The 219,065-nt window shown below is 69.0% G+C and carries 220 protein-coding genes, 2 tRNA genes and 5 pseudogenes (2 of these 227 running past the window's edge); 124 read left to right on the forward strand and 103 right to left on the reverse strand.

Going from position 1 to position 219,065, the window contains the following annotated elements; translation table 11 throughout:
• The 5 genes from ASV56_RS07365 to ASV56_RS23490 form a co-directional block, all read left to right on the forward strand.
• Window positions 1-996, forward strand: partial view of a cobyrinate a,c-diamide synthase gene (locus ASV56_RS07365; RefSeq protein WP_062561403.1) — the 3' portion only. Its footprint begins 294 nt before the window's first position; only the last 996 of its 1,290 coding nucleotides appear in the window; its start codon lies beyond the left edge, outside the window; the stop codon is at window positions 994-996.
• Entirely contained in the window at window positions 993-1,745 is a 753-nt protein-coding gene (gene cobF, locus ASV56_RS07370; RefSeq protein WP_062561404.1) for a precorrin-6A synthase (deacetylating), read from the forward strand. The genes ASV56_RS07365 and cobF overlap by 4 nt, the downstream gene beginning before the upstream one ends.
• Window positions 1,746-2,094: 349 nt before the next feature.
• A complete protein-coding gene (locus ASV56_RS07375; protein WP_062561405.1) occupies window positions 2,095-2,550 on the forward strand; it encodes a c-type cytochrome in 456 nt (151 codons plus the stop codon).
• Window positions 2,550-3,137, forward strand: a complete 588-nt coding sequence (locus tag ASV56_RS07380) for a cytochrome b/b6 domain-containing protein (RefSeq protein ID WP_062561406.1) — start codon at window positions 2,550-2,552, stop codon at window positions 3,135-3,137. The genes ASV56_RS07375 and ASV56_RS07380 overlap by 1 nt, the downstream gene beginning before the upstream one ends.
• A gap of 63 nt (window positions 3,138-3,200) precedes the next feature.
• Window positions 3,201-3,350: a hypothetical protein gene (locus ASV56_RS23490; RefSeq protein ID WP_156429097.1), complete on the forward strand. Its 150-nt coding sequence runs from the start codon at window positions 3,201-3,203 to the stop codon at window positions 3,348-3,350.
• Window positions 3,351-3,374: 24 nt separating this feature from the next.
• Here ASV56_RS23490 and parC read toward each other — a convergent pair whose 3' ends face one another.
• Window positions 3,375-5,603: a DNA topoisomerase IV subunit A gene (parC, locus tag ASV56_RS07385; protein WP_156429098.1), complete on the reverse strand. Its 2,229-nt coding sequence runs from the start codon at window positions 5,601-5,603 to the stop codon at window positions 3,375-3,377.
• A 101-nt stretch (window positions 5,604-5,704) separates the two neighbouring features.
• On the opposite strand from parC, the gene ASV56_RS07390 reads away from it, so the two are divergent.
• The 6 genes from ASV56_RS07390 (at window position 5,705) to ASV56_RS07415 (ending at window position 10,212) form a co-directional block, all read left to right on the forward strand.
• Entirely contained in the window at window positions 5,705-6,520 is an 816-nt protein-coding gene (locus ASV56_RS07390) for an SDR family NAD(P)-dependent oxidoreductase (RefSeq protein WP_062562268.1), read from the forward strand.
• A 25-nt stretch (window positions 6,521-6,545) separates the two neighbouring features.
• Window positions 6,546-6,746: a twin transmembrane helix small protein gene (locus ASV56_RS07395; protein ID WP_062561408.1), complete on the forward strand. Its 201-nt coding sequence runs from the start codon at window positions 6,546-6,548 to the stop codon at window positions 6,744-6,746.
• 13 nt (window positions 6,747-6,759) lie between these two features.
• Entirely contained in the window at window positions 6,760-7,332 is a 573-nt protein-coding gene (locus ASV56_RS07400; RefSeq protein WP_062561409.1) for a cob(I)yrinic acid a,c-diamide adenosyltransferase, read from the forward strand.
• Window positions 7,333-7,452: 120 nt separating this feature from the next.
• On the forward strand, window positions 7,453-8,211 hold the full coding sequence (locus ASV56_RS07405; RefSeq protein ID WP_062561410.1) for an electron transfer flavoprotein subunit beta/FixA family protein: 759 nt from the start codon (window positions 7,453-7,455) through the stop codon (window positions 8,209-8,211).
• Window positions 8,211-9,137 (forward strand): electron transfer flavoprotein subunit alpha/FixB family protein, encoded by a 927-nt coding sequence (locus ASV56_RS07410; RefSeq protein ID WP_062561411.1) that lies wholly within the window; start codon window positions 8,211-8,213, stop codon window positions 9,135-9,137. The genes ASV56_RS07405 and ASV56_RS07410 overlap by 1 nt, the downstream gene beginning before the upstream one ends.
• 199 nt (window positions 9,138-9,336) lie before the next feature.
• The gene (locus ASV56_RS07415) at window positions 9,337-10,212 is read left to right on the forward strand and encodes a 3-hydroxybutyryl-CoA dehydrogenase (protein WP_062561412.1); all 876 of its coding nucleotides are present in this window, start codon (window positions 9,337-9,339) and stop codon (window positions 10,210-10,212) included.
• Window positions 10,213-10,294: 82 nt separating this feature from the next.
• Here ASV56_RS07415 and plsY read toward each other — a convergent pair whose 3' ends face one another.
• The 3 genes from plsY to ASV56_RS07430 are packed head-to-tail and all read right to left on the reverse strand — an operon-like array spanning window position 10,295 to window position 13,103.
• Window positions 10,295-10,879, reverse strand: a complete 585-nt coding sequence (gene plsY, locus ASV56_RS07420) for a glycerol-3-phosphate 1-O-acyltransferase PlsY (protein ID WP_062561413.1) — start codon at window positions 10,877-10,879, stop codon at window positions 10,295-10,297.
• Entirely contained in the window at window positions 10,876-12,147 is a 1,272-nt protein-coding gene (pyrC, locus tag ASV56_RS07425) for a dihydroorotase (protein ID WP_062561414.1), read from the reverse strand. The genes plsY and pyrC overlap by 4 nt, the downstream gene beginning before the upstream one ends.
• Entirely contained in the window at window positions 12,144-13,103 is a 960-nt protein-coding gene (locus ASV56_RS07430) for an aspartate carbamoyltransferase catalytic subunit (RefSeq protein WP_062561415.1), read from the reverse strand. Before ASV56_RS07430 ends, pyrC begins: the two co-directional genes overlap by 4 nt.
• Before the next feature lie 102 nt (window positions 13,104-13,205).
• Here ASV56_RS07430 and cobA point away from each other — a divergent pair, with 102 nt between their 5' ends.
• The 5 genes from cobA to ASV56_RS07455 all read left to right on the forward strand — a co-directional run bounded on the left by cobA (window position 13,206) and on the right by ASV56_RS07455 (window position 16,540).
• On the forward strand, window positions 13,206-13,937 hold the full coding sequence (cobA, locus tag ASV56_RS07435) for a uroporphyrinogen-III C-methyltransferase (RefSeq protein WP_062561416.1): 732 nt from the start codon (window positions 13,206-13,208) through the stop codon (window positions 13,935-13,937).
• An 85-nt stretch (window positions 13,938-14,022) separates the two neighbouring features.
• Entirely contained in the window at window positions 14,023-14,526 is a 504-nt protein-coding gene (locus tag ASV56_RS07440; protein ID WP_062561417.1) for a DUF2478 domain-containing protein, read from the forward strand.
• Entirely contained in the window at window positions 14,523-14,762 is a 240-nt protein-coding gene (locus ASV56_RS07445) for a sulfurtransferase TusA family protein (RefSeq protein WP_062561418.1), read from the forward strand. The genes ASV56_RS07440 and ASV56_RS07445 overlap by 4 nt, the downstream gene beginning before the upstream one ends.
• Window positions 14,755-15,678: an AEC family transporter gene (locus ASV56_RS07450; RefSeq protein WP_062561419.1), complete on the forward strand. Its 924-nt coding sequence runs from the start codon at window positions 14,755-14,757 to the stop codon at window positions 15,676-15,678. Before ASV56_RS07445 ends, ASV56_RS07450 begins: the two co-directional genes overlap by 8 nt.
• A 64-nt stretch (window positions 15,679-15,742) precedes the next feature.
• Window positions 15,743-16,540, forward strand: a complete 798-nt coding sequence (locus tag ASV56_RS07455) for a crotonase/enoyl-CoA hydratase family protein (RefSeq protein WP_062561420.1) — start codon at window positions 15,743-15,745, stop codon at window positions 16,538-16,540.
• Here ASV56_RS07455 and ASV56_RS07460 read toward each other — a convergent pair.
• Window positions 16,537-16,869, reverse strand: coding sequence for a DUF2794 domain-containing protein (locus tag ASV56_RS07460; RefSeq protein ID WP_062561421.1), 333 nt, complete (start codon window positions 16,867-16,869; stop codon window positions 16,537-16,539). The two genes, ASV56_RS07455 and ASV56_RS07460, sit on opposite strands and share 4 nt — an antisense overlap.
• Window positions 16,870-16,957: 88 nt before the next feature.
• Window positions 16,958-17,530 carry a cytochrome b gene (locus tag ASV56_RS07465; RefSeq protein WP_062561422.1) on the reverse strand — a complete coding sequence of 191 codons (573 nt, stop codon included), beginning with the start codon at window positions 17,528-17,530 and terminating at the stop codon, window positions 16,958-16,960.
• 153 nt (window positions 17,531-17,683) lie between these two features.
• Between ASV56_RS07465 and ASV56_RS07470 the strand changes: the two genes are divergently transcribed.
• Window positions 17,684-21,544, forward strand: coding sequence for a non-ribosomal peptide synthetase (locus tag ASV56_RS07470; protein WP_062561423.1), 3,861 nt, complete (start codon window positions 17,684-17,686; stop codon window positions 21,542-21,544).
• Here ASV56_RS07470 and ASV56_RS07475 read toward each other — a convergent pair.
• Complete coding sequence (locus tag ASV56_RS07475) at window positions 21,519-21,785, reverse strand: hypothetical protein (RefSeq protein ID WP_062561424.1); 267 nt, start codon at window positions 21,783-21,785, stop codon at window positions 21,519-21,521. The genes ASV56_RS07470 and ASV56_RS07475 overlap by 26 nt on opposite strands.
• 54 nt (window positions 21,786-21,839) lie before the next feature.
• Window positions 21,840-22,673, reverse strand: coding sequence for an alpha/beta hydrolase (locus ASV56_RS07480; protein ID WP_062561425.1), 834 nt, complete (start codon window positions 22,671-22,673; stop codon window positions 21,840-21,842).
• Between the two features lie 141 nt (window positions 22,674-22,814).
• Here ASV56_RS07480 and ASV56_RS07485 point away from each other — a divergent pair, with 141 nt between their 5' ends.
• From ASV56_RS07485 to ASV56_RS07500, 4 genes are read left to right on the forward strand one after another with little or no spacing between them, the layout of a single operon-like run.
• Window positions 22,815-24,221 (forward strand): Vgb family protein, encoded by a 1,407-nt coding sequence (locus ASV56_RS07485; protein ID WP_062561426.1) that lies wholly within the window; start codon window positions 22,815-22,817, stop codon window positions 24,219-24,221.
• 57 nt (window positions 24,222-24,278) lie between these two features.
• Window positions 24,279-25,373, forward strand: coding sequence for an ABC transporter substrate-binding protein (locus tag ASV56_RS07490; RefSeq protein WP_062561427.1), 1,095 nt, complete (start codon window positions 24,279-24,281; stop codon window positions 25,371-25,373).
• A complete protein-coding gene (locus ASV56_RS07495) occupies window positions 25,370-26,404 on the forward strand; it encodes a FecCD family ABC transporter permease (protein WP_062561428.1) in 1,035 nt (344 codons plus the stop codon). Before ASV56_RS07490 ends, ASV56_RS07495 begins: the two co-directional genes overlap by 4 nt.
• Window positions 26,404-27,180, forward strand: a complete 777-nt coding sequence (locus ASV56_RS07500) for an ABC transporter ATP-binding protein (protein WP_062561429.1) — start codon at window positions 26,404-26,406, stop codon at window positions 27,178-27,180. The genes ASV56_RS07495 and ASV56_RS07500 overlap by 1 nt, the downstream gene beginning before the upstream one ends.
• On the opposite strand, the gene ASV56_RS07505 is transcribed toward ASV56_RS07500, so the two are convergent.
• The 7 genes from ASV56_RS07505 to ASV56_RS07535 form a co-directional block, all read right to left on the reverse strand.
• Window positions 27,177-28,604 (reverse strand): inorganic phosphate transporter, encoded by a 1,428-nt coding sequence (locus tag ASV56_RS07505; RefSeq protein ID WP_062561430.1) that lies wholly within the window; start codon window positions 28,602-28,604, stop codon window positions 27,177-27,179. The genes ASV56_RS07500 and ASV56_RS07505 overlap by 4 nt on opposite strands.
• 8 nt (window positions 28,605-28,612) lie before the next feature.
• Window positions 28,613-29,071: an NUDIX hydrolase gene (locus tag ASV56_RS07510; RefSeq protein WP_062561431.1), complete on the reverse strand. Its 459-nt coding sequence runs from the start codon at window positions 29,069-29,071 to the stop codon at window positions 28,613-28,615.
• Window positions 29,068-29,499 carry an alternative ribosome rescue aminoacyl-tRNA hydrolase ArfB gene (arfB, locus tag ASV56_RS07515; RefSeq protein WP_062561432.1) on the reverse strand — a complete coding sequence of 144 codons (432 nt, stop codon included), beginning with the start codon at window positions 29,497-29,499 and terminating at the stop codon, window positions 29,068-29,070. The genes ASV56_RS07510 and arfB overlap by 4 nt, the downstream gene beginning before the upstream one ends.
• A 66-nt stretch (window positions 29,500-29,565) precedes the next feature.
• Window positions 29,566-31,617, reverse strand: a complete 2,052-nt coding sequence (gene pbpC, locus ASV56_RS07520) for a penicillin-binding protein 1C (RefSeq protein ID WP_082724812.1) — start codon at window positions 31,615-31,617, stop codon at window positions 29,566-29,568.
• Window positions 31,618-31,785: 168 nt separating this feature from the next.
• Complete coding sequence (locus tag ASV56_RS07525) at window positions 31,786-32,940, reverse strand: YcjF family protein (protein ID WP_437435912.1); 1,155 nt, start codon at window positions 32,938-32,940, stop codon at window positions 31,786-31,788.
• A 6-nt stretch (window positions 32,941-32,946) separates the two neighbouring features.
• Entirely contained in the window at window positions 32,947-34,314 is a 1,368-nt protein-coding gene (locus ASV56_RS07530; protein ID WP_062561433.1) for a YcjX family GTP-binding protein, read from the reverse strand.
• 58 nt (window positions 34,315-34,372) lie between these two features.
• Window positions 34,373-35,797, reverse strand: a complete 1,425-nt coding sequence (locus tag ASV56_RS07535; RefSeq protein ID WP_062561434.1) for a calcium-binding protein — start codon at window positions 35,795-35,797, stop codon at window positions 34,373-34,375.
• A gap of 107 nt (window positions 35,798-35,904) precedes the next feature.
• On the opposite strand from ASV56_RS07535, the gene hrpB reads away from it, so the two are divergent.
• Window positions 35,905-38,322, forward strand: a complete 2,418-nt coding sequence (gene hrpB / locus ASV56_RS07540; RefSeq protein ID WP_062561435.1) for an ATP-dependent helicase HrpB — start codon at window positions 35,905-35,907, stop codon at window positions 38,320-38,322.
• A gap of 41 nt (window positions 38,323-38,363) precedes the next feature.
• On the opposite strand, the gene ASV56_RS07545 is transcribed toward hrpB, so the two are convergent.
• From ASV56_RS07545 to ASV56_RS07570, 6 genes are all read right to left on the reverse strand, one after another.
• Window positions 38,364-38,912 (reverse strand): HdeD family acid-resistance protein, encoded by a 549-nt coding sequence (locus tag ASV56_RS07545; RefSeq protein WP_062561436.1) that lies wholly within the window; start codon window positions 38,910-38,912, stop codon window positions 38,364-38,366.
• A 149-nt stretch (window positions 38,913-39,061) separates the two neighbouring features.
• The gene (fmt, locus tag ASV56_RS07550; protein WP_062561437.1) at window positions 39,062-39,955 is read right to left on the reverse strand and encodes a methionyl-tRNA formyltransferase; all 894 of its coding nucleotides are present in this window, start codon (window positions 39,953-39,955) and stop codon (window positions 39,062-39,064) included.
• Between the two features lie 26 nt (window positions 39,956-39,981).
• Window positions 39,982-40,857, reverse strand: coding sequence for a dienelactone hydrolase family protein (locus ASV56_RS07555; RefSeq protein ID WP_062561438.1), 876 nt, complete (start codon window positions 40,855-40,857; stop codon window positions 39,982-39,984).
• Entirely contained in the window at window positions 40,842-42,470 is a 1,629-nt protein-coding gene (locus tag ASV56_RS07560; protein WP_253879908.1) for an alpha/beta hydrolase, read from the reverse strand. Before ASV56_RS07560 ends, ASV56_RS07555 begins: the two co-directional genes overlap by 16 nt.
• Before the next feature lie 239 nt (window positions 42,471-42,709).
• A complete protein-coding gene (locus ASV56_RS07565; protein ID WP_062561440.1) occupies window positions 42,710-43,498 on the reverse strand; it encodes a metallophosphoesterase family protein in 789 nt (262 codons plus the stop codon).
• The gene (locus tag ASV56_RS07570) at window positions 43,495-44,469 is read right to left on the reverse strand and encodes a diacylglycerol/lipid kinase family protein (RefSeq protein WP_062561441.1); all 975 of its coding nucleotides are present in this window, start codon (window positions 44,467-44,469) and stop codon (window positions 43,495-43,497) included. Before ASV56_RS07570 ends, ASV56_RS07565 begins: the two co-directional genes overlap by 4 nt.
• 331 nt (window positions 44,470-44,800) lie before the next feature.
• Here ASV56_RS07570 and ASV56_RS07575 point away from each other — a divergent pair, with 331 nt between their 5' ends.
• The 3 genes from ASV56_RS07575 to ASV56_RS07585 are packed head-to-tail and all read left to right on the forward strand — an operon-like array spanning window position 44,801 to window position 47,416.
• A complete protein-coding gene (locus tag ASV56_RS07575) occupies window positions 44,801-46,006 on the forward strand; it encodes an isochorismate synthase (protein ID WP_062561442.1) in 1,206 nt (401 codons plus the stop codon).
• The gene (locus tag ASV56_RS07580; protein ID WP_062561443.1) at window positions 46,006-46,644 is read left to right on the forward strand and encodes an isochorismatase family protein; all 639 of its coding nucleotides are present in this window, start codon (window positions 46,006-46,008) and stop codon (window positions 46,642-46,644) included. The genes ASV56_RS07575 and ASV56_RS07580 overlap by 1 nt, the downstream gene beginning before the upstream one ends.
• A 1-nt stretch (window position 46,645) precedes the next feature.
• Entirely contained in the window at window positions 46,646-47,416 is a 771-nt protein-coding gene (locus tag ASV56_RS07585) for an SDR family oxidoreductase (protein ID WP_062561444.1), read from the forward strand.
• Here the strand turns inward: ASV56_RS07585 and ASV56_RS07590 are convergent.
• Window positions 47,413-47,649, reverse strand: a complete 237-nt coding sequence (locus ASV56_RS07590) for a phosphopantetheine-binding protein (RefSeq protein WP_062561445.1) — start codon at window positions 47,647-47,649, stop codon at window positions 47,413-47,415. The two genes, ASV56_RS07585 and ASV56_RS07590, sit on opposite strands and share 4 nt — an antisense overlap.
• 10 nt (window positions 47,650-47,659) lie before the next feature.
• Complete coding sequence (locus ASV56_RS07595) at window positions 47,660-49,285, reverse strand: (2,3-dihydroxybenzoyl)adenylate synthase (RefSeq protein ID WP_062561446.1); 1,626 nt, start codon at window positions 49,283-49,285, stop codon at window positions 47,660-47,662.
• Window positions 49,286-49,477: 192 nt separating this feature from the next.
• Here ASV56_RS07595 and ASV56_RS07600 point away from each other — a divergent pair, with 192 nt between their 5' ends.
• Window positions 49,478-50,839, forward strand: a complete 1,362-nt coding sequence (locus ASV56_RS07600; RefSeq protein WP_062561447.1) for a condensation domain-containing protein — start codon at window positions 49,478-49,480, stop codon at window positions 50,837-50,839.
• Here the strand turns inward: ASV56_RS07600 and ASV56_RS07605 are convergent.
• Together ASV56_RS07605 and ASV56_RS07610 are read right to left on the reverse strand one after the other, a co-directional pair.
• Window positions 50,827-51,264, reverse strand: a complete 438-nt coding sequence (locus ASV56_RS07605; protein ID WP_062561448.1) for a hypothetical protein — start codon at window positions 51,262-51,264, stop codon at window positions 50,827-50,829. The two genes, ASV56_RS07600 and ASV56_RS07605, sit on opposite strands and share 13 nt — an antisense overlap.
• Window positions 51,257-51,877: a DUF5671 domain-containing protein gene (locus ASV56_RS07610; protein WP_062561449.1), complete on the reverse strand. Its 621-nt coding sequence runs from the start codon at window positions 51,875-51,877 to the stop codon at window positions 51,257-51,259. Before ASV56_RS07610 ends, ASV56_RS07605 begins: the two co-directional genes overlap by 8 nt.
• 198 nt (window positions 51,878-52,075) lie before the next feature.
• On the opposite strand from ASV56_RS07610, the gene ASV56_RS07615 reads away from it, so the two are divergent.
• The 10 genes from ASV56_RS07615 to ASV56_RS07655 all read left to right on the forward strand — a co-directional run bounded on the left by ASV56_RS07615 (window position 52,076) and on the right by ASV56_RS07655 (window position 59,571).
• Window positions 52,076-52,150, forward strand: a tRNA-Gly gene (locus ASV56_RS07615).
• A gap of 215 nt (window positions 52,151-52,365) precedes the next feature.
• The gene (locus ASV56_RS07620) at window positions 52,366-53,640 is read left to right on the forward strand and encodes a class I SAM-dependent methyltransferase (protein WP_062561450.1); all 1,275 of its coding nucleotides are present in this window, start codon (window positions 52,366-52,368) and stop codon (window positions 53,638-53,640) included.
• 56 nt (window positions 53,641-53,696) lie between these two features.
• Entirely contained in the window at window positions 53,697-55,097 is a 1,401-nt protein-coding gene (gene gndA, locus ASV56_RS07625) for an NADP-dependent phosphogluconate dehydrogenase (protein ID WP_062561451.1), read from the forward strand.
• Between the two features lie 299 nt (window positions 55,098-55,396).
• Complete coding sequence (locus ASV56_RS07630; RefSeq protein WP_062561452.1) at window positions 55,397-56,329, forward strand: helix-turn-helix domain-containing protein; 933 nt, start codon at window positions 55,397-55,399, stop codon at window positions 56,327-56,329.
• Window positions 56,330-56,689: 360 nt separating this feature from the next.
• Window positions 56,690-56,854, forward strand: a complete 165-nt coding sequence (locus ASV56_RS23495) for a hypothetical protein (RefSeq protein WP_156429100.1) — start codon at window positions 56,690-56,692, stop codon at window positions 56,852-56,854.
• Window positions 56,847-57,272 carry a hypothetical protein gene (locus ASV56_RS07635; protein ID WP_062561453.1) on the forward strand — a complete coding sequence of 142 codons (426 nt, stop codon included), beginning with the start codon at window positions 56,847-56,849 and terminating at the stop codon, window positions 57,270-57,272. Before ASV56_RS23495 ends, ASV56_RS07635 begins: the two co-directional genes overlap by 8 nt.
• Before the next feature lie 233 nt (window positions 57,273-57,505).
• Window positions 57,506-58,468: a hypothetical protein gene (locus ASV56_RS07640; protein WP_062561454.1), complete on the forward strand. Its 963-nt coding sequence runs from the start codon at window positions 57,506-57,508 to the stop codon at window positions 58,466-58,468.
• The gene (locus ASV56_RS07645; RefSeq protein WP_062561455.1) at window positions 58,468-58,698 is read left to right on the forward strand and encodes a hypothetical protein; all 231 of its coding nucleotides are present in this window, start codon (window positions 58,468-58,470) and stop codon (window positions 58,696-58,698) included. Before ASV56_RS07640 ends, ASV56_RS07645 begins: the two co-directional genes overlap by 1 nt.
• Before the next feature lie 64 nt (window positions 58,699-58,762).
• Window positions 58,763-58,975, forward strand: a complete 213-nt coding sequence (locus tag ASV56_RS07650; protein ID WP_156429101.1) for a hypothetical protein — start codon at window positions 58,763-58,765, stop codon at window positions 58,973-58,975.
• Complete coding sequence (locus ASV56_RS07655) at window positions 58,972-59,571, forward strand: hypothetical protein (protein WP_062561457.1); 600 nt, start codon at window positions 58,972-58,974, stop codon at window positions 59,569-59,571. Before ASV56_RS07650 ends, ASV56_RS07655 begins: the two co-directional genes overlap by 4 nt.
• A gap of 537 nt (window positions 59,572-60,108) precedes the next feature.
• Here the strand turns inward: ASV56_RS07655 and ASV56_RS07660 are convergent.
• The 3 genes from ASV56_RS07660 to ASV56_RS22635 form a co-directional block, all read right to left on the reverse strand.
• On the reverse strand, window positions 60,109-60,330 hold the full coding sequence (locus ASV56_RS07660; RefSeq protein ID WP_062561458.1) for a BrnA antitoxin family protein: 222 nt from the start codon (window positions 60,328-60,330) through the stop codon (window positions 60,109-60,111).
• Window positions 60,314-60,586 carry a BrnT family toxin gene (locus ASV56_RS07665; RefSeq protein WP_062561459.1) on the reverse strand — a complete coding sequence of 91 codons (273 nt, stop codon included), beginning with the start codon at window positions 60,584-60,586 and terminating at the stop codon, window positions 60,314-60,316. The genes ASV56_RS07660 and ASV56_RS07665 overlap by 17 nt, the downstream gene beginning before the upstream one ends.
• A gap of 115 nt (window positions 60,587-60,701) precedes the next feature.
• Window positions 60,702-61,049 carry an Arc family DNA-binding protein gene (locus ASV56_RS22635; RefSeq protein WP_082724750.1) on the reverse strand — a complete coding sequence of 116 codons (348 nt, stop codon included), beginning with the start codon at window positions 61,047-61,049 and terminating at the stop codon, window positions 60,702-60,704.
• Between the two features lie 181 nt (window positions 61,050-61,230).
• Between ASV56_RS22635 and ASV56_RS22640 the strand changes: the two are divergent.
• From ASV56_RS22640 to ASV56_RS07715, 10 genes and pseudogenes are all read left to right on the forward strand, one after another.
• A pseudogene (locus tag ASV56_RS22640) lies at window positions 61,231-61,991 on the forward strand (IS5 family transposase).
• Window positions 61,992-61,998: 7 nt separating this feature from the next.
• Window positions 61,999-62,178, forward strand: a complete 180-nt coding sequence (locus tag ASV56_RS23500) for a toxin-antitoxin system HicB family antitoxin (protein ID WP_156429102.1) — start codon at window positions 61,999-62,001, stop codon at window positions 62,176-62,178.
• Entirely contained in the window at window positions 62,156-62,473 is a 318-nt protein-coding gene (locus tag ASV56_RS07680) for a hypothetical protein (RefSeq protein WP_156429103.1), read from the forward strand. The genes ASV56_RS23500 and ASV56_RS07680 overlap by 23 nt, the downstream gene beginning before the upstream one ends.
• Window positions 62,470-62,820 carry a hypothetical protein gene (locus tag ASV56_RS07685; protein ID WP_062561461.1) on the forward strand — a complete coding sequence of 117 codons (351 nt, stop codon included), beginning with the start codon at window positions 62,470-62,472 and terminating at the stop codon, window positions 62,818-62,820. The genes ASV56_RS07680 and ASV56_RS07685 overlap by 4 nt, the downstream gene beginning before the upstream one ends.
• Complete coding sequence (locus ASV56_RS24125; RefSeq protein WP_062561462.1) at window positions 62,817-63,251, forward strand: helix-turn-helix transcriptional regulator; 435 nt, start codon at window positions 62,817-62,819, stop codon at window positions 63,249-63,251. Before ASV56_RS07685 ends, ASV56_RS24125 begins: the two co-directional genes overlap by 4 nt.
• On the forward strand, window positions 63,248-63,466 hold the full coding sequence (locus ASV56_RS07695) for a hypothetical protein (RefSeq protein ID WP_062561463.1): 219 nt from the start codon (window positions 63,248-63,250) through the stop codon (window positions 63,464-63,466). The genes ASV56_RS24125 and ASV56_RS07695 overlap by 4 nt, the downstream gene beginning before the upstream one ends.
• Entirely contained in the window at window positions 63,463-63,684 is a 222-nt protein-coding gene (locus ASV56_RS07700; protein ID WP_062561464.1) for a hypothetical protein, read from the forward strand. The genes ASV56_RS07695 and ASV56_RS07700 overlap by 4 nt, the downstream gene beginning before the upstream one ends.
• A 2-nt stretch (window positions 63,685-63,686) precedes the next feature.
• A complete protein-coding gene (locus ASV56_RS07705) occupies window positions 63,687-63,890 on the forward strand; it encodes a hypothetical protein (protein WP_062561465.1) in 204 nt (67 codons plus the stop codon).
• Window positions 63,887-64,906 (forward strand): tyrosine-type recombinase/integrase, encoded by a 1,020-nt coding sequence (locus tag ASV56_RS07710; RefSeq protein WP_062561466.1) that lies wholly within the window; start codon window positions 63,887-63,889, stop codon window positions 64,904-64,906. Before ASV56_RS07705 ends, ASV56_RS07710 begins: the two co-directional genes overlap by 4 nt.
• A gap of 96 nt (window positions 64,907-65,002) precedes the next feature.
• Window positions 65,003-65,076: transfer RNA gene (locus tag ASV56_RS07715), tRNA-Cys, on the forward strand.
• Between the two features lie 261 nt (window positions 65,077-65,337).
• Here the strand turns inward: ASV56_RS07715 and ASV56_RS07720 are convergent.
• Window positions 65,338-67,278, reverse strand: coding sequence for a CRISPR-associated endonuclease Cas3'' (locus ASV56_RS07720; RefSeq protein ID WP_082724751.1), 1,941 nt, complete (start codon window positions 67,276-67,278; stop codon window positions 65,338-65,340).
• A gap of 401 nt (window positions 67,279-67,679) precedes the next feature.
• Between ASV56_RS07720 and ASV56_RS24380 the strand changes: the two genes are divergently transcribed.
• Window positions 67,680-67,946, forward strand: a complete 267-nt coding sequence (locus ASV56_RS24380) for a hypothetical protein (RefSeq protein WP_253879912.1) — start codon at window positions 67,680-67,682, stop codon at window positions 67,944-67,946.
• On the opposite strand, the gene ASV56_RS24385 is transcribed toward ASV56_RS24380, so the two are convergent.
• The 3 genes from ASV56_RS24385 to ASV56_RS07730 all read right to left on the reverse strand — a co-directional run bounded on the left by ASV56_RS24385 (window position 67,905) and on the right by ASV56_RS07730 (window position 70,363).
• The gene (locus tag ASV56_RS24385; RefSeq protein ID WP_253879914.1) at window positions 67,905-68,120 is read right to left on the reverse strand and encodes a hypothetical protein; all 216 of its coding nucleotides are present in this window, start codon (window positions 68,118-68,120) and stop codon (window positions 67,905-67,907) included. The two genes, ASV56_RS24380 and ASV56_RS24385, sit on opposite strands and share 42 nt — an antisense overlap.
• Entirely contained in the window at window positions 68,113-68,448 is a 336-nt protein-coding gene (locus tag ASV56_RS24390) for a hypothetical protein (RefSeq protein ID WP_253879873.1), read from the reverse strand. Before ASV56_RS24390 ends, ASV56_RS24385 begins: the two co-directional genes overlap by 8 nt.
• 649 nt (window positions 68,449-69,097) lie before the next feature.
• Window positions 69,098-70,363, reverse strand: a complete 1,266-nt coding sequence (locus tag ASV56_RS07730; protein WP_062561468.1) for a S8 family serine peptidase — start codon at window positions 70,361-70,363, stop codon at window positions 69,098-69,100.
• A gap of 96 nt (window positions 70,364-70,459) precedes the next feature.
• On the opposite strand from ASV56_RS07730, the gene ASV56_RS07735 reads away from it, so the two are divergent.
• The 5 genes from ASV56_RS07735 (at window position 70,460) to ASV56_RS07755 (ending at window position 75,542) form a co-directional block, all read left to right on the forward strand.
• Window positions 70,460-70,951 (forward strand): RNA polymerase sigma factor, encoded by a 492-nt coding sequence (locus ASV56_RS07735; RefSeq protein ID WP_062561469.1) that lies wholly within the window; start codon window positions 70,460-70,462, stop codon window positions 70,949-70,951.
• Between the two features lie 41 nt (window positions 70,952-70,992).
• The gene (locus ASV56_RS23510; protein ID WP_062561470.1) at window positions 70,993-71,748 is read left to right on the forward strand and encodes an anti-sigma factor family protein; all 756 of its coding nucleotides are present in this window, start codon (window positions 70,993-70,995) and stop codon (window positions 71,746-71,748) included.
• 48 nt (window positions 71,749-71,796) lie between these two features.
• On the forward strand, window positions 71,797-73,458 hold the full coding sequence (locus tag ASV56_RS07745; protein ID WP_062561471.1) for an SLC13 family permease: 1,662 nt from the start codon (window positions 71,797-71,799) through the stop codon (window positions 73,456-73,458).
• A gap of 81 nt (window positions 73,459-73,539) precedes the next feature.
• Window positions 73,540-74,709: a glycerate kinase family protein gene (locus tag ASV56_RS07750; RefSeq protein WP_062561472.1), complete on the forward strand. Its 1,170-nt coding sequence runs from the start codon at window positions 73,540-73,542 to the stop codon at window positions 74,707-74,709.
• A 95-nt stretch (window positions 74,710-74,804) separates the two neighbouring features.
• Window positions 74,805-75,542, forward strand: coding sequence for a calcium-binding protein (locus ASV56_RS07755; RefSeq protein ID WP_062561473.1), 738 nt, complete (start codon window positions 74,805-74,807; stop codon window positions 75,540-75,542).
• A 1,093-nt stretch (window positions 75,543-76,635) separates the two neighbouring features.
• Here the strand turns inward: ASV56_RS07755 and ASV56_RS07760 are convergent.
• Complete coding sequence (locus ASV56_RS07760; RefSeq protein WP_062561474.1) at window positions 76,636-77,364, reverse strand: alpha/beta hydrolase family protein; 729 nt, start codon at window positions 77,362-77,364, stop codon at window positions 76,636-76,638.
• Window positions 77,345-78,472, reverse strand: coding sequence for a DUF3182 family protein (locus ASV56_RS07765; protein WP_062561475.1), 1,128 nt, complete (start codon window positions 78,470-78,472; stop codon window positions 77,345-77,347). The genes ASV56_RS07760 and ASV56_RS07765 overlap by 20 nt, the downstream gene beginning before the upstream one ends.
• Before the next feature lie 356 nt (window positions 78,473-78,828).
• Between ASV56_RS07765 and ASV56_RS07770 the strand changes: the two genes are divergently transcribed.
• Window positions 78,829-79,665, forward strand: a complete 837-nt coding sequence (locus ASV56_RS07770; protein ID WP_062561476.1) for a TIGR02587 family membrane protein — start codon at window positions 78,829-78,831, stop codon at window positions 79,663-79,665.
• 12 nt (window positions 79,666-79,677) lie between these two features.
• Window positions 79,678-80,064, forward strand: coding sequence for a hypothetical protein (locus ASV56_RS07775; protein ID WP_062561477.1), 387 nt, complete (start codon window positions 79,678-79,680; stop codon window positions 80,062-80,064).
• Window positions 80,065-80,972: 908 nt separating this feature from the next.
• Here ASV56_RS07775 and ASV56_RS07780 read toward each other — a convergent pair.
• A complete protein-coding gene (locus ASV56_RS07780; RefSeq protein ID WP_062560594.1) occupies window positions 80,973-82,004 on the reverse strand; it encodes an IS110 family RNA-guided transposase in 1,032 nt (343 codons plus the stop codon).
• Window positions 82,005-82,297: 293 nt separating this feature from the next.
• Between ASV56_RS07780 and ASV56_RS22665 the strand changes: the two genes are divergently transcribed.
• Together ASV56_RS22665 and ASV56_RS07785 are read left to right on the forward strand one after the other, a co-directional pair.
• Complete coding sequence (locus ASV56_RS22665) at window positions 82,298-82,438, forward strand: transposase (RefSeq protein WP_253879992.1); 141 nt, start codon at window positions 82,298-82,300, stop codon at window positions 82,436-82,438.
• Between the two features lie 57 nt (window positions 82,439-82,495).
• Window positions 82,496-83,449 (forward strand): annotated as a pseudogene (locus tag ASV56_RS07785) (IS481 family transposase); the annotation flags it as partial.
• A 20-nt stretch (window positions 83,450-83,469) separates the two neighbouring features.
• On the opposite strand, the gene ASV56_RS22670 reads toward ASV56_RS07785, so the two are convergent.
• The 3 genes and pseudogenes from ASV56_RS22670 to ASV56_RS24130 all read right to left on the reverse strand — a co-directional run.
• On the reverse strand, window positions 83,470-83,967 hold the full coding sequence (locus ASV56_RS22670) for an SDR family NAD(P)-dependent oxidoreductase (protein ID WP_082724757.1): 498 nt from the start codon (window positions 83,965-83,967) through the stop codon (window positions 83,470-83,472).
• A 22-nt stretch (window positions 83,968-83,989) separates the two neighbouring features.
• A pseudogene (locus ASV56_RS07790) lies at window positions 83,990-84,713 on the reverse strand (ABC transporter ATP-binding protein); the annotation flags it as partial.
• A pseudogene (locus ASV56_RS24130) lies at window positions 84,708-85,057 on the reverse strand (ABC transporter permease subunit); the annotation flags it as partial. The pseudogenes ASV56_RS24130 and ASV56_RS07790, both read right to left, overlap by 6 nt.
• 229 nt (window positions 85,058-85,286) lie before the next feature.
• Here ASV56_RS24130 and ASV56_RS07800 point away from each other — a divergent pair.
• Window positions 85,287-85,685 carry an energy transducer TonB gene (locus ASV56_RS07800; protein WP_062561478.1) on the forward strand — a complete coding sequence of 133 codons (399 nt, stop codon included), beginning with the start codon at window positions 85,287-85,289 and terminating at the stop codon, window positions 85,683-85,685.
• 90 nt (window positions 85,686-85,775) lie between these two features.
• On the opposite strand, the gene ASV56_RS07805 is transcribed toward ASV56_RS07800, so the two are convergent.
• Both ASV56_RS07805 and ASV56_RS07810 read right to left on the reverse strand, forming a co-directional pair.
• On the reverse strand, window positions 85,776-86,168 hold the full coding sequence (locus ASV56_RS07805) for a GFA family protein (RefSeq protein ID WP_062561479.1): 393 nt from the start codon (window positions 86,166-86,168) through the stop codon (window positions 85,776-85,778).
• 220 nt (window positions 86,169-86,388) lie between these two features.
• Window positions 86,389-87,003, reverse strand: coding sequence for a divisome-associated lipoprotein DalA (locus tag ASV56_RS07810; protein ID WP_082724758.1), 615 nt, complete (start codon window positions 87,001-87,003; stop codon window positions 86,389-86,391).
• Between the two features lie 192 nt (window positions 87,004-87,195).
• Here ASV56_RS07810 and ASV56_RS07815 point away from each other — a divergent pair, with 192 nt between their 5' ends.
• On the forward strand, window positions 87,196-87,852 hold the full coding sequence (locus tag ASV56_RS07815) for a L,D-transpeptidase (protein WP_017999224.1): 657 nt from the start codon (window positions 87,196-87,198) through the stop codon (window positions 87,850-87,852).
• 154 nt (window positions 87,853-88,006) lie between these two features.
• Here the strand turns inward: ASV56_RS07815 and hemH are convergent, their stop codons facing one another.
• Window positions 88,007-89,038, reverse strand: coding sequence for a ferrochelatase (hemH, locus tag ASV56_RS07820; protein ID WP_062561481.1), 1,032 nt, complete (start codon window positions 89,036-89,038; stop codon window positions 88,007-88,009).
• On the reverse strand, window positions 89,035-89,874 hold the full coding sequence (locus tag ASV56_RS07825; RefSeq protein ID WP_062561482.1) for a methyltransferase domain-containing protein: 840 nt from the start codon (window positions 89,872-89,874) through the stop codon (window positions 89,035-89,037). The genes hemH and ASV56_RS07825 overlap by 4 nt, the downstream gene beginning before the upstream one ends.
• 31 nt (window positions 89,875-89,905) lie before the next feature.
• Here ASV56_RS07825 and ASV56_RS07830 point away from each other — a divergent pair, with 31 nt between their 5' ends.
• The 4 genes from ASV56_RS07830 to ASV56_RS07845 are packed head-to-tail and all read left to right on the forward strand — an operon-like array spanning window position 89,906 to window position 92,307.
• Window positions 89,906-90,643, forward strand: a complete 738-nt coding sequence (locus tag ASV56_RS07830; protein WP_082724759.1) for a double zinc ribbon domain-containing protein — start codon at window positions 89,906-89,908, stop codon at window positions 90,641-90,643.
• 34 nt (window positions 90,644-90,677) lie between these two features.
• Window positions 90,678-90,935 (forward strand): glutaredoxin 3, encoded by a 258-nt coding sequence (gene grxC, locus ASV56_RS07835; RefSeq protein ID WP_062562271.1) that lies wholly within the window; start codon window positions 90,678-90,680, stop codon window positions 90,933-90,935.
• The gene (locus ASV56_RS07840; RefSeq protein ID WP_253879916.1) at window positions 90,932-91,813 is read left to right on the forward strand and encodes a carbon-nitrogen hydrolase family protein; all 882 of its coding nucleotides are present in this window, start codon (window positions 90,932-90,934) and stop codon (window positions 91,811-91,813) included. The genes grxC and ASV56_RS07840 overlap by 4 nt, the downstream gene beginning before the upstream one ends.
• Complete coding sequence (locus ASV56_RS07845) at window positions 91,810-92,307, forward strand: MarR family winged helix-turn-helix transcriptional regulator (RefSeq protein ID WP_062561484.1); 498 nt, start codon at window positions 91,810-91,812, stop codon at window positions 92,305-92,307. The genes ASV56_RS07840 and ASV56_RS07845 overlap by 4 nt, the downstream gene beginning before the upstream one ends.
• 46 nt (window positions 92,308-92,353) lie before the next feature.
• Here the strand turns inward: ASV56_RS07845 and ubiG are convergent, their stop codons facing one another.
• The gene (gene ubiG / locus ASV56_RS07850) at window positions 92,354-93,106 is read right to left on the reverse strand and encodes a bifunctional 2-polyprenyl-6-hydroxyphenol methylase/3-demethylubiquinol 3-O-methyltransferase UbiG (protein ID WP_062561485.1); all 753 of its coding nucleotides are present in this window, start codon (window positions 93,104-93,106) and stop codon (window positions 92,354-92,356) included.
• A 51-nt stretch (window positions 93,107-93,157) separates the two neighbouring features.
• Between ubiG and pip the strand changes: the two genes are divergently transcribed.
• The 6 genes from pip (at window position 93,158) to infB (ending at window position 100,241) form a co-directional block, all read left to right on the forward strand.
• Window positions 93,158-94,153 (forward strand): prolyl aminopeptidase, encoded by a 996-nt coding sequence (gene pip / locus ASV56_RS07855; protein ID WP_062561486.1) that lies wholly within the window; start codon window positions 93,158-93,160, stop codon window positions 94,151-94,153.
• Entirely contained in the window at window positions 94,125-94,619 is a 495-nt protein-coding gene (tspO, locus tag ASV56_RS07860; protein ID WP_253879918.1) for a tryptophan-rich sensory protein TspO, read from the forward strand. The genes pip and tspO overlap by 29 nt, the downstream gene beginning before the upstream one ends.
• Before the next feature lie 143 nt (window positions 94,620-94,762).
• On the forward strand, window positions 94,763-95,371 hold the full coding sequence (rimP, locus tag ASV56_RS07865; RefSeq protein WP_062561487.1) for a ribosome maturation factor RimP: 609 nt from the start codon (window positions 94,763-94,765) through the stop codon (window positions 95,369-95,371).
• 3 nt (window positions 95,372-95,374) lie between these two features.
• The gene (nusA, locus tag ASV56_RS07870; RefSeq protein ID WP_062561488.1) at window positions 95,375-97,051 is read left to right on the forward strand and encodes a transcription termination factor NusA; all 1,677 of its coding nucleotides are present in this window, start codon (window positions 95,375-95,377) and stop codon (window positions 97,049-97,051) included.
• Between the two features lie 15 nt (window positions 97,052-97,066).
• Entirely contained in the window at window positions 97,067-97,687 is a 621-nt protein-coding gene (locus tag ASV56_RS07875; RefSeq protein WP_017999212.1) for an RNA-binding protein, read from the forward strand.
• 7 nt (window positions 97,688-97,694) lie between these two features.
• On the forward strand, window positions 97,695-100,241 hold the full coding sequence (infB, locus tag ASV56_RS07880; RefSeq protein WP_062561489.1) for a translation initiation factor IF-2: 2,547 nt from the start codon (window positions 97,695-97,697) through the stop codon (window positions 100,239-100,241).
• A 131-nt stretch (window positions 100,242-100,372) separates the two neighbouring features.
• Here the strand turns inward: infB and ASV56_RS24790 are convergent, their stop codons facing one another.
• The 4 genes from ASV56_RS24790 to ASV56_RS07895 all read right to left on the reverse strand — a co-directional run bounded on the left by ASV56_RS24790 (window position 100,373) and on the right by ASV56_RS07895 (window position 103,275).
• The gene (locus tag ASV56_RS24790; RefSeq protein WP_017999210.1) at window positions 100,373-100,504 is read right to left on the reverse strand and encodes a hypothetical protein; all 132 of its coding nucleotides are present in this window, start codon (window positions 100,502-100,504) and stop codon (window positions 100,373-100,375) included.
• A 123-nt stretch (window positions 100,505-100,627) separates the two neighbouring features.
• The gene (gene mutT / locus ASV56_RS07885) at window positions 100,628-101,026 is read right to left on the reverse strand and encodes an 8-oxo-dGTP diphosphatase MutT (protein ID WP_062561490.1); all 399 of its coding nucleotides are present in this window, start codon (window positions 101,024-101,026) and stop codon (window positions 100,628-100,630) included.
• A complete protein-coding gene (argJ, locus tag ASV56_RS07890) occupies window positions 101,023-102,432 on the reverse strand; it encodes a bifunctional glutamate N-acetyltransferase/amino-acid acetyltransferase ArgJ (RefSeq protein ID WP_156429105.1) in 1,410 nt (469 codons plus the stop codon). Before argJ ends, mutT begins: the two co-directional genes overlap by 4 nt.
• Before the next feature lie 3 nt (window positions 102,433-102,435).
• A complete protein-coding gene (locus ASV56_RS07895; RefSeq protein WP_062561491.1) occupies window positions 102,436-103,275 on the reverse strand; it encodes a peptidylprolyl isomerase in 840 nt (279 codons plus the stop codon).
• 207 nt (window positions 103,276-103,482) lie between these two features.
• Here ASV56_RS07895 and secA point away from each other — a divergent pair, with 207 nt between their 5' ends.
• On the forward strand, window positions 103,483-106,188 hold the full coding sequence (secA, locus tag ASV56_RS07900; RefSeq protein ID WP_062561492.1) for a preprotein translocase subunit SecA: 2,706 nt from the start codon (window positions 103,483-103,485) through the stop codon (window positions 106,186-106,188).
• A 146-nt stretch (window positions 106,189-106,334) separates the two neighbouring features.
• Here the strand turns inward: secA and ASV56_RS07905 are convergent, their stop codons facing one another.
• Both ASV56_RS07905 and ASV56_RS07910 read right to left on the reverse strand, forming a co-directional pair.
• Complete coding sequence (locus ASV56_RS07905) at window positions 106,335-107,051, reverse strand: response regulator (protein WP_062561493.1); 717 nt, start codon at window positions 107,049-107,051, stop codon at window positions 106,335-106,337.
• Window positions 107,048-107,566, reverse strand: a complete 519-nt coding sequence (locus ASV56_RS07910; protein ID WP_062562275.1) for a MarR family winged helix-turn-helix transcriptional regulator — start codon at window positions 107,564-107,566, stop codon at window positions 107,048-107,050. Before ASV56_RS07910 ends, ASV56_RS07905 begins: the two co-directional genes overlap by 4 nt.
• A gap of 151 nt (window positions 107,567-107,717) precedes the next feature.
• Between ASV56_RS07910 and ASV56_RS07915 the strand changes: the two genes are divergently transcribed.
• A complete protein-coding gene (locus ASV56_RS07915; RefSeq protein ID WP_062561494.1) occupies window positions 107,718-108,587 on the forward strand; it encodes a branched-chain amino acid aminotransferase in 870 nt (289 codons plus the stop codon).
• Between the two features lie 88 nt (window positions 108,588-108,675).
• On the opposite strand, the gene ASV56_RS07920 is transcribed toward ASV56_RS07915, so the two are convergent.
• The 8 genes from ASV56_RS07920 to ASV56_RS07955 form a co-directional block, all read right to left on the reverse strand.
• A complete protein-coding gene (locus tag ASV56_RS07920) occupies window positions 108,676-108,867 on the reverse strand; it encodes a hypothetical protein (RefSeq protein WP_062561495.1) in 192 nt (63 codons plus the stop codon).
• A 62-nt stretch (window positions 108,868-108,929) separates the two neighbouring features.
• Window positions 108,930-109,394: a PTS sugar transporter subunit IIA gene (locus ASV56_RS07925; RefSeq protein ID WP_017999201.1), complete on the reverse strand. Its 465-nt coding sequence runs from the start codon at window positions 109,392-109,394 to the stop codon at window positions 108,930-108,932.
• A 79-nt stretch (window positions 109,395-109,473) separates the two neighbouring features.
• Complete coding sequence (gene hpf / locus ASV56_RS07930) at window positions 109,474-110,049, reverse strand: ribosome hibernation-promoting factor, HPF/YfiA family (protein WP_062561496.1); 576 nt, start codon at window positions 110,047-110,049, stop codon at window positions 109,474-109,476.
• Between the two features lie 158 nt (window positions 110,050-110,207).
• Window positions 110,208-110,945: an LPS export ABC transporter ATP-binding protein gene (gene lptB, locus ASV56_RS07935; protein WP_062561497.1), complete on the reverse strand. Its 738-nt coding sequence runs from the start codon at window positions 110,943-110,945 to the stop codon at window positions 110,208-110,210.
• Window positions 110,942-111,445, reverse strand: coding sequence for a lipopolysaccharide transport periplasmic protein LptA (gene lptA / locus ASV56_RS07940; protein ID WP_062561498.1), 504 nt, complete (start codon window positions 111,443-111,445; stop codon window positions 110,942-110,944). Before lptA ends, lptB begins: the two co-directional genes overlap by 4 nt.
• Window positions 111,446-111,501: 56 nt before the next feature.
• Entirely contained in the window at window positions 111,502-112,077 is a 576-nt protein-coding gene (locus ASV56_RS07945; protein WP_062561499.1) for a hypothetical protein, read from the reverse strand.
• 3 nt (window positions 112,078-112,080) lie between these two features.
• On the reverse strand, window positions 112,081-113,028 hold the full coding sequence (locus ASV56_RS07950; protein WP_062562276.1) for a KpsF/GutQ family sugar-phosphate isomerase: 948 nt from the start codon (window positions 113,026-113,028) through the stop codon (window positions 112,081-112,083).
• A gap of 10 nt (window positions 113,029-113,038) precedes the next feature.
• A complete protein-coding gene (locus ASV56_RS07955; RefSeq protein ID WP_062561500.1) occupies window positions 113,039-113,653 on the reverse strand; it encodes a ribonuclease D in 615 nt (204 codons plus the stop codon).
• Between the two features lie 222 nt (window positions 113,654-113,875).
• On the opposite strand from ASV56_RS07955, the gene ASV56_RS07960 reads away from it, so the two are divergent.
• The 3 genes from ASV56_RS07960 to ASV56_RS07970 all read left to right on the forward strand — a co-directional run bounded on the left by ASV56_RS07960 (window position 113,876) and on the right by ASV56_RS07970 (window position 118,021).
• Window positions 113,876-115,888: a TonB-dependent receptor domain-containing protein gene (locus ASV56_RS07960; RefSeq protein ID WP_062561501.1), complete on the forward strand. Its 2,013-nt coding sequence runs from the start codon at window positions 113,876-113,878 to the stop codon at window positions 115,886-115,888.
• A 138-nt stretch (window positions 115,889-116,026) separates the two neighbouring features.
• Entirely contained in the window at window positions 116,027-116,284 is a 258-nt protein-coding gene (locus ASV56_RS07965) for a helix-turn-helix domain-containing protein (protein ID WP_062561502.1), read from the forward strand.
• A 66-nt stretch (window positions 116,285-116,350) separates the two neighbouring features.
• Window positions 116,351-118,021 carry a SulP family inorganic anion transporter gene (locus ASV56_RS07970; RefSeq protein WP_062561503.1) on the forward strand — a complete coding sequence of 557 codons (1,671 nt, stop codon included), beginning with the start codon at window positions 116,351-116,353 and terminating at the stop codon, window positions 118,019-118,021.
• Between the two features lie 95 nt (window positions 118,022-118,116).
• Here the strand turns inward: ASV56_RS07970 and purU are convergent, their stop codons facing one another.
• From purU to ASV56_RS07995, 5 genes are all read right to left on the reverse strand, one after another.
• Window positions 118,117-119,001, reverse strand: a complete 885-nt coding sequence (purU, locus tag ASV56_RS07975; RefSeq protein WP_018001668.1) for a formyltetrahydrofolate deformylase — start codon at window positions 118,999-119,001, stop codon at window positions 118,117-118,119.
• Window positions 119,002-119,128: 127 nt separating this feature from the next.
• Window positions 119,129-120,013 carry a bifunctional methylenetetrahydrofolate dehydrogenase/methenyltetrahydrofolate cyclohydrolase FolD gene (gene folD, locus ASV56_RS07980; protein ID WP_062561504.1) on the reverse strand — a complete coding sequence of 295 codons (885 nt, stop codon included), beginning with the start codon at window positions 120,011-120,013 and terminating at the stop codon, window positions 119,129-119,131.
• A gap of 219 nt (window positions 120,014-120,232) precedes the next feature.
• A complete protein-coding gene (locus ASV56_RS07985; RefSeq protein WP_062561505.1) occupies window positions 120,233-123,013 on the reverse strand; it encodes a patatin-like protein in 2,781 nt (926 codons plus the stop codon).
• A gap of 106 nt (window positions 123,014-123,119) precedes the next feature.
• Entirely contained in the window at window positions 123,120-124,838 is a 1,719-nt protein-coding gene (locus ASV56_RS07990; RefSeq protein WP_062561506.1) for a M14 family metallopeptidase, read from the reverse strand.
• The gene (locus tag ASV56_RS07995) at window positions 124,838-125,971 is read right to left on the reverse strand and encodes an iron-containing alcohol dehydrogenase (protein ID WP_062562277.1); all 1,134 of its coding nucleotides are present in this window, start codon (window positions 125,969-125,971) and stop codon (window positions 124,838-124,840) included. The genes ASV56_RS07990 and ASV56_RS07995 overlap by 1 nt, the downstream gene beginning before the upstream one ends.
• A gap of 193 nt (window positions 125,972-126,164) precedes the next feature.
• Between ASV56_RS07995 and ASV56_RS08000 the strand changes: the two genes are divergently transcribed.
• Complete coding sequence (locus tag ASV56_RS08000; RefSeq protein WP_062562278.1) at window positions 126,165-126,932, forward strand: DeoR/GlpR family DNA-binding transcription regulator; 768 nt, start codon at window positions 126,165-126,167, stop codon at window positions 126,930-126,932.
• A 6-nt stretch (window positions 126,933-126,938) separates the two neighbouring features.
• On the opposite strand, the gene kynU is transcribed toward ASV56_RS08000, so the two are convergent.
• A complete protein-coding gene (gene kynU, locus ASV56_RS08005; protein WP_062561507.1) occupies window positions 126,939-128,183 on the reverse strand; it encodes a kynureninase in 1,245 nt (414 codons plus the stop codon).
• A 24-nt stretch (window positions 128,184-128,207) separates the two neighbouring features.
• Window positions 128,208-128,858 (reverse strand): carbonic anhydrase, encoded by a 651-nt coding sequence (locus ASV56_RS08010; protein WP_062561508.1) that lies wholly within the window; start codon window positions 128,856-128,858, stop codon window positions 128,208-128,210.
• A gap of 143 nt (window positions 128,859-129,001) precedes the next feature.
• Here ASV56_RS08010 and ASV56_RS08015 point away from each other — a divergent pair, with 143 nt between their 5' ends.
• The 5 genes from ASV56_RS08015 to ASV56_RS08035 all read left to right on the forward strand — a co-directional run bounded on the left by ASV56_RS08015 (window position 129,002) and on the right by ASV56_RS08035 (window position 134,042).
• The gene (locus ASV56_RS08015) at window positions 129,002-129,379 is read left to right on the forward strand and encodes a hypothetical protein (RefSeq protein ID WP_062561509.1); all 378 of its coding nucleotides are present in this window, start codon (window positions 129,002-129,004) and stop codon (window positions 129,377-129,379) included.
• A 63-nt stretch (window positions 129,380-129,442) separates the two neighbouring features.
• Window positions 129,443-130,837 (forward strand): leucyl aminopeptidase family protein, encoded by a 1,395-nt coding sequence (locus tag ASV56_RS08020; RefSeq protein WP_062561510.1) that lies wholly within the window; start codon window positions 129,443-129,445, stop codon window positions 130,835-130,837.
• Window positions 130,834-131,685: a C40 family peptidase gene (locus ASV56_RS08025; RefSeq protein WP_082724760.1), complete on the forward strand. Its 852-nt coding sequence runs from the start codon at window positions 130,834-130,836 to the stop codon at window positions 131,683-131,685. Before ASV56_RS08020 ends, ASV56_RS08025 begins: the two co-directional genes overlap by 4 nt.
• Window positions 131,686-131,705: 20 nt before the next feature.
• Window positions 131,706-132,761: a saccharopine dehydrogenase gene (locus ASV56_RS08030; protein WP_062561511.1), complete on the forward strand. Its 1,056-nt coding sequence runs from the start codon at window positions 131,706-131,708 to the stop codon at window positions 132,759-132,761.
• 78 nt (window positions 132,762-132,839) lie between these two features.
• The gene (locus tag ASV56_RS08035; protein WP_062561512.1) at window positions 132,840-134,042 is read left to right on the forward strand and encodes a PQQ-dependent sugar dehydrogenase; all 1,203 of its coding nucleotides are present in this window, start codon (window positions 132,840-132,842) and stop codon (window positions 134,040-134,042) included.
• A gap of 5 nt (window positions 134,043-134,047) precedes the next feature.
• Here the strand turns inward: ASV56_RS08035 and ASV56_RS08040 are convergent, their stop codons facing one another.
• The 10 genes from ASV56_RS08040 to ASV56_RS08085 all read right to left on the reverse strand — a co-directional run bounded on the left by ASV56_RS08040 (window position 134,048) and on the right by ASV56_RS08085 (window position 145,672).
• Window positions 134,048-134,419 carry a DUF3775 domain-containing protein gene (locus tag ASV56_RS08040; RefSeq protein ID WP_062561513.1) on the reverse strand — a complete coding sequence of 124 codons (372 nt, stop codon included), beginning with the start codon at window positions 134,417-134,419 and terminating at the stop codon, window positions 134,048-134,050.
• Between the two features lie 44 nt (window positions 134,420-134,463).
• The gene (locus ASV56_RS08045) at window positions 134,464-135,111 is read right to left on the reverse strand and encodes a sulfotransferase family 2 domain-containing protein (protein ID WP_062561514.1); all 648 of its coding nucleotides are present in this window, start codon (window positions 135,109-135,111) and stop codon (window positions 134,464-134,466) included.
• Window positions 135,108-136,892: a DNA mismatch repair endonuclease MutL gene (gene mutL, locus ASV56_RS08050; protein WP_437435913.1), complete on the reverse strand. Its 1,785-nt coding sequence runs from the start codon at window positions 136,890-136,892 to the stop codon at window positions 135,108-135,110. Before mutL ends, ASV56_RS08045 begins: the two co-directional genes overlap by 4 nt.
• A gap of 117 nt (window positions 136,893-137,009) precedes the next feature.
• The gene (locus ASV56_RS08055) at window positions 137,010-138,323 is read right to left on the reverse strand and encodes a M16 family metallopeptidase (RefSeq protein WP_062561516.1); all 1,314 of its coding nucleotides are present in this window, start codon (window positions 138,321-138,323) and stop codon (window positions 137,010-137,012) included.
• Window positions 138,320-139,711 (reverse strand): M16 family metallopeptidase, encoded by a 1,392-nt coding sequence (locus ASV56_RS08060; protein ID WP_062561517.1) that lies wholly within the window; start codon window positions 139,709-139,711, stop codon window positions 138,320-138,322. The genes ASV56_RS08055 and ASV56_RS08060 overlap by 4 nt, the downstream gene beginning before the upstream one ends.
• 86 nt (window positions 139,712-139,797) lie before the next feature.
• Entirely contained in the window at window positions 139,798-140,370 is a 573-nt protein-coding gene (locus ASV56_RS08065; protein ID WP_082724761.1) for a DUF3035 domain-containing protein, read from the reverse strand.
• Between the two features lie 32 nt (window positions 140,371-140,402).
• Window positions 140,403-141,053, reverse strand: coding sequence for a signal peptidase II (gene lspA / locus ASV56_RS08070; RefSeq protein WP_062562280.1), 651 nt, complete (start codon window positions 141,051-141,053; stop codon window positions 140,403-140,405).
• Window positions 141,054-141,091: 38 nt separating this feature from the next.
• Window positions 141,092-142,681, reverse strand: coding sequence for a bifunctional phosphoribosylaminoimidazolecarboxamide formyltransferase/IMP cyclohydrolase (gene purH, locus ASV56_RS08075; RefSeq protein ID WP_062561519.1), 1,590 nt, complete (start codon window positions 142,679-142,681; stop codon window positions 141,092-141,094).
• A gap of 39 nt (window positions 142,682-142,720) precedes the next feature.
• Window positions 142,721-144,370 carry a heparinase II/III family protein gene (locus ASV56_RS08080; protein WP_062561520.1) on the reverse strand — a complete coding sequence of 550 codons (1,650 nt, stop codon included), beginning with the start codon at window positions 144,368-144,370 and terminating at the stop codon, window positions 142,721-142,723.
• Window positions 144,371-144,409: 39 nt separating this feature from the next.
• Window positions 144,410-145,672, reverse strand: a complete 1,263-nt coding sequence (locus ASV56_RS08085) for an RsmB/NOP family class I SAM-dependent RNA methyltransferase (RefSeq protein WP_062561521.1) — start codon at window positions 145,670-145,672, stop codon at window positions 144,410-144,412.
• Between the two features lie 54 nt (window positions 145,673-145,726).
• Between ASV56_RS08085 and ASV56_RS08090 the strand changes: the two genes are divergently transcribed.
• From ASV56_RS08090 to ASV56_RS08115, 6 genes are all read left to right on the forward strand, one after another.
• Window positions 145,727-145,900, forward strand: a complete 174-nt coding sequence (locus ASV56_RS08090; protein WP_062561522.1) for a DUF1674 domain-containing protein — start codon at window positions 145,727-145,729, stop codon at window positions 145,898-145,900.
• Window positions 145,901-146,060: 160 nt separating this feature from the next.
• Entirely contained in the window at window positions 146,061-147,215 is a 1,155-nt protein-coding gene (locus tag ASV56_RS08095; protein ID WP_062561523.1) for an efflux RND transporter periplasmic adaptor subunit, read from the forward strand.
• Window positions 147,215-150,313: an efflux RND transporter permease subunit gene (locus ASV56_RS08100; RefSeq protein WP_062561524.1), complete on the forward strand. Its 3,099-nt coding sequence runs from the start codon at window positions 147,215-147,217 to the stop codon at window positions 150,311-150,313. The genes ASV56_RS08095 and ASV56_RS08100 overlap by 1 nt, the downstream gene beginning before the upstream one ends.
• Window positions 150,310-151,353, forward strand: coding sequence for a selenide, water dikinase SelD (gene selD / locus ASV56_RS08105; protein ID WP_062561525.1), 1,044 nt, complete (start codon window positions 150,310-150,312; stop codon window positions 151,351-151,353). Before ASV56_RS08100 ends, selD begins: the two co-directional genes overlap by 4 nt.
• A gap of 93 nt (window positions 151,354-151,446) precedes the next feature.
• Window positions 151,447-151,857, forward strand: coding sequence for a hypothetical protein (locus ASV56_RS08110; protein ID WP_253879920.1), 411 nt, complete (start codon window positions 151,447-151,449; stop codon window positions 151,855-151,857).
• Window positions 151,858-151,919: 62 nt separating this feature from the next.
• Entirely contained in the window at window positions 151,920-152,336 is a 417-nt protein-coding gene (locus ASV56_RS08115; protein WP_062561526.1) for a PaaI family thioesterase, read from the forward strand.
• Here ASV56_RS08115 and ASV56_RS08120 read toward each other — a convergent pair.
• Complete coding sequence (locus ASV56_RS08120; protein ID WP_062561527.1) at window positions 152,333-153,028, reverse strand: fumarylacetoacetate hydrolase family protein; 696 nt, start codon at window positions 153,026-153,028, stop codon at window positions 152,333-152,335. The genes ASV56_RS08115 and ASV56_RS08120 overlap by 4 nt on opposite strands.
• A 113-nt stretch (window positions 153,029-153,141) precedes the next feature.
• Between ASV56_RS08120 and ASV56_RS08125 the strand changes: the two genes are divergently transcribed.
• Genes ASV56_RS08125 through ASV56_RS08135 form a run of 3 tightly spaced genes read left to right on the forward strand, consistent with a single transcriptional unit; the run spans window position 153,142 to window position 156,143 of the window.
• Window positions 153,142-153,795: a protein-L-isoaspartate O-methyltransferase family protein gene (locus ASV56_RS08125; RefSeq protein ID WP_062561528.1), complete on the forward strand. Its 654-nt coding sequence runs from the start codon at window positions 153,142-153,144 to the stop codon at window positions 153,793-153,795.
• Window positions 153,796-153,818: 23 nt separating this feature from the next.
• Window positions 153,819-155,222 (forward strand): TolC family outer membrane protein, encoded by a 1,404-nt coding sequence (locus ASV56_RS08130; protein WP_062561529.1) that lies wholly within the window; start codon window positions 153,819-153,821, stop codon window positions 155,220-155,222.
• Window positions 155,223-155,249: 27 nt separating this feature from the next.
• Window positions 155,250-156,143, forward strand: a complete 894-nt coding sequence (locus ASV56_RS08135) for a hypothetical protein (RefSeq protein ID WP_062561530.1) — start codon at window positions 155,250-155,252, stop codon at window positions 156,141-156,143.
• Between the two features lie 264 nt (window positions 156,144-156,407).
• Here the strand turns inward: ASV56_RS08135 and ASV56_RS08140 are convergent, their stop codons facing one another.
• Genes ASV56_RS08140 through surE form a run of 3 tightly spaced genes read right to left on the reverse strand, consistent with a single transcriptional unit; the run spans window position 156,408 to window position 159,032 of the window.
• On the reverse strand, window positions 156,408-157,550 hold the full coding sequence (locus ASV56_RS08140; RefSeq protein WP_082724762.1) for a LysM peptidoglycan-binding domain-containing protein: 1,143 nt from the start codon (window positions 157,548-157,550) through the stop codon (window positions 156,408-156,410).
• A gap of 31 nt (window positions 157,551-157,581) precedes the next feature.
• Complete coding sequence (locus ASV56_RS08145; protein ID WP_062561531.1) at window positions 157,582-158,232, reverse strand: protein-L-isoaspartate(D-aspartate) O-methyltransferase; 651 nt, start codon at window positions 158,230-158,232, stop codon at window positions 157,582-157,584.
• Between the two features lie 8 nt (window positions 158,233-158,240).
• The gene (gene surE, locus ASV56_RS08150; protein ID WP_062561532.1) at window positions 158,241-159,032 is read right to left on the reverse strand and encodes a 5'/3'-nucleotidase SurE; all 792 of its coding nucleotides are present in this window, start codon (window positions 159,030-159,032) and stop codon (window positions 158,241-158,243) included.
• Window positions 159,033-159,220: 188 nt separating this feature from the next.
• On the opposite strand from surE, the gene ASV56_RS08155 reads away from it, so the two are divergent.
• Window positions 159,221-160,144, forward strand: coding sequence for a sulfite exporter TauE/SafE family protein (locus ASV56_RS08155; protein WP_062561533.1), 924 nt, complete (start codon window positions 159,221-159,223; stop codon window positions 160,142-160,144).
• Window positions 160,141-160,938 carry a TIGR02186 family protein gene (locus tag ASV56_RS08160; protein ID WP_062561534.1) on the forward strand — a complete coding sequence of 266 codons (798 nt, stop codon included), beginning with the start codon at window positions 160,141-160,143 and terminating at the stop codon, window positions 160,936-160,938. The genes ASV56_RS08155 and ASV56_RS08160 overlap by 4 nt, the downstream gene beginning before the upstream one ends.
• Here the strand turns inward: ASV56_RS08160 and ASV56_RS08165 are convergent.
• From ASV56_RS08165 to ASV56_RS08185, 5 genes are all read right to left on the reverse strand, one after another.
• Entirely contained in the window at window positions 160,935-162,077 is a 1,143-nt protein-coding gene (locus ASV56_RS08165) for a GNAT family N-acetyltransferase (protein ID WP_062562283.1), read from the reverse strand. The two genes, ASV56_RS08160 and ASV56_RS08165, sit on opposite strands and share 4 nt — an antisense overlap.
• Window positions 162,078-162,141: 64 nt before the next feature.
• Window positions 162,142-162,903, reverse strand: a complete 762-nt coding sequence (locus ASV56_RS08170; RefSeq protein WP_062561535.1) for a glycerophosphodiester phosphodiesterase family protein — start codon at window positions 162,901-162,903, stop codon at window positions 162,142-162,144.
• Window positions 162,900-163,340: a RidA family protein gene (locus ASV56_RS08175; protein WP_062561536.1), complete on the reverse strand. Its 441-nt coding sequence runs from the start codon at window positions 163,338-163,340 to the stop codon at window positions 162,900-162,902. The genes ASV56_RS08170 and ASV56_RS08175 overlap by 4 nt, the downstream gene beginning before the upstream one ends.
• A 9-nt stretch (window positions 163,341-163,349) precedes the next feature.
• Complete coding sequence (locus tag ASV56_RS08180; protein WP_062561537.1) at window positions 163,350-163,814, reverse strand: YbjN domain-containing protein; 465 nt, start codon at window positions 163,812-163,814, stop codon at window positions 163,350-163,352.
• A 42-nt stretch (window positions 163,815-163,856) separates the two neighbouring features.
• The gene (locus ASV56_RS08185) at window positions 163,857-167,285 is read right to left on the reverse strand and encodes a chromosome segregation SMC family protein (protein ID WP_062561538.1); all 3,429 of its coding nucleotides are present in this window, start codon (window positions 167,283-167,285) and stop codon (window positions 163,857-163,859) included.
• 150 nt (window positions 167,286-167,435) lie between these two features.
• Here ASV56_RS08185 and ASV56_RS08190 point away from each other — a divergent pair, with 150 nt between their 5' ends.
• Window positions 167,436-167,789, forward strand: a complete 354-nt coding sequence (locus tag ASV56_RS08190) for a CidA/LrgA family protein (protein ID WP_062561539.1) — start codon at window positions 167,436-167,438, stop codon at window positions 167,787-167,789.
• On the forward strand, window positions 167,786-168,502 hold the full coding sequence (locus ASV56_RS08195) for an LrgB family protein (RefSeq protein ID WP_017999148.1): 717 nt from the start codon (window positions 167,786-167,788) through the stop codon (window positions 168,500-168,502). The genes ASV56_RS08190 and ASV56_RS08195 overlap by 4 nt, the downstream gene beginning before the upstream one ends.
• A gap of 48 nt (window positions 168,503-168,550) precedes the next feature.
• Here the strand turns inward: ASV56_RS08195 and ASV56_RS08200 are convergent, their stop codons facing one another.
• Window positions 168,551-168,871: a DUF6280 family protein gene (locus ASV56_RS08200; protein WP_020951971.1), complete on the reverse strand. Its 321-nt coding sequence runs from the start codon at window positions 168,869-168,871 to the stop codon at window positions 168,551-168,553.
• A 349-nt stretch (window positions 168,872-169,220) separates the two neighbouring features.
• Between ASV56_RS08200 and efp the strand changes: the two genes are divergently transcribed.
• From efp to ASV56_RS08250, 10 genes are all read left to right on the forward strand, one after another.
• Entirely contained in the window at window positions 169,221-169,784 is a 564-nt protein-coding gene (gene efp, locus ASV56_RS08205) for an elongation factor P (protein ID WP_062561540.1), read from the forward strand.
• A gap of 93 nt (window positions 169,785-169,877) precedes the next feature.
• Complete coding sequence (locus ASV56_RS08210) at window positions 169,878-170,183, forward strand: GNAT family N-acetyltransferase (protein ID WP_062561541.1); 306 nt, start codon at window positions 169,878-169,880, stop codon at window positions 170,181-170,183.
• A gap of 264 nt (window positions 170,184-170,447) precedes the next feature.
• Window positions 170,448-171,512: a multiple monosaccharide ABC transporter substrate-binding protein gene (gene chvE / locus ASV56_RS08215; protein ID WP_062561542.1), complete on the forward strand. Its 1,065-nt coding sequence runs from the start codon at window positions 170,448-170,450 to the stop codon at window positions 171,510-171,512.
• A 58-nt stretch (window positions 171,513-171,570) separates the two neighbouring features.
• Entirely contained in the window at window positions 171,571-173,145 is a 1,575-nt protein-coding gene (gene mmsA / locus ASV56_RS08220) for a multiple monosaccharide ABC transporter ATP-binding protein (RefSeq protein ID WP_062561543.1), read from the forward strand.
• Window positions 173,138-174,322 (forward strand): multiple monosaccharide ABC transporter permease, encoded by a 1,185-nt coding sequence (mmsB, locus tag ASV56_RS08225; protein WP_062561544.1) that lies wholly within the window; start codon window positions 173,138-173,140, stop codon window positions 174,320-174,322. Before mmsA ends, mmsB begins: the two co-directional genes overlap by 8 nt.
• Window positions 174,319-175,221: a 2-dehydro-3-deoxygalactonokinase gene (locus ASV56_RS08230; RefSeq protein ID WP_062561545.1), complete on the forward strand. Its 903-nt coding sequence runs from the start codon at window positions 174,319-174,321 to the stop codon at window positions 175,219-175,221. Before mmsB ends, ASV56_RS08230 begins: the two co-directional genes overlap by 4 nt.
• The gene (locus tag ASV56_RS08235) at window positions 175,218-175,820 is read left to right on the forward strand and encodes a 2-dehydro-3-deoxy-6-phosphogalactonate aldolase (protein ID WP_062561546.1); all 603 of its coding nucleotides are present in this window, start codon (window positions 175,218-175,220) and stop codon (window positions 175,818-175,820) included. Before ASV56_RS08230 ends, ASV56_RS08235 begins: the two co-directional genes overlap by 4 nt.
• Window positions 175,817-176,662, forward strand: a complete 846-nt coding sequence (locus ASV56_RS08240) for an SMP-30/gluconolactonase/LRE family protein (protein ID WP_062561547.1) — start codon at window positions 175,817-175,819, stop codon at window positions 176,660-176,662. The genes ASV56_RS08235 and ASV56_RS08240 overlap by 4 nt, the downstream gene beginning before the upstream one ends.
• Complete coding sequence (locus tag ASV56_RS08245; RefSeq protein ID WP_062561548.1) at window positions 176,662-177,678, forward strand: aldose epimerase family protein; 1,017 nt, start codon at window positions 176,662-176,664, stop codon at window positions 177,676-177,678. Before ASV56_RS08240 ends, ASV56_RS08245 begins: the two co-directional genes overlap by 1 nt.
• A gap of 32 nt (window positions 177,679-177,710) precedes the next feature.
• Window positions 177,711-178,424 (forward strand): GntR family transcriptional regulator, encoded by a 714-nt coding sequence (locus tag ASV56_RS08250; RefSeq protein ID WP_062561549.1) that lies wholly within the window; start codon window positions 177,711-177,713, stop codon window positions 178,422-178,424.
• A gap of 56 nt (window positions 178,425-178,480) precedes the next feature.
• Here the strand turns inward: ASV56_RS08250 and ASV56_RS08255 are convergent, their stop codons facing one another.
• Together ASV56_RS08255 and ASV56_RS08260 are read right to left on the reverse strand one after the other, a co-directional pair.
• Window positions 178,481-179,218: an SDR family oxidoreductase gene (locus ASV56_RS08255; RefSeq protein WP_062561550.1), complete on the reverse strand. Its 738-nt coding sequence runs from the start codon at window positions 179,216-179,218 to the stop codon at window positions 178,481-178,483.
• A 57-nt stretch (window positions 179,219-179,275) separates the two neighbouring features.
• Window positions 179,276-180,718, reverse strand: coding sequence for an aldehyde dehydrogenase family protein (locus ASV56_RS08260; protein ID WP_216635386.1), 1,443 nt, complete (start codon window positions 180,716-180,718; stop codon window positions 179,276-179,278).
• A 170-nt stretch (window positions 180,719-180,888) separates the two neighbouring features.
• Between ASV56_RS08260 and ASV56_RS08265 the strand changes: the two genes are divergently transcribed.
• The 3 genes from ASV56_RS08265 (at window position 180,889) to ASV56_RS08275 (ending at window position 183,706) form a co-directional block, all read left to right on the forward strand.
• Window positions 180,889-181,545 (forward strand): peroxiredoxin, encoded by a 657-nt coding sequence (locus ASV56_RS08265; protein WP_062561552.1) that lies wholly within the window; start codon window positions 180,889-180,891, stop codon window positions 181,543-181,545.
• Window positions 181,546-181,707: 162 nt separating this feature from the next.
• The gene (locus ASV56_RS08270; protein ID WP_062561553.1) at window positions 181,708-182,619 is read left to right on the forward strand and encodes a glycosyltransferase family 8 protein; all 912 of its coding nucleotides are present in this window, start codon (window positions 181,708-181,710) and stop codon (window positions 182,617-182,619) included.
• A 55-nt stretch (window positions 182,620-182,674) separates the two neighbouring features.
• Window positions 182,675-183,706: a polysaccharide pyruvyl transferase family protein gene (locus ASV56_RS08275; RefSeq protein WP_062561554.1), complete on the forward strand. Its 1,032-nt coding sequence runs from the start codon at window positions 182,675-182,677 to the stop codon at window positions 183,704-183,706.
• An 87-nt stretch (window positions 183,707-183,793) separates the two neighbouring features.
• Here the strand turns inward: ASV56_RS08275 and pnp are convergent, their stop codons facing one another.
• The 6 genes from pnp to ASV56_RS08305 form a co-directional block, all read right to left on the reverse strand.
• On the reverse strand, window positions 183,794-185,944 hold the full coding sequence (pnp, locus tag ASV56_RS08280) for a polyribonucleotide nucleotidyltransferase (protein WP_062561555.1): 2,151 nt from the start codon (window positions 185,942-185,944) through the stop codon (window positions 183,794-183,796).
• 244 nt (window positions 185,945-186,188) lie between these two features.
• Window positions 186,189-186,866 carry a hypothetical protein gene (locus tag ASV56_RS08285; RefSeq protein WP_062561556.1) on the reverse strand — a complete coding sequence of 226 codons (678 nt, stop codon included), beginning with the start codon at window positions 186,864-186,866 and terminating at the stop codon, window positions 186,189-186,191.
• A gap of 197 nt (window positions 186,867-187,063) precedes the next feature.
• A complete protein-coding gene (gene rpsO, locus ASV56_RS08290) occupies window positions 187,064-187,333 on the reverse strand; it encodes a 30S ribosomal protein S15 (RefSeq protein WP_017999129.1) in 270 nt (89 codons plus the stop codon).
• A gap of 151 nt (window positions 187,334-187,484) precedes the next feature.
• A complete protein-coding gene (locus ASV56_RS08295; protein ID WP_062561557.1) occupies window positions 187,485-188,372 on the reverse strand; it encodes a calcium-binding protein in 888 nt (295 codons plus the stop codon).
• 426 nt (window positions 188,373-188,798) lie between these two features.
• Entirely contained in the window at window positions 188,799-189,452 is a 654-nt protein-coding gene (locus tag ASV56_RS08300) for a YggS family pyridoxal phosphate-dependent enzyme (protein ID WP_062561558.1), read from the reverse strand.
• Between the two features lie 69 nt (window positions 189,453-189,521).
• Window positions 189,522-190,505 carry a porin gene (locus tag ASV56_RS08305; RefSeq protein ID WP_062561559.1) on the reverse strand — a complete coding sequence of 328 codons (984 nt, stop codon included), beginning with the start codon at window positions 190,503-190,505 and terminating at the stop codon, window positions 189,522-189,524.
• Window positions 190,506-190,839: 334 nt separating this feature from the next.
• Here ASV56_RS08305 and ASV56_RS08310 point away from each other — a divergent pair, with 334 nt between their 5' ends.
• The 5 genes from ASV56_RS08310 to ASV56_RS08330 all read left to right on the forward strand — a co-directional run bounded on the left by ASV56_RS08310 (window position 190,840) and on the right by ASV56_RS08330 (window position 196,642).
• Window positions 190,840-191,334 (forward strand): DUF3576 domain-containing protein, encoded by a 495-nt coding sequence (locus ASV56_RS08310; RefSeq protein WP_062561560.1) that lies wholly within the window; start codon window positions 190,840-190,842, stop codon window positions 191,332-191,334.
• 66 nt (window positions 191,335-191,400) lie between these two features.
• Entirely contained in the window at window positions 191,401-193,935 is a 2,535-nt protein-coding gene (gene leuS / locus ASV56_RS08315) for a leucine--tRNA ligase (RefSeq protein WP_062561561.1), read from the forward strand.
• Window positions 193,936-193,942: 7 nt separating this feature from the next.
• Window positions 193,943-194,407, forward strand: a complete 465-nt coding sequence (lptE, locus tag ASV56_RS08320) for an LPS assembly lipoprotein LptE (protein WP_253879923.1) — start codon at window positions 193,943-193,945, stop codon at window positions 194,405-194,407.
• A 10-nt stretch (window positions 194,408-194,417) separates the two neighbouring features.
• The gene (gene holA / locus ASV56_RS08325; protein ID WP_062561563.1) at window positions 194,418-195,446 is read left to right on the forward strand and encodes a DNA polymerase III subunit delta; all 1,029 of its coding nucleotides are present in this window, start codon (window positions 194,418-194,420) and stop codon (window positions 195,444-195,446) included.
• Window positions 195,446-196,642 carry a BaiN/RdsA family NAD(P)/FAD-dependent oxidoreductase gene (locus ASV56_RS08330; protein ID WP_062562284.1) on the forward strand — a complete coding sequence of 399 codons (1,197 nt, stop codon included), beginning with the start codon at window positions 195,446-195,448 and terminating at the stop codon, window positions 196,640-196,642. Before holA ends, ASV56_RS08330 begins: the two co-directional genes overlap by 1 nt.
• Here ASV56_RS08330 and ASV56_RS08335 read toward each other — a convergent pair.
• Window positions 196,618-197,205, reverse strand: a complete 588-nt coding sequence (locus ASV56_RS08335; protein WP_062562285.1) for a glutathione S-transferase family protein — start codon at window positions 197,203-197,205, stop codon at window positions 196,618-196,620. The two genes, ASV56_RS08330 and ASV56_RS08335, sit on opposite strands and share 25 nt — an antisense overlap.
• Window positions 197,206-197,340: 135 nt before the next feature.
• On the opposite strand from ASV56_RS08335, the gene ASV56_RS08340 reads away from it, so the two are divergent.
• The 7 genes from ASV56_RS08340 (at window position 197,341) to ASV56_RS08370 (ending at window position 205,225) form a co-directional block, all read left to right on the forward strand.
• Window positions 197,341-198,597, forward strand: a complete 1,257-nt coding sequence (locus ASV56_RS08340; protein WP_062561564.1) for an MFS transporter — start codon at window positions 197,341-197,343, stop codon at window positions 198,595-198,597.
• Between the two features lie 80 nt (window positions 198,598-198,677).
• Window positions 198,678-199,484: a 5'-nucleotidase, lipoprotein e(P4) family gene (locus tag ASV56_RS08345; protein WP_253879925.1), complete on the forward strand. Its 807-nt coding sequence runs from the start codon at window positions 198,678-198,680 to the stop codon at window positions 199,482-199,484.
• Window positions 199,485-199,541: 57 nt separating this feature from the next.
• Window positions 199,542-200,735, forward strand: coding sequence for an MFS transporter (locus ASV56_RS08350; RefSeq protein WP_062561565.1), 1,194 nt, complete (start codon window positions 199,542-199,544; stop codon window positions 200,733-200,735).
• Entirely contained in the window at window positions 200,728-201,759 is a 1,032-nt protein-coding gene (locus ASV56_RS08355) for a glycosyltransferase family 4 protein (protein WP_062561566.1), read from the forward strand. The genes ASV56_RS08350 and ASV56_RS08355 overlap by 8 nt, the downstream gene beginning before the upstream one ends.
• Window positions 201,756-202,370, forward strand: a complete 615-nt coding sequence (locus ASV56_RS08360; protein ID WP_062561567.1) for a glycosyltransferase family 29 protein — start codon at window positions 201,756-201,758, stop codon at window positions 202,368-202,370. Before ASV56_RS08355 ends, ASV56_RS08360 begins: the two co-directional genes overlap by 4 nt.
• A 100-nt stretch (window positions 202,371-202,470) precedes the next feature.
• Window positions 202,471-203,493, forward strand: coding sequence for an aspartate-semialdehyde dehydrogenase (locus ASV56_RS08365; protein WP_062561568.1), 1,023 nt, complete (start codon window positions 202,471-202,473; stop codon window positions 203,491-203,493).
• A gap of 88 nt (window positions 203,494-203,581) precedes the next feature.
• Window positions 203,582-205,225: a DUF4139 domain-containing protein gene (locus tag ASV56_RS08370; protein WP_062561569.1), complete on the forward strand. Its 1,644-nt coding sequence runs from the start codon at window positions 203,582-203,584 to the stop codon at window positions 205,223-205,225.
• Between the two features lie 725 nt (window positions 205,226-205,950).
• Here the strand turns inward: ASV56_RS08370 and ASV56_RS08375 are convergent.
• From ASV56_RS08375 to ASV56_RS08385, 3 genes are all read right to left on the reverse strand, one after another.
• On the reverse strand, window positions 205,951-206,634 hold the full coding sequence (locus tag ASV56_RS08375) for a 5'-methylthioadenosine/S-adenosylhomocysteine nucleosidase (protein WP_062561570.1): 684 nt from the start codon (window positions 206,632-206,634) through the stop codon (window positions 205,951-205,953).
• A 61-nt stretch (window positions 206,635-206,695) separates the two neighbouring features.
• Window positions 206,696-208,282, reverse strand: a complete 1,587-nt coding sequence (locus tag ASV56_RS08380; RefSeq protein WP_062561571.1) for a PAS-domain containing protein — start codon at window positions 208,280-208,282, stop codon at window positions 206,696-206,698.
• Window positions 208,283-208,356: 74 nt separating this feature from the next.
• Complete coding sequence (locus ASV56_RS08385; protein WP_172823739.1) at window positions 208,357-209,694, reverse strand: ActS/PrrB/RegB family redox-sensitive histidine kinase; 1,338 nt, start codon at window positions 209,692-209,694, stop codon at window positions 208,357-208,359.
• A gap of 145 nt (window positions 209,695-209,839) precedes the next feature.
• Between ASV56_RS08385 and ASV56_RS08390 the strand changes: the two genes are divergently transcribed.
• Together ASV56_RS08390 and ASV56_RS08395 are read left to right on the forward strand one after the other, a co-directional pair.
• Entirely contained in the window at window positions 209,840-210,388 is a 549-nt protein-coding gene (locus ASV56_RS08390; RefSeq protein ID WP_062561572.1) for an ActR/PrrA/RegA family redox response regulator transcription factor, read from the forward strand.
• A 77-nt stretch (window positions 210,389-210,465) separates the two neighbouring features.
• Window positions 210,466-210,774, forward strand: coding sequence for an H-NS histone family protein (locus tag ASV56_RS08395; protein WP_062561573.1), 309 nt, complete (start codon window positions 210,466-210,468; stop codon window positions 210,772-210,774).
• A gap of 32 nt (window positions 210,775-210,806) precedes the next feature.
• Here ASV56_RS08395 and ASV56_RS08400 read toward each other — a convergent pair whose 3' ends face one another.
• From ASV56_RS08400 to ASV56_RS08410, 3 genes are all read right to left on the reverse strand, one after another.
• The gene (locus ASV56_RS08400) at window positions 210,807-211,418 is read right to left on the reverse strand and encodes an HD domain-containing protein (protein WP_062561574.1); all 612 of its coding nucleotides are present in this window, start codon (window positions 211,416-211,418) and stop codon (window positions 210,807-210,809) included.
• An 81-nt stretch (window positions 211,419-211,499) separates the two neighbouring features.
• Complete coding sequence (secB, locus tag ASV56_RS08405; protein WP_062561575.1) at window positions 211,500-212,021, reverse strand: protein-export chaperone SecB; 522 nt, start codon at window positions 212,019-212,021, stop codon at window positions 211,500-211,502.
• Window positions 212,022-212,070: 49 nt separating this feature from the next.
• Entirely contained in the window at window positions 212,071-212,631 is a 561-nt protein-coding gene (locus ASV56_RS08410) for an FxsA family protein (protein WP_062561576.1), read from the reverse strand.
• Between the two features lie 110 nt (window positions 212,632-212,741).
• Between ASV56_RS08410 and ASV56_RS08415 the strand changes: the two genes are divergently transcribed.
• Window positions 212,742-213,398 carry a Tim44/TimA family putative adaptor protein gene (locus ASV56_RS08415; RefSeq protein ID WP_062561577.1) on the forward strand — a complete coding sequence of 219 codons (657 nt, stop codon included), beginning with the start codon at window positions 212,742-212,744 and terminating at the stop codon, window positions 213,396-213,398.
• 3 nt (window positions 213,399-213,401) lie between these two features.
• Window positions 213,402-214,004 (forward strand): Smr/MutS family protein, encoded by a 603-nt coding sequence (locus ASV56_RS08420; RefSeq protein WP_062561578.1) that lies wholly within the window; start codon window positions 213,402-213,404, stop codon window positions 214,002-214,004.
• Here the strand turns inward: ASV56_RS08420 and ASV56_RS08425 are convergent.
• Window positions 214,001-215,074, reverse strand: coding sequence for an alpha/beta hydrolase (locus ASV56_RS08425; protein ID WP_062561579.1), 1,074 nt, complete (start codon window positions 215,072-215,074; stop codon window positions 214,001-214,003). The two genes, ASV56_RS08420 and ASV56_RS08425, sit on opposite strands and share 4 nt — an antisense overlap.
• Before the next feature lie 56 nt (window positions 215,075-215,130).
• Complete coding sequence (locus tag ASV56_RS22675; protein ID WP_082724765.1) at window positions 215,131-215,307, reverse strand: PLDc N-terminal domain-containing protein; 177 nt, start codon at window positions 215,305-215,307, stop codon at window positions 215,131-215,133.
• 115 nt (window positions 215,308-215,422) lie between these two features.
• Here ASV56_RS22675 and ASV56_RS08430 point away from each other — a divergent pair.
• A pseudogene (locus ASV56_RS08430) lies at window positions 215,423-216,299 on the forward strand (IS481 family transposase).
• Here the strand turns inward: ASV56_RS08430 and hslU are convergent.
• A complete protein-coding gene (hslU, locus tag ASV56_RS08435) occupies window positions 216,296-217,603 on the reverse strand; it encodes an ATP-dependent protease ATPase subunit HslU (protein ID WP_062561580.1) in 1,308 nt (435 codons plus the stop codon). The pseudogene ASV56_RS08430 and the gene hslU sit on opposite strands and share 4 nt — an antisense overlap.
• 129 nt (window positions 217,604-217,732) lie before the next feature.
• Between hslU and ASV56_RS08440 the strand changes: the two genes are divergently transcribed.
• A complete protein-coding gene (locus tag ASV56_RS08440; RefSeq protein WP_062561581.1) occupies window positions 217,733-218,344 on the forward strand; it encodes a WYL domain-containing protein in 612 nt (203 codons plus the stop codon).
• 66 nt (window positions 218,345-218,410) lie between these two features.
• Here ASV56_RS08440 and hslV read toward each other — a convergent pair whose 3' ends face one another.
• On the reverse strand, window positions 218,411-218,965 hold the full coding sequence (hslV, locus tag ASV56_RS08445) for an ATP-dependent protease subunit HslV (protein WP_062561582.1): 555 nt from the start codon (window positions 218,963-218,965) through the stop codon (window positions 218,411-218,413).
• Between the two features lie 84 nt (window positions 218,966-219,049).
• On the opposite strand from hslV, the gene ASV56_RS08450 reads away from it, so the two are divergent.
• Window positions 219,050-219,065, forward strand: partial view of a hypothetical protein gene (locus ASV56_RS08450; RefSeq protein ID WP_062561583.1) — the 5' portion only. The gene runs 887 nt beyond the window's last position; only the first 16 of its 903 coding nucleotides appear in the window; the start codon lies at window positions 219,050-219,052; its stop codon lies beyond the right edge, outside the window.

The raw sequence follows: 219,065 nt of genomic DNA on the forward strand, positions 1-219,065 counted from the left end.
GGCTGCGGCAATGGCGCCAGCGCCGACGTGGCCGCGCTGACCGGCTGGCCGGTGCTTCTGGTGATCGATGCCAAGGGCCAGGCGCAATCCGCCGCCGCCGTGGCGCTGGGGTTTCGCGAGATGCGGCCCGACGTGGCGCTGGCCGGGGTGGTGCTGAACCGCACAGCCTCGCCCCGGCACGAGGCGCTGATGCGGCTCGCCTTCGACCGGCTCGCGATCCCGGTGCTGGGCGTGCTGCCGCGCGAGGCTGGGATCGAGCTGCCCGAGCGCCACTTGGGCCTGGTGCAGGCGCGCGAACATGCGGCGCTGGACGCGCTGCTGGCCCAGGCGGGCGCGGCCGCCGCCCGGCACCTGGACCTGGACGCGATCATCGCGGCGGCGCGGGGCGGCCTTGCGCCCGAGCCGTTCCGCCCGCTGCCGCCGCCGGCCGAGCGTATCGCGCTGGCGCAGGACGATGCGTTTTCCTTTGTCTATCCGCATCTGGTCGCCGGCTGGCGCGCGGCCGGGGCGGTGATCCTGCCCTTCTCGCCCCTGGCCGATCAGGCGCCCGACGACAGCGCCGGGGCCTGCTGGCTGCCCGGCGGTTATCCCGAGCTGCACGCCGGCCGGCTGGCCTCGGCCGCGCGCTTCCGCGCCGGGCTGCGGCGCTTCGCCGAGACCCGGCCGGTGCATGGCGAATGCGGCGGCTATATGGCGATGGGCGCCGGGCTGGTCGATGCGCAGGGCACGCGGCACCAGATGGCCGGGCTCTTGGGGCTGGAGACCAGCTACGCGCAGCGCCGCATGCACCTGGGCTATCGCCGGGCCATGCCGATGGGCGGGCTCTACCCGCAGCCGCTGGCGGGGCACGAGTTCCACTATGCCACCATCCTGGCCCAGCCCGACGCGCCCTTGGCCCGCGTCACCGACGCCAATGGCGATGCGGTGCCCGAGACCGGATCGCAGCGCGGCCATGCCTCGGGCAGCTTCTTCCACCTGATCGGAGAGGCGCCATGATCGCGCTGACGCTGATCGGCATCGGCACCGGCAGCCCCGGCCACCTGACCCGCGACGGCATCGCGGCCATGGCGGCGGCCGACCTGATCCTGATCCCCTCGAAGGGCGAGGACAAGGCCGACCTGGCCCAGCTGCGCCACGCGCTGGTCCGGCGCGTTCTGGCCAGCCCGCCGCCCATGGCGCTGTTCGACATGCCTGCCCGCGACGCGCAGGACGGCTATCGCCAGGGCGTCGAGGTCTGGCACGACGCCATCGCCGAGCAGTGGGAAAAGGTCATCCGCAGCCATGGCGCCATCCGCCCGGCGCTGCTGGTCTGGGGCGATCCGTCGCTTTACGACAGCACGCTGCGCATTGCCTCGCGCGTGGCGCGGCGCCTGCCGCTGACCCTGCGCGTCATCCCCGGCATCACCGCGATCCAAGCGCTTTGCGCAGCGCATGCCATCCCGCTGAACGCGGTCGCCGAGCCGGTCACCATCACCACCGGCCGGCAGATCCGCGACCACGGCTGGCCCCCCGGCACCGATCACGCCGTGGTCATGCTGGACGGGGATTGCGCGTTCCAGAGCCTCGACCCCGAGGGGGTGGAGATCTGGTGGGGCGCCTTCCTGGGCATGCCCGAGGAGCTGCTGATCGCCGGCCCCCTGGCCGAGGCCGGCCCGCGCATCCTGGCCGCCCGCGCCAGGGCCCGCGCCGTGCATGGCTGGATCATGGACATCTATCTGCTGCAACGCCGCCGCCCGGCTGGATGAAAAGCCGCCGCCCATGTCCGCGTGGAGGGAGGAGACGCGGGCATGAACGGCGGTCTGCCATGAAGACCCCGTGCGGCCCGGGGTAGACGAGGGATGCGGCCCCGTCCCCTTCAGGTTGCGCCGCAATGCAGCATCAGGCAAGCAAAACCGTCCGCACATCCGGCTGCCGCGCGCCGCTGCCCGGATTTTGCGCAAAACCCGGCGCCCACGGCCCAAAAAGCCGGAGGAAGGGCGCGGCTCTTCACGGAATCGGCATTGCAGCCGCGTTGGCAGAACCGGCCGGTTGTGCGACGCTTGCCCCACGCGCGCCTTTGAAAATGCAGCCGAAAGCCACATGAGAGGAATTGATATGCGCCTGATCCTCGCCGCCGCGCTGGCCACGATGCCGCTGGCCGCCATCGCCCAGGACGACGACCCGATCCACCAGGCCATCGAGGCCCGCCACGGCTTCTATCAGATGCTGGCGATCAACATGGGCATGCTCGCCGGCATGGCCAAGGGCGACGTTGCCTATGACGAGGCCGCGGCCAGCCGCGCCGCCGCCAATATCGAGGCGCTGACCCATTACGACCTGCCCAGCCTGTTCATCGAGGGCAGCGCCCATGGCCAGGCCGAGGACAGCGCCGCCAAGCCCGACATCTGGAACAACCTGGACGAGTTCCGCGCCAAGTTCGCCGGGCTGCAAGAGGCCGCGACCGGCGCCTCGGAGGCGGTGAAGGGCGGCGCGGCCAATGTCGGGCCGGTGGTGCAGAAGCTGGGCGGCGCCTGCAAGGCCTGCCACGACAATTTCCGCGAAAAGAGCTGATGCCGGGGCCGGTGCGAGAGGTCCGGCTGTGGGACCCGCTGTTGCGCGGGTTCCACTGGCTCTTGGCGTTTTTCGTCACCGCCGGCTGGTGCCTCGGCCAGTTCGGCCCCGCCAAGATGACGCTGCATTTCTGGTGCGGCTATGTCGTGGCGGGGCTTTTGCTGTTCCGGCTGCTCTGGGGCTTTGTCGGCCCGGCGCCGGCGCGGTTCTCGCATTTCATCCGCGGACCTGGCGCCATCGCCGGCTATATGCGCGGCATGTTCCTGCGCGAGCCCAGCCACTGGCCCGGCCACAACCCGCTGGGCGCGCTGTCGGTGATCGCCATGCTGGCGGTGCTGGCGGCGCAGGTCAGCAGCGGCCTGATCTCGGACCCCGACGACTATATCAACGTCGGGCCGCTGGCCTCCTCTGTCAGCAGCGCCACGCGCGCCAAGGCGGTGGGCTGGCACGGGCTGGGCGCCAACCTGATCCTGCTGCTGGTGGTGCTGCATATCGGGGTGATCCTGTTCTATCGCTTCTGGAAGCGCGAGGATCTGGTCCGGCCGATGCTGACCGGGGTGAAGCAGGTGCGCGACCGCGAATCGTGATTTGTTCGAATCGCCCCTGCGTGTCAGCCTGATGCCGTGCAAGCGAGAAAAGGAGAGTGCGAGATGATCCGCAAGACCGCCGCCGTTGCCTTGGTGCTGGTGGTGACGGCGCTGCCGGCCCTGGCCGATTGCCCGGGCCACAAGGTGAAACAGGACCAGTCGGCCCAGACCCAGACCGAAAGGCCTGTGCTGCCGCAGACCACCAACAGCTAGGCGGGGAATTTCCCCCGCCTTGGCTCAGTTGAACTTGTTGTCGCGCGGGAAGCCGCGCGGCGCCATGTAGCCGGTGCCCGCCCGCTTGCCCAGCCATTCGGTCAGGTCGGGCTCGGTCCTCGTGCGGCCGCCGCTTTCCTGCCAGCGCAGCCCTTCGGCCAGGGTGATGCAGATCGCATCCGACAGGCCGCCGTCCTTGTATTTCTGCAAGCGCACACCCTTGCCGCGGCCCATCTCGGGCAGCTCGTCCAAGGGGAAGACCAGCAGCTTGCGGTTGTCGCCCACCACCGCGAGATGGTCGCCGGTCACGGGGCGGCACAGCGCGGCATCGCCATTCAGCACCTGCTTGCCGGCGCGGGTCTGCGCCAGAATGTCGGCCGCCGGCACGATGAAGCCGTCCCCGGCCTTCGAGGCGACCAGCCAGCGCCCCTCGCGCCAGGGGAACATGGCGATCACGCCGGCGTCGTTCGGCAGGTCGATCATCAGCCGCAGGGGCTCGCCCATGCCGCGGCCGCCGGGCAGGTTGTTGGCCGGCAGGGTATAGAAGCGGCCGTTGGCGCCGAAGACCATCAGCTTGTCGGTGGTCTCGGCATGGAAGGCCATGAAGGGGCCGTCGCCGTCCTTGAACTTGACCTCGGCATCCAGCGGCTGGTGGCCCTTCATGGCGCGGATCCAGCCCATCTTGGACAGGATCACCGTGACCGGCTCGCGCTCGATCATCGAATCCATGTCGATCTCGGCCACCTCGCCGGCCTCGCCGATCTCTGTGCGGCGCTGGCCACCGGGGGCGGACTTGCCGAATTTCGTCCGCGTCTCGCGCAATTCGCCGGCGATGCGGCCCCATTGCGCCGATTCGTCGGCGAGCATCGCCATCAGCTCGGCCCGCTCGGCGGTCAGGGTCTCGTGCTCGGTGCGCAGCTCCATTTCCTCGAGCCGGCGCAAGGCGCGCAGGCGCATGTTCAGGATCGCCTCGACCTGCACCTCGGACAGCCGGAACTCGGCCATCATCACCGCCTTGGGCTCGTCTTCGTGGCGGATGATCTCGATCACCCGGTCGAGGTTCAGGAAGGCGATCATGTAGCCCTCCAGCACCTCCAGCCGCGCCGCGATCTTGTCCAGCCGGTGGTTCGAGCGGCGCAAGAGCACCTCGCGCCGATGGTCGAGGAAGGCGCGCAGCACCTCTTTCAGCGAGCAGACCTTGGGCACGCGGCCGTCGATCAGCACGTTCATGTTCAGGCCGAAGCGCACTTCCAGGTCGCTGACCCGGAACAGCGCCGCCATCAGCTGCTCGGGGTCCACGGCGCGGGTGCGCGGCTCCAGCACGATGCGGATGTCCTCGGCCGATTCGTCGCGGACATCGGCCAGGATCGGCACCTTCTTCAGCTGGATCACCTCGGCCAGCCGCTCGATCAGCTTGGATTTCTGCACCTGATAGGGGATCTCGGTCACGACCACCTGCCAGTTGCCGCGGCCCAGGTCCTCGACCGACCAGCGCGCGCGCAGGCGCAGGCTGCCGCGGCCGGTGCGGTAGGCCTCGGCGATCACCTCGCGCGATTCGACCAGCACGCCGCCGGTCGGGAAATCCGGGCCGGGAATGATGGAAACCAGCGTCTCGTCGCGGGCATCCGGCGCCTTGATCAGATGCAGGCAGGCGTCGATGACCTCGTGCAGGTTATGCGGCGGCACGTTGGTCGCCATGCCGACGGCGATGCCCGAGGCGCCGTTGCAGAGCAGGTTCGGAAAGGCCGCGGGCAGCACGATGGGCTCTTCCAGCGTGCCGTCGTAATTCGGGCGGAAATCGACCGCATTCTCGGCCAAGCCCTCCATCAGCGCCTCGGCGGCGGCGGTCAGACGGGCCTCGGTATAGCGGCTGGCGGCAGGGTTGTCGCCGTCGATATTGCCGAAATTGCCCTGCCCGTCCACCAGCGGATAGCGCATGGCGAAGGGCTGGGCGAGGCGCGCCATGGCGTCATAGATCGCCGCGTCGCCGTGGGGGTGATAGTTGCCCATCACGTCGCCGCTGATCTTGGCCGACTTGCGGAACGCGCCGCTGGGCGACAGCCGCAGCTCGCGCATGGCGAACAGGATGCGGCGATGCACCGGCTTCAGCCCGTCGCGGGCATCGGGCAGCGCCCGGTTCATGATCGTCGACAGCGCATAGGTCAGGTAGCGCTCGCCGATGGCGCGCGACAGCGGCTCGGAGCTGGTCTGATCGGGCTGAACCGGATCGGAGGTGTTCGGATCGTCTGACATGGCCGACAAATAGGCCCGCCGCCGGCGCCGGTCCAGCCGGAAATGCGCGGCTTGCGCGAAGCCCCGCCATGCCCCAGAACAGCCGCAAAACCGGAGGCGCGATGAAGACCGTCCTGATCACCGGCTGCTCCTCGGGCATCGGCCTCGACGCGGCGCATCACCTGCGCGACCGCGGCTGGCGGGTGATCCCGACCTGCCGCCGCGAGACGGATCTGGAGGCCCGCCGTGCCGAGGGCTTCCAGCCCCTGCACCTGGAACTGGCCGATGAGGACAGCGTGGCCCGCTGCGCCGAGGCGGCAGCGGCGCAGGGCGTGACGGCGCTGGTCAACAATGCCGCCTTCGCCATTCCCGGCGCCGCCGAGGACCTGCCGCGCGGCGCCCTGCGCGCGATCTTCGAGGCGAATCTGTTCGGCACCCACGACCTGACCACGCGGCTGATCCCGCATTTCCGCACGCAGGGCGGGCGGGTGGTGAATATCTCCTCCGTGCTGGGGCTGGTCGGCATCCCCTGGCGCGGCGCCTATGTGGCGACGAAATTCGCGCTGGAAGGGCTGACCGACGTGCTGCGCGTCGAGATGGCCGACACGCCGGTCAAAGTCGTGCTGATCGAGCCCGGCCCCATCGGCACGAAGATCCGCCTGAACTCGATCCCGCATTTCGAGCGGTGGATCGACTGGCGCGCCAGCCCGCGCCGCGCCCAGTACGAAGCCAGCCTGCTGAAACGGCTCTATGAACCGGCGGCAAAGAAGGATCGCTTCGAGCTGCCGCCCCGCGCCGTCAGCGAAAGGATTGCGCTGGCGCTGGAATCGGCGAACCCGCGCCCGCGCTATTACGTCACCACGCCCACGCATGTCTCGGGCATCGGCCGGCGGCTGCTTTCGACGCGCGCACTGGACTGGTTCGCGCGGCGCAGCTAGTGTCACCGCCGAAAAGGGGCCCGCGATGCGAAACGATCCGCTGTTCTACCTGCTGGTGATCTGCTGCCTCGCGGTGGTGGTGATCCTCGCCACCGGCATCGGCGGCTTCGCCAAGGGCGGCGAGTTCAACCGCAAGCACGGCAACCGCATGATGCGCTGGCGCATCATCGCCCAGGCCGTCGCCATCGCGGTCTTCCTGCTGTACCTCTGGGCCCGCAGCAAGTGATGGGGAGCAAGTGATGGTCGTCCTGAACAAGATCTATACCCGCACCGGCGACAAGGGCGAGACCGCGCTCTCGAACGGCGAGCGCGTGCCCAAGGATTCGCTGCGGGTCGAGGCCTACGGCACCGTGGACGAGCTGAACGCCACGCTGGGCCTGGCGCGGCTGCACGCGACGGGCGCGCTGGCCGAACGCATCGCGGTGATCCAGAACGACCTGTTCGACCTTGGCGCCGACCTGTCGCGCCCGCGCATGGAAGAGGACGCCGAGGCGCCCTATCCCGTGCTGCGCATCATCGACGCCCAGGTCACGCGGCTGGAAGCGGAAATCGACGCGATGAACGCCGATCTGTCGCCGCTGCGCAGCTTCATCCTGCCCGGCGGCAGCGCGCTTTCGGCGCATCTGCACCTGTCGCGCACCGTGGCGCGCCGTGCGGAACGCGCCGCCGTGACGCTTTCGGCCGCCGAGGGCGCCAATCCGGCCGCCGTGAAATATCTCAATCGCCTGTCGGACTGGCTGTTCGTGGCGGGGCGCGTCGCCAATGAAAACGGCGCGCAGGATATCCTGTGGGTTCCAGGAGCCAGCCGTTAGCGGCAACGTCGGGGAATGAAAATGTAACGACACGTCCTGGTCGTTTTTCCCCTGTCAATGCTGTTCTCGGCCCGCTAACAAAACCCCCGAACAGGTGACGCAACCAAGGGGAAGAGGCTGATGAAGGTTCTCGTGCCAGTGAAGCGCGTGATCGACTACAACGTGAAAGCCCGAGTGAAGGCTGACGGCACGGGTGTCGATCTTGCGAATGTGAAGATGTCGATGAACCCGTTCGACGAGATCGCGGTCGAGGAGGCGATCCGGCTGAAGGAGAAGGGCCAGGCCGAGGAGGTCATCGCCGTTTCCATCGGCGTCAAGCAGGCCCAGGAGACGCTGCGCACCGCGCTGGCCATGGGCGCCGACCGGGCGATCCTGGTCGTCGCCGCCGATGACGTGCAGACCGACATCGAGCCCTTGGCGGTGGCGAAGATCCTCGCCGCCGTGGCCAAGGCCGAGGGCACCGAGCTCATCATCGCCGGCAAGCAGGCCATCGACAACGACATGAACGCCACCGGCCAGATGCTGGCGGCGATCCTGGGCTGGGGCCAGGCGGCCTTTGCCTCGAAGCTGGAACTCGACGGCGGCAAGGCCAAGGTCACGCGCGAGGTCGACGGCGGGCTGCAGACCATCGAGGTCGCGCTGCCGGCGGTGGTCACCGCCGACCTGCGGCTGAACGAGCCGCGCTATGCCTCGCTGCCGAACATCATGAAGGCGAAGAAGAAACCGCTCGATGAAAAGACCCCGGGCGATTACGGCGTCGACGTCGCGCCGCGGCTGGAAGTCGTCTCGGTGCGCGAGCCCGAGGGCCGCAAGGCCGGCATCCGGGTCGGCTCGGTCGACGAGCTGGTGTCGAAACTGAAAGAAGCGGGGGTGATCTGATGGCCGTTCTTCTGTTGGGTGAAGTCACCGATGGCGCGCTGAACCGCGACGCGACCGCGAAAGCTGTTAATGCCGTCAAGGGTTTGGGCGACGTGACGGTGCTGGTGGCGGGCGCGCAGGCGCAAGCCGCCGCGGCCGAGGCCGCGACGATCGCCGGCATCTCGAAGGTGCTGGTGGCGGAGAATGCGCTCTACGGCCACCGCCTGGCCGAGCCGACCGCGGCGCTGATCGTGGGCCTCGCCGGCGACTACAGCCACATCGCCGCGCCGGCGACGACCGATGCCAAGAACATCCTGCCCCGCGTCGCGGCGCTCTTGGACGTGATGGTGCTGTCGGATGTCTCGGCGGTGATCGACGCCGACACCTTCGAGCGCCCGATCTATGCCGGCAACGCCATCCAGGTGGTGCGCTCGAAGGACGCGAAAAAGGTCTTCACCCTGCGCACGGCCAGCTTCGACGCGGCCGGCGACGGCGGTTCGGCCGCGGTCTCCGACGCGGCGCCGGCGGCCGATCCCGGGCTGTCGAGCTGGATCTCGGACGAGGTGGCGCAATCGGACCGCCCCGAGCTGACCTCGGCCAGGCGCGTGGTCTCGGGCGGGCGCGGCGTCGGCTCGAAGGAAAGCTTCGCGGTGATCGAGGCGCTGGCCGACAAGCTCGGCGCCGCGGTGGGTGCCTCGCGCGCGGCGGTGGACTCGGGCTATGCGCCGAACGACTGGCAGGTCGGGCAGACCGGCAAGGTGGTAGCGCCGGAACTTTACGTCGCGGTCGGCATCTCGGGCGCGATCCAGCACCTGGCCGGGATGAAGGATTCGAAGGTGATCGTGGCGATCAACAAGGACGAGGAGGCGCCGATCTTCCAGATCGCCGACTACGGCCTGGTCGGAGACCTGTTCACAACCGTCCCGGAACTCACAGGGAAGCTCTGAACGCTTCACCGTTTCGACAAATACTCCGGGGGGAGCGCCTTGCGCGTCCCATCGAGGGACGCACAAGGCGCGGGGGGCAGAGCCCCCCAACCGCCCTGGAAAAGACGCAAACCGCCCGGGCCCCGGCCCGGGCGGTTTTCCATTGAACAGCCCTGACCTTCTGCCTATCGTCCCGGCTGACCGACGAAAGGGGCAGTTCATGGCGATTCAATCGGTGGGCATAATCGGCGCCGGACAGATGGGCAATGGCATCGCGCATGTCTTCGCCTTGGCCGGATATGACGTGCTGATGACCGACATCTCGCGCGAGGCGCTGGACAAGGCCGTGGCGCTGATCGACCACAACCTCGAGCGCCAGGTCAGCCGCGGCAAGATCTCGGCCGAGGACAAGGCCGCCGCCATGAAGCGCATCGCGACCACCATGACCCTGACCGACGTCGGCCAGACCGACCTGGTGATCGAGGCCGCGACCGAGCGCGAGACCGTCAAGCAGGCGATCTTCGAGGACCTGCTGCCGCATCTGAAGCCGAACACCATCCTGACCTCGAACACCTCCTCGATCTCGATCACCCGGCTGGCCAGCCGCACCGACCGACCGGAACGCTTCATGGGCTTCCATTTCATGAATCCGGTCCCGGTCATGCAGCTGGTCGAGCTGATCCGCGGCATCGCCACCGACGAGGCCACCTACAAGACCTTGGTCGAGGTGGTGGAAAAGATCGGCAAGACCTCGGCCAGCGCCGAGGATTTCCCGGCCTTCATCGTCAACCGCATCCTGATGCCGATGATCAACGAGGCGGTCTATACGCTTTACGAGGGCGTCGGCTCGGTCAAATCCATCGACCAGTCGATGAAGCTGGGCGCGAACCACCCGATGGGCCCGCTGGAACTGGCGGATTTCATCGGCCTCGATACCTGCCTGGCGATCATGAACGTGCTGCACGAGGGGCTGGCGGATACCAAGTATCGTCCCTGCCCCCTGCTGGTGAAATATGTCGAGGCCGGCTGGCTGGGCCGCAAGACCGGGCGCGGCTTCTACGACTATTCGGGCGAAGAGCCGGTTCCGACGCGGTAGGGGGGCTCTGCCCCCACGCCTCGGTCGCCCCTCGATGGGGCGTCCGAGGCGTTCCCCCGGGATATTTGCGCAAGAAAGAAGATCAGGCCTTCTTGCCGATCCTGGGCTCGGTGCCGGCGAGGATGCGGCGGATATTGGCGTGGTGGCGGACCAGGATCAGCACCGCCATGAAACCGGTGACCGCCGCCATGCGCGGCCCGTCCAGCCACCAGGCCAGCGCCGGTGTCAGCACCGCTGCGACCAGCGCCGAGAGCGACGAGATGCGCGACACCGCCGCCGTAAGCAGCCAGATCACGCAGGCCGCCAACCCCAGCCGCCAGTCGAGCGCCAGGATCGTGCCAAGGAAGGTGGCGACGCCCTTGCCGCCCCGGAACCCCAGCCAGACCGGGAACAGGTGACCCAGGAAGGCCGCCGCGCCCGCGACCAGCGCCGCATCCGGCCCGGCGAGCCAGCGCGCCAGCAGCACGGCGATGGCGCCCTTGCCGCTATCCAGAAGCAGCGTCGCCAGCGCCGCCGGCTTGTTGCCGGTGCGCAGCACGTTCGTCGCGCCGATATTGCCCGAGCCGATCCGGCGCAGGTCGCCCAGGCCCAACGCCCGGGTGATGACGATGCCGAAAGGGATCGACCCCAGCAGATAGCCGACGACGGCCCAGAGGATCAGGCTCATGCCGCGCCTCCGAACACCCGCCGGCCGCCGACCCAAGTGCCCAGCACCCGACCCTGCATCCGCGCGCCGTCGAAGGGGGTGTTCTTCGACTTCGACAAGAGCGTGAAGCGGTCCAGCACGAAGGGCGCCTCGGGGTCGAACAGCACCAGGTCGGCCGGCGCACCCGGCGCCAGCCGGCCGGCATCGAGGCCGAGCCGCCGCGCCGGGTTCAGCGCCATGGCCCGCCACAGCTGCGGCAGGCTCAGCCCGCCGGCGTGGTAGAGCCGCATCGCCGCCGGCAGTAGCGTCTGCAGCCCGACCGCGCCGGGTGCGGCCTCGGCAAAGGGCAGGCGCTTGCTTTCCTCGTCCTGCGGGGTGTGGAAGCTCGCGATGACGTCGATCAGCCCCTCGGCCACCGCCTCGACCATGGCCATGCGGTCGTCCTCGGACCGCAACGGTGGGGTGAAGCGGAAGAAGGTGCGATAGCCGCCGACGTCGTATTCGTTCAGCGTCAGGTGGTGGATCGAGGTGCCGGCACTGACGTCCAGCCCCGCCTCGCGCGCACGCCGCAACGCCGGCAGGCTGGCCGCGACGGTGATCTGGTCGGCGTGATAGCGCGCGCCCGTCATCGCGACCAGCGACAGGTCGCGGTCGAGCCCCATCACCTCGGCCATGGCCGAGACCGCCGGCAGTCCGTAGAGCGAGGCGAACTTTCCGGAGGTCGCCGCCGCGCCCTTCGACAGGCCCGGCTCCTGCGGATGGCCGACGATCAGCGCGCCAAGGCCGCGGGCATAGGTCATGCAGCGCGACATCAGCCTTGTATCGGCCACGACCCGCACGCCATCGGTAAAGGCCACGGCGCCGGCGTCCTGCAGGAAGCCCATCTCGACCATCTCGCGGCCCTGGCGGCCCTTGGTCAGGGCGGCCATGTGGCGGATGTTGACCGGCGCGTCGGCGGCGCGGCGGGTGGCGAATTCCAGCGATTCCGGCGCATCGACCGGCGGCAGCGTATCCGGCCGGGCGATGACCGTGGTCACGCCGCCGGCCGCCGCCGCCAGGCCCGCCGAGCGGAAGCTTTCCTTGTGCCGCTCGCCCGGTTCGCCGATCTTCACGCCCCAGTCGACCAGCCCCGGCGCCAGGTGCCTGCCGCCGCAATCGACCAGCTCGGCGCCGGCGGGCGCCTCGGCCCCCACCGCCTCGATGCGCCCGTCGCGCAGGGTCAAGGTGGCCTCCTCGACGGCCAGCGCCTCGGGGTCGACCAGGCGGGCGTTCTGGAAATGCAGGATCATGCCATCATCTCCGAGGCCTTGGCGCCGCGCTCGGCGCGCAGGTTCCGCGCCAGCAGGTCCATCGCGGCCATGCGCACGGCGACGCCCATCTCGACCTGGTCCTGGATCACGGAACGGTTGATGTCGTCTGCGATGGTGCCGTCGATCTCGACGCCGCGGTTCATCGGGCCCGGATGCATGACGATGGCATCGGGTGCGGCCAGCGCCAGCTTCTCGGCATCCAGCCCCCAGCGGTGGTAATATTCCCGCTCGGACGGGATGAAGCCGCCGTCCATGCGTTCCTTCTGCAAGCGCAGCATCATCACCACATCGGCGCCCTTCAGCCCCTCGCGCATGTCCTCATAGACCTCGCAGCCCCAATCCGCCGCGCCCGAGGGCATCAGCGTCGCCGGCCCGACCAGCCGCAGCCGGTTCTCCATCTTGCCGAGCAGGAACAGGTTCGAGCGCGCGACCCGGCTATGCGCGATGTCGCCGCAGATCGCCACGGTCAGCCGGTGCAGCCGGCCCTTGGCGCGGCGGATGGTCAGCCCGTCCAGCAGCGCCTGGGTCGGATGCTCGTGCCGCCCGTCGCCCGCATTGATGACGGCGCAATTCACCTTCTGCGCCAGCAGATCGACCGCGCCCGAATCCGGGTGGCGCACCACCAGCAGGTCCGGGTGCATGGCGTTCAGCGTCAGGGCGGTGTCGATCAGCGTCTCGCCCTTTTTCACCGAGGAATTCTGCATCGCCATGTTCATCACGTCGGCGCCCAGCCGCTTGCCGGCCAGTTCGAAGCTCGACTGCGTGCGGGTCGAGTTCTCGAAGAACATGTTGATCTGGGTCATGCCTTCCAGCGCGTCGGAATGCTTCACCGTGCGGCGGTTCAGCGCGACGTAATTCTCGGCCAGGTCGAGCAGCGTGGTGATTTCGGCCGGGGCGAGAGGCTCGATCCCCAGAAGATGGCGGGCGCGGAACATGGCATGGATCCCCCGGATGCGGTCGCGCCCTCTATGGCAAATGCGCGGTCACCCGGCAAGCAGCCCCTTGCCAATACGCGGATTTTGCCGCATCGCGGAGCCATGAACAGCCAGGGCCACGTCAGCTTCGTATCCTCAGGACCGGGAGACCCCGAGCTTCTGACCCTGCGCGCCATCCGCCTGCTGCAAGCCTGCGACGTGGTGCTGTACGACGACCTCGCCTCGGGGCCGGTGCTGGACCAGGCCGGGCCTCAGGCCGAACGCATCGCGGTCGGCAAGCGCGCCGGGCGTCCCTCGGCCAAGCAGGAAAGCGTGAACGCGCTGCTCGTGGAACATGCCCGCGCCGGCAAGCATGTCGTGCGGCTGAAATCCGGCGATTCCGGCCTCTTCGGCCGGCTCGAGGAAGAGCTGACCGCGCTGCGCGCCGCCGGCATCCCGCATGAGATCGTGCCGGGCGTGCCCTCGGCCATGGCCGCCGCCGCCGTCGCCGGCCTGCCGCTGACCCGGCGCCTGACCGCGCGGCGGCTGCAATTCGTCACCGGCGCCGACGTGACCGGCGGGCTGCCGGCGGACCAGAACTGGGCGGCGCTCGCCGACGACCGCGCCACTACGGTCGTGTTCATGGGCCAGCGCACCTTCCCGCAGATGGCCGAAAGCCTGATCGCGAACGGCCTGCCGCCCGAGACCCCGGCGCTGCTGGCCGAGGCCGTCGGCCACCCGCACCAGCGCCTGGTCCGCAGCACCGTCGCCGAACTGGCCCGGCTGCTTGCCGCCGAGGGGCCCAGCCCGCATCCGGCGCTGATCCTCTATGGGCCGCTGGCCGAAAGCCCCTGACCGGCTTTCTCTGTTTTCCAAATACCCATGTTGCGCCGGCCGCCGCCGGGACTATTCTGGCCGCCTGAACCGTCACGGAGGCATCATGCTGGGCTTCGTCACCATCGCCGAGGGCGCCGGCGCCGCCGACCGCCTGCTGGCCGCCACCGCCGAGACCCTGCAGGCGCGCGGCTTGCGGCTGGCCGGCGCCGTCCAGCACAATATCGAACGCGCCGACCGCGACTGCGACATGCAGCTGCGCATCCTCGGCACCGATGCGGTGATCGGCATCACCCAGGACCTCGGCACCTGCTCGGAAGGCTGCCGGCTGGACGGCGGCGCGCTGGCCCAGGCCGTGGCCTTGGCCGAATCGGTGCTGGCGCGGGGCGCCGACCTGGTCATCGTCAACAAGTTCGGCAAGCAGGAATGCTTCGGCAACGGCTTCCGCGCCTTCATCGCCGAGGCGCTGGCCCAGGGCATCCCGGTGCTGCTGTCGGTCGCGCCCGAGCAGCTTGCGGGCTTTCACGACTTCGCCGGCGAACTGGCCGAGCCCGTCGCCCCCGAGGCGGCGATGCGCTGGTGCGAGACCCGCACCCGGGCGGCAGCGTGAGCGAACGGATCGACGCGCGCGGCCTTCTGTGCCCGCTGCCGGTGCTGCGGCTCAGGAAGCGCCTGCTGGCCCTGCCGCCGGGCGCGCGGGTCACGCTCCTGGCGACCGACCGCGCCGCGCTGATCGACGTGCCGCATTTCTGCGCCCAATCCGGCCACCTCCTGCTGGAAACCGTCGAGACCGCGCCGGGCCAGACCGAATATACCGTGGAACGCGGCCCGCACGGCGATGCTTGAGATCTTTCTCAAGACCCTGCCGTTCTTCCTGCTGATCGGCACCGGCTGGGCGGCCGGGCGCAGCGGCGTCTTCCCGGCCGAGGCGACCGCCTGGCTGACCAAATTCGTCTTCTACTTCGCGCTGTCGGCCATGCTGTTCCGCTTTGCCGCGACGCTGGACGTGGCCAGCCTCTTTGACCCGCGCTTTGTCGCGGCCTATCTGGCCGGCTCGCTCGCGGTCTGGCTGATCGGCTTCGCCGTCGCCCGCGCCAGGGGCGAAACCCTCGCCGCCAGCGCCATGGAGGCGCATACGGCGATGACCGGCAACACCGGCTTCCTGGGTGTGCCCATGCTGGTGGTCCTGCTGGGCGAGCGCGCGGTCGGGCCGGTGCTGATGGTGCTGACCATCGACATGGTGGTGTTCTCGACACTGATCACGCTGATCGTCACCGCGGCGCGGCAGGGCCGGATCGGGCTTGGCACGGTCATGCCGCTGGCGCGCGGCATCATCGCCAATCCGATGATCGTCTCGATGCTGGCGGGGCTGGCCTGGGCCGGGGCGCATCTGCCGATGCCGCGCCCGGCAGAGGAATTCCTGGCGCTGCTCGGCGCCGCCGCCACGCCCGGCGCGCTTTTCGCCATCGGCGCCAGCCTGGCCGGGCGCGGCGCGGAACGGCCGGGGCCGGCGATCTGGCTCAGCTTTGCGAAACTGGTGCTGCATCCCTTGGCGGTGGGCGCGGCGGCGCTGCTGGTCTTTCACGTCGAGCCCTTCGCCGCCGGCGTCATGATCGCGGCGGCCAGCCTGCCGGTCGCGGGCAATATCTATATCCTGGCGCAATATTTCGGCGTGGCGGTGCAGCGCGTCTCGACCGCGATCCTGATCTCGACCGCCGCCGCCATCGTCACCCTGCCGCTGGTGATCCTGCTGGTCCACTAGGCCCTCGACCGCGAGGAAATGAACGGATATTCAATTCCTGCGAGACATCCAAGGGGACCCCGCCATGCCGGATATTTCCGAACTGCACCTTCAGAACCTACTCTTCGACATGGACGAGGACGGCGTCGCCACCGTGACGCTGAACCGCGCCGCCAAGCGCAATGCGCTGGACGCCCGGACCATCGAGGAGCTGGTGGCGCTGTTTTCCGCCTTGCCCGCCGCGGGGGCCCGCGCCGTGGTGCTGCGCGCCGAGGGCCCGCATTTCTGCGCCGGGCTGGACCTGGTCGAGCATGGCCGCGCCGAACGCAGCCCGGCCGAGTTCATGCGCCTCTGCCTGCGCTGGCACGAGGCCTTCAACAAGATCGAATACGGCGGCATCCCGGTCGTGGCCGCGCTGAAGGGCGCGGTGGTCGGCGGCGGGCTGGAACTGGCCTCCTCGGTGCATATCCGCGTCATGGACGAGACCACCTATTTCGGCCTGCCCGAGGGCCAGCGCGGGCTTTTCACCGGCGGCGGCGCCACCATCCGCGTGCCGCGCCTGATCGGCCAGGCGCGCATGATCGACATGATGCTGACCGGCCGGCTGTATGCCGGGGACGAGGCGGTCGCGGTCGGCCTGGCGCAATACCGCGTCCAGGACAGCGAGGCCAAGGCGCTGGAGATCGCCCGCCGCGCCGCGCAGAACACGCCGCTGTCGAATTTCGCCATCTGCTCGGGGATATCCCACATGCAGAACATGTCCGGGCTGGACGCGGCCTATGCCGAGGCGACGCTGGCGGGCATCGTCAACACCCAGGACGCGGCCAAGGGGCGGCTGGACAGTTTCGCGCAGGGCACAGCGGTCAAGATCCGGCCGGATTAATCGACCGGGCGGATCAGCTTCTTTTCCAGCACCCGCAGCACCACGGGCAGGTCGTGGCCGCGCTTCAGGATGCGGCCGTCCATGCCGATCACCGCATATTGCCCCTGCGCCGCCCGCAGCCGGGGCCGCTTTTCGATGCGATACAGCGGATGTTCGGCGGCACGGCGAAAGACCGAGAAGACCGCGGCCTCGCGCAGGAAGGACATGGCATAGTCGCGCCATTCCCCCGCCGCCACCATGCGGCCGTAAAGCGACAGGATCACGCCCAGCTCGGCCCGGTCGAAGGCCACCCGATCCTGATCCGCGTTGAAGCCGAAGGGCATGTTCATGTCGCAATGGTGACACCCCGCCTGCGCGCAGGCAATGAAAAAGGGCGGCTGCGCGCCGCCCCGGCCGGAATGCCCGCGATCTGTGCCCTTAAAGACCCGCCCGCCGGCGCCCCGCCATGCGGGCCAGCGTGCCGTCGCGCCACATGCCCTCGTGCAGCCCGACCATGACGACATGGCCGGCAATCAGCGCCAGAAGCAGCCAGCCCAACTCGCCATGCAGCGCCTCGCCGGCGCGGACCATCCAGCCGATCTCGGGCAGCTGCGGGGCAAAGACCTGGAAGCCGAAGGGCGCGAAGCCCCGCTCGGAGCCATAGGCGCGCAGCAAGGCCGCGACCGGCACGATCGCCATCACCGCGTAAAGCAGCAGGTGGCCGAAGCGCGCCGCCAGCCCCAGGGCGCCCGCGCCATGGTCGGGCCGGTGGCCGCGGTTGGCAAAGGCCCAGGCGAGCCGCAGCGCGATCAACAGGAACAGCACCGTGCCGACCTTCTGATGCGAGCCGACGAAGACCGCCGCGACCGGGTGCCGGCCCAGCGCCAGTTTCAGCCCCATGCCGACGAACTGCCAGGCCAGCAGCGCCGCGATGCTCCAGTGCAGCAACCGCGTCACCTTGCCATAGACCCGGTCGGTATCGCGCAGCGGCAGGTTGGGGATGGAGGTCATGCTGGCTCCTGGCGGGCAAAGTTGACTAATTTCCTTAGCGACATTATGGGCCTATCCCCGAGCGGGCAAGTCCTGCAAACCCTCGCGCGGGGTAACATGGTCGTCAGGACCGTGGATCGCCGTTTCCCGTGCCCCAGCCAAGGCAGGACCGCCATGAACGCAGCACAGCGCGACGACCCCAGCAGGACGGGCTGGCCGCTGACCGAGCCGCAGCAGGGCCTGTGGTATGTCCGGGCGCTGGACCCGGCAAACCCGATCCTGAACACCGGGCAATATCTGGAACTGACCGGACCGCTGGACCGCGACGCGCTGGCCCAGGCGGTGACGCGCACCATCGCCGAAAGCCCGGCGCTGAGCCTGCGCTTTCGCGACGGCGCCGAGGGGCCGCGCCAATGCGTCGGCCTGCCGCCGATCCTGGGCTTTGCCGACCTGACCGCCCAGCCCGCGGCCGAGGCGCAGGCCATGGCGCAGATGCTGGCCGACAGCCGGCGCGCCCTCGACCTGGCGCAGGAGCCCGCCGCCGCCTTCACCCTGATCGCGCTGGGGTCCGATCGGCATTTCCTCTACGAGCGCATCCATCACCTGGCCATCGACGGCTATGGCATGGTGCTGGTCACCAACCGCATCGCCGCGCATTACGCCGCCCTGCTGGGCCGGGCGCCCGAGCCCGAGCCCTTCGGCCCGCTGGCGCTGGCGCTGGAGGAGGATGCGGCCTGGCGCGCCTCGCCCCGGCGCGCGGCCGACCGCGACTGGTGGCACGCGCAGCTGGCCGACCTGCCCGAGGTCACCGGCCCCGCCCCCGGCCGTGCCGTCAGCGGCCCCGAGTTCCTGCGCGATTCCCGGCAGGTGCCGGCGGCGCTGCTGGACCGGCTGGCCGGGCATGCCGCGCAGCACCGGCTGGGCTGGCCCGACGTGCTGAACGCGCTTTGCGGCGCCTATCTGGCGCGCTGGACCGGCGGCGAGGCGGTGATCGGCCTGCCCTTCATGGCCCGGATGGGCCGCAAGATCGCCCAGGTGCCCTGCATGGCGATGAACGTGCTGCCGCATCGGCTGCGGCTGGACGAGGACGCGCCGCTGCCCGAATGGCTGGCGGCGCAGTCGAAGGCCATGGCGCAGGGCCGCCGCCACGGGCTTTACCGCAGCGAACTCTTGCGCCGCGAACTGGGCCTGGTCGGCGGCACCCGCCGGCTTTATGGCCCGATCGTGAATGTGCAACCCTTTGACCGCGCGCCGGAATTCCCGGGCCTGGACTGCCGGCTGCATATCCTGGGCGCGGGCGCCGTCGATGACCTGACGCTGACCTTCCGCGGCGATCCGGCCTCGGGGATGATATTCGAGGTCGACGCCAACCCGGCGCTTTACGCATCGGACGAGGTGCGCGGCCATGGCGACCGGCTGCTGGCCTTCATCGCCGCCGCGCTCGAGGCCCGGACGCTGGCCGAGGTGCCGACCGCCAGCCCTGCGGAGATCGCGCTTTTCGCCGCCCGCTCTGACGCGACCCGCCACCCGCTGCCCGACACCACGCTGACCGCGCTGATCGAGGCGCAGATGGCCGCCACGCCCCAAGCGCCCGCGCTGAGCTTCGGCACCGAGACACTGAGCTTTGCCGCGTTGGACCGCCGCAGCGCCGCGCTGGCCGGGGCATTGGCGGCCCGCGGCGCCGGGCGCGACCGCATCGTCGCCGTGGCGCTGGAGCGTTCGCTGGAGCTGCCGCTGGCGCTGCTCGCCACGCTGCGCGCCGGGGCGGCCTATCTGCCGCTCGACCCCGAGCATCCGCCCGACCGCATCGCCCGCATCCTGGCGCTGGCGCAGCCGGTCGCGGTCCTGACCACGCCGGATCTGGCGCCTCTGTTCCCGCCCGGCACGCCGTTGATTTTCCCGGAAGATTGGCCCGCCGAGGGACAGGTCGCCGCCGATCCGCGCCCCGGCGATCTGGCCTATGTGATCTTCACCTCGGGCTCGACCGGCGAGCCCAAGGGCGTCGCCGTCGAGCATCGCGCCATCGTCAATCGCCTGATGTGGATGCAGGCGCATTACGGCATCGCCACCGACGACCGCATCCTGCAAAAGACCCCCGCGACCTTCGACGTCTCGGTCTGGGAGTTCTTCCTGCCGATGATCGCCGGGGCCGAGCTGGTCATGGCCCCGCCCGGCGCGCATCGCGACCCGGCAGCCATCGCCAGGGCGATCCGCGACCGCGGCATCACCACCTGCCATTTCGTGCCCTCGATGCTGTCGGCCTTCCTGGCCTCGCCCGCCTCGCAGGGGCTGGCGATGCGGCGCATCTTCTGCTCGGGCGAGGAACTGACGGCGGACCAGCGCGACCGCTTCCATGCCCGCATGACGGCGGAACTGCACAACCTCTACGGCCCGACCGAGGCGGCGGTCGATGTCAGCTATTGGCCCGCCGCGCCCGAGGACCGCTCGAACCCGATCCCGATCGGCTTTCCGGTCTGGAACACCGCGCTGGCGGTGCTGGACGACCGCATGCGCCCGGTGCCGCCGGGGCTGGCTGGCAACCTGTATCTGGGCGGCGTGCAGCTGGCGCGCGGCTATCTGGGCCGGCCCGACCTGACGGCGGAACGCTTCATCGACAGCCCGCTGGGCCGGCTCTACGCCACCGGCGACCTGGCGCGACTGCGGCCGGACGGGGCGGTGACCTACCTCGGTCGCTCGGACCACCAGGTCAAGATCCGCGGCCTGCGCATCGAACTGGGCGAGATCGAGGCCGCGATCATGGCATCCGGCCTGGCGCGCGAGGCGGTGGTGATGGCGCGCGAGGATCACGCCGGCGAAAAGCGCCTGGTCGCCTATCTGGTGCCGGGCCCCGACTACCGCCCCGGCCTCTTGGCCGAGCGGCTGGCGGGATCGCTGCCCGGCTATATGGTGCCCTCGGCCGAGGTGGCGCTGGCGGCGCTGCCGGTCACCGCGAACGGCAAGCTGGACCGCAAGGCGCTGCCGGCACCGGAGTTCTCTGCCGCCGGCCGCGCTGCCGCCGGCCCGACCGAAGAGCTGCTGGCCGGGCTGTTCCAGCAGATCCTGCACCTGGACGCCCCCGCCCCGGCCGAGGCGGATTTCTTTGCGCTCGGCGGCGATTCGCTGTCCGCCGTGCGGCTGGCGCAGGCGCTGGAGCAGGCGACCGGCCGCGACCCCGGCCTGGGCACGATCTTTGAAAACCCGATCCTGGCCGCGCTGGCCGCCGCGCTGGAGGCGCAGGGGCCGCGCGACGACGGGCTGGGCCCGGTGATCCTGCTGGCCGAGGGCGCAGCCGAGGCCGCGCCGCTGTTCCTGATCCACCCGGCCGGCGGGCTGGCCTGGGGCTATCGCACACTGGCGCGGCTGATCGCGCCGGCGCGGCGGGTTTATGGGTTGCAGCATCCGGGGTTGGACCCGGCCGCGCCGATGCCGGACAGCCTGTCGGCGCTGGCGCAGGATTATGCCCGGCGCGTCGCCGAGCTGGTGCCGCAGGGGCCGGTGCACCTGGCCGGCTGGTCGGTCGGCGGCATCCTGGCGCAGGACATCGCGGTGATCCTGGCCGGCATGGGCCGCGAGGCGGGGCTGGTCGCCATGCTGGACAGCTATCCCGCCGACGCCTGGCGCAACGAGCCCGAGCCCGATCCGGTCGCCGCCCTGCGCGCGCTTCTGGCCATCGCCGGCTACGACCCCGAGGGCCACCCGGAACTCGACAGCCGCGACAAGGTCGTGGCCTTCCTGCGCCGGGGCGACAGCGCGCTGGGGGCCTTGCCGCAACAGGTGCTGGACGGCGTGGTGCGCACCGTCACCGCCACCAACCGGCTGATCCGGGCGCATCATCACCGCCGCCTTGCCGGCACGGTGACGCATTTCCGCGCCGCGCTGGACCACAAGGACCGCAACCTGCACCCCGAGATGTGGGCACCTCATGCCGGCGCGGTCGAGGTGATCGACCTGCCCTTCCTGCATGCCGGGATGACCTCGGCCGAAGCCTCGGCCCTGATCGCGCCGGAACTCAACCGCCGGATGACGCAGGGCTAGACGTCGGACCCGGCACCGCGCCGGTTCCGCCGGAAAGACCAGGGAAGGCCAGCGCGAACACGCCGCTGGCCAGCCCGCCGATCAACCAGGCGATCCCCAGCAGCAATGCGTTCGCATCCGATTGCAGTTCGGCAATGCCGCGCGAGTAATAATAGCCCGGCAGCCCTTCCTGGATCTGGACCAGGCCAAGGCAGCACAGGACCACCCCCAGCAGGACCAGCGCAAATCTGACGATCGCCATTCCGAATCTCCTTACTTTCTGCCGCCAGATGAGCGCGAAAGCCTGAAGATCCAGTTAAGCCGCGGCGGCGAAGGGCAGCGCCAGCGGGAAAGACCCGGCAAGGGTCTGGATATGGATATGCTCGCGCAGCACATGCACCTGGGCGTCATGGCCGGGATGGGCGCGCAGGTCGGCGATGAATTGCATGGTCGCGGGCGCCGGGCCGTCCGGTGGCGGGCCGTCGCTGCCCGAGCGCTTCTCGCGGTCGCCCAGCGCCACCAGCAGCGGCAGCGTGGCGGGCGCCGCGGCCTGCGCGACGCGGCGGATCAGCCCCTCGTCCCACCAGATCGAGGGGCTGATCGCCGCATAGCGCGCAAACCCCTCCGGGCGCGCCAGCAGCGCGTAAAGCGTGAAGAGCCCGCCGAAACTGTGGCCCCAAAGCGTGCGGCGGGCCGGATCGACCGGCAAGCCGGCCTCGGCCGCGGCGCGCAGGGGGCCGGTCAGGCGGTCGTGGAAGATCGCGGCGCCGCCGGCCGTGCGGCCCTGATGCACAGGATCGGGACGCAGCCCGTCGCCCGGCCCGTCCGGCGCGGTGAAATCCAGCGTGCGCAGCTCGCGTGCGAACTGGCGGTCGATGTCATAGCCGACGCCGACCAGCACCAGGCCGGGCGCCAGCGCCAGATGCTCGGGCGTCAGGAAGTCGAAGGCGGCGTTGCCGTCCAGCATGTAGAGCACCGGCCAGCCCCCGGCCGGCGCCGGCGCCTTGGGCACGGCCAGGAACAGCCGGTGCCCCGGACCCACGTCGACGACCCGCTGCGACAGGTCATGCGTCGGCGCCCCGGTCTGGAAGATCTGCAAGCCCGCCTGCCCCTGCGCGTGCCCCGGTCCAACCTTGCCGAATTGCGACATTTCGCGACATCCTTTTCTGCCCGCATCCCCTTTGCCCCGGTGCGTCTTAGTTGACAAGGACTGTCGGAAATATAGGTTGCCCGGCGAATGAAGCCAGCCCAAGCGGTCAGCGATCCCCGTCCGTCCTTGCAGGAGTTTCCCATGACCACCCCATCCCGCCCCTCGATCCGCGCGCTGCTGGGCGCCTCGGCGCTGACCCTGTCGCTGCTGGCCGGCCCGGCCCTGGCCGAGACCATCTTCACCAAGCCGCTGGTGAGTTTCGCCGGCGATGTCGGCGTCGGCGGCGTCGAGCGCGCCCCGGTCGTCAAGGGCGGCAAGGCGGTGATCGAGGGCGAAGACCTGATCCCCGGCCAGACCGTCACCCTGCTGCGCGGCGCCAAGCCCCTGAACGCCGAGCCGATCAGCATCGGCCAGGACGGCAAGTTCAGCTTCCCGCTGGACATCGACGCCGAGGCCGAGACCGGCTTGCAGCCCATCGTCGTCGTGACCGAGAACCCGGCTTCGGCCGAGGTGGTCGAGCTGAAGATCTCGCCCGAGGTGCCGGTCGGCGGCGCCGAGAAATACACCATCGCCAGCGAGCCGGTGGTGCGCGGCCTCTACCAGGTGCGGCTGAACGGCGCGGGCGACGCGGTCTTCGTGACCAGCGCGGTCGGCCGGCCCCCGGTCAAGGAATCGAAGCTGGTCAAGATCGACCCCGAGACGCTGAAGATCCTGGCCGAGATCACCCCCGGCGCCGCCCCCGCGCGCCCGGACGGCAGCGACGGCGGGCTGTTCGCCGTCTATGGCGTGGACGTGGACGATGCCAACGGCAATGTCTGGGTGACCAACACCCGCCAGGACACCGTCGCGGTCTACAAGCAGTCCGACCTGTCGCTGGTCAAGCAGTTCGAGCCGGGCGCCGTGCCGCATGCCCGCGACGTGGTGGTCGATGAGGCCAACGGCCGCGCCTATGTCGCCGCGACCGGCGCGCCCGAAATCAAGGTCTTCGACATCAAGACGCTGGAGCCGCTGGAGCCGATCGTCATCAAGTCGGGCGTGCGGGGCGAGGAATTCTCGACCATGGCGCTGGACATCGACGAGACCGGCGGCAAGCTGGTCACCGTCAGCATCGCCACGCCCGAGGCCGCGCTGGTCGACCTGAAGTCGGGCGAGGTCAAGGTCATCCCGCTGCCGGGCGTCAAGGCCGCCTCGGGCGTGGCCTATGACCCGCAGGACGGGCTGATCTTCGTCGCCTCGCAGGCGACCGACAACCTGTTGATCGTCAAGGCGGAAACCGGCGAGGTGCTGCATGATGTCGCCGTGGGCGCCGGGCCGCTGAACGTCGCCTTCGAGCCCAAGGGCCGGTTGGCCTATGTCGCGAACCGCGGCGCCGGCACGATCACCGTGGTCAACCCGCAAGGCGAGATCGTGGCGAACCTCGATGCCGGCAGCATGCCGAACCAGCTGCGCGCCGACCAGAACGGCAATGTCTGGGCGGTGAACAAGTCCAAGGGCGAAGGCGACGAGGCCGGCGACCGCATCTGGCGCATCGCCCCGGTTGCCGAGTAAAAGGGCCCGGACCGCGGGGCGCGACGGCGCGCCCCGCCTCTCCTGAGGACCGACGCCATGACCCTGACCCGCGCCCTGCTGGCCGCCCTTGCCCTGATCTCCTCGCTGGCCGCGGCCCGCGCGGATGTGACGGCGACCGACATCCTGGGGCGCGAGGTCACCCTGCCCAAACCGGCCGAGCATGTCGTCTTGGCCGAGGCGCGGCATCTGGCGGTTCTGGGGCTGATCCATGACGATCCGGTGGCGCTGGTTTCGGGCTGGCGGCTGGCGCGGGCGCTGGACGAACCGACGCTGGCGGCCTATCGCGCGAAATTCCCAAACCTCGACCAGATCAAGCCGGTCGGCGCCGGCGCGCGCGGCCTGTCGGCCGAGGCGATCATTGCGCTGCATCCCGACCTGGTGGTGTTGACGCTGGTCGACCAGAACGACCCGGCGACCGACCTGGCCCGCCAGCAGATCGAGGCCGCGGGCATCCCGGTCGCCTATGTCGATTTCTTCTCGCATCCGCAGGAGAACTCGATGCCCAGCCTGCGCATCCTGGGCAAGCTGACCGGCGCCGAGGAGCGCGCCGAGGAATTCGCCGAATTCTACGAAACCCGGCTGGACCGCATCCGTGACCGCCTGCCGCCGCAGGTGCCGCGTCCGCGCGTGTTCTTCCACGTCCATGCCGCGCCGACCGGCTGCTGCGCCACCGTGGGCACCGGGGTGTTCCACGATTTCATCACCACGGCGGGCGGCGCGAACATCGGCAACGAGACCGTGAAGACCGTGCAGGGCAATGTCAGCCTGGAAGCGCTGATCGCCGCCGACCCGGACGTCTATGTCGCGACCGGCGGCACGCATATGGCGGCGCGGGGCGGGCTGGTGCTGGGCTCGGGCGTCGATGCCGAGACGGCGCAGGCCAGTTTCGACGCGCTGGTCTCGGCGCCCGGCTTCTCGGCGCTGCGGGCGGTGCAGGACGGCCGCGCGGCCGGCGTCTGGCATATGTTCAACGATTCGCCGGTGCATATCGCGCTGATCGAATACCTGGCCAAGACCTTCCACCCCGACCTGTTCCAGGACGTGGACCCGAATGCCACCCTGGCCGAGATCAACGCCCGCTTCTCGCCCGTGACCGTGCCGGGCACCTGGTGGGTGACCAAGGCGCAATGACCACGGACACGCTGGAACGCTATCACCGGCAGGGCCGGCGCCACGCGGTGCTGGTCGGCGTGCTGGCCGTCGCGGCGCTGGCCGCGTTGCTGCTGGATCTCGTGACCGGCCCGGCCGGCCTGCCGCTGTCCGATACGCTGCGGGCCCTGACCGGCGGCGAGGTCGCGCGCGGCACCGAGGTCATCGTCTGGGCCGTGCGCCTGCCCGTGGCCTGCATGGCGCTGCTGGTCGGCGCGGCGCTGGCGCTGGCCGGGGCCGAGATGCAGACCGTGCTGGAAAACCCGCTGGCCGAGCCCTTTACCCTGGGCGTCTCGGCCTCGGCCGCGCTGGGCGCCGCCGTCGCCATCGTCCTGGGCCTGACCATCCCCGGCCTGCCGCCGGTCTGGAGCGTCTCGGGCAATGCCTTCCTGTTCGCGTTGGGCGCCCTGGCGCTGCTGCAACTCCTGGGCCGCATCCGGGGCGGCGGGCCCGAGGTGCTGATCCTTTTCGGCGTGGCGCTGAACTTCACCGCCGCCGCGCTGCTGTCGCTGGTGCAGTTCATGGCCTCGGCCGATGCCCTGCAACAGCTGGTGTTTTGGACCATGGGCAGCCTCGCCTCGGCGCAATGGCCGGGCGTCGCGATGCTGGTCGTGGTGCTGGTCGCGGCGGTGCCGTTTTCCTTTCGCGCCGCCTGGCGGCTGACCGCGCTGCGGCTGGGCGAGGACCAGGCGCGCAGCTTCGGCGTCGATGTGACCGGGCTGCGGCGCTGGACGCTGTTCCGTGTCAGCCTGCTGTCGGCCGCCGCCGTGTCCATGGTTGGGGTGATCGGCTTCGTCGGCCTGGCCGGTCCGCATATCGCGCGAATGCTGGTGGGCGAGAACCACCGCGTCTTCCTGCCCGCCAGCCTCTTGACCGGGGCGCTGGTCATGTCGCTGGCCTCGACGCTGTCGAAGACGCTGGTGCCCGGCGTGCTGCTGCCGGTCGGGCTGGTCACCTCGCTGATCGGCCTGCCGATCTTCTTCGCGCTGATCCTGCGCGGGCGGAGGCGCTGATGCAGGGCTTGCTGGCGCAGGGCATTTCGGTCCGCTTCGGCGCGCGTCCCGTGCTTCAGGGGCTGGACCTGCCGCTGCTGCGCCCGGGCGAGGTCACGGTGCTGGCCGGCCCCAATGCCGCAGGCAAGTCGACCCTGCTGCGCGCCATCGCGCAATTGCAGCCGCATGGCGGCCGGGTGGTGCTGGACGGGCAAGACCTGGCGCATATGCCGGCCCGGGATCGCTCGCGGCTGGTCGGCTTCATGCCGCAGACCCTGCCCGGCGCCTCGTCGCTGGTGGCGCTGGAAAGCGTGATCGCGGCGCTGCGGGCCGGGGCGACCATCGGCGCCCGCCAGGCCGACCACGCCGCCTTGGCGGTGATGGAGACGTTGGGCATCGCCGCCCTGGCGCTGGAGCCGCTGTCGGCGCTGTCGGGCGGGCAGCGCCAGATGGTCAGCCTGGCCCAGGCCATCGTCCGCGACCCGCGCCTGCTGCTGCTGGATGAGCCGACCTCGGCGCTGGACCTGGCGCGTCAGGTGCGGCTCCTGTCGGAACTGCGCCGGCTGGCGGGCGAGGGGCGGATCGTTGTCGCGGTGCTGCACGACCTGGCGCTGGCGGCGCAATGGGCCGACCGGATCGTGCTCTTGCACGACGGCCATACCCATGCCGAGGGCCGGCCCGAAGACGTGCTGACCCCGGCCCTGCTGGCGCAGGTCTATGGCGTCGAGGCCCGGGTCGAACGCTGCTCGCGCGGGCGGATCATGGTGCTGATCGACGGCGAGCACGCCCCGGGTTAGAGCAGCCGCCCGATCCAGACCAGCGCCGCCGCCAGCGCCGCCGCCGCCGGCACGGTGATCAGCCAGGCCCCCAGGATCATCCGCATGTAGGAGCGCCGCACCAGGTGGCGCCGCCTTCGTTCTTCGTCCGGCAGCGCGGGCCGGGCGGCGGCCAGCCGGCGGTCGCGCCATTCGCGATAAAAGCCGATGCCGAAGACGCCGCCCACGGCGATATGCGTGGTCGAGACCGGCAGCCCCGCCGCCGAAAACCCCAGCACCGTGGCCGAGGTGGCGAGCGAGATGCACAGCGCCCGCGCCGCGCTCAGCCTCGTGATCTTGCTGCCGACCATATGCACCAGCCGGCGCCCGAACAGCAGCACCCCCAGCGCGATGCCCATGCCGCCCAAGAGCAGCACCAGCCGGCCCTGCGGCAGCAGCGCGGTCCGGGTCGGCAGGCTGTCGAGGATGATGCCCAGCGGCGCCGCGACGTTCGAGGTGTCGTTCGAGCCATGCGCGAATCCCATGACCATCGCCGCCGTGACCAGCGGCACGCCCAGCAGCTTCTTCAGCGCCAACTGGTCGCCGCGATTGGCCGCGATCTCGCGCTGCAGGCGCAGCCGGGCATAGGCCCAGCCGGCAGCACCGGCGCCAAGGCCCAGCGCCAGGATGGCGACCAGCGGCAGCCCGTGCCAGGCCACCCCCGCCATCGAGCCCAGCAGCGCCGTGGTCAGCGCCACCATGACCGGCAGCCAGACCCGGCCGGCGGCGACCCGGTCCGCGCGGTCGATGACGCGGTTGCGCAGCGCCGCCAGGAACAGCGCCGCCAGCGCGCCCGAGATCAGCGGCGAAACCACCCAGCCGATGGCGATCATGCCAAGCTCGGGCCAGTTCACCGCGCCGGGGCCGAAGCTGGCGAGCCCGGCGCCGGCGATGGCGCCGACGACCGAATGGGTGGTGCTGACCGGCGCGTCGAGCCAGGTCGCCAGCGTGATCCAGCCCCCCGCCGCCAAGAGCGCGGTCAGCATCATGCGCGCCGTCGCCTCGCCCTGGCCCAGCGCGTCGCCGACCAGCCCCTCGGTCAGGGTCTGGGTGACCGAGCCGCCGGCAATCACCGCGCCCAGCACCTCCATCACCGCGACCAGCACCAGGCCGGTGCCCATGCCGATCGCCCCCGCGCCCACGGCGGGGCTGAGCGAGTTCGACACGTCGTTGGCGCCGATCGACAGCGCCAGCCAGGCCGCGACCGCCATGGCGGCGGCGACGATGCCCAGCGCCGGCTGGCCGGCAAAGATCGCCGTCGCGGCATAGGCGGCCGCGGCCATGAAGATCAGCGCCAGCCCCAGGCGAAACACCGGGCGGCCGGATTGCAGCATCGCCCGCTCGCTATGGGTGACGCGGCGCAAGTCCTTGTCCAGCGTCCGATATTCCCGGGTATAGCGCGCCATGCCCCGCGTCACGATCCGGCGGCGGCGGGCAGCGCCCGCAAGATCTGCTGCAGCCCCGGCTCGGCCACCATCCGCGCCGCCTCGGCGGGCGGGAACCAGCGTCGATCGCGCTGCTCGGCCTCGGGATAGTCCTCGGCCAGGCTCTCGACATACAGCGGAAATACCCGCACCTCGACCGGGATGGCGAAGCCGCGCTCCTGGTCCTTGTCATAGCGATAGCGGCCGATCTCGCCGGGCCCGGCGCGGCCGCGCACGCCGGCCTCCTCCCAGGCCTCCTGCATGGCGGCGCCGGCCAGGCTGCGGCCGGGCATGGGCCAGCCCTTGGGCACGATCCAGCGCCCGGTGCCGCGGCTGGTCACCAGCAGCACCTGGCCGGTCGCCTCGTCCAGGCACAGCGCGGCGACCTGCATCTCGGGCGGGCGGCGGCCCAGCAGGCGGGCCAGCCTGTCGCGGAACTCGACGATCATTCGCCGCCCTCCGCGTCGCGGATGCGGGTGCGGCCGGCCTTGACCTCGCCGCGCTGGGTCTTGGCGGCCAGGCGGCGGCGCTGGCTGCCCAGCGTCGGGCGCGTGGGGATGCGCTTGCGCGGCGCGACCAGGGCCTGGCGGATCAGCTCGGCCAGCCGCTCGCGCGCCAGCTCGCGGTTGCGGGCCTGGCTGCGGGTCTCTTCGGCGCGGATCAGCACGGCGCCGTCCAGCGTCCAGCGCCGGCCCGCCAGCCGCTTCAGCCGCGCCTTGACCGGTGCGGCCAGATGCGGCGAGCGCTCGGCCTCGAAGCGCAGCTCGACCGCGGTCTCGACCTTGTTCACGTTCTGCCCGCCCGGTCCCTGAGACCGGGTGAATTGCTCGGACAGCTCCCATTCCTGGATCGTGATCTGGTCGTTGATATGCAGCATGGTCGGAATATGTCGCAAAATCCGGTTAAGAAAAGGTCAAGCGAATCACGAAACGCGCAAATCGCGTCAGTGCAACCGTATTGTCGCAGTCGCCGAGGCGCCATCGGCATCGACCACCGTCAGGCGGGCAAAGCCGGGACCGGGATCGGGCAGCTCGGCCCAGGGCTGCGGCCGGGCGATGGCGGCGGGCGCGCCATTCAGCAGAAAGGTCCAGGGCGCGCGCCCGCCCCGCGCCTTGGCGGTCAGCGGCCCGCGCCGTTCCAGCTCGGCCCCGTCCGGCGGATAGGTCAGGCGCAGCGCATCGGGACCGGCCGGACGGGCGGCGGCGGCGCTGGCCTCGCCCGGGGCGGCAAAGCGGCGCAGGGGCAGCGGCAGCGCGCTGTTCGGCAGCGTCAGCGCTTGCGGCGGCGGCGGCGGCAGCGCGACCGAGGGCAGCGCGTCGAACAGGTCGAACAGCACCGGCGCCGCCAGGTCGCCGCCAAAGCCGCCCGGGACCGGCGTGCCATCCGGCCGGCCCAGCCAGACCGCGCCGACATGCGCCCCGTCAAAGCCCACCGCCAGCGCGTCGCGAAACCCGTAGGAGGTGCCGGTCTTATAGGCCAGCACCCGCTGCCGCACCCCATGCGGCGCCGGGCTTGAGGCCAGGACATGGCCGACCTGCCAGGCCGCGACCGGGCCGAACATCGGCGCCTGCCCGGCCGCCGCGCCGCCGGGCAGCGCCGACAGCGTGATGCCGCGCCCGCCCCGCGCCAGCGCGGCATAGCCCTGCGCCAGCCCCTCCAGCGTCACCCCGGCCCCGCCCAGCACCACGGCCAGGCCCGGCGCATCGCCCGCCAGCCGCAGCTCGACCCCGCCGCGCCGCAGGGCCTGGGCGATGCGGTTCGGTCCGACCGCATCGGCCAGCTTCACCACCGGGATGTTCAAGGACCAGATCAGCGCGTTCTTCAGGCTGACCGTGCCGCGGAAATGCTTGTCGAAATTCTGCGGCTGCCAGCGGCCGAAGGCGGTCGGGCGGTCCTCGATCAGCGTCTCGGGATGCGCCAGCCCGTCGTCGAAGGCGAGGCCATAGACAAAGGGCTTCAGCGTCGAGCCCGGGCTGCGCCAGGCCCGCGTCATGTCCACGAAACCGGCCGAGGCGCCGTCGGTCCAGTCCGCCGCCCCGACCTCGGCCAGGATCTCGCCCGTCCGGTGATCGGCCAGCACCACGGCCGCCGACAGCCGCCGCCCGGCGCCGCGCACGGCGCGCGAGGCCAGCTCCTCGGCCCGGCGTTGCAGGCGCGGGTCGATGGTGGTCTCGATCCGGCTGGCGCCGGGATGCTCGCGCATGAGCCGCGCTGCCAGCAGCGGCGCCAAGGCCGGAAAGGCACGGCGCGCGCGCGGCACCGGCTCGGCCATCGCCGCCCGGGCATCGGCGGCCGAGATCAGCCCGGCCGCCGCCGCCCGCGCCAGCACCCGGTCCCGCGCCGCCTTGGCGACCAGCGGAAAGCGGTCGGGCCGCCGCGCCTCGGGCGATTGCGGCAGGGCGACCAGCAGCGCCGCCTGCGCCGGGCTCAGCCGGCGCGGCTCCTTGCCGAACCATTGCAGGCTGGCAGCGCGAATGCCCTCGACATTGGCGCCATAGGGGGCGAGGCGCAGATACAGTTCCAGAATCTCGCGCTTGCCCAGATGCCGCTCCAGCGCCAGCGCCAGCCGCAACTGCCGCAGCTTGCCGGCCCATTGCCCGGTCGGCCCGGATTCGATCAGCCGCGCCACCTGCATGGTCAGGGTCGAGCCGCCCGAAACCACCCGCCCATGCCGCAGCGCCTGCCCCGCGGCACGCAGCATCGCCAAGGCGTCGACACCGTCATGGCGCTGGAAGCGCCGATCCTCCCACAGCAGCAGCAGGTCCAGGAACAACGGATCGACCGGCCCGGCGTCCAGCCGCCAGCGCCCGTCGGCCACCTGGAACGGCCGCAGCAAGCTGCCGTCCCGCGCCACCACCTCGACGCCGACCGCCACCTCGAGCCGCGGCAGCACGGTCGCATCGACCCAGGCGTCCAGCCGGTCGCGCAGCCCGGCGCCCAGCCCCAGCAGCAGCACGAGAGACATCAGAAGCAGGGCAAGGCGGCGCGATCTCATGATCGAACCATACGCCAGTGCCACGGCGCGGGAAACGGCCGCTTCTTTGCTCTGAAAATACCCAAACGGCGGCGCAGATGCGCGCGGCCGGATGGGTATTTGGGGAGCAAAGAAGACGGCAGGCCCTGCGCGTTTCACCGTTTCCCAAATACTCCAGCAACGGGGCGCCTAGCGCGGCTCGTCCTCGCCGAACAGCCCCTTCAGCCCGCGCGCGATCAGGTTGCCGACCTTGGGGCGTGGCTGGTGGATGAAGGGCAAGGGCCGGCAGACCTCCATCGCGGCAATGCCGACGCGGGCGGTCAGCGCCCCGTTCACCACGCCCTCGCCGAAGCGTTTCGAGACCTTGGCCAGCAGGCCGCCGCCGGCGACGGTATGGATCAGGTCGTCCCCGGCCGCGACGGCGCCGGTCGCGACCAGATGCGTCATCACCGTGCGCGCCAGCCGCCAGCCGCCGACGGCACCGGCGCGGCCGCCATAGATCTCGGCCATGCGCCGGATCATGCGCAGGTTCGCCGCCAGCGCGGCGAAGACATCGGCCAGCGCCAGCGGGATCAGCGCGGTGGCGGCGGCCACGGTGCGGGCGGCGGCCTCGATCTCGCGCCGGGCCTGCTGGTCCAGCGGGGCCAGCAGCTCGCCCTCGGCCAGGGCGATCAGCGTCTCGGGGTCATAGGCTTCGGATTTGCGCTCCTTGAGCCGGGTCAGGCCCCATTCCAGCTCGGGCCGGGCGCGATAGAGGCTCTCCATCCGCCCCACCACCTGCTGCGCCGCCGCCAGATCGCCCGAGGCCAGCGCCGCACCGGCGGCGCGGTTGATGCCGTCGATGGCGCCGAAGCGCGCCCAGGCCCGGTATTCGCGGAACGCCATGGCCAGCGCCGCCAGGCAGAACAGCACCATCAGCCCGATGCCGATCCAGCCGAGCAGCGGATAGGCGTTCAGCAGGTCGGTCAGATAGCGCAGCGCCGCCACCGACAACAGGAAGGTAAAGAGCGCCACCCCGGTATTCAGGAAGAACCGCGTCAGCCGCGACGGGCCGGCGCCGACCAGCCGCGCCACCATCTGCATGGTGCGGGGCTGCGGCAGCGGCGCGAGCGGACCGTCCTCGATTGCCGGGGCATCGGCGGGCGAGGGCGCCGCGCCCTCGCGCGTCTCGCTGCGCGGCGCACGCCGGTCGCGGCGGTCGCCCGAAGGCGGCAGCGGCGGCGTCTCGGGCATGACCTGGGCCATGGCCTCGGGCTCGGAGGGCGCGGCATCGGGGGCGGTCTCCATCTCGATCAGGACCGGCCCGCGCCGTTTCGCGAGGTCTTTCGGGGGTTCAGCCATCATGCCTCCTCAGATCCGGTCGCCGATCAGGAATTCCGCCGCCCGGTCCAGCCGGATATGCGGCGGCCCGTCGCCCGGGCGCAGCGTGGCCGGCGCCGGGGCGAAGTCCATGATCGCATAATCACCGTCCAGCCAGCGCGCAGCACCTTGGCTTGCCGGCACCAGCAGTTCGGCCGGGTTCGACGGCAGCTCGCCCGGATAGAAGGCCGCCTGCCGCCCGTCCATCAGCGTCCCGCGCACGGCGGGCAATTCCTCGCCGTCCTGGCGGATCATCTCCTCGGTGGTGCAGCGCAGCGAGGCGATGGACATGGCCTCGGTCCGCGCGCCCGAAAAATCGGCGCGGTCGCGCGCCTCGCGCAACATGGCGGCGGTGATCGCGGTCAGGCGCGGGTGCTGGATGTGATGCAGATGGTCGGCCTTGGTCGCGGCGAACAGGATGCGCTCGACCCGCCTTGTGCCCAGAAGCTGCGCCAGCCAGCCGGCGCGGCCGGGGCGGAAGGCGGTCAGGATGTCGGCCATGGCGCGGCGCATGTCCTCGACCGCCTGCGGCCCGGCATGGATGGCGCCCAGCACGTCCATCAGCACCACCTGCCGGTCGATGCGGGCGAAATGCTCGCGGAAGAACGGCCGCACCACCCGCGCCTTGTAGGCGCCGAAGCGGCGGGCGAATTCGCGGCCCAGGGCCGTGTCGCGCATCTGCTGCGGCAGCGGCGTGAAGGTCAGCGCCGGCGAGCCCTCCAGCTCTCCGGGCATCAGGAAGCGGCCGGGGGTGCAGTCCGACCAGCCGGCCTCGCGCGCCCGGTGCAGGTGGCTGGTATAGGCGGCGGCCAGCGCCTGCGCGGCGCCTTCCTCGAAACGCGCGGGATCGGTCGAGGCCAGCGCGGCCAGGAACTCCAGCGCGCCGGGGCGGCCCTTCATGCGGTCCAGAACCTCCTGCGACCAGGTGTCGAAGTCGCGCTCCATCAGCCGCAGGTCCAAGAGCCACTCGCCCGGATAGTCGACGATGTCGAGATGCAGCACCTGCGCGCCGCGCCAGCCGGCGATCAGGCCGCGCGGCTGCACCCGCAGCGACAGGCGCAGCTGGCTGACGTGGCGCGTGCCCTCGGGCCAATGCGGGTCGGGGCCGGTCATGGCGGCCAGATGGCGTTCGTAGTCGAAGCGCGGCACGGTGTCGTCGGGCTGCGGCTGCAGCCACGCCGCCTTCAGCGAGCCGTCCGCCGCCGCGCGCAGCGCCGGCATCCGGCCCCGGTCCAGCAGGTTCGCCACCAGCGAGGTGATGAACACGGTCTTGCCGGCGCGCGACAACCCCGTCACGCCCAGCCGGATCACCGGGTCGGAAATCCCCAGGCCCTGCATCAGATCGTCGGCAATTCCCATCCGGTCCCCCGCCTGTCGCCCGGCCAAGATATGCAGCCGGGCGGCGGATGTGTAGGGCTCAGGTATAGAGCGTCAGGTAGTTGTTGATCACCACGTCTAGCGAGTCGCGGTCCACCTCGTTGCCGTCGAGGTCGGTGAAGATGGTGTCATCGTCCAGCACCTCGCCGTCGCCCTCGCGGTATTCGCCCTCATGGATGCTGCCGTCGGACCATTCCTCGCGCCAGCGGTCGGTCTGGAAGCCGATGTTCAGGCCGGTGGCGTTCTCGATGCGCATGATCTCGGCATCGCCCAGGCGGATGACGGTGTCGCCGTCTTCCTCGATGACCGAGACATTGCCAAAGGGATCGGCCTCGGTGCCGGCCTCGGCGGGCGGGATGTTGACGCGCAGCCGGTCCTCGGCGGGGTCGAAATCGGTGACGGTCGCAGCGTCGCGGCTGTCCACGTAACCGTCGATGATGTCGGCGCCAGAGCCGCCGGTGATGGTGTCACCGCGGTCATAGCCGATCACGTCATCGCCGTCGCCGCCATCCAGGCTGTCGCTGGACGCACCGACGCGAAAGCGATAGCCATCCTGCGCCGTCATGGCATGGTTGCCCCAGGCATCGTTGCCGATGATGGTGTCATTGCCCGCGCCGCCGATCAGCGTGACCGAGCTGTCGTCGTGATAGTCATTCGTCAGCGTGTCATCGCCACCACCGCCATCGGCGCGCGAGCCCTCGCGGGCCACGAACTCCTCGTCCGAGGCATTGCCGGTGAAATCGGCACCGTCATGCAGGCGGAAGCGCAGCCCGTCCGCACCCTCGCCGCGCCCGGTCACCACATCGCCCCGGCCCAGCACGATCTCGCTGTCGGTCAGGCCGGCGACGTGAATGGTATCCGCCCCCTCGCCGCCGTTGATGACCATGTTCTCGCCCGAGACGCTGATGAGGTCGTCACCGGCATCGCCCAGCACCAGCGCGCCGCTGCCCGAAAGGATGATCTCGTCATTGCCCGCGCCGCCCCGGCCCAGCAAGGCGTAATCGCTGCGGCCATCGCGCAGGTCGCCCGGCTCGCTGTGCAGTTCCAGACGGTCGTCGCCGGCATCGCCGTCGGCATGGATGCCGCGCCCCGAGCCGATGATCGTATCCGCGCCATCGCCGCCGCGCGCCATGACGACGCCGGGCGGCACGCGGCCGGGCGCATCGGGATCCCAATCCCGCCAGGCGTTCCAATGGCCATCGTCGGTCGTCAGGTTGGTCGAGTCGTGATAATAGCCGGGATTGTCAGGCGAGCCGACCGTGATCCGGTCGTCGCCGTCACGCCCCATCACCCGGCCGCGAAAGCCCTCGGGCGCGGTCAGCGTGTCGTCGCCGGCGGTGCCGCCGGTCTGCGGCTCGGGTTCCGGTTCGGGCTCGTCCCGGTTGTCATCGTCATCATCCTGGAAAAGCTGACCAAAGGCCGCAGCCCCCAGCGGCACCAGCAGCAGCAGCAACCATTCGTTCATCGCAATCCCCTTCCGCTCAATGCGATCACGCAATCGCGAGATCCCGGCCGCTGTCAATGGGCTCGCGCTGGCCTTCCCCCGCCGTGGCGCTTTTGCCATAAGGCGCCATGCAACTGCCCATCGACGCCGTTCTGCCCGACCTCATCGCCGCGCTGTCGGCGCATGGCCGGGCCGTGCTGATGGCGCCCCCGGGCGCCGGCAAGACCACGCGCGTGCCGCTGGCGCTGCTGCCGGTCACCGCGGGCCGCATCCTGATGCTGGAACCGCGCCGACTGGCCGCCCGTGCCGCCGCCGCCCGCATGGCCGAGACGCTGGCCGAGCCCCTGGGCCAAAGCGTCGGCTATCGCATCCGCGGCGAATCCGTGCCGGGCAGCCGCATCGAGGTGGTGACCGAGGGCATCCTGACCCGGATGCTGCAATCCGACCCCGCGCTCGACGGCATCGGCTGCCTCATCTTCGACGAATTCCACGAGCGCAGCCTGAACGCCGACCTCGGCCTGGCGCTGGCATGGGAAGCGCGGGCGGCGCTGCGCCCGGACCTGATGCTGCTGGTCATGTCGGCGACGCTCGACGCCGAGCCGGTGGCGGCGCTGCTGGACGGCGCGCCGGTGATCCGCTCGGAGGGCCGCGCCTTTCCGGTCGAGACGCGCTGGCTGGACCGCCCCCTGCCCGCCGACGCGCGGCTGGTCCCCGAGGCCGCGCGACTGATCGCCGAGGCCGAGGCGGCGACGCGGGCCTTGGGCGGCACCGTCCTGGCCTTCCTGCCCGGCGAGGGCGAGATCCGCCGCACCATGGCCGCGCTGGACCTGCCGGCCGAGGTGGTGGCGCTTTACGGCGCCATGGAGTTCAAGGCCCAGCAGGCGGTGCTGCGCCCGGCGACGGGGCGGCGGGTGGTGCTGGCGACCTCGATTGCCGAGACCTCGCTGACCATTCCCGACGTCAAGGTGGTGGTCGATGCCGGCCGGGCGCGGCGGGCGCGCTTCGACCCCGGCTCGGGCATGTCGCGGCTGGTCACGGAGCGGGTCAGCCGGGCCGAGGCCGAGCAGCGCCGCGGCCGCGCCGGCCGGGTCGCGCCGGGGATCTGCTACCGCATGTGGGCGCGGGCCGAGGAAGGGGCGCTGCCCGCCTTCGCCCCGCCCGAGATCGCGGTGGCCGACCTGTCGGGGCTGGCGCTGGAGCTGGCGATCTGGGGATCGGACGGCGCCGACCTCGCCTTCCTGACCCCGCCGCCCGAGGCCGCGCTGGCCGAGGCCCGCGCCCTGCTGCGCGACCTTGGCGCGCTGGATTGGGGCGGGCGGATCACCGATCACGGCCGCCGGCTGGCCGCGCTGCCGCTGCATCCGCGGCTGGCGCATATGCTGGCCGTGGCCGGACGCAAGGCCGCCGACTTGGCGGCGCTGCTGGCCGACCGCGATCCGCTGAGCGGGGCTCCGGCCGATCTCGCGCCCCGGCTGGCGGCGCTACGCGACCTGCGCGCCTATCGCGACCGCCATCCCTGGCCGGTGAACGACGCTGCCTTGCACCGCATCCGCGACGAGGCAAAGCGCCTGCGCCGCATGGCCGGAAACGGGGCAGGCGACAGCGCCGACCTGTCGCCCGGCGCCATGGCGGCCTTGGCCTATCCCGACCGCATCGGCCAGCGGCGCCGGGACGACCAGCCGCGCTATGTGCTGTCGGGCGGCAAGGGCGCCGTGCTGCCCGAGGGCGACGCCATGGCCGCGCACCGCTTCATCGTCGCGACCGACCTCGACGGCGACACGCGCGAGGCCCGCATCCGCCTGGCCCTGCCGATCCATGAATCCGAGATCCGCGCGCTTTACGCGGGCCGCATCGAGACCGTCGAGGCGGTGGAATGGTCGCGCCGCGACAGCCGCGTGATCGCGCGCCGCCAGGAACGCCTGGGCGCACTGGTGCTGTCGGACCGGGCGCTGGATGCCCCCGATCCGCAGGCGCTCGCGCGCGCGGCTTTCGAGGGGCTGCGCCAGCACGGCCTGACCTGGACGCCCGGCGCCGCGCGGCTGCGGGCGCGGATCGCGCTGGTGCCGGACCTGGGGCCGGTCGATGACGCGAGCCTGCTGTCGGATCCCGACTGGCTGCTGCCCTGGCTGACCAAGGCGCGGACGCTTTCCGACCTGCGCGGGCTCGACCTGACCGAGGCGCTGAAATCCCGCATCGGCTGGGACGGCCAGCAGGCGCTGGACCGGGCGGCGCCCGCGCATTTCACCACGCCGCTGGGCCGCAAGGTCCCCATCGACTACGACCACGAGACGCCCTCGATCGAGCTGAAGCTGCAAGAGCTGTTCGGCGTCTCGCGCCATCCTACGGTCGGCGGGCGGGCGCTGCGCATTGCGATGCTGTCGCCGGGCGGCAAGCCCATCGCGGTGACGACCGACCTGCCGGGCTTCTGGGCCGGCGGCTATGGCGATGTCAGGAAGGACATGCGCGGCCGCTATCCGCGCCACCCTTGGCCCGAAAACCCGCTGGAGGCCGACCCGACCCTGCGGGCCAAGCCGCGCGGGACCTGACCCTCTTCACCATTTCCCAAATACTCCGGCGGCCGTGCGGTCTAGGCCGTCTTCAGCCGCTTCAGCCGGAAGGCCAGCACGATCAGCACGACGCCGATCAGCACCGCCAGGGTCCCGATCATCCAGGCAAGGCCCAGCAGCCCCGCCGCCGGCAGCAGCACCAGCAGGATGCCCCAAAGCGCCAGCAACAACCCGCTGAGGCCCAAGGCCCATTCGCCCTCGATCTCGCGCCGCAGGCGGATGGCCGCGATGATGCGGAAGATGCCCGCGACGATGGCCCAGGCCGCCATCCACAGCACGAAGACCACGGCCGTCGCCGCCGGCCAGAACAGCGCCATCAGGCCGATCAGCACCGACAGCAGCCCGTCGAGCGCCCAAGCCCACCACTGCTCGTCCTGACCCTTGCGGCGAAAGCCGGTGACGATGGCCAGGATGCCGTCGAAGACCGCATAGACCCCGAAGGTGATCAGCAGCACGAACAGCGTCAGCCCCGGCATGGCCAGCGCGATCAGGCCAAAGACCACGGCGGCGATGCCGCGCAACAGCAGCACCCACCAGTTCTCGGACATGATGCGAACAAGATTATCCATGAATTCACTCCTTGGGCGGAAACGGATTTCATCGCTGGAGCGGCACCCGGCCGCGGTGTCTTGCCACGGCCGGATGCTACCACGGGATGAGCGGATCCGGCTGTCGCAGCGGCCGGATCCGGCACTTTCGTGGCGAAAAGGCAACAGGTTCAGTTCAGTAGCGGCGGCAGGGTTAGCCCGCGCAGCACCTCGGCGGCGGGCATTGGCCGCTTGCCCTCGCGCTGCGCTTCCAGCACCTCGATGGCGCCCGTGCCGCAGGCCACGGTAAAGCCCGACAGCACCGTCCCCGCCGCGCCCGAGCCCGCGGCCAGGCGGGAACGCAGGAGCTTCACCCGCTCCTCCCCGACCAGGCACCAGGCACCGGGAAAGGGCGAAAGCGCGCGGATCTGCCGGTCCACGACCTCGGCCGGCCGGGTCCAGTCGATGCGGGCCTCGGCCTTGTCGATCTTCTGGGCATAGGTCACGCCCTCGGCCGGTTGCGGCACGGCGGGCAGCGGCAGGCGGTCCAGGGTCGCGGCGATCAGCTCGGCCCCCATCCCGGCCAGGCGGTCGTGCAGGTCGGCGGTGGTGTCCTGCGCGCCGATGGCGGTGCGCGCCTCGGCCAGCACCGGGCCGGTGTCGAGCCCGGCCTGCATCTGCATGATGGCGACGCCGGTTTCCGCGTCGCCGGCCATGATGGCGCGATGGATCGGCGCCGCGCCCCGCCAGCGCGGCAGCAGCGAGGCGTGGATGTTCAGGCAACCCAGCCGCGGCGCGTCCAGAACCGCCTGCGGCAGGATCAGCCCATAGGCCACCACCAACGCGACATCGGCGCCAAGAGCCGCGAAATCAGCGCGGTCGGCCGGGTCGCGCAGGGTTTCGGGGGTGCGGACCGTCAGCCCCAGCGCCTCGGCCGCGCGCTGCACGGGCGAGGGGCGGGGCTTCTGCCCGCGTCCCGCCGCGCGGGGCGGCTGGGAATAGACCGCGACGACCTGATGCCGCGCGGCGACGGCCCGCAGCGCCGGGACCGAGAAATCGGGTGTGCCCATGAAGATGACGCGCATTGCTGCCCTCCGTTCCTGCCTGGCCGTCATAGCCCCTCGGCGGCCAGGGCAAAACCCCGGACGAAGGCCAGCACGCGCGCCCGGGCCCAGGCGGTGGCTTCGGGGTTGAAGGCCAGGGGCGATAGGCGCGAGCGCTCGCTCTGGTCGAAGCCGTGGTCGGCCTCAGGGTCGATGCGCAGGGTCAGGTCGGTGCCGCGCGCCAGTTGGTCGGCCGCCGTGGCGCGGCAGGCGGCGGGGTCGGTGATGGAATCCCGCCCGGCCAGCAGCATCAGCACCCGGACCTGCGCGGGCCAGGGCCCGTCCGCCGTGCTGACGAGGCCGCAATAGGGATAAAGCAGCACCGCCGGGCCCAGCTGCGCCGCCAGGCTGGCGGGCGGCGCCGGCCAGTCGGTCAGGCCGGGCGGCGGCACGGGCGCGGAAAGCGCATGCAAAAGCTCCATCGCCGTCCAGCCGCCATGCGAGGCGCCCAGCACCGCCACCTGCGTGGCGTCGATGCCCGGCATGTCGCGCAGCGCGGCCAGCGCCACGGCCAGGTCTCCGGCCCGTTCGGACCCGGGCAGCACCTGCGCCGCGCAGACCGCGCGCCAGGCCTGGGCCTTGTCCAGCCCGCGCGGCGCGTGGCTGTCGAGGATCAGCGCCGCCCGGCCCATGGCGGTGAACTGCCGCGCCCAATAATCCATGTTGTCGCGCACCCCGTCGCAGCCCGAGAGCAGCACCACGACCGGATGCGGGCCGGGCGTGTCGGGCCGCAGCAGCCGCCAATGCGGCGCGAGCCGCGCCAGCCGCGCCGCCGGCGTGTCGGGAGCGGGCTGCCAGCCGGCATAGTTGCGCGCCGTGTTCAGCCCCAGCCCTGCCAGCACCAGCCCCAGCAGCGCCGCGAGCAGGATCAGCGGTTTTCGCATCCGGTCAGCCCGTTCACGCCGCAGATCGCCTTCAGCCGCACGGTATCCGCCGCCGTCCAGTCCTCAGGCGCGGTGACCGAGACCCAGCCGTCGATATAGTCGTGCGCGTGGTAGATATGGCCGAAGCCCGGCGGGGCCGAGGTCGCGACCAGCATGTCCGCCGCCAGCTGGAACTGCGTGACGATGGGCGTGAAGCGCAACAGCGGCGAGACATCGGGCGCCGGCGGCTCGCGCATCCATATCGGCGCGCGCCAGACCGAGGTCGCGTCGTAGAAGACGATGGGATCGCTGCCATATTGCAGGAACAGGATGCGCAGCCGCCCCCAGGGCTTGCCCGAGCGGTCGGGGGGCGCGAACTGGCTGGCATAGCGGATGACCTCGCCCTGGTCGATCTGCGGCAGCACGAAGGGGCTTTGCGCCTGCCGCGCCGCATTGGCCTGGCGCCACAGCGTCGAGGGAAAGGGCGGCCCGACCCAGAAGGCGCCCGAGACCGGCTCGTTCATCATCTGGAACGGGTTGAAGGCATGCATGGACGACCAGGCCCCGAGCGAGATGCCGTGCAGGTAGAGCCGGGGCCGCCGCTCGGCCGGCAGGCCGCGCCAGTGGTCATAGACCAGCCGCATCAGCGCCTCGGTCTGGGCCAGGCCGGCGTCGGTTTCGAAGATCAGCGCCAGCGGGCTTTGCAGATAGGAATACTGGACCGCGACCGTCGCCACGTCGCCGCCCTGCATGTATTCCAGCGCGTCATAGCTGGCTGGGTCCATCCAGCCGGTGCCGGTCGGGCTGGCCAGCACCAGCACCTTGCGGTCGAAGGCGCCGACCCGCAGCATCTCATCGAGCGCGGTCCTGGCGCGGGTCTCGGGGTTCTTGTCCTGGGCAAGGCCCACATAGATGCGCAGCGGCTCGCGCGCCGGCCGGCCGGTGAAGCGGGCGATGGCGGCGGCATCGGGGCCGCCCAGCACGAAGTCGCGCCCCGGCTTGCCCATCAGGTCCCACGCGATCCCGGACGCGGCCGAGCCCGCCTGCCAGTCCTGCGCCGGCGGCGCGACCGAGACGTCGGTCAGGTGCTGGGCCGCGACATAGGAGCTGTCGGCGATGCGCATGGCCCAGTTCACCACGCCGTCGCGGGTGAGGGTGACGGTGATCAGCGCCGCCAGCAGCAGCCCCAGCACATTGGCGCTGCGCACCGGGATATAGCGCGCCAGCCGCAGCCGCAGCAGGTCGAACAGCGCCTGCACCGCCTTGCCGATCAGGAACAGCAGCAGAAAGACCGCCAGCGCCGTCGCCAGCATCTTGGTGGTGTTCGAGACCTCCAGCGCGGGCATGCCCATGCGGGCGCGGATGCTGTTCTGCCAGTCGCCGGCCATGAAGACGCAAGCCCCCAGCAGCGCCAGCACCGGCACCGCCAGAAGCGCATGGCCGATGCGCGCCGCCCGGCCGCGCAGGACCGGGATTTCCAACGTGCGCCAGATCGCCAGCAGGAATTGCATCATCGCATAGCCCGCCGCCATCGAGGCTCCGGCCAGCAGCCCCTGCACCAGCCAGTCGCGCGGGATCAGCGAAGGGGTCAGCGAGGCCGCGACGAGCAGCAGGCCGGCAAGCAGCGGAAGCATGGAAAACATCTGCGGCCTGCCGCCTCCTCCGGTCGTGCTGTCGTGCGCCCTCGCGGGGCGACGGTTCGGTCGGGATGTTATGGGCGGCGCCGGGGAAAGGGAAGCGTCGGGCGCCGTGCTTCGTCTCGCGCCGGCCGGGTGGTGGCGCGGGAGGCGCGGGGGCTCTGCCCCCACGCCTGGTCGGCCCCTCGATGGGGCCGGCCAGGCGTTCCCCCGGGATATTTTCCACAAAAGAGAAATCAGGCCGGGCGCCAGAGCCCGCCGCGCCGGGTGAAGCGGATTTGTTCGGGCCGGCGGAAGCCCTGTTCGTCCATCGGCGCGACATGGCGTTCGACCAGCAGGTCGGGGCCGTCGAAATCCAGCGTGGCGAATTCATTCTGCCGGTCGTCCGGCCGGGCGCAGAGCGCGGTTCCGGCCTGCAGCTGCAGGACCGGCCGGCCGGCTTCGGCCTGGAAGGCGCCGATGGACCACAGATGCAGGTGGCCGGTCAGGACCAGGGCCACGCCATGATCCTCGAACCGGGCCAGCGCCTCGGGCGCGCCCTTCATCAACGCCTTGTCGATCTCGGGGCGTTGCTGCATCGGGTGGTGCAGCGCGGCGATGTTGACGCAATCGGGATCGACGCCCTTCAGCACCCGGCCGACCTGTTCGGGCGTGATCACGCCGCGCTGCCAGGCCATGGGATCGACGCTGTTCACGCCCTGCACCCGCACCGCGCCGACATGGCCCACCGGTTCCAGATTGCGGGCGATGGCGCGATGCCAGCGGCTGTAGGGCCGGATCATCCGGTCGGCGAGCTTGTAGAGCGGGATGTCGTGATTGCCCGGCACCGCGATCAGCGGCGCCTCGATCCGGCGCAGGAAGCCGGCCGCCTGGGCGAATTGCGCCGAGCGGCCGCGGTGGGTCAGATCGCCCGTCACCACCACCAGGTCGGCGCGGGCGGCATTGACCCGGTCCAGCAGCGGCTCGACCAGGCCCTCGCGTTCATAGCCGAAATGCAGGTCCGAGAGATGCAGGATCCGCGTCATGCCGCGTCACGACCGCCGCTTTCGGCCGGCACCAGCAGCTTCAGCGCGCCCTTGCGCACGCGGATCTGGAAGGGCGAATCCATCCAGGTCTTTTCGCCGTCATGGGCGACGTATTCATGGGCGGGCTCGGTTTCCAGCCGGATCTCCTCGGCGCAGACCAGGTTGAAGTCCTGATAGCGCGCGCTCTTGCCCATGGCCAGCCGCATGGCCGAGCGCACCAGCGGCCCCGGCCGCCGCGCCCGCGCCACCAAGAGCGCCAGCTGCCCCTTGCGCACGCAATCCGCGCCTTCCAGTCCGAAGCTGTCCAGCTGATAGGCGCTTTTCGCCACGAAGGCGAGCGCGGTGGTGAAGCGGCGTTCCTCGCCATGGCTGCGCACCACCAGCCTGAGCGGGTGGCGCAGGTTCCACAGCGCCACCGCCGCCGACCAATAGGCGGCGACGCGCGAGCGGCCCCAGCGCTTGTAGATGCTTTCGCGGCGGCGCAGGATCTCGGGATAGGCGCCGAAGCTGACGTTGTTGAGAAAGATCATCCCGTTCATCTCGCCCACGTCGACGCGGCGCAGGGCCGGGGCGTCGAAGATCTTCAGCGCCGCCTCGACCGTCTCGCCCGAGCCGATGTCGCGGGCGAAATAGTTGAAGGTGCCGCCGGGGATCACCGCCATGGCGGTCTCGGTTCCGGCAACGGCGCTGGCGACCGCCGCCTGGGTGCCATCGCCGCCGGCCGCGACGATCAGGTCAAAGCCGCGCCGGACGGCGTCGCGCGCCATGTCGGGCAGCGCCGTGCCCTCGTCGGTGCCGTGAATCTCGAGCTCGGCGACGCGGCCCTGCAGCACCTCGCGCAGGGTTTCGGCGATGTCGGCGCCCTGCTTGCGCCCCGATCCCCGGTTGGCGATCACGCAGACCCGCGCCCGCCCCAGGTCGAAGCCGCCCGCTTCCGCCTCATCCGCCGCGCCGTCGCCCTGTGTCGTCATGCCCTGTCCCCTGGCCCTGATTACGCCTTGCAACACGCGGCGGCGTCTCCGGGTTCCGGCCGCCGCCCTGCGGGATTCCGCCGCGGCGGGAAAATCCTGATCTTTTTACTTGCCTTTTGTCGGCCGCTTTGACAGGTTGCGCGCGGGAAGCCCAAGGGTGGGGCCATATGCCTTGCCCTCTCCCCGCGGGTTGCGGGGTCGCCACCCGATGCCGCCGCAACCTGATCCAATGCGAGAAACTCCGCCCCGTCCTTTTCCCCGCCACGCCCGGCCCGCGCAAGTCGGAAAAGGGATTGATCGGGGAGGAAAATCCTTTGAAACGAGATGCATCATGAATGTCCGCCTGTCCGAGGCGCCCAAGACATCGGCGTCGCCTGTGCCTGATCCAGTTCTTTTCGGTTTTCACGGCCCTTCGGGTCATGTCCTGGCGCGCGGCCCGGCCCGGCGGCTTGCCCCCGGCAATGCCGCGACGCTGGGCGCGCGGGTCGCGGCGGCGCTGGATAAGGCCGGCGCCGACGACCTGATCGGCGGCGCCCTGCCCTTCGACCGCCAGGCCGAGGACTGCCTGTGGCACTGCCGCCGCGCGCCGGCGCCGCAGCCCAGCGGCGTGGCGCCGCAGGGGCTGCCGCTGGCCGGCTGGCGCCTGGCGGCCGAGCCCGCCGCCACCGACTATGCCCGCGCCGTCGCCCGCGCACTGGCGATCATGTATGAGGAATCCGGCCGGGCGAACGCGCTGGAGAAGATCGTGCTGGCCCGCACCCTGCTGGTCGAGGCCGCGGCCCCGATCCCGGTCGAGGCGCTGATGTCGCGCCTGCAGGCCGACCGCACCGTCACCGCCTTTCGCGTCGCCCTGCCCGCGGGGCTCGCGCATCCACTGGGCCGGATGCTGTGCGGCGCGACGCCAGAGCTGCTGGTCGAAAAGACCGGCCGTCTGGTCAGCTCGCATCCGCTGGCGGGCTCGGCCCGGCGGCTGGCCGATCCGGTCGCCGACCGCGCGGGCGCCGAGGCGCTGGCCGGCTCGGCCAAGGACCACCGCGAGCATGCGCTGGTGGTCGAGGCCATCCTCGACACGCTCTCGCCCTGGTGCCGCGAGCTGAGCTGCCCCGAGGGCACGCGCGTCACCTCGACCCGCAGCATGTGGCACCTGGGCACCCGCATCGAGGGCCGGCTGCGCGACGAGGACACGCCCTCGGTCGTGCTGGCCTCGGCGCTGCATCCGACGCCCGCCGTCTGCGGCGTGCCGACGCCGCGCGCCGCCGGGCTGATCCGCGAGCTTGAACCCGTCGCCCGGGACTTCTATGCCGGCGCCGTCGGCTGGTGCGACGGCAAGGGCGATGGCGCCTGGTATGTCGCCATCCGATGCGCCGAGATCAGCGGCCGGCAAGCGCGGCTTTACGCGGGCGCGGGGATCGTCCCCGGCTCGGACCCGATGGCCGAGGCTGCCGAGACCGGCGCGAAATTCGGTGCCTTCCTGGCCGCGCTGGGCCTGCCGGCCGATGCCGGGCTGGAGGGCCTGCGCAAGGACGGAGAAGACTGATGGCCCTGCCCGGCATCGCCCCCTATGACCCGCCGACCCAAGGCGAGCTGCCACAGCCGCGCGGCCCCTGGCAGCCGCGCCGCGACCGGCTGGCGCTGCTGGTCCATGACATGCAGCGCTATTTCTGCCGCCCCTATCCCCAAGGTGCGCCGCTGGCGCCGGTGGTCGGCAATATCGCCCGGCTGATCGGTGCGGCGCGGGCGGCGGGCGTGCCGGTGTTCTATACCGCGCAGAAGGGCGACCAGTTCCGTCCCGACCGCGGCTTGCAGGCCGATCTGTGGGGGCCGGGGATGAGCGCCATCCCCGAGCATGAGGAGATCCTGCCCGAGCTCGCGCCCGCCGCCGGCGATTTCGTGCTGCACAAGCACCGCTACAGCGCCTTTCAGCGCTCCAACCTGGAGCATCTGATGCGCGCGCGCGGCCGCGACCAGCTGATGATCTGTGGCATCTATGCCCATATCGGCTGCCTCGCCACCGCCGCCGAGGCGTTCCAGCGCGAGATCGAGGCCTTTGCCGTCGCCGACGCCCAGGCCGATTTCTCGCGCGAGAAGCATGACCTGGCGATGGGCTGGATTGCGGCGACCTGCGGCGTGGCTCTGACCACGGATCGCGCCTTGGCCGCGCTGGTGGGGGAATGACATGCAGCTGACCGGATTTCAGGGCAAGACCGCCATCGTGACCGGCGCCGCCGGCGGCATCGGCCGCGCCGTGGTCGCGGCGCTGGTCGAGGCCGGCGCCCAGGTCACCGCCACCGACACCATGGCCGCGCTGGAGGCTACGCCGGTGCCGGACGCGACGAACCGCGTGCTGGACGTGCGCGATGGCCCGGCGGCCGAGGCGCTGGTGGCCGAGGTCGAGGCTCGGGACGGCCCGCTGGCACTGGGCGTCCATGCGGCGGGCGTGCTGGCCATCGCGCCGCTGCTGGATCTGCCGGCGGCGGAATGGGACCGGGTGATCGGCGTCAATGCCACCGGCAGCTTCAACGTGACCCGCGCCTTTGGCCGGGCCATGGCGCGGCAGGGCCGGGGCGCCATCGTCGCGGTCAGCTCGAACGCGGCGGGGATTCCGCGCGCCAACATGGGCGCCTATGCGGCGTCCAAGGCGGCGGCGACCATGCTGATCCGCTGCCTGGGGCTGGAACTGGCCGGCCAGGGCGTGCGCTGCAATATCGTCGCGCCGGGCTCGACCCTGACGCCGATGCAGACCGGCATGTGGACCGAGGACGGCGGCGCGGGCGAGCGCGCGGTGATCGAGGGCAGCCTGGAGGCCTATCGCACCGGCATTCCGCTGAAGAAACTGGCGACGCCCGAGGATATCGCCGGCGCGGTGATGTATCTGCTGTCGGAGCAGGCCGGCCATGTCACCATGGCCGACCTTTACGTCGATGGCGGCGCAACGCTGCGGGCCTAAAGCCTAGCCGCGATCAGCGCCCACCAATTCTGCAGCGTCGGCTCGCGGGCCAGCTCCTCGAAGCTGGCCTCGACGCCGATCTGCTTCAATTCGCTGGAAAAGGTCATCACCGCGATGGAATCGAGCCCATAGAGGACCAGGTTCTCGGCGGGCTCGATCTCGCAATCGTCCTCGATCATCGCGGCGACGCGGGCGGCCAGCCATTCCGGGCTGAGTTGGGTCTTGTCGAGCATGTCGGTCCTTTCAGGCGGTGACGGCTGCGGCGGCGAGGCTGTCGCGCAACCGGCGCTTGTCGATCTTGCCCACCGCCGTCAGCGGCAGTTCGGGCAGTTGGCGGAAACGGTCGGGCAGCTTGTATTCCGCGATGCCCAGATCCAGCAGATGCCGGCGCAGCGCCGGCGGCGACAGTTTCGCGGCGCCGTCGCGCAAGACCAGGAAAGCGCAGCTTTTCTCGCCCAGATGGCTGTCTTCGACCCCGACCAGCGCGGCATGGGTGATGTCGGGATGGCGCAGAAGCAGGTTCTCGATTTCCTCGGCGGCGATCTTTTCGCCGCCCCGGTTGATCTGGTCCTTGATCCGGCCGACCACGCGCAGGTTGCCGCCCTGGCGCACCACCACGTCGCCCGAGTGATAGAAGCCTTCGGCATCGAAGGCCTTCGCATTGTGCTCCGGGCTGCGGTAATAGCCGCGGAAGGTATAGGGGCCGCGGGTGGCCAGCGCGCCGGGGGTGCCGTCCGGCACCGGGTTGCCGTCCTCGTCCAGGATACGCAGCTCGTCGTCGGGGCTGATCGGGCGGCCCTGGGTGGTGAAGATCACCTCGGCCGGGTCGGTCAGGCGGGTATAGTTCACCAGCCCCTCGGCCATGCCGAAGACCTGCTGCAAGCGGCAGCCCAGCCGCTCGGGCACCTGCCGGGCGGTCGCCTCGGCGAAGCTGGCGCCGCCGACCAGCATCAGGTCCAGGCTGTCCAGCATGGCGCGGCGCGCGGGGTCTTCCTCGACCGCGCGCAGCCACAGAGCGACGGCGGGCGGCACCAGCGCCGCCATGGTCACGCGCTGATCCGCGATCAGCTGGAAACAGGCCAGCGGCTCGGGCGAGGGCGCCATGACCACGGTGCCGCCGGCATGGAACACGCCCAGCGTGCCCGGCGAGCTCATGGTGAAGTTATGCGCCGCCGGCAATGCGCACAGGAAGCGCGTGGCGGCGGTGACGCCGCTGATCTCGACGCTGGCGCGGATGCTGTAGTCATAGTCGTTATGGGTGCGCGGGATCAGCTTCGGCGTGCCGGTCGAGCCGCCGGACAGCTGGAAGAAGGCGACCTGATCGGCCGGCGTCGGGCCGGCCCCGGGCGGCAGCGCGCCCGGCCGCGCCAGGCGCTGCGCCAGGCTCAGCGCCGGCGCATCCTCATCCAGCAGCAGCACATGCTGCGCGCCGCCGGCCCGCAGCTCGTCGACGAAGGCGTCGTCGCGGAACAGCTCGTGCCGGCGCGAGGCGATCACCACGCGCGGCGCGATCTGCTGCGCATAGGCGGCCAGCTCCAGCCGGCGGTGGCTGAAGAGCGCGTTCACCGGCACCACGCCGATACGCAGCAGCGCAAAGAACACGACATAGAATTCGGCCACGTTCGGCAGCTGCACCAGCGCAGTATCGCCATGCCCCAGCCCCTGTCCGGCCAGATGCGCCGCCAGGTTGCGCGACATGCGGTCCAGGTCGGCATAGCTGAAGCGGCGCGCGCCGCAGACCAGCGCCTCGGCCTCGGGCGCCGCGGCCATCTGCGCATCCAGGATATGGGTCAGCGGCTGGTCGATCCAGTAGCCGGCCTGACGATAGCGCTCTGCGAGCTCTGGCGGCCAGGGACTGAATTCGATCATCTGTGACATCCTGCGATTCGAGACGGCAATATCCCGCGCAGGCGACGCCATGGCACCTTGCGCGGATCTGAATAGTTGAGTATTTTTATTCCGCTTTCTCTCTTGAAGCAAGCCAGCCGCGTGCCCTGAGCATTCACAGCCAGCCCTCTCTCGTTCGGAAAGACTGCCACCTGGCCTAAGCACAGGATTTTCATGACGAATCACGATGCGCAAGGGCTGTGGATGCCCCTGACCCTGGCACAGCTGGATTTCTGGGAAGAGTTCCGCTTTCACCCCGGAGAATCGGTTTCCACCGTCGCCCATGCTCTTGAATTGCGCGGCGTGACCGACATGGCGGCGCTGACCCGCGCCATCGAGGCCACCATCGCCGAGACCGACATCATGGCGCTGCGCTTCGCGCTGGACCCGGACGGCCAGCCGGTGCAGCGGGTCGAGCCCGGCCGGCAGCCGGTGCTGCGCCAGATCGACCTGTCGGGCGACCCCGACGGCCGGGCCCGGGCCTTCGCGATGATGCAGGCCGATGTCGATGCCCCCCTGGACCTGCTGTCGCAGCCGCTTTCGGCGCAATGGCTGGTGCGGCTGGCCGAGGGGCATTGCCTCTGGTTCAACCGCGGCCATCACATCGCGCTGGACGGCTATGCCATGGGCCTGATCGAGCAGCGTTGCGCCCGGCTTTACGGCGCCGCGGTCGAGGGCAGCGAGCCCGGCCCCGGCCTGCGCCCGCTGGCCGCCTATCTGGCGGAAGAGACCGACTATCGCGCCAGCGCCCGCCATGCCGCCGACGGCCGGCACTGGGCCGAGGTGCTGTCGGCCGAGCCGCGCGCGCCGGTGCTGGGCAAGGGCTGCGAGAACTATGCCCAGGCGGCACTGGAGGCGGCGCATGACCTGGCGGCCCTGCGCCCGGCGCTGATGCGGCAGGCGCAGGCGGCGGGCATGGGCTGGCCCGATCTCCTGACCGTGCTCTGCGCGATCTGGGCGGCCCTGAATCTGCGCGACGGCTCGGCCGCGCGGCACGAAAGCGGCGGGCAGATCGCCATGCCGGTCTGGCTGCCTTACATGAGCCGGATGGGCAGCGTCGCGGTCTCGGTCCCGGCGCTGGTGGTGAACATCCTGCCCTTGGACGTGGCGCTGTCGCCCTCGGAGCCGCTGGGCGAGGCGCTGGCGCGGCTGGGCGCACGGCTGCGCAAGCTGCGCCGGCACGGTCGCTATCGCATCGAGCAGATCGCCGCCGACCAGGGCATCGCGCCGCGCAGCCGCTTCTTCTTTTCGCCCCTGATCAACGTGCTGCCCTTTGACGAGGCGCGCTTTGCCGGCTGCACGGCCGAGCGGCACGTGCTGTCGAACGGCCCCGGCGACGGCTTCAATATCACCATCCGCGGCGATGGCGAGGCGCAGGGGCTGGAACTGCTGATCGAGGCCGATCCCGCCCTGACCGGCGCCGAAGATTTCGCCCGTCTGGCAGCCGGCCTGCCGCGCTTCCTGGCCGAGGCGCTGGCACCCGAGCGCCTGTCACAGCCGCTCTCGTCCCTGCCGGGACAGGCTCAGGGCCGATAGAGGATGCCCGCATCGCCGCCCGGCGTCGCGGCCGGGCCGGGCACATAGTCGCGGCTGACGCAGCCGGCGTCGTCGCGGTCGCGCAGGTCGGGCGGCCGGTTCTCGGGCAGTTCGAAATCGGCGCAAAGCCGATAGCGGCGCGGGCCGATCACCTCGTAGCGATAGGGCTTGCCGGTAAAGCGATCGTTGAGCTGGACCTGCCAGTTGCAATCGGGCGTGCTCTCCAGCCGGTCGGGCAGGCGCCGGCCGCCCGCTTCGGCCAGGCAGCGCACCAGCACGGCAAGGCGCGACAGGTCGCTTTCGCGGCTCTGGTCGCGGCGCTCTTGCCGGGCCTGGCCGGGGCCGCCGGTCAGAGCCAGCCCGGCGCCGATGGCCAGCGCGGCCAGCACGGCGATCAGGATGGCGGGCCAGCCCCGGCTAGTCATTCAGCTCGTCCCGGTAATAGGCAAAGACCAGCGCCGCCACGCCCGCGACCAGCACCGCCTTGGCGGCGAAGCGCGCCGTCAGCTCGCCGTTCAGGAAGGCATAGACGGCATAGATCCCGTCGCCCAGGAACACCAGCGAGGCGACCAGCAGCGTCATCGAGGCGAACCACTTGCGCACCAGCGACCGCCGTCGCCCGGCGTCGCCCATGCTCATCCGCGCCACCTTGCGGTTCAGAAACAGGAACAGCGGCGCGAATCCGATCAGCGAGGCGATGGACCAGCGCGCCGAACTGCTGCCGCCATAGGTCCAGCCCTCGGTCGGGTCGGCGATCAGCCGGTCGATCAGCCCCATGCCCAGGTCGCAGACATGCCAGGCCACCATGCCGAGCGACAGGAACAACAGCCCATAGAGCAGCGCCTCCTGCGCCGAGGCATAGGGGCGCGGGCGCGGCACCGGCGGCAGGCCGGGCGACACTTCCCAGCCGTGCAGCGCCTCGGCGATCTCGGGCGCCGACCAGCCGGCATGGGTCAGCGCCTGCGCGATCTGCGCGGGCTCTCCGCCCTGGGCCAGGGCCTCGCGCACGAATTCGGAAAGCTGGTCGGAGGGTTTCATCGGTCTTCCTTCGCGGGGCGCGCCGGCCTGCCCCTGGCCTTGGGAAGCATCGCCAGGACGCCGCCCGGGTCAAGCCCGCATGGCGCCATGGCGGCGGCGCGAATTTTTCGAAATCTCGCGATTTTCCCCCTTGCACCCCCCGGCGCGCTTCCGTAAATGACGCCTCACCGAAGGCGACGCGCCATCGGGATACGGAGTGCGGGCGTAGCTCAGGGGTAGAGCATAACCTTGCCAAGGTTAGGGTCGTGAGTTCGAATCTCATCGCCCGCTCCAGAATTCTTCCTTCGGGAACAGCGAAAAGCGGCCTTCGGGCCGCTTTCGGCTTTTCGGCATCCGGTGATGGCTGGCCTCTGGCCTTCCGGGGCGAATCGGCGCTAGTATGGCAGGGTTGTTGCCCCGTCTGTCACATCCCGGGACATCCGTCAGGAACCAGCTGCCGCGCAACCATACCGGAACCGATTCGCGGTCAGCCCTAGCGTGAGGTGCTCATGCCGGCTCTGGAATCACTCATCGAAAGCAAACTGCAAGGCCTGGAGGGCGTGCTGGCGCTGCGCCTGCCCTCGGGGCAAAGGCTGGGCCCGGCCGAGGCGCCGGTCACGCTGGCCTTCCGCCAGATCTCGGCGCTGCGCCACCTGGCGGCAGGCCAGCTCGGCCGGCTGGGCGACGACATCGTGCGCGGCCGCGTCGCCGTCGAGGGCAGCCTGCGCGACCTGATGCGGGTGGTCGCGGCCCTGGTGCCGGCCGGCGGCGAGGCCTTGGCGCCGGGGTTGTGGCAAAGGCTGCGCTATCGCGGCGAATCGCTCTTGCGCCACAGTCGCGCCCGCGACGCCGAACAGATCCGGGCGCATTACGATGTCTCGAATGATTTCTATGCGCTCTGGCTGGACCCGCTGCGGGTCTATTCCTGCGCCTATTTCGCCACGCCGGGGATGGACCTGGCGGCGGCGCAGGTCGCGAAGCTGGACCTGATCTGCCGCAAGCTGGACCTGCGCCCGGGCGAGCGTTTCCTGGACATCGGCGCCGGCTGGGGCGGGCTGATGCTGCATGCCGCGCGGCATTACGGCGTCGACGCCACCGGCATCACCCTGTCGCAGAACCAGCACGCCCACGTGACGCGCCTGATCGCCGAAGAAGGCCTGTCGGACCGCGTCCGCATCGAGATCCGCGATTACCGCGACCTGCACCCTGAACGGCCCTTCGACAAGCTGGCCTCGGTCGGGATGTTCGAGCATGTCGGCCGCGCCAATATGGCGACCTATTGCGACACGCTCTATCGGCTGGTCCGGCCCGGCGGGCTGGTGCTGAACCACGGCATCACCGCCTCGGGGCTGGACGATGCCACGGTCGGCGGCGGCCTGGGCGATTTCATCGAGGAGCACATCTTTCCCGGCGGCGAGCTGATCCACGTCAGCCAGGCGTTGCGCACCCTGTCGCAGGCCGGGCTGGAGATGGTCGATACCGAGAACCTGCGCCCGCATTACGCCCGCACGCTCTGGGCCTGGTCGGACGCGCTGGAATCGCGGCTGCCGCAGGCCGAGGCCGTGCTGGCCCGCGCCATGCCGCCCGCCCGCGCCGCCGAGGTACTGCGCGCCTATCGGCTGTATCTGGCCGGCTGCGCGCTGGCCTTCGAGCGTGCCTGGGTGGCGCTGCACCAGATCCTGCTGATCCGCCCCGACCCCGACCAGTCGAGCGCCGACATGCCCGGCGCGCATTCCGCCTATCCCTTCCGCCGCGACCACATCTATCGCGCGGCGGAATTGTAGCCGCCGGCTGTTAACGGTAACGTCCACCGGAAACGCTGGAACGGAAAGGACGGGTCATGACGCAGGCAAGCATCGGGTTGATCGGGCTGGGCACGATGGGGGCGGCGCTGGCGCTGAACATCGCCGAGAAGGGCTTTCCCATCGCGGTCTGGAACCGCACCCCCACGGTGACCCGGCGCTTTCACGCCGAGGCCGGCGCGCTGGCCGGCCGCATCATCCCGACCGAAAGCCTGGCCGAGCTGGTCGCGGCGATCCAGCCGCCCCGCGCCATCATCCTGATGGTGCCGGCCGGCCCGGCGGTGGATGACCAGATCGCCGCGCTGGCGCCGCTGCTCGGCCCCGAGGATCTGGTGATCGACGCCGGCAACGCCAATTTCCACGACACCGACCGCCGCGCGAGCGCCGGCCTGCCGATGCGCTTCCTGGGCATGGGCGTCTCGGGCGGCGAAGAGGGCGCGCGCCACGGCCCCGCCATCATGGGCGGTGGCGACCGCGCCGACTGGGACCGCGTCGCCCCCATCATGCAGGCCATCGCCGCCCGGGCCGAGGACGGCACCCCCTGCGCTACCTGGATGGGCGAGGCCGGCGCCGGCCATTTCGTCAAGGCGGTGCACAACGGCATCGAATATGCCGACATGCAGATGATTGCCGAGGTCTATGGCGTCATGCGCGACGGGCTCGGCCTCTCCGCCGTCGAGATCGGCCGGACCTTCGCTAGCTGGAACCAGGGCGTGCTGAAATCCTATCTGGTCGAGATCTCGGCCGCCGTTTCCGAGGCCGTGGACCCGCTGACCGGCCAGCCGATGCTGGACGTGATCCTGGACGCCGCCGGACAGAAGGGCACCGGCCGCTGGACCGCGATCGAGGCCCAGCACCTCGCTGCGCCGATCCCGGTGATCGAGGCGGCGGTGATGGCCCGCAACGTCTCGGCCCGCCTCTCCGAGCGCAAGGCCGGCGAGGCCCGCTTCGGCGCCGCGCCCCAGCCCTTGGCGCTGCAGATCGACCAGCTGGAACAGGCGCTGATCGCCGGCAAGATCCTGTGCTATGCCCAGGGCTTCGCGATGATCGAGGCCGCCGGCCGCGCCTTCGGCTGGCAGCTGGACCTGCCCGGCATCGCCCGGGTCTGGCGCGCCGGCTGCATCATCCGCTCGGCCATGCTGAACGACATGGCGACGGCCTTGGCCGAGGATCCCGCGCGCAACCTGATCCTGGCGCCGTTCTTTGCCGAAAAGCTCGCGGCGGCGATGCCCAGCCTGCGCGCGGTGGTGGCGCAGGGCGTGCTGTCGGGCCACGCGCTGCCGGCGCTGACGTCGGGCTTGAGCTGGTTCGACCTGATGCGCACCGGCCGGGGCACGGCAAACATGATCCAGGCGCAGCGCGATTTCTTCGGCGCGCACGGTTTCGACCGGCTGGACGGCCGCGACGCGCATCACGGCCCCTGGGGCGAGCACGGCTGAAGAGCGCGGCGGGCGCGCGATACCCCCTTGACCGCGCGCCCCGAAAACCCTAGCAAACCCGAGGCTCCGGCGGGTTGGCGGAGAGGTTACGCAGCGGATTGCAAAGCCCTGCGGTTTTCCTTTGAGAACAACCCGGAAGCCTTGGCCAGTTGCGCAGACAAAGCGCGAACAATCCCCGAATCTGATAAACGGCCTTCTCCGGCGCTGGGCACCCCTCGGCCGTCGCCGGATGGGCTGTGCACATGGGTGCCGAACGACTATCGCGACCTGCGGGACCGCATTCTCGGGGAGGGTGCGGAATGAGCCGGAAGGTTGCCACTCTAGTCTATGAGCGCCGGGTCGGATCATCGGCCCGCAAGGCGGTCTTGGCCTATTTCGCCGACTGCGCCGACGACTACGGCCGTGGCATATGGGCGTCGAAGAAGACCATCGCCGATGAAACCGAGCTTGGTCGTTCGACCGTCATCCGCGTCGTCAACGAATTCGTCGCAGAAGGCATACTGATCATGTCCGGCCACCGCCCTTGCCGCAACGGCGCGACGGTCAACTATGATATGAACCTCGACGCCATCCGCAACCTCCCCAGCATCAATGCTTCACCCAACCCGTCCCAGAGCGGGACTAGTTCAGATCGGGACCCGTCCCGTAGCGGGACCCAACCCGTCCCAGAACGGGACCTCATGGGGTCCCAGAGCGGGACCCAAACCGTCCTTGAACCGTCCTTGAACCAAGATGATGATGATAGCGTGCGCGAACCAGACCACTTTCGGGGAAAGATCCTCGAGGCGATGGGGCTGGCCCCGGAAGCGCGAACGGCCCTTGGCAATCCTGCCGACATGGCCGAAGCGCGCCGCTGGCTTGAGCTGCCGCATCTCACCGAAGAGCTGGTTTGCGAGCAGATCCGGGCTGTCATGGCCCGGAAGGGCGACGGGCCGCCTCACAGCCTGGCCTATTTCACCCCCGAGATGCAGCGCGCGAGCGCGGCCCTGGAGGCCAGGAAGGCCCCGCTCGCGCCGGCACCGCGGAGGCGTCCCAGCGGAGGCGAGGCGGTTCCGATGGCCGCGAGTTCGGGCAAGGTCGACCTGGACGCGCTGGCAGGCCTGTGGGTGCCGGCGCTGACCGAGGGCAGGCCGGTCCCGCCCTCGGCCATCAGCCCGCGGTTGGCGCGGCACATGCTCGACAAGGGGCTGGTGACCGCAGGCGATCTGCGGCGCGCCGGGGTGACGGCATGACCGTCGCGACATCAAAGCGATGCTCGATCAGTTGGGACAGAACGATCAGGGGTATGTCCAAAGTTGGACGAACCCCCAGAACGGCCAGGGGCGGTTCGTCAACCGCATGCCCGGTCGGTCGGGCCGCCCCGGGGCACCCCCCCTGTTGCGGGTCCTTTCGAGGCCCCCACGCCATGCGGGTCGCAAAACCCCGCGAAAACTCGCATGTGCGTGGGTCTCGAAAAGCGGTTTCCGTTTCTTCCTTCCCGCCGCCCGGCGCCTCCCGACCCCGGCATGAAATCGCGCCAGAGGAATGGAAAGGCGAAATCCCGCAGGATGCAGCTAACCGAAACACAGGGCTTTGAAAAAATGGCCAAAACCATGAAAACCAGCATCGTGGTCGATCCCGACGTGGCCACGCTCCTGGCGGCCGAGCGCCGCCGTCTGGCCGATCAGGCCGGGCTTCGGAACGTCTCGGTGGCGGCCTGCATCAACGCGGTTCTGCGCCGCGCCCTGCAACCTGCCGAGGCGCGCGACCATGGCTGAGCGTTCCGCGGATATTCCCGCCGAAACCCGGCCGGTCTGGGCGCGCGAGGCCAGATTCCTCGCCGAGGAATGGGGCGTCACCATCCGCCGCGTCCGACAAATGGCCGAGGAAGGCCGCCTGCGCCGCTCCGGCCGGGGCTTGTTCGACTGGACCCATGGCGAGCTGGTGAAGTTCGGCGCGAGCTTTCTGGGGCAGGATCGGGCGCGCGGCATCGACGGCGACACGCTGGCCGCTGTGGGCTGGCTCGGCCATTTCTGGGGCCGGAAACCTGCACCCGTCACCGCCGAAGAGCTCGCGGTCTGGCGCGGTCTCTGCGCGCGCTGGGGCCTGTCCGAACATGACGCCTCGGCGCTGATTGCCCGCGCCGCCGCCATGCGCGGCGAGCATTGCCCCCCGTTTGCAACCTCTGCCCACTGACCTTCACCCAGGAGCCGCCATGCCGGTCAAACCGAACAACGCCCCCTTCGACCGCAGCCAGGGCCGCAATCGCGCTGTCGGCCAGTATCTGACCCGCAGCACCGGGGCGCCCCAGCCCGCCGAAAGCGCGGCCATGCACCTGCTGCGGCTGGCGCATGAGGAAGCCAGCCGCCTTCTGCCGCCAGCTCCAGACCAGCGTTCCACTCCCGTCGAGCCTGCGGAGACGCCCCGTCATGGAGCGGCTCACCGATGCCGTCGCGCATGCGCGCCGCGCGCTGCCTTTTGTCGAACACGCGCCGGGTCGTGACCTGGACCGCACCCTACGCATTCCGATGCCGGCGGCGCGCATGGTCACGCTCGACATCGGCGCCGATCATCTGCCCGTCTTCGATGCGCCGTCAGGCAACCAGCCCAGCGAAGCCATGACCCTGGCCGAAAGCCTGCTGACCCATGCCCGCACGTTGCAAGCCGGGGCGCATCTGCTGATCGAGCCCAAGGGCCGCGTCATCGAGACCGGCACCGGCGTGCCCGCGCTTCAGGTGGTGCCCATGGGCCTCGAGGTGGTGCGGGCCGCGCCCTTCGCGGTGGTGACGGACCCGGATGGCGATCTGGACCCCGAGAACCCGGGCACGGCCGCGCTGACGCCGCTTGCCTCTGTCTTGGTCGGTGATCGTATCGACCGGCCGGACGATCTGAAAAACTACGTGTTCCGCGTCTCGCTGACCCGCCGTGAACAGAAGGACCGTCGCGACGGCGAGCTGCTGGCCGCTCTGCTGCACGCCATCACGCTGGGTCTGGCGCAGGCGGCCGATGCCGAGCTTCTGGGCGCGATCCTGGCGGCTGATCCGGGGGTGTTCAGCCTGGGCGCCGCTGCGGCCAAGGGCGTGCGCTTTCACGAGCTGCGCGCTATCGTCGGTACCGATGAGGCGCTGAACGGTTCGGATTTCGGCCCGGGCTATGGCGACCAGGCCGGCCGGTTGTTCGTCCATTCGATCCCGGCCGAGCTGTGCGCCGCCGCCGACCGGACGGTGATCGGCGCTTTCGACCGCTTCGGTCTGGCCATCGGCGGCGAGCTCCGGCTGTTGATCGACCGCACCGCCGGCGATGGCAGTCTGACCGCCACCTGCTGGTGCGCGATGAAGGCCGTCCTGCCCGACCCGGGCTTTGCCTGGCGCTTTACCCCGGTGATGCCGTGATGGGCCTGCGGGACTGGTTCAGCCCCCGCAGCGCGCATCGGCCCGCACCTGCGGCGCCGGGGAACATGCTGCCGGCCGAGGTCGTGGCGGTGGTGCGGGCGGCAAGCATCCGCAACGCCAACCGCCCGGATGCCGAGGGCAGCCCGATCATCCATGTGACGGCGCCGGCGCTGGGCCGGTTCCGCTGGGTCGATCTGGACAAGGCTGCCGACCGCATTTCGGATGCCTGACCCGAGCTGACGCCCGCCCAGTGCTTCCGCGCGGCCCAGCTGATCGAGGCGGCGGTGGGTGATGATGTTCGAGATCGAGATCATCGGCCAGACCCGGCCAGCCTCGCCCCTGCGCTCCGCACCGCGGGCAGGGATCATCCTGCATGGTCAGGCCCGCTTTGCCGGCGAGTGCATCAGCGTGGACTGGGCGACTGCGCTGCACCTGATCGCCAACGGCCGCGCCAAGCCCGCGCCGGGCGTGGTGATACCGCTGGTGGACCCGGAGCGGCGCCAATGAGCCGATGGAGCCGCCGCATCCCCAGCCCGCAAGTTTCCATCGAGGTTGATCTTCACCAGGTCAAGATGGTGATTGATGAGCTGAAAAGTACCAAGGAGGAGGTCGGCGCTTCCCTATCCAAAGCGCTGCGCCGTACCGCCAGCGCCTTGCGCGTCATGTCGTCCAAGCGCCTGATTCCCGAACTTCAGCTGCGCCGCGCTATGGACCTGCGCAAACGGCTGAAAACCATGAAGGTACGGGCCAAGGGCAAGGACGCCGAACAGGTGATCGGCTTGTGGTTCGGGCTGTCCAGGATGCCGGTCTCGGCCTTCAAGGGCCGGCCCGTACAGACCGGCAAAGGCGTGAGCTTTCGAGGCAGAGAATATGAGGGCCGATTCCTGGCAACCATGCCAGGAAAGACGCATGCCGGAATGTTCCGCCGCAAGGGTCGTGCGCGTTTGCCGATTGTCGGTCAGAACGTCGAGATCAAGGATATGGTGGACCCGATCATCGAGGATGAAATCTTCCCGAAGGCGACGGAAATATCCATCCGGAACTTCCTGCATGATCTGAAGTGGCGTGCCCGCCAGCGGAACAAGCCTTCAGCCGGGGAATAGCATCAGGATACCCGGCGCGTCGCTCATGGGGCGGGACGGGCGGACGGGCGGGATGCGCCTGGCCTCTCTTCATCAGCCGAAGCATCCGGGCAAGTCGGCGAGTGCCCCATAACCCCGACATGGCGCGGCCGTGGCCTTGTCGGCGCGGCGCCACAGCCCCGGTGCAGCACATGCTGGCCGGGGCTTTCTTGTGCCGCGCGGCTGGGTCCGGTTCATCCACCGCTGGCGGTTGGATGCCTTGCCTCACGCGCGGCGCTGGGCTTTCCCCCAATGGGGGAATACCTCGACAGCTTGGGCATTACCTAGCGCGGCGCTGGGCGGGATTGTTCAACCTGCAATGCAGGGCGAGCCCCGGCACCGACAGCACGGGCAGGCCACGATGCCCTCAATTTGAGAACGGATGCCGCTGGCGGTTGGACCGTTGCACCCACATCCACCAACGGTGGTTGTTGCAGCCTTACCACATCCCCCATTGGGGGTTGTCGTAGAGCGCGGATCACTTCCGCCAACGGCGGAAGTCCTCAGGCTGAGGATGGATCAGACCCCGGCCAGCTTGCGCAGCGCCTCGTCTATGCGGCTTTGCCAGCCCGGGCCGCCGGCCTTGAAATAGGCGATCACCTCGGGGCTAAGCCGGATGGTGGTGCTGACCTTGGGGTTTTCCAGCTTCGGCCGGCCGCGCTGGACCGTGGCCTTGGCGGCGCGCCTTTCCCAATAGGGCGTCGCCAGGTCGGGCGCGTCGTCGTCAAAATCGGGGGGCATAGGCTTTCTGTTCGCGGTCATTGGCCTTCCTCATGCTGATGACGTGGGCGGTTTCGCCGCGCGGCGTCCAGACCATCACCACCATGCGGCCGCGCAGGAAGCCGATGCTGATGAGGCGGGTTTCGCCATAGTCGAAGCGATCATCCTCGAACGTCAGGGTCGCGCCAGCCAGAACCTCGGCGCCGTCCGCTTCAAGATCGATCCCCCGCTCGGCAAGGGTCTTGGCGCGCTTCGCCGGGTCGCTGGTGCATTTCATGTAGTAACAATAATTATGAGGGGCACGGGCGTCAATATCTGTAGTAACGGAAAGCGGTAGTCAGGGCTTGAGGCGCAGCACCACGGCTTTGCCAGAGAGGCGCGGCGAGGTGCCGTCATGCTTCGACGAAGCCAATCGCTCTTTTGTCTCCTGCTTGGGTAAGGATCAAGCGCCATTGAAGGTTTGTTTTGGCAAGAACCTCATTTCCAGCCTGAATGGCCATCAGCGCCTCTTCGTCTGACGTGGCCGCGCGAACACCAGGCAACGCCAGATCGATTGCCGCTGCAAGAAGATTTCTACCAGGTTCGGGAGCCGGAAATGCCTTTTCCAAGGCGTTCAGAATTTCGCTGTTCTGGCTTCGGCCGCTCTTCTCTGCGGCAGCTTTGATCCTGTCACGTAGCGCAGCGGACATCCTTACCATCATGCCGACAGTTTCGCCGTCGCCTATTCTCGGTTGGACCATAACAAACCCCTTTTGCAACTACTGTGAAAACAGGCCTTGACTGTCAATGCAGTCTCGGTAGTGTCAGACACTATAGTAGTTTCATAAGGACTAGGTGGTGTTGACAAAAGGGATTCACAGGGTGGCCTGATCGTGATTCAAGCTGGTACCTGCAATGGAGACCAGCTTGGCACGAGACCTGATGTCGGACGAGGAATGGGCGTTTCATGAGCGCTTCATTCTGGCCGTGCGCGCCCCGAACGGGCGCAAGCCCGCAAATCACCGCCTTGTTCTTGATGGGATTTTCTGGATCGCGCGGACCGGCTCTCCTTGGCGCGACCTCCCAGAAGAGTTCGGGAAGTGGTCCAGTGTCTACCGCCAGTTCCGGCGCTGGACCCTGGCGGGGTTGTGGGAGCAGATCCTCGAAGCGCTGAACGAAAGTCGGATCGTGCCGGATGCGCTCCAGATGATCGACAGCACCGTGATCCGCGCCCATCATCAGGCAGCGGGCGCAAAAGGGGGACTCCAAGACAGGGTTTTGGCCGTTCAAGAGGTGGTTTCACGACCAAGGTCCACCTGCGCGTCAATGCTGCCGGGCTGCCAATGAGGTCGGACATCACGCCGGGCCAGACATCGGACTACCTGGGCTTTGATCTGGTCATGGACGACAACCTGCCGGAGCCTTGCATCCTGCTGGCCGATCGCGGCTATGACTCCGACAAGGTTCGCAAAACCATGGAGGCGCGTAGCATCCTGCCGGTGGTCCCGATGCGCAAGTCTCGCAGGCTCCGTGTCGCTGTCGATCGCAGGCTCTACCGGCTGCGGAACCTTGTCGAGCGGTGCTTCAACAAGCTCAAGAACGCTCGCCGTGTCGCCACCCGCTACGACAAGACCGCCGAAAGCTTCCTTGGCTTCATCGATATCACGTCGATCCGCCTCTGGCTCCGCCATTTGTCAACATGACCTAACGATGAACACCATTCAATCCCGTGCAGGCGGCAAGACTGTCGGAACCACCCTGCGGATGTCGCGCGAGCTTCACGATGAAATGAAAATCCAAGCCATCAAGGCTGGTCGGTCGTTCAACACGCATGTCGTCATGCTGCTGAAAGAGGCGATCCCCGCCGATGCCCAGCGCCCGCAATCCTGAAATGAAAGCGGCCGGGCAGCGTTGCACCGCTGACACCGGCCTTGATGTCCCCGAGAAAGGACATTTCCCCATGAATATCCCCGAAAATCCCTGCAAAGGCAACCTGCCGGTTTCGCCAGCGCCCCGGCGCCGGCCCGGCCAGCCCAAGCGCAAAGCCACCGAAAAGCGCGTCAGCCGCGCTGCCAGCCTGATCCAGGACCATATCGCACTGCTGACCGCCCAGCGCATCACGCTGCCCGTCCTCGGTCTCGAGGTCGCGCTGGCCGAGCTATGCCAGATCGGGGGTGCGCAATGAACCGCCGCGATCTGATCGCCCTGCCGGCCGTCGTCGCGTTGGCACCTGCGCAGGCGCTGGGCGCTGCCGCCGCTCCGGCTTCCTTGCTGGCGCTGTGGCAGCACGCGAAGGCGCTGAACGACCGCCTCGAGGCGACCGAGCGCGCCGAGGATCCGGTCGCCTGGGATGCCGGCATGGCGCAGCTCATCCATCTTCAGTACCGGATCGCCGCGGCGCCGGCCTGCTCGCCCGAGGCTTGGGCGATCAAGGTGTTGAGCGCCGATGACGGCGGTGCCATCCAGAACGCCAGCGATCTGGGCCGCGCCTTGGTCGACCAGGCGCGCAGCATGATCGGGGGTGCGCAATGAGCCGCCGTCCCACCGCCGCCGGCACGGCGCTGTCCGCAGCCGCGCGCCAGCAGATCGACACCATCATGGCCGCGGCGCGCAACCAGATCGAAACCGTTCTGCAGCGCGAGGTTTCGCGACTGGTCATGCGCGCGCAAGAGGACGCAAGGGAAGCGGCTGGGCGGTGCCGCGAGGCCGCCCGTGGCGTTCTTCGCGGTCAACATGACGCAAGCGCCGAAAGCCACCGACAGCATGGCCCGGCCTCTCTCCAACCCATGCTGCTGCGCGATGTGCAGATTGCCCAGGCGCTGGGCGTCCATCGCAACACGATCTGGAACCGGGTGAGAGAGGGCAAATTCCCCGCGCCGATCAAATGGGACGGCATCACCGTATGGCGCAGAGCGGATATCGAAGATTTCGTTGGCGCGCTGATCGAAGGAAACCAGCCATGACCCATCCGGCCGACCTGCCACTCCCCGCGAACGACCAGACCGAAGCCGTCATCATCGCCGACGACATCCTGCGCCGCGTCTATGCGATGCCGGCCCCTCAACAGCGCCGCGTGGTCGAATGGCTGCGCGGGCATTCCGACCCCGGCCTGCGCGATCTTGCCGCGCCGCTGGCGGAGGTGCTTATCCTTCGCCGGCTGATCGGGGGTGAACCATGATCCGGCTTGCCCATCCTGCCCCGCCGCTCTGGCGCCGGGCGGTGGTCTTCACCGCTTGCCTCACCCTGATCCTTGCCTTCGGCGCCGCGGCGCTGGGCGCCCTGCTGGCCCCGCATCTCGACTGGGCGGGCCTCTGGGGCGATCTGTCCGACTTTGCCGCCCCCACGGCCGCCCAGGCGCGCGGCGAGGGCTGGGCGGCCCTTTCCGAAAGGGCATGACCATGGGTAAGCTGACCCCGATCTTGGCGAGCGAGAAAGCCGCAGCCGAGTTGCTGGATATGAAGCCGGCTGATTTTCGTGCCCTTGTCGCCTCGGGCCACCTTCCCAGGGGCCGTGAAATCGCGCCTGGCTTGGTTCGCTGGGATGCCGAACAGCTGCGAACGCTCGGCCGCGGTGACGCAGTTGACGGAGGGATCGACTGGTGAGGAAGCATGGTCGCAAGCCTCACGTCCGAGAGGTCAAGCCGGGGTTCGTCTATTTCTACCGCGGCGGCAAATACCTGCACCGCTTCACCGCGCCCGAGGGCACGGCCGAGTTCGACCGCCAGTATTGGGAGGTCATGAACGGCAGAACCATGGAAGCAAAACGGTCCTGGTCGGCGGCTATCCAGATCCTTCGCGAATCGGATCGGTGGGCCGCGAAGTCGGTCCGCTATCGCCAGGACCTTGAGCCAGTGCTTGCCTATCTGGCCGAAAAGATCGGCAAGCGGGAGGTGTCCAGGCTGACGCAAGCCGACATTTACGAGGCGATGGACAAGAATAAGCATCGGGTCCGGTTCGCCAACTACATTCCTGTCGCGATCAGCATGATCGCCAAAGAGGTTATCCGACGGCGCTGGCTGGCGGATAACCCGGCCAAGGGTATCGAGCGGCTCGCTGTCCCGAAGGATCGGCAGCAACCGCATCTGCCCTGGCCCGATGCGGCCGTAAAGAAATGGCGGGCCGAGGCCGGGCCTATGGAACGTCTGATATTCGAGATCGGCGTGGGCAGCGTCCAGCGCCCCGGCGACTGGGTGGGCTTCACCTGGGGCGCCTATGACCCGGCCGGCGACGGCACGCTGAGCCTTCGCCAAAGCAAGGGAGGCAAGCCCCTGATCCTGCCCTGCACCGAAACCCTGAAAGCAGCGCTGGACGCCGCGAAGGCAGCTCTGCCCTTCGCGCCCCTGCCGTCCCGACACATCATCACCAAGCAGGACGGCAGCCGGATGGATTACCGGCGCATGGCCGAGGTGATGCTGGCCGAGCGGCGGCGCCTCGGGCTGGAGGCCTATGACCTGCATGCTCTTCGCTATCGCGGGGTGATGGAGCTAGCCTGGGCCGGCTGCGACGACGACGAGATCATGTCCTACAGCGGCCACAGCACCAAAGCCATGGTGCGGAAATATGCCGGTGAGGCCCGGCAGATCATGCGGGCAAAGCAAGCCCGTGCCAAGCGATCCTGACCCGAGAACGGAACAGGACCAGAACATGAAAGTGATAACCGGAGTGATAACCCCCTTGACCGCGCGCCCCGAAAACCCTAGCAAACCCGAGGCTCCGGCGGGTTGGCGGAGAGGTTACGCAGCGGATTGCAAATCCGTGAAGACCGGTTCGATTCCGGTACCCGCCTCCAAGTCTTTTCAAGAGCTTGTGCCATTTCGGGCTTTCCCCTCATTCCGGCGTTTACAGTTTCGTTCTCTTTGCGCGCCCTTTCGCTTGTGCAAGCTTGACCAAAATGCTGTCCGATTCATCCGGCGAGACGCGGGCGTAATGCGCGATTACGGCTGCCGCGTAACGCACCGACCAGCCCATGTGCGAGGCGATATGCGCCAGTTCAAGCCCCGCATTCAGCAGACGTGTAGCAGGGGTCCCCCGCGTGTCCTGGAGCCGCAGATCATACCCTAGAGCTTCGGGTGTCAGCCCCGCCTTGTTTCGCCAGTAGCGCAGGCCTGTCCGAGGCGTGACGGCCGGTCATGGCCCGCCCGCGATCGCTGACCAGGATCAACATGCGGTCGACCGGCGTGGCATTGATCAGCGCGACCATGGCCGGCGCGATCGGAATCGTGGCAGTGCGCTTGCGCTTGTTCGTCCTGATGCGAATGCGGCGTCCTTGCGGCGTCTTCCCGATCTGGTTGCGATGCAGGCGCACCAGGTCGGCCGGCCGCAGCCCGGTTTCGCAGCCGGCCGTAAGGATGCGCTGCACCCACTCTGGCGAATGCACGCAGCTATCCAGCCCCGCCTCGGCCCGCCAGCCCTTGGGAAACGACAGATCCACGCCCGCCTCGATCAGGCTGGTCGCGATCAGCCGGCAGGGCACGCCGGATTTCAAGCGCGCGCGGATCTCTTCCAGAATCGCCCGCCGATGCACCGGATACTGCCGCGTGGTTAGGTGGACCAGCCCCTCGAGTTCCTCGGCCTTGGCCGCGTTGAACAGGTCCAATGCATGGCCACGGCTGTTGACGATGACCATCCCTTGTGGCGTATCGCGCAATGCCTCGATCAGGGCAGCGTCGTCCATCTCGCCGCCCTGCACGATGCCGGCGCGGCGCAATTCGTAGGCAAGCCGCACCGGATCAGGCGCCAGTTCGCGCCCCTCCAGCGGCAAGCCGCCCTGCTTCAGCTGGCGGCTGTCGAAGGCGGGTTGCGTCGCCGTGCAAAGCACCACCGAACAGCCGTAATGCGCGCAAAGCGTGTCAATCATCCGTAGCGCGGGCATCAGAAGCTTGCGTGGCAGGGCCTGCGCCTCGTCCAGCACGATCACCGACCCGGCGATATTGTGCAGCTTGCGGCAGCGCGAGGGCCGCGCCGCGAAAAGGCTTTCAAAGAACTGCACATTGGTCGTGACGACCAGAGGCGCGGCCCAGTCCTCCATGGCGAGGCGCAGCTTGTCCTTGCGCTCCGGGTCGGTCCTTTCGTCGTCGATGGCCGAATGATGCTCCAACACCGCATCGCCGAAAAGCCCGCGGAAAATGGCCGCGGTCTGGTCGATGATCGAGGTATAAGGGATCGCGAAGATAATCCTGCGATGCCCATAACGTGCCGCGTGGTCCAGCGCAAAGCCCAGTGAAGCCAGCGTCTTGCCGCCGCCGGTGGGCACGGTCAGCGTGAAAAGCCCCGGCGCCATCGCCGCAGCCTGCCGGACATGGATCAGGATCTCGGCGCGCAGGCGGTTGATGCGGCCATTCTGGCGAAATCCCGCCATATGCGCATCGAAGGCGTCTCTCCATTCCGGCAACAGATCGGCCAGGGCCGGCCAGTCGCGATCCGGCCGCGTGCCGTTCAGCCCGGCATAGAAGGACTCGGTGTCACGGAAATCCGCGTCGACCAGACAGGAAAACACCATGCGCGCCGCGACCGACAGGTCGAAGCCGCAAGATGCCGGGCGCATCAGCTCAGCCAGCTCCCTGGCAACCGGGCCAAAATCTGGGCTGGCCGCGGCCGAGATTTCCGGCGCGATCGGGTCGCGGAAGGCATCGAGCCGGCGCTCCATACTGCTGTCGGCGCCATGGCGATCAGGCAACCCGGCGTGATGGCCCAGGATGGCATAGCCGATCACTTCAGAAATTGGTCGCAAACCGGCAGGCGTCCGGGCATGCAGCAGGGCAGCCCCAGCCGTCGAATGATCCACACGCAATTTTTCGCCGGACAGGACACGATCAAAGGCGGGGTCATATTTGCCAAAGTCATGGAAAAGGCCAGCCATATCCGCCGCTGCCCGCAACCCGAGGGGTGCAGCTCGCTCGGCAGCCAGAGCAGCCGTATTTTCGAGATGGTCGGTCAGCAATTGCCAATCGCTTCGATCCTCACGAATACCCGTATGCGCATAGTATTTCAAAATCTTCCCTCCTCCAGCCGCAAGCTATTGGCTGGTAATGATTCGAGCAACGAGTGCTATCAACGTTTGGGGCAGAGCTGCTCCAACCCGCAAACCAGTGCGCCAGGCCTCAACCTTCATGCTCGGCGTGGCCGCATTCTTCATGCTGTTTGCGGGCAGCATTGGCCTGTTCCTGCGCTATGTGATCCCCCGGATGCAGGAAAGCTGGTATCGGTGAGAGCCGCGAAACGGAAACCAACCGCCGGCCCGAAGCGCACCTCGATCTGCCTCAGCACCGAGGCGCACAAATCGCTGCGGATAGAGCCCGGAAGTCCTCATGGCAGCGCCTGGCGTCCATGCGCATATTGTTATCTGCACATAGGTGCACGGCCAGAACATGCACATGTGGATGGGCTGCGTCGATGCTCGACGATGCTCAGCACCTCGGCCCCGTTCTGCGCCGCATCGGCCTTGGCAAAGGCGATCACGTCCCTGCACCAGCGCAGATACTCAGCCTGGTCCATGTCCTCGACCGGATCGGGAAAGCTGAAGACGCTGCCGATCATCACATGGGTATCGACGCGGATGCCGCGCAGATCGTCCTTGCGATCCGGCTGCTCCTTGCGCAGTTGACGCAGCAGCTTGTTCTATTCGGCGATGCGCTGTTCGATCACGGCGACCACCTCTGAAGGCCGCATGCCTTCGAGGATGGTGGGCGGCTGCGGGTTCGCGACATGCGGACAGGCTCCCTCCAGCCGCTCGGCCTCATCCGCGACATCACGGACCGGGCGGCTCTTGCTGTTGCCCTTGCGCGAATAGATCTGCTTGTGCGCGAAGATGGATTTCCCAGTACGCTCAGACATAACGCAATCCTTCGCTGAAGCCTGCGGCGCGCACTTCGCTGCGGGAAACCAGCTCCAGGTCCAGCGCCATGCGGACCTGTCCAACGCTCAGAATCCGGCACAGGGGGTGACGGGATTTGATCCAGTCGGCAGTTTTTGCCGCATGCGCCGGGGTCGGTTTCTGAGGCGGTTCCGGCTCGTCCCCGATGTAATCGCGCCAGCGGCCCACCCTGAACCAGTTATCCGAGAAGCAGACCTTTGAGCGCGTATAGCCTGCGGTCTCCAGCGCATAGCACTTGCCCGACCTCCTGCATGGCAGCCTCGACGTGGTGCAGGCAGGCCGCTTCATTGCGGCATCGGTCGGCGGGATAGGCCTTCAATATCTCCAGAGATTCCGCCGCCGCCTCGCGTGCACGCGCGCGCGAAGGTGGTTTATGGATGGTTTCAGGATGGTTTGGGGTCCGCTGTGGACGGGGTACCGGGTCCGCAGCGGACCCCGTTCCGGGTTCACGGCAGACCCCGTCCTCTGTGTACCCCGTCTCATCATCGGGTTCGGCAATGCCGTCACTGATTGCCAAGATCGTCTCTTCATGGCTCATACCGGCACCCCATCACTGACAGGGTTGCGACCAGCTGCATCGGCCGAGCCGTTTACCGTCGAAACGTAAGCCGTTGATTCATCACCGTGAACAAAGCAGGGACGTTTACAGAGCTTGCCTTTGCTTTCAGCAACCGGGGCAGGATTGCAAATCCGTGAAGACCGGTTCGATTTCGATCCCCGCCTCCAATGTAATTTGCAATCAATTGATTCTCCTTGTGATTTGTGAATGTTGGATTTTCTACCGCTTGCGCGACGGAACCGTGCACCCGCCTGTGCGCCGAGCGGCCTGGCCGCCAGGTCCCTGAAAGCCTGATCGCGCCGCCTTGGACCGCGCCTCTCCGGCTTGCCTCTGCCGTCGAACCTCGCCTCCGGCAGCGCCCTGCTCACGTCGGGACAGTCACGCGCCGCAGCCGCTTGCGGGTTGCACCAGTCCATGACCAAAAACCTCGTCCGGGCCGGGCCGGCCTAGATCGCGGGCCCTTTCCTGCAGGCGCGCCCGCGCCTGGGCGGGGGTCAGACCGGCTTCGGATTGCAGCAGCAGGGCCGCGGCCGCCGTGACGAAGGGCGCGGCGAACGAGGTTCCGGTCTTGGTCCGCGCCCCGCTGATCGAGGCGGCGGTCCAGACGTCGACCCCCGGCGCCGCCAGGTCGATATGGCTGCCCCGGTTCGCGCGGCGATAGACCTGGCTGCGGCGGTCGACGGCGGTGACGGCGATCACCGGCCCATAGCCTGCGGGAAAGGCGGGCTTCGCCGCGGGGCCGCCATTTCCCGCCGCCGCCACCAGCAGGATGCCCTGCCGGTCCATCTCCCGGATCTGGCCGCCAAGCGCCTGGTTCGCCGGTCCGGCCAGCGACAGGTTAACGATCTGCACCTTCTGGCTGGCCAGATAGTCCAGCGCCTCGACCAGGGCGAAGGCGTCGGCGCGCTCGTCCTGTTTGGCCTTGTGGAAGGCATCCACCGCGATCAGTTCCGCATCGGGGACCAGGCCAGGGCTGCGGCTGTCGCTGCGCCCCACCAGCAGGGCGGCGACGGCGGTGCCATGCACCGCGTCCGAAGCGGCACGCTTGCCGCCGGGCTCGATCTGGTGAACCCGCAGCCTGGCATGTTCCAACGCGGCGTGATCGGCGTTCACACCGGTATCGACCATGCCGATCCGCACCGTCTTGCCGCAGCCGCCTTGGATCGCGGGCCAGGCGATCATCTGCCGCGCCGGGCAATCGCCGCCGGAGCAGACCGCCGCCCCGCCCGGCCGATAATAGTGGTTGAAATCCGCCGCCGTGGCCGAGCCGATCTGCCGCACGCGCTGGCGGGCGGCTGGCATCGTCAGCCCGGCGGGTTTGCGCAGCCGGTGCATCGGCTGGCCATTGGCCAGGGTGACGGTGCGCAGCAGCCGGAACCCCTCGGCCTGCAAGCGCTGCAGGTCGGCCGGCGACAGCCCGCGGGCGATGACCTCGTCCGGGGCCCGGACCGGCAAGGGCGCGGCACGCAGGGCGGCGGGGGCCACAGGGCGGCGGCGCACCGGCGCATCATCGTCATCGTCCCGGTCGTCGTCGTCATCGGCCCAGGCCGCCGATGGCCCCCAGCCCGACGATTGCGGCATGGCGCCGATGGTCAGCGCGACCAGGAACAGGGCAAGGAACGCAAGGGCACGCGGCAGGATCATCGGACGACTCCAGACGGTTTCTGGACATTCTACGTTCATCACTTTCTATTATTCCCCGGTTTCGTCAATTTTTCGGTTTCGGGGAGATGGCATCTGATGGACGCGGCCTTTGCCGAGGCGCTGATCGCGCTGCTGCCCAATTTGCGGCGCTATGCCCTGTCGCTGACCCGGCGACCCGATCAGGCCGACGATCTGGTGCAGCAGACGGTCGAGCGGGCGATTGCCGGCGCCTCGGGCTATGATCCGGCCCAGCGGCTGGAACCATGGCTGTTCCGCATCATGCGCAACGGCTTCATCGACCAGACCCGGCGCGTCCGCAGCGCGGGTGTTCATGTCGATGTCCATGACATGCCCGAGGCGCTGCCGACCGATCCCGGCCCGGCGCTGGAGGCGCGGCTGATGCTGCGCAGCGTCGAGGCGGCGATGGCCGAACTTTCGCCCGAACAGCGCGAGATCCTGCATCTCGTCTGCGTCGAGGAGATGAGCTATGCCGAGACCGCGCGCATCCTGGACATCCCGCAGGGCACGGTGATGAGCCGGCTGTCCCGCGCCCGCCTCGCGCTTTCCGAAAGATTGGGAATAAGATGAGCGACGGGACGTATACGGGCAAAGGCGGAAAGGACGGGCCGATGCAGATCGACGACGAGACCCTGATGGCGCTGGCCGATGGCGAGCTGGACCCGGCCCGGGCCGAGGATCTGCGCCGTGCCATTGCCGCCGATCCCGGGCTGCAGGCCCGGCTGCACCGCTTTGAGGAGACCCGGCGGCTGCTGGGCGGGCTGCGGACCGCAGCGCCGGCCGGGGGTTCCCTGGCCGAAAATGCGCTGGCCGCGACCATTCGCGCGGCGGTCAGGCCGGATGCCGGGGCCGCGCCCCCGGTGCAGGTTCCACCACCGGCCGCCGGGGTCCGCCTGGGCGCGGCCGGGCAGCACCCGCCAACCTCTGCCAACCTGAACCGCCGGCCATGGATGGCCGCCGCTGCCTCGGCCGCCATCGTGGCGCTGGGGCTGGGCTGGTGGGAATGGGCCGGCACGCCCGGTCCGCAATCGCTGTCGGCGGCCGAGCTTGCGGCGCTGGACGGCCTGCCCTCGGGGCAGGTCCGGCCGCTGGACGGCGGGGCCGAGCTGGCAATGATCGCCTCGTTCCGGGCGGCGGACGGCGGGCTTTGCCGCGAATATGAAACCGCGCGCGGTGCAGAGCGGCGCACGGTGCTGGCCTGTCGCGAGGCCGGTGGCTGGGCCCAGCGTTTCGCCGCCGTCTCGCAGGATGGCGGCCAGGAATACCGCCCGGCCTCGGGCGCGGCGACGATCGACGCCGCGATCGCGGCCATCGGGGCCGGGGCGCCGCTGACGCCCGAGGACGAGGCCGCCGCATTGCGGGAATAAACCCGGGTCGCTGTCGTAATCCTGTCACCCGACGCACAGGAGAACGCCATGACCGCCCGCAGCCTGCCTGCCCTTGCCGAACTGCCCCGGCCCACGCCGCGCCATCTGGCGTTGGCGGTGCTGGCCGCGCTGATCGCCTTTCTGTCCAGCCTGCCGGGCGATCTGGCGCCGCCCGGACGGATTGCGCTGGCCGTCTCGGGCCTTGCGATCCTGGGCTGGGTCGGCACCCGCATCCCGGAATCGCTGGTGGCGCTGGCCGCCGTGCTGGCGCTGGTTCTGGCGGGCGTGCTGACCGAGGCGCAGCTTTTTGCCGCGCTTGGCAGCGAGCTGATCTGGCTGCTGCTGTCGGCCTTCGTCATCGCCGCCGTCGCGCGCGATTCCGGGCTGACGCAAAGCCTGGTCGCGCCGCTGCTGACGCGGGGGATGCGCGTCCTGCCGTTCTTTCTGTGGCTGACGCTGGCCATCGCCGCGACGGGTTTCGTGCTGCCTTCGACCTCGGGGCGGGCGGCGCTGCTGCTGCCGGTCTTTGCGGCCATCGCGGCGGCCGTGCCGGACGCCCGGCTGAAGAAGCCGCTGGCGCTGCTGTTTCCGACGGTGATCCTGCTGTCGGCGGGCGGCTCGCTGATCGGGGCGGGCGCGCATCTGCTGGCCGCACAGGCGATCCGGGGGGCGAGCGGCATCCGGCTGGGCTATCTGGACTGGGCCATGCTGGGCCTGCCATTTTCGCTGCTGGCCAGCCTAGTCGGCGCGGTCCTGATCCTGTGGCTTTTCGTGCCGCGCGACCTGCTGCGGGCGCCCTTGCCCCGGATCGAGACCCCGGCGCCCGATCCGGCCACCCGCACCCGCCAGCGCCGTATTGCGCTGGTGCTGGCGTTGGTCGTGATCCTGTGGCTGACCGTCGGGCTGCATGGCATCGGCATGGCGCTGGTGGCGCTGATCGGGGCGCTGGTGCTGCTGACCCCACCGTTTTCCAGCCGCAAGCCCAAGGAAATCTTTCGCGCCGTCGACACCGAGCTGCTGCTTTACATGACCGCCACCGTCCTGCTGGCCGAGGCAATGGTCGCGACCGGCACCGACCGCTGGCTGGCCGGGCAGGTGCTGGATGCGCTGCCCGCCCGGCTGTCGGGCAGTCTGGCGGCTGTTGTGGTGCTGCTGGCCCTGACCTCGGTCGCGGCGCATCTGGCGATCACCTCGCGCTCGGCCCGGGCGGCGGTGCTGATCCCGGCACTGGCGCTGCCGCTGGCGGCGCTGGGGCATGATCCGGCGCTGATGATCCTGGTCGCGGTGATGGGCACCGGGTTTTGCCAAAGCATGATGGCCTCGGCCAAGCCGGTGGCGATCTTCGGCAATGCCGAGGAGGCGGGTTTCGACCAGCGCGACCTGATGCGGCTGGCGCTGCCGCTGGCGCCTCTGGTGACGGCGCTGCTGATCGGCTTTGCATTGCTGGTCTGGCCGCAGCAACTGGCGGGGTTGCGGCCGGCCGCGACGCCCGCGATGCAGCCCGCCGCCAGCCTTGTCGCGCAGGCGGTGGCACTGACCCCGGGCCGGGCCGCCCCGATGCTGGAGGCGACCCGGCCGCCGCCGCGACCCGTGCTGGCCCGACAGCCGGCGCGGCAGAAGGCAACCCCGGTCCGGCGCCGCACCGATCCCGGCCTGCAACGCCTGAACCGCCTGTTGCGCCCGGCCGGAATCCGGCTGGTGATCCGCTGAGTGCGAATTTTTTCGCACGGGCCGGGAATAACCATCCGCCCCGCCCGTAAACCCATCAGACAGCAGGAAAGGAGAGCTGAGATGTCTCTGACTGTTCTGATCGCCCCTTCGGGTTTCAAGGAATCGCTTTCGGTCAAGGACGTGGCCGAGGCCATCGGCCGCGGTATCCGCCGCGCCGCACCCCATGCGACGATCCTGACCGCCCCGATGGTGGACGGCGGCGAGGGCACGACCGAGGCGCTGGTCGCCGCGACCGGCGGGCGCATGATCGCCACCACCGTGACCGGCCCGGTGGGCCAGCCGGTGCCCAGCTTCTGGGGCATGATGGGGGGCGACGGGCCGCGCACGGCGGTGATCGAGATGGCGGCCGCCGCCGGCCTGTCGCTGGTCCCACGCGAGCGCCGCAACCCGACGCTGACCACCAGCCGGGGCGTGGGCGAGCTGATCCTGCAGGCGCTGGACCAGGGCGTCGACCGCATCCTGATCGGCTGCGGCGACAGCGGCATCAACGACGGCGGCGCCGGCATGGCGCGGGCGCTGGGGGCGCGGCTGCTGGACGCGCAGGGCATTGAGCTGCCCGAAGGCGGCGGTGCCTTGCCGGATCTGGCGCGGATCGACGTCTCGGGGCTGGACGCGCGGCTGGCCGGGGTGCGGATCGACGCGGCGGTGAACTGGCACAACATGCTGCTGGGCCCGCGCGGCGTCGCCCGTGTCTTCGGCCCGCAAAAGGGCGCCACGCCCGAACAGGTCGAGCTTCTGGACCGCGGCATGATCCGCTATGCCGAGGCGATCCGCGAGGCGACGGGCCAGGATGTGGCGCCGATGCCGGGCGCCGGGGCCTCGGGGGGCTTGGGCGCGGGGCTGATCGGCTTTGCCGGCGCGACGCTGCATCCGCGTTTCGACATCATCCTCGACTATCTGGATTTCGACCGCCAGCTCGGCCGCGCCGATCTGGTCATCACCGCCGAGGGCGCGCTGGACGGGCAAAGCCCCTTCGGCAAGGTCCCCTGCGAGGTGGCGCGCCGGGCCGAAGCCCTGGGCGTGCCGACCGTGGCGCTTGCGGGCACCATCGGCAAGGGCGCACGCCAGACCTATGAGCACGGGATCGGCGCCTATGCCTCGATCATGCGGCGGCCCTGTTCGCTGCGAAAGGCCATCGACGACGGCGCGAAGCTGCTGCGTCATGCGGCCGAGAACACCATGCGCATGCTGCTGGTCGGCGAGCGGTTGGCGCGGCGCGAGCGCGCCTGAACAGCCTTCGCCCCCGGTCCCACCGGCAGCCGGGCGGCGGATGACGGCACGGCCGTCCCTTTCAGCCGGACACATCCAAATGACGGAGAGAAACCATGGCCAATATCCGTGGCAATGATGGCGACAACCTGCTGCGCGGCACCAGCCTCGCGGATCGCATCTGGGGCATGTCCGGCGACGACCGGATCCTGGGCGCGGGCGGCAACGACACCCTGGACGGAGGCGAGGGCAACGACCGCATCGATGCGGGCCAGGGCCACAACCGCGTCTTCGGCGGCGAAGGCAACGACGTGATCCTGGCCTATGCCGGCAATGACGTCATCAACGCCGGCGAAGGCAATGACCTCGTCCGCGCCGGCAACGGCAACAACGCCGTCTCGCTGGGCGAGGGCAACGACCTTGCCGTCACCGGAACCGGGCGCGACACCATCAATGCCGGCGAAGGCAACGATACCGTCCGCGCCGGTGCCGGCAACGACATCGTCCATGGCGGCGAGGGCGACGACCGCATCTGGGGCGAGGCCGGCGCCGACCGCCTGATCGGGCATGAGGGCAATGACACGCTGAATGGCGGTGCCGGCAATGACACCATGACCGGGGGCGAGGGCGCGGATGTCTTCGTCTGGAACGGCGGCCGCGACCGGATCACCGATTTCGATCGCGACGACGACACCATCGACCTGTCAGCCTATGCCCGCTTCGACAGCTGGGGCGACGTGCGCGGCGCCGCAAGCCAGGTCGGGAGCGACGTGGTGATCCGGGCCGGTGCCGATACTTTGGTGATCGAGGACACCCGCCTGAACCAGCTTGGCAGCGATGATTTTGATTGGTGAGAGGCAGGAGAGCACGGGCCGGCGTCTTGCGCCGGCCCTTTGGCTTTGGCTACGGGCTTCGGTAACGGGGCCGTTCCGATCAAGCGCTTTTGCGCAGGTCGGGCAAGGCGCCCTGCAACTCGGCCCGGATCTGCGGGCAGTCAACCGGAACAGGCCGGGTGCGGACAGCCGCAGCACCATATCCGCACCGCGCCCGAGGACCGGCACCGGCAGCACCGCGCCGGGCGCAACGCTGTCCGCAGCGCCCATGGCATGCCCGCTGCACCCGACCGAAACAGGCAGGTCCAGCATTTGCGCAGGGCCCTGCAGCGGCAAGGCGTCGAAGGTGGCGAAAACCGGCGGACCGCCCGAGCCGCGGCCAGAGGTCGATGGACCCGACATGACAGCTGCCGGGATTGGCCGCCCAATCCGCTGCACACGGCCAGAACTGCCATGGCAACACGCCTTTCGGCAGGAAAGCGCGACAGTGCCGTCGACAGCAGCATCAGCGCCAGCCGGCGCGACTGATGCAGCAGCGGCATGACAGGAGCGTGCCGTTCCGTAGCCTTGATGAACCTTGCGGTTCAGGGGCGGCGGGACAGCGAAGCCGGCGCTATTGGCACGCATTCCGCGCGAAGGCCGGCTTTTCACCGGACTGAGCCAATAGGGCCCGTCCATCCGCCGCGCTTTTCGGATCGGGTCAAGGCTGGGCACGAAGGCCGCGCGGCCCGCGGCCTCGCCCGCGATCTAGATGAAATGATGTCCGGTCCGGGGCGGATGCTGCTTAGCGCTTTCTCAACCGCCGCGCGGAACGAGGTTGAGCGAGCGTGGCGCTTGAGCGCTTCGTTGCAGGCGGGCCCGTTCCGGGTCTTGCAGGTCGGCGATGACGGTCTGCGCATGCGATCCATGTACGACGCTGGAATCAGGAGATGAATCCCTCTCGGGATTTGGGCAGCAGAGCCCTCCTCCTGCCAAGGCCGAGGTGGCGGCCGGACGGTTCGCGGTGTCTTGAACCGACAGCGGTGCGAAATGCTTCCGGTAACGTCCCAACAAGAAGGGCGCGAGCCAGAGCAGTATCGATTCTCGCTGTCGTCGAAGGAACTGCCATTCACCCTCAACGCGCGGCGAAGATCATTTCCTTCAGCCAGTTCAGCAGCAGGTTGTCATAGGCGCGGATGCAATCGGCGTCGTTCAGGGCATGGTCCGCGCCGGCCAGAATGCGATAGGTCATCGACCGCGCGTTCAGGAAGGCGGCGAGATAGCTGGACAGCACCGGCCGCGGCACGATGTCGTCAAGCTCGGATTCCACCAGGAACACGTCGCCCCGGAAGGCGCGGCATTGCTGGAGCACGCTGTTTTGCGAGGTCTCGACCAGGCTCTGCCGATAGACGGCAAGATCCTCGCGGTTCAGCTCGGCCTTGGGAACCGTCCAGCCCTTGTCGCGGTAAAGCGCCGGCGCGCGCAGGCCCAGCCAGCGCACGGGGCGCGTCCTGGTCAGCATGCAGGCCAGGTAACCGCCATAGCTGCTGCCGATCACCGCGATGGAACCCGGATCCACCCCCGGCACGGCGACGAGCCGGTCATAGGCCAGCGTCAGGTCGGCAAGATTATCCTCGCGCGTGACGCGGCGCAGGTCGTTGCTGGACTTGCCATGGCCGCGCAGGTCGAAGGTCAGGCAGATGAACCCCAGCTGCGCCAGGGTGCGGGCGCGTTTCGCATCGCGTTCCTGGCTGCCGCCCCAACCATGGACGAACAGCACCGCAGGCACGCCGGTGGCGGGGGCGATCAGGCTGGCGGACAGGACATCAGACCCGATCGGCAATTCAACGGATTGGGTCGGCAATGCATTCTCTCCCCAGGATCGCGTATTTCAGCATCGGCCCCTGTTCGGGGTCTTCGCCATGAAACAGAACGAAGGCCCCGGGCGGAGGTTCCAGCCCCGGACCATAGAGCTCGACCGTCGCGGCCCGGACCTTGCCTGCGTCCGGCGAGGCGGCCAGCGCTTCCAGCGCCAGGATCTCGGCCGGGGTCGCGCCGCCGATGCGCCAGGACTGTTCCAGCACCGCCACCCGCGGGGCACTCGCCGCGCCGCGCCCCAGCGCGACGTCGTAATTGCGCCGCGATGCGATCAGGCCCAGATGGCGGTCGGCCAGCCGGTCGAAGGCGGCGGCGCGCGCGATGGCCAAGCCGAAGTCGCCCGCAAAGCCGAGATTGGCCAGTTCCGCGAAACCGCCGCGAATGGCCAGCAGGCGCGAGCCGCCATAGGCCGGCTCGCCGCGATTGTTGCCGGTCACGGCCTGCTCGCCGATATAGGCGATGGTCTGGCCCGGGATCTCGACCTGCCCGACGCTGAGAGTGCGGACATCGGCCAGGTTCTCCTCGATCACCAGGCCCTGCCCCACGACCTCCTCCCAGCGCTCGAGCGCGGCGCGCAGCTGGGCCAGATCGTCCACGACACATTGCCCGCGCCCGCCATCGGCCTGGACCTGCTTCAGGCGCAGGCTGGTTCGCGGCGCACGATGCCACAACGCCTTGCCCGCCCGCAGCGCATCGGGGACGGAAAACACCGTCGCCCCCGGCAGCACCAGATCCGCCAGCTCGGGCCCCAGCGCGGCGGGCCAGTCGTCGGGCACGGCTTGCGCCCCGTCGCCGATCGGATGCATGACGGCCTTGGTGGCATGCAGGGGGCTTTCCGTCCAGCCGCCCAGGAAGTGCCGGCCGCTGGGCGGGCGGCTGTCCCTGCCTGCCAGCGCGGCGCGGGGCACCTGGTAGTCGCCCGGCCCCGCCGCGCGTTCCGAAAGGCCGGCATAGCGCAGGCCCAGATGCGCAGCCAGCCGCTGGCCGACGGCCTGGAACGACGCGCCTTCGTGATGCGATGCCTTGGAATGTCCGATCAGTCTGACGCAATCCAGCGCCGCCGGATGCCGGTTTGCCTGTGATGACGGTTCCATTCGCGCGCCCTCCGTTGATGTTGTGCTGAACCTCGGTTGCGAAGGGATGTTCCCGTCCGCTGGGCAGAAGGCAGGCCGGCGCCCGGTTGCACCGGGACGGGGGGCGTTTGGCGTTTTGCCTGAACCACCCAGACATGTGGTCGCGCCGAATGGCTGATCGGCCCGGGCCAAGGCCAGAACGCGGCGGCCAGAGATTGATTGTGCAGACAAGCGTGGTGCCAGCGCGGGTCCAGTTGCAGCATGTGCGCTCTACAGCACGAAAGAGATCTGTCGCCTGCCCGCCAAGCGGGTAGGATGGTTCCAGCAAGCGGCTTGTGACTCATTGACCAGAGAGGGCTTCGAAGGTGGACCGACCGATGCAGCGCAGGGCGCAGCGACCGAATGGACCCGGCAAGGCGCTGCGCGACCTGGGGCGGGCGGCGGGCGGGGCGCTGGTCTTTGCCCTGCCGATGCTGATGACCACCGAACTGTGGGTGATGGGCTTCTATCTGGACCGGCTGCGGCTTTTCACGTTGCTGGTGACGGCCTTCCCGCTGCTCGTCTTGCTGTCGCGGCATATCGGTTTCGAAAGCACCTCGGCCTGGGCCGATGACATCCTGGACAGCTTTCTGGCGCTTGGCCTGTCCTGCGTGGTCTGCGCAATCCTGCTGGCGATCTTCGGCGTGATCGACCACGAAACCCCGGCCGGCGAGATCGTCGGCAAGATCGCGATCCAGATGATCCCGGCTGCGATCGGCGCGCTTCTGGCGAAAAGCGCGTTCTCCTCGGTCTCGGCCGAAAAGCCGCCGGTGGAGCGCGAGGAGACCTATGGCGGCGAGCTTTTCCTGATGATGATCGGCGCGCTCTTTCTGGGTTTCAACGTGGCCCCGACCGAGGATGTCATGATCATCTCGTATCAGATCACGGAATGGCACAGCCTGCTTCTGGTCGTGCTGTCCATCACGATCATGCATGGCTTCGTCTTTGCCGTGGGCTTCGCCGGTGGCTCGGAGGTCACGCCTGAGGAGCCATGGTGGAGCCCGTTCATCCGGCTGACCCTGCCGGGCTATGTGATCGCCTTCAGTGCCAGCTTCTATCTGTTGTGGATCTTTGCCCGCACGGATGGTCTTTCCGTGACCGGTGCCGTGATGGCGGCGATCGTGCTGGCCTTTCCGTCCGCGATCGGGGCTGCGGGCGCGCGGCTGATCCTTTGAGGCGGGTGCAAGATGACTTCGAATGAAAGCGACAGGAAATCCCCGATCGAATGGGTCATTGGCGGGCTCTCTGGCGTCGTCGTCCTGACGATCATGCTGTTTCTGGCGACGCAGGCGATCTTTTCCGCCAGCGGCCGGCCGGTGCTGTCGATCTCTGTCGAACAGGTCGAGCGCGCGGGGCAGGGCAGTATCGTCAGCATCAAGGTGATGAATGCCGGCAAGGAGGCCGCCTCGGACATCTCGGTCAGCGCGACGGCAGCGGAACCGGGCGCAGGGACGAAGCGGCTGGAATTCGGCTATCTCGGCTCGGGATCCGAACAGCGGGGCGCGTTCGTGTTTGACACACCTGTCGATCCTCGCCGGCTGAAGGTGCAGGTCGACGGCTATCTGCAACCGTGAAGGCGGGGCGTCCCGAGACGCCCGGAGGCTCGGCTTCCGGCACGGGAATGGTCGAGACGGGTCCAGCCATCGGAAGTGCCGTGCAGGGGGCGGGGGCAGACGAAGCGGCAATTTCGGACTGGCATTGGGGCGCGGTCTTTCGCCGACCTGGCAAAGGCAGGAACATTCATGCGGCCGCTGGTTCTAAGGGCTGGGCGCTGCGGGCGCGCCGATGTCAGCCAGGAGGAGATGACGGCAGACGATCGTTGGGACCATCAGGAGCGGGATCGCGGAAACGCGGCTAGGCGTCTCCGAAAGTGTTCTCGCCGCCGATCCCAAGTGGTTGCTCCTACGCCCTTCACAGCGCCGATGCGAGGGTGATGCAGATCCAAGGTGCCAATCGGCCCGCAAAGCTGACCGCCTATCGGCGCGCAATATTGGCGTCAGGTCAAGCGCTAGCGAGCAACACGCCGCTGTGGGTCTCGGTCGTTCGCGGGCTCTTGCTTCTCTTCGGGATCAGCACTTCGGCACTCCCATCATGGGATCAGAAGAGCGAGGCGGTCCAATCTGACTCGTGGTCTGACAACATGTGCTGTCGGAACTGGACTTCGGTAACGGGGTCGTCCCAGTCAAGCGGTTTTGCGCATACGGGATGTGCCGCCGGAGCGCGCGGTCTTGTTCTTTGAGAAAGTGATCTGCTTCCCTGTTCGGCAGCCTTCGCCTGAGATCGACCCGGGTGCATGCTTCGGTCCGTGGTCAGCGCTGTGGCTGCCAACATGATGCTGGTTCAATGCAATTCCGATGTGCCCATCTCATTGGCGTGCTCGATACGATCGGCATCAGTCCTGAGCACGGCATCACCGGAACCGCGTCCCGTGGGGACCTCGAAGGCCCGCGATCAGGCGGGCAGCAGTCTGGAATCTGTGTCTTCAGCCGGCATGAAGCACGGGAATGTCAAAACGGAAGTCGGTGTCATCCTTCCACATCCGGTGCAGGATCACGGCGATGCGGCGGGCCAGCGCAACCATCGCGCGCTTGGCACCCCGACGGCGCGCAAGTTTTGCCGCCCAGGTTCGCAGCCAGCTCGCCCGTCCACGATGCATCATGACGGTTGCGGCCTGGCACAGCGCGCGTCGAAGGTTGACGTCGCCTGCCTTGGTGATCCCGCCCGAGATGTCGCGCTCGCCCGACTGGTTGCGAGACGGCGTCAGGCCGACCCATGGTCCGACCTTCTTCGAGGATGTGAAGCGGGCGGGATCATCGACAGCGGATCGATAGGTCAACGCCACGACGGCGCCGATCCCGGGCATCGACATCAGCCGACGACAGACCGGATCTTCCTGGGAGAGTTGACGGACATTGCGTTCAAGACCCGCCAGCTCTCGCCGCAGCGCCGCGCGCGCGCGAAGCATGGGTTCGGTTGCCGCTTCCAGCATCGGGTTGCCCGCCGCCAGTTCGCGGATACGCTGTTCGAACCTGCCGCGGGATATGGTGCCAACCTTGAGCCCGAAGTTCCGCAGCAGCCCGCGCAGTGACATTTCCAGCGTGATAAACCCTTGTTGCACAGCCTTACGAGCGCTGAGCACCGCTCTAACCTCCTGTGCAGACACCGATTTGCAATGAACGGGTCGGAACCAACCAAGATGAATCAGACGTGCAATACCCTCTGCATCCCGCCGGTCCGTCTTGATCGGCATGGCCTTCAGGGCGCCTTTTACCTGTCTGGTTTCCATTAGAACGACAGGTAGTCCCGCATCTGACAACCCGCGATGCAGCCACTGCGACAAGGGGCCAGCCTCAAGCCCGACGGCGGCAATTGCGCCGTCCTGGTCGCAGATCCAGCACGACAGCGCTTTGGGCTCGCTGGCCACCTGCGCCTCCTTCACGATCTTCCCATGCTCGCTGATCACGCAGATCGCGGTCTTCTCCAGCGACACATCCAGCCCGACAAACAGCTTCATCCCGCAGTCCTCCATGTAGATCCGATACGGGAATGGCGCCAGCTTGCCCTCAATCTTGCAACGGTAACGGGCGGGTCGCGACGCAGGCCCCGTTACGGCATCTCATTGCGAACTCGTCTCGCCCTTCGTCCCGAAGGACACCTTCCCACCGGTGGTGAAACTCTTGCTTCTTTCCTAGACAATTATGTCTGGCGTAGCTTACTCCCGTAACCAGCGAAAATCGCTGCCATAAACCCACATGAGAAGGGTGTCGAACTGGCGGATGGCGGGGATGGATTTTGGGCGGCGAAGTTGTGGAGGCACGACGGCGCAACCGGCGCTGGCCTGACGCTGTCAAGGCGCGGATTGTCGCGGCGACCTTTCAACCTGGGGCGACGGTGGCGGCTGTAGTACGGCGTCATGACATGCAGCCCCACCATCTTCGGAATGGCTAGGTGTTTGATCCCACGGTTTGATGGTGCGATCCATTCGTCGGAATGGAAGGAAGCACTATGGGACAAGTTCGTCACGGCTGCGCCACGACCACGCACGCCATTCGAGCAGCAATACAGCGATCGCAAGCTTCGATCGCGGCACTGAGCCAGGAGTTTGGGATCAATCCGAAGACCGTGGCGAAATGGCGTAACCGCGAGACGGTCGAGGATTTGAAGACTGGGCCCAAGGAGCCCCGATCCTCCGTGCTCAGCAAGGCTGAGGAAGCAATGTTCGTTGCCTTTCGGCGTCACACGCTCTTGCCGCTGGACGACTGTCTCTATGCTCTACAGCCTTCGATCCCTCGCCTGACACGGTCAGCGCTGCATCGGTGCCTTCAGCGGCACGGCATCTCGCGCCTGCCTGAGATCGGCGGCGACAAGCCGAAGCGTCAGCGGTTCAAGCGCTATCCCATCGGTTTCTTCCACATGGATATCGCCGAAGTGCAGACGGCCGAGGGCAAGCTCTATCTCTTCGTGGCCATCGACCGAACGAGCAAGTTCGCGGTCACCCAACTCGTCGAAAAGGCTGACAGGAAGACCGCTTGGGAGTTCCTGGAGCATCTACTGGAAGCCGTGCCCTATCGCATCCATACGATCCTGACGGACAACGGCATCCAGTTTGCCGAGCAGCCCAGGAACCGAAACACTGCCTACTCCTGGCCGATGCGCTTCGACATGATTTGCGAAGCCAACGGGATCGAACACAGGCTTACCAAGCCCAACCATCCTTGGACCAATGGCCAGGTCGAGCGGATGAACCGAACGATCAAGGAGGCTACCGTCAAACGCTTCCACTACGACACCCACGACCAACTCCGCACACATCTCATGGACTTCATGGCTGCCTACAACTTCGCTCGCAGGCTGAAGACGCTCAGCGGTCTCACGCCCTACGAATACATCTGCAAAGTCTGGACTTCAGAGCCGGACAGATTCATCGTCGATCCGATCCACCAGATGCCGGGACTGAACACTGACGGTGACAGCCGAGGTCATCCGTTATTCCGAGGAAACTCGGCATCTCTTCGAAGAGGCCGAAATTCTGGTCTATTACACCGAAGGCGGGGCGGCGCTGGGGGTTCGCCGCGGCGCCAGGCCTGGGACGCCATGTTGATGATCTTGCCGCCCTTGCCGCCCGCGATCATGTGTTTCGCGGCCGCTTGCATGCAGAAGAAGACCCCGGTCATGTTCACGGCGATGACGCGGTCGTAATCGGCGCGGGTCACTTCCTCGACCGGGGCGGCGGTGAACAGCGCCGCGTTGTTGATGAGGATGTCGAGATGGCCGAACCGAGCCACGACCTCGGCGAAGCCCGCGTCGATGCTGTCCTGTTTCGTGACATCCGTCTGCACCGCGATGGCCTGCGGGCCAAGGCTTTCGGCGGCAGCGCGCACGGAATCGGCTTTGATGTCGGCCAAGGCCACACGGGCGCCCTCGGCGATATAGGTGCGGGCGAATTCCAGCCCGATGCCGCGTGCGGCGCCGGTGATGAGGGCGGTTTGCCTTGCAGTCTCATGTCATGGACCTTCCATCTTCAGAGAAACGACAAATGCGGTCGGGGCGGGGTGTCAGCCGAACCTCGTCACCAGGATTCAGCCCGCACTCGCCGCTGACGCGGACGGTCAGCTCGCCCAGCTCGGGACTGTCCACCTTGAGGAAGGTGTCCGAGCCCAGATGCTCGGCCAGATGCACCCTGCCCTGCCAGCCGCCCTCGGCCGCGATCTCCAGATGCTCGGGGCGGACGCCGATGGTATGGGCACCGTGTTTCGCCGCCTCGGGACCGGTGACGAGGTTCATCTTCGGGCTGCCAATGAAAACCGGCGACAAAGATGTTCGCGGGCGCGTTGTAGAGTTCCAGCGGGCTGCCCACCTGCTCGATGCGTCCGGCGTGCAGCACGATCTTGTCGGCCATGGTCATCGCCTCGACTTGGTCGTGGGTGACGTAGATCATCGTCGTCTTGAGCTTCTGGTGCCGCCCGGTGATCTCGTGCCGCATGGTCACGCGCAGCGCGGCGTCCAGGTTCGGCAGCGGCTCGTCAAACAGGAAGGCTGCCGGTTCGCGCACGATGGCGCGGCCGATGGCAACGCGCTGGCGCTGGCCGCCGGAAAGCTGGCCCGGACGGCGGTCGAGATAGTTCGACCGGTTCAGGATGCGCGCCGCATCCTCGACGCGGCGGTCCTGCTCGGCCGGCGGCATGCCGGCCATCTGCAGCGGAAAGGCGATGTTCTTCAGGATCGGGGCAATGCCCATGGTCGAGGCCGCCGAGAGTTTCGCATAGAACAGCCCCTCGGGCGAGGAATAGCTGGCGAAGGCCGTCAGCGGCGCCGCTTTCGAGGTGCTCAGCTGCAGGGTCCAGAACGCCTCGTTCCAGGCCAGGATGACGTTCAGCAGCAAGGTCGAGGCGATGCCGGGCACCGCCATCGGCGTCAGCACGTAAAGGTTTTCCTTGCCAAGGCTGGCGCCGTCCATCCGTGCCGCCTCGAGGACGGGATCTCGCGGAAATAGGTGTAGAGCATCCAGATCACGATCGGCAGGCTGATCAGCGTCATCACCACCGTCAGCCCGATCCGCGTATCCAGCGCCTGAGATATGCCGGCAATCGACCCGGGGGCGATCATCCGTCAGCCCAACAGGCCGCTCGCAAGACGGTCCTCTTGCGAAGACCGGATCATGCCGCTGCCGCAGGATCAATGGACCCCGATCCTGGGCCGGATGGGTCGACAGCCTGGCCGTCCTGCGACCGATTTTCCGTTGACGAATGTCCGAACGCGCCCCATCAGACCGCAAGCCCAATTTCAAGGTCGCGTCATGCTGCGCATCATCGTTCTTTTCCTTGGCCTCGTCATACCGGTACAGATTTCCGGCACGGCTTTCGCAGAGCAGAAAAGCTGGTCGGGAATTGCCGAACCCAAGAACCGGAAGGAATGGGTTCGAGCGGTCCAGGTCCGTGTGCGGGCCAATCTGGAAAACATATTCCGGACGAGCAGAGTGGCGGGCACCGGAAAGATCAGCGGCAAGGGCTTGCTGACGATGAGGATCGACTCGGATGGCCGCATCACGGGGGTCGCCATTCGCCAGGGCAGCGGGTCGGAAAAGCTCGATGAAAGCATGGTTCGGGGTATGGCGGGCCTGCCGCAAATGCCCCGGTTCACGCCGGATATGCCTGACGATGCCATATTGGTAAACCTGCCCATCAACGTCGAGTGATAGGCGGATGGGACTCGGCGGCACATTGCGAACTGTCGCGGCAGGGAGGATCGCCCGCTCTGGACCAAGCCCGCCCCGCCTTCGGTCGCCTCACCCCGTCAAGGCATCGCTACCCTCGCGATCCCGCGCATAGCACCGCTGCACCGGAAACGCCGGCAGCCAGGCCTCGCGGCGGATGGTCCAGGCTTCATACTCCGGCACCAGCTGGTCCGGCGCATCCAGCGCGCCCAGGTGGACCTCGATCTCCTCGCCGCTGCGGGCAAAGACCGACGAGCCGCAGGTCGGGCAGAAGCAGCGCCCGCGCCAGTCGCGCGCCTCGCCCGTGACCGTCACCGCTTCGCGCGGAAAGATCGCGGCGGCATAGAACAGCGCGCCGTGATGCTTGCGGCAATCCAGGCAATGACAGATAGCGACCCGGTCCGGCCGGCCCCGCGCCACCACCCGCAAGGCGCCGCACAGGCAGCCGCCGTTGAATTCCTCCATGCCGCGTCCCTCCCCCGGCCATCCTGGCACGACCCGCAGCCGGCTGCACGCGCCCTGCACGGCCGGTGTACGCGCGGTGTACGGCTGTCACACCCGGTTTTCCGGCGGAATCAAGGACATGCGGCCCGCGTTGCACGAGCGGCGCACGCCCCTGTTGCGGACATGAAAAAGGCGCGCGGCCGGTCCCCCGGCACCGCGCACCCGAATCATGTGACGGCCGTCAGAGCGTGCTGACGCCCACCGGCGCCGGCGCATAGCCGCCCGCCATCGGCATCGCCATGCCGCCGCCCGCGCCGCCGGTGATCAGCACCCACCAGATCTTGCCCGAGGGCTCTTGATACCAGCCGACGCCGAACTCGCTCGCCTTCGGATCCATGACGACGTCGCGGGTGTCGCGGTTCTGCATCCAGGCGTTCAAGGTGGTGATTTCGTTCTCGTAGGTCTCCGAGATGTTCTCGCCGACCAGGTGGCCCGAATAGCCTTGGCGCCGCACCCGGTCCAGCGGCGACGAGCCGTCCGAGCCGAAATGCCAGGCCCGGTTCTGCGCCGCCATGTCGCGCGCATGCACCTTGGCCGCGGCGTCCAGCATCGGGTTCTGCACCAGCCCGACGGCGCCGGAATTGGCGCGCAGCGCGTTGATCTGGCCGACCAGCCGGGCCGGGATCTGCGCCTCTTCCTTCGGGGTGATCTTGTAGGCCACCGGCAGCGGCTGCCCGTCGGGGCCCAGCTGCTGCTGCGGCGCCCGCTGGCAAGCGGTCAGCGCCAGCACCGAAACCAGCGCCAAGGTCGTGAATTTCAGCATGATGTCCTGTCCCAGATATTTTGCGCCAGCCATACAAAAGCCCGGGCCCCGCTTCAAACCCAAGATTGCGTGAGCGCCACAGTCTGCGACTCTGTTGCGACAATGACGCTTGTTTGAATTGCAAGCCACCCGCCCCGGGCGTAAGCCCCGCCTTGTAACGACTTCTCGCAAAACTCGGGCAGAGAAGGCCGCGTCAAGCGGCCCGTCATATATCAGGAGCGACAGATGATGACGCCGAAGAATCCGATCTCGCGTCGGACATTCCTATCCACCTCGGTGGCGCTGGGGGCTGCGGGCCTTGCCGCCCCGGCCATCGCCCAGCAGATCGACCCCTATACCGGCCAGGTGCTGCAGGGCAGCGGCGGCGGCGCCACGCCCGATGCCGGCATGGTGCAATACGACGCCAACCAGGATTCGCGCCGCAATATCTCCAGCTTCCGCATGCAGGACTGGCAGCCCTATTTCAGCACGCTGACCAATGGCGCCATCCTCGTGGACCTGCCCTCGCGCTGCCTGCATTTCTGGTCCGAGGACCAGTCGGTCTACAAGCTGTTCCCGACCTCGGTCCCGGTCAGCCCCGACCTGACCCGGACCGGCCGGACCGAGATCATCAAGAAGGTCGAAGGTCCCAGCTGGGCGCCGACGCCCGAGATGCGCAAGCGCAACCCGGAATGGCCGGAATTCGTCAAGCCGGGCGACCCGCTGAACCCGATGGGCACCCATGCGCTGTGGCTGTCCTGGCAATATTACCGCATCCACGGCACCCACGACACGCGCAAGATCGGCCGCAAGTCCTCGAACGGCTGCATCGGCCTCTACAACGAACACATCAAGCAGCTCTACGACCTGACCAAGGTCGGCACGCAGGTGATGCTGATCTGACGAAAGGCCCCGCGCGGGGCCTTCTTCACAGCTTCTTTCTTGTGAAAATATCCCGGGGGCTTTCGAGCGCCCGGAAAAAGGTCCGGCGGACCTTTTTCAGCGAGAAAGGGGCCGGCAGGCCCCCGGGGGCAGCGCCCCCGGCAGCAGCGGTCCCTCAGACCCAGCCGCCCAGGTTCTCGGCGATCACCGCCGCCAGCACGTCGATATGCGCCGGCTCGGCGTTCAGGCAGGGGATATAGGTGAATTCCTTGCCGCCGGCATGCTCGAAGGCCTCGCGGATCTCGCCCTGGATCTCTTCCAGCGTCTCGATGCAATCGGCCGAAAATGCCGGGGAAATCACCGCGATCTCGGTGATGCCCTGCCGCGCCAGTTCCGCCACATGCTCGACGGTATAGGGCCGCAGCCATTCCTCGGTGCCAAAGACCGACTGGAAGCTGGTGTCGATCACGCCCTCGGGCCAGCCCAGCCGCTCGCGCAGCAGCCGCGAGGTCTTCTGGCACTGGCAATGATAGGGGTCGCCCTCCAGCAGATAGCGCCTGGGCATGCCGTGATAGCTGGCGACCAGCTTTCGCGGCACCTTGCCGCCCAGGGCCCGCTCGACCGAGCCGGCCAGCGCGTCGATATAGTCGGCGCGGTCGAAATAGGCCGGCACGGTGCGCGATGCCGGCTGCCATTTCTGCGCCATCAGCGCACGGAAGAACTGGTCGTTCGCCGTCGCCGTCGTCGCGCCCGCGTATTGCGGGTAAAGCGGAAAGAACAGGATGCGGTCGCAGCCGGCCTTGACCATGCGCTCGACCACATCGGGGGTCGAGGGGTTGCCGTAGCGCATGCAGAAATCCACCATGACCCGGTCGCCCCATAGCGCCGAGGCCCGCTCGCGCAGCGCCGCCACCTGCGCCTTGGTGATGGTCATCAGCGGCGATTCATTGGCCTCGTTGTTCCAGATCAGCCGGTAGTTCGCGCCAGAGGTAAAGGGCCGCTTGCTCAGGATGATGGTCTGCAGCAGCGGCTGCCATTTCCAGGCCGGATAGTCGATGACGCGCTTGTCGGACAGGAACTCGCTCAGATAGCGCCGCATCGACCAGTAGTCGGTGGCATCCGGCGTGCCGAGGTTCGCGACCAGCACGCCGATCTTGCGGGCCGGGATCGAGGGGTGGCTGGCGGGGGCGTACTCGGGCAGGGTCATCGGGGCTTTCTCATGCTGGCAAGGGCCTCGGCCAGGGGAACCTTGGCCGAGCCCGGGCGGAGCGGTTGCTGCTGGCTGGCATCGGGCGCCCAGCCGGTCAGGAAGACCAGCTCGAACGTCGCCCGGATGCGCGTCGCGTCCTGCGGGTCGGGATGCGTTTCGGCATAGATCTGCGCCGCGCGCAACAGGACATCGCGTCGCGTCGGGCGACGCAGCCGGCCGGCCAGCGCATTGCCCTCGCCCATGGCGCGCAGGTCGCGGGCCAGGTGGAACAGGCTGCGGTAGCTGACGGTCTGGGTGATCTGGTCGGCCACCGGCAGCGCCAGGCCGGCGCGCGACAAGAGCCCGCCCAGATCGCGGATCTCGGCCATGGGCAGGACGCGGGGCGAGAGGCCGCCCGCGACCTCGGCCTCGGCCCGGGTCAGGGCCTCGCGCAGCTCGTGCAGGCTGCGCCCGCCCGGGCAGGCGGCGACAAACAGCCCGTCGGGACGCAGCGCGCGGGCGGATTGCGCGATCTGACCGACCGGGTCCTCGGCCCAATGCAGCGCCATGGCGTGGATCACCAGGTCATGCGCGCCGGGCGCCAGGTCCAGTACCGGCGTGTCGGCGACGATGCGGGCCTCGGGCAGGACAGCACGCCAGAAATCGGCATGGCCGGTCACCACGGCGGGGGCGGTAAACCTTCTGTTAACCTCGGAGAGCCTATCCTGGATCTCGTCGGCGGTGATTCGATGCAGGAAATCCACCAGGCCCAGCGCTTCGGCCCGGGTCCGGTTCCGGTCGAGCGCGGCGCGATCTGTCAGGCTGGGAACGGGATGGGGACTGTCGGACATCATGGGGGCGCAACATAGGGGGCTTCGCGGCCTGATGAAAGGCGCATTGCGGCTGGTCTATCCGCCGCAATGCCTGTGCTGCGCCGCCCCGGTCGGGCAAGAGGGCGGGCTCTGCCCCGATTGCTGGCGCGAGGCCGAGTTCATCCAGGCCAGCTGCTGCTCGCGCTGCGGCGTGCCGCTGCCCGGCGACGGGCTCAGCGAAGAGGCGGACGCGGCGGCAGGGCTTCTGGTCTGCGACGACTGCCTTGCGGTGCAGCGGCCCTGGCTGCGCGGCCGGGCGGCGCTGGTCTATCGCGGCACCGGGCGCAAGCTGACGCTGATGCTCAAGCACGGCGACCGGCTGGACCTGGCGCCGGCCTTGGGCGACTGGGTGGCGCGCGCCGCCCTGCCGCTGGTCCGGCCCGAGATGCTGGTGGTGCCGGTGCCGCTGCATCTGCGCCGGCTCCTGAAGCGAAAATACAACCAGGCCGAGATGCTGTCGCGCGCCGTGGCCCGCGCGCACGCCCTGCCGCACGAGCCGCGGCTGCTGCGCCGCATCCGGCATACGCCGATGCAGGACCACGGCTCGGCCGGCGACCGTTTCGCCAATCTCGACGGCGCCCTGGCGGTGCCGGCGCGGATGACGCCGCGGGTGCAGGGCCGCGCGGTGCTGCTGGTCGATGACGTCATGGCCTCGGGCGCGACGCTGGCGGCGGCGGCCGAGGCCCTGCGGGCGGCCGGATCGGGGCCGGTCTCGGTCGTGGTGCTGGCGCGCGCGGTCAAGGATACCTAGATAGAGGGTCCAGACATGAACACGGGACCCCATGATGGCCAAGGTCGAGATCTATACCACCCCCACCTGCCCCTATTGCATGACCGCCAAGGCGCTGCTGCGTAAGAAGGGCGTCAGCTATGAGGAAACCGACGTCAGCCGCGACCCGGACCTGCGCGCGGCGATGACCCGGCGCGCCGGCGGGCGCCGCACCGTGCCGCAGATCTTCATCGACGGCCAGCATGTCGGCGGCAGCGACGACCTGCATGCGCTGGAGCATCAGGGCAAGCTGGACGGCATGCTGGCCGCATGACGGACCCCGTGGGCGCCGCCTTTTCCGGGTCCGGCCCGCTGACCGCCGGGCTGGTGCAGCTGTGCGTTTCGGACGACCCGGCGCGCAATCTGCCGGTCACGCGCGACCTGGTCCGTGCCGCGGCAGCCGGCGGCGCGCAATGGGTGCTGACGCCCGAGGCCACCAACCTGCTGGGCGCCAGCCGCGAATTGCAGGACCGCATCCTGCATATCGAGGCCGAGGACCCGACACTCGCCGCGCTGCGCAACGAGGCGCGGGATCTGGGCATCTGGCTGCTGATCGGCTCGCTGTCGCTGAAGACCGGCGTTCCGGGCGAGACCCGCTTTGCCAATCGCAGCTTCCTGATCGCGCCCGATGGCGGCATCCGGGCGCGCTATGACAAGCTGCACATGTTCGACGTGACAGTCTCGGACCGCGAATCCTATCGCGAATCGGCGGCCTTCCGTCCCGGCGACCGCGCCGTGCTGGCGCAAGGGCCGCTGCCGGTCGGCATGACGGTCTGCTACGACCTGCGCTTTCCCTATCTCTATCGCGCGCTGGCTAAGGCCGGGGCGCAGGTTCTGACCGTGCCCGCCGCCTTCAACGACACCACCGGCGCCGCGCATTGGGAGGTGCTGTTGCGCGCCCGCGCCATCGAGACCGGCTGTTTCGTGCTGGCCCCGGCGCAATGCGGCACGCACAGGGCGCATTTCGACCCGGAGCGCCGCCCGCGGCGCAGCCACGGCCATTCGCTGGCCGTCGGTCCCTGGGGCGAGGTGCTGGCCGATGGCGGCACGGAACCCGGCGTCACCATCGTCACGCTTGACCCGGGGGCGGTCCCTGGGGCACGGTCCCGCATCCCGTCGCTGACGCATGACCAAGACTTCACCGGCCCATGATCGACAAGACCCACGACAGCCCGCACGGCGCCGAGGCCTCGGCCGATTCGCTGGCGGCAAGCCTGTTTTCCGAGGTGTTCATCGCCGACCAGCTGGCGCGTGACCTGATCGGCAAATCGCTGCCCAAGGGCATGCAGATCTCGCATTTCTCGGTGCTCAACCTGCTGGCGCATCTGAATGTCGAGCGCACGCCGGCCGAACTGGCCGAGGCGTTCCACGTCACCCGCGGCGCCATGACCAACACGCTGTCGCGGCTGGAATGGGCCGGGCATATCCATATCCGCCCGGACTGGGACGATGCGCGGCGCAAGTTCGTGGCGATCAGCCCGGCGGGACGGGCGGCGCGGGACGCGGCGCTGGCCGCCTTCATGCCGCGAATCGCCGATGTGGTGCGCGACGTCGGCGCCGACCGGGTCCGTGCGGCGCTTCCCGTGCTGCGCATGCTGCGCAAGCAGCTGGAAGAGACGCAACGTCAGGTCACCCGCCCCCGCTGAACGCGCCGGTTGCGCGGTCGCGGGGGTATTTGCACAACAAAGAAGGTCAGGCGCCGCGTAGCGCGGTCATCGCGTAATTGACCGAGAGGTCGCGATGCGACAGCGACCAGCTCCAGCCCAGCGGGTTGAAGACCATGCCGCAGCGGTCGACGACGCTCAGGCCGGTGGCCTCGGTCATCTGCGCCAGTTCGTCCGGGGTGATGAATCGGTGCCAGTCATGCGTGCCCTTGGGCAGCCAGCGCATCACCCATTCCGCGCCGACGATGGCCGCCGCAAAGCTGCGGGCGGTGCGGTTCAGCGTGGACTGGATCAGCATGCCGCCGGGCTTCACCAGATTGCGGCAGGTGGCGATGAATTCGGACGGCTCGGCGACATGTTCGACGATCTCCAGCGCCATGACCACGTCATAGGCCCGCCCCTCGGCCGCCAGCGCCTCGGCCGTGGTGGCGCGGTAGTCGATGGGCAGATCCTGTTCCTGCGCGTGCAGGCTGGCGATGGCGATGTTGCCTTCCGCCGCGTCGGCGCCGGTCACGGTGGCGCCCAGCCGCGCCATCGGCTCGGCCATCAGCCCGCCGCCGCAGCCGATGTCGAGCAGCGTCAGCCCCTGGAACGGCAGCGGCGCCGCCAGGTCGCGGCCGAATTGCGCCGCGATCTGGCGGGTGACATAGTCCAGCCGGGTCGGGTTGAGCATGTGCAGCGGCTTGAACTTGCCCTGCGGATCCCACCATTCCCGCGCCATGGCCTGGAACTTGGCCACTTCGGCGGGGTCGATGCTGCTGGGGGCTGCTCTTTCGGTCATCTGGCCGTCCTTCATGTGGCGGGCGCGCGCGAGGCGTTATATAGTGGGGGCATGGACAGATTGGCAGGGCAAATCGGCGGCATGCCGTCGCATGGCAGGTTGCACCCGATGGTCGAGCCCTTCGACCGCCGCATGGTCGAGGTCGGCGGCGGCCACCGCCTGCATGTCGAGCAGAGCGGCAATCCGCAGGGCGTGCCGGTCATCGTCCTGCATGGCGGCCCGGGCGGCGGTTGCAGCCCGTTCATGCGCCGCTTCTTCGATCCGGCGCATTACCGGGCGGTGCTGTTTGACCAGCGCGGCTGCGGCCGGTCCGAGCCGCATGCCTCGGTCGAGGCCAATACCACCCAGCATCTGATTGCCGACATCGAGCGGATCCGGCGCGAGCTGGGCATCGGCCGCGCCATCCTGTTCGGCGGCAGCTGGGGCGCGACCCTGGCGCTGGCCTATGCCCAGGCCCATCCCGAAGCGGTGCTGGCGCTGGCGCTGCGCGGCGTCTTCCTGGGCCGGAGGAGCGAGCTCGACTGGTTCTATGGCGGCGGCGTCGCGCGCTTCTTTCCCGACCGCTGGGCGGAATTCCAGGCCCCGATCCCCGAGGCCGAGCGCGGCGACATGATCGCCGCCTATCACAAGCGGCTGTTCAGCGGCGACCGCGGCCAGGAAGGCCGCTATGCCCTGCCCTGGCTGGTCTGGGAAAACGCCCTGGCCGGGCTGGAGATCAGCGGCCCCGGCCATGCGCCGCCGGACTATGCCCGCGCCTTTGCTCGGCTGGAAAACCATTATTTCGTCAACGGCTGCTTCCTGGACGAGGGCCAGCTGCTGCGCGACCGCGACCGCATCGCGCATATCCCGGCGGTGATCGTGCAGGGCCGCTATGACATGGTCTGCCCGCCGGCCAGCGCCTGGGAACTGGCCCAGGGCTGGGACCGGGCCGAGCTGCGGCTGGTGCCCGCCTCGGGCCATGCGCTGAGCGAGCCGCGAATCGCCGCGGAACTGGTGCGGGTCATGGATGGTTGGCGGGATGCGGCCCGCGAGCGTGGCCGCGCCTGAATCCGAGGCCGCCATGAATTTCGTGTTCTTCCTGCTCGCCTGCACCGCCGCCGGGGCAACGGGAATCTTTTTCCAGCCCGGCAGTTGGTATGCGGGATTGCGAAAGCCCGGCTTCACCCCGCCCGGCTGGGTGTTTCCCGCCGCCTGGACCACGCTCTACGTGCTGATGGCTTGGGCTGCGGCGCGGCTCTCGGGCCTGCCCGGCGCCGGGACGGTGCTGGCGCTGTGGGCCTTGCAGATCGCCTTGAATTCCTTGTGGACTCCGGTCTTCTTCGGCGCGCATCGGCTGGGCGCGGCCATGCTGATCCTGGCGGCGCTGTGGCTGGTGGTGGCCGTGCTGATGGTCATGGCCTGGCGGCTGGACCGGCTGGCCGGGGCGCTTCTGCTGCCCTATCTGGCCTGGCTGACGCTGGCCGGAACGCTGAATTTCAGCATCTGGCAGAACAACCCGGGCACGACCGGATAAAGGCGCGGCGGCTTTTCCTTGCAAATCGCCGCGACCGGGCCTATATGCAGCTTCAACAGCGGCGCAGGTGTCCACAACCTGCCCACCGGTAAGACGCACGGGCCGCCCAATCGGCCCGTTTTTTCGTATCTGGGGTATCACCAATGTCCGACCTCATCGCCAAGACCGCCATCGACCGGCGCCTGGCCGAGATCATCGCTCCGGTGATCGAGGATCTGGGCTTCGAGCTGGTCCGCATCCGCCTGCAAGGCGGCAAGACCGCCACCTTGCAGATCATGGCCGACCGCCCCGAGGGCGGCATCAATGTCGACGACTGCGCCGATATCTCGACCGCCGTCAGCGCCATCCTCGACGTCGAGGACCCGATCGAGGACAATTACCACCTCGAGGTCAGCAGCCCCGGCATCGACCGCCCGCTGACCCGGCTGAAGGATTTCGCCACCTTCGAGGGCTACGAGGCGCGGCTGGAGACCAACCAGCCCATCGACGGCCGCAAGCGCTTCAAGGGCGTGCTGGCCGGGGTCGAGGGAGACGAGGTGCTGCTGAACATCGAGGAAGCCGGCGAGGAACAGACCATCGGGCTGAACTTCGACTGGCTCTCGGATGCCAAGCTGGTGCTGACCGACGAATTGATTGCCGAGATGCTGCGGCAGAAAAAGGACGCGGGCGTGCAGATCGACAATCTGGACGAAACCGCTTTTGACGAGATTGAAACGGAAGCCGGCGAAGACAACGCCGCCGCGAAGGAGTGAGCAATGGCCATCACCTCTGCCAACCAGCTTGAACTGCTGCAAACCGCCGAGGCTGTCGCGCGCGAGAAGATGATCGACCCCGATCTGGTGATCGAGGCGATGGAGGACAGCCTGGCCCGCGCCGCCAAGTCCCGCTATGGCAGCGAGATGGACATCCGCGTCCACATCGACCGCAAGACCGGCAACGCCACCTTCACCCGCGCCCGCACCGTGGTCGAGGATGAAGAGGTCGAAAACTATCAGGCGCAATTCACCGCCGACCAGGCCCGCGCCTATTTCGAGCCCTCGAAGACCGGCAATGCGCATTGGCTGCGCGACGGCCAGGCGCTGACCGATTTCTCGGGCAAGCCGCAGCCGGGCGACGTGTTCCAGGAACAGGTGCCGCCGGTCGATCTGGGCCGCATCGCCGCGCAATCGGCGAAACAGGTCATCCTGCAGCGCGTCCGCGAAGCCGAGCGCGACCGCCAGTATGAAGAATTCAAGGACCGCGCCGGCACCATCATCAACGGCGTCGTCAAGCGCGAGGAATACGGCAATATCATCGTCGATGTCGGCCGGGGCGAGGCCATCCTGCGCCGCAACGAAAAGATCGGCCGCGAGAGCTATCGCCCGAACGACCGCATCCGCGCCTATGTCAAGGACGTGCGCCGCGAGGCCCGCGGCCCGCAGATCTTCCTGTCGCGCACCGATCCGCAGTTCATGGCCGAGCTGTTCAAGATGGAAGTGCCGGAGATCTATGACGGCGTGATCGAAATCAAGGCCTGCGCCCGCGATCCGGGCTCGCGCGCCAAGATCGCCGTGATCTCCTATGACAACTCGATCGACCCGGTCGGCGCCTGCGTCGGCATGCGCGGCAGCCGCGTGCAGGCCGTGGTGGGCGAGCTTCAGGGCGAAAAGATCGACATCATCCCGTGGTCCGAGGATCAGGCAACCTTCCTGGTGAACGCGCTGCAACCGGCCGAGGTGGCGAAGGTCGTCTTCGACGAGGACGCGACCCGCATCGAGGTGGTGGTGCCGGACGAGCAGCTGTCGCTGGCCATCGGCCGGCGCGGCCAGAACGTGCGGCTGGCGAGCCAGCTGACTGGCCTCGACATCGACATCCTCACCGAAGAGGAAGAATCGAAGCGCCGCCAGGCCGAGTTCAACGCCCGCACCAAGCTGTTCATGGACGCGCTGGACCTGGACGAGTTCTTTGCCCAGCTGCTGGTGGCCGAGGGCTTCACCAACCTGGAAGAAGTCGCCTATGTCGACCTGGACGAGCTTCTGTCCATCGACGGCGTGGACGAATCGACCGCCGAGGAACTGCAGACCCGCGCCCGCGAGCATCTGGAGGCGGCAAACAAGGCCGCGCTGGAAAACGCCCGCGCTTTGGGTGCCGAGGACAGCCTGATCGAGTTCGAGGGCATCACGCCGCAGATGGCCGAGGCTTTGGCCAAGGACGGCGTCAAGACCCTGGAAGACTTCGCCACCTGCGCCGATTGGGAACTGGCCGGCGGCTGGACCACGCAGAACGGCCAGCGCGTCAAGGACGACGGCTTGCTCGAGCCCTTCGGCGTCAGCCTGGAGGATGCGCAGAACCTGGTGATGACCGCGCGCGTCATGCTGGGCTGGGTCGATCCGACCGAGCTGGAAGCGGCCGCGGCCGATGCCGGCGAAGAAGAACAGGAGGCCGGGGTGTAACGCCCCGGGAGGCTGATGACACGCGGGGGCCGTATCAAGGACCGCGAGACGCCCGAACGGCGCTGCATCGTCACGGGCGAAGTCCAGCCGAAGGCTGGGCTCATCCGCTTTGTCGCGGGCCCCGATGACGCGGTCGTGCCGGATCTGGCGGAAAAGCTGCCGGGGCGCGGCTTCTGGGTCGTGGCCGACCGGCAGGCGCTGGACAAGGCGGCTGCCAAGGGCCTGTTTTCGCGCGGCGCCAAGGCGCGCGTGACGGTGCCGCCCGAGCTTCTGGCGATGATCGAGGCGGGGCTGGCGAAACGGGTGACCGACACGCTGTCCCTGGCGCGAAAGGCCGGGCTCGCGGTGGCGGGATTCGAGAAGGTCAAGGACTGGCTGGCCGGCGGCAGGGCAAAGGTGCTCCTGCAGGCCAGCGACGGGTCGGACCGAGGCAAGGGAAAGCTGTGGACGCCGCCCGGCGGACGCTGGTTCGGCTGCATGACTGCAGCAGAATTGGGTTTGTCCTTTGGGCGCGATCATGTCATACACAGCGCGCTTGCGCCGGGGGGCCTGACCGAAAAATTGATCAGGGACGCGAGCAGACTGACGGGTCTGCGCGGGCATGACGGTGGCGCTTCGGCCGCCGGGAAGGAATGAAGATCGGATGAGCGATACTGACGGAAAGAAACCCCTGGGTCTTGGTGGCGGCACTGGTCGTTCGGGCCAGGTGAAGCAAAGCTTCAGCCATGGCCGGACCCATAATGTCGCGGTCGAGGTCAAGCGCAAGCGCGTCATCGTGCCGGCCAAGCCCGGCGCGGCGACGGGCGGTGCGCGCTCGGGTTCGCCCTCGGCCGTGTCGGGCGACCCGTCGAAGCGCCCGGCCGGGATCTCGGATGCGGAAATGGAGCGGCGCATGGCCGCCCTGCGTGCCGCCAAGGCCCGCGAGGTCGAAGAGGCCGCGCAGCGCATCGCCGATGAAAAGGCCCGCGAGGAAGAGCGCGAGCGTCGCCGCCTTGAGCTGGAAGCCAAGGAGCGCGAGGAGCGCGAGCGCGAGGAAGCCCTGCGCCTGAAGGCCGAGGAAGACGAGCGCCGCGCCCGCGAGGCCGAGCTGCGCGAGAAGAAGAAGGCCGAGGTCACCAAGCCCAAGGCCGATGCCCGCCCCGCCGCGCCCGCCGACCGGGCCGCCGCCGAGGCCGCGGCCGCGCGCGCCGAGACCAAGGGCGTCAGCGCCGCCGCGCCGCGCCGGACCGACCGCGACCGCGACAACCGCGGCCCGGCCGACGACCGCGACAGCCGCAAGAAGGCCGAGGACAACCGCCGCACCGGCAAGCTGTCGCTCTCGCAGGCCATGGACGGCGAAGGCGGCCGCCAGCGGTCGCTGGCCGCGATGAAGCGCAAGCAGGAAAAGGCCCGGCAAAAGGCCATGGGCGGCAGCCAGCGCGCCGAAAAGCAGGTCCGCGACGTGCAGCTGCCCGAAACCATCCTGGTTTCGGAACTGGCGAACCGGATGGCCGAGCGCACGCCCGACGTCATCAAGTCGCTGATGCGCATGGGCCTGATGGTCACCGCGAACCAGGCCGTCGATGCCGACACCGCCGAGCTGGTGATCGACGAATTCGGCCATCGCGCCGTCCGGGTCTCGGATGCCGACGTGGAGCAGGTCATCGACCAGGTCGAGGACAAGCCCGAGGATCTGCAGCCGCGCGCCCCGATCATCACCATCATGGGCCATGTCGACCACGGCAAGACCTCGCTTCTGGACGCGATCCGTCACGCCAATGTCGTGGCGGGCGAGGCCGGCGGCATCACCCAGCACATCGGCGCCTATCAGGTGAAGGCCTCGAACGGCGCGCTGCTGACCTTCCTCGACACGCCCGGCCACGCGGCGTTTACCTCGATGCGGGCCCGTGGCGCGCAGGTGACGGATATCGTCGTGCTGGTGGTGGCGGCGGATGACGCCGTGATGCCGCAGACGGTCGAGGCGATCAACCACGCGAAAGCGGCGAAGGTGCCGATGATCGTGGCGATCAACAAGATCGACAAGCCGGCCGCCGACCCGCAGAAGGTCCGCACCGCCCTGCTGCAGCACGAGGTGGTCGTCGAGGCCATGTCGGGCGACGTGCAGGACGTCGAGGTCTCGGCCAAGACCGGCCAGGGCCTGGACCAGCTGCTGGAAGCCATCGCGCTGCAGGCCGAGATCCTGGAGCTGAAGGCCAACCCCGACCGCCCGGCGCAGGGCGCGGTGATCGAGGCGCAGCTGGACGTCGGCCGCGGCCCGGTCGCGACCGTGCTGGTGCAGAACGGCACGCTGAAGCGCGGCGACATCTTCGTCGTCGGCGAACAGTGGGGCAAGGTCCGCGCGCTGATCAACGACAAGGGCGACCGCGTTGACGAGGCCGGTCCCTCGGTCCCGGTCGAGGTGCTGGGCCTGAACGGCACGCCCGAAGCCGGCGACGTGCTGAACGTGGTCTCGACCGAGGCGCAGGCGCGCGAGATCGCGGATTACCGCGAGCAGGCCGCCAAGGACAAGCGCGCCGCCGCCGGTGCCGCGATCACGCTGGACCAGATGCTGGCCAAGGCCAAGGCCGACGAGAACGTCGCCGAACTGCCCGTGGTGGTGAAGGCCGACGTGCAAGGCTCGGCCGAGGCGATCGTCCAGGCGCTGGAAAAGATCGGCAACGACGAGGTGCGCGTGCGCGTGCTGCATTACGGCGTCGGCGCGATCACCGAATCCGACATCGGCCTGGCCGAGGCGTCGCAGGCGCCGGTGATCGGCTTCAACGTCCGGGCCAATGCCCCGGCGCGGAACGCCGCCAACCAGAAGGGCGTCGAGATCCGCTATTACTCGATCATCTACGACCTGGTGGATGACATCAAGGCGGCGGCCTCGGGCCTGCTGTCGGCCGAGGTGCGCGAGAACTTCATCGGCTATGCCGAGATCCGCGAAGTCTTCCGCGTCACCGGCGTCGGCAATGTCGCCGGCTGCCTGGTGACCGAGGGCGTGGCCCGGCGTTCGGCCGGCGTGCGCCTGCTGCGCGACAACGTGGTGATCCACGAGGGCACGCTGAAGACGCTGAAGCGCTTCAAGGACGAGGTCAAGGAAGTGCAGTCCGGCCAGGAATGCGGCATGGCCTTCGAGAACTACGACGACATCCGCAAGGGCGACGTCATCGAGATCTTCGAGCGCGAGGAAGTGCAGCGCCAGCTGTAATCTTCGCCCGCGCGGCGATCTGGAAAGGGCGGGTCATCGACCCGCCCTTTTGCGTCCGAGGTTCGCCAAAACGATAGACGGGGCCCCGATCCGGGACCCCGTCAGTTTACTGGGCACATTTTTCTGTTCTTTCAGGCCAGGCCGACCGGCTTGCCCTCGTAGGTCTTGCTTCCCACGCGGACGACGATGTTTCCGTTGGCCTGCTGGCGCTCGAAGACGCCCTGGACAGAAATGCAGCTGCCGATCGTGATCGTGCGAATCATGTCCTCGTTCCTCCTTCTCCTCAGGATTTCAGAATTGCCACAAAACTGTAAAAAGTTAATTAATATTGTCCAATAATACGGCTTATTTCCGAGGCGTGGTAACGAGGTGACGGTTCGCACCGGCTAGAGCCAGTCGCGCAGGATCGGGATCAGCGGCACATCCGCCGGCGGCATCGGGTATTGGCCCAGGTCGGCGGCGCGGGACCAGGCCAGCACCTGCCCCTCGCGCGGGATCGGCACGCCCTGCCAGCGCCGGCAGGCGTAAAGCGGCATCAGCAGGTGGAAATCCTCGTAGCTGTGGCTGGCGAAAGTCAGCGGCGCCAGGCAGGATTGCCAGGTGTCGATGCCCAGCTCCTCGTGCAGCTCGCGGATCAGCGCCGTCTCGGGGGTTTCGCCCGGCTCGACCTTGCCGCCGGGGAATTCCCACAGGCCCGCGAGGGACTTGCCCTCGGGGCGCTGCGCCAGAAGCACGCGGCCGTCGGCGTCGATCAACGCCACGGCCGCGACAAGGATGATCTTCATGAACGGTAATCGGCGTTGATGTCGATATAGCGATGCGTCAGGTCGCAGGTCCAGACCGTGCGCTTGCCCCTGCCCAGGCCCAGATCGACGCCCAGCACCAGGCTGTCGCGCTTCATATAGGCGCTGGCCGCGGCCTCGTCATAGCTGGGCGCGCGCCAGCCGTTCTCGGCCAGCACCATGTCGCCGAAGCGGATGGTCAGCCGGTCGCGGTCGGCCTGGGCGCCGGACTTGCCGACGGCCATGACCACGCGGCCCCAGTTGGCATCCTCGCCGGCGATGGCGGTCTTGACCAGCGGCGAATTGGCGATGGCCATGGCGACGCGATGCGCGTCGGCATCGTCCGCCGCGCCCGTCACCCGGACCTCGACGAATTTCGTCGCACCCTCGCCGTCCTTGACCACCTGCTGCGCCAGGTCCAGCATCACCTGGTCCAGCGCCCGGCCAAAGGCCCGCGCCGGCGCCGAACGCAGGTCGGCCAGAGGCGCCGCCGGCGACTTGCCGGTCGCGGCCAGGATCAGCGCGTCCGAGGTCGAGGTGTCGCTGTCCACGGTAATGGCGTTGAAAGTCCGGTCCATGCGCGCCGACAGCATCTTCTGCAGCACGGCGGGCGCGATCTGCGCGTCGGTGAAGATATAGACCAGCATCGTCGCCATGTCGGGCGCGATCATGCCCGAGCCCTTGGCGATGCCGACGACATTGATGGTGCCGCCGTCGCCCTGGAAACTGACCGCCGCGCCCTTGGGAAAGGTGTCGGTGGTCATGATCGCCCGCGCCGCCGCCGCCGCGCCGCCGGCGTCCAGCGCCGCCGTCAGCTCGCCGATCACGGCGGTGATGCGCTCGGCCGGCAGCGGCTCGCCGATCACCCCGGTTGACGAGGAAAACACCCGCTCGCGCGGAATCCCCAGCGCCGCGGCCACGCCGCCGGTGACCTTGTCCACCGCCTCCTGGCCGTTCCGGCCGGTGAAGGCATTGGCATTGCCCGAGTTCACGATGATCGCCGCGCCCTGCTGGTCATCCTGCTTGCCGGCAAGTTTCGCCTGGCAATCCAGCACGCAGGCCGCCCGGGTCGAGGAGCGGGTGAAGGCGCCCGCGATGGCGGTGCCCGGCGCCAGCCGCACCAGCATGACATCGGTGCGGCCCTTGTATTTCACCCCCGCCGCAGCCGAGGCGAATTCCACCCCCGCGACCACCGGCAGATCGGGAAAACCGGCCGGCGCCAGCGGCGAAACCGGGTTCTTGGGCTTGGTCGCCGCCGCCACGGCCGCCTCGGCGCCCTTCTCGACGCGCGACTCGACGCTGGCCGCCGCCTCCTTGAAGGCGGATTTCAGCTTCTTCAGCTTCTTCTCCAGCGACTTCAGCTTGTCGGCATCCGAAAGCTTGGGTTTCTTGTCCAGGGCTTTGGCCATCGCTCACTCTCCCAGGATGTCGGTCTTGTTCAGCAGGTCGGGGGCCAGCCCTTGGGTCTTTTCGATCTTGGAATCGGCCACGCGCTTCTCGATGGCGGCCTGGACCTTGTCGCGGCGCACCTGCACGGCCAGCTGCTCCTTGACCTCGTCGAAACTGGGCGGCGTCACCTCGCGCGAGTCGATCAGCTTGATGACATGCCAGCCGAACTGCGTCTCGACCGGGGCGGAAACCTCGCCCTTCTTCAGCGTCTTCACCGCCTCGGCAAAGGGCGCGACCATCTGCTCGGGCTGGAACCAGCCCAGGTCGCCCTTGTTCGGGCCGGAATTGTCGGTCGATTTTTCCTCGGCCAGCTTGCCGAAATCGCCGCCGTCCGCGATCTCTTTGGCAATGGCCTCGGCCTCTTCCTTGGTCTTCACCAGGATATGGGCGGCATTGTATTCGGTCTTGGGCTCGGTCTGGCCGCCGAAGGCCTGGTCATAAGCGGCCTTCAGCTCGGCCTCGGTCGGCTCGGCGCTCGCGACCTTTTCCAGCACGGCCCCGGCCAGATAGGCGCGCTTCTCGATCTCGATGGCGGCCTGGTTGCGCTTGCTCAGCGGCTCGGCCTGTTGCGCGACGGCGGTCTGGCGGATCATCTGGTCCAGCATCAGGTCCCACAGCGCCGTATCCGGCAGGCCCTGCGTGGTATGCGCGTCCAGCCCCTGGCGCATGGCGATCATCTGGCCCAGGGTGATCGTCTCGCCATTGACCGTGGCGACGACGGTATCGGCATCCTGCGCCGACGCGGGCAATCCGCCCAGCAGGACAGAGGTCAGGGCGGTTGCGGCAAGAAGCGGTCGGAGCATGGTTTTCCCTTTCATGCGGGCGCGCATCCACGCACAGGTGAACGGGCGAAAACATTGACACTCAAGCGCCCGGCGCATACATCCGGCCCAACCGAAAATGCGCGCCCGTCGCCTTTTTCCGGCCCAAGTGATAGGGCAAGGCGAATGGTGGCGGCAAGTGGGCGGAACGTCCCGCGCACCCCCAGATACGCGATTTTGAAGGCTCACATGCTCGGCATCGGAAACTTGGCGAAACTGGTCTTTGGCACACCCAACGACCGCAAGGTGAAATCGGTCCGCCCGCTGGTGGTCCAGATCAACGCGCTGGAGGAACAGTTCCGCGCCCTGTCCGACGCCGACCTGATCGGCAAGACCCGCGAATTGCAGGGCCGGGCGCAATCGGGCGAGGATCTGGACAAGCTTCTGCCCGAAGCCTTCGCCAACTGCCGCGAGGGCGCGCGCCGCGCGCTTGGCCTGCGCGCCTTCGACACCCAGCTGATGGGCGGCATCTTCCTGCACCAGGGCAATATCGCCGAGATGAAGACGGGCGAGGGCAAGACCCTGGTCGCGACCTTCCCGGCCTATCTGAACGCGCTGGCCGGCAAGGGCGTGCATGTCGTCACCGTGAACGACTACCTGGCGAAACGCGACGCGCATTGGATGGGCAAGGTCTTTGCCCATCTCGGCATGACCACCGGCGTGGTCTATCCCTTCCAGGAGGACGCCGAAAAGCGCGAGGCCTATCGCGCCGACGTGACCTATGCCACCAACAACGAGCTGGGCTTCGACTACCTGCGCGACAACATGAAGGGCTCCATCGACCAGATGACCCAGCGCGGGCATTTCTTCGCCATCGTGGACGAGGTCGACTCGATCCTGATCGACGAGGCGCGCACGCCGCTGATCATCTCGGGCCCGTCGCAGGACCGCAGCGAGCTTTACATCACGCTCGACAAGTTCATGCCGGAACTGATGCCCGAGCATTACAAGCTGGACGAAAAGGCCCGCAACGCCACCTTTACCGAGGAAGGCAACGAATTCCTTGAAAAGCGGCTGCAGGCGGCGGGTGTGCTGCCCGAGGGCCAGACGCTCTACGACCCGGAATCCACCACCATCGTGCATCACGTCAACCAGGCGATGCGGGCGCACAAGCTGTTCATGCGCGACCAGCATTATATCGTCCGCGACGGCGAGATCGTGCTGATCGACGAATTCACCGGCCGGATGATGAAGGGCCGCCGCCTGTCCGACGGTCTGCACCAGGCCATCGAGGCGAAAGAGGGCGTGGCGATCCAGCCCGAGAACGTGACGCTGGCCTCGGTCACCTTCCAGAACTATTTCCGGCTTTACGACAAGCTCTCGGGCATGACCGGCACCGCCGCCACCGAGGCCGAGGAATTCGCCGAGATCTACAAGCTCGGCGTGGTCGAGGTGCCGACCAACCGTCCGGTGCAGCGCATCGACGAACACGACCGCGTCTATCGCACCGCGGCCGAGAAATACGCCGCCGTGATCGAGGCGATCAAGGAAGCCCATGCCAAGGGCCAGCCGATCCTGGTCGGCACCACCTCGATCGAGAAATCCGAGATGCTGTCGCAGATGCTGACCAAGGAAGGCATCCCGCACAATGTGCTCAACGCCCGCCAGCACGAGGCCGAGGCGCAGATCGTCGCCGATGCCGGCAAGCTCGGCGCCGTGACCATCGCCACCAACATGGCCGGCCGCGGCACCGACATCCAGCTGGGCGGCAATGTCGAGATGAAGGTGATGGAGGCGCTGGCCGCCGATCCCGAGGCCAATCCCGACGAGTTGCGCGCCCGCATCGAGGCCGAACACGCCGCCGACAAGCAGGCGGTGCTGGATGCCGGCGGTCTGTTCGTACTGGCCACCGAACGCCACGAAAGCCGCCGCATCGACAACCAGCTGCGCGGCCGCTCGGGCCGGCAGGGCGACCCCGGCCGCTCGCTGTTCTTCCTGTCGCTGGAAGACGACCTGATGCGCATCTTCGGCTCGGAACGGCTGGACAAGGTGCTGTCGACGCTGGGCATGAAGGATGGCGAGGCCATCGTCCACCCCTGGGTCAACAAGTCGCTGGAACGCGCCCAGGCCAAGGTCGAGGGCCGCAACTTCGACATCCGCAAGCAGCTGCTGAAATTCGACGACGTGATGAACGACCAGCGCAAGGCGATCTTCAGCCAGCGCCTGGAAATCATGCATACCGAAGAGGTCGCCGAGGTCGCGGCCGACATGCGCGCCCAGGTCATCGACGACCTGATCGACGAACACCTGCCGCCCCGAGCCTATGCCGAGCAATGGGATATTCAGGGCCTGCACAAGGCGGTGATCGAGCGGCTGAACATGGACCTGCCCATCGCCGACTGGGCCGCCGAGGAAGGCGTGGACCAGGACGCGCTGCGCGAGCGCGTGCAGCGGGAAACCGACACTTATATGGCGCAAAAGGCTGAACAGTTCGGCCCCGACAACATGCGCCAGATCGAAAAGCAGGTGCTGCTGCAACAGATCGACGGCAAGTGGCGCGAGCATCTGGTGACGCTCGAGCACCTGCGCTCGGTGGTGGGCTTTCGCGGCTATGCGCAGCGCGACCCGCTGTCGGAATACAAGACCGAGGCCTTCCAGCTGTTCGAGACCATGCTGGACGGGCTGCGCTTCGACGTGACCCAGCAGCTGGCCCGCATCCGGCCGCTGACCGATGCCGAGCGTGAGCAGATGCTGCGCGAATACCAGCAGCAACAGGCCGAAACCGAGGCGCAGATGCACCCCGAGCACGAGGAAGCCGAGGGCGGCGAGGTCTCGGGCCGCGTCGCGGGCTTCGACGCCACCGACCCGACCACCTGGGGCAACCCCAGCCGCAACGACCCCTGCCCTTGCGGCTCGGGCCAGAAGTTCAAGCATTGCCACGGCGCATTGGTGTGACCTGGGGGCCTTCGGGCCCCTTTTTCATGCGGTGGCACGGGTGGAAAGGTTCTTTGGGTATTTGAGAAACAGAGAAGGATGAGCGCAGCACTTCGTCCTTCTCTGTTTCTCAAATACCCATACAGCGGCGACGAAGCGCGCGGTGCTCAGTCGGGCACCAGCATGTAACCCGTGCCGCGCACGGTCTGCAGATAGCGCGGCTCCTTCGGGTCCGGCTCGATCTTGCGGCGCAGGCGGGTGATCTGCACGTCGATGGCGCGTTCGGAGTTCTCGCCCGGTTCCTCGACCGGATTGCGGCCCAGGTCTTCGATCAGCTCGGCGCGGCTGACCGGCTGGCGCGGCGTATCGGCCAGGCGCTTCAGCAGCGCCTGTTCGGTGCCGGTCAGGCGCAGCGGCGCCTCGCCCTGCCACAATTCGCCCTTGTCGGCATCATAGCGCAGCGGCCCCAAGGACAGGAATTTCGGCCCGCGCGCCTCGGCCGTCGGCATGCGGCGCAGGATGGCGGCGATGCGCAGCAGCAGTTCGCGCGGCTCGAAGGGTTTGGGCAAGTAGTCGTCGGCACCGCTTTCAAAACCCTCGATGCGGTCGCCGGTCTCGCCCCTGGCGGTCAGCAGCAGGATCGGCGTCGCCATGCGCTGGCGCAGGTCGCGGGTCAGGGTGAATCCGTCCTCGCCCGGCATCATCACGTCGAGCACGATCAGGTCGAAGTCGAGCCCGCCCAGCAGCCGCCGGGCCTGCGCGGCATCGCGCGCCGTGGTCACCAGGAAGCCGTTGCGCATCAGGAAGCGGCGCAGCAGGCTGCGGATGCGTTCGTCATCGTCGACGACCAGGATATGGGCCGCCGGCTGCGGATCAGGGGTCATGGCGTCTCCGGCAGGTCTTTCAGCGCGCGATACTGGCGCAGCGTGTCGCGGTCCATCATCGCCTCGAGCACCTGGCGAAAGCCCGCGACCGCCTGCGGCCCGGCGGCGCGATAGGCGGCGCGCATGCGGGCGCGCTGGGTCTCGGTCAGGCGCCGCTCCAGCGCCGCGCCCTGCTCGGTCAGGTAGAGCTGGCGCTCGCGCCGGTCGCGGCGACCGATGCGGCTTTCGACCAGCCCGTCCTCGATCAGCGTGCGCAGCACCCGGTTCAGCGACTGCTTGGTCACGCCCAGCACGTCCAGCAGCGCCGTCACCGTCAGCCCCGGCTCGCGGTTGATGAAATGGATCGCGCGGTGATGGGCGCGGCCATAGTCCAGCTCGGCCAGGATCAGGTCGGGATCGGCCGTGAAGGCGCGATAGGCGAAGAACATCGCCTCGATCCCGCGCCGCAGCTGGTCGTCGGTCAGAAACAGCAGGCTTTCGCCTCCCGCCCCCGATACGCTCACCTTGTTTTGCATGGCATCCCCGTAACGCATGGCTCTTATTACGTCAGGCTTGTTGACTTTCCAACCATGAATGGATAGCCAAAGGCCCAAGTTGCGCAATTTTCTTTGCCGGATGCGACAAGGACACGCAACATTCCGAAAACAGAACCGGCCGGAGGGAAAAATGGCAGGCGCGTATGACGATCGTGACGGCAAGATCTGGATGGATGGCAAGCTGGTGGAGTGGCGCGAGGCGAATGTCCACATCCTGACCCATGCGCTGCATTATGCCAGCTCGGTCTTCGAGGGCGAGCGCTGCTACAGCGGCAAGATCTTCAAGGGCCACGAACATTCGCTGCGGCTGATCGAATCGGCCCGGCTGCTGGACATGCAGTCGCCCTATACCGCCGATGAGATCGACGCCGCCAAGGAGGCCGTGCTGAACGCCAACGGCTTCAAGGACGCCTATGTCCGCGCGGTGATGTGGCGCGGCTCGGGCGAGGACATGGGGGTTTCGGCCCGCCGCAACCCGGTGCGCATGGCCGTCGCCGCCTGGGAATGGGGCAGCTATTACGGCGACGCGAAATGGCAGGGCGCCAAGCTCGACATCGCCAAGTGGAAGCGGCCCAGCCCCGAGACCATCCCCACCGCCGCCAAGGCCGCCGGGCTTTACATGATCTGCACCATGTCCAAACACGCCGCCGAGGCGAAGGGCTGCTCGGACGCGCTGTTCATGGACTGGGAGGGCTATGTCGCCGAGGCCACCGGCGCCAATATCTTCTTCGTCAAGGACGGCGAGGTGCACACGCCCCTGGCCGACCGCTTCCTGAACGGCATCACCCGGCAGACCGTCATCCAGATGCTGAAGGACAATGGCACCCCGGTGCATGAGCGCCGCATCAAACCCGAGGAACTGGACGGCTTCCAGGAATGCTTCCTGACCGGCACCGCGGCCGAGGTGACCCCGGTCGGGCAGATCGGCGACTGGCATTTCCAGGTCGGCGACCACACCCGCAAGATCGCCGCGGATTACGAAGAGCTGGTCCGCGCCTGAGCGCAGGATCCCATGCCGAAAACCAAACCGGCCGGGCAGCGATGCCCGGCCGGTCTCGATTGTGCCGACGATTTCGGGGTGCCGGGTGTCAGGCCTGGCGCCCGCGCTCGATGCGGGCGAATTCGGCGGCCCGGCGGTTCCCCGATTCGTCGCGGGACCGCGGCCGCATGCGCAGCGCCGCGATGGCGGGATGGGTGCCGGATTCCCGTTCCTGCCGGGTGAAATTGCGGGTGCGGCTGCTGCCGCTTTCCCGCATGTGATCCGCGATATGTCTGGTCATGCGATAGTCCTCCCACCGGGGACTATAGCCTGTCCGGGCGCCGATTTCACCCCCGAAGGCGGTCAGGCGGCCTTGATCCCCGGGGCCGCCGCCAGCATGGCATGCAGCGCCACCGGGTCGTCATTGGCGCGCAGCTTGGCGCGCAGGTCCTGGTCGCGCAGCGTCCGCGACACCAGCGCCAAGGCCTTGAGATGATCCACGCCCGAGCTTTTCGGCGCCAGCAGCGCAAAGATCAGGTCCACCGGCTGGCGGTCCACCGCGTCGAAATCCAGCGGCTTTTCCAGCCGCAGGAACAGCCCGACCACGCGGTCCAGCCCGTGCAGCCGGGCATGGGGCAACGCCACACCATGGCCAACGCCGGTCGGCCCCAGCGTCTCGCGCTCCTGCAAGGCGTCCAGCGTCTGCGGGGCGTCGACGCCATAGACGGCGCGCGCCTGCTCGGCGATTTCCTGGAACAGCCGCTTCTTGCTGGTGGTCTGGCTCATCGTCCGCACCGCGGCGGGAGAGAGAATGTCGCTGATCTGCATGTCGCCCGAAATTGTGCTAGTCCCGGCCGCAGGTGCCACGGCCGGGACGTTTGGTTTTCTCAAGACTGTTCCGTGCAGTCTAGCCCAGGTTGCGGGGGTCGATCCAGCCCACGTTGCCGTCGTCGCGGCGGTGAACGACGTTCACGCCCCCATGTTTCTCGTTGCGAAAGACCAGCAGCGGGCTGCCGGCCAGTTCCATCTGCATGACCGCCTCGCCCACCGACAGGGTGGGCACGCGGGTCTCCATCTCGGCGATGATCATGGGCTGCAGGCGGTCGTCCTGCGTTTCCCATTCGTCCTCATCAGCGGCCAGCACATACATGCCGGCGGCTTCGAAGGCAACCGGCTCGACCCGGTCCTTGTGGTGGTCCTTCAGCCGGCGCTTGTAGCGGCGCAGCTGCTTGTCCATGCGCTCGCGGCACTGCTCGAAGGCGGCGTAGACCTCGGTCGAGGCGCCCTTGGCCGAGACGTTGAGCCCGGTCGACAGATGCACCACGGCATCGCAGATGAATTCATGCGCGTTGCGGGAAAAGATAACCGTCGCATCGGTGGGGCGCTGGGAATACTTGTCAATGGTCTCGCCCAGTTCGGTCTTCACATGCGTCGAAAGCGCGTCGCCGACGTCGATCTGTTTTCCGCTGATCTGGTAGCGCATGGTTGTCCGTCCTTTCGGTTGCCCGGTGTGGTCGCGGCCCTCGCGCAGGCGCCGCCCGGGTTTGTCGGGCCGGGCGTTCTTGCCCCGCCGTCCCTTCATTTGGTGACAGCCGCGGGCCTGTGTCAACGGCTGCGCGAAGGGAACGCGCGAAGCCGCCGTCAGTTCATGCGGAAGGCTTCGCCCAGGTAGACGCGGCGGACCTGCGGATCGGCCACGATCTCGGCCGTGGTGCCCGACATCAGCACATGGCCGTCATGCAGGATATAGGCGCGGTCGACGATCTCCAGCGTCTCGCGGACGTTGTGATCGGTGATCAGCACGCCGATGCCGCGGCTTTTCAGGTCGTGGACCAGGCCGCGGATCTCGCCCACGGCGATGGGATCGACGCCGGCGAATGGTTCGTCCAGAAGCAGATAGGCCGGATCGGCCGCCAGGCAGCGCGCGATCTCGACCCGGCGCCGCTCGCCCCCCGACAGCGCCATGGCCGAGGCACCGCGCAGATGCCCGATCGAGAAATCGCCCAAGAGCTCCTCGAGCCGCTCGCGGCGCTGGTGGACATGCGGCTCGACCAGTTCCAGCACGGCCATGATGTTCTGCTCGACCGTCAATCCGCGAAAGATCGACATTTCCTGCGGCAGATAGCCGATGCCCATCTGGGCGCGGCGATACATCGGCAGCCGCGTCGCGTCCTGGCCGTCGATCAGCACCTGCCCCGAATCGGGCGCGACCAGCCCGGCGACGCAATAGAAGCAGGTCGTCTTGCCCGAGCCGTTCGGGCCCAGCAGCGCCACCACCTCGCCCCGGTCCAGCCGCAGCGCCACGTCGCGGATCACCGGTCGGTTGCGATAGGATTTGCGCAAGCCGCTGACCCGCAGCCCCTGTTCCGGCTGGCTCATTTCTGGCTTCCCGGTTGCAGCACGCTGCGCACCCGGCCCGAGGCCTGGGCGGTGCCGGTGGCAAGGTTCACCGTGACCTTTTCGCCCGCCAGCACATTGCCGGCCTGGGTCAGCAGCACGTCGCCGGTCAGCACGACATTGCCCGATTCGACGTCGTAATCGGCGGCCTTGGCCTCGGCCGCGTCCTCGCCGCTGACCAGGGTGACGTTGCCCTCGGCATGCAGCGCGCTGATGCGGTTTTGCCCGCCCTGGGCATAGGTCACGGTCACGCTGTCGGCGGAAAGCCGCATCGCGCCCTGGCCGATCAGCACATTGCCGCTGAAGGTCGCCCGGCCGGTCTTCTGGTCCACCGACAGCGCGTCGGCGGTGACCTCGACCGGCTGCTTGACGTCCTGCGCATTGCCGAAGCCCGCGGTCGCCTGCGCGCCGGCCGCGCCCGTTTGCCCACACACCAGCGCAAGCGACAGGATCACGGGCAAAAGCGGTCGCAGCCGGATCATCGGGTTTCCTTTCTGGCGCATGAGAAGCCCCGAAATGCGGCGGAGGGGCGCGAAAGTCATGGCCGGTATATCAATCGAACTCCGCCGCTCAAATCAAGAACGTGATCGCCGCTGCCGTCGCCCAGCGGGCGCAATTCGGCCCGGCCGGCGGTCAGTTCGCCGAAGGGCGCGCGGACGTTGACCTCGTCGTCGGACACCACGGTGCCGGCGGTGGTCGAGGCCAGGAACTCGGGCGCGGTCAGCACCCAGCCGTCGGCGGTGGTCATGCGCGCGCCCTCGCCCAGCCGGACCTGGTCGCCGGCCAGCGAGGCGGCCCCGGCGCTGACATCCGCCGCCCGGCCGTCGCGGGCGCGCAGCGTCATGCGCACCGCGGTCGCGCTGCCGCCGCCGTCCTTGCCGGGCACCGCCTCATCGCCGGTGACGTTGATCTGGGCGCCGTCCTCGGTCACGCCGGCATAGCTGGGGCTGGTCACCACCTGCCGCTCGGCCAGCTCGCGAGGGTCGACGTCGGCGTAGGGGATGCTGGCCTCGGGGTCGGGCTTGCGGCCCAAGAGGAACAGCACCGACAGGATCGCCAGCGCCGTCAGCGGCAGGATCACGCGCAGCAGGGCCACGATGCGCGAGCGGGTCATGGCCTAGACCATCCCGGTGCGCAGGAAGTCGTGGATATGGATCAGCCCGACCGGCTGGCCGTCCTCGGCCACCACGAACAGGCTGGTGATGCGGCGGTTCTGCATCTCGGCCAGCGCCGCCTCGGCCAGCTGCCCGGGGCCGATGGTGCGCGGGTTGCGCGTCATCACCTCGGCGGCGGTATGGTCCAGCAGGCCCTGCATGTGGCGCCGCAGGTCGCCGTCGGTGATGATGCCGGTCAGCCGGCCCTGCGCATCGGTCACGCCGGTGACGCCGAAGCTTTTCTGGCTGATGGTCAGCAGCGCGTCGGCCATCGGCGCGGTTTCCGGCACCAGCGGAATATCCTGATGCATCAGGTCGGCGACGCGCGACAGCTTGGCGCCCAGCTTGCCGCCGGGGTGGAAGGTGCGGAAATGCTCGGGCGTGAACTTGCGATGCTCCATCAGCGCCACGGCCAGCGCATCGCCCAAGGCCATGGTCATGGTGGTCGAGGTGGTGGGCACGATGCCCGTGCCGCAGGCCTCGGCCGCGGCGGGCAGCACCAGCGCCACGTCGGCCTGGCGCAGCAGGGTCGATTCGGCCCGGCTGGCGACGCCGATCAGCGGGATCTGGAAGCGGCGGGTATGGGCGATCAGGTCGGCCAGCTCCGGCGTCTCGCCCGAGTTCGACAAGACCAGCGCCACGTCGCTTTGCGTGACCATGCCCAGGTCGCCGTGGCTCGCCTCGGCGGGGTGGACGAATTGCGCCGGCGTCCCGGTCGAGGCCAGCGTCGCCGCGATCTTGCGCCCGACATGGCCGGACTTGCCCATGCCCGAGACGACGACGCGGCCGCGCGCGACCAGGATCGCCTCGACCGCGCGGTCGAAGCTGTCGCCCAAGGCCCCGGCCAGTTGGGCCAGCCCCTCGGCCTCGGTCAGGATCACCCTGCGGGCGGTGTCGAGATATGCGCTCATGCCCGGCATCCTAATGGCGGAAGATGTCGTTTTCATCCCCCCAGCCCAGCAGGTCCAGATGGGCCCGGGCGGGAAGGAAGTCGAAACAGGCCTGCGCCAGGCCCATGCGACCCTCGCGTTCCAGCCGCTTTTCCAGCTCGGCCTTCAGCGCATGCAGGTGCAGCACGTCCGAGGCGGCATATTCCAGCTGCGCGTCGGTCAGGTCGGTCGCGCCCCAGTCGCTGGTCTGCTGCTGCTTGGAAATATCCACGCCGACCAGTTCCGAGAGCAGGTATTTCAGCCCGTGCCGGTCGGTGAAGGTGCGCACCATCTTGCTGGCGATCTTGGTGCACCAGGCGGGCTTGGTCACCACGCCCAGGTTCGCCTCCAGCGCGGCGATGTCGAAGCGGCCGAAGTGGAAGAGCTTCAGCACCTTCGGGTCGGTCAGCATCCGGGTCAGGTTCGGCGCCTTGCGCTGGCCCCTGGCGATCTGCACCAGATGGGCGTTGCCGTCGCCGCTGCTCAGCTGCACCAGGCACAGCCGGTCGCGGCGCGGGTCCAGCCCCATGGTTTCGGTGTCGATGGCCACGACCGGACCCAGGTCCAGGTCGTCGGGCAGGTCGTTCTGATAAAGGTTGATGCTCATCCTGCGCTTTCCGCGGTGCGAATTGCGCCTGCTCTAGCGCCTTTGCCCGGCTTTGGCAAAGCCAGGCTGCAAGGGGCGGCGCCCAGGCGACTGCGGCAGGAATGCCACAAACCCTAGCTTTTCTCTCACCCATTCGTGAGAATTCTTGAGAGATTTTATTGCCTATTCTGGCGAGCTGCCTATGAAGTCGCGGCAAAGTTCCAACTGACGAAGGCCTGGCCCATGAGATTGTCGCAGCTTCTTCCCCTTGCCGGGGTCTCCACCCTTGCCCTTGCCTCGGCGCTTCACGCGCAGGATCTGGCCGGTGCCGACCAGGCCCAGACCGTGGTGCTGAACCCGATCACCCTGGTCGCCGGCGGCCAGGAGAACGTCGAGGCCACCGGCGGCGTCACGGTCACGCCCGAGGACCTGGAGGCGATGCAGCCCGCCGACGTGTCCGAGCTGTTCGCCCGCGATTCCGCCATCACCGTCTCGGGCGGCGGCGGCCCTGCGAAAAAGGTTAGTGTTTTCGGCATCGAGCAATCATTGCTCGCTGTTACAGTGGACGGAGTGCCGCAAGCACAGACAAGCTGGCACCACACCGGCTCGAACGTGATCGACCCGGCCTTCCTGAAGTCTGTCGAGGTCGAGGCGGGCGCGGCAGCAGCCGATTCCGGCTTTGCCGCCGCAGCAGGTGCGCTGCGCTACGAGACGGTCGGCGCACTCGACATGCTGGAAGCCGGGCAGAACACCGGCGGCCGTGTTGGGCTTTCCTATGGCTCAAATGGTCGCGGTTTCTCGGGCAGCTTGGCCGGCTATGGCCGCAGCGGCGGGTTCGATTGGTTCATCATGGCCCATGGCTCGAACGGCGACAATTACGATAGCGGCGACGGCAAGGAGATTCTCGGCACCGAGCCTGCTGCGCGGAATATCTTGGCCAAGCTGGGTTATGAATTCGAAGGGCACCGGATCGAACTTGGTCTGGAACGCAGCCGCGACGACGCCGATCGCCTGATCAAGGCGAACATGGGTCTTGCCGGCGACGAGGTCCATCCGCTCAAGGTCAGCCGCGATACGGTCAAGCTGACCTATACCTCAACCGATCCGACCGACATGTGGGATCCCGAGGTTTCGCTTTACTTCAGCCAGTACGAATACTGGCGGCCGAATTATCCGACGTTGCGAGGCGACGACTATCTCTACGTGACGAACGGAAACGCGATCTTCAATGAGGATCAATTCGGCGGCAAGGCGCAGAACACCTTCACGGTCGGCGCCGGCAAGATCACGGCGGGGATCGATTTCAACGAACACGACTACTCCACCGACAACTATGGCAACAACAACCGTCGTTACCGCAACTTCTCGACGAGCCAGATCGGAATCTTCGCCCAAGGGCGATTCGAGTTCGAGAACGGCCTCAGCCTTTCGACCGGCGCCCGCTACGACGCGCATCGCTTTACCGATTGGAACGGCGAGCGGTTCAGCGATTCCGGCGCCAGCGTGAACGGCACCGTCGCCTATCGCGTCAACGACAGTATCGAGGTTTTCGCCGGCGCTTCGCGCACCTGGCTGGGTTACGTCATCGGCGATTATGGCTATGTCCATGCCCGCGACGACGGTTTCGTCACCGATCCGAGCCTGGACACGGGCACGGCCAAGAACCTCAAGGTGGGTGCGAACTTCAACGGCAGCGCCTGGCAGGGTGGCATCACCGTCTTTGACACCAAGATCGACGGGTTGCTGAGCTATGAATCCCCGACCCTGCTGACCAACCGCGCCGAGGAGTACCGCAGCAAGGGTTTCACCCTGCACGGCACCTATGATTTTGGCAACACCCGGATCGGCGCCTCCTTCACCAAGGCGGATGTCACCGGCGACGACGAAGAAGTCGTGGCGAACAATGGCGTCTATTTCATGCCGGTGGGCGAGACCGCCGCGCTGTGGGTCGATCACGACGTGTCGGCATGGAACACTGTCCTCGGCGCTTCGGTGGAGTGGGCTGGTTCCATCGACGAGCGGATCGTCGAGGGCACGACCTATTACAAGCAGCCGTCCTATACGGTGGTTAACGCCTATGCAGAATGGACGCCCCAGGCATACGAGAAAGTGGCGGTCCGGCTCAGCGTAGACAACCTGTTCGACAAGAACTATTATGAGCGTTCGGGCTTCGGCGCGAATGATGGACGCGGGGGGATCGAACCGGTTTGGGCCCCCGGCCGCACGGTCACGCTGGGCGCGACGATGAAGTTCTGACTTCTCGCCAACCCGCGCATGGCACGAAAGGCCCTCCTTCGCGAGGGCCTTTTTCCTATGCGTAATCCTCTATAATGATATTTGAAATATCAATATACCTATGATAGCCATGCGTCATCAAGGATTGGGAATCAGCGCATGATGACCTCGGCCCAGATGCGTGCGGCGCGTGCCCTGCTTGGCATCGACCAGAAGCGGCTGGCCGAGCTTTCCGGCCTGTCGGTCCCCACGATCCAGCGCATGGAAGCCAGCGACGGCAATGTGCGCGGCGTCGTCGACAGCCTGACCCGCGTGGTCGAGGCGCTCGAGGCCGCCGGGGTCGAGCTGATCGGCGAGGGTGCGGCCAGCGCCTCGGGCGGGCGCGGCGTGCGGCTGAAATCCGGTCCGACGAGTTAATCGCGACGGCGACCGCCGACGACAGCCGACGATCCCGCCGCCTCCTTTGCGAAGGTGCGGCCCAAGATGATGCAGCAAGCCCGTGCGAACCCCGGTTTCGCGCCGCTTTTCACCCCGAAACTGGTCACCGTCCTGCGCGAGGGCTATGGCGCCGGCCAGCTGCGCGCCGATGCGCTGGCCGGGCTGACCGTCGCCATCGTGGCGCTGCCGCTGTCGATGGCCATCGCGATTGCCTCGGGCGCGACCCCGGCCCAAGGGCTTTACACCGCCATTGTCGGCGGCTTCCTGGTCTCGGCGCTCGGCGGCTCGCGCTTCCAGATCGGCGGGCCGGCCGGGGCCTTCATCGTGCTGGTCGCGGGGATCGTCGCGCAATACGGCATGGAGGGGCTGATCCTCGCCACCTTCATGTCCGGGATGATGCTGGTCGCGATCGGGCTCTTGCGGTTGGGCACCTTCATCAAGTTCATCCCCTTTCCGGTGACGGTCGGCTTCACCGCCGGCATCGCCGTCATCATCTTCGCCAGCCAGCTGAAGGAAATCTTCGGCCTGGACATGGCGCATGAGCCGGGGGAACTGCTGGAGAAGATCCCGGCGCTGTGGAGCGCGCGGGCCACGCTGACGCCCATGGCCCTGGCGCTGGCGCTGACGACCGTCGCGGTGATCCTGGGGCTGAAGCGCCTGCGGCCGCATTGGCCGGGCATGCTGATCGCCGTGGCGCTGGCGGCCGGTATCGTGGCCCTGAGCGGGGCGGATGTGGCGACCATCGGCAGCAAGTTCGGCGGCATCCCCTCGACCCTGCCCGCGCCGGCGCTGCCGGATGTTTCGTGGCAGAAGGTGCTGGCGCTGCTGCCCGCGGCGCTGTCGCTGACGCTGCTCGGCGCCATCGAATCGCTGCTCTCGGCGGTGGTCGCGGATGGCATGACCGGCCGCCGCCACCGCTCGAATTGCGAGTTGGTGGCGCAAGGGGTGGCGAACATGGGCTCGGCGCTGTTCGGCGGCATCTGCGTCACCGGCACCATAGCGCGGACCGCGACCAATGTGCGCTCGGGCGCGCATGGGCCGGTGGCGGGCATGCTGCATGCGCTGTTTCTGCTGGCCTTCATGCTGGTGGCGGCGCCGCTCGCCGCCTATATCCCGCTGGCGGCGCTGGCCGGGGTGCTGGCGGTGGTGGCCTGGAACATGATCGAGAAGCCGGCGATCGCCATCCTGCTGCGCTCGGGCCGGGGCGAGGCGGCGGTGCTTCTGGTGACCTTTGCCCTGACCGTGTTTCGCGACCTGACCGAGGCCATCGTCACCGGCCTGGCGCTGGGATCGGTGCTGTTCATCCAGCGCATGAGCCAGGCCACCGGCATCGAGGATCAGACGCCGCTGGTCGCCCCGGACCGGCCTGACGGCGAGGCGCGGCCGGATCAGCCGCAGCCGCGCGACGTGGTGGTCTATCGCATCTCGGGGGCGCTGTTCTTCGGGGCAACGGCCAGCATCGGCTCGGTGCTGGACAATATCCACGACGGCGCGCGCCGGCTGGTGGTGGATTTCAGCGCCGTGCCCTTTCTGGACGCGACCGGCGCCAATATGATCGAAGGCCTGGCGCACAAGGCGCATCGGCGCGGGGTCGAGCTGTGGCTGACCGGCACCCGCCGCGACATGCGCCGCCTGCTGCTGACGCATGGGCTGCGCCGGCCGCTGGTGCGCTATGCCGCAAGCGTGGACGCCGCCCTTGCTCCCCGCCCTGCGTGATCCTGGCCGTTGCCGGCCTCCGGCGGGGGTATTTTTGCAACGGAGAAGACATGCGCTGGGCAAGGGCGGCTCGATGGCCGCCCTGCGTGGGCTTTTCACCCCATGCGCTCGGAGGCATAGGACCCCGGGGAGGGCGGGAAGACGACGGTCTTGTTGCCGTTGAGGAAGACGCGGCGGTGGATATGGGCGTGGATGGCGCGGGCCAGGACCTGGCTTTCGACGTCGCGGCCCAGCGAGACATAGTCGTCGGGCGACTGGGCATGGGTGACGCGGATGATGTCCTGCTCGATGATCGGGCCCTCGTCGAGATCCGCGGTCACGTAATGCGAGGTGGCGCCGATCAGCTTCACGCCGCGCTCGAAGGCCTGCTTGTAGGGATTGGCGCCCTTGAAGCTGGGCAGGAACGAGTGGTGGATGTTGATGATCCGCCCCGACATCGCCTTGCACATCTCGTCCGACAGGACCTGCATGTAGCGCGCCAGCACGATCAGCTCGGCGCCGGAATCGCGCACGATGCGCATCTGCTCGGCCTCGGCCTGCGGCTTGTTCTCCTTGGTGACCTTGATGCAGTGGAAGGGGATGTCGTGGTTCACCACCACCTTCTGATAGTCCATGTGGTTCGAGATCACCGCCACGATCTCGATCGGCAAGGCGCCGATGCGCCAGCGATACAGAAGGTCGTTCAGGCAATGGCCGAAGCGGCTGACCATGATCACGACCTTCATCTTCTCGGCCTCGTCATGGAAGGCCGAGACCATGCCGAAGGCCTTGGCGGTCTCGGCGAAATCGGCGCGCAGCTCCTCGAGGCCGACGCCCTCCTCGGACAGGAAGCTGACGCGCATGAAGAACTTGTCGTTCTCCATGTCGTCGAACTGGCTCGAGTCGGTGATGTTGCAGCCCTTCTCGGCAAGATAGCCCGAGATGGCGGCAACGATGCCCCGCGTCGTCGGGCAGGCTACGGTCAGGCAGTATTTGGTCATCGTGCTCTCCACTGTGCCCGGGCGGGGCCCGGCTTCTTTCTTGTGCAAATATCCCGGGGGAACGCGCCCGTGGCCCCACCCTGGGGCCGCGGGCGGGTGGGGGCAGAGCCCCCGGCCCCCGGCAATCTCAGCCGACCAGCTCGGGGTCGGGCAGCCCGTTCGCCCGGCAGCAGGCGGTCAGCGTATTGGCCAAGAGGCAGGCGATGGTCATCGGCCCGACGCCGCCCGGCACCGGGGTGATGGCGCCGGCGACCCGGGCCGCGCTGTCGAAGTCCACGTCGCCGACCAGCCGGGTGCGGCCGTCCTCCTCGATGCGGTTGATGCCGACGTCGATCACCGTGGCGCCGGGCTTGACCCAGTCGCCGGGGATCATCCGCGGCCGGCCGACGGCGGCGACCAGGATGTCGGCGCTGCGGCAGACCTCGGCCAGGTTCTTCGTGCGGCTATGCGCGATGGTGACGGTGCAGCTCTCGCCCAGCAAGAGCTGCGCCATCGGCTTGCCGACGATGTTCGAGCGCCCGACCACGACCGCGTTCAGCCCCGAGAGATCGCCCAGCCGGTCGCGCAGCATCAAGAGGCAGCCCAGGGGCGTGCAGGGCACCATGCTCTTCTGCCCGGTGCCCAGAAGGCCCACGTTCAGGATGTGGAAGCCGTCGACGTCCTTTGCCGGATCGATGGCGTTGATCACCGCCTCGGCATCCATATGCGCGGGCAGCGGCAGCTGCACCAGGATGCCATGCACCGCCGGGTCGGCGTTCAGTTTCTCGACCAGCGCCAGCAGCTCCGCCTGTCCGGTCTCGGCCGGCAGCTTGTGCTCCCAGGAGGCCATGCCGGCCTCGCGGGTCTGGATGCCCTTGTTCCGGACATAGACCTCGGAGGCCGGATCCTCGCCCACCAGCACCACCGCCAGCCCCGGCACGATCCCCCGCGCCGCCAGCCCGGCAACCGCATCGGCAACGCGACCGCGCAAAACAGACGCAAACGCCTTCCCGTCAATGATTTCTGCCGTCATACACTATCCTCCTTCGCTTTCCGCCCCTACCGGCCGGTTCGTTCCGACCGCCATTGCGGATAGCGCAGGCACCGAGACCTGCAAACCCATACCTTGGCTGAGGCTTGCCCGGTTCCGGCCGCGCATGTCTTGCCATTTTCGCAACCTTTTTCAGGCCGATCCCCACCGGGGCCGGGCAGTTTTGCGACGGAAGGATGCGATTTTGCGACCCGGCCTGCGTCAGCCGAGCAGAGATTTTGCGACGGTGACGAGGCCGGTTGCCATCAGCCCGATGGCGATCAGCCCCAGGAACCAGCGCAGCGCCTGCGGCAGCGTGCCGCGGCCGCGCAGCCAGCGGCCGAAGCAATAGAGCACCAGCCAGACCGCCACCGACAGGACCAGCACGAGCCAGCCCGCCCGGGCAATATCCGAGCCGGTCCACCAGCCGAGAAACCCGACCAGCAGCCCGGCGAACATGGCCAGATACAAGAGCTTGTCCGCAACCATGCGCCGATAGCTGCCCGGCATGGCAAAGCGCGTGAAGCCCGAGATCAGCCCGCCGCCCGCCCGCAGCGCCGCCGCCGCCCGGGCGCCCAGCATGCCCAGGATGCCGTCGTCGGGCAGGTCGTCGATCATCCGCGACAGGATCGCCATGCTGCGGCTGCTCCAGCCGGCGATCTGCGGCGCGCGCGGCCCGATCGGCTTCAGCTCGCTGTAATTGTCGCGAAACCGTCCCAGGTCCAGCGCCGGGGCGTCCTTGACCCCCAGCGCGCGGGCGGCGGTGTCCTCGAAGGCGTCCTCGTCGATCTGGGCGTCGCGCAGCTTGGCCTTCAGCAGCGCCAGCCGGCGGGTCTGGCCGGGCTTGTCGGCATATTCCTCGGCCAGGATGCGGTTCTGCAGCCGGTCGGTCCAGAGCTGGCGTTCCTCGGGCGTGCGGTCCGACATCAGCGCGGCGACGATGCGCTCGGCCCCGTCGAGCCGGCCCCAGAGGATGTCGTGTTCGCGCCAGTCGCGGTTCAGGAAGCCGCCGAAGGCGCCGACCGCGATGCCGGCCAGTTTCGCGGGCCGCGGGTTCAAGGCGCTGTCGGCCGGGCTGATGCGGAACACCTCGACCTGGGCATGTTCCTGCACGTCCGAGCCTTCGAGAAAGGGATAGGTCATCACGTCGTGCCAGTGGAAATCCTCGTAATCGGCCAGGATGTCCGGCAGGTCGTGCAGCCCCTCGCGGATGCGGGCGCTGCCCTTGTCGAATTCCCGCCGCATGTCGGTGCCGAGTTGCCGCAGCGCCCGGTTGACCAGCGGCCGGATCGCCGGCAGCTCATAGACCCTGCGCGCCAGCCCGTAGCGCCGCTCCAGCGTCGGCTGCTGCATGGCCTCGCTGTAATGGGCCGCGATCTCGGCGGTCAGCCGCGCAATCTCGTCCGGGGTCAAGAGCTTCTCGGCATCGGCCCCGCGCGGGTTGGCCAAGCGGCGCACCGCGACCAGTTCGCGCTCGACCAGCTTGCGGGCCGCGCGCAGCAGCGCGGGGGATTGCGGCGCCGGCGGACTGTCCGCGTCCAGCCTGTCGTCGATCTGCCGGCGCAGGTGGATTAGCCGCCGCAGCCGGAAGCCGATGTCATAGCGCGACAGGAAGGCGTTCTCGGTCTCCCGCCCGTCCTCGCGATAGGCCGAGAAATGCCGGTCGCGCCAGGCGCGCAGGATCTGGCGCAGATACAGCGCCTCGTCCGAATCCGGCGCATAGCCCGCCAGCCGGGCGACGATGGCGGTCAGGCTGTCGGTCGTGTCATAGACCCGCAGGTGGTGATAAAGCGCATAGCTGTCGCCGTAGTCCCGGCCCGTCAGCAGGTCGGCCAGGTCCAGTTCGGTCAGGTCGCGGGGCTTTTCGCGCAATTGCTGCTCATGCGCAGACCGATGGATATGGCCCTTGTCCTGCTTCCAGCGCGCCTGCAGGGTGCCCAGCCGTTCCAGGCGGTTGTTCATCCGGGTGATGGCGCGGATGTCGTCGCGGATCACCTCGGTCCGCGGCAGGGTCGAGGCGGCCAGCCGGGCGTTCTGCAGGAAATCCACCGGCTCGGGCGGTTGCGGCTTGACGGCGCCCGTCGCCGGGTCGCGCTCGGGTCGCGGCGCCGGGAAGGGGTCGATGAACAGCAGCTTGCGTTCGCCCGGCAGGGTGGTGGGGCGGAACGGGATCAGGTCGATGGCATGGCTGAAGGGACGATTGTCCAGATAGCCGCCGTCGGCATAGATGCGCTGGTCGTAATCCGCCAGCCCCTTGCGGAAGAAGCGGCTGAACGCCTGGTCCTTGGCGCCATGCGGCATGTCGGCAAAGCGCATCGGCGGAAAGGCCACCGGAAAGGACGAGGTGCAGCGCGCCGCAAAGGCCAGCATGGCGTCGTTATCCGGGGTGAAATCGTTGTGCCGCTCCTGCTCGAAGGCGAAGTGAAAGACGGTCTTGTGGACCTTTTCCTCAAGCCGCGCGCCGGTCAGGTGGATTGGCGCCGGCACGCCGCGCAGGTCGGTGGCGGTCACGAACAGGTCGACCATTTCCGCCAGCGGCTGATCGTCGCCGCGGATCGCCGCGATGGTTTCCAGCAGCACGTCATACATATGCGCGCCGTCCAGAAGCGACTCGGTCGGGGCAAAGGGGTTCAGCGTCCCGGCGCCGTCGTTCAGCAGCTTGTCGATGTCGGCATCGACGGTCCAGGCCTTGCGCAGCACCGCCATGTCGCGGCTGCCGACCACCAGCGCCTTGGCCAACGCCACGCCGTTGATGCCGCCGGCCGAGGTGCCCGAGATGATGTCGATGACGAAGCGCTTGCGCCCGCCGCGCGGGCCGGCCAGGGCGCGCGACAGATCGCGATAGATCCTCTCGCCCTCGTCCAGCGCCGTATCGGGCAGGTTCGAGCTGCCGCGCACCATGCGCAGCAGTTCCTGTGCGATGCCGTTCATGTAGATGGCAAGCGAGACGCCGCCGTAAAGCACGACGGCGAAACGCACCTCGCCGGTGGCCTCTTCAACCATGACACGCTCTCCCGAACCAAGGCGGCCCCGGTCGGCAGTCCCGAGAGCCCTTCCGTTTCAGCAGGATAGGCGGATATGCCGCTTTTGTCTTGGCGAATTTCGCGCCTCAGGCGAGCGGGCGGTCGGCCAGGTCCAGCTCTTGCAGCGCGTCATAGGCGGCGATCACGGCGGCGCGCTGCGCCTCATGCGCGGCGGTGAAGGCATCGCCCAGCAGCGTCTGGTCGGGGTATTCGGTGATCAGCAGCAGCGGCGTCGCGGCGCGGGCATCCTCGGTCAGCACGCGGGCAAAGCCGCCGGGCGCCTCGGCGGTCAGGCCGTGCTGGCGGGCCAGCGCCAGCTGCGCGGCATTGCGCGCCGCAAGGCCGGGCACCTGGCGCAGCCGGGCCGCGACCGCCTCGGCCAGCCGGGCGGCGATGGCGCCCCAGCCGGGATGATGGCGCAGGATCAGGAAGAAGCCGCGCGGCATGGTCCAGCTTTCAAAGCCACGCGGGACATAGCCGCTGAACGGCCGCAGCCATTCATGCCCCGGATAGCCGTGCAGGCTGACATGCAGCAGCGCCCCCGACAGGTGATGCGCGACGGCGCGGATCTCGGCCTCGGCCCGGGGCGCATCGCGATATTCCAGATCGTCGCCGAGCGCGGTGTAGCGCGCGGCATGCAGCAGGTGGCGCGGATTGTCGCGGGCCAGCTCCTGGCGCAGCGCATAGCCGTCGGGGTTTTCCAGCGGGCAGAGCGTGAAATGCGCGCCCTCGCGTCGCGCCAGGTCGCGCGCCGCCCGCAGGGCGCCGACCGGCCCCGAGACCTCGTTCGCATGCTGCCCGGCCGAGATCATCATCGCCCGGTCGCGCCCCGGCAGATACAGCGCCGGCACCGCCCGCCCGGCGGCCGAATGCGCCTGGAAGCGCCGGCCCGGCAGCCGCGCCAGCTCCTCGGCGATCTGCCCGGGCGACAGCGGCTCGCGCGCATCGTCCAGCGCCTGCTGGCCGGGATCGGCCGGGCCGCTGTCCCAGGGCCGGGTCGCGATGCGCAGGCTGTGGTCGGGACCATGGCGGACGCTGGGCACGATCTGGCCCGGCCGCAGGCTGCGGTCGCCCGCGGGACGCGCCAGCCGCTGCCGGAACTGCTCCAGCGCCGAGAAATACAGGTCCTCGTGCAGCGCCTCGATGACCGAGACCGCCTCGTCGCCATGCCCCAGCGCCCGGTCGCGCACCGGCAGCGTCACCGCGATGTCGAGGCGCTGGAAGAACGGCTCGGCGAGCCAGGGCTGGGTGGCCAGGCAGCGCATGGCATCGCGGAAGATCGCCTCGCAATCGGTCAGCAGCGGCCCGCCCTGCCCGTCCTGCACCAGCCAGCCGCAGGGCGACAGCGCCGGATGGCCCGACTGGTCGCGGTGCATCCGGTTCGGCGCCAGCACCGTGAGCTCGCGCCGCTCGCCCGAGACATAGCCCAGGCTGACGCGATAGGCCGGCATGGCGGCGCTGTCCGGGCCTTCGTGGAAATCGAAGGCGGTCAGCGGGAACAGCGCCGGCAGCGGATAGGCTTCCAGCAGGAAGCGGCCCGGCGCGGCCTCGGGGTGGCACGGGCAGGTGATGCTGGCCTCGGCCAGGCCGGCGGTCTCGATTTCCTCCAGGAAGGCGTGCAGCAGCGGCTTCAGCGCCGAGCGGCAGCGCGCCTTGACGCCGCGCCGGGCCAGGGCCAGCTCGGTGGCGCGGCGGGTGGGCGCGTCGTCGAAGCTCCAGATCTCGGCCCGGGTGCAGGTCAGGTCGCGGATCAGGCAGGACAGGGTGGCGGGATAGCGCGCCTGGAACAGCAGTTTCTCGGTCATCAGCCGGCCTTGCGCAGAACCTCGCAAAGCTGCGCGACCGAGGGCGCGAAGGGGTTGCCCTTCATCGAGGAACTGGCCAGCGAGGCCTCGGCCACCGCCTGGTGCCGCGCCGGGTCCAGCCCCTGCGCCTGCAGGCCCGGCAGGCCGGCGGCGCGCGCCCAGCTCGCCAGGGTCTGCGGCGCATCGGCCGCCGTGCCGCCGAAGCCCTCGGCGATGGCGTGGCAGATTTCCTCGACGCGGGCGGGGTCGGGGGCGTGGTCGCGGTTCATCGCCAGCACCGGGCCCAGAGCCGCGCCGCAGATCGCGCCATGGGGGGCGGTCGTCACGCCGCCGATCACCCCGGCAAGGCCATGCACGGCGCCAAGCCCGCCATTCGCCAGCGCGATGCCGCCGCACAGGCTGGTCCAGGCCATGGTGTCGCGCGCCTGCGCGTCCTCCTCCTCCATCAGCCGCTTCAATGCCCTCAGGCCCGGAAGGATCACCGGCCGCACCAGCGCATCGGTGAAGGGCGTGGCCTTGGCCGAGACATAAGGCTCGATCACCTGCGCCAGCGCGTCGAGGCCCGAGGCCAGCGTCACCCCGCGCGGGCAGCCGTCGGTCAGCGCCGGATCGACGATGGCGAGGCGCGGCAGCATGCGTTCGTCGCGGATCGAGACCTTGCGGCCATGTTCGGGCAGGCCGATCACCGCGTTGCGCGTCGCCTCGGCCCCGGTGCCGGCGGTGGTCGGCAGCGCGACATAGGGCAAGGGCGGCGCCGCCAGCGGCAGGCCCCTTCCCACGACCTCGAGATGGTCCATGATGCCGCCCGGCGCCGGGATCAGCCCGGCCAGCGCCTTGCCCAGGTCCAGCACCGCGCCGCCGCCCAGACCCGCGACCCAGTCGGCGCCGAAGGTCTTGGCGCGGGCCAGCGCCTCCTCCAGCATCGGCAGCGTCGGCTCGGCGCCGCAGGCGATGGGCAGGACCTCGGCCCCGTCGGCCCGCAGCGCCTGCAAGAGCCAGGCCGCGCGGGCCGGGTTCGCGCCATGCACCAGCACGCCGCGCGGCCCAAGCGCGCGGATCGCCGCCGGCGCCTTCTGCGCCTCGCCCCGGCCAAAGGCGATGCGGGCCGGCAGGGAAAAGGCGAAGGGCGCGATGGGGGTCATGGGGGCCTGTCCTTGAAAAACCGGCGGCAGGCTGCACCGCCCCTGCCGCGGGGTCAAGCGGCTTTCGTTTCGCCCGGGTTCCGCCCGCATCCGAACATCGGCGCCGCTGCATCGCGGCGTAGGGAACGCTTGCGCGCGCCCGCGCTTCGCCTAAGGTGAAACCGTTCCAGCCATGGAGAGCCCCTTGGCCCTCAGCATCCGCCAGAGCGAAATCCTTGAGCTCGCCCGCGCCGAGGGCCGGGTGCTGGTCGACGACCTGGCCCAGCGGTTCGAGGTGACGCTGCAGACGATCCGCCGCGACCTGGGCGAAATGGCCGAGGCCGGGCTTCTGGACCGCGTCCATGGCGGCGCGGTGCCGCGCGCCGGGGCGGTGAACCTGGGCTATGAGGCGCGCCGGCGCATGCATGCCGAGGCCAAGGCCGCCATCGGCGCCGCCTGCGCCGCCGAGATTCCCGACAATTGCAGCCTGATCCTGAACCTCGGCACCACGACCGAGGCGGTGGCCCAGGCGCTGGTGCATCATTCCAACATCACCGTCGTCACCAACAACATGAATGTCGCCAATATCCTGCTGGCCAATCCGGGCTGCGAGATCATGGTCGCGGGCGGCGCGCTGCGGCGCTCGGACGGCGGGCTGGTGGGCGAGCTGACGACACAGTTCTTCGAACAGTTCAAGGTCGATTACGCGGTGATCGGCACCTCGGCCCTGGACCATGACGGCGACCTTTTGGACTTCGACCTGGCCGAGGTGCGGGTCAGCCGCTCGATCCTGCGCCAGTCGCGCCATGCCTTCCTGGTCACCGACCATTCCAAGCTGGGCCGCCCGGCGCCCGCCCGCATCGGCAGCCTGTCCGAGCTTGACGCGGTCTTCACCGACCGCCCGCTGCCCGAGGATCTGGCCCGGCGCTGCGCCGAATGGGGCACCGAGGTCCGGGTCTGCCCGCCGGGCTGAGCGCGCTCAGGTCACCGCCGTGCGCAGCGCGAAACGCGGGTCGCGCCAGCTTTCGGTCGCCAGCACATCGGCCAGCGTCTCGGCGGCGTCCAGCACGTCGATGTGGCGCGTGTAAAGCGGCGTGAAGCCGAAGCGCAGCGTCGCGGGCGCGCGGAAATCGCCGATGACGCCGCGCGCGATCAGCGCCTGCATCACTGCGAAGGCATGGTCGTGCCGGAACGCGACCTGGCTGCCGCGCAGCGCCGGATCGCGGGGCGATTCCAGCACCAGGCCGCGGCCTGCGCAAAGCCCCTCGACCAGCTGGATGAACAACTCGGTCAGCGCCACGCTTTTGGCGCGCAGCGCCTGCATGTCGACCCGGTCCCAGACCTCCAGCGCGCCCTTCAGCGCCCGCATCGACAGCATGGGCTGGGTGCCGCATTGAAAGCGGCGGATGCCGGGATCGCCCTGGAAGCCGGTCTCGAAGGCGAAGGGCCGCGCGTGCCCCCACCAGCCGCTGAGCGGCTGCCGCGCCTGGTCCTGGTGCCGCGTCGCGACATAGATGAAGGCCGGCGAACCCGGCCCGCCGTTCAGGTATTTATAGGTGCAGCCGACGGCGAAATCCGCCTCGGCCGCGTCCAGCGCGACCGGCAGGGCGCCGGCGGAATGGCACAAGTCCCAGATGGCGAGGGCGCCGGCCTGATGGATTCTTGCCGTCAGCGCCGCCATGTCGCGCAGGGCGCCGGTCTTGTAGTTCACGTGATTGACCAGCACGGCCGCCACGTCGCCGTCCAGCATGTCCTCGATCCGCGGCGCATCGACGCCCTCCAGCCGCAGCCGCGTGCCGGGCAGGGTCGAGGCCACGCCCTCGGCGATATAGAGGTTGGTCGGGAAGCTGCCGGATTCGGCGACGATGCTGCGCCGCCCCGGACGCAGCGCCAGGGCGGCATGCAGGGCCTTGTAGATATTGACCGAAGTCGTGTCCGCCACCACCACCTGCCCCGGCGCCGCGCCGACCAGCCGGCCGATGCGGTCGCCCAGGTGCAGCGGCAGGTCGAACCAGCCGGCGCTGTTCCAGCTGCGGATCAGCCCCTGCGCCCATTCCTGCGTCGCGGCCTGGGCCAGTTCGGCTTGCGCCGCGTGGGTCGCCGGGCCCAGCGAATTGCCGTCCAGATAGACCTCGCCCTCGGGCAGGATGAAGGCGTCGCGCAAGCCGCGCATCGGGTCGCTGGCATCCATCGCCGCGATGGCGGAACGGTCCGGCAGGGTCATGGCATGGTCCTTGCGACGGCCCGGTCAGACGATGTCGACGAAGGCGTCCACCGCGGGGTCGTATTGTTCGAGCAGCCCGCCGGCGATGTCATGCAGCACGCCATGCAGAGAGAGGTCGCCCGATTCCACCGCCGTCCTGATGAAGGGGAAGGTCATCAGGTTCTCCAGCGACACCAGCACCGCCTGCCGTTCCAGAGCGCGGACCTGCTGTTCGGGCGGCAGCTCGGCCACGCGGTCGTAGCCGGGGCGCAGGATGTCCATCCAGCGACCGACGAAGCTGGATTTCTCTTCCAGCTCCGGGGCATGGCCCGAGCACATGGCCAGGCAGCCCTGCACGCCGCCGCAGCTGGTGTGGCCCACCACCACCAGATGCGCGACCTTGAGCGTGTTCACCGCATATTCCACCGCGGCCGAGGTGCCGTGCTGCTGCCCGTCGGGCGCATAGGGCGGCACCAGATTCGCAATGTTGCGGTGAATGAAGAACTCGCCGGTATCGGCCCCGAAGATCGAGGTCACATGCACCCGCGAATCACAGCAGGCAATGACCATGGCGCGCGGATGCTGGCCGTCCTCGGCCAGGCGGCGGTACCAGACGCGGTTTTCCTGAAAGGCGGTCGCCCGCCATCCGTGATAGCGTTGCACCAGGTAATTCGGCAGTGGACGGGCTTGGTTCATGGCTTCCTCATCTACCGTTCGTGCGATTTGATAACCGCTGAACCGATAAAGTTCGAGAGGTTTAGCGCACCGCCCATAACCTTTTCTTGAGGGATTGGTGACAGATTGCGCTGACGTGACCGCCGCAGCTGCCGGAAGATGAAATGTCGAAAATCGCCATCCTGTCCATGAACGACGCCATTCGCATCGACCTGCAGCGGCTGGAACAGATCGTCCGCGAGCTGGGCGAGGATTGCGCCGCCCAGGTGATCGGCGCCGCGCTGGAGGAGCTGGCGCGGGCGCTGCGCCGCACGGTGCTGGCGGCGCAGGAACGCGACCTGGGCGCGGTGGTCAACCATGCCGACCAGCTGTCGCGGCTGGCCTGGCAGGTCGGGCTGGTGACGCTGGCGGGCGTCGCGATCGACGTCGGCGCCTGCGCCGAACGCCGGGATGCGACGGCGCTCGGCTCGACCGTGGCGCGGCTGGAACGGATCGGCAACCGCTCGCTGACCCAGATCTGGGATCCCGGCGCGCCGTCGTGACTTGCGACCCGCGCGCCCCGAACGCTAGGCTGCGCGCAAGCAAACCCATGACGAGCCCTGCCGATGATTCCCGAATTCGCCGATCCCGCCGCCCCGTCGCTGCCGCTCTGGCTGGTGCATAGCGGCGATGCCGGTCCCATGCTGCCCCCGGGGCTCGGCGCGTTCGCCGAAAGCTGGGCCCGGGCGCAGGGCTTTGCCGGCAAGCCGTGGCAGATCTGCCTGCTACCCGCGGCCGACGGCGCGCTGGCCGGCGCGCTTTTTGGTCTGGGCGCGGCAGACCAGCCGCCGGGGCGCGAGCGTTTCCCGCTGGCCCGCGCGGCCGAGGCGCTGCCGGCCGGGAACTGGCGGCTGGAAAACCTGCCCGAAGGCTTCGATGCCGGCCGTGCCGCCCTGGGCTGGCTTTTCGCGCAATACCGTTTCGACCGCTACAAGGCGGCCGAGCCGGCGCGCGCCCGGCTGGTCTGCCCCGCGGGCGTGGAGCTGCGCCGGCTGCTCGCCATGGCGGCGGGCGAATACCTGGCCCGCGACCTGATCAACACCCCGGCCTCGGACATGGGCCCTGCGGAGCTGGAAGAGGCCGCCCGCGCCCTTGCCGCCCGCCACGGCGCCACGGTCGAGGTGACGCGCGGCGCCGACCTTCTGGGCGCAAATTTCCCCATGATCCATGCCGTCGGCCGCGCCGGCGCGCAGGAACCGCGGCTGATCGACCTGCGCTTCCCGGGCAGCGGCCCGCGCCTGACGCTGGTCGGCAAGGGCGTCTGCTTCGACACCGGCGGGCTCGACATCAAGCCGCCCGCCTCGATGGCGCTGATGAAGAAGGACATGGGCGGCGCCGCGAATGTGCTGGGCCTGGCCGAGACCATGGCGAGCCTCGGGCTGACCCGGGGCCTGTCGCTGCGGGTGCTGATCCCGGCGGTGGAAAACGCCATTTCTGCCAATGCCTTCCGCCCCGGCGACATTCTGACCAGCCGCAAGGGCCTCACGGTCGAGATCAACAACACCGATGCCGAGGGCCGGCTGGTGCTGGCCGATGCCCTGGCGCTGGCCGCCGAGGAAGCGCCCGCGCTGCTGATCTCGATGGCGACGCTGACCGGCGCGGCGCGGGTGGCGCTGGGGCCGGAGCTGCCGCCCTTCTTCTGCGACGACGACGCCACCGCCGCCGCGATCCAGTCGGCGGGCATGGCTGCGGCCGACCCGGTCTGGCGCCTGCCCTTCTGGGAGCCCTACGAGCCGATGATCGAGCCGGGCATCGCCGATCTCGACAACGCGCCCTCGGGCGGCTTTGCCGGCGCGATCACGGCGGCGCTGTTCCTGCGCCGCTTCGCCGCCGGCGCCGGGCGGTATGCGCATTTCGACATCTACGGCTGGCAACCCTCGGCCGCGCCCGGCCGGCCCAAGGGCGGCACCGGCCAGGGCATGCGCGCGCTGCTCGACGCGCTGCCGGAGCTTTTGGCATGAGCGCCGGCTTCGACCGCCGCCTGACCCCGGCGACCGAGCGGGTGGCGCTGGAATCCCTGCGCGGCCGGCTGGCCCGTCCGGCCTATACCGCCGGGCGCCCGGCGCGGCTGGCGGTGCCGGTCGCCGACCTGTGCCGCGCGCCGCAGGGCACCCGCGACCGCCAGGTGAATTTCGGCGCCGATCTGGTGGTGATCGACCAGCAGGACGGCTGGGCCTTTGTCCAGGCCATGGCCGACGGCTATTGCGGCTGGCTGCGGGCCGAGGCGCTGGAGCACGACCTGCCACAGGTCACCCATCGCGTCAGCGCGCCCGCGACGCATGTCTACAGCGGCCCCGACCTGAAGACGCCCGAGACCATGGCGCTGTCGCTGGGCGCGCGGCTTTCGGTGACCGGCGTGCAGGGCGGCTTTGCTCGGCTGGCCCGCGGCGGCTGGGTGCCGGAGCAGCATATCGCCGACCAGCCGGCGCCCGACCCGGCCGCGGTGGCCGAGACGCTGCTCGGCACGCCCTATCTCTGGGGCGGCAACAGCCGCTGCGGCATCGACTGTTCGGGGCTGGCGCAAGGCGCGCTGATGGCCTGCGCCATCGCCTGCCCCGGCGATAGCGACATGCAGCAGGCGGGTTTCCCCCCGGTCGAGGGCGAGATCCGCCGCGGCGACCTGCTGTTCTGGCCCGGCCATGTCGCCATGGCGCTGGACGCCCTGCGCATGATCCACGCCACCGCCTTCGCCATGGCCGTCATCATCGAGCCCATCGCCGATGCCATGGCCCGCATCGACGCCGCCGGGCAGGGCCCGTTCGGGGGCGCCCGCCGCCCCCCGGCGGGCGCCTGCGCCCCCTTCCCCTGACGCCCGAAAGGAAGCCCGCCATGGTCCATCTCTGGCTTCGCAGCGAATCGCGCGGCAACGAGCAGCGCGCCGGCCTGACGCCCGAGGGCACGCGCCACCTTCGCGCAGGCGGCTTCCGCATCACGGTCGAGGACAGCCCGCATCGCATCCTGCCCACCGCCGATTACGCCGCCGCCGGGGCCGAGATCGCCGCCCCGGGCAGCTGGTCCGAGGCCCCCGCCGATGCCATCGTCTTCGGGCTGAAGGAGCTGCCCCCGGGCGGCGCTCTGGTCCACCGCCACATCATGTTCGGCCATGCCTTCAAGGGCCAGCCGGCCGGGCAGGCGCTGCTGCGCCGGTTCCGCGACGGCGGCGGGCGGCTGCTCGATCTGGAATACCTGACCGACGACAGCGGCCGGCGGCTGGCGGCCTTTGGCCATTGGGCGGGCTTCGCCGGGGCTGCGGTCTCGCTGAAGGCCTGGGCGGCGCAGCGGCGCGGCACCATCTGCGGCCCGGTCGCGGCCTGGCCGACGCAGGAGCAGCTGAAGGCCGAGCTGCGGGCCGAGCTCGACGCGACCGGCGCGCCGCGCCCGCGCGCGCTGGTCATCGGCGCGCTCGGCCGGGTCGGCGGCGGCGCCTTGGAACTGCTGACGGCGATGGGGGTCCAGGCGACGCGCTGGGACATGGCCGAGACCGCGGGCGGCGGCCCCTTCCCGCAGGTCCTGGCGCATGAACTCTTCATCAACTGCATCCTCGCCGGGCCGCAGACGCCGGTCTTCGTCGCCCCCAACGCGGTCGAGCCCGGCCGGCTGCTGACGGTGATCGGCGACGTCGCCTGCGACCCCTCCAGCGATTTCAACCCGGTGCAGGTCTATGACCGCGTGACCGACTGGGCGCAGCCGGTCACGCGGGTGGCCGAGGCGCCGCCGCTCGACGTGATGGCGATCGACAACCTGCCCTCGCTGCTGCCGCGCGAAAGCACGCTCGATTATGCCGCGCAACTGCTGCCAGTGCTGGGGGAACTGGACCGCGGCGGCCCGGGGCCATGGGCGCGCGCCGAGGCGACGTTCGCCGCGCATCTGGCGCGGCTCGACTGAATGGCCCGCCGGGTCGGAACAAGCCGCGCCGCCGGGGGTTGGGTCGCAGACCTGCGCCGCAGCAGAAAGGACGACGACATGACACCATTGCGACGCCCCGCGGCCCTTGCCCTGCTGGCCCTGCTGCTGGCCGCCCCGGCCGCGCGGGCCGATTTCAACGACGCACCGCCGAACGCCAAGGGCCAGACCCCGGCGTTTCAGGGCCAGACCCGGGCGCCGGTCATGCCGCAGGCCCTGCGCCTGGCCCGGACCCCGCTGGTCGAAGGGCTGCACGACCCCTGGGGCATGGCGCTGCTGCCCGACGGCAGCCTGCTGATCACCGAAAAGCCGGGCGCCATGCGGCTTTACCGCGAGGGCAAACTGTCCGCGCCGCTGAAGGGCCTGCCCGCGGTCGACGACGACGGCCAGGGCGGCCTTCTGGACGTGGCGGTGGCAGCGGATTTCGCCCGCACCCGGCAGGTCTGGTTCAGCTTCTCGCAACCGCGCCAGGGCGGCGAGAACGGCACCGCCGTCGGCACCGGCCGCTTGTCCCGGGACGGCACGGCGCTGGAAGAGGTCAAGGTGATTTTCGAAGGCCAGCCCGGCATCGATTCGCAGCAGCATTTCGGCTCGCGCCTGGTCTTCGACCGCGACGGCGCGCTGTTCGTGACCACCGGAGAGCGCGGCCTGCCGCCCGAGATGCCGGTCGCGCAGGACAAGAACAACCACCTGGGCAAGGTGCTGCGCATCGACCCCGCGACCGGCGCGGCGCTGTCGGGCAATCCCTTTGCCAAGGGCGGCGGCCAGCCGCAGATCTGGTCGTTCGGCCATCGCAACATCCAGGCGGCGGCGCTGGACCCGCAGGGCCGGCTCTGGACCGTCGAGCACGGCCCGAACGGCGGCGACGAGCTGAACCAGCCGCAGCCCGGCCGCAACTACGGCTGGCCGGTCATCAGCTATGGCCAGAACTACGACGGCAATCCCATCGGCGCCGGGCTGACCGCGCAAGAGGGGATGGAGCAGCCGGTCTATTACTGGGATCCGGTGATCGCGCCCAGCGGCATGACCTTCTACCAGGGCGCGATGTTCCCGGAATGGCAGGGCGACGCGCTGATCGGCGGCCTGCGCGCCGAGGCCGTGGTGCGGCTGAAGATCGAGAACGGCCGCGTCACCGGCGAGCAGCGCCTGGCCGAGGGCATCGGCCGCGTCCGCGACATCGAGGTGGCGCCGGATGGCGCGCTGCTGGTGCTGATCGACGGCGATCCGGGCAGCCTGGTGCGGCTGACGCGGCGCGGCCGTTAGCCTGGCTAGACCGGGCGCTGCAAGTCGTCCTCGGCCGCTTCGGGGGAAATGCCCAGCGCCTCCATCCCGGCCTCCAGATAATCGGCCAGCTGCGGTTCGCCCAGCAGGTAATCCTCGGTCGGGCTGCGGCGCTCGGCCTTGGCGGTGGCGATGGCCTCCTCCAGGTCCTCGGGGCCGAAGGTGTCGCGACCGATCCACATCACGGCGACCAGGCTGGCCTGCTCGTCCTCGTTCAGGCTGGCGATGAACTCGGTCAGCTCGGTCTCGGTGCCGCGCCCGGTGCGCTGGCCGCTATGCGCCCAGGCGTTGACGCCGCTGTCGTATTCGCGGGCGCGGATTATGACATGGGCAAGTTTTTCGGGACTGATTTCCAGCATGGCGGCACCTCTCTTTCCCACTGTCGCGCCATGCGCGGCCGGGGTCAATCGGGATCGAAGCGATAGCCGAAGCGGGCGATGTCCTCGGCCGCCAGCCGCGCCAGCAGGGCGGCGCCCGCGTCGTCATAGGCCGCGCGCCAGTCGCCTTGGCCCGAGCGATTCTCATGCGGCAAAGGGCGCAGCGAGAAACCCAGATGCGCCTCCAGCGCCGGCAGGTCGGCGTCCAGATGCTCGAGCCGCAGGCAGAGCCCCGCGACCGCGCCCGTGCTGGCGGTCAGGTAATGCCGCGCCGGCACCGCAAGCTGGCGCTGCGTCAGCGGATGGCGCAGGAAATCGCGGAATTCCAGCGCCTTGGCCAGCCGGACCGAGGCGTGGTCGAAGCCCTGCCCGCGCAGCCAGCGGTGATAGCTGACCGCCCGCGCCCAAGGGTTCCTGACCAGCGTGAACACCCGGTAATCAGCAAAAATCGCCGGATCGACCAGCCCCTCGATATCGGCCAGCGTCGAATGCTTCCACAGCCGCCCCCGCGCCGGCGCGTCCTTGACGCGGCTGCGGCGATTGCGGCCCTTGGGCGTGTCGGACAGGATGATGTCGTCCTTTCCCACCCGCGCCTCCAGCGCCAGGGTCAGCGAGGTGCCGCCGGTTTTCGGAATATGCACGAAGACATAACGATGCCGGTGCGAGACGATCATCGCCCGAAGAGCCGCTCGATGTCCGAGAGCTTCAGCTCGATCCAGGTCGGGCGGCCGTGGTTGCACTGGCCGGATTTCGGCGTCCGTTCCATCTCGCGCAGCAGCGCGTTCATCTCGTCGCCGGACATGCGCCGGCCCGAGCGCACCGAGCCGTGGCAGGCCATCGAGGACAGCACCGCATCGACCCGCGCCCGCAGCCGGTCCGAGGCGCCCTGGTCGGCCAGGTCGTCCAGGATGTCGCGGATCAGCCGCGCCGCATCCAGCCGCCGGACCAGCGCCGGCACCTCGCGCACCGCGACGGCGCCGCCGCCGAAGGGCTCGATCACCAGCCCCAGCCGGGCCAACTCGTCGGCGATGGACAGGATGCGCTGCGCATCGGCATCGGAAAGCTCGACGATCTCGGGGATCAGCAGCGCCTGGGATGCGATGCCATTCGCCTCCGCCTGCGCCTTCAGCCGCTCATAGACCAACCGCTCATGCGCGGCATGCTGGTCGACGATGACGATGCCGCCGGCGGTCTGGGCGATGATCCAGTTCTCATGCAGCTGCGCCCGGGCGGCCCCCAGCGGTGCATCCTCGGCCAGCGCTTCCGGCTCGGGCTCGACGCGGGCGGTCGGGGTTTCGGCAAAGCCCGGCGCCTGGAAGGCCAGGCTCGCCGCAATCGCCGCTGCCGAAGGACGCGCCGGGGCATAGCTTGCCTGATATTGGCGCGGCGCCGGTTCCGGCCGCGCCGCCGCCAGCGCCGCCGTGGCCACGGTGGTGGAACTGCGATGCCCGGCGCCGGCCAGCGCGTGGCGCAGGGCGCTGACCACCAGCCCGCGGGCGATGTCGGGCTCGCGGAACCGCACCTCGGCCTTGGCGGGATGCACGTTGACATCGACCGCATGCGGCTCGCAGGTCAGAAACAGCACCGCCGCCGGATGCCGGCCCGAAGGCAGCACGTCCATATAGCCCGCCCGCAGCGCCCCGGTCAGCAGCTTGTCGCGCACCGGCCGGCCGTTCACATACAGGTGCTGCGCCACGGCGGCACCGCGCGAATAGGTCGGCAGCGCGGCGAATCCGGTCAGGCTGATGCCGTCCCGCTCGGCACCGATGGGCAGGGCATTGTCGATGAACTCGCGCCCCATGACCCGCGCCAGCCGGGTCTGCAGGGCGCCGAACAGTTCGCCCTGCTCGGCATCGGCGCGGAACAGCAGCCTGCCCTCGTCCTCGTCGGTCAGGGTGAAGCCGACAAAGGGCTCGGCCATGGCCAGGCGGCGGATGACCTCGGCCACGGCCTGGGTCTCCGCCCGCTCGCTGCGCAGGAATTTCAGCCGGGCGGGGGTGGCGAAGAACAGGTCGCGCAGCTCGACCACGGTGCCGCGATTGCCGGCGGCGGGCCTGACCGGGCCGATGCGCCCGCCCGAGACCGCGATCTGCGCCGCCTCGAAGCCCGGCGCGCGGCTTGTGATCACAAGCCGGCCGACCGCACCCAGGCTGGGCAGCGCCTCGCCGCGAAAGCCGAAGCTGCGGATGTCCAGCAGGTCGCTGCCGTCGATCTTGCTGGTGGCGTGGCGGGCCAGCGCCAGCGGCAGGTCGTCGCCTGTCATGCCGCAGCCGTCGTCGCGGACCCGGATCAGCGCCTTGCCGCCCTTGGCGATGGCGACATCCACCCGCGTCGCGCCGGCATCCAGCGCATTCTCGACCAGCTCCTTGACCGCCGAGGCCGGACGCTCGACCACCTCGCCCGCCGCGATGCGGTTGGCGGCGGCCTCGTCCAGCTGCCGGATCACAGGGCGCATCTTGTTTGCGTGACTGTTCATGCCCCCAGATCTAGCATCTCGGTCACAGATTCGCCAGCCGCCCGCGCGCTTCGCTCCGGCCTTCTTTGTTGTTCAAATACCCCAACTACCGCGCCGTCAGTCGCTGGCGGTCACGCCCTCGGGCCGACCGACCAGCACGAAGCGGATCTGCTCGGAATGCAGCAGCCGCTTCGCCACGCGCTGCACATCGGCCGCCGTCACCGCCTCGACCTTGGCATTGCGGGTGTTGACGTAATCGGCGGGCAGGCCGATCAGCTGCATCCCGGCCAGGATGCCGGCGATCTTGCCATTGCCGTCGAAACGCAGCGGGTATTCGCCGGTCAGGTAGGTCTTGGCGTCGTTCAATTCCTTCTCGGTGACGCCGCCCTCGGCGAAGCGGTCCCATTCGCTGCGGATCAGGCCCACCGCCTCGGCCACCTTGTCATTGGCGCTGGCCATGCCGCCCTGCCAGGTTTCGCCGTAAAGCCCGTTGGCCAGGCCGGTGCCGACGCCATAGGTCAGCCCGCGCTTCTCGCGGATCTGGTCCATCAGGCGCGAGGAAAACCCGCCGCCGCCCAGGATATGATCGGCGACATAGGCGGCGAAATAATCCGGGTCCGACATCGGCAGGCCTGCTTGCGCAAAGCTCACCACGGTCTGCGGGCTGTCCCAGTCGATCACCGTCACGCCGCCCTTCAGCGCCAGCGTGGCCGGCTGCGGCAAGGGCGCCGAGCCCTTCTCCGGCAGCCCGCCCAGCACCTTGTCGATCAGCTTGCCCAGGTCCTCGGCCGAAATGTCGCCGGCGGCGGCCACGACCACGCGGTCGCGGGCCAGCACCCGGTCCTTGGCCGCGACCAGGTCGTCGCGGGTCAGCGCCGCCACCGATTCGGCGGTGCCGTTGATCGAGGTCGCATAGGGATGCGCGCCCCAGGCCAGCCGGGCCAGTTCCTTGGTGGCGATGCTCTGCGGATCGGTCGCCTCGGAACGGATCACCGCCTGCAACTGCGCCCGCACCCGCTCGACCGCATCGGCGTCGAAGCGCGGCTCGACCAGGGCCGCGCGCAGCAGGTCGGCGGCCTGGTCGCGGTTCTCGGTCAGCATGCGGGCGTTGACGGTCAGCGCGTCGTCGCCGATGTCGAAGCGGTTCTGCGCGCCCAGCCCCTCGACCGCCTCGGCATAGGCGACCGAATCCATCGCGCCCGCGCCCTCTTCCAGCAGCGCGGTCATCAGGCTCATCTCGCCGCGCTTGCCGGGCGCGTCCAGACTGGCGCCGCCCTTGAACATCAGCGACAGCGCGGTGAAGGGGATCGAGTGATCCTCGACCAGCCAGGCCTTGATGCCGCCGGGCGAGGTGATCTGCTGGATCTCGATGGCGCTGGCGGGCAGGCCGGCCAGGGCGACGAAGACGAAGGTGACAAGCGCGCGGATCATTCGACGTCTCCGGTCTGGGCGGCGGGCAGGGGCTGGGGCGCGGCCGAGGCATCGGCGCCGGGCTGCGGCAGCAGCCAGCCGGTCACGGTGGCGGGGTTTTCCAGCACCAGCTTCGCGGCGGCGGTGATGTCCTCGGGCGTGACGGCGGCCAGCACGTCGGGCCAGTCGTTCACGTCCTCGACCGTCAAGCCGGTCGCCAGCCCCTGGCCATAGTCATAGGCGCGGCCATGCGCCGAATCCTGGGCATAGACCCGGGCGGCGCGGATCCGGGTCTTGACCCGTTCCAGCTGCGCCGCATCCGGGCCGTCGGCCAGGAACTTCTTCAGCGCCGCATCCAGCGCCGTCTCGGCATCGGCATTCTCGACCCCCGGCGCCGGCACCAGCGACAGGCCGAAGGTGGTCGGATCGACCGAGAACCCGTCATAGGAGGCATCGACGTAAAGCGCCTTGCCGGTCAGCACCAACTCGCGCGCCAGCACCGAGGTCTGGGACGAGCCGGCCAGCAATTCCGCCAGCACGGTCAGCGCGGCGGCGGTCTTCTGATCCTCGTGCCGGCGCTGCGGCGCGATCACCGTGCGCAGCATCACCGGCTGGGCGACGCGGGCATCGACCCGCTCCATCCGGCGGGGCGAGCGTTGCACCGGCTCCTGCGGGCGCGGCAGCCTGGTCGAATCGGGCTTGGCGGCAATGGGGCCATAATATTGTTCGGCCAGTTCGCGGGCCTTCTCGGCCGTCACGTCGCCGGCGATGACCAGCACCGCGTCGTTCGGGGCATAATGCGCGTCATACCAGGCGATGGCGTCGTCGCGGGTCAGCCCCTCCATTTCCTGTCGCCAGCCGATCACCGGCCGGCCATAGGGATGGTTGTAGAACTGCACCGCGCTGCGCTCCTCGGAGAACTGCGCGCCGGGGTCGCTGTCGGTGCGCTGCGAGCGTTCCTCCAGCACCACCTGGCGCTCGGCCTGCCAGTCGTCCTCGCCGATGCGCAGGTTCGCCATGCGGTCGGATTCCATCTCCATGACCAGCGGCAGGCGGTCGGCGGCGATGCGCTGGAAATAGGTGGTGTAGTCGTAGCTAGTAAAGGCGTTGTCCATGCCGCCGTTCGCGGTCACGGTCTTGGACAGCTCGCCCGGCCCCAGCTTGTCGGTGCCCTTGAACATCAGGTGTTCCAGGTAATGCGCGATGCCCGACTTGCCCGGCTGCTCGTCCGCCGAGCCGATCTTGTACCAGACCATCTGCACCACGACAGGCGCACGGTGATCCTCGATCACCACGGCCTCGAGGCCGTTTTCCAGGGTGAAATGGCTGATGCCTTTCGGCATTTCGGCCAGCGCGGGGCTGGCGGCCAGCACCAGCGCCAGCGGGGTCAGGCGGGCAAGGCTCGTCATGGGCAGGCTCCGGTTCCGGGTCGCGCCCAGACCCTGCCCGCGAAGCCCCGGCCGCGCAAGCCCGGGCCCCGTCATCTAAGCGTGATCTAGTCGAGCAGCACCGGCGCGTTGTCGGCGGGGCGCACGGCCTCGACCTTGGCCACGCCCGCGGGCGGCGCCGAGGGCAGCAGCACCCCGGTCGGGCGCCAGCGCTCCAGCTCGGCCCAGCTGTCCAGCGTCATCGGCTCATAGGCGCGGTAATAGACATTGGTGCGCGCCAGCACCTCGAGCAGGCGGCGCGAGTGGCGGCTGCGCCAGGCGACATCCTCTTCGGCCGTGACCTGGCGGATGCCGGCGTCGCGACCCAGCCGCGAGGCATAGGAGATCAGCGCGCCATCGGCGGCGCCCACGCCCTGCGCCGCCAACTGGCCCGGATTGCCGCCCAGCGCCGCCACCGCATCGGCCTGCGGCGTCGGATCGGTGCTATTCGCGCCGCCCGGCGTCGGGGCCGGCAGCGCCGACAGGTCGGTCGGCATGGTCAGCGGCTTGGTCGGCAGGATGGCGAATTCGTCGGGGCTGGAGCGGCCGGACGAGATGTTCATCAGGTGCGGATCGGTGCTGCAGGCCGCAACGCCCAGCACGGGGCCCAGCATGGTCATCATCAGCGCGATCGCCCGCATCTTTGCGTCCCTCATGTTCTTCTGGCGCCGTTCTAGCGTGAATTCCCGGCCCCGTCACGGGTCTTGTCGTCCAGCGCCAGCTCGGGCTCGTCGGGGCCGGCCGGGGCCGGGTTTTCGGCCGGCGCGGGCTTCGGCACCCGCGGCTTGGGCGGCGGGCGGCGCTTCTTCGGCTCGGGCTTCTTCTGCGGCGGCAGCAGCACCAGCCCCAGCGCGCCCGCAAAGATCGCGATGTCGGCGACGTTGAAGCTGTAGGGATTCTGCCAGCCCGGCAGCGACATGTTCAGGAAATCCGCCACGGCGCCATAGGCCAGCCGGTCGACGACATTGCCCAGCGCCCCGCCGATCAGCAGACCGGCCGAGACCTGGGCAAAGCGCGAGGGCTTGGCCCGCCCGATCCAGACCGCGACCCACAGGCAGACCGCCAGCGCGATGGCGATCAGCACCCAGCGCATCACGTCCACGTCGCTGGCGAACAGGCCGAAGTTCATGCCCTGGTTCCAGGCCATGCGCAGGTTCAGCCAGGGGTCGATCAGGTCGATCTCGCGGATGCGGTCCAGCTGCATGACATGCACGACCAGGTATTTCAGCGCCTGGTCCAGCAGAAAGACCAGTGCCGCCGTCAGCAGGACCGGCCGCCAGACGCGCGGCGGCGGCGCCTTCCTGCTGCGCCGCTTCGGGGCCACCGGGCTTTTCCGGGGCTTCGGAGTCGCCGGCGCCGCCATCAGTGCCGGAAGTGCCGCTGGCCGGTAAAGACCATCGCCAGCCCCAGCCGGTCGGCGGTCGCGATCACCTCGTCGTCGCGCATCGAGCCGCCGGGCTGGATCACCGCCTTGGCCCCGGCCTCGGCCAGCGCCTCGATGCCGTCCGCGAAGGGGAAGAAGGCGTCCGAGGCCACGGCCGATCCGATGGTCAGCGCCTGGGCCAGGCCCAGCACCTCGGCCATGTCCTCGGACTTGCGCTTGCCGATGCGGGTCGAATCGACCCGGCTCATCTGGCCGGCGCCGATGCCGACCGTCGCCAGGTCCCTGGCATAGACGATGGCGTTCGATTTCACATGCTTGGCCACGGTCCAGGCAAAAAGCAGGTCCTGAAGCTCGGCCTCGCTGGGCTGGCGCTGCGTCACCACCTTCAGGTCCGAGGGCAGGATCACGCCATTGTCGCGGCCCTGCACCAGGAAGCCGCCGGCGACCTGGCGGAAGCTCAGGCCCGGCGCCCTGGCATCGGGCAGCCCGCCGGTGGTCAGCAGCCGCAGGTTCTTCTTGGCCGCGAAGATCTCCTTCGCCTCGTCGGTGGCGTCGGGGGCGATCACGACCTCGGTGAAGATCTCGGTGATGGCTTTCGCCGTCTCGCCGTCGAGCCGGGTGTTCAGCGCGATGATGCCGCCGAAGGCCGAGGTGCGGTCGCAGTCGAAGGCGCGGCGATAGGCATCGACGGCGCTGTCGCCGCGGGCCACGCCGCAGGGGTTGGCGTGCTTGATGATCGCCACCGCCGGGCCTTGGCCTGGGTCGAACTCGGCCACCAGCTCGAAGGCGGCGTCGGTGTCGTTGATGTTGTTGTAGGACAGTTCCTTGCCCTGCCATTGCAGGGCGGTGGCGACGCCCGGGCGGTCCGAGCCGTCGCGATAGAAGGCCGCCGACTGATGCGGATTCTCGCCATAGCGCAGGGTCTGGGCCAGCTCGCCGGCGAAGGCGCGGCGGCGCGACGCCGCTTCGCCGATCTGCGCCGCCATCCAGGTCGAGACCGCCGCGTCATAGGCCGCCGTCCGCGCATAGGCGATCTGCGCCTGGCGCTGCCGGAAGCCGAAGCTGGTGGTGTCGTCGTTCGCGTCCAGCTCGGCCAGCACGGCGGCGTAGTCCTGCACATCCACCACCACGGTGACGAAGGCGTGGTTCTTGGACGCGGCGCGGATCATCGCCGGGCCGCCGATGTCGATGTTCTCGATACAGTCGTCGTAATCGGCGCCCTTGGCCACGGTGGCCTCGAACGGGTAGAGGTTCACCACCAAGAGGTCGATCATCTCGATGCCGTGGCTGCGCGCCGCCGCCATGTGCTCTTCGTTGTCGCGCAGCGCCAGCAAGCCGCCGTGGACGACCGGATGCAGCGTCTTGACGCGGCCGTCCATCATTTCCGGAAAGCCGGTGACCTCGGCCACGTCCCGGACCGTCAGCCCGGCCTCGCGCAGCGCCTTGGCGGTGCCGCCGGTCGAGAGCAGCTCGACCCCCCGCGCCGAAAGCGCCCGCGCGAAGTCCAGAAGGCCGGTCTTGTCGGAAACGGAAATCAGCGCGCGCTTCAGCGGAATGCGGTCGGTCATCGGTCTCGGGCCCCGTGATGGATTGGCGGATTTGGCCCGTCACCTAGCGCCGGAACGGGCCAAGGTCCAGCCGATCTGGATGGCGCGGCCCTGCAAGCTGGCGGAAATCACGATCTGGCGCGACGGGCGCGGCTCGGCCAGCGCCCGGTCCAGCAGGCAAGAGGCTTCGAGCCGCGCCTGCCCGACGCCGTCATGGGCAAAGACCCATGCGTCGCCGGTGGGCAGGGTCAGATGCACCTCGGCGCCGGTCATGCGGGCCTGCACCTCGGGATGCAGGTGGAAGCGGATCTCGAAACCCAGCCCTTCCTCGGGGCGGACCTGGTCCAGCCGCGCCTGGGCGCTGGCGTCCAGCGCCGCCAGCGAGTCCTCGCCCTTGAGGCCCAGCCCGTCGGGGTCGAGCCAAAGCTCGCGCAGATGGGTCAGGCCGTGGCTCGCCAGCCAGCCGTCGTGGCCGGCCAGCAGATGCGCGGGCTCGGGCGCATGGGCGGGGCCGAAATCGGGCGCGGTCAGGTTGCCCAGCGCGTCGCAATCGCCGGCCCAGACCAGGTCCGGGCGCTCGGTCAGGATGTCGGGCTCGCCCTCTTGCCGGTTCGGGTTCAGCCGCGACGACGAGAGGCCCGCAAGGCACAGCGCCGAATGGCAGGGCGTGGCCCGGCTGGCCTTGGCCCAGAGCGGGCCGAACCCGTCGCCGGGGCCGCAGTTCACGATCAGCGGCTGCCGCGCCACGGTGAGTTCAAAGGCCAACGTCGAGGCATGTGCCCGCACCGCCGCCGGGCCGCCGGGCGGCGGCGCCGCGTCCAGGATCAGCGTCGTGCGCGCCCGCGCCATGCGGGCAAACCCCATGGCAAGCCCGTGCGCGGGCAGCGCCGCGCCCTCGGCCGCACGCAGGCAGCGGTCCAGCCGCCCCGCCGCGCCGCGCCCGCCGCCGTGGAAACAGGGCAGCGCGCCATCGGCATGGCGCAGCGCCCGCAGGACCGGCGCGATCTGGCCGATGATGCCGCGCAGTTCGGCCGGCGCATCCAGCCCGGCCTCGTCCGCGACCTCCTGCGCCCAGACCAAGAGCGCCATAGCATCCAGCAGCGATTCGGGCGCCCGAGCCTCGGCCAGGGTGTCCAGCCCCATGGCGTCGGCCTCTTCGGCCAGCGCGATCAGCGCCGGCAGCGCCAGCGTCTGGCGGTCGCGCAGATACATGGCGCCGATGGCGAGCCCGGCCAGCGCCTCGAGCCGCGCCAGCCCGTCCTCGCTGTCATACCAGCTGTCGCGCAGGTGGTTCAGGTGCTGGTCGAGGGCGCGGAAATACGGCCCGGCGCCGTCGCGGTCGAGCCCGGGCAGGATCATCCCGGCATGGAAGATCCAGCGCAGCACGCGGCGGCCGGCGATCTCGGGCGCCCATTCCGGCGCATCGGGCCGGGCCTCGGGGTGGCGGCGGATCCAGCGCAGCACGTGATCCTGCGCCACCGCGCGGGCCTTGGGCGTGCCGACCGCGGCCAGGTCGTCGAGCCAGCCGAAGCCATTCAGCTCGGCCGCGATGCTGGCGGGCAGGTCGGCGGCGAAGAAATCGCCGCCGACGGCGATGCCGCCCAGGTGCATCTCGCCGGCGACGATATGCTCGCCCCGGCCGGGGTGTCCTATGGCCTTGGGTTCGGGGCGGCGCAAAAATCCCCTGGGCGCGGCAGCGATTTCGGTCATGGGCAACGCATTGATTAGGACAGCGCAACCTTAGGGCGGCTAAGCGGATTTCCGCAAGCGCGCGATGAAGAAGCCGTCCATACCGCCGCGTTCCGGCCACAGGTCCGGCCGCAGCCGCAAGCCGCCCTGTTCGGTGATCCAGCCGGGCTCGATCCCCGGCGCCTGCGGCGGCTCGACGGTCAGGCCGGGGTGGCGCGTCAGGGCGGCAGCCAGTTGCTCCTCGCCCTCGGCCGGCAAGAGCGAGCAGGTGGCATAGACCAGCCGGCCGCCGGGCTTGAGCAGGGAGGCCGCGTGGTCGATCAGCTGGGCTTGCAGCGCGGTCAGGTCGGCCAGGCCGGCGCCGTCGCGGATCAGCGGCAGTTCGGGGTGGCGGCGGATGGTGCCGGTGGCCGAGCAGGGCGCATCCAGCAGCACCGCATCGAGCGGCGCCTCGGGGCGCCAGGTCAGCGCGTCACCGGCGACGATTTCGGCGGCAAGGCCACAGCGGGCAAGGTTTTCGGCCACGCGGGCCAGCCGCGATTCCGAGATGTCCAGCGCCGTGACCCGCGCCCCGGCGGCCGCCAATTGCAGCGTCTTGCCGCCCGGCGCGGCGCAGAGATCGGCCACGGTCTCGCCCGGCTGCGGGTCGAGCACCCGCACCGCCAGCGCGGCGGCGGCATCCTGCACCCACCAGTCGCCGGCATCATAGCCCGGCAGGGCCGAGACCTGGGTGCCGGCCGGCAGCCGGTGCGAGCCGCTAGGCAGCGCCTCGCCCGGGCAATCCGCGGCCTTGGGGGTCAGGTCCAGGGGCGCGCCGGCCTCATGCGCGGCCTCGATGGCGCGGGCGGCGGGTTTGCCCCAGGCGGCGATCACCGGCTTGCGCAGCCAGCCGGGCATGTGCTGCGGCGGCAGCCCGGCCCAGGCCTCGGCCGAAGCCGACACCTTGCGCAGCACCGCGTTCACCATGCCCGAGGCCGCCTGCCCCTTGGGCCCCGAGGCGCGGGCCAGCGCCACGGCGGCATTGACCGCGCCATGCGGCGCCTCGCCCAGCGCCAGCATCTCGACGGTGGCGAGGCGCAGGATGCGCTGGATCTCGGGTCGCGGGCGGCGGGCGAGGAAGGGGGCGAGCAACGCATCGGCGCGGGCCTGGCGGCGCAGCACCTCGCGCGCGAGGCGGCGGGCGCGGGCGCGGTCGGGGGGTGCGGCGCCCTCGATCAGCGCCGCGGCCTCGTCGAGCGTCGCGCCCTCTTCCACCGCGGCGAGCAGGCGCAGCGCGCCCGAACGCGCGCCGTCCCTGCCCGATCTGTCCTGTGACTTGTCCAAACCCGACCCCTTGCCTAGATTGGCAGGGTCTAGCGCGAAGCAGGGGAAACCGCCATGACCGACCGCAAGGATCTGCCGCCCGCCGCGCAACGCGCCCTGGCCGAGGCCGAGGCGCGCCGCAAGGCTGCCGCGCCGCTGGAACTGCCCGTCGAACTGGGCGGCCGCGACGGGCCGGAGCCGGTGCGTTTCGGCGATTACGAGAAAAAGGGCCTCTGCGTCGATTTCTGAACCGTTTTCGCCCCGCCGCAAGGTCGGCATGGGTATTTGGAAAACGGAAAGAATCCAGCCGCTGGCGAATCCGTGATCCGCTGCGGGGTGGTCGTTTACTTGCCATTGGGATTTGGCCGCTAAACAATGCGGCAAACCACCAAACCGCAAGGGACGGCAGATGGCCTTCGGGCAAGCGATCTTGAGACAGGCGGCGCTGGCCCTGCTGCTGGCCGGGCCGGCCTTGGCCCAGCAGGGCGAGCGCGGGCCGCAGGGGCCGCGCGAGGTGGGCGTCATGGTCGCGGCCGAACAGGACGTGCCCTATACCGTCACCCTGCCCGGCCGCGCCATCGCCTTTCAGCAGACCGGCATCCGGCCGCAGGTCGGCGGCGAGGTGCTGGAGATCGCCTATGATCCCGGCAAGCCGGTCAAGGCCGGCGACGTGCTGTTCCGGCTGGACCCCGAGACGCTGGCCGCCGCGCTGGCCGCCGCCGAGGCCGCCGTCGCCGGGGCCGAGGCCAGCCTGACCCAGGCGCAGAACACCGTCACCCGCTATCGCCGGCTGGAGGGCTCGGGCGTGTCCGCCGTGGACCGCGCCAATGCCGAGGTGGCGCTGAAACAGGCCGAGGCCGATCTGAAATCCGCCGAGGCCGCGCGCGACGCCGCCCGGCTGTCGCTGGACCGGACCGAGATCCGCAGCCCGCTGGACGGGGTGCCGGACGTGCCGCAGGTCTCGGTCGGCGACCTGGTCACGGCGAGCCAGTCCGAGGCGCTGACCACCATCACCCAGCTGGACCCGATCTATGTCGACGTCTCCGAAAGCTCGGCCCGGCTCTTGCGCAACCGGGCGCGCATCGACGCCGGGCAGCTGATGACCAATGGCGAGACGCCGGCCGAGCTGATCCTGGAGACCGGCGAGACCTACCGCGGCAGCGGCCGCATCGTCAGCCCCGGCATCCTGGTGTCCACCACCACCGGCACCGTGCCGATCCGGCTGCGCTTCGACAATCCGCAGGCGCTGATCCTGCCGGGCCAGTTCCTGCGCGTCCGGCTGACCCAGGGCAGCACCCGCGCCGTGCTGGTGCCGCAGCGCGCCACGCGGCGGGCCACCGACGGCACCCTGACCGCCTTTGTCGTGCGCGAGGGCAAGGCCCAGCAGGTCACGCTGAGCGAGCAGGGCAGCTGGAACAACAGCTGGATCGTCAACCAGGGCGTCAGCCCCGGCGAGCAGCTGATCCTGGACGGGTTGCAGGACCTGCGCCCCGGCACCGAGGTCACGACCGTCCCCGTCACCATCGACGCCGAGGGCGTGGTGCGCGAGGCGGTGGAAGGCTGATGGCAAAGTTCTTCATTCACCGCCCGGTCTTTGCCTGGGTGCTGGCCATCGTGACCATGCTGGCCGGGGCCTGGGCGGTTCTGGGCCTGCCGATCTCGCAATATCCGGACATCGCGCCGACCACGGTACGCATCACCGCCAATTATTCCGGCGCCACCGCGCGGGCGGTGCAGAATTCCGTCACCACGCCGATCGAGGACGTGCTGACCGGGCTCGACGGGCTGCTCTACACCACCTCGATCTCCTCGACCGGGCGCTCGGCGCTGGTGCTGACCTTCGACGACAGCGTGACGCCGACCGATGCCTTGAACGAGGTGCAGGCCAAGGTGCGCTCGGTCGAGGGGCGGCTGCCCGGGCCGGTGCAGAACGACGGGATCAGCATCAGCCGAACCTCGACCTCGACGCTGATGGTCGGCGCGCTGGTCTCGACCAGCGGCAAGCAGTCCACCATCGAGCTGGGCAACCTGCTGGAGCAGGTGGTCGAGGGGCCGGTCAAGCGCACCGAGGGCGTCGGCGGGGTCAATGTCTTCGGCTCGGGCTATGCGATGCGGATCTGGATGGACCCGCTGCGGCTGGCGCAGTTCCAGCTGACGCCGACCGACATCACCACCGCCGTGGCGCAGCAGAACAGCACCGTCTCGGTCGGCGCGCTGGGCAGCCAGCCGGTGGTCGCGGGCCAGCAGTTCACCGCCACGGTCACGGCGCAGAGCCAGCTGACCTCGGTCGAGGATTTCCGCAACATCCTGCTGAAGACCGGCGCGGACGGCGCCGCCGTGCGCCTGGGCGACGTGGCCGAGGTGGCGATCGGCCAGGTCAGCTATGGCCGCGATTCGCGCTTCAACGGCATGAACGCCTCGGGCTTCGCGGTGCAGCTGGCCTCCGGCGCGAATGCGGTCGAGACCTCGAACGGCGTGCGCGCCACGCTGGACGGGCTGGCCTCGGCGCTGCCCGAGGGGGTCGAGCTGCGCGTCGCCTATGACACCGCCCCCTTCGTCGAGCTGTCGATCGAGAAGGTCTGGCACACGCTGCTGGAAGCCATCGTGCTGGTCTTCCTGGTCATCCTGATCTTCCTGCAGAACTGGCGCGCGACGCTGATCCCGATCATCGCCATTCCGGTGGTGCTTCTGGGCACCTTCGCCATGCTGGCGGCGCTGGGATATTCCATCAACACGCTGACGATGTTCGCCATGGTGCTGGCCATCGGGTTGCTGGTCGACGACGCCATCGTCGTGGTCGAGAACGTCGAGCGCGTCATGGCCGAAGAGGGGCTGGACCCGGTCGCCGCCACCGAAAAGAGCATGGGCCAGATCAGCGGCGCGCTGATCGGCATCGCCCTGGTGCTGTCGGCGGTGTTCCTGCCGATGGGCTTCATGCCCGGCTCGACCGGGGTGATCTACCGGCAGTTCTCGGTGACCATCATCACCGCCATGGTGCTGTCGCTCGCCGTGGCGCTGATCCTGACCCCCGCCATGTGCGCCACGCTGCTGCGCCGCGGCCACGGCGCGCCGCGCTTTGCCCCGGCGCGCTGGTTCAACGCCGGGTTCGAGCGGCTGACCGCGGGCTATTCCGCCACCGTGCGGCGCAGCCTGCGCCGGCCGCTGCTGGTCATGCTGGTGCTGGCGGCGATCAGCTATGGCGCCTTCGACCTGTTCGGGCGGCTGACCACGACCTTCATTCCCTCCGAGGACCAGGGCGTGCTGCAATCGCGCATCACCCTGACCGAGGGCTCGACCGCGCAGCAGACCGCCGCCGTGGTGCGCGAGATCGAGGATTACATGCTGACCGAGGAAAAACACGTGGTCAGCTCGGTCTTCGTGGCCATGGGCTTCGGCAGCTCGGGCACGGCGCAGAACCAGGCGACGATCTATGTCCGGCTGCATCCCTTCGACCAGCGCGCCGATCCCTCGCAATCGGCCCGCGCGCTGGCGCAACGCGCGAACCGGCATTTTTCCGGGCACCGGGCGGGGCGGATCTTCTTCATGCAGCCGCCGGCGATCCCGCGGCTGGGCGACACCTCGGGCTTCACCATGTATGTCATGGACCAGGCCGGCGCCGGCATCGAGGCCCTGACCGAGGCGGCCGAGCGGCTGGAGGAACAGGCCGGCCAGGATCCGCGGGTGCAGAACCCCGAGGCGCAGAACTCCGAGGACGACGCGGCGCTGAGGATCGACATCGACCAGCAGAAGGCGGAAAGCTTCGGCATCTCGGTCCCGGCGGTGAATTCGATGCTGTCGACGATCTTTGCCGGCACCGAGGTCAACGACTTCGCCCTGGGCGCGCAGCTGCGCCCGGTGATCGTGCAGGCGGCGGCGGCGAACCGCATGCAGCCCGAGGATATCGACAGCTGGTATGCCCGCAATGCGCAGGGCGAGATGGTGCCCTTCAACGCCTTCATGACCACGCGCTGGGAGCCGGTCGAGCCGCGGCTGGCGCGCATCGACGGCGTCGACGCCATCGAGATCGAGGGCGAGCCCGGCCCGGGTTTCAGCTCTGGCGGCGCCATGGACGCGATGGAGGAGCTGGTCGCCGCTCTGCCCGGCAATTACGGCATGGCCTGGACCGAGCTGTCCTATCAGGAACGCCAGGCCGGCAACCAGGCGCCCTGGCTGTTTGCGCTGTCGGCGCTGGTGGTGTTCCTGTCGCTGGCGGCGCTTTACGAAAGCTGGTCGATCCCGTTCTCGGTCATGCTGGCGGTGCCGGTGGGGGTGCTGGGCGCGGTGGTGGCGGCCCTGGCCTTCGACCAGTCGAACGACGTCTATTTCAAGGTCGGCATCCTGACCACCATCGGGCTTGCCGCCAAGAACGCCATCCTGATCGTCGAATTCGCCCGCGACCTGCAGCAGTCGGGCCGCTCGGCCGTCGAGGCGGCGGCGCTGGCCGCGCGCCAGCGGCTGCGGCCGATCCTGATGACCTCGCTGGCCTTCATCCTGGGCGTGCTGCCCCTGGCGGTGGCGCGGGGCGCCGGGGCCGGGGCGCAGAATTCCATCGGCATCGGGGTGATGGGCGGCATGATCGCCGCGACCTTCCTTGGCATCTTCATGGTGCCGGCCTTCTACGTTACGGTGCGCCGGCTGACTGACAGGAGGGCCTCGCGATGAACGACCACCCCAGACTGACCTCGCTGGCGCATGGCGGCGGCTGCGGCTGCAAGCTGGCGCCCTCGGTGCTGCGGGAGTTGCTGGCGGGCCAGCCGGTGGCGCAGGCCTTTCCGCAGCTGCTGGTCGGGACCGAGACCTCGGACGACGCGGCGGTCTATCAGGTGGACGAGAACACCTGCGTCATCGCCACCACCGATTTCTTCATGCCGATGGTGGACGACCCGCGCGCCTTCGGCCGCATCGCCGCGACCAATGCGATCTCCGACATCTATGCCATGGGCGGGCGGCCGATCATGGCGCTGGCGATCCTGGGCATGCCCATCGACAAGCTGGCGCCGGACCAGATCCGCGAGATCCTGGAGGGCGGCCGCGAGATCTGCCATCAGGCCGGCATCCCGGTCGCCGGCGGCCATTCCATCGACGCGCCCGAGCCGATCTATGGCCTCGCGGTGATCGGCCTCTGCCACCCGTCCGAGCTGCGCCGCAATGCCGATGCGCGGCCGGGCGACGCGCTGATCCTGACCAAGGGGCTGGGCGTCGGCATCTATTCCGCCGCGATCAAGAAGGGCGCCTTGGACCAGGCCGGCATCGACGAGATGGTCGCCTCGGCCACCACGCTGAACAAGGTCGGCGCCGATCTGGCCAAGCGGGCCGATGTGCATGCCCTGACCGACGTGACCGGCTTCGGCATCCTGGGCCACGGGCTGGAAATCGCCCGCGGCGCCGGGCTGCAGCTGCATCTGGACCAGGCGGCGCTGCCCTTGCTGAGCCGCGCGGCGGAGCTGGCCGAGGCGGGATTCGTCACCGGCGCCTCGCTGCGGAACTGGGCCGCCTATGGCGCCGAGGTGGCGCTGCCCGAGGGGCTGGCCGATTGGCGCCGGCATCTGCTGACCGACCCGCAGACCTCGGGCGGGCTGCTGGTCGCCGTGGCCCCCGAGGCGGCCGAGGCGGTGCTGGCGCAAATTCGCGCCGCCGGTCACCCGCTGGCCGCCGTGGTCGGGCATTGCGCGGCGGGCGAGCCGGGAATTGCCGTCGCCTGACGGTTCTTTGGGTATTTATGGAGCAAAGAAGTCCGGTCTGGGGCAGGAACCGCCGCCGCCGGCCGGCGTTGGGCCGGCAGGAGGATCGACCCCATGTCCCGGATCACGTCCCTGATCGCGATGCCCGCCGCCCTGCTCGGCCTGACGCTGGCGCTGGCCGCGCCGCTGGCGGCGCAGACGGCCCCGCAGACCCCGGCCCAGGCCGCGCCGGAGAAGGGCGTCGCGCCCAGTTCGGTGCCCAGCCCGGCGCAGCCGGTGGCGTCGCGCGCCGGCAAATGCCCGCCCGCGGCCGCCAAGGCCGAGCCGGCGACGCCGCAGCAGGGCGGCGCGGGCGACGGCACGGCGCCCGAAAATACCGGCTCGACCGGCTGGACCGGCGGCACCGGCGGCTCGCAGATCGGCACCAACCCCTCGGGCGCCACCCATGCCACCAAGACCTGGCATGCGCCGACCGCGCGCGGCCTGGACCTGAAGGGCCGGCCCGAGCCCGCCCCCGCTTGCTGAGCACAGATTGACGCGCTCGCCCGCGGCGCCGAAGATGCCGGCGCAACAAACCGGGGACCGCGATGACCGAGAGCCAAACCGCCTTTGGCGAGATCCATTCGCCCTATTCCGAATCGCTGGGCATGCAGATCGTCTCGGCCACGCTGGAGGAGGTCACGCTGCGCATGCCGGTCACCCGCGCCCTGACCAACCGCAACGGCGTGCTGCATGGCGGCGCCATCATGAGCCTGGCCGACCACGCCGCCGGCACCGCGACCTATCTGCGCCTGCCCGAGGGCGCCGCCACCACCACGCTGGAAAGCAAGACGAATTTCCTGCGCCCGATCCGGCTGGGCGACGTGGCCGAGGCGCGGCCGAAGCCCCTGCACCTGGGCCGCACGACGATGATCTGGCAGACCGACATCCTGCGCGGCGACGGCCAGCTGGCCGCGGTGGTGATCCAGACCCAAGTGGTGCTGGAGTGGCAGGATCCGGCCTAATCCGCCGCGCCGAGCACCAGTTCGACCGGGGCCAGCCCCTCGATACCGCCCGCCAGCCGGTCGCCCGGACCCACCGCGCCCACGCCCGCCGGCGTGCCGGTCATGATCAGGTCGCCCGGCGCCAGATGATAGTAATGCGACAGGTCGGCGATCAGCTCGGGAATCGACCAGACCATGTCGTCGATGCGGGCCTGCTGGCGCAGGGTGCCGTTGACCGCCAGCCGGATCGCCTGCGCCGCCGGGGTGAAATCCGCGGCCGGCGTCAGGGCAGCCAGCACCGCCGAACCCTCGAAATCCTTGCCCAGCGACCAGGGCCGCTGCTTGGCCTTGGCCTTGGCCTGCAGGTCGCGCCGGGTCATGTCCAGCCCGGCGCCATAGCCCCAGACCGCCGCCATCGCCCGGTCCGGCGCCACCCGGAAGGCCGGCGCGCCGATGGCCACGACCAGCTCGATCTCGTGATGCAGATCCGCGGTCCCGGGCGGATAGGGCAGCACCGCGCCACTTTCCAGCACCGCGCGGGCGGATTTGGTGAAATAGAACGGCGCCTCGCGGTCGACCTCGCCGCCCATCTCGGCGGCATGGGCGGCATAGTTGCGCCCGACGCAGAAGATGCGGTCCACGGGAAAGCGGCCGGCCTGCCCGGTGACGGGCAGCGCGGCGACGGGGGGCGGGGGAAAAAGATAGGCGCTCATGCCTGCGACCTTGCCACGGCCACATCCTTGCGGCAATGGCGTCGCCCGCCGTTGCCCAGCCGGGAATTTCGTGGCAAGAGGTGCCATAGCCAACCGAAAGCAGAGTTCGCAGAATGACCGATTTCGCGCAGCGACGCACCATGATGGTCGACACCCAGGTCCGTCCGAACGAGGTGACCAGCTATCCCGTGATCGAGGCGATGCTGACCGTCCCGCGCGAACAGTTCGTCCCCGATTCGCGCCGCGACGTGGCCTATGCCGGCGAAAACATCGACCTGGCCCCCGACCGCGTCCTGCTGGAGCCGCGCACGCTGGGCCGGATGATGGATGTGCTGGCGCTTCAGAACAGCGACCTGGTGCTGGACGTGGCCTGCGGCTACGGCTACGGCGCCGCCGTCATGGCCCGCATCGCCGAGGCCGTCGTCGCGGTCGAGAGCGACGAGGCCATGGCCGCCGAGGCCGAGTCCCGGCTGGCGGCGCAGGACGTCTTCAACGTCGCCGTGGTCAGGGGCCCCCTGGCCGAGGGCTGCGCCAGCCAGGCCCCCTATGACGCCATCCTGGTCGAGGGCGCCATCGAGATCTTCCCCGACGCCCTGGCCGAGCAGCTGCGCGAGGGCGGCCGCGTCGTCGCGCTGTTCCGCGAGGGCAATCTCGGCACCGTGCGCCTGGGCCGCAAGCTGGACGGCCGGGTGAACTGGCGCTTTTCGTTCAACGCCGGCGCGCCGCTTTTGCCGGGCTTCGCGAAGCCGCGGGGCTTCGTCTTGTGAGTGCCGACAGGAAAGGCCATGGCATGTTTCGCGATACGCTGAGGAAATGGCGGCGCCCGCTGCTGGCGGCCCTGCTGGCGGGGGCGACCGCGCTGCCCGCCACGGCCGAGACCCTGGCCGACGCCATGGTCGATGCCTATCGCCACTCGGCGCTGCTGGACCAGAACCGCGCCGTGCTGCGCGCCGCGGACGAGGATGCGGCGGCCGCCATCGCCGCCCTGCGCCCGGTGCTGCAATGGGTCGCCGAATACACCTATCAGAACATCGAGGGCTTCGACGCCAACAGCGCCGGCATCGGGCTGCAGGCCTCGATGACGCTCTACGACTGGGGCCGCAGCGCCATTGCCATCGACATCGCCAAGGAAAGCGTGCTCGGCACCCGCGCCGCACTGGTGGGCGTCGAGCAGGACGTGCTGCTGGGCGCGGTCGAGGCCTATCTGAACGTGCGCAGCGCCACCGAGCAGGTCGAGTTGCAGGCCAATTCCGTGCGGGTGATCGGCCAGGAACAGCAGGCCGCCACCGACCGTTTCGACGTGGGCGAGATCACCCAGACCGACGTGGCGCAGGCCGATGCCGCGCTGGCCGAGGCCCGCGCCAGCCTCGCCTCGGCCGAAGGCGACCTGCAGATCGCGCGCGAGAATTACCGCGCCGCCACCGGCAAGATGCCGGGCACGCTGGCGCCGCCGCCGCCCTCGCCCAAGCTGCCGGCGACGCTGGAGACGGCGCGCGACATCGGCCGGCGCACCCATCCACTAATCCGCCAAGCCCAGCGCGAGGCCGCCGCCGCCGAGCTGGGCGTCGCCGCCGCCGCCGCCGAGCGCAACCCCGAGCTGACCGGCTCGGCCGGGCTGACCAAGCAGCATAGCCGCTCGCAGGGTGTCCTGGGCGGGGCGAGCTCTACGTCCCGGGACAGCGCCTCGGTGTCGCTGAGCCTGTCGCAGACGATTTATTCCGGCGGCCGCCTGCCCGCCGCGCATCGCAAGGCAATGGCGCAGCGTGATTCGGTCCGGGCGGCGCTGCTGAACGTCTCGCGCCAGGTCGATCAGGCCGTCGGCACCGCCTGGGCGGGAATCGACGTGGCCCGGGCGCAGATTCGCGCCATCGATGAACAGATCGTTGCCGCGCAGCAGGCCTATAACGGCGTGCGCGAAGAGGCGACGCTGGGCGCAAGGACGACTTTGGACGTCCTGGACGCCGAACAATCGCTGCTGGAGGCCCGCGCGAACAAGATTACGGCGGAAGCCAATCTCCAGTTAGCACATTATCAACTATTGTCCGCTATGGGTTTGTTGACGGTGGAAAACCTGAAACTGGGGATACCGACCTATGACCCATCGGCCTATTACAATGCGGTGCAGGACGCACCCTTTACCAGCAGGCAGGGCGAAAGCCTCGACCGCGTCTTGCGCGCGATCGGCAGGGACTGAGCCCGCCCTCGAATCCGGGGGCGCATCATGCAGCATGAGCTGATGCGCCATCCGGCGCCGCCCCCCGGGGCGGACAATGTCGGCGACGTGCTGGCCTCGATTCGCCGGCTCATCGCCCAGGATGAGGCGGGCTGCCGCATCCCGAACCAGGCGCTGAACACGCTTCCCGCCCAGGACATCGCGCCGCGCATCCGCGTCGAGCCGATGGCTCCGGTCCCGCCCGCGGCTGCGCCGCTGGTGCTGGACAGCACCGACCTGATCGCCACCGCTGCGGATGAGGAGGCGCGCGAAACCACCGCCGCGGCGGCCGACCCGGAGACGGCGGTGGCGGAACGCGGGACGGAAATGCTGTCAGCCATGCCGGCGGATGTCATGGACGAAGCCATGGCGGAACCCGTGGCCGAAGCCCCGGCCCAGCCCGAACCCCAGCCGGAGGCCCAGAACAGCGACTTCGGCGACTGGCTGAAGCTGCCCCTGACCGGACCGACCCATGCGGCCTTTGCCGCCGCCTGGCCGCAGCCGCTTGCGGCCGAGGCCGGCGCGGACGATCCCGTCGAAACCGCATCGCCGGACACGGCCGCCGAGCCGATCCAGGCCTTCGGCCCCTTCTTCGAACACACCACCACCACAAACGCGCAAATGGAGGAAACCATGCTGCATGCACATTCCACCGTGACCCCGATCAATCCCCTGGCCGAGGCGCATGCCGCCGCCGAGGCGCTGAACCGCGAAAGCGAACAGCACCTGTTCGCGCCGCAGGACAAGGACACCCAGAAGGGCACCCACCTGCGCGGCATGATCCGCGAGGCGATCCGCCAGGAGTTGCAGGGCGAGATCGGCAACCGGCTGAGCCGCAACCTGCAACAGATGATCCGTCACGAGATCGAACTGACCCTGCGCCAGATGTGCGAACAGGAATGACGGCCCCGACCGGCGGTCCCGCATCCCCGGATCGGAACCGCCGCGTCGCCGCGCAGCCGCAGGGCTGCGGCATGGCCCGCCGATGAGGGCGGCAAAGCTGCGGCGTTCGGGCATCGCAAAACGACGCGGGGCGCCAGCGGGACCGGCAGCGGCGGCTCGCGCCGGGCCATCGGCCCAAAGCGGCCCCAAGGGCACCGGCTTCGCGGCGCCGCACCGACCCAGCCTCCAGCCCCCTGACCCGGACTGCCTTTGGCCCTGCCCCGTTCAGTTCAGGTATTTCTCGGGATCGACGCTGTCGAAGCCGTTGCGGACCTCGAAATGCACGACGCCCTGGCTGCGCACCTTGCCGAGGCTCGTGCCGGCGCTGACGGCCTGGCCCTTGCTGACGGCGACATCCTCAAGGCCGGCATAGACGGTCATCAGGTTGCCGTCATGACGCACCACCACGATCGGCACATTGTCCGTGTCGCGGGTGATCGCCGCCACGGTCCCCGACCCGGCGGCGGCCACCGTGCTGCCGGCAGCGGCCGAGATGTCGATGCCTTCGTTCTTGCCCTTCTGATAGGTGCGGATGATCGCACCATTGGCGGGCATGCGGAACCGGCCATTGCCCGAGGCGGCGGTGCGCGTCTTGCCCAGGTCCGGGCTTGCGGGCTTCGCCACCGGGCTGCCGGCGGGCGTGGTCCTTTCGCTGGGCAGCGGCTCGGCCGAGGAGGGCGGGCGCGGCGTCGGGCTGCCGCTGCCGGGCGCGGTCACCACCGCGGTGGCCGAGGGCGCCTTGCCGCCCGCCACCGGGATCAGCAGCCGCTGCCCGGTGCGCAGCGTCATCGACGACGACAGCCCGTTCCACGCGGCCAGGTCATTGACCGAGACATTGTATTTGCGGGCGATGGACCAGGCGGTTTCGCCGGTGGCGACGACATGCTGGCGCGGCTGGCTTGCCGCCGGCTGGGTCGGCGTGCCCGTGCCCCCAGCCGCCGCCGGCTGCCGGACGCCCTGGCCGGCGAAGGGATCGCTGACCATTCCGGTCGAGGTGGCGACCGGCGCTCCGCCCGCCACCCGGCGCGGCAGGGCGACCACGGCGCCGGGGTTCAGCACGGTATTGGCATTGATCGCATTGTAGCTCGCCAGCTCGCCGGCGTTCAGCCCCAGCCGCGCCGCGATGGTGGCGACCGTATCGCCCTGGCGGGCGATGGCGACCTGGTAGCCGGGATAGGAGATCACCCCGCGCTGGTCCGGGGCCGGCCGCGGTTGCGCCTGCGCCGCCGCCTGAGCGGTGTCGAAGCCGCCGCCCCAGCCGCGCAGGTCGGGGTCGAAATTGCTGAAATCCAGCCCGCCCTGCGGCCCGCAGGAGACCAAGCCCGCCACGGCGCCGGCGGCCAGCGCCCATTGCCTGATTTTCGCCATCTGCCCGTTCCTCACTCAGTACGGCCGGGGGTCATGTCTGTCCCAACCCCTCGACCAGCGGCACGAAGCGCACCTGCCGCAATTCGTCGTAATCATAGCCGTTTTCGTCGCGCCGCACCCGGATCAGCGTCTGCACCGCATCCGACTGCCCGACCGGCACCACCATGATACCGCCGATCTTCAACTGCGCCAAGAGCGGCCCGGGTGGATCCTCGGCCGCCGCCGTCACCATGATGCGATCAAAGGGCGCCTGCTCGGGCAGCCCGTGCGAGCCGTCGGCAACCATGGCGGTGATGTTGGTCAGGCCGAAATGGCGGAAGATCGCCTCGGCCTCGGCGACCAGCCGGCGGTGGCGGTCCAGCGTATAGACCCGGCGGCACAAAAGCGACAGGATCGCCGCCTGATAGCCCGAGCCGGTGCCGATCTCCAGCACCTTGTCGCGCGGCCCGACCTGCAGGGCCTGGGTCATCAGCCCGACGACCGAGGGCTGGCTGATGGTCTGGCCGCAGGGGATCGGCAGCGGCGTGTCGTCATAGGCGCGATCCTCGAAATGGCCGCGCACGAATTCGCCGCGGTCGATGCGCTCCATCGCCTCGAGCACGCGCGGATCGGTGACCCCGCGCTGCCGCAGCGCGAACAGGAAGCGCATCTTGCGTTCGGCAGTCTGGGGATCGTCGCTCATGCCCGGGTTCAGCCCTCGTCCAGCAGGCCGCAGAGTTCGGCCAGGGTCTTGTGACAGGTCAGGTCCGGCCGCATCGGCGTCAATGAGATATAGTCGCGCATGTTCGCGTCCACGTCGCTGTCCGGCGTCGCCGGCGCGGTCTGCGAGCCGCCCATCACCCACAGGAAGCGCCGGCCGTTCGGCGCATGATAGGGCTCGATCTCGAAGCGCACGCCGTGGCGGCGGCCCTGCGGCGCGACGCGGGTGCCCTTGACCGAACCCGCATCGCAGGGCGGGAAGTTCAGGTTGTAGAACAGCCGGAAATCCGCGTCCGAGGTCCAGTCGCCATGGTCCAGCAGCCGCCGGATCAGCCGCGGCCCGTGCACCCGGGCGCATTCGAACGGATCCTCCAGCCCGGCGGTGCGGCTGCCCATGTATTGCGACAGCGCGATGGCGGGGAGGCCTTGCAGCGCCGCCTCCATCGCGCCGCCGACGGTGCCGGAATACATCACGTTCTCGCCCGAGTTGTTGCCCCGGTTCACGCCCGACAGCACCAGGTCGGGCGGGTTGTCCTTCATCACGTCCATGGCCGCCAGCACGCAATCGGCCGGAGAACCCTCGGCGGCAAAGCGGCGCGGGCCCAGCTCGGCGATCAGCGTCGGGTGGACATAGCTGATGCAATGCGCCACGCCCGATTGCTCGAAGGCGGGGGCCACGGTCCAGACCTCGCCGCCGGGACCGGCGACCTCAGTCGCGATCTCGTGCAGGGTCACGAGGCCCGGAGCGTTGATGCCGTCGTCATTGGTGATCAGAATGCGCATGTTCGTCCCTGTGCGGCGACGCGCGCGGGCAGCGCCGGTGCCGCCCGCATCATCGCCGGTTATCTGCCGGTGGTGCAATGCTTATCCATGCCACGGCGCTGCGACAACCCGCAGGCGACATGCGCGGGACGTTTGACGCGAAGCCCGGGCCGAGGCAGGATCAGGGGAAGAAACGGGCCGGGCAGGATATGCAGATCTATCTTCCCATCGCCGAGGTGGTGGTCAACAGCTTCACGCTGGTCGGCCTGGGCGGCATTGTCGGGCTGATGTCGGGCCTGTTCGGCGTCGGCGGCGGCTTCCTGATCACGCCGCTTCTGTTCTTCATCGGCATCCCGCCGGCCATCGCGGTGGCGACCGGCGCGAACCAGGTCGTGGCCTCGTCCTTTTCCGGCGTGCTGGCGCATGTGAAGCGCAAGACCGTCGATTTCCGCATGGGCTGGGTCCTGCTGGGCGGCGGCCTCGTCGGCTCGTCGCTGGGGGTGCTGCTGTTCAACCTCTTGTCGCGGCTTGGCCAGGTCGATCTGGTGGTGCAGCTCTGCTATGTCGTGTTCCTGGGCCTGATCGGGGCGATGATGCTGCAGGAAAGCCTGCGCGCGCTGCGCCGCACCCGGGTCAGCGGGCCGTTGAAGCCGATGCGCCGCAACCAGCACGGCTGGGTGCACAAATGGCCGCTGAAGATGAAGTTCCGCGCCTCGGGCCTGTATATCAGCGCGATCCCGGTGCTGCTGGTCGGGGCGGCTGTCGGCGTGCTGGGCGCGATCATGGGGGTCGGCGGCGGCTTCATCATGGTGCCGGCGATGATCTATCTGCTGGGCATGCCGACCAAGGTGGTCATCGGCACCTCGCTGTTCCAGATCACCTTCCTGTCGGCCTATACCACGCTGATGCACGCGGTCTCGTCGAACACGGTCGACGTGATGCTGGCGGTGCTGCTGATCGTCGGCGGCGTCATCGGCGCGCAGGTCGGCACGCATTACGGCGCCCGGCTGCGGGCCGAGCAGCTGCGCATCCTGCTGGCGCTTCTGGTGCTGGCGGTCTGCGGCAAGCTGGCGCTGGACCTGTTCCTGCGCCCGGACGACCTCTATTCCATCACGCCGGGGATCCTGAAATGATCCGGCGCGCCGCCCTGGCCTGGCTGGCCCCGCTGCTCCTGGCGCTGCCGCTGTCGGCGCAAGAGGCCGAGCGGCCGGAACCGCCCGAGCGGATCGTCGCTGGCCTGTCGCGCGACGACGTCGACATCACCACGAATTTCGACGGTTCGGACATCATCATCTACGGCGCCATCAAGCGCGAGACGCCGATCCCGCCCGGCGAGCCGCTGGACGTGATCGTCACGGTCGAGGGGCCGGCCCGCGCCATCACCGTGCGCCACAAGGAGCGGCGCTTCGGCGTCTGGGTCAATACCGGCCGGGTCGGCATCGGCGCGGCGCCCAGCTTCTACGTGGTGGCGACGACGCGGCCGCTGGGCCGGATCCTGAACCCCAAGGACGACCAGCGCTTCCGCATCTCGATCCCGCTGGCGATGCGGGCCTTTTCCGGCCAGGCCGACGTCCCCGACGTGGTGCCCTATACCGAGGCCTTCGTGCGCCTGCGCCGGCGCGCCGACCTGTATCGCCAGGACGACGGCGCCGTGCTGCTGGCGCAGCAGACGCTGTTTCGCGCCGATGTGCGCCTGCCCGCCAACCTGATCGAGGGCTTCTACAGCACCCGCATCTTCCTGTTGCGCGACGGGCTGGTCACCGACAGTTTCCGCGCCCCGATCGAGGTGCGCAAGGTCGGGCTGGAGCGCTGGCTCTATCGCCTGGCGCTGGACCAGCCATTCCTTTACGGCATCATGTCGCTGGCCATCGCGGTGGCGGCGGGCTGGGGCGCCTCGGCCGCGTTCCGGCAGATCAAGCGGCCCTAGGGCGAGATCTCGCCGCGCCGGAACGGGCCAAGCTCGGCCAGATAGCCCATCTCGGCGTCCACCGCCTGCCGCTCGCGGTGCAGGAAATCGGCGATGGCGTCATGGAAGCCCTGGTCGCGCACCCAATGCAGCGAATGGGTCCGGGTCGGCAGGTAGCCGCGCGCCAGCTTGTGCTCGCCCTGCGCCCCGGCCTCGACCCGCGCCAGGCCATGCGCGATGGCCCAGTCGATGGCGCGGTGATAGCACAGCTCGAAATGCAGGAAGGGGTGGTCCTCGACCGCGCCCCAATAGCGGCCGTAAAGCGCGTCCGGCCCGATCAGGTTCAGCGCCCCGGCGATGGGACGGCCGTCGCGCTCGGCCAGGACCAGCAGGCAATCGTCGCGCATGGTCTCGTGCAGCCGGTCGAAGAAGGCCCGCGTCAGATAGGGCCGGCCCCATTTGCGCCCGCCGGTGTCTTGGTAGAAGCCCCAGAAGGCGTCCCAATGCGCGGGCTCGATCTCGTCGCCGCGCAGGCTGCGGATGGTGCCGCCGAAACCCTGCGCCCGCTCGCGTTCCTTGCGGATCGCCTTGCGCTTGCGCGACGACAGCTGCGCCAGGAAATCCTCGAACGTGCCATAGCCCTGGTTCAGCCAGTGGAACTGCTCGCTGGCGCGGGACAGGAAGCCGGCGGGTTCGGCCAGCTCTGCCTCGGCTTCGGTGCAGAAGGTGACATGCGCGCCCGACAGGCCGGATTGCCGGGCGATCTGCGCCATGGCCTGCAGCAGCGCCAGCCGCACCGGCGCCTCGGGCGCGATCAGCCGCGGCCCGGTCACCGGGGTAAAGGGCACCGCGCATTGCAGCTTGGGGTAATAGCGCCCGCCGGCACGCTCATAAGCCTGCGCCCAGGCGTGGTCGAAGATGTATTCGCCCTGGCTGTGGGTCTTCAGATAGCAGGGCGCGACGCCCGCGACGCGGCCATCGACCCGCGCGACCAGATGCGAGGGGTACCAACCCGTGCCCTCGCCGACCGAGCCGGACGCCTCCAGCGCCGACAGGAAGCGATGCGTGGTGAAGGGATTCGCCGCCGCACCGCAGCCGTCCCATTCGGCGGCGGGCAGGGCAGAGATCGCGGGCAGGACGGAGACGGTCATTTCGCTCATGCGGCGAAACATAGGCGCGCCGCCCGGCTTTGTCAGCGGGCGGCGGCGGATTCAGGCGGTTTCTTCAGGCCGTTTCGGGCCGGTAATGCTCGAAGGTGATGTTGTCGGCGACGCGCCGCGCCTCGGCTTCTTCAGCCGGGCTGCGGATGGTCCAGCACAGCACCGGCACATTGCGCGCCCTCAGCGCCGCCACCGCCGGATTGCCCAGATCGACCCGGTCATGCGAGATGAAGCTGGCGCCCACAGCGTCGAAATCCGCGATCGCCGCCAGCCGGGCGCGCGCCGCCTCGTCCAGCATCTGCCACTCGCCCTCCTCATAGCCGCAGGTGGTCAGCCCGACCGCGATCTCGGGCGCCGCCTCGTGGAAGGCCGCGACGACATGCGGGTTGAAGGACATGACCGCGACCGGCCCGTCATAGCCGGCCAAGGCCTCGGCCACCCGGCGCGGCAGCGCCCCCACCTCGAGCCCCGAGGCGATGGTCGGATCCTTGATCTCGATCAGCAGCGGCACCCGGCCGGCGACCTCGTCCAGCATCTCGCGCAGGGTCGGGATGGTCTCGTCGGTTTCCAGCAGGTGCAGCCGCGCCAGCTGCGCCGGGGTGCTGGCGGCAACGGTGCCGTTCTCGATATCGGTCAGCCGCGCCAGTTCGTAGTCGTGGAACACCATGGGGGTGTCGTCCATGGCGCGCTGGATGTCGCATTCGATGGCATAGCCCTCGGCGATGGCGGCGCGGAACGCCGCCATGCTGTTTTCCGGCCGGCTGTCACTGTGCAGCCCGCGATGCGCGATGGGCAGGCGCAGGAAATCGGGATGCAGGCCCATCATTCGATCTCGAAGATGGCTTCGATCTCGACCGCGACGCCGCGCGGCAGCGCCGGGGCCGAGACGGCGGCCCTGGCGTGCAGGCCCTTGTCGCCAAAGACCTGGACCATCAGGTCCGAGCAGCCGTTGATGACCTCGGGCTGTTCGGTGAAATCGCCGGTCGAGTTGACGAAGCCGCCCAGCTTGACCACGCGCTTGACCCGGTCCAGCGAGCCCAGCGCCGCCTTGGCCTGCGCCAGCAGCGACAGCCCGCAGCCGCGCGCCGCCTCGGCGCCCTCGGCCGTGGTCAGCTCCGCGCCGACCCGGCCCTTGGCGGCCGAGATCTGCCCCGAGACGAACAGCATCTGCCCCGAGATCACGTAAGGGACATAGTTCGCCGCCGGCGCCGGGGCGTCGGGCAGCGTGATCCCAAGCTCTGCCAGTTTCGTCTCGATGGTCATCGCATCCTCCTACCAGTCGATGTAATCGCGGAATTCGCTCATGGCGAGCCGCCAGCTCGCCAGCGTCTCGTCGAAATTCTTGCGCCCGATGCCGTCGCCCGCAAGGCCAATGTCCATTTCCAGGAAGGCGTCGCCGCTATCCGACACCACGACTGTCGCAAACGGGTTCGACAGGTTCCACTGATTGGCCAGCTGCGGCGTCATCGGCGCCGGCAGGGTGAAGCCCGACACGAATTGCATCCGCTGGCACAGCGGCTGGCAGTCGTAGAAATAGACGTTGAAGCGAATGTCGTCGATCTGGCTTTCCAGCACCGGCAGCCCTTCCAGATCGGCGCCCCGGCTGACCGGCAGCCCGCTTTGCGCCATCAGCTCGCCGATCTGCTTGGGATCGCCCAGCACCGGCGCGGAAAGCTCGGCCATGGCCGGAAAAACCGGAAGAAACGCCAGAATGGCGAGGGGAAACAGGGCACGCATCACGGACTCCGGGGAAGCTCAGCGCTGATAGCGCATCGCGCGTCAGGCGACCAGAGCCTCGGCGCGTTTCAGGTCCACGGAAACCAGCTGGCTGACGCCCTGTTCGACCATGGTGACGCCGAACAGCCGGTCCATGCGCGCCATGGTCACGGCATGGTGGGTGATGACCAGGAAGCGCGTGTCGGTGCGCCGCGTCATCTCGTCCATCAGGTCGCAGAACCGGGTGACGTTGGCGTCGTCCAGGGGCGCGTCCACCTCGTCCAGCACGCAGATCGGCGCCGGATTGGCGAGGAAGACGGCAAAGATCAGCGCCAGCGCGGTCAGCGTCTGCTCGCCGCCCGAGAGCAGGCTGAGCGTGCTGAGTTTCTTGCCGGGAGGCTGGCACATGATCTCCAGCCCGGCCTCCAGCGGGTCGTCGGATTCGACCAGCACCAGCCGCGCCTCGCCGCCGCCGAACAGATGCGTGAACAGCGTGGTGAAATTGGCGTTGACGGTATCGAAGGCCGAAAGCAGCCGCTCGCGCCCCTCGCGGTTCAGGCTGCCGATGCCCTGGCGCAGCTTGCGGATCGCCTCGGTCAGGTCGGTCTTTTCGGCGGCAAGCCGGTCGCGCTCGGTTTCCAGCTCGCGCTTGTCCTCGTCGGCGCGCAGGTTGACGGCGCCCAGGGCGTCGCGTTGCTGGCGCAGGCGGGCGATCTGCTCCTCCAGCGCCTCGGGAGCGATGTCCTCGACCTCGCCCAGCAGTTGCAGCAGCGATTGCGGCGTGGCCTCCAGTTCCTCGTGGATGCGCGCCTTGGCGGCGGATTCGGCCTCGGTCGCGGCCTCGGCGCGGGCCTCGCGCGCGGCGCGCGTCTCGCGCGCGTCCGAGGCGGTGCGCTCGGCGTCGCGCTCGGTCTCGGCGGCCAGGCGCAGCGCCTGGTCGGCGGCGGACAGCGCGGCGCGCGCACGGGCCAGCCGGGCGCTGGCCTGCGCCTCGGCCTCGGTCAGAACCGCGCGGCGCTCGGCCAGGATCTCGGGCTGGGCCTCGGCCGCTTCCAGCTCCTCGGCGGCGGCCTCGCGCCGGGCCGAGAGTTCGGCCGCACGGCTGCCGGCCTGGTCCAGCCGCAGGCGCCAGCCGGATTCCTCCTTGGCGATTTCCTGCTGGCGTTTCGTGCGGGCCTGGGCCTCGCGCCGCAACTCCTCCAGCGCGCCGCGCCGGGTCATGGTGGCGATGCGCGCCGCCTCGACGCCGGTGCGGGCATATTCCACCGCCGCCGCCGCGGCGCCGCGGTCGGGCAGCTCGGCCAGCGCGCGCTCGGCCTCGGCCAGCCGCGTTCTCGCATCCGCGGCGTCGTCGCGGTGGCGCGCCAGTTCGGCCCGGGCCGATTCGGCGCGGCTTTGCGCCATGGACAGGTCGGATTCGGCCCGGGTCACGGCGCGCACGGCGTCGGACAAGCCGCGCTCGGCCTCGCGCCGGTCGTCGCGGGCACGTTTCTCGGCCTCGGTCGCGGCGACATGACGGTCGCGGGACGCCTGGTGTACGGCCTGTGTACGCGCGGCACGCTCCTGCGCCGCCTCGGCCTGGGCGGTCAGCTCGGCCAGCTGGTTGACCTTCTGCAGATGCAGCGTCGCGGCGGACGAGGCCTCGCCCGCCATCACCCGCAGCCCGTCCCAGCGGAACAGATCGCCCTCCCGCGTGACCAGCCGCTGCCCCGGCAGCAAGCCGGCCTGCAGCGCCGCGCCGGTCGCGGCATCGGCCACCAGCCCGACCTGCGACAGCCGCCGGGCCAGCGCGGCCGGGGCCTCGACATGCGCGGCCAGCGTATTCGGCATGGCTTCGTCATAGGGCGGCAGCGCGTGCCAGCCCGAGCCCTCGGTCGCCAGCCCGGCGCGCAGATCATCGCCCAGCGCCGCGCCAAAGGCCGCCTCATAGCCGCGCGCCACGCGCACCAGATCCAGCACCGCGCCGCCGCCCTGGCCGCGCTCCACCAGCCGCTTCAGCGCCGCCATCTCGGCATTCAGCGCCGAGACCTCGCCTTCGGCCTCGGCCCGGGCGGCGCGGGCCTCGGCTTCCTCGGCCTCCAGCCCGGCGCGGGTTTCCTCGGCAGCGGCCAGCCGGTCCTCGGCCTGCTCGACGCGGTCGCGGGCGGCCTCCTGCGCCTCTTCGGCGGCCTCGCGCGCGGCCTCGGCCTCGGCGCCGGTGTCGGCGGCGCGGGCTACGGCGGCCTCGGCCTCGGCGGCGGCGCGGGTGGCACGGTCCAGCATCTGGCGCAGGTCATGGGCCAGCCGCTCGGCCGAATGGTGCCGCGCGGCCAGCCGGGCGGATTCGTCGGTCAGCTCGGCCAGCTTGGCCTCGACCTCGCGCAAGGCCTCGGCGGCCTCGTCGGCGGCTTCCGAGGCGATGGCCAGCCGGTCGTCATGCCCCTGCCCGGCCTTGTCGAGTTCGCGCTTTTCCCATTCCAGCCGGTCGACCACCTCGCCCGCGTCGCGGTTCAGCGCCGATTCCCGCTCGATGTCGCGGTCGAGCTGGGCGATGCGCGCCAGCAGGGTCTGGATCGCCTGGCTCGCGCGGGCCTCGGCCTCGTCCAGCGCCTCGCGCTCGATGGTGGCGCGGGACAGGATGGCGCTCGCGACCTGCTCTTCTTCGCGCAGGGGCGGCAGCTTCGCCTCGGCCTCTTCGCGGCCGGCGATGGCGCGGCGGGCCTGCGCCTCGGCCTCGCCCGCCGTCCGGATCGCCTCGCGCAGGGCCTCGGCCGTGGCCGCCTTGACCTGCTCGGCCTCGGCCCAGCGGCGATAGAGCAGCACCCCCTCGGCCCGGCGCAGGGCGGCGCCGATCTCGCGATAGCGCGCGGCGGCGCGGGCCTGGCGAGCGAGACTGGCGGCTTGGGTGGACAACTGGTCCAGCGTATCGTCGACGCGGGTCAGGTTGGCCTCGGCCGCATTCAGCTTCAGCTCCGCCTCGTGCCGGCGCTGGTAAAGGCCCGAGATCCCCGCCGCCTCTTCCAGAATCCGTCGGCGCGCCTTGGGCTTGGCGTTGATGAGTTCGGAAATCTGCCCTTGCCGCACCAGCGCCGGCGAATGCGCTCCGGTCGAGGCATCCGCGAACAGCATCTGCACGTCCCGCGCCCGCACCTCCTTGCCGTTGATGCGATAGGCCGAGCCGGCGTCGCGGGTGATGCGGCGGGTGATGTCCAGCGTGTCGGCATCGTTCATGCCGGCGGGGGCCAGCCGGTCGTGGTTGTCGATGGTCAGCGTGACCTCGGCATGGGCGCGGGCCGAGCGGCGCGCGGTGCCGGCAAAGATCACGTCCTCCATGCCCTCGCCGCGCATGGCGGTGGGGCGGTTCTCGCCCATGACCCAGCGCAGCGCCTCCAGCAGGTTCGACTTGCCGCAGCCGTTCGGGCCGACCACGCCGGTCAGGCCCTCGTGGATGACCAGGTCGGTCGGGTCCACGAAGCTCTTGAATCCGTTGAGGCGAAGGCGGTCAAAGCGCAAAAGCGGCCATCCGGCTGGGGCAGAATTGGGGAATTCTTGGCAATCGCACCCGCAAAGTCAACCGAAACCCCCAGATGTGGCGGGATCGGCCCGGTTATCCACAAGATTTAAGGGCTCAACACAAGACCAAGGCGGTGCTAACCTGCCGCCATGATCCCTGCGCTTGCCATCCTTCTGTCGTTCCAGCTTGTCGGTGAGGTCGCCACCCGCGGCCTGGGCCTGCCGCTGCCCGGGCCCGTCTTGGGGCTTCTGCTGCTGGTCGGCAGCTGTGCCCTGCGCCCGGCGCTGGCCGAGATGCTGCGCCCGGTCGTCACCGGCCTCTTGGCGAACCTGTCGCTGTTCTTCGTGCCGGCCGGGGTCGGCGTCATCGCGCATCTGGGCCAGTTCCGCGACGACGCGCTGGCCATCGTGCTGGCGCTGACCGTCTCGACGGCGCTGGCCATCGCCGTGGGCGCGCTGGTCTTTGCCGCCGTGGTGCGCTGGCGGGGCGGGGCCGAGGAATGACCGACGCCGCGCTGATCTGGAGCTATCTCTCGCAAGAGCCGCTGTTGTGGCTGACCGCGACGCTGATCGCCTATTTCCTGGGCGACAGCTTCTTTCGCCGCATGAACCGGCAAAGCTGGGCCAATCCGGTGCTGGTCGCGGTGATCCTGCTGTCCTTGGTGCTGTGGCTGACCGGGACCGGCTACCAGACCTATTTCGAGGGCGCGCAATTCGTGCATTTCATGCTGGGCCCGGCCACGGTCGCGCTGGGGATGCCGCTTTACGACAACCTGCGCCGGGTGCGCAAAGCCCTGGCTCCGCTGGTCGCGGCGCTGGTCGCCGGCTCGGTGACGGCGGTGGTCTCGGTGCTGGCGATCGGCAAGGCCTTCGGGCTGAACGAGGTGATGCTGGCCAGCCTCGCGCCGAAATCGACCACCGCCCCGGTCGCCATCGGCATCGCCGAGGGGCTGGGGGGCGAGCCGACGATCACCGCCGTGCTGGTGCTGCTGACCGGGATCTTCGGCGCGATCATCGCCACGCCGCTCTTGAACGCGCTGGGGATCCGGGACTGGCGCGCGCGCGGCTTTTCGCTGGGCGTGGCCGCGCATGGCATCGGCACCGCCCGCGCCTTCCAGGTGAACGAGACCGCAGGTGCCTTCGCCGGCATCGGCATGGGGCTGAACGCGGTGCTGACCTCGATCATCGCACCGCTGGCGCTGCACCTGTTCCAATAAGAAAGGCCGCCCCGAAGGACGGCCGGAAAGGCGCGGTTGCGAGGGGGCTCAGGCCGCTTCGGCTTCCTCGGCGGCGTGGCGACGCTCGCTTTCCTCGCGCGACAGCGCGACCGAGGTGCGCACGCCCTTGGCGACGAATTCCATCAGGCCCTTCACCACCCGCTCGTTCGGGTCGATGCCGGCGCAGGACAGCACCTCGCGCCCATCGCGCGAGCGCGCCCAGCGGGCGATCTGGTCGGGGCCGTTGCCATATTTCTTGTCATCCGCGATCGCGTCGTCGAGCGCAGCCAGCACCACGGCCGCAAACAGCTTGCGGGCACGCTGACCTTGTTCGAAATTGAAAGCCGAGCCATCCACGAAATCGCGCATATTCGTTATCCTGTTGTTCTTTTATTGCCTTGCAGCCTGGCCTTATTGCCAAACTCGCTGCACCTCTTGCCTCGTTAGGCGGCAGGGGCCGGCTTAGCCGATCCGTGCCGTGATTCGGTATGCCCTGCGCCGCATGACCGCCATGCACCAGATGCAAGCCCCGGCGGATTAGCCTCAATAACCGCGAAAAGCAACGATCTTGCGACAGTTGGACACCCCCTGCCGCCCTTGACAACGCCGTAAAGGCGTTTCGGTTGCCTTGGGACACGGCAATGGATATAGGTCCCCGCAAAGGCGGTTCAACCCCGTGACCCGCCAATGATTCCTCAATATTTCCAAGGTAATCCGAATGGCCAAGATCAATGGCAACGAAATCAAGCCGGGTGTCGTCCTGGAACATGACGGCGGGCTCTGGGCCGCGGTCAAGGTCAGCCACGTCAAGCCCGGCAAGGGCGGCGCCTTCGCCCAGGTCGAGCTGAAGAACCTGCGCGATGGCCGCAAGCTGAACGAACGCTTCCGCTCGGAGGACAAGGTCGAGCAGGTCCATCTGGAGTTCAAGGACCAGCAATTCCTTTACGAAACAGACGGCAAGCTGGTCTTCATGGACAGCGAGACCTTCGAGCAGACCGAGCTGGACGCCGACCTGCTGGGCGACCGCCGCCCCTTCCTGCAGGACGGCATGATGGCCGCCGTGGAATATTACGGCGACGAGGCGCTGTCGGTGCGCATTCCGCAGAAAGTGATCTGCAAGGTCGCCGAGACCGAGCCGGTGCTGAACGGCCAGACCGCCGCGAAAAGCTTCAAGCCGGCGATCCTGGACAATGGCGTGCGGGTGATGATCCCGCCCTTCGTCGGCGTGGACGAGGCCATCGTCATCAATACCGAACTGTTCGAATATTCCGAGCGCGCCTGAGTGCCGCCGCGGGCCGGGGTCCGATGGCGCAACGTCACGGATCCGGCCCGGCTTTCATGCGTTACCTCCGCCGCATCAACACGGAGCAATCGCATGAGCCAACCCACCATCCCCGTCGCCCATGAGGACTATGGCAGTTCCGGCCGCTATGTCGTCAGCCTGCCCGGCGTCTCGGGCGAGGCAGAGCTAACCTGGCGCAACGGCGGCCCGGGCATCATCGTCGCCGACCACACCTATGCCCCCGACGCCATGCGCGGCACCGGCGTCGCCGCCGCCATGGTGCGCCGGCTGATTGCCGATGCCCGCGCACGCGGCGTCATGATCGTGCCGGCCTGCAGCTATGTCCGCGCCCAGTTCGAGCGCCATCCCGAGTGGTCCGACCTGCTGGGCGACGGCTGACGGAATTCCCGCTCCGGCCATGTTAGCGCCAACCATCATGACGATTTTGATATGCAGATCTTCTTTCAGAATATTTGACGGACATATCGGGCAGGACTAGCCTCGCGTTCAGGCCGGCGGTCCATGACCGTTGCGGCGCCGAATGTCCGGGCCCGCCCGCATTCGCGTCCCGCGCCGACACAAGGGAAGGCTCCGGCCGGACAGGACCGTGGAGGCGGCCACCGGCACGGCGCGCAATCGACAGGGAATCGATAGGGAGGAGTCATGCTGAATCTCAGGAAACTCGCCGGGGCGCTGGCCTCGGTCGCGGTGCTGTCTCTGCCGGGGCTGGCCGCGGCCGAAGGCATGGTCGGGATCTCGATGCCGACCAAGACCTCGGCGCGCTGGATCGACGACGGCAACAACATGGTCAAGCAGTTCCAGGAAGCCGGCTACCAGACCGACCTGCAATATGCCGATGACGACATCCCGAACCAGCTGTCGCAGATCGAGAACATGATCACCAAGGGCGTGAACGTGCTGGTGATCGCCGCCATCGACGGCACCACGCTGTCGAATGCGCTTGCCAATGCGAAGGCCGCCGACATCAAGGTCATCGCCTATGACCGGCTGATCCGCGACACGCCGGACATCGACTATTACGCCACTTTCGACAACTTCAAGGTCGGCGTCGAGCAGGCCAATACGCTGGTCGAGGGGCTGAAGGCCAATTTCCCTGACGTGAAGCCCTGGAACGTCGAGCTATTCGGCGGCTCGCCCGACGACAACAACGCCTTCTTCTTCTACGATGGCGCCATGTCGGTGATCCAGCCGCTGATCGACGACGGCTCGATCGTGATCCCCTCGGGGCAGATGGGCATGGACAAGGTCGGCACGCTGCGCTGGGACCCGGCCACCGCCCAGTCGCGCATGGACAACATCCTGTCGGCCAACTACACCGACAAGCATGTGAACGGGGTGCTCTCGCCCTATGACGGGCTGTCCATCGGCATCCTGTCCTCGCTGAAGGGCGTCGGCTACGGCTCGGGCGACATGAAGATGCCCATCGTCACCGGCCAGGACGCCGAGCTGCAATCGGTCAAGTCGATCCAGGCGGGCGAGCAGTATTCGACCATCTTCAAGGACACCCGCGAGCTGGCGAAAGTCACCGTCGGCATGGTCGACGCCATGATCAAGGGCGAGGAACCGCAGGTCAACGACACCAAGACCTATGACAACGGCGTCAAGGTCGTGCCCTCGTTCCTGCTGGAGCCGGTCGCCGTCACCGCGAAGAACCTGCAAGAGGTCCTGGTCGGCTCGGGCTACTATACCGAAGACCAGCTCAAGTGATCCTGGCGCGCGCCGCCGGCCCGACCGGCGGCGCGCTTCCTAAGAAGGGGGGACCGGGATGGACGCCATTCTGGAAATGCGGGGGATCACCAAGGAATTCCCCGGGGTCAAGGCACTCGACAACGTCAACATGACCGTGCGCCGGGGCGAGATCCGCGCCCTGGTCGGCGAAAACGGCGCCGGCAAGTCCACGCTGATGAAGGTGCTTTCGGGCGTCTATCCGCATGGCAGCTACCAGGGCGAGATCCTGTACAACGGCCAGCCCATGGCCTTCCGAGACATCAAGGACAGCGAGGAAAAGGGCATCGTCATCATCCACCAGGAACTGGCGCTGGTGCCGCAGATGTCGATCGCCGAAAACATCTTCTTGGGCAACGAGATTGCCACGCGCGGCGTCATCGACCGCCAGGAAACCAACCGCCGCACCGCCGAGCTGCTGGCCAAGGTGGGCCTGCGCGAAAGCCCGGAAACCAAGGTCGGCAGCCTCGGCATGGGCAAGCAGCAGCTGATCGAGATCGCCAAAGCGCTGTCGAAAAAGGTCGACCTGCTGATCCTGGACGAACCGACCAGTTCGCTGAACGAACATGACAGCGACGCGCTCTTGCGCCTGCTGGCGGGGTTCCGCGACCAGGGCATGACGGCGATCCTGATCTCGCATAAATTGAACGAAATCAGCCAGGTCTGCGACAGCATCACCGTGCTGCGCGACGGCTCGACCGTGGCGCATCACGACGGCATGGTCGCGGAATCGCAGATCGTCCGCGACATGGTCGGCCGCGCCATGGACGACCGCTATCCGCCACGCGAGCCGAAGGTCGGCGAGGTGGTGATGCATGTCCGCGACTGGAACGTCGCCGACCCGCTGCGCGAGGGGCGGCTGCTGGTCAAGAATGCCAGTTTCGAACTGCGCCAGGGCGAGGTGCTGGGCATCGCCGGGCTGATGGGCGCCGGCCGCACCGAGCTTGCCATGAGCCTCTTCGGCCGCTCGATGGGCGACTGGAAATCGGGCAGCGTCCGCATCCACGGCCGCGAGGTCGAACTGACCACGGTGCCCAAGGCCATCGCCGCCGGGCTCGCCTATGTGACCGAGGACCGCAAGTCGCTGGGCCTGGTGCTGGAGGACTCGATCCGCCGCAATATCCCGCTGGCGAACCTGGCGGGGATTTCCACGCGCGGCGTGGTGGACCGGCAGCGCGAGGGCGCCGTCGCCCGCGACTATCGCAAGCGCATCAACATCCGCTCGCCCTCGGTCGAGCAGAAGACGGTGAACCTGTCGGGCGGCAACCAGCAAAAGGTCGTGCTGGCGAAATGGCTGTTTTCCGAACCCGAGATCCTGATCCTGGACGAGCCGACCCGCGGCATCGACGTCGGCGCCAAATACGAGATCTACACCATCATCCGCGATCTGGCGGCCTCGGGGAAATCCATCATCGTGATCTCGTCCGAGATGCCCGAGCTTCTGGGCATCACCGACCGCATCCTGGTCATGAACGAGGGCCGGCTGGTCGGCGAACTGCCCACCGCCGAGGCGACGCAGGAAAAGATCATGTCCATCATCATCCGCTCGGGCCACGACCTGACCGACGAATCGGTCACGGCCCAGGAAATCGAGGCAGAGGCCGCCCATGTCTGACACGACCGAGACCCGCCAAGGCGACACCTTCGGCTTCATCCGCCGCAATATCCGCGAATACGGCATCCTGTTCGCGCTGATCATCATCATGGCCTTCTTCCAGGTGGTGACCGGCGGCATCCTGTTCCGGCCGGTGAACCTGACCAACCTGTTCCTGCAGAACAGCCATATCGTCATCATGGCGGTGGGCATGCTGCTGGTGATCGTGGCCGGCCATATCGACCTGTCGGTCGGCTCGGTCGCGGCCTTCGTCGGCGCGCTGGCGGCGCTGATGATCGTGCGCATGGGCCTGCCGATCCCGCTGGTCGTGGTGCTGGCGCTGGTCGCCGGCGCGGTGATCGGCGGCATCCAGGGCTATTGGATCGCCTATTGGAAGATCCCCAGCTTCATCGTCACCCTGGCCGGGATGCTGGTGTTCCGCGGGTTGACCATGTGGATCCTGCAGGGCCAGAACATCGGCCCCTTCCCGCGCGGCTTCCAGATGATCGCCTCGGGCTTCATTCCGGACCTGTTCGGGCCGGACAAGCCCAACACCCTGTCGCTGATCCTGGGCTGGGGCGCGGCGGCGGTGATCCTGTGGCTGCAGATCCGCGGCCGCAAGCGCGAGGAGGCGGTGGGCATCGCCGACGAGCCCTTTGCCTTCTTCGCCGCCAAGAACGCGCTGATCTTCCTGGCGATGGTCTGGATGACCTGGGCGCTGGCGAATTTCCGCGGCCTGCCCAATGTCTTCATGGTCATGGCGGTGCTGGTGGCGCTTTACGCCTTCCTGTCTGAACGCACGACCATCGGCCGGCGCATCTTCGCCATCGGCGGCAATGCCAAGGCGGCCAAGCTCTCGGGCATCAACTCGGAACGGGTGGTGTTCCTGACCTTCATGAACATGGGCATGCTGGCGGCGCTGGCGGGGCTGGTGGTCTCGGCCCGGCTGAACTCGGCCACGCCCAAGGCCGGCGTCGGCTTCGAGCTTGACGTGATCGCGGCGGTGTTCATCGGCGGCGCCTCGATGGCGGGCGGCGTCGGCACGGTGATCGGCGCGGTGGTCGGAGCCTTCATCATGGGGGTGATGAACAACGGCATGTCGATCCTGGGCATCGGCATCGACTATCAGCAGGTCATCAAGGGGCTGGTGCTGATGGCCGCGGTGATCTTCGACGTCTCGAACAAGTCGAAATCGTGACACCCGACTGGATCGCCGTCGACTGGGGCACGACCCGGCTGCGCGCCTGGGCCATGCAGGGCGCGCAGATGCTTCAGGCGCGCGCCTCGGACCAGGGCATGGGCCGGCTTCAGCCCGAGGGGTTCGAGCCGGCGCTGCTGGCGCTGGCCGCCGACTGGCTGCCGGCCCAGGGCACCATCCCGGTCCTGGCCTGCGGCATGGTCGGCGCCCGCGGCGGCTGGGCCGAGGCCGCCTATCGCCCCGTCCCCTGCCCGGCCCTGGACCCGCGGCAGGCGATCCGCCCCCCGGTCACGGACCCGCGCCTGGACCTGCGCATCCTGCCCGGCCTGTCGCAGGCCGACCCGCCCGACGTGATGCGCGGCGAGGAAACCCAGATCGCCGGTTTCCTGGCGCAGAGCCCCGGGTTTCGCGGCGTGCTCTGCCTGCCCGGCACGCATAGCAAATGGGTCCGGATCGCGGATGGCGCCGTCGCCCGCTTCGCTACCTTCATGACCGGAGAGCTTTTCGCCCTGCTCGCCCGGCAATCCGTGCTGCGCCTGACCCAGGCCGAAGCCACGCCCGACGCCCAGGCGCTGACCCAGGCCGGGGCGCAGGCGCTAGCCGATCCCGCCTGCGTCCCGGCCGCGCTCTTCGCCCTGCGCGCCGGGGCGCTGCTGCATGGGCTGGCGCCGGAACAGGCGGCCGGGCGGCTTTCCGGCCTGCTGATCGGCGCCGAACTGGCCGCGGCCCGCCCGTTCTGGACTGGGGCCGAGGTCGTTCTGATCGGCGCCCCCGACTTGACGACGCATTACGAAACGCTCTTGCTGGCACAGGGCGCCCGGGCCCGGCGACAGGACGGCGGTGCGCTGGTCCTGGCCGGGCTGACCGCCGCCCACCGGCTTCTGCACGAGGACCCATGACCCAGCCCATCATCGCCATCCTGCGCGGCCTGACCCCGCCCGAGGCCCTGTCCGTCGCCCGCGCCCTGATCGAATCCGGCATCACCCGCATCGAGGTGCCGCTGAACTCGCCCGACCCGCTGGAAAGCATCCGGCTGATGGCGGCGGCCTTCGGCGGCCAGGCCACGCTGGGCGCCGGCACCGTGCTGACGCCGGAGCAGGTCGGCCGCGTCGCCGATGCCGGCGGCCGCATGATCGTCTCGCCCAATGCCGATCCGGCGGTGATCCGCGAGACCCGGGCGCGTGGCTTGGAAAGCTGGCCCGGCGTCTTTACCGCCACGGAATGTTTCGCCGCCATCGCCGCCGGCGCCACCGGGCTGAAGCTGTTCCCGGCCGACCAGGCCGGCCCGGCGGCGCTGAAGGCGCTGCGCGCCGTGCTGCCGCCCGAAATCCCGGTCTATGCCGTGGGCGGCGCCGGGCCGCAGAATTTCGCCGAATGGCACGCTGCCGGGGCGCAGGGCTTCGGCATCGGCACGGCGCTGTATCGCCCGGGCGACCCGGCCGAAACCGTCGCCACCCGCGCCCGCGAGATCATCGCCGCCATGCAGGCCCTGGCATGAGCGCCGCGGTCTTCGACCCGCGCATCTGCGAGCTGGGCGAAGGCGCCTTCTGGCACCCCGAGCGCGCGCAGCCCTTCTGGTTCGACATCCTCGGCCGGCGGCTGATGTCGCAGCTGGACGGCGCGCCGCTGGAATGGCAGTTCGACGAGATGGTCTCGGCCTGCGGCTGGATCGACCGCGACCACCTGCTGATCGCCAGCGAGACCGCGCTCTTGCGCTTCGACCTGAGGAATGGCGAGGCCAGGCGGCTGGTGGCGCTGGAGCCCGACCGCCCCGGCAACCGCTCGAACGACGGCCGCGCCGACCCGCAAGGCGGCTTCTGGATCGGCACCATGTCGCGCAGCGCCGAAACCGGCCAGGGCGCGATCTACCGCTTTTTCCGGGGCGAATTGCGCCAGCTTCGCGTCGGAATCTCGATCCCGAATGCGATCTGCTTTGCGCCGGACGGGCGGCTGGCCTATTTCGCGGATACCGCCGCGCAGACGGTCTGGAGCCAGCCGCTGGACCCGGACGGCTGGCCCATGGGGCAGGCGCGGGTCTTTCTCGACCTCGCCGGCACCGATCAGTTCCCCGACGGCGCGGTGACCGACGACCAGGGCCGGTTCTGGAACGCGCGCTGGGGCAGCGGCTCGGTCGTCTGCCACGCGCCGGACGGGCGGCTGCTCAGCCGCCTGACCCTGCCGGCGAGCCAGCCCAGCTGTCCCTGCTTCGCCGGCCGCGACCTGTCGCGGCTGATCGTCACGAGCGCCGCCGAGGGCCGCCACGGCCCGCAGGACGGCCGCACCTGGCAGCTGGACCCCGGCCCCGCGCGCGGCCGGCCCGAGCCGCGGGTGCTGGCGTGATGCGCGCGACCTTCGGCACGCTGCCCGATGGCCAGGCGGTCACGCGGGCCACGATCTCGGGCCACGGGCTGACCGCCTCGGTGATGACTCTGGGCGCCTCGCTGCAGGATCTGCGGCTCGCGGGCGTCGCGCATCCGCTGGTGCTGGGCTATCCGCAGCTCGCCCCCTATCTGGACGAGGGCCGCTATTTCGGCGCCATCGTCGGCCGCTATGCCAACCGCATCGGCCAGGCCCGCGCAGTGCTCGACGGGCAAGAGCTGCAGTTTGACCGCAACCAGGACGGGCGCCACATCCTGCATGGCGGCAGCGACGGCAGCGGCACCCGCAACTGGATCCTGGCCGAGCAGACCGAGGACATGGTCACGCTGATCGACCTGCTGCCCGACGGTCACATGGGCTTTCCCGGCACCATGCTGGTGCGCGCGACCTATCGCATCCTGCCCGGGCCCACGCTTTCGCTGACCATCCTCGCCACCTCGGACGCGCCGACGCTGTGCAATTTCGCCCAGCACAGCTATTTCAACCTCGACGGCCGCGACACCGTGGCCGAGCATCGCCTGAGCGTGCCGGCCCGGGACTACCTGCCGGTGGATGCCGACCTGATCCCGCTCGGCCCCCCGGCCCCGGTGCGCGGCACGGCGCTGGACTTCCGCCGCCCGGTGCGGCTGGGCGAGCGGCTGGCGGGACCGGCCATCGACCATAACCTGTGCCTCGCCCCGGCCCGCCACGCCAGGCCGCGCCAGGCCGCGGTGCTGCAGGCAGCAGACCTGCGCCTGATCCTGCGCTCGACCGAGCCGGGGCTCCAGGTCTATACCGCCAATCACCTCGGCCCCGGCGCCCCCGGGCTTGCCGGCCGGCCCTATGGCCGCCACGCCGGAATCGCGCTGGAATCGCAGCTCTGGCCCGATGCGCCGAACCGGCCCGGCTATCCATCCGCCCGGCTGGAGCCGGGTCAGCTCTACCATCAGCAGACCATGATGCGCTTCCAGCGGGCGCGAACGGTTGACGTGGAGTAAATTAACCAATTACAGCGAAGCAGGGGGAAGAGATGAATCCTGCATCGACCATGGCGGCGCCGGTCCCGGCGCCTTTCGCGGCCCAGCTGCACGCCCGGCTGCGCCAGCGTATCGTCGGCTGCGAACTGTCCCCCGGCACCCGGCTTTCGGAACAGGAAATCGCCGACCAGTACCAGCTGTCGCGCCAGCCGGTGCGCGAGGCCTTCATCCGGCTGACCGGCGACGGGCTGATCGAGGTGCGCCCGCAGCGCGGCACCTTCGTCACCCGCATCGACCTGGAATGGGTGCTCTGCACCCGCTTCATCCGCGAATCGGTCGAGGCCGACCTGGCCCGCCGCGCCGCCCGCCGCGCCACGCCAGCCCAGCTGCAAGCGCTGTTCGCCCAGGTCGCGCAGCAGGAGCAGGCCGCCGATGCCGCGCAGCTCGCCCGCCTGGACGAGGAGTTCCACGCCCAGCTCGCCGCCATCGCCGGCAAGGCGATGGTCTGGACGCATCTGCAGCAGATCAAGATCCACCTAGACCGCGCCCGCCACCTGCTGACGGCGCTGATCGCCCGCGACGCCATCATCGCGCAGCATCGCGCCGTGGCCGAGGCGGTGGCCTCGGGCGATCCCGACCGGGCCGAGGCGGCGATCCGGCTGCACCTGCGCCGGGTGCTGCGCGACCTGCCCGCGCTGCTCGACCTGTCGCCGGACTATTTCACCAAGACCGCGCTGCTGGCCGAATACCTGGAAGCCGAGGGCTGAGCCCGGCTTTCACTGTTTCACAAATACCCCTGCGACGGCGCGCGCGACGCGACGCCTCAGCCGCGCCCCACCAAGGGCATGTTGGTCGCCATCACCGTCATGTGCAGCACGTTCGCGCCCTCGGGCAGGCTCGCCATGTGGAACACCGCATCCGCGACATGGGCCGCGTCCATCAGCGGCTCGGCCCGGATCTGCCCGTCGGCCTGCGGCGCGCCGACGTGGCCCACCGCCGAGATCATCTCGGTCGCGGCATTGCCGGCGTCGATCTGGCCGCAGGCGATGTTGAAGGGCCGGCCGTCCAGCGCCAGCGTGCGCGTCAGCCCGGTCACCGCATGTTTCGACATCGTATAGGGCACCGAGCCGGGACGCGGCGCCTCGGCTGCGATCGAGCCGTTGTTGATGATGCGCCCGCCCATCGGATCCTGCCGCCGCATCTGGCGAAAGGCGGCGCGGGCGCACAGGAACATGCCGTCGATGTTGACGCGCGACACGCCCTGCCAGTCCTCCCAGGAAATCTCGTCGATCAGGCGCGAGATCAGGATGGCGCCCGCGTTGTTGAACAGCACGTCGATCCGGCCCCATTCCGCCACCGCCCGGGCAAAAGCCGCGTCCACCGCCTGCGGGTCGGTCACGTCGCAGGGCAGGATCAACGCCCGGTCATCGCCCGCCGCCGTTTCGGCCAGCGCCGATTCGCGCCGGCCGATCAGCCCGACGCGCCAGCCGGCATCAAGGAAACGGCGCGCGGTCAGCCGGCCGATGCCGCTGCCGCCGCCGGTGATCAGGATGGTCTTCATGGTATTCCCCCTTGTCCCGGCGCGGATGCTAACGCCGCGCCGGGACAAGGAAAAGCGTCACGCCTCGGGATCCCAGCCGCTGATCTGCTTGCTGTCCATGAACTCCTCGAGCCCCCAGACGCCACCCTCGCGCGCCCGGCCCGAGGCCTTGACCCCGCCGAAGGCCGAGCCGCGTCCGCGCGACTGGCCATTCGTCTCGACCATGCCGGCGCGCAGCTGCCGGGCCAGCCGGTTGCGGCGCTTGCCGTCCTGGGTCTGGACGTAGTTCGTCAGCCCATAGATCGTGTCATTGGCGATGGCGACGGCTTCCTCTTCGCTGTCGAAGGGGATGATCGACAGCACCGGGCCAAAGATCTCCTGCCTTGCGATGGTCATGTCGTTCGTCACATCGGCAAAGACCGTCGGGCGCACGAAATAGCCGCGGTTGACGCCCTCGGGCAGGCCGGGACCGCCAGCGACCAGGCGGGCGCCCTCGTCGATGCCCTTCTGGATCAGGTCCTGGATCTTGTCCCATTGCTGCTTGCTGACCACCGGGCCGATATGCCTGCCGGGCTGGTGCGCGGTGGCGACCGGGGTCTCCTCGGCCACCTTCCTGGCCTGCTCGACGGCGGTGTCGTAGAAGCTGCGCTCGACCAGCATCCGGGTCGGCGCGTTGCAGCTTTGGCCAGAGTTGTAGAAGCAATGCCGCGCGCCGCGCGCCACGGCCTTTTCATCGGCATCGGCAAAGACCAGGTTCGCGCCCTTGCCGCCCAGCTCCAGCACCACCTTCTTGACCGTATCGGCGGCGGCCTTGGTGATGGCGATGCCGGCGCGGGTCGAGCCGGTGAAGCTGATCATCTCGACGTCGGGATGCACCGAAAGCTGGGTGCCGACGCCGACCCCGTCGCCATTCACCATGTTGTAGACGCCCTTGGGCAACCCGGCCTCGTCGATGATCTCGCTCCAGACCACCGAGCTCAGCGGCGCGATCTCGCTGGGCTTCAGCACCACGGTATTGCCGGCCAGGATGGCGGGGATCACCTTCAGCGTGACCTGGTTCATCGGCCAGTTCCAGGGCGTGATCAGCCCGACGACGCCGACCGGCTCCCATGCGACCATGCTGGTGGGCGTGTCGGGATGCAGCGGGCGGATGAATTCGAAGGTGCGGAAGGCGTCGATGAAGGTCTGGATGTGATAGGTGCCGACGCCGACCTGATCCTCCAGCGCCAGGTCCTGCGGCGCGCCCATCTCGGCGGTGATGGCATCGGCCATGTCCTGCGCCCGGCGCTTGTAGACCGCGAGGATGTTTTCGACATGGGCCAGCCGTTCCGCCGGCGGCACCGCCGACCAGCCCGGGAAGGCGGCCTTGGCGGCGGCCACGGCGGCATCGGTATCGGGCTGGTCGCCCAGCGAGATCACCGCCACCGGCTCTTCGGTCGAGGGGTCGATGACCTCGAGGTCGCGCGGCGCGGCCGGCTCGACCCAGGCGCCGTCGATGTAGAATTTCCGCTTGTCTGCAATCGCGCTCATGAGCGGCTCCTTTCGGTTTATGGCCGCTAACGTGGCACCGCCGGCCGGGCTTCGCAAGCGGCTCGGGGTGCAGGCCGGCATAACACGACTTGTAAGGTCGTGTTGGCAATCCTTCGCGCATTGCCTATGTTGGGCGGCGAAGCAACTGAAAGGACGGACCCATGTCCCTGCGCATCAACGACATCGCCCCCGATTTCACCGCCAATTCCACCGAGGGAGAGATCCGCTTCCACGACTGGATCGGCGACAGCTATGCGATCCTGTTCTCGCATCCGCGCGATTTCACCCCGGTCTGCACCACCGAATTCGGCGCCGTGGCCCAACTGGTGCCGGAATTCGAGCAGCGCGGCACCAAGGTCCTGGGCGTCTCGGTCGATTCGGTCGAGGACCATGGCAAGTGGAAATCCGACATCGAAAAAGTGGCGGGCGTGCCGGCGAATTTCGCCATCATCGACGACAGCGACCTGACCGTCGCCAAGGCCTATGACATGCTGCCGGCCGACTATTACCTGCCGACCGAGGGCCGCACCCCGGCGCATTCGGCGACGGTGCGCACGGTCTTCATCATCGGGCCGGACAAGAAGGTGCGGCTGACGATGACCTATCCGATGTCGGTAGGCCGCAACTTCGCCGAGATCGTCCGGGCGCTGGACGCGGTGCAAAAGACCGACGGCGTGCCGCTGGCGACGCCGGCGAACTGGGTGCCCGGCCAGGACGTGATCGTGGCGCTGGCGCTGGACGACGCGGCGGCCGAGGCGAAATACGGCGCGCTCGACAAGAAGCTGCCCTATCTGCGCTTCGCCAAGGACCCGGCGTAAGGCCGGGCGAGGCCGCGCCTTTCGGGCGCGGCTTTTCACAGGGCAGTCCTGGCGTCCTGCCGCTCGCCGTGGCAAGCGCGGCGGATGCAGCTGCAATGTTGCCCGGAATGGAAAAGTCCCATATCACGGACCAGTCCCGACCCGGAACGAACGGAGCCTTCGTTGACGACGCCGCCCCGCACGGTCAAGGTTGCCTATGTCACCGACCGCGGCTTTCTCAGGCCGACCCTGGTTTCCGTCTGGAGCCTGCTGCAGCATCTGAAGGGCCCGGCCGAGTTGCACGTCTGGGGCGACGGGTTGCAGGCCGCGGACTGGGCCGATGTCGAAAAGGTCGCTGCGGAAAACCCCCGGGTCGCGCTGCATTGCAGGGATATCGGCAGCGGCTATCTTGATGGCGCGCATGGTCCGCAAAGCTATATCTCGGCCGCCACCATGGGCCGCCTGTTCATTCCACGCCTTATCGACGGCTATGTGCTCTATATCGATGGCGACACGCTGGTGACCGGCGATGTGTCCGAACTGTTCCGGCTTGACCTGGGCAGGGCCTATGCCGGCGTGGTGCGGGATTACACGGTCGCGCATTGGCTGTCCGATCAGGGTGGACGATCAGGCTTGCGCGAGGAGCGGCTTTCCGAAATCCGGCAGCTGATGGATCCGGCCCCGGTTCAGGATTACTTCAACGCCGGGGTGCTCTTGCTGAATTGCGACGCCCTTCGCGCGGAACCGGCCCTGCTGGAGCGGGTCGCGGATGTCCTCGCCGCCTCCGCCTGCAGCCATGGCGATCAGGACCACCTGAACGCCCTGTTCCGCGGCAATGTCGTCCAGCTGGACCTGGGATGGAACGCATCCTGGGGCCGCATCCGGAAACACCGCGCACATCTGTCGCGCAACGGCACGCCGGCAACCGGCGCCCTGCCCGGCAGGGGATCAGTCATCCTGCACTATCATGGGCCGGAAAAGCCTTGGCGGGCCACGGGCTGGGATATCTGGTCGTCTCGTGGTCGGGCGACCAGGATCTACAAACGCGCCCTGCGCCGTTTTCTGCGCAGGTATCCCGATCTGCGCCCGACCTGATCGAGACGACACGCATCACGCGCCGCGCCGCAGAGGCAGGCTTCAGGAGCTGGATTTGACGCAAGACCATCGCGCCCCCTCGCAAGGCAAGCCCGCCCGCGCGCTTCTGGTGGGGCATCTTTCCACCGTGGGCGACGTCGAGGTCCTGCGGCAGATCGAGCGGCGGCTCGATGCCCTGGGCATGGATTACGACGTTTCCCCCTTTACCGATGCCCGGCTGACCGTGGACCGGTCCTGGCTGGACAAGCACAAGCTGGACCCGCGGCGCTATACGCATCTGATCGTGATCTGCGGGCCCTTCACGCCCCAGATGGCCGTGCAGCACGACAGCATCTTCGGCCGGTTCCAGCATTGCGTGCATATCGGCGTCAATCTGACCATGGTGGAGAAGCTTCAGGACTTCAATCCGTTCGAAGTCCTGCTGGAACGCGACAGCGACAGGACCGTGCGCGCCGACCTGAGTTTCCTTGAAACCCCGGAGCCGATGCCGGTCGTGGGCCTGTGCCTTGCCAGCCCGCAGCGCGAATATGGCGCGCGTCGCCGTGGCGATCTGGCAGCCCAGAGGCTGCGCCGCCTGATCCGGGATGCCGGCGTGGCCTTCATCGAGCTGGACACGTCCGTGCCCGTCGAAACCAACCGCTTCGGCCTGTCCAGCGGCGCCGAGTTCGAGGCGATCTGCCGCCGGCTTGATGCCATGCTGACGACAAGGCTTCACGGCATGGTGCTGGCGCTCAAGAACGGCATTCCAACGCTGGCGATCGACCCGGTGGCCGGGGGCGACAAGGTCACGCGCCAGGCGCAGGAACTGGGCTGGCCCGAGGTATTCGACGCCGACGCCGCAAGCGATGACGACCTCGCGGCGGCGCTTGCGCGTTGCCTTTCCCCGGAAACCCGCGAAAGGGCGGCGCGCATCCGGGACGCGGCGGTTGCGTCGCTTGCGGATTTCGACGCGCAGTTTGCCGCCGCGCTGACGGTTCCCGCCAATCCGGCGCTGCGTGCGAACCTCGTGCCGCCGGTCGGCCGGATCCAAGCCTGGCGCAAGCGGTTCAAGGCCTGGAAGCGCGCGCGAAGAAACCGGCGCCGCTAGGCCCCGATCCGTTCCATTGCGGGCGCAGCGCCGGCAGCAATGAAAAAGGCCCCGCAAACGCGGGGCCTTTCCGGAACCGCCGGCCGATCAATCGGCCTGCGCGTCCTCTTTCTTCTCGGGGGCGATTTCCTCGCCGGTCTCCTGGTCGACCATCTTCATGCCCAGGCGGACCTTGCCGCGGTCGTCGAAGCCCAGCAGCTTGACCTTGACCTCTTGGCCTTCCTTCAGGATCTCGTTCGGATGGTTCAGGCGCTTGGAGGCGATCTGGGACACATGCACCAGGCCGTCGCGCTTGCCGAAGAAGTTCACGAAGGCGCCGAAATCGACCAGCTTGACGACCTTGCCGGTGTAGATCTTGCCCTCTTCCGGCTCGGCCACGATCGAATAGATCATGTCATAGGCCTTCTTGATCGAATCGGCATTGGCCGAGGCGATCTTGATGACGCCGTCGTCGTTGATGTCGACCTTGGCGCCGGAAACCTCGACGATCTCGCGGATGACCTTGCCGCCCGAGCCGATCACTTCGCGGATCTTGTCGGTCGGGATGGTCATGGTCTCGATGCGCGGGGCATGGGCGCTGAACTCGCGCCGGCCTTCGGTCAGGGCATGGGACATCTCGCCCAGGATGTGCATCCGGCCGTCCTTGGCTTGCGCCAGGGCCTGCTCCATGATCGCCGGGGTGATGCCCGCGACCTTGATGTCCATCTGCAGCGAGGTGATGCCGTTTTCGGTGCCGGCGACCTTGAAGTCCATGTCGCCCAGGTGATCCTCGTCACCCAGGATGTCGGTCAGCACGGCATAGCGGCCGTCGTCTTCCAGGATCAGGCCCATGGCGACGCCGGCGACCGGCGCCTTCAGCGGCACGCCCGCATCCATCATCGACAGCGAGCCGCCGCAGACCGAAGCCATCGAGGACGAGCCGTTCGATTCGGTGATCTCGCTCACCACGCGGATGGTATAGGGGAAGTCGGTCGCGGCCGGCAGCACGGCCTGCAGCGCGCGCCAGGCAAGCTTGCCATGGCCGATCTCGCGGCGGCCCGGGCTGCCGACGCGGCCAACCTCGCCCACCGAATAGGGCGGGAAGTTGTAGTGCAGCAGGAAGTTCGAGCGCGAGTTGCCGTGCAGCGCGTCGATGATCTGTTCGTCGTCGCCGGTGCCCAGCGTGGTCACGACCAGCGCCTGGGTCTCGCCGCGGGTGAACAGCGCCGAGCCATGGGTGCGCGGCAGGATGCCGACTTCGCTGTCGATGGCGCGCACAGTCTTGTTGTCGCGGCCGTCGATGCGGGCGCCGCCGTTGATGATGTCACCGCGCAGGATGCCCGATTCCAGCTTCTTCAGCGCCGAGCCCAGATTCGGGTCCAGCAGTTCTTCCTCGGTCAGGCCGGCCTTGATCGCGGCCTTGCTGGCCTCGATGGCGTCGTGGCGGTCGCCCTTGTCGCGGATGGCATAGGCGGCGCGCATCTGGTCCTCGCCCAGCGACTTCACGCGGGCGTAGAGCGCGCTGTAGTCCGGCGACTGGAAGTCGAAGGGCTCTTTCGCGGCGACTTCGGCCAGCGCGATGATCAGGTCGATGACCGGCTGCATCTGCTCATGGCCGAATTTCACCGCGCCGAGCATCTCTTCCTCGGTCAGCTCATAGGCTTCCGATTCGACCATCATCACGGCGTCCTTGGTGCCGGCGACGACCAGGTCCAGGCGCTGCTCGGGGTTCGAGCGCAGGTGGTCCATGTCCTGAACCTCGGGGTTCAGCACGTATTCGCCATTGGCGAAACCGACGCGCGCGGCGCCGATCGGACCCATGAACGGCACGCCCGAGATGGTCAGCGCGGCCGAGGCGGCGATCATCGCCACGATGTCGGGGTCGTTGACCAGGTCGTGCGACAGCACGGTGCACATCACCAGGACTTCGTTCTTGAAGCCGGGGGCGAACAGCGGGCGGCAGGGGCGGTCGATCAGGCGCGCGGTCAGCGTCTCTTTCTCGGACGGGCGCGCCTCGCGCTTGAAGAAGCCGCCCGGGATCTTGCCGGCGGCGTAGTATTTTTCCTGGTAGTGCACCGTCAGCGGGAAGAAGTCCTGCCCGGGTTTCGGTTCCTTCGCGAAGGTCACGTTGGCCATGACGCTGGTTTCGCCCAGGGTGGCGATGACCGAGCCGTCGGCCTGGCGGGCAACCTTGCCCGTTTCCAGCGTCAGCGTTTCCTGACCCCACTGGATGGATTTCTTGACTTCGTCAAAATGCATCTGATTTCCTCTGGGAGCGACCGGCCCTCCGGCCTCCCGTGTCTATGGCGGCCCCATTGCCGCCCGCCCCTATCCTTGCGCATGTGCCCCGGGGCTGGGGGCGTCACGTCACAGATGGGGCCCCATACAGGAAAACAGGGGCTGTGAAAAGAGTTTTGGCGGGGTCCGCCCGCGCCGGCCGTCCCATGGCGGCCCACCGCCCAGGGCGCTGCGTCCCGCCCGGCGCCGGGCGGGACGCGCCGGATCATGCGACCAGCAGCGCGGGGCGCGTGCTGGCTTCGGCGGTCGCGGCGGCGGTCTCGGCGCGCTTTTCAGCCTGAACGGTGGCGTGCTTCTCCGCCGCCTCGGTCAGGGTGGAGGCGAGGTTGAGCATCCGCTCCTGCTGCAAGGCCTTGATCGCCATGGCGCGGGCATGGTCCTCGTCCGACCAGGCATCCGCGGCCTGCGTGACCAAGCCGCTGTCGGCGGCCTGGGCGGCTTCCGCCGACGCAGAGCCGGCGCTGGTCCCGGACCGGCCGGTCGAGGCAGGCGCGATCTGCGCGGTCGAGCCCGCGGCGATGGCCGACGCATCCGCGGCCTGCGACGCCGTGTCGAGCTGTGCCTTGGTGTCGGCAGCCGCGTTCGTCCCAGGGGCCGGCTGCTCGGCGTTGAGGACCACGGTCGCTGTGGCAGGCGCGGGCTCGGCTTCCGCCATCGCCGCCGGCACGTCCGGTATCGCCGCGGGCGGGGGCGGCGGCGGATAGGCAGCCACCGGCGGCGCGGCATCTGCCGCTTTTTCCGGGACGTTCAGGTCGATGCGGTCCTGGCTGACATCCGTGATCGGCGTGCTGCCTTGCGGCGCCGGCGCCTGGTTCTGGGGGCTGTTCTGGGCCGTGCTCTGGTCGGTGCGCACGCCCGTCAGCCCGGTGAGCGTGGAATTCAAGACACTCGTCAATAATCCTAACGGCATTGGCCATTCTCCTGTTTACGCAGGATTAGCCAATATCGAAATCAGGTCAGCTTCCAGAAGGAACTATGGCGAATTTTATCCTTCGGCCGTTCGGCTCGACTGGCCCAGCCACAAAGAAAAACGCCCGCGGCATAGCCCCGGGCGTCCGTCTGTCAGCGGCGAGAGACGCCTTAGCGGCGCAGGCCCAGCTTGCCGATCAGGTCGGTATAGCGGGCTTCGTCCTTGCGCTTCAGATAGTCCAGCAGCTTGCGGCGCTGCGCGACCAGCTTCAGCAGACCACGACGCGAATGGTTGTCTTTCTTGTGGGTCTTGAAGTGCTCGGTCAGGGTGGCGATGCGCGACGACAGGATGGCGACCTGGACCTCGGGCGAGCCGGTGTCGCCTTTCTTGGTCGCGAATTCGCTCATCACGCGGTTCTTTTCCTCGACGGTGATCGACATCGGGGTCTCCTTTCGAAGTCAAAGGGTTATGGCTCCGGCCGGGATGTCGTCCAGCGCAGGCCCATGGAGAGATCCACCGGATTCGGTCCAGCGGATGCGCGGCTATAGGCGGAATCGGCGGGAAAGGAAAGGCTTTTCTCGGCCCTGCCGGTCAGGCGGCGGGCCGGATCGCCGTCAGGGTGATGTCGCTGACCCGCAGCCCCTGCACCCCCAGCAGCTTGCCCACGGCCAGCCCGTCCATGCGCACCAGCGTCGAGCCGTCCGGGTGCAGGTCCAGCGTCACCTCGGGCGGGATGCCGTCGCCGTCATCCTCATAGCGCAGCTCAAGCCGGTCCTGGTCCGGGTCGAAGTCGCCGATCAGCGGCACGGTCTCGCCCGGATCCTCCAGCGCCGGATCGGGGGCGCCCAGCTGGAACAGGTCCTCGCCCTCGCCGCCCTCGGCGAAATCGCCGGCGCCGGCCATCAGCGTGTCATGGCCGGCGCCGCCATGCAGCCAGGCCGCATCAGGATGGGCCGAGCCGATCAGCAGGTCGTCGCCCTCGCCGCCGTCCAGGTCGTCGGTGCCGCGCCCGGCGACCAGCGTGTCGTTGCCGGCATTGCCGGTGATCCAGTCGTCGCCCTCGCCACCGGTCAGGCTGTCGTCACCTTCGCCGCCGAAGATCGTGTCGTCGCCGGCGCCGCCATGCACGGTGTCATGGCCGCCCTGGCCGGCCAGGGAATCGGCGCCGGCGCCGCCTTCGATCGAATCGTCGCCGCCCTCGCCATAGTCGCCATCGCCATAGATCCAGTCGGTGCCGTCGCCGCCCAGCAGCGTGTCGTCACCCAGGCCGCCGTGCAAATCGTCGTTGCCGCCGAACCCGCTGAGCCGGTCGTCGTATTCGCTGCCGGCGAGCCAGTCCGAACCCTCGGTGCCCTCGGTCTCGACGCCCTCGGGGTCGTCGTCCGGGTCCGGCTCGACGGGGCCGGGATTGTCGGGATCTTCCTCGCCTGGCTCGGGCCGGGTCGAACTGACATCGACCGCCAGCCCGACCACGAGCATGCTCAACAGACTTCCAAGAAGCAACATGGCGGCACCAGACAACCGAATCATACAACCTTTACGGGCAGAGTAGCGGTTGGCGCCTGGCTCCGCATCCTGTTTGTTAAGAGAGGGTTAATTCCACGCCGCCGCCGTCGCCAATGCGGCCATGGCGCGGGCGCGGCCCGGTCCGGCAACCGTCTCTCGGAGCGTTTTGAACGCAGAGCGCGGCGGATGCTGGCGCAGGGCCATCGAGCGCCGCCGGGCGAGCCGATTCGCCGACCGCGTGCGTCCAGACTCATGCGCGGGTCCGGATCTCGCAGCGCAATCGTTTCGGCGCTGGAGAGCGTTCCCGGGAGGCGCTGGCAATGCAACCGCGCGGGCTGCATATGCAGGCCAATGAGCCGCGGAAAGCCGCGCGCTCGCGTTGGCGCCAGATGAGGCAGCTCAGCCGTAGTCGCGCGCGCCGAAGATCGCGCTGCCGACGCGGACATGGGTGGCGCCCTCGGCGATGGCGGTTTCGAAATCGGCGCTCATGCCCATCGAGAGGCTGCTTAGCCCGTTCCGCGCCGCGATGGCGCGCAGAGCGCGGAAATGCGGGGTGGCGTCCTGATCCTCGGGCGGGATGCACATCAGGCCCTGCACGTCCAGGTCCAGCGCCCGGCAGTCGGCGATGAACCCGTCTGCCTCGTCGGGCAGGATGCCGGCCTTTTGCGGCTCGGAGCCAGTGTTCACCTGCACGAAAAGCTGCGGACAGCGCCCGGCCGCCTGCACCTGCCGCGCCAGCTTCTCGGCCAGCGAGGGGCGGTCGAGCGTATGGATGGCGTCGAAAAGCTGCAGCGCCGGCTTCAGCTTGTTGGTCTGCAAGGGGCCGATCATGTGCAGTTCGACCCCAGGGAAACGGTCGCGCCAGGCGGGCCATTTTCCTGCCGCCTCCTGCACGTAATTCTCGCCGAAGACGCGCTGGCCGGCTGCCAGCACGGCCTCGACCCGCTCGGGCGGCTGCACCTTGCTGACGGCGATCAGCGTCACCGCGCCCGGCGCACGCCCGGCGGCGGATTCGGCCGCGGCGATGCGGCGCCTGATGTCATCCAGTCCCATGGACGGCATGATTCGCAAAAGAAAAGAGCGGGCGCAAGGCCCGCTCTTTCGCATTCCGGTTCTGACGGATCAGAACGAGAACTTGATACCGAAGTCGGCGACGGTGTCGTCGAGGTAGTCGGTGTCGATGATGCCACCGGCCAGAACGGCGCCGCCGCCCAGGTCGTAGTCGGCACCGATGCCGAACGAGTCGTATTCTTCGTCGAAGCCGGCGACTTCGACTTCGTCACGACGCCAGAAGCCTTTCACAGCGATCGCGTCCATCTGGTAGGTCGCGCCCAGGCCATAGGTCTTGGCATCGGCGTCGGCGATCGAGTCGATGCTGTAGTCCATGTACACGCCTTTGATGGCGAAGTTGTTGAACTTGCCTTCGGCAGCCAGACCGATTTCGCTGTCGTCGCCGTTGTCCGAGTAGGACAGCGCGGCCCAGAAGTTCGAGCCTTCGTATTTCGCAGCGACCGACCAGGCGGTGTCGGCGGTGTCAACCTGATTGCCGTCCAGGTCGAACACGTCCGAGCGACCGACCACGCCCGGGCCGGCAACGTTCGAGCCGTCGGTGGCCGAGGCGTAGAACGAGATGTTGTTGACGGTGTATTCATACAGGATCGTCGGACCCTGGTCTTCGTTCTCACCGTCGCCGACCAGGAAGCTGATCTCTTCGATGTCGCCACCGAATTCACCGTCGGTGTAGCCGATTTCCGGCAGGTCGCCGATCGCGGCTTCCGCGGCGCCGACAACGTCACCCATCGACAGCTTGCCGTAGGTGCCCGAGATCCAGACGGCGCCGGCGGTGCCGCGGGCGGCCGAACGGTTGGACTCGGTGTTGCCAGCGGTGTAGTCGCTTTCCTGGTCGACGCGGAAGGCGCCGCCGAACGACAGGCCGGCATCCGATTCACCGGTCAGGGTGAATTTCACGCGGGCGCGGCTCGAGAACTGAGCGTCGTTGCCGTCATAGATCACACCCATACGGCCGTCGCCCGAAACGGCGACTTCAGCCGAGGCGAAGCCAGCCGAAAGCACCAGCGCGCTGGTGGCGAAAAGAACCTTTTTCATGGTTTTCCCTCTTGTCTCTCTCGTGTGCCCCAGCCAGAGAACCGACCGAGGTATAGGCAGTTGTGTCGCCCTTTCCCCCCCGCATTGCAACGGAATCGCATCGGCTTAGCCCGTTTCGGGCCTGCTGTGATGCACAAGGGCCACAGTCCGTTGCAGCCCGGGCAAGCGCGCCCGCAAGGCCGCGCCGGCAGGGTTTTCGCAGCCCCTACGCGCGCGTGCCATATCACCCGCCTTGCGGATCGCGGCACGACCCGGCGGGCGGCGGCGCGGCCTCTCTTGTGGCAAGGGGCGGAATTGCGCTATGGCTCGGCCAAGACGATCCGGGGGACACCAGATGACCAGACGCGCCGCACGGCTGACCGCCGCCCTGCTTCTTTCGGCCGGGCTTGCCGCTTGTTCCGGCGGTGGATCGGGCTCGGCCGGTTCCGCGACCTCGGGGCCGGGCGGGAACCGGCAGGCGCAGGCCGCGCAGCCGCAGCGGCAATCGACGATCTGGGACCTGTTCTCGAATCGCCGCAATCCGAACGACACCGTGGCGGTGAACAAGTATCTGTGGAACGCCAGCCTCGAGGTGCTGAACTTCCTGCCGATCCAGTCCATCGACCCGTTCACCGGCGTCATCGTCACCGGCTACGGCACGCCGCCGGGCGGCGTGCGGTCCTATCGCGCCACGGTCAACATCACCGACCCGGCGCTGGACGCGCGGGCGCTGAAGCTGTCGCTGCAGGGCGCCGGCGGCGCGGCGGTCGCCCCCGACACCGTGCGCGCGGTCGAGGATGCGATCCTGACCCGCGCCCGGCAGATGCGCGTGCGGGACGGCAAGCTCTAAGCCTTCTGGACCTGCGCACGCGCAAGGGATATGACCCTGCGGGCAATCTGACGCCCGGAGGTTTCCATGCCCTATGATCCCGCAATCAGCGAGCCGCGCTGGCAAAAGGCGTGGGACGACGCGGAGACCTTCCGCGCGGTGCGGGACGAACGGCCCAAGTATTACGTGCTGGAAATGTTCCCCTATCCTTCGGGGCGCATCCACATGGGCCATGTGCGCAACTACACGATGGGCGACGTGGTGGCGCGGTTCAAGCGCGCGCAGGGCTTTTCCGTGCTGCACCCGATGGGCTGGGACGCCTTCGGCATGCCGGCCGAGAATGCGGCCATGGAGCAGGGCGGCCATCCGCGCGACTGGACCTATGGCAATATCGCCACCATGCGCGGCCAGCTGAAGCCCTTGGGCCTGTCGATCGACTGGAGCCGGGAATTCGCCACCTGCGACGACGCCTATGTCGCCCAGCAGCAGGCGCTGTTCCTGGACATGCTGGAGGCCGGGCTGATCACCCGCAAATCGGCGCAGGTGAACTGGGACCCGGTCGACATGACCGTGCTGGCGAACGAGCAGGTGATCGACGGCAAGGGCTGGCGTTCGGGCGCCACGGTCGAGCGCAAGGAACTGACGCAGTGGTTCTTCAAGATCTCGGATTACTCGGACGAGCTGCTGACCGCGCTGGACGGGCTGGAGGGCTGGCCGGAAAAGGTGCGGCTGATGCAGGCCAACTGGATCGGCAAGTCGCGCGGGCTGCAATTCCGCTTCGACACCGTGGACAGCCCCGATTTCCCGCAGATCGAGGTCTATACCACCCGCCCCGACACGCTGATGGGCGCGAGCTTCGTCGCCCTGTCGCCGGATCATCCGCTGGTCAAGGCGCTGGCGGCCAAGGACACGGCCGTCGCGGCTTTCGTCGAGGAATGCCGCAAGATCGGCACCACCGAGGAAGCCATCGAGACCGCGCCGAAGCTGGGCTTCGACACCGGGCTGACCGTGCGCCACCCGCTGGACCCGGATTGGCAATTGCCGATCTGGATCGCGAATTTCGTGCTGATGGATTACGGCACCGGCGCGATCTTCGGCTCTCCGGCGCATGACGAGCGCGACCACGAGTTTGCGACCAAATACCGGCTGCCGATCCGCGCCACCTTCGGCGAGCGCGGCATGACGCTGGAACAGGCCGACGCGCTGGTGGCGAAAGCGCCCTATGTGCCGCTGAAATCCGAAATCGTGACCTATGTCCGCGGCTTCGCAGGCCACGCCGACCAGACCGGCGAGGCGGCGGTGGATGCCGCCATCGCCCATGCCGAGGCCGCCGGCTATGGCGAGGGCGTGACGAAATTCCGCCTGCGCGACTGGGGCATCTCGCGCCAGCGCTATTGGGGCTGCCCGATCCCGGTGGTGCATTGCGAAAAATGCGGCACCGTGCCCGAGGCCAAGGCGAACCTGCCGGTGCTGCTGCCGCAGGACGTCAGCTTCGACGTGCCCGGCAACCCGCTGGACCGGCACCCGACCTGGCGCAACACCACCTGCCCGCAATGCGGCGGCCCGGCCCGGCGCGAGACGGATACCATGGACACTTTCGTCGATTCGTCCTGGTATTACGCCCGCTTCACCTCGCCCCACGCCGATGTGCCGACCGATCGGCCCGAGACCGATTACTGGATGAACGTCGACCAGTATATCGGCGGCATCGAGCATGCGATCCTGCATCTGCTCTATTCGCGCTTCTTCGCCCGCGCCATGGTCAAGACCGGGCACCTGCCCGAAAGCGCCCGGGAGCCGTTCGACGCGCTCTTCACCCAGGGCATGGTCACGCATGAGATCTACATGACCCGGGACGCGCGCGGCCGCCCGGTCTATCACCTGCCCGAGGATGTCACCGACGGTAAGCTGGCCGACGGCACGCCGGTCGAGGTGATCCCCTCGGCCAAGATGTCGAAATCCAAGAAGAACGTCGTCGATCCGGTGAACATCGTCGCCAATTTCGGCGCCGATACGGCGCGCTGGTTCATGCTCTCGGACAGCCCGCCCGAGCGCGACGTGGAATGGACCGCCGCCGGGGCCGAGGCGGCGAACCGCTTCCTCGCCCGGGTCTGGCGGCTGGCCGACGAGATCCCCGAGGGCGGCGACGATCCCGATCTGCCGCGCGCCGCGCATCGCGCCATCGACGAGGTAACGAAATCCATCGAGGGCTTTGCCTTCAACAAGGCCGTGGCCAAGCTTTACGAACTGGCCAATGTGATCGGCAAGTCGAAGGCCGGCGGCGATGGCCGGCGCGCGGCGCTGCGCATCCTGGCGCAACTGCTGGCGCCGATGGTGCCGCACCTGGCCGAGGAAGTCTGGGCCAAGGCCGGCGGCCAGGGCATGGTGGTCGATGCGCCCTGGCCCAAGGCGGACCCGGCGCTGCTGGTCTCGGATTCGGTGGTGCTGCCGATCCAGATCAACGGCAAGCGCCGGGCCGAGATCGAGGTGCCGAAGGACATGCCCAAGGAACAGATCGAGGCGCTGGTCATGGCCGACGAGACCGTGCTGCGCTTCATGGAGGGCGCCCCGGTCAAGAAGCTGATCGTGGTGCCGGGGCGGATCGTCAATGTCGTGGTCTAGGCGCAGCGTGATCCTGGCCGCCCTGGCGCTGGCCGCCTGTGGCTTTTCCCCGGTCTATGGGCCCGAGGGCGTCGGCGGCAAGCTGTTCGGCCAGGTCCGCACCGCCGACCCCAAGACGCCGGACGATTTCAGCTTTGCCGGCCGCATCGCCGAGCGGCTGGGGCCGGACAGCAACCCGCGCTTCGAGTTGGGCTATCGGCTGCGCATCGCCGTGGTGCCGCAGGCCATCACCCCGGATGAGATCACCACGCGCTATGCGCTGAACGGCAGCGCGGATTTCGTGCTGACCGAGCAGGCTTCGGGCAAGGTGGTGACGCGGGGGCAGGTCAGCAGCTTCACCTCCTACTCCACCACCGGCACCACCATCGCCACCATGGCGGCGGAGCAGGACGCGCATGAGCGGCTGGCGCGGATGCTGGCCGACCAGGTGGTGACGCGGCTGATGGCCGTGGACCCGGCCGCAGTTCCATGATGCTTGTCCCGTGATCCTGAAGGGCGCCGAGATCGGACGCTACCTGGCGCGGCCCGATCCGACGCGGCCGGCGCTGCTGGTCTATGGCCAGGACGCCATGCGCGTGGCGCTGAAGCGGGCCGAGGCGGTCAAGGCCCTGGTCGGACCCGGCGCCGAGGAGGAGATGCGCCTGACCCGCATCCCCGGCGCCGATCTGCGCAAGGACCCGGCGGCGCTGCTGGATGCGGTCAAGGCGGTGGGATTCTTTCCGGGCCAGCGCGTGGTGCTGGTCGATGACACGCCCGACGCGGCGGCGCCGGCGGTGGCCTCGGCGCTGGGGGAATGGCGCGCGGGCGATGCGGTGATCGTGGTGGCGGCGGCGGCCTTGGGGAAATCCTCGGCGCTGCGCAAGCTCTTCGAGCCGCATCCGGCAGCGGTGACCGCGCCCATTTACGACGATCCGCCCGGCGAGGAGGAAATCGAACGCTGGCTGCGCGACGCCGGCCTGCGCGAGGTGCCGCGCGACGCCATGCGCGACCTGATGGCGCTGTCGCGCGCGCTGGACCCCGGCGACTTTCGCCAGACGGTCGAGAAGATCGGGCTTTACAAGCATGGCGACGACAGTCCCCTGCGCCCGGCCGAAATCGCGCTCTTGGCCCCTGCCACCATCGAGGCCGAGCTGGACGAGCTGATCGACTGCGTCGCCGAGGGCCGGGCCAAGGACTTCGGCCTGCTGATGCGGCGGATCGAGGGCCAGGGCACGGCGCCGGTGACGCTGTGCATCGCGGCGCTGCGGCATTTCCGGGCGCTGCATGCCGGCGCCTCGGACCCCGGCGGGCCGGGGGCGGGGATGGCGCGGCTGCGGCCGCCGGTGTTTGGCCCGCGCCGCGACCGGATGATCCGGCAGGCGCAGGACTGGGGCATGCGGACGCTGGAGGACGCGATCCACCAGCTGATCGAGACCGACCTGCAGCTGCGGTCCTCGTCCAAGGCGCCGGCGATGGCGGTGATGGAGCGGATGCTGCTGCGGCTGTGCATGATGCCGCGCGGCGGGCGCTGATGCACGCGCTGGTGATCGGCGCCGGCCCGGCCGGGCTGATGGCGGCCGAGGTGCTGGCCGGCAGCGGCGCGCGGGTCGTGGTGGCCGAGGCGATGCCGACGCCGGCGCGGAAGTTCCTGATGGCGGGGAAATCCGGGCTGAACCTGACCAGGGCCGAGCCGTTCGCGGATTTTGCAGCGCATTATGGGGGCTCTGCCCCCGTCCTGCGGACTCCCCCGGGGTATTTGCAGAGCAAAGAAATCGGGCCCGAGGCGGTGATGGCCTGGGCGCGCGGGTTGGGGGTGGAGCTGTTCACCGGCTCGACCGGGCGGGTGTTTCCGGTCGGGATGAAGGCCTCGCCGCTGCTGCGGGCCTGGCTGGCGCGGCTGGCGGGCGCAGGCGTCGAGCTGCGGACGCGCTGGCGCTGGAGCGGCTTCGACGGCGACGGCTGGCGCTTGCAGACGCCGGGCGGGATCGCGGTCTTGCGGCCGCAGGTCGTCGTGCTGGCGCTGGGGGGCGCGAGCTGGCCGCGGCTGGGCTCGGACGCGGCCTGGGTGCCGTGGCTGCGCGAGCGGGGCGTCGAGGTGGCGCCGTTCCGGCCGGCGAACATGGGCTTCCGCACCGCCTGGTCGGCGCAGATGGCGCGGCATTTCGGCCAGGCGGTCAAGGGCGTGGCGCTGCATGTCGGCGGCCAGGTCGGGCGCGGCGAATGGGTGGTCACCCGGCATGGCATCGAGGGCGGCGGCGTCTATGAGCTCGCGGCCTTGATGCGCGACGGGGCCGAGGCCTTCGTCGACCTGGCGCCCGACGTGGCCGCCGAGGAACTGGCGCGGCGTTTCGGCAGGGCGCCGGCGAAGCTGTCGGTGGGCAACCGGCTGCGGCGGGGGCTGGGCGATCCCCTGCGGGCGGCGCTTCTGCTGGAATGGGGCCAGCCGCTGCCGGCCGAGCCCGAGCGGCTGGCCGCCCGCGCCAAGGCGCTGCGGCTGCGCCACGATGGGCCGATGGGGTTGGAGCGGGCGATTTCGTCAGCAGGCGGCATCACCGGCGCGAGCCTGACCGAGCGGCTGGAGCTGCGCGCGCTGCCCGGCGTCTTTGCCGCCGGCGAGATGCTGGACTGGGAGGCGCCGACCGGCGGCTATCTGCTGACCGGCTGCCTGGCCAGCGGCCGCCTGGCGGGCCAGGGCGCCGCCGCCTATCTGGCCGAGGCGCGCAGGTAGCCGGGCCGCGCCCGCATCCGGTCCAGGTAATCCGTCAGCCGGTGTTCGACGATCGGAAAGCGCGCCGTCAGCGCCCAGGTCAGGCAATGCGCCAGGATGATGTCGGGCACGGTCATGCGCTCGCCCATCAGGAAGCCGTCCTCGGCCATGCGATGCACCAGGGTCTTCTGGCTGCGTTCGAATTCCCAGCGCAGCGTGTTCTTGATCGCCGCCAGCCGCATCTCTTCGGGCAGGATGAAGCTGTGCCGCGCCGCGAGCCACAGCGCCGCGTCGAATTCGTCCAGCACGAATTGCGTCAGGCTGTCCTGGCGCGCCCGGTCCAGTGTGCCCGCGGGATGGGTCAGCGCGCCATGCTTGTCGGCGAGATAGGTCAGGATCGCCGTCGAATCGGTGATCGGCGTGCCGTCCGCCACCAGCACCGGCACCTTGCCGGCCGGGTTGAAGGGCGTGACCCTTTCGCTATGCGGGTTCACCGCCAGGTGGTCGTAGGGCTGGCCCAGTTCCTCGAGCATCCACAGCACGCGCAGGGCGCGGCTTTGTGCGGTTCCAATGACTTGATACATGGCGGCCTTTTCACGATCCCGGAACTTCACCATCCCTTTCCCAAACCTATCGCCCGCCGGCCCGCCAGGCAATGAGCGGCATTGACGCCGCCCCCGGCCCGGCGCAGGAATGGCGGGCTGCAAGGAGGGGGCGCCATGTCCGCAAGCACATCCGCAAGCGCGCGCGCGCCGCTGTTCACCGCCGTCCTGGTCGGCGGGTCCATCATCCTGCTGATCAACTTCGCGCTGCGCGCCAGCTTCGGCGTCTTCCAGATCCCCATCGCGCAGGAATTCGACTGGCCGCGCGCCGAGTTCAGCCTGGCCATCGCCATCCAGAACCTGGCCTGGGGCATCGGCCAGCCGATCTTCGGTGCCCTGGCCGAACGCTGGGGCGACCGCTGGTCGGTCATCATCGGCGCCTTCCTCTATTCCGCCGGGCTGATCCTGACCTCTTGGGCCAGCGACCCGCTGACCATGCAGCTTCTTGAGGTGATGGTCGGCTTCGGCATCGCCGGCACCGGCTTCGGCGTCATCCTGGCGGTGATCGGCCGCGCCGCCAGCGACGAGAATCGCAGCCTCGCCCTGGGGATCGGCACCGCCGCCGGCTCGGCCGGGCAGGTTTTCGGCGCGCCCCTGGCCGAGGTGCTGCTGCTGCATTACCCGTGGCAGTCGGTGTTCGTGATCTTCGGCGTCATCGTCTTGGCCTGCCTGTTCTTCCTGCCGCTTCTGGGCGGCGGCAAGCCCGCCAGCCGCAGCGAGCTCGAGGAAAGCATGGGCGCGGTCTTGAGGCGCGCCTTCACCGATCCGTCCTATCTGATGATCTTTGCCGGCTTCTTTTCCTGCGGCTACCAACTCGCCTTCATCACCGCGCATTTCCCGGCCATGGTGACCGAGATGTGCGGCCCGATCGCGCCGGGCGGCATGCTGTCGGGGATCGGCATCACCACCACCTCGACGCTGGGCGCGGCGGCGATCTCATTGATCGGGCTGGCGAATATCGCCGGCTCGATCTTCGCCGGCTGGCTTGGCAAGCGCTACAGCAAGAAATACCTGCTGGCCGGGATCTATACCCTGCGCACCATCGCCGCCGCCGCCTTCATCCTGATGCCGATCACGCCCGGCAGCGTCATCGTCTTCTCGCTGGTCATGGGGGCGCTTTGGCTGGCGACGGTGCCGCTGACCTCGGGGCTGGTCGCCTATATCTACGGGCTGCGCTACATGGGCACGCTCTATGGCTTCGTGTTCCTGTCGCATCAGCTCGGCTCGTTCCTGGGCGTCTGGCTGGGCGGCAAGATGTATGACATCTATGGCGATTATACCCTGGTCTGGTGGGTGGGCGTCGGCGTCGGCGCCTTCAGCGCGCTGATCCACCTGCCGGTGCGCGAGGCGCCGGCCCGGCTGGCGGCGGCCTGATTTTGTTTGACGGGTCAATCAACAAAAATTAGCCTCCCCGGTCAGGCGCAGAAAGCGCCGTCATGAACGGGGAGTTTTCCATGTCTCATCCTCTTGCCCGCCTGGTGCCGGGCGTGCTGTCCCTTGCCCTGCTGGCCCCGGCCGCCATGGCGCAGGATGCCGTGTCCCAGGACACCATGGCGCAGGACGCGGCGCAAATGCCGCAATGCCAGGTCCGCGAATTCGCCATGGGCCTGCGCTATCAGCAGCAATCGGCCGAGGTGCGGGCCCTGCAATTGCAGGCCTATGCCCTGGCCAAGGCCAATCTGGAAGCCGCCATCGCCAAGGCCGAGGATCCGGGGAAGCTGGCCATCGTCACCGACCTGGACGAAACCGCCATCGACAACAGCGCGCTGCTGGTGCGCGACATGCAGGAATGCCACGTCTACGACACCTGGGACACCTGGGGCGACTGGGAGTTGAAGGGCCATCCGACCCCGATCCCCGGCGCGCTGGCGTTCTTCGATTTCGCCGACAAGGCCGGCGTGGCGATCTATTACATCTCGGACCGGTTCGGCGAGCCCGAGAACAAGGCCGCGACCATCGCCACGCTGAAGGAGCTGGGCTTCCCGCAGGTCAGCGACGACACCGTGCTGCTTTACGGCACCAGCAAGGCCGAGCGCCGCGCCGTGGCCGCCAAGGATCACCAGATCGTGCTGCTGCTGGGCGACACGCTGGCCGATTTCGACGCCGCCTTCCGCAAGGTGCCGCTGGATGTGAAGCGCGCGGCTGTGGACAGCAACGCCGCGCATTTCGGCGCCGACTGGATCGTCTTCCCGAACGCCACCTATGGCGACTGGAGCGAGGCGCCGTTGCAGGCCTGGGACTCGCCCCTGGTCACGCAATAAGGCCGGGTTGAACTTTCCGGCGGCGTGACGCAGCTTCGCCGGCGCAAAGGGGGAACCATGCGCTGGATCATGTCGCCGGGACTGATGTCCCTCGTGCTGGGCTATACGCTCAGCCAGTTCTATCGCGCTTGTCTCGCGGTGCTGTCGCCGACGCTGCATGCCGAGCTGGCGGCGGGGCCGGCCGATCTCGCGCTGTCCTCGGGGCTGTGGTACATCGCCTTTGCCGCCATGCAGATCCCGGTCGGCTGGGCGCTGGACCGCTGGGGCCCGCGCGAGACCGTCTCGGTGCTGCTGGCGCTTGGCGGCGGCGGCGGGGCGGCGGTCTTTGCCCTGGCGCAGGCGCCCTGGCACCTGCATGTCGCCATGGCGCTGTTGGGCATCGGCTGCGCGCCGGTGATGATGGGCAGCTTCTTCATCTTCGCCCGCACCCTGCCCCCTGCCTCGATGAGCGCGGCGGGCGGCGCGGTGGTCGGGCTGGGCTCGCTGGGCAACATGCTGGGCGCGGCGCCGCTGGTCTGGGTGGTGAACGGCATCGGCTGGCGCGAAACGCTGGCCATCCTGACCCTGATCACCCTGGCGGTCTCGGCCACGATCTATGCCTGCGTCAAGAACCCGCCGCGCCCCGAGGGCACGCATCCGACCGGCTCGCTGCGCGCCCTGCTGAAGGTGCGCGAGCTCTGGGCGATCCTGCCGCTGCTGGGCATCACCTATGCCGCCTCGGCCTGCATCCGCGGGCTCTGGGCCGGGCCCTACATGGCCGAGGTCTTTGGCGCCAGCGACTACCTGATCGGCTGGGTCACGCTGGGTATGGGGCTGGCCATGGTCACGGCCAACCTGTCGGTGGGGCGGGCAGTGCGGCTGCTTGGTTCGGACAAGCGCACCTCGCTGGCGAACACGCTGCTGCTGTGCGCGGTGCTGGCAAGCCTGTGGCTGGCGCCCGGGCTCAGCCTCGGGCTGTCCTCGGTGCTGCTGGTCATGGTCTGCATCTCGGACAGCAACTATTCGCTGATCATGTCGCATGGCCGGGCCTTCCTGCCGCCGCATCTGGTCGGGCGCGGCATCACCTTCATGAACATGGTCTCGATCTCGGGCGTGGGGGTGATGCAGTTCCTGTCGCGGCCGGTGTATCTGTCGGCCTCGGCCAGCCAGCCGCCGGCCACGGCTTACGGTTACATCTTCCTGTTCTTCCTGATACCGCTGGTCATCGGATTGCTTGTCTATCTGTTCAGTCCCGAGGATCGCCATGGCTGAGATCGAGGTCGTCGCCCCGAACCTGAAGCGCCGCCTGTCGGGCGTCACGGCGACCGTGGTGCGGCTGATCCCGGTGCAGGCGCGAATGATCGGCATCGTCGCCACCGGGCCGGGTCTGCCGCCCGAACTGCCGCATATCCCGCTGGGCCGCGCCGCCACCCTGCCCCGCGACCGCTGGCGGGTCTGGCACGCCCGACGCAATACCGAGATGGCGCTGGGGCTGATCCTGCGCCGGGTTCTGCGCCGCAAATACAAACTCTTGTTTACCTCGGCCGCGCAAAGACAACATACGGGGTTCACCCGCTGGCTGATCCGGCAGCAGGACGCACTGATCGCCACCTCGCCGCAGGCCGCCAGCTATCTGGAACGCCCGGCGACGGTGATCCTGCATGGCGTCGATCTGGCGGTCTTTCATCCCGCCCCCGACCGCGCGGCGCTGCGGGCGGATTTGGGCTTTGCGCCCGAGGATATCGTCATCGGCTGCTTCGGCCGCGTCCGGGCGCAGAAGGGCGTGGACCTGCTGGTCGAGGCGGCGCTGCGCCTGTTCCCGACCCGGCCGCGCGCCCGGCTGATCTTTACCGGCCGCGTCACCGCCGACAACCAGACCTTCACCGCCGAACTGCAATCCCGCATCGCCGCCGCCGGCCTATCGGACCGCATCCGGTTCCTGGGCGAGGTGCCGTGGGCGCAGGTGGTGCGCAACTACCAGGCCATCGACCTGTTCGCCGCCCCGGCGCGGTGGGAGGGCTTCGGCCTGACGCCGCTGGAAGCCGCGGCCTGCGGCGTCCCCACCGTCGCCGCGCGCGTCGGCGCCTATGAGACACTGATCCGCGACGGCGAGACCGGCAGCCTGGTCGCGCGCGAGGACGTGGACGCGCTGACCGATGCTCTGGCGCGCTGGCTCGACGACGACGCCGGCCGCCGGGCCGCCGGCAATGCCGCCCGTACCCATGTCGCCGCCAACCACGCCATCGAGGGCGAGGCCCGCGCCATTGTCGAGGTCTATCGCAGGCTGCTGGCGTGACCCGCCTCGGCTTCCTGATCGCCCGCACCCTGCGCGACGAATCCGCGCTGCAACGCCTGTCGGTGCCGCAATCCGCGCTGCTGGCGGATCTTGCGGGCAAGCGCATCGCGCTGATCGGCAATGCTAGGGCGCTGGCGCAGACCGATCACGGCACCGCCATCGACGCGGCCGAGCTGGTGGTCCGCATCAACCGCGCACCCATGCCCGCGGCCGCCAGCCACGGCAGCCGCACCGACTGGCTGGCGCTGGCGGTGCGGCTCTCGGATGCCGACCGCACCCGCATCGCCCCGGCCCGCATCCTGTGGATGTCGCCCAAGCGCAAGCGGCTGGACTGGCGGACCGCGACCAGCCCCGGCTTCTACCTGCATCCGCTGGCCGACTATCGGGCGCTGAAGGACCGGCTGGGCGCGCCCCCGACCACCGGCGCCATGATGATCGACCTGATCGCGCGGTCGGACATGGCGCGGCTCGACCTTTACGGCTTCGATTTCTTCGCCTCGCTGTCGCTGTCGGGCCGGCGAAGCGCCGAACAGGTTCCCCATGATTTTTCAGGGGAATCCCGCTGGGTCCAGGAACTGGAACGGGCAGATCGACGAATTCATCGGCATTAAGGCGGAATTCTGCCATATCATCAGTCGTTTCGCCGAAATCTCGCTTTCCCTTTGCCGGGAAACGCCCTATATCGCGGCGTCCTTTAGAAGGAGACCCCCAATGGGCTACAAGGTCGTTGTCGCCGGCGCCACGGGGAACGTGGGCCGTGAAATGCTGAACATTCTCGCCGAGCGCGAGTTCCCTGCCGATGAGGTTGTCGCTCTGGCTTCGCGCCGGAGCATTGGCACTGAGGTCAGCTATGGCGACAAGACCTTGAAATGCAAGGACATCGAGGGTTTCGACTTCACCGGCTACGATATCGCGCTGTTCGCCATCGGCTCGGACGCGACCAAGACCTATGCGCCCATCGCGGCCAGCCAGGGCTGCGTGGTGATCGACAACTCGTCGCTTTACCGCTACGACCCGCAGATCCCGCTGATCGTGCCCGAGGTGAATGCCGACGCGATCGAGGATTACCGCAACAAGATGATCATCGCGAACCCCAACTGCTCGACCGCGCAGATGGTGGTGGCGCTGAAGCCGCTGCATGACCGCGCCCGGATCAAGCGCGTCGTCGTCTCGACCTACCAGTCGGTCTCGGGCGCCGGGAAAGAGGGCATGGACGAGCTCTGGAACCAGACCAAGGGCATGTATGTCCCGGGCCAGGAGGTCGAGCCGAAGAAGTTCCAGAAGCAGATCGCCTTCAACGTGATCCCGCAGATCGACGTCTTCCTGGACAGCGGCGACACCAAGGAAGAATGGAAGATGGTGGCCGAGACCAAGAAGATCCTCGACCCCGCGATCAAGGTCACCGCGACCTGCGTGCGCGTGCCGGTCTTCGTCGGCCATTCCGAGGCGGTCAACATCGAGACCGAGGATTTCCTGGACGAGGACGAGGCCCGCGACATCCTGCGCGAGGCGCCGGGCATCCTGGTCGTCGACAAGCGCGAGCCGGGCGGCTACACGACGCCGATCGAATGCGTCGGCGATTTCGCCACCTATATCAGCCGCATCCGCCAGGACGTCACGGTGGAAAACGGCTTGAACCTGTGGTGCGTCAGCGACAACCTGCGCAAGGGCGCGGCGCTGAACGCGGTGCAGATCGCCGAGCTTCTGGGCAATCGCATCCTGAAAAAGGGCTGAGATGCCGATGCGGGGGCGCCTTGGGGCGCCCTCTTGCATTTCGCGCCCGCGTCGCGGACCCTGTCGGCCGTTATCAACGAGGGGTCCGATGCGTCATCTTCTGCTTTCCACCGCCATCCTGTTCGCCGGCCCCGCGCTTGCCGACCGCATCGAGACCACGGCGCGCGTGACCGATGTCACCGTCTATCCCTGGGGCGCCGGCGTCACCCGCGAGGCGGCGCTCGACCTGCCCGCCGGCGCGCATGAGCTGGTCATCCCCGGCATCCCCGAGGGCGTGGCCCCGGAAAGCCTGCGCATCAGCGGTGAAGGCGCGGTGATTGGCGCCGTCGGCTTCCAGCAGGAACGCGCCCTGCCCGAAACGCCGGCGAAATCGCCCGAGCTCGCCGCGGCCGAGTATCGGGTCCGGCAGCTGAAATCCGAGCTTTCGGCGCACGCATCCCGCGTCTCCGGCATCAAGGCCCAGGGCGAGGCGGCCGAGGACCTGATCGAATTCCTGATGAAGCTGGCGGAATCCGATGGCATGGCCGGCAATGACATCGCCGCCCTGTCGGGCACGGTCGGCCAGCAATTGCTGCAGGCGCGCCAGACCGCGATCCGCGCCGAGGCCGAGGCCGAAGCCGCCGACCAGGGCCGCGAGGACCTGGAGGAGCGGCTGGAGACCGCCGAGGCCCGGCTCGAGGCGCTGCGCGGCCCGGAATCGGCGCGCGGCGCGCTGGTCGTCGCGGTCCAGGGCCAGGGCCAGCCGGCGCGCATCCGCATCACCAGCCTGACCGGCGACGCCAGCTGGCAGCCGGTCTACGACCTGTCGCTGGCCCGCAAGGAAGGCAAGCTGCGCCTGGATCGCGGCTTGCTGGTGCGGCAGAACACCGGCGAGGATTGGTCCGGCGTGCATCTACTGCTGTCCACCGCCCGGCCGATGGACCAGTCGGCGCCCAGCGAATTGCAGCCGCAATTCCCCCGCATCGGCGAGAACGAGGCCAGGCTCTACAGCCGCTCGGCCGCGCCGATGGCCGAGGCGGCGATGGATTCCGCCGAGCGCTACGCGGTCGAGCCGGTGGTGCTGGACGAAGCCGCCGTCGCCGGATCGGCCCTGGCGGGCGTGGTCGGCGAGACGGTGGTCTATGACTACCCGACTCCGGTCACGCTGCGCGACGGCGCCGATGCGCTGCGCCTGCCGCTGGATTCGCATGAGCTGACCCCCGAGGTGGTGGCCGAGGCGGTGCCGCGACGCGACGACACCGCCTATCTGGTGGCCGATACGGTGAATTCGACCGGCGCGGTGATCCTGCCCGGCAGCGCCAGCTTTTACGCGGACGGCGCCCTGGTCGGGCGCGGCGGGCTGGAACTGACTGCCGCCGGCGACAAGATGAAGCTGGGCTTCGGCCCGCTGACCGGCATCAAGCTGGAACACCGCACCCCCGACGAGACCGAGGGCGCGCGCGGGCTGATCTCGAAATCCTCGGAACGCCAAGAGGTGGCCGAGCTGCGCATCCGCAACCTGACCGCCGAGGAGTGGCCGCTGCGGGTGATCGACCGGGTGCCGGTCTCGACCCAGAAGGACCTGCGCATCGACTGGCGCGCCGACCCCGCGCCCGACGCCACCGACCCCGAGGGCAAGCGCGGGCTGCTGGTCTGGAACCGCAGCATCGCCGCCGGAGAGGAGCAGGTCATCACGCTGAGCACCACGCTGCGCTGGCCCGAGGGCCAGATGCTGATCGGCGCCGACGACTGAGCCAGGCGAATCCCGGCGCCTGAATTGCGGCATCGTCGCCCGAGAGGCAGCCACCGCGCGGCGTGCTCTGGGCAAGGTCTTGGCCGTGCCGGCGCCGCGACCAGGTCCAGCGCGGGGTCGGCGGCAAGGGCGACGCCGCTGCAGCCGGCCAGGGCCAGCGCCAGCGTGCTCCCAGGTGTCATGCGAGCATTTTTAACTCCCGTTGATGCGAGGCGGCGTCTGGACGGTTCGACTTGGTCTGGCGGCAGCACCGCTGGGTGATCCCATTGCGCTGCGCCTCGCGCCGATCGCGAGCCCGGTGCGGATCGGGCCCGAGGACAGGCGATGGCCCCGGCAAATCCGAGGCGTCTGGAGCCGCGGTGAGGAACCCGGCTATCGCCTGGCATTCGGTCATGGGCCAGCCGAGCGACGAATGGCGCAAGCTGCGCCAAGGCAAGCGCCCGTCTGCACGTCAGCAGCACCGCTGGGGGGCGCCTTGCGCCAATCACGAGCCCCGGATCGGCGCTGACGGCTGGCGCAGGACGAGCGCCCGGACTGCAATGCGCGGCGCCTGGCGCCTCCGCCCTGCGGAATGAGAGGAGCCCAACGCGGCCACCGCTTGGAGGCCCGGGGCCAGCTGTTTGCCGGCGCCGCAAGAGGGCGCGATAGGCGTTCGGCGAGGTCACGACACCGCCCGGTGACCCTTGCGCACCGTCTTCCGCCCCGGTGCTGGCCGACGCCAAGGATTAGGCGTCGGTCGCTGGCAGCACCAGTGCGCCCGAGGCCAGCGCCTCGCCCAGCCGATCCACGGCCTCGGCCAGGTTTTCATCGACGAGATGCAGATATTGCGTCCAGTCGGACAGCTGGCGCAGCTCCTCGGCCCCGTCCGAGATGCCGCGCAGGCCAATCAGCGGCAGGCCGAAGCGCTGGCAGGCCCGCAGCACCGCATAGCTCTCCATGTCGACCATCTGCGCCGTGACCGCGTCATAGCCCGCGCCGCTGACGATGCTGGCCCCGGTGGCGAGGCTCGCCTCGGCAAGGCCCGGGATGCGATGCGGCAGCGGCTGGCGGGCGGGCAGGCCCAGAAGCGGCGTCTCGCCGCGCGCGAAGCCCAGGGGCGAGGCGTCCATGTCGCGATATTCCAGCGCCGAGACCTGATAGACCCGCAGCTGTTCCAGCTGGCGCGAGCCGGCCGAACCCAGCGAGACCACTAGCTCGGGCAAAGCGCCCCGGGCCTCGAGCCGCGCAAGCGCGGTGCTCAGCACGACGGCGGCCTCGACCGGGCCGACGCCGGTCATCAAGGGCGCGATGCGGGCCCGCAGCTGCGGCCCGTATTCGGAGTCGAGCGCCATCACGAACAGCACGCGGCGCCCGGCCACGACGTCCGGGACCACCGGCCGGCTGCCGTCCTGTCGCGCCTTATCCATCATGCCCAGCCTCCTGCGATCCGGCGCAGGGAAGCGCAGGGCGGGTCCGGAGGCAAGGGAGATTTCATCCACTCATGCTGCGGCGCAGCCGCGCCGTCTCGGCCGGATCCGCCAGCGCGGTCCTGGCCGGCGGCTCGACCGCAAGCGGCGGCGTCGGCATCGGCGCGGCAAAGCTCAGAAGCAGCCGCCCGCCCGACAGGCCGCGCAGGCCCCAGGATAGCAGGCCGCCGGCCGGGCCGGCCATCGCGCCGCGCACCGGCTGGTCGGGCAGCGCGGCATGCAGCGCCTCGCGCAGCGCGGCAAGGCCGGGGCTTTGCCCGCAAGCCTGGGTCCAGATCGCGATATGGTCGTCCAGCGTCGCCGGCGCGGCGGCACCCCAAAGCTCGCCATAGCGGCGGTTCGAGATCAGCAGCTCGCCATTCGCGGCAAAGACCACCACCGCGTCCTCGAGCGAATCCAGCACCTCGGCGCCCAGCGACAGGTCGGCGCGGAACTTGCGGGTCAGCGAGATTTCCGAGGTGATGTCCTCGAACAGGAAGGCCACGGCGCCATCGGGATGCGGCCGGCCGGTGACGCGATAGGTCTGGCCGCCGGGCAGCGACCACATCTCGACATGATGCCCCGACGACGCCGCCGCTTCCAGCGAGGCCATCTGGCTGCGCCAGCTGCGGTAATCCTTGGGCTCGGGCACCATGCGCGCCTCGCGCAGGCGATCCAGAAAGGCGTAAAGCGTCGGGCGCGCGGTCAGGAAGCCGGTGGCGAGCCCGGTCAGGTCGATCAGCGCCGGGTTGAACAGCTGCAGATTGCGGTCGCGGTCGAAGATCGCCAGCCCGATGGGCAGGTCGGCAAAGGTCTTGGTCAGGGTCTGGACGAATTCGCGCAGCGCCCGCTCGGCCCGGACGGCGGCATCGGCGGGCAGGGCGATGGCGACGGTCTGCTCGGCAACCTCGTGCACGTGGCAATCATACCAGCGGCTCTGCCCGTCATGGTCGACCTGGATGCGCCGGGCGCCGCCGCCGCTGGCCGGGCGCGCGCTGAGGTCGACGATCTGCGGCAGGGGCCATTGCGTCTGGTCGGGCAGCCGGGCATCGGCCAGGTCCATATAGGCCGAGTTCGCCCAGGTGACCTGGCCCTGGCGGTCCTGGCGCCAGGCCAGCATCGGCGAATGGTCCATGGTGCTGCGCAGGATCTCGAGCTCTTGCTCCATGACGCCCAGCGACAGCGAATCGACCAGGATGCCGGCATTCTCGGCCGCCGGATCGGCCAGCGTCAGGCGGATCACGCCTTCGCCCAGATCCTCGGCCAGCAGGCGCAGCGGATGCCCTTCGGCGCGTTCCTTGAACTCCAGCCGCGCGGCGCCGGAAAGATCGGGCAGCAGCGCGCCGAAATCCGGCAGGCGCATCGCCAGCCAGCTGGCCAGGCCCTGCCAGTCGCCCTGGCCGGGCAGCGTCGCCAGCAGCGCCCGGGCCGGGCCGGTGGCATCGATCAGCACCTGGTTGCGGAACAGGAAGACGATCGGCTCGATCCCGCGTTCCAGGCCACGCGCCGGACCGGCGCCGCCGAAGCGCCGCTCAAGCTGCCGCATCAGCAGCAGCGCCAGGCCGACGGCCAGCGCCGCGGCAGCAAAGGCGATCAGGAAATGCGCAACCATCGCAACAACCCATCATGGACCCACCCGTTCAACTATAGCGCGATATTTTAAGAAGTGGTTAACGGGCGCCGAATTCAGCCGAGAATTTCGGGGTTTCGCCCCAGGGCGCCGCGGTTGTCGGTCTCGATCAGCTCGCGCGGCCAGATCACCGTGACCTCGGCGCCCTGCGCGCCATTGCCGAAGCGCAGCCGCGCGCCCGAGCGTTCCAGCAGCGCCTTGGCGATGAACAGGCCCAAGCCCATGCCCTCGTAGCTGCGGCCGTCCTCGGCGCGGGGGCGGGTGGTCAGAAAGGGGCTGCCGATGCGCGGCAGCAGCGTCGGGGGAAAGCCCGGGCCGTCGTCGCTGATGCGCAGCCAGATCTCGCGCCGGTCGGCGCCGGTGCGCACGGTGACGCGCTCGGCCGCGAAATCGACGGCGTTCTGGATCAGGTTGCGCAGCCCGTGGATGACCGCGGCGTCGCGATGCACGATCGGGTCGGCCGCGGCGCTGTCCAGCACGATCTGCGCGCGCCGGTCGCGATGCGGGGCGGCGGCCTCGGCCAACACCTCGGACAGCGGCGCCGAGCGGATCAAGAGGTCGTCGCGGCCCGAGGCGCCCATGGATTTCAGGATGTCGCGGCAGCGGTCGGCGGACTGGCGCAGCAGCGCCAGATCCTCGGCCAGGTCGTCGCGATCGGGCAGCGCCTCGGCCAGCTCGTCCGAAAGCTCGGCGCTGACCAGCTTGATCGTGGCCAGGGGCGTGCCCAGCTCATGCGCGGCGGCGGCGACGACGCCGCCCAGGGTCTGCAGCTTCTGTTCCCGCTCCAGCGCCATGCGCGCGGCGAAAAGCGCGTCCGAGGTGGCGCTGACCTCGGCCGCGACCAGCCGCGCATAGGCCGCGAAGAACAGCGCGCCGATGACGATGGCGAACCAATGCCCGACCAGCAGCGGATATTGCAGCGCTAGCCGGCTCGGCCGGAAGGTCAGTGGCTGGGCAAAGACCGCCGCCAGCGTCACCATGACGAAGGTCGCCACGCCCAGGGCCAGCAGGTGCCGGCCCGGCAAGGCGGTCGCCGTGATGGTGACGGGCGCCAGCAGCAGCAGCGCAAAGGGGTTTTCCAGCCCGCCGGTCAGCGCCAGCAGCGCCGCGATCTGCGCCAGGTCGAAGCCCAGCTGCCAGGCCGCCTCGCGCGCGGTGATGCGCCGGCCGGGGCGCAGCGACAGCGCCAGGTTCAGCGCGATGGCAAGGCCGATCACCGCCAGGACCGCCGGCAGCGAGAATTTCGCCCCGATCGCCAGCGCCGCGCCCACCGCGGCCAATTGCCCGGCGATGGCGACCCAGCGCAGCAGGATCAGGGTGCGCAGCCGGATCGGCTCGGGTCCCGGCTGGCCGGGCAAAAGGTCGATGCGGCGGGAAACGAGGCCAAGGGGCACGCAGGGTCTCCGGTTTCGGGGGCTTCGACCTTGATAGGGCGGCGACCGGCGGCAATCAATGCGCGGACCGGGCACGAATTGGCGCCATGTTTGACCAGGCCTGAAAAACCGCCTAAGCAAATCCAAAATCAAAGGCGAAAGCGATATGGCCGAGGAATACCAGATCGGACCGGACCCCAGCCTGCTGCTGGTCGACGATGACGAGATCTTTCTGACCCGGCTGGCCCGGGCGATGGAAAAGCGCGGCTTTGCCGTCAGCCGTGCCGCTTCGGTGGCCGAGGCGCGCGCGCTTCTGGCCGAAAAGGCCCCGGCCTTTGCGGTGGTCGACCTGCGGCTGGAAGATGGCAACGGGCTGGACGTGGTCGATGCGATCCGCGAAACCCGCGCCGATGCCCGCATCGTCGTGCTGACTGGATATGGCGCCATCGCCACGGCGGTCGCGGCAGTGAAAATGGGCGCCACGGATTATCTGTCGAAACCCGCCGACGCCGATGACGTCACCCGCGCCCTGCTGGCGCGCGGCGAAACGCTGCCGCCGCCGCCGGAAACGCCGATGTCGGCCGACCGGGTGCGCTGGGAGCATATTCAGCGCGTCTATGAACAATGCGACCGCAATGTCAGCGAAACCGCGCGACGGCTGCATATGCATCGCCGCACATTGCAGCGGATTTTGGCCAAGCGCAGCCCGCGTTAATAACGGCGCCCTCGAAAACATTTGCAATTCCGAGCGGAATGCAAATATTGGGGGCACAACAAAACCGGGATGCCGATATGACCGTTGATCTGGACGCAATGTCCCTGAAAGAACTGCGTGAACTGCGCAACAAGCTGGACCGCGCCATTTCCACCTTCGAGGATCGCCGCAAACGCGAGGCGCTGGCCGCCGTCGAAAGCGCGGCGCGTGAATTCGGCTTCAATCTGGCCGAACTGACCGCCGCCCGACCGGCGCGCAGCAAGGTGGCGGCAAAATATGCCAATCCCCAGGATCCCTCGGCGACCTGGACCGGGCGCGGACGCAAGCCGCGCTGGGTGCAGGAAGCCCTGGACAGCGGCAAAAAGCTGGAAGACCTGGAAATCTGAACCTGAAACCCCGCGGAAAACCGCGGGGTTTTTTAATGCCCTGACCGGTCGATTTCCGCGAGCAATTCGTCAAATCGCGCCAGATAGGCGGCACGGGTTTCGCGCGGCGGCCGCAGCCTTATCTCCAGCCCCTGCAACAGGCCGGGATCGTGAACCGGAAACAGCCGATCCGCCTCGGTTCGGGAAAAACCGGCGATCTGAATGGCTTCCAGCCAAGCCGAGATCCGGTCGGCGCGCTTGATGGCACGCTTGACCGGCGCCGGCAATTGCGCCGGCAATCCGAAGCGCCGATGGATCGCCGCCGCCAGGCGCGAGTCCATTTCACCATATTCGCGTCCCAGCGCCGCCTTCACCGGCGAAATCATGTCGCCGATGACATATTCCGGCGCGTCATGCAGCAGCGCCGCCAGGCGCCAGCGGGGCTCGGCCCCGGCCTCGGTGCGGGCGTGGATCTGCTCGACCAGCAGCGAATGCTCGGCGACGCTATAGGCCCAGTCGCCGTGGGTCTGGCCGTTCCAGCGCGCGACAAAGGCCAGGCCATGCGCGATATCGGCGATCTCGATATCCATCGGCGTCGGGTCCAAGAGGTCCAGCCGGCGCCCCGAGAGCATCCGCTGCCAGGCCCGTTTCGCGGCTTTCGCCATCGCTCTTTCTCCGGTTGCGGCACGAAGAAGGGCCCGCGACGCCTCCGCCACGGACCCGGGATCACGCAGAAGTGAACACGCTCAGGACAGCGGCTGGTCGGCCGGCCGTTCAGCCTGCATGCGGCGGGCGATCTCCTGGCGATACAGCGCCACGAAGTCGATCGGGTCCATGTTGAAGGGCGGGAAGCCGCCGTCGCGGGTCATGTCCGAGACGATGCGCCGCACGAAGGGAAACAGCATGCGCGGGCATTCGATCATCAGGAACGGGTGCAGCTGGTCCTCGGGCACGCCCTCGACGTGGAAGATGCCGCCATAGTCCAGCTCGCACAGGAAGATCGGCGACTTGTCGGAAGCATTGGTCGATTGCACGCGGAACTTGCTGATCACCTCGTACTGGTGATCGGCCGGACGCTTGCGGGCGTCGAGGCTGACCTGGACGCTGATCTCGGGCTGCACCTCGCCCGAGGGCAGGCCCTTCTGCGCGACGGCGTTTTCAAACGACAGGTCGCGGATGTATTGCGTCAGCACTTGCAGCCGCACGCCGGCCTGGGCCTCGGGCGCCTGGCCGTCGGGCGCGGCGGCATTGTTGGTCTCGTCGCTCATTGCGTTCTCCTCGGATTTGCCGGGGTTCTAGCACCCCGGCGCCGGGCGCTCAATGCCGCGTCCAGCCCGAGGTGCCGGGGCGTTTCGGCGCGGACTGGTCGGTCAGGCCTTCGCGCACCGGGGCGGGCGGGTCGTCCTGCACGGAATATTCGCCGTCGATCACGCCTTCGTCGGGCCAGCCGCGGGCCGGGCGAAACCCGGCCGGATCGGCACCCAGGTCGGCGTCGGGAAAGCGCGGCGGATAGCCGAAGCCGGCCGAGGCCACCGTGACCCGCCGGCCCATCCAGCGCAGAAGCAGCGCCCGCACCCCGGGGATCAGCAGCAAAAGCCCGATGGCGCTGGTCAGCAGGCCGGGCACCATCAGCAGCAGGCCGGCGATCATCACCAGCGCGCCATGCGCCATCGGCCGGGCCGGGTCGCGGAACTCCTGCATCGCCTGCTGCAGGTCCAGCATGGCGCGGGCGCCCTGGCGGCGCATCACCGCCGCGCCCAGCACCGCCGAGCCCAGCACCAGCGCCAGCGTCGGCAGCACGCCGATCAGGCCGCCCACCTGGATGAACAGCGCGATCTCGACGATCGGCAGGATCACGAAAGGCAACAGCAGCCACATGCGAAACTCTCTCCCAAGTCTTCCATTTTCCGGCGCCAAACTGGACTTGGGCCGGTGCTCACCCTACATAAGCATCCAAACCGCCGTTACAAAGATTGTCAGGCCCGCCCATGTCGAACCCCCTGCTGCAACTGCTCGTCCTGGGCGCGATCGCCGTCTTCCTGATCCTGCGCCTGCGTGGCGTCCTGGGCACGCGCGACGGGTTCGAGACGCCGAGCCTTCCCGAGGAGCCGGCGCCGCGCAAGCGCTTCGACGTGATCGAGGGCACGGCCGAGCCCGGCGACAGCGACATCGCCGACCATGCCGAACCGGGCAGCCCGACCGCCCAGGCGCTGGCGCAGATGAAACGCGCCGAGCCCGACTTTGCCGTCGGCCCGTTCCTGGCCGGCGCCAAATCCGCCTATGAGATGATCCTGATGGCCTTCGAGCGCGGCGACATTGCCGAGGTGCGCGGCTTCCTTGCGCCGCCGGTGGCCGAGGCCTTCGACAGCGTCATCGCCGACCGCAAGGCGCGCGGGCTGACCACCGAGGCGCAGTTCCTCGGCACCCGCGAAACCGCGCTGGCCAGCGCCGAATTCACTCCCGCCACCGGCATGGCCGAGCTTTCGGTCCGCTTCGTCGGCGAGATGATCGCCGCCACCCGCGACGCCCAGGGCAATGTCGTCGACGGCGACCCGAAATCGGCCCGCAAGCAGCGCGACATCTGGACCTTTGCCCGGCGCATGGGCGAGGACGATCCGAACTGGCAACTGGTCGCCACGGCCTGAGCCATGGCAAGGAAGCGGCGCGGACTCTCGGCCGAGGACAAGGCCCTGTGGTCGCGCGTCGCGGCCAGCGCCGTGCCCATGCATCCTGGCCGCAAGCCCGAGCCGCCGCTGCCCGAAACCCTGGCCCCGCCGCCGCAAGCCCCCCGCGCGGTCGCGCCGCCGCCGCTTTCGCTGCATGACCTGCGCATCGGCAAGCTGGCAGCCGCCCCCGCAAGCCGCGTCGCACTGTCGCCTTCGCCGCCGGCCATGGTCCATGCCCAGCCGCTGCGCATGGACCACAAGACCCATCGCCAGATGACCCGCGGCAAGCTCGCCCCCGAGGCGCGCATCGACCTGCATGGCATGACGCTGAACATCGCCCAGCCGGTGCTGACCCGCTTCATCCTGCAGGCCCGGGCCGAGGGCCGGCGGCTGGTGCTGGTCATCACCGGCAAGGGCCGCGAGGGCGGGCCCGACGCCCCCCTGCCCGTCCGCCCCGGCGCGCTGCGCCACAACGTGCCGCATTGGCTGCACATGCCGCCGCTGAACCAGGTGGTGCTGCAGATCCGTCCCGCGCATCGCCGCCATGGCGGCGAGGGCGCCTATTACGTCTACCTGCGCCGCTAGAAACCGGGCGAGATCACGACCTGCGCCGCCCGCTCGACCCGCAGCGCAGTCTGGGTCAGCGGCCCGACCCCACCCGCCACATCCGACGAGAATACGGTGTTCAGCTCTCGCGCCTGGCTCAGGATCCGCATCAGCGCGGGCGAGGTGGCGACGTTGAAATGCCCGTCGCCGCTGCTGAAGGCGCCGACGTCGACCAGCGTCACCGGCAGGTCCGCCACCGCCCGCGCATCGGTCAGGTTGCCCAGCCGCACCGGCTCGGCCGAGATCAGCGCCGACAGGTTCAGCGCCCGGTCCCGGCCCGAGGTGAAGATGATGAAAGGTTGCGGCAGCCTGCCGATGGCGCGGGCCTGGCTGCGGAACACGCCGACGTCGATGTCGGGCGACAGCAGCACCACCGCGCCGATCCGGTCCAGCGTGCGCCGGTCGCCGGCGATGGCCATCTGGCGCAGGCTCTCCATCATTAGCAGCGCGCCCATGGAATGCGCGACCAGGATCGCCTTGCCGCCGCCCGCCTCGGTCGCGATCTGGATGCTGCGCGCCAGCCCGTCACGGGAATAAAGCACGCTGTCGCGGTCCCCCGCATAGGCCAGCGGCTGCCCGCGCGACGGCCACGAGAAATGCATCGGCACCCCCGGCAGCTTCAGGTCACGCTCGATCTGGGCAAAGCGATACAGGCCCTCGGCGAAGGTGTTGTTGTAGCCATGCACGAACAACACAACATCTCGATCCCCGCGCGGCCTTTCCGCCACGGCGCGCCGCAGGTCGGCGCGGAAATCCTCGGGCCGGGCGAACCGCCGATAATCCGAGACCAGGAAATCCGTCTGCGGATCGGGCGTCGCGCCCTTTTTCGGATAGGTGATGGTTCCCGGCCGCCGCTGCGGCGGGACCGAGACATCGACCCTGCCGAAGCTGACCCCCTCCTGCCGGCTGTCCTGCAGGGTCCGGTTGCTGGCGACATAGATCCGCTCGACCGTGCCGATCCCGGCGGCCTCGGGCGCCAGGGTGATCGCGCCGCGCGGCGCGCAGGCCGCCACGGCCAGCACCAGTCCGATCATCAGCCGCCTCGGCATGCCGTCCCCCTGTCGATCCGGGGCAACATGCCATCACGCGGGCGGGTCGAAAAGCCCTAGCCGTATTTTGCCTTGGGTCCGGCCAGCCACCAGATGATCAGCCCGACCACCGGCAGGATGGCGACCAGCGCGATCCAGATCAGCTTGGTCGTGGTCGTCTCGTTGGTGTTGATGATCGAGGCGATCGCCCAGACATCCAAAGCGAAGATGATGATGCCGAGAATATAGCTCATGGGGCGCCCTCGTCCGTTATCCGCCAGCACAACGGCGAAAGCGCCTGCCGGTTCCGCTAGTTGTTTGATCCCATGGTTTGATGGTGCGATCCTTTCTCAGGAACGGAGGGGCCCTATGGGACAGGTTCGCCACGGGAGCGCCCGACCACGCACGCTATCCGAGCAGCAATAATGAAGGCCGACCCGCCATTGGTCCGAGGCTGGCCCGAATGATCGCAAGCTTCTCTCGCGGCGCTGAGCCGGGAGCTCGGCATCAACCCGAAGACAGTGGCTAAGTGGCGCAAGCGCCAGAGCGTCGAAGATCTGAACCGGGCCGAAAGCACCACGGTCAACGACGCTGACCGAAGACGAGGAAGCGATGGTGATAGCCTTCCGGCGCCATAGCCTGCTGCCTCTGGACGACTGCCTCTATGCCCTACAGCCGTCGATCCCCCATTTGACGCGGTCGGCTTTGCACTTGGTCATAGACCGGACCAGCAAGTTTGCTTCACGCGGCTGGTCGAAAAGGCCGGCAAGATGGCCGCCGCCCAATTTCTACGTGATCTGGTTGCCGCCGTTCCCTACCGACGGCATACGGTGCTGACAGACAACGGCGTCCAGTTCACCAACCATGCCCGCCACAAATACGCTTTCCACCACATCTTCGGGCGTGTCTGCGACGAGAACGGCATCGAACACAGACTCGCCAGAATCAATCATCCATGGACCAATGGGCAGGTCGAGCGGATGAACCGCACCATCAAGAAGGGTGAAGCGGATCAGAAAACGATCCAGGGATCGTTTTCCCGCTGAACGTCAAACGCTTCCACTACGACAGCCACGATCCACTGCAGACGCATCTCGCCGACGTCATGGCGGCCTACAACTTCGCGCGCAGGCTCAAGACCCTCACCGGCCCCACGCCCTACGAATAGATCTGCAAGGTCTGGACTTCGGAGCCAGACAAATTCATCGTCAATCCGATCCACCAAATGCCGGGACTGAGCACCTAGAGCACATAGCGCGACAGATCGGTCGAGCGCGCAAGATCGCCCAGATGCGTCTCGACGAAGCCGGCATCGACCAGCACGGACTCGCCCGAGCGGTCGGGGGCGCTGAAGGACAGCTCCTCGAACACCCGCTCGATCACCGTGTAAAGCCGCCGCGCGCCGATGTTCTCGACCGAGCCGTTGACCTCGGCCGCGATCCGCGCCAGCGCCCGCACGCCGTCCTCGGCGAAGGTGACGGTGACGCCCTCGGTCGCCATCAGCGCGGTATATTGCCGGGTCAGGGCGTTGTCGGTTTCGGTCAGGATGCGGATGAAATCCTCCTCGGTCAGGGCGCGCAGCTCGACCCGGATCGGCAGCCGGCCCTGCAATTCCGGCAAGAGGTCCGAGGGCTTGGCGATGTGGAACGCCCCCGAGGCGATGAACAGGATATGGTCGGTCTTCACCGGCCCGTATTTGGTGCTGACGGTGGTGCCCTCGATCAAGGGCAACAGGTCGCGCTGCACCCCCTCGCGCGAGACGTCGCCGCCGCGCGCATCGGTGCGCGTCGCCACCTTGTCGATCTCGTCGATGAAGACGATGCCGTTTTCCTGCACCGATTCCAGCGCGGCGGCCTTCACCGCCTCGTCGTCCAAGAGCTTGTCCGCCTCCTCGGCGATCAGCAGCTCATAGCTTTCCGAGACGGTGACCTTGCGCCGCACCCGCCGGCCGCCAAAGGCCTTCATCAGCCCCGACAGGTCCATCATGCCGCCCATCGGCTGGCCGGGCTGGCCCGGCACCTCCATCATGCCGAAGGGGTTGGAATTGTCCTGCACCTCCAGCTCGATCACGGTGTCGTCCAGCTCGCCGCGCTTCAGCTTGTCGCGAAACATCTGCTTGGTCTGCTCGCGCGCGCCCTCGCCGGCCAGCGCAGCCACGACGCGATCCTCGGCCGATTTGTGGGCGCGGGCCTTGACCGCCTCGCGCATGCGCTCGCGGGTCTCGACGATGGCGGCATCGGCCAGGTCGCGGATGATCTGCTCGACGTCGCGGCCGACATAGCCGACCTCGGTGAACTTGGTCGCCTCGACCTTCAGGAAGGGGGCGCGGGCCAGCTTGGCCAGCCGGCGGCTGATCTCGGTCTTGCCGACGCCGGTCGGGCCGATCATCAGGATGTTCTTGGGATAGACCTCGTCCCGCAGGTCATCGCCCAGCTGCCGGCGCCGCCAACGGTTGCGCAGCGCCACGGCCACGGCGCGCTTGGCGTCCTTCTGGCCGATGATGAACCGGTCCAGCTCGGACACGATCTCGCGCGGGGTCAGGTCGGACATCGGGGACTCCTGTATCATTCGCGCATCACTTAAATCCGGCGCAGCGGCGTTTCAACCAAGCGGCTGGACAGAAACGCCGCCACGCGCCAGTCTGGTCGCCTTTTCCGCAAACATGAAGGAACCGGAACCATGCGACCCGGTCGCGACCTGCCCGATGCCCCGATGCTGACCCGCCGCGCCCTGGCGCGCGGCCTTGCCGCCGGAACCGCCGCGCTTGGCATCGGCGCCGGCCGGAGCCAGGCTGCGATCCCGCCGGCCATGGACCCGGGGCTGCGCGACGCGGCACTGCGCGGGCTGGCGCTGGCCGGCCAGCGCGGCGACCCGGTCGGCGCGGCGGCGGCGCAGGCGACGGCGGCGCGGCTGGCCGAAAGCGACCCCGAGGGCGCGCTGCTCTTCCGCCTCTACCGCAAGCTCGACGTGCGCCCGGCAGCGCATTACCGCCCCGACATGCCCGCGGCGGCCGAAGCCGATCTCGCGCTGCTGCACGACGCCATCGCCGCCAGCACGCCGGTCGCCTTCGGCTATACCGACCTGCACGACAACCGCAGCGAACGCACGGTGCTGCCGCTGGCGCTGGTCCACCCGGCGCAGGGCGTGAAGCTGCTGGCCTTCTGCCTCCAGGCGCAGGATTTCCGCCAGTTCTTCGTGCGGGCAATGTCCGGCCTGGCCCCGCAGCCGGGCGATTTCGCGGCCGGGCGCATGGCGCTCCTCACGGGGCTCGCGGAAAAGGAAGGCGCCTGACCAGCTTCTTTCTTGCGTAAATATCCTGGGGGGAGTCGCCGCAGGCGATGGGGGGCAACGCCCCCCTTACCCCAGGACCTCGACCGTCAGGTTGCCATTGGTATAGACGCAGATGTCGGCGGCGATGGCCATGGCGCGCCGCGCCACCGCTTCGGCATCCAGCTCGCTCTCCATCAGCCCGCGCGCCGCGGCCAGGGCATAGTTCCCGCCCGAGCCGATGGCGGCCACGTCATGCTCGGGCTCCAGCACGTCGCCGGCGCCGGTCACCACGAAGATCTCGCGCCCGTCGGTGACGATCAGCATGGCCTCGAGATTGCGCAGGTACTTGTCCATGCGCCAGTCCTTGGCCAGGTCGACACAGGCCCGCGCCAGCTGCCCCGGCGCCGCCTCCAGCTTCTTCTCCAGCCGCTCGAGCAGGGTGAAGGCATCGGCGGTCGAGCCGGCGAAGCCCACCACCACGTCATGCCCGCCGGGCTTCAGCCGCCGCACCTTGCGCGCCGTGCCCTTCATCACCGTCTGGCCGACGCTGACCTGGCCGTCGCCGGCGACGACGACCTTGCCGCCGCGCCGCACCGCCAGGATGGTGGTGCCGTGCCAGCCGGGAAGTTTCTCCTGCGCCATCGTGCTCTCCGCATTCCTGTTGCGGCTCAGATATGACCGGCCCGCCTCTTTCGCAACCCGCTCGGCACCGCTAGCCTGCCGGCCATGACTCACGCTCCGA

The sequence above is a fragment of the Paracoccus aminovorans genome (assembly GCF_001546115.1).
GTDB classification, from domain to species: domain Bacteria; phylum Pseudomonadota; class Alphaproteobacteria; order Rhodobacterales; family Rhodobacteraceae; genus Paracoccus; species Paracoccus aminovorans_B.

Bases quoted from the DNA above. Each gene is read 5' to 3' on its own strand.
- hslU (WP_062561580.1), bottom strand. From the start codon at position 217,603: ATGTCCGACCTGACCCCGCGCGAGATCGTGTCCGAGCTGGACCGGTTC.
- ASV56_RS07555 (WP_062561438.1), bottom strand. From the start codon at position 40,857: ATGCGAAAACCGCTGATCCTGCTCGCGGCGCTGCTGGGGCTGGTGCTG.
- ASV56_RS07825 (WP_062561482.1), bottom strand. From the start codon at position 89,874: ATGATGTCCGACAGTCCCCATCCCGTTCCCAGCCTGACAGATCGCGCC.
- ASV56_RS07665 (WP_062561459.1), bottom strand. From the start codon at position 60,586: ATGAAATGCACCAGCGACCCGGCGAAGCGCGCCAAGACCCTTGCCGAG.
- grxC (WP_062562271.1), top strand. From the start codon at position 90,678: ATGGCCAAGGTCGAGATCTATACCACCCCCACCTGCCCCTATTGCATG.
- ASV56_RS08395 (WP_062561573.1), top strand. From the start codon at position 210,466: ATGACCGTTGATCTGGACGCAATGTCCCTGAAAGAACTGCGTGAACTG.
- ASV56_RS08025 (WP_082724760.1), top strand. From the start codon at position 130,834: ATGAGCGCCGGCTTCGACCGCCGCCTGACCCCGGCGACCGAGCGGGTG.
- fmt (WP_062561437.1), bottom strand. From the start codon at position 39,955: ATGCGCGTCATCTTCATGGGCACACCCGATTTCTCGGTCCCGGCGCTG.
- ASV56_RS07450 (WP_062561419.1), top strand. From the start codon at position 14,755: ATGCTTGAGATCTTTCTCAAGACCCTGCCGTTCTTCCTGCTGATCGGC.
- ASV56_RS08350 (WP_062561565.1), top strand. From the start codon at position 199,542: ATGCGCTGGATCATGTCGCCGGGACTGATGTCCCTCGTGCTGGGCTAT.
- ASV56_RS07415 (WP_062561412.1), top strand. From the start codon at position 9,337: ATGGCGATTCAATCGGTGGGCATAATCGGCGCCGGACAGATGGGCAAT.
- ASV56_RS07750 (WP_062561472.1), top strand. From the start codon at position 73,540: ATGTCTCTGACTGTTCTGATCGCCCCTTCGGGTTTCAAGGAATCGCTT.
- ASV56_RS07645 (WP_062561455.1), top strand. From the start codon at position 58,468: ATGGGCCTGCGGGACTGGTTCAGCCCCCGCAGCGCGCATCGGCCCGCA.
- ASV56_RS07565 (WP_062561440.1), bottom strand. From the start codon at position 43,498: ATGACGCGGATCCTGCATCTCTCGGACCTGCATTTCGGCTATGAACGC.
- ASV56_RS07545 (WP_062561436.1), bottom strand. From the start codon at position 38,912: ATGGATAATCTTGTTCGCATCATGTCCGAGAACTGGTGGGTGCTGCTG.
- ASV56_RS07405 (WP_062561410.1), top strand. From the start codon at position 7,453: ATGAAGGTTCTCGTGCCAGTGAAGCGCGTGATCGACTACAACGTGAAA.
- ASV56_RS08095 (WP_062561523.1), top strand. From the start codon at position 146,061: ATGGCCTTCGGGCAAGCGATCTTGAGACAGGCGGCGCTGGCCCTGCTG.
- lptA (WP_062561498.1), bottom strand. From the start codon at position 111,445: ATGATCCGGCTGCGACCGCTTTTGCCCGTGATCCTGTCGCTTGCGCTG.
- ASV56_RS07605 (WP_062561448.1), bottom strand. From the start codon at position 51,264: ATGACTAGCCGGGGCTGGCCCGCCATCCTGATCGCCGTGCTGGCCGCG.
- ASV56_RS07775 (WP_062561477.1), top strand. From the start codon at position 79,678: ATGACTTCGAATGAAAGCGACAGGAAATCCCCGATCGAATGGGTCATT.
- ASV56_RS08055 (WP_062561516.1), bottom strand. From the start codon at position 138,323: ATGATCCGCGCGCTTGTCACCTTCGTCTTCGTCGCCCTGGCCGGCCTG.
- ASV56_RS08040 (WP_062561513.1), bottom strand. From the start codon at position 134,419: ATGCTGGAAATCAGTCCCGAAAAACTTGCCCATGTCATAATCCGCGCC.
- ASV56_RS07770 (WP_062561476.1), top strand. From the start codon at position 78,829: ATGCAGCGCAGGGCGCAGCGACCGAATGGACCCGGCAAGGCGCTGCGC.
- ASV56_RS07730 (WP_062561468.1), bottom strand. From the start codon at position 70,363: ATGATCCTGCCGCGTGCCCTTGCGTTCCTTGCCCTGTTCCTGGTCGCG.
- ASV56_RS07695 (WP_062561463.1), top strand. From the start codon at position 63,248: ATGACCCATCCGGCCGACCTGCCACTCCCCGCGAACGACCAGACCGAA.
- ASV56_RS07510 (WP_062561431.1), bottom strand. From the start codon at position 29,071: ATGATCGTCGAGTTCCGCGACAGGCTGGCCCGCCTGCTGGGCCGCCGC.
- leuS (WP_062561561.1), top strand. From the start codon at position 191,401: ATGCCCTATGATCCCGCAATCAGCGAGCCGCGCTGGCAAAAGGCGTGG.
- ASV56_RS07920 (WP_062561495.1), bottom strand. From the start codon at position 108,867: ATGACCAGACATATCGCGGATCACATGCGGGAAAGCGGCAGCAGCCGC.
- mmsA (WP_062561543.1), top strand. From the start codon at position 171,571: ATGGACGCCATTCTGGAAATGCGGGGGATCACCAAGGAATTCCCCGGG.
- infB (WP_062561489.1), top strand. From the start codon at position 97,695: ATGAGCGATACTGACGGAAAGAAACCCCTGGGTCTTGGTGGCGGCACT.
- ASV56_RS07705 (WP_062561465.1), top strand. From the start codon at position 63,687: ATGGGTAAGCTGACCCCGATCTTGGCGAGCGAGAAAGCCGCAGCCGAG.
- secB (WP_062561575.1), bottom strand. From the start codon at position 212,021: ATGAGCGACGAGACCAACAATGCCGCCGCGCCCGACGGCCAGGCGCCC.
- ASV56_RS07845 (WP_062561484.1), top strand. From the start codon at position 91,810: ATGATCGACAAGACCCACGACAGCCCGCACGGCGCCGAGGCCTCGGCC.
- ASV56_RS08240 (WP_062561547.1), top strand. From the start codon at position 175,817: ATGAGCGCCGCGGTCTTCGACCCGCGCATCTGCGAGCTGGGCGAAGGC.
- ASV56_RS08300 (WP_062561558.1), bottom strand. From the start codon at position 189,452: ATGGGACTGGATGACATCAGGCGCCGCATCGCCGCGGCCGAATCCGCC.
- ASV56_RS07560 (WP_253879908.1), bottom strand. From the start codon at position 42,470: ATGCTTCCGCTGCTTGCCGGCCTGCTGCTCGTCGCGGCCTCGCTGACC.
- ASV56_RS07780 (WP_062560594.1), bottom strand. From the start codon at position 82,004: ATGAAGCTGTTTGTCGGGCTGGATGTGTCGCTGGAGAAGACCGCGATC.
- ASV56_RS08120 (WP_062561527.1), bottom strand. From the start codon at position 153,028: ATGAGCGCCTATCTTTTTCCCCCGCCCCCCGTCGCCGCGCTGCCCGTC.
- ASV56_RS07640 (WP_062561454.1), top strand. From the start codon at position 57,506: ATGGAGCGGCTCACCGATGCCGTCGCGCATGCGCGCCGCGCGCTGCCT.
- ASV56_RS08115 (WP_062561526.1), top strand. From the start codon at position 151,920: ATGACCGAGAGCCAAACCGCCTTTGGCGAGATCCATTCGCCCTATTCC.
- nusA (WP_062561488.1), top strand. From the start codon at position 95,375: ATGGCCATCACCTCTGCCAACCAGCTTGAACTGCTGCAAACCGCCGAG.
- ASV56_RS07910 (WP_062562275.1), bottom strand. From the start codon at position 107,566: ATGCAAAACAAGGTGAGCGTATCGGGGGCGGGAGGCGAAAGCCTGCTG.
- ASV56_RS24385 (WP_253879914.1), bottom strand. From the start codon at position 68,120: ATGTCTGAGCGTACTGGGAAATCCATCTTCGCGCACAAGCAGATCTAT.
- ASV56_RS07620 (WP_062561450.1), top strand. From the start codon at position 52,366: ATGCCGGCTCTGGAATCACTCATCGAAAGCAAACTGCAAGGCCTGGAG.
- ASV56_RS07965 (WP_062561502.1), top strand. From the start codon at position 116,027: ATGATGACCTCGGCCCAGATGCGTGCGGCGCGTGCCCTGCTTGGCATC.
- mutT (WP_062561490.1), bottom strand. From the start codon at position 101,026: ATGAAGATCATCCTTGTCGCGGCCGTGGCGTTGATCGACGCCGACGGC.
- ASV56_RS08030 (WP_062561511.1), top strand. From the start codon at position 131,706: ATGGTCCATCTCTGGCTTCGCAGCGAATCGCGCGGCAACGAGCAGCGC.
- ASV56_RS08250 (WP_062561549.1), top strand. From the start codon at position 177,711: ATGAATCCTGCATCGACCATGGCGGCGCCGGTCCCGGCGCCTTTCGCG.
- ASV56_RS08035 (WP_062561512.1), top strand. From the start codon at position 132,840: ATGACACCATTGCGACGCCCCGCGGCCCTTGCCCTGCTGGCCCTGCTG.
- ASV56_RS07735 (WP_062561469.1), top strand. From the start codon at position 70,460: ATGGACGCGGCCTTTGCCGAGGCGCTGATCGCGCTGCTGCCCAATTTG.
- ASV56_RS07380 (WP_062561406.1), top strand. From the start codon at position 2,550: ATGCCGGGGCCGGTGCGAGAGGTCCGGCTGTGGGACCCGCTGTTGCGC.
- mutL (WP_437435913.1), bottom strand. From the start codon at position 136,892: ATGCGCCCTGTGATCCGGCAGCTGGACGAGGCCGCCGCCAACCGCATC.
- secA (WP_062561492.1), top strand. From the start codon at position 103,483: ATGCTCGGCATCGGAAACTTGGCGAAACTGGTCTTTGGCACACCCAAC.
- ASV56_RS08125 (WP_062561528.1), top strand. From the start codon at position 153,142: ATGACCGATTTCGCGCAGCGACGCACCATGATGGTCGACACCCAGGTC.
- ASV56_RS07985 (WP_062561505.1), bottom strand. From the start codon at position 123,013: ATGGTTGAAGAGGCCACCGGCGAGGTGCGTTTCGCCGTCGTGCTTTAC.
- ASV56_RS08335 (WP_062562285.1), bottom strand. From the start codon at position 197,205: ATGTATCAAGTCATTGGAACCGCACAAAGCCGCGCCCTGCGCGTGCTG.
- ASV56_RS08425 (WP_062561579.1), bottom strand. From the start codon at position 215,074: ATGCCGAGGCGGCTGATGATCGGACTGGTGCTGGCCGTGGCGGCCTGC.
- ASV56_RS07470 (WP_062561423.1), top strand. From the start codon at position 17,684: ATGAACGCAGCACAGCGCGACGACCCCAGCAGGACGGGCTGGCCGCTG.
- ASV56_RS08015 (WP_062561509.1), top strand. From the start codon at position 129,002: ATGTCGAAAATCGCCATCCTGTCCATGAACGACGCCATTCGCATCGAC.
- ASV56_RS07635 (WP_062561453.1), top strand. From the start codon at position 56,847: ATGGCTGAGCGTTCCGCGGATATTCCCGCCGAAACCCGGCCGGTCTGG.
- ASV56_RS07580 (WP_062561443.1), top strand. From the start codon at position 46,006: ATGGCCCTGCCCGGCATCGCCCCCTATGACCCGCCGACCCAAGGCGAG.
- ASV56_RS08365 (WP_062561568.1), top strand. From the start codon at position 202,471: ATGGGCTACAAGGTCGTTGTCGCCGGCGCCACGGGGAACGTGGGCCGT.
- purU (WP_018001668.1), bottom strand. From the start codon at position 119,001: ATGACCAAATACTGCCTGACCGTAGCCTGCCCGACGACGCGGGGCATC.
- ASV56_RS08375 (WP_062561570.1), bottom strand. From the start codon at position 206,634: ATGATGGATAAGGCGCGACAGGACGGCAGCCGGCCGGTGGTCCCGGAC.
- ASV56_RS07685 (WP_062561461.1), top strand. From the start codon at position 62,470: ATGAACCGCCGCGATCTGATCGCCCTGCCGGCCGTCGTCGCGTTGGCA.
- ASV56_RS08410 (WP_062561576.1), bottom strand. From the start codon at position 212,631: ATGTGGCTGCTGTTGCCTTTCGTGATCCTGCCGATCGTCGAGATCGCG.
- ASV56_RS08160 (WP_062561534.1), top strand. From the start codon at position 160,141: ATGATCCGGCGCGCCGCCCTGGCCTGGCTGGCCCCGCTGCTCCTGGCG.
- ASV56_RS08190 (WP_062561539.1), top strand. From the start codon at position 167,436: ATGATCCCTGCGCTTGCCATCCTTCTGTCGTTCCAGCTTGTCGGTGAG.
- ASV56_RS08060 (WP_062561517.1), bottom strand. From the start codon at position 139,711: ATGACGAGCCTTGCCCGCCTGACCCCGCTGGCGCTGGTGCTGGCCGCC.
- ASV56_RS08155 (WP_062561533.1), top strand. From the start codon at position 159,221: ATGCAGATCTATCTTCCCATCGCCGAGGTGGTGGTCAACAGCTTCACG.
- ASV56_RS07525 (WP_437435912.1), bottom strand. From the start codon at position 32,940: ATGATGGCTGAACCCCCGAAAGACCTCGCGAAACGGCGCGGGCCGGTC.
- ASV56_RS08345 (WP_253879925.1), top strand. From the start codon at position 198,678: ATGTCTCATCCTCTTGCCCGCCTGGTGCCGGGCGTGCTGTCCCTTGCC.
- ASV56_RS07530 (WP_062561433.1), bottom strand. From the start codon at position 34,314: ATGGGAATTGCCGACGATCTGATGCAGGGCCTGGGGATTTCCGACCCG.
- ASV56_RS08140 (WP_082724762.1), bottom strand. From the start codon at position 157,550: ATGGCGAAAATCAGGCAATGGGCGCTGGCCGCCGGCGCCGTGGCGGGC.
- ASV56_RS07840 (WP_253879916.1), top strand. From the start codon at position 90,932: ATGACGGACCCCGTGGGCGCCGCCTTTTCCGGGTCCGGCCCGCTGACC.
- ASV56_RS07375 (WP_062561405.1), top strand. From the start codon at position 2,095: ATGCGCCTGATCCTCGCCGCCGCGCTGGCCACGATGCCGCTGGCCGCC.
- ASV56_RS07410 (WP_062561411.1), top strand. From the start codon at position 8,211: ATGGCCGTTCTTCTGTTGGGTGAAGTCACCGATGGCGCGCTGAACCGC.
- ASV56_RS07395 (WP_062561408.1), top strand. From the start codon at position 6,546: ATGCGAAACGATCCGCTGTTCTACCTGCTGGTGATCTGCTGCCTCGCG.
- ASV56_RS07650 (WP_156429101.1), top strand. From the start codon at position 58,763: ATGTTCGAGATCGAGATCATCGGCCAGACCCGGCCAGCCTCGCCCCTG.
- ASV56_RS07915 (WP_062561494.1), top strand. From the start codon at position 107,718: ATGGCAGGCGCGTATGACGATCGTGACGGCAAGATCTGGATGGATGGC.
- ASV56_RS07455 (WP_062561420.1), top strand. From the start codon at position 15,743: ATGCCGGATATTTCCGAACTGCACCTTCAGAACCTACTCTTCGACATG.
- ASV56_RS22675 (WP_082724765.1), bottom strand. From the start codon at position 215,307: ATGAGCTATATTCTCGGCATCATCATCTTCGCTTTGGATGTCTGGGCG.
- ASV56_RS07925 (WP_017999201.1), bottom strand. From the start codon at position 109,394: ATGCAGATCAGCGACATTCTCTCTCCCGCCGCGGTGCGGACGATGAGC.
- ASV56_RS07945 (WP_062561499.1), bottom strand. From the start codon at position 112,077: ATGACCCGCTCGCGCATCGTGGCCCTGCTGCGCGTGATCCTGCCGCTG.
- ASV56_RS07400 (WP_062561409.1), top strand. From the start codon at position 6,760: ATGGTCGTCCTGAACAAGATCTATACCCGCACCGGCGACAAGGGCGAG.
- ASV56_RS07460 (WP_062561421.1), bottom strand. From the start codon at position 16,869: ATGAACATGCCCTTCGGCTTCAACGCGGATCAGGATCGGGTGGCCTTC.
- ASV56_RS08170 (WP_062561535.1), bottom strand. From the start codon at position 162,903: ATGATGGGCCTGCATCCCGATTTCCTGCGCCTGCCCATCGCGCATCGC.
- pip (WP_062561486.1), top strand. From the start codon at position 93,158: ATGGACAGATTGGCAGGGCAAATCGGCGGCATGCCGTCGCATGGCAGG.
- ASV56_RS07805 (WP_062561479.1), bottom strand. From the start codon at position 86,168: ATGGAGGAATTCAACGGCGGCTGCCTGTGCGGCGCCTTGCGGGTGGTG.
- ASV56_RS07595 (WP_062561446.1), bottom strand. From the start codon at position 49,285: ATGATCGAATTCAGTCCCTGGCCGCCAGAGCTCGCAGAGCGCTATCGT.
- efp (WP_062561540.1), top strand. From the start codon at position 169,221: ATGGCCAAGATCAATGGCAACGAAATCAAGCCGGGTGTCGTCCTGGAA.
- ASV56_RS08265 (WP_062561552.1), top strand. From the start codon at position 180,889: ATGTCCCTGCGCATCAACGACATCGCCCCCGATTTCACCGCCAATTCC.
- ASV56_RS08235 (WP_062561546.1), top strand. From the start codon at position 175,218: ATGACCCAGCCCATCATCGCCATCCTGCGCGGCCTGACCCCGCCCGAG.
- ASV56_RS07800 (WP_062561478.1), top strand. From the start codon at position 85,287: ATGCTGCGCATCATCGTTCTTTTCCTTGGCCTCGTCATACCGGTACAG.
- folD (WP_062561504.1), bottom strand. From the start codon at position 120,013: ATGACGGCAGAAATCATTGACGGGAAGGCGTTTGCGTCTGTTTTGCGC.
- ASV56_RS07830 (WP_082724759.1), top strand. From the start codon at position 89,906: ATGAAAGGCGCATTGCGGCTGGTCTATCCGCCGCAATGCCTGTGCTGC.
- ASV56_RS07570 (WP_062561441.1), bottom strand. From the start codon at position 44,469: ATGACGACACAGGGCGACGGCGCGGCGGATGAGGCGGAAGCGGGCGGC.
- ubiG (WP_062561485.1), bottom strand. From the start codon at position 93,106: ATGACCGAAAGAGCAGCCCCCAGCAGCATCGACCCCGCCGAAGTGGCC.
- parC (WP_156429098.1), bottom strand. From the start codon at position 5,603: ATGTCAGACGATCCGAACACCTCCGATCCGGTTCAGCCCGATCAGACC.
- ASV56_RS07950 (WP_062562276.1), bottom strand. From the start codon at position 113,028: ATGAGCGCATATCTCGACACCGCCCGCAGGGTGATCCTGACCGAGGCC.
- ASV56_RS08145 (WP_062561531.1), bottom strand. From the start codon at position 158,232: ATGAGCGACGATCCCCAGACTGCCGAACGCAAGATGCGCTTCCTGTTC.
- ASV56_RS07630 (WP_062561452.1), top strand. From the start codon at position 55,397: ATGAGCCGGAAGGTTGCCACTCTAGTCTATGAGCGCCGGGTCGGATCA.
- kynU (WP_062561507.1), bottom strand. From the start codon at position 128,183: ATGACCCTGCCGGACCGTTCCGCCATCGCGGCGATGGATGCCAGCGAC.
- ASV56_RS08400 (WP_062561574.1), bottom strand. From the start codon at position 211,418: ATGGCGAAAGCCGCGAAACGGGCCTGGCAGCGGATGCTCTCGGGGCGC.
- chvE (WP_062561542.1), top strand. From the start codon at position 170,448: ATGCTGAATCTCAGGAAACTCGCCGGGGCGCTGGCCTCGGTCGCGGTG.
- ASV56_RS08355 (WP_062561566.1), top strand. From the start codon at position 200,728: ATGGCTGAGATCGAGGTCGTCGCCCCGAACCTGAAGCGCCGCCTGTCG.
- argJ (WP_156429105.1), bottom strand. From the start codon at position 102,432: ATGGCCAAAGCCCTGGACAAGAAACCCAAGCTTTCGGATGCCGACAAG.
- ASV56_RS07495 (WP_062561428.1), top strand. From the start codon at position 25,370: ATGACCACGGACACGCTGGAACGCTATCACCGGCAGGGCCGGCGCCAC.
- ASV56_RS08180 (WP_062561537.1), bottom strand. From the start codon at position 163,814: ATGCGTGCCCTGTTTCCCCTCGCCATTCTGGCGTTTCTTCCGGTTTTT.
- ASV56_RS07590 (WP_062561445.1), bottom strand. From the start codon at position 47,649: ATGCTCGACAAGACCCAACTCAGCCCGGAATGGCTGGCCGCCCGCGTC.
- cobA (WP_062561416.1), top strand. From the start codon at position 13,206: ATGAACAGCCAGGGCCACGTCAGCTTCGTATCCTCAGGACCGGGAGAC.
- ASV56_RS07765 (WP_062561475.1), bottom strand. From the start codon at position 78,472: ATGGAACCGTCATCACAGGCAAACCGGCATCCGGCGGCGCTGGATTGC.
- ASV56_RS08415 (WP_062561577.1), top strand. From the start codon at position 212,742: ATGTCGAACCCCCTGCTGCAACTGCTCGTCCTGGGCGCGATCGCCGTC.
- ASV56_RS22635 (WP_082724750.1), bottom strand. From the start codon at position 61,049: ATGGTCCAACCGAGAATAGGCGACGGCGAAACTGTCGGCATGATGGTA.
- ASV56_RS08380 (WP_062561571.1), bottom strand. From the start codon at position 208,282: ATGGTTGCGCATTTCCTGATCGCCTTTGCTGCCGCGGCGCTGGCCGTC.
- ASV56_RS08130 (WP_062561529.1), top strand. From the start codon at position 153,819: ATGTTTCGCGATACGCTGAGGAAATGGCGGCGCCCGCTGCTGGCGGCC.
- ASV56_RS08310 (WP_062561560.1), top strand. From the start codon at position 190,840: ATGACCAGACGCGCCGCACGGCTGACCGCCGCCCTGCTTCTTTCGGCC.
- ASV56_RS23490 (WP_156429097.1), top strand. From the start codon at position 3,201: ATGATCCGCAAGACCGCCGCCGTTGCCTTGGTGCTGGTGGTGACGGCG.
- ASV56_RS07480 (WP_062561425.1), bottom strand. From the start codon at position 22,673: ATGTCGCAATTCGGCAAGGTTGGACCGGGGCACGCGCAGGGGCAGGCG.
- ASV56_RS07970 (WP_062561503.1), top strand. From the start codon at position 116,351: ATGATGCAGCAAGCCCGTGCGAACCCCGGTTTCGCGCCGCTTTTCACC.
- ASV56_RS08065 (WP_082724761.1), bottom strand. From the start codon at position 140,370: ATGCGGGCGATCGCGCTGATGATGACCATGCTGGGCCCCGTGCTGGGC.
- ASV56_RS08100 (WP_062561524.1), top strand. From the start codon at position 147,215: ATGGCAAAGTTCTTCATTCACCGCCCGGTCTTTGCCTGGGTGCTGGCC.
- ASV56_RS07660 (WP_062561458.1), bottom strand. From the start codon at position 60,330: ATGCCCCCCGATTTTGACGACGACGCGCCCGACCTGGCGACGCCCTAT.
- ASV56_RS08165 (WP_062562283.1), bottom strand. From the start codon at position 162,077: ATGAGCGAAATGACCGTCTCCGTCCTGCCCGCGATCTCTGCCCTGCCC.
- mmsB (WP_062561544.1), top strand. From the start codon at position 173,138: ATGTCTGACACGACCGAGACCCGCCAAGGCGACACCTTCGGCTTCATC.
- ASV56_RS08305 (WP_062561559.1), bottom strand. From the start codon at position 190,505: ATGAAAAAGGTTCTTTTCGCCACCAGCGCGCTGGTGCTTTCGGCTGGC.
- ASV56_RS07700 (WP_062561464.1), top strand. From the start codon at position 63,463: ATGATCCGGCTTGCCCATCCTGCCCCGCCGCTCTGGCGCCGGGCGGTG.
- tspO (WP_253879918.1), top strand. From the start codon at position 94,125: ATGCGGCCCGCGAGCGTGGCCGCGCCTGAATCCGAGGCCGCCATGAAT.
- gndA (WP_062561451.1), top strand. From the start codon at position 53,697: ATGACGCAGGCAAGCATCGGGTTGATCGGGCTGGGCACGATGGGGGCG.
- ASV56_RS07465 (WP_062561422.1), bottom strand. From the start codon at position 17,530: ATGACCTCCATCCCCAACCTGCCGCTGCGCGATACCGACCGGGTCTAT.
- ASV56_RS24380 (WP_253879912.1), top strand. From the start codon at position 67,680: ATGCTCGACGATGCTCAGCACCTCGGCCCCGTTCTGCGCCGCATCGGC.
- ASV56_RS07440 (WP_062561417.1), top strand. From the start codon at position 14,023: ATGCTGGGCTTCGTCACCATCGCCGAGGGCGCCGGCGCCGCCGACCGC.
- ASV56_RS08195 (WP_017999148.1), top strand. From the start codon at position 167,786: ATGACCGACGCCGCGCTGATCTGGAGCTATCTCTCGCAAGAGCCGCTG.
- ASV56_RS08390 (WP_062561572.1), top strand. From the start codon at position 209,840: ATGGCCGAGGAATACCAGATCGGACCGGACCCCAGCCTGCTGCTGGTC.
- ASV56_RS07535 (WP_062561434.1), bottom strand. From the start codon at position 35,797: ATGAACGAATGGTTGCTGCTGCTGCTGGTGCCGCTGGGGGCTGCGGCC.
- pnp (WP_062561555.1), bottom strand. From the start codon at position 185,944: ATGCATTTTGACGAAGTCAAGAAATCCATCCAGTGGGGTCAGGAAACG.
- ASV56_RS07490 (WP_062561427.1), top strand. From the start codon at position 24,279: ATGACCCTGACCCGCGCCCTGCTGGCCGCCCTTGCCCTGATCTCCTCG.
- ASV56_RS08210 (WP_062561541.1), top strand. From the start codon at position 169,878: ATGAGCCAACCCACCATCCCCGTCGCCCATGAGGACTATGGCAGTTCC.
- ASV56_RS08110 (WP_253879920.1), top strand. From the start codon at position 151,447: ATGTCCCGGATCACGTCCCTGATCGCGATGCCCGCCGCCCTGCTCGGC.
- ASV56_RS08340 (WP_062561564.1), top strand. From the start codon at position 197,341: ATGTCCGCAAGCACATCCGCAAGCGCGCGCGCGCCGCTGTTCACCGCC.
- ASV56_RS08135 (WP_062561530.1), top strand. From the start codon at position 155,250: ATGCAGCATGAGCTGATGCGCCATCCGGCGCCGCCCCCCGGGGCGGAC.
- ASV56_RS08295 (WP_062561557.1), bottom strand. From the start codon at position 188,372: ATGCTCGTGGTCGGGCTGGCGGTCGATGTCAGTTCGACCCGGCCCGAG.
- ASV56_RS07875 (WP_017999212.1), top strand. From the start codon at position 97,067: ATGACACGCGGGGGCCGTATCAAGGACCGCGAGACGCCCGAACGGCGC.
- plsY (WP_062561413.1), bottom strand. From the start codon at position 10,879: ATGAGCCTGATCCTCTGGGCCGTCGTCGGCTATCTGCTGGGGTCGATC.
- pyrC (WP_062561414.1), bottom strand. From the start codon at position 12,147: ATGATCCTGCATTTCCAGAACGCCCGCCTGGTCGACCCCGAGGCGCTG.
- ASV56_RS08200 (WP_020951971.1), bottom strand. From the start codon at position 168,871: ATGCGCGATTTCGTGGATGGCTCGGCTTTCAATTTCGAACAAGGTCAG.
- pbpC (WP_082724812.1), bottom strand. From the start codon at position 31,617: ATGAGATCGCGCCGCCTTGCCCTGCTTCTGATGTCTCTCGTGCTGCTG.
- ASV56_RS08440 (WP_062561581.1), top strand. From the start codon at position 217,733: ATGCGACCCGGTCGCGACCTGCCCGATGCCCCGATGCTGACCCGCCGC.
- ASV56_RS07895 (WP_062561491.1), bottom strand. From the start codon at position 103,275: ATGCTCCGACCGCTTCTTGCCGCAACCGCCCTGACCTCTGTCCTGCTG.
- hslV (WP_062561582.1), bottom strand. From the start codon at position 218,965: ATGGCGCAGGAGAAACTTCCCGGCTGGCACGGCACCACCATCCTGGCG.
- ASV56_RS07990 (WP_062561506.1), bottom strand. From the start codon at position 124,838: ATGACCGAGAAACTGCTGTTCCAGGCGCGCTATCCCGCCACCCTGTCC.
- arfB (WP_062561432.1), bottom strand. From the start codon at position 29,499: ATGCTGCATATCAACGACCAGATCACGATCCAGGAATGGGAGCTGTCC.
- rpsO (WP_017999129.1), bottom strand. From the start codon at position 187,333: ATGTCGATCACCGTCGAGGAAAAGAACCGCGTGATGAGCGAATTCGCG.
- selD (WP_062561525.1), top strand. From the start codon at position 150,310: ATGAACGACCACCCCAGACTGACCTCGCTGGCGCATGGCGGCGGCTGC.
- ASV56_RS07955 (WP_062561500.1), bottom strand. From the start codon at position 113,653: ATGAGCATCAACCTTTATCAGAACGACCTGCCCGACGACCTGGACCTG.
- ASV56_RS08255 (WP_062561550.1), bottom strand. From the start codon at position 179,218: ATGAAGACCATCCTGATCACCGGCGGCGGCAGCGGCATCGGCCGGCTG.
- ASV56_RS24125 (WP_062561462.1), top strand. From the start codon at position 62,817: ATGAGCCGCCGTCCCACCGCCGCCGGCACGGCGCTGTCCGCAGCCGCG.
- ASV56_RS07505 (WP_062561430.1), bottom strand. From the start codon at position 28,604: ATGGCGCGCTATACCCGGGAATATCGGACGCTGGACAAGGACTTGCGC.
- hpf (WP_062561496.1), bottom strand. From the start codon at position 110,049: ATGCGCTACCAGATCAGCGGAAAACAGATCGACGTCGGCGACGCGCTT.
- purH (WP_062561519.1), bottom strand. From the start codon at position 142,681: ATGACCGACCGCATTCCGCTGAAGCGCGCGCTGATTTCCGTTTCCGAC.
- ASV56_RS24390 (WP_253879873.1), bottom strand. From the start codon at position 68,448: ATGAAGCGGCCTGCCTGCACCACGTCGAGGCTGCCATGCAGGAGGTCG.
- ASV56_RS08420 (WP_062561578.1), top strand. From the start codon at position 213,402: ATGGCAAGGAAGCGGCGCGGACTCTCGGCCGAGGACAAGGCCCTGTGG.
- ASV56_RS07475 (WP_062561424.1), bottom strand. From the start codon at position 21,785: ATGGCGATCGTCAGATTTGCGCTGGTCCTGCTGGGGGTGGTCCTGTGC.
- ASV56_RS07810 (WP_082724758.1), bottom strand. From the start codon at position 87,003: ATGGCTGGCGCAAAATATCTGGGACAGGACATCATGCTGAAATTCACG.
- ASV56_RS08010 (WP_062561508.1), bottom strand. From the start codon at position 128,858: ATGAACCAAGCCCGTCCACTGCCGAATTACCTGGTGCAACGCTATCAC.
- ASV56_RS08245 (WP_062561548.1), top strand. From the start codon at position 176,662: ATGCGCGCGACCTTCGGCACGCTGCCCGATGGCCAGGCGGTCACGCGG.
- ASV56_RS07430 (WP_062561415.1), bottom strand. From the start codon at position 13,103: ATGTTCCGCGCCCGCCATCTTCTGGGGATCGAGCCTCTCGCCCCGGCC.
- ASV56_RS07745 (WP_062561471.1), top strand. From the start codon at position 71,797: ATGACCGCCCGCAGCCTGCCTGCCCTTGCCGAACTGCCCCGGCCCACG.
- surE (WP_062561532.1), bottom strand. From the start codon at position 159,032: ATGCGCATTCTGATCACCAATGACGACGGCATCAACGCTCCGGGCCTC.
- ASV56_RS08080 (WP_062561520.1), bottom strand. From the start codon at position 144,370: ATGACCGAAATCGCTGCCGCGCCCAGGGGATTTTTGCGCCGCCCCGAA.
- ASV56_RS07500 (WP_062561429.1), top strand. From the start codon at position 26,404: ATGCAGGGCTTGCTGGCGCAGGGCATTTCGGTCCGCTTCGGCGCGCGT.
- ASV56_RS07600 (WP_062561447.1), top strand. From the start codon at position 49,478: ATGACGAATCACGATGCGCAAGGGCTGTGGATGCCCCTGACCCTGGCA.
- ASV56_RS07655 (WP_062561457.1), top strand. From the start codon at position 58,972: ATGAGCCGATGGAGCCGCCGCATCCCCAGCCCGCAAGTTTCCATCGAG.
- ASV56_RS07905 (WP_062561493.1), bottom strand. From the start codon at position 107,051: ATGACCCCTGATCCGCAGCCGGCGGCCCATATCCTGGTCGTCGACGAT.
- ASV56_RS07390 (WP_062562268.1), top strand. From the start codon at position 5,705: ATGAAGACCGTCCTGATCACCGGCTGCTCCTCGGGCATCGGCCTCGAC.
- ASV56_RS07585 (WP_062561444.1), top strand. From the start codon at position 46,646: ATGCAGCTGACCGGATTTCAGGGCAAGACCGCCATCGTGACCGGCGCC.
- lptB (WP_062561497.1), bottom strand. From the start codon at position 110,945: ATGAGCCAGCCGGAACAGGGGCTGCGGGTCAGCGGCTTGCGCAAATCC.
- ASV56_RS08045 (WP_062561514.1), bottom strand. From the start codon at position 135,111: ATGATCGTCTCGCACCGGCATCGTTATGTCTTCGTGCATATTCCGAAA.
- ASV56_RS23500 (WP_156429102.1), top strand. From the start codon at position 61,999: ATGAACACCATTCAATCCCGTGCAGGCGGCAAGACTGTCGGAACCACC.
- cobF (WP_062561404.1), top strand. From the start codon at position 993: ATGATCGCGCTGACGCTGATCGGCATCGGCACCGGCAGCCCCGGCCAC.
- ASV56_RS08370 (WP_062561569.1), top strand. From the start codon at position 203,582: ATGCGTCATCTTCTGCTTTCCACCGCCATCCTGTTCGCCGGCCCCGCG.
- ASV56_RS07815 (WP_017999224.1), top strand. From the start codon at position 87,196: ATGATGACGCCGAAGAATCCGATCTCGCGTCGGACATTCCTATCCACC.
- ASV56_RS23510 (WP_062561470.1), top strand. From the start codon at position 70,993: ATGCAGATCGACGACGAGACCCTGATGGCGCTGGCCGATGGCGAGCTG.
- ASV56_RS08090 (WP_062561522.1), top strand. From the start codon at position 145,727: ATGACCGACCGCAAGGATCTGCCGCCCGCCGCGCAACGCGCCCTGGCC.
- ASV56_RS07960 (WP_062561501.1), top strand. From the start codon at position 113,876: ATGAGATTGTCGCAGCTTCTTCCCCTTGCCGGGGTCTCCACCCTTGCC.
- ASV56_RS08175 (WP_062561536.1), bottom strand. From the start codon at position 163,340: ATGACCATCGAGACGAAACTGGCAGAGCTTGGGATCACGCTGCCCGAC.
- ASV56_RS24790 (WP_017999210.1), bottom strand. From the start codon at position 100,504: ATGATTCGCACGATCACGATCGGCAGCTGCATTTCTGTCCAGGGCGTC.
- ASV56_RS07610 (WP_062561449.1), bottom strand. From the start codon at position 51,877: ATGAAACCCTCCGACCAGCTTTCCGAATTCGTGCGCGAGGCCCTGGCC.
- rimP (WP_062561487.1), top strand. From the start codon at position 94,763: ATGTCCGACCTCATCGCCAAGACCGCCATCGACCGGCGCCTGGCCGAG.
- ASV56_RS07755 (WP_062561473.1), top strand. From the start codon at position 74,805: ATGGCCAATATCCGTGGCAATGATGGCGACAACCTGCTGCGCGGCACC.
- ASV56_RS23495 (WP_156429100.1), top strand. From the start codon at position 56,690: ATGAAAACCAGCATCGTGGTCGATCCCGACGTGGCCACGCTCCTGGCG.
- hrpB (WP_062561435.1), top strand. From the start codon at position 35,905: ATGCAACTGCCCATCGACGCCGTTCTGCCCGACCTCATCGCCGCGCTG.
- ASV56_RS07485 (WP_062561426.1), top strand. From the start codon at position 22,815: ATGACCACCCCATCCCGCCCCTCGATCCGCGCGCTGCTGGGCGCCTCG.
- ASV56_RS08330 (WP_062562284.1), top strand. From the start codon at position 195,446: ATGCACGCGCTGGTGATCGGCGCCGGCCCGGCCGGGCTGATGGCGGCC.
- ASV56_RS07680 (WP_156429103.1), top strand. From the start codon at position 62,156: ATGCCCAGCGCCCGCAATCCTGAAATGAAAGCGGCCGGGCAGCGTTGC.
- ASV56_RS07575 (WP_062561442.1), top strand. From the start codon at position 44,801: ATGAATGTCCGCCTGTCCGAGGCGCCCAAGACATCGGCGTCGCCTGTG.
- ASV56_RS08020 (WP_062561510.1), top strand. From the start codon at position 129,443: ATGATTCCCGAATTCGCCGATCCCGCCGCCCCGTCGCTGCCGCTCTGG.
- hemH (WP_062561481.1), bottom strand. From the start codon at position 89,038: ATGACCCTGCCCGAGTACGCCCCCGCCAGCCACCCCTCGATCCCGGCC.